206 protein-coding genes and 3 tRNA genes (1 of these 209 cut by a window edge) are annotated in these 230,686 nt (G+C 62.3%); 95 read left to right on the forward strand and 114 right to left on the reverse strand.

What is annotated here, in order from left to right:
• From BT173_RS19610 to BT173_RS06985, 5 genes are all read left to right on the forward strand, one after another.
• Nucleotides 1-767: hypothetical protein (locus tag BT173_RS19610; protein ID WP_175545569.1), on the forward strand; the 767-nt coding region annotated here is incomplete at its 5' end.
• Nucleotide 768: 1 nt separating this feature from the next.
• Nucleotides 769-1,077, forward strand: coding sequence for a DUF2523 family protein (locus tag BT173_RS06970; protein WP_072427926.1), 309 nt, complete (start codon nucleotides 769-771; stop codon nucleotides 1,075-1,077).
• Nucleotides 1,074-2,165 carry a zonular occludens toxin domain-containing protein gene (locus BT173_RS06975; RefSeq protein ID WP_072427927.1) on the forward strand — a complete coding sequence of 364 codons (1,092 nt, stop codon included), beginning with the start codon at nucleotides 1,074-1,076 and terminating at the stop codon, nucleotides 2,163-2,165. The genes BT173_RS06970 and BT173_RS06975 overlap by 4 nt, the downstream gene beginning before the upstream one ends.
• A 57-nt stretch (nucleotides 2,166-2,222) precedes the next feature.
• A complete protein-coding gene (locus BT173_RS06980) occupies nucleotides 2,223-2,522 on the forward strand; it encodes a hypothetical protein (RefSeq protein WP_072427928.1) in 300 nt (99 codons plus the stop codon).
• Between the two features lie 624 nt (nucleotides 2,523-3,146).
• A complete protein-coding gene (locus BT173_RS06985; protein ID WP_139256078.1) occupies nucleotides 3,147-3,494 on the forward strand; it encodes a hypothetical protein in 348 nt (115 codons plus the stop codon).
• Between the two features lie 2 nt (nucleotides 3,495-3,496).
• On the opposite strand, the gene BT173_RS06990 is transcribed toward BT173_RS06985, so the two are convergent.
• From BT173_RS06990 to BT173_RS07050, 18 genes are all read right to left on the reverse strand, one after another.
• Nucleotides 3,497-3,970, reverse strand: a complete 474-nt coding sequence (locus BT173_RS06990; RefSeq protein WP_072427930.1) for a hypothetical protein — start codon at nucleotides 3,968-3,970, stop codon at nucleotides 3,497-3,499.
• A gap of 214 nt (nucleotides 3,971-4,184) precedes the next feature.
• Nucleotides 4,185-5,255, reverse strand: coding sequence for a DUF6708 domain-containing protein (locus tag BT173_RS06995; protein ID WP_072427931.1), 1,071 nt, complete (start codon nucleotides 5,253-5,255; stop codon nucleotides 4,185-4,187).
• A gap of 12 nt (nucleotides 5,256-5,267) precedes the next feature.
• Nucleotides 5,268-6,398 carry a DUF6708 domain-containing protein gene (locus BT173_RS07000; RefSeq protein WP_139256079.1) on the reverse strand — a complete coding sequence of 377 codons (1,131 nt, stop codon included), beginning with the start codon at nucleotides 6,396-6,398 and terminating at the stop codon, nucleotides 5,268-5,270.
• Nucleotides 6,362-6,895 carry a putative type VI secretion system effector gene (locus tag BT173_RS19250; protein ID WP_139256080.1) on the reverse strand — a complete coding sequence of 178 codons (534 nt, stop codon included), beginning with the start codon at nucleotides 6,893-6,895 and terminating at the stop codon, nucleotides 6,362-6,364. Before BT173_RS19250 ends, BT173_RS07000 begins: the two co-directional genes overlap by 37 nt.
• Before the next feature lie 23 nt (nucleotides 6,896-6,918).
• Nucleotides 6,919-7,089, reverse strand: a complete 171-nt coding sequence (locus BT173_RS19615; RefSeq protein WP_175545570.1) for a hypothetical protein — start codon at nucleotides 7,087-7,089, stop codon at nucleotides 6,919-6,921.
• Nucleotides 7,090-7,185: 96 nt separating this feature from the next.
• The gene (locus BT173_RS19255) at nucleotides 7,186-7,920 is read right to left on the reverse strand and encodes a putative type VI secretion system effector (protein WP_139256081.1); all 735 of its coding nucleotides are present in this window, start codon (nucleotides 7,918-7,920) and stop codon (nucleotides 7,186-7,188) included.
• 37 nt (nucleotides 7,921-7,957) lie between these two features.
• Nucleotides 7,958-8,113: a hypothetical protein gene (locus BT173_RS19620; RefSeq protein WP_175545571.1), complete on the reverse strand. Its 156-nt coding sequence runs from the start codon at nucleotides 8,111-8,113 to the stop codon at nucleotides 7,958-7,960.
• A gap of 83 nt (nucleotides 8,114-8,196) precedes the next feature.
• The gene (locus tag BT173_RS19260) at nucleotides 8,197-9,270 is read right to left on the reverse strand and encodes a hypothetical protein (RefSeq protein WP_139256082.1); all 1,074 of its coding nucleotides are present in this window, start codon (nucleotides 9,268-9,270) and stop codon (nucleotides 8,197-8,199) included.
• 65 nt (nucleotides 9,271-9,335) lie between these two features.
• Nucleotides 9,336-10,349, reverse strand: a complete 1,014-nt coding sequence (locus BT173_RS19840) for a DUF6708 domain-containing protein (protein WP_245794142.1) — start codon at nucleotides 10,347-10,349, stop codon at nucleotides 9,336-9,338.
• Entirely contained in the window at nucleotides 10,291-12,816 is a 2,526-nt protein-coding gene (locus tag BT173_RS07010) for a T6SS effector BTH_I2691 family protein (protein ID WP_139256083.1), read from the reverse strand. Before BT173_RS07010 ends, BT173_RS19840 begins: the two co-directional genes overlap by 59 nt.
• Nucleotides 12,813-13,664 (reverse strand): DUF4123 domain-containing protein, encoded by an 852-nt coding sequence (locus tag BT173_RS07015; protein ID WP_175545572.1) that lies wholly within the window; start codon nucleotides 13,662-13,664, stop codon nucleotides 12,813-12,815. Before BT173_RS07015 ends, BT173_RS07010 begins: the two co-directional genes overlap by 4 nt.
• A gap of 8 nt (nucleotides 13,665-13,672) precedes the next feature.
• Complete coding sequence (locus BT173_RS07020) at nucleotides 13,673-16,681, reverse strand: type VI secretion system Vgr family protein (RefSeq protein ID WP_072427936.1); 3,009 nt, start codon at nucleotides 16,679-16,681, stop codon at nucleotides 13,673-13,675.
• A gap of 73 nt (nucleotides 16,682-16,754) precedes the next feature.
• On the reverse strand, nucleotides 16,755-17,558 hold the full coding sequence (locus BT173_RS07025; protein WP_084658290.1) for an OmpA family protein: 804 nt from the start codon (nucleotides 17,556-17,558) through the stop codon (nucleotides 16,755-16,757).
• Nucleotides 17,559-18,554 (reverse strand): type VI secretion system-associated protein TagF, encoded by a 996-nt coding sequence (tagF, locus tag BT173_RS07030; RefSeq protein ID WP_072427937.1) that lies wholly within the window; start codon nucleotides 18,552-18,554, stop codon nucleotides 17,559-17,561.
• Complete coding sequence (gene tssM, locus BT173_RS07035) at nucleotides 18,551-22,291, reverse strand: type VI secretion system membrane subunit TssM (RefSeq protein ID WP_245794143.1); 3,741 nt, start codon at nucleotides 22,289-22,291, stop codon at nucleotides 18,551-18,553. Before tssM ends, tagF begins: the two co-directional genes overlap by 4 nt.
• Before the next feature lie 96 nt (nucleotides 22,292-22,387).
• A complete protein-coding gene (locus BT173_RS07040; protein ID WP_072427939.1) occupies nucleotides 22,388-23,857 on the reverse strand; it encodes a hypothetical protein in 1,470 nt (489 codons plus the stop codon).
• A 41-nt stretch (nucleotides 23,858-23,898) separates the two neighbouring features.
• On the reverse strand, nucleotides 23,899-24,168 hold the full coding sequence (locus BT173_RS07045) for a PAAR domain-containing protein (protein ID WP_072427940.1): 270 nt from the start codon (nucleotides 24,166-24,168) through the stop codon (nucleotides 23,899-23,901).
• A gap of 268 nt (nucleotides 24,169-24,436) precedes the next feature.
• Nucleotides 24,437-25,333, reverse strand: a complete 897-nt coding sequence (locus BT173_RS07050) for a M15 family metallopeptidase (protein WP_072427941.1) — start codon at nucleotides 25,331-25,333, stop codon at nucleotides 24,437-24,439.
• Between the two features lie 149 nt (nucleotides 25,334-25,482).
• On the opposite strand from BT173_RS07050, the gene BT173_RS07055 reads away from it, so the two are divergent.
• On the forward strand, nucleotides 25,483-26,208 hold the full coding sequence (locus BT173_RS07055; protein WP_072427942.1) for a hypothetical protein: 726 nt from the start codon (nucleotides 25,483-25,485) through the stop codon (nucleotides 26,206-26,208).
• 2 nt (nucleotides 26,209-26,210) lie between these two features.
• Here BT173_RS07055 and BT173_RS07060 read toward each other — a convergent pair whose 3' ends face one another.
• The 11 genes from BT173_RS07060 to BT173_RS07110 form a co-directional block, all read right to left on the reverse strand.
• The gene (locus tag BT173_RS07060) at nucleotides 26,211-27,317 is read right to left on the reverse strand and encodes a nucleotidyltransferase domain-containing protein (RefSeq protein WP_072427943.1); all 1,107 of its coding nucleotides are present in this window, start codon (nucleotides 27,315-27,317) and stop codon (nucleotides 26,211-26,213) included.
• Nucleotides 27,314-28,255 (reverse strand): HprK-related kinase A, encoded by a 942-nt coding sequence (locus tag BT173_RS07065; RefSeq protein WP_072427944.1) that lies wholly within the window; start codon nucleotides 28,253-28,255, stop codon nucleotides 27,314-27,316. The genes BT173_RS07060 and BT173_RS07065 overlap by 4 nt, the downstream gene beginning before the upstream one ends.
• A 73-nt stretch (nucleotides 28,256-28,328) precedes the next feature.
• A complete protein-coding gene (locus BT173_RS07070; protein ID WP_072427945.1) occupies nucleotides 28,329-28,613 on the reverse strand; it encodes an HPr-rel-A system PqqD family peptide chaperone in 285 nt (94 codons plus the stop codon).
• Between the two features lie 51 nt (nucleotides 28,614-28,664).
• A complete protein-coding gene (locus BT173_RS19265) occupies nucleotides 28,665-29,237 on the reverse strand; it encodes a hypothetical protein (protein ID WP_139256085.1) in 573 nt (190 codons plus the stop codon).
• Nucleotides 29,238-29,460: 223 nt separating this feature from the next.
• Nucleotides 29,461-30,261, reverse strand: a complete 801-nt coding sequence (locus BT173_RS07080; RefSeq protein WP_072427947.1) for a S1C family serine protease — start codon at nucleotides 30,259-30,261, stop codon at nucleotides 29,461-29,463.
• A gap of 42 nt (nucleotides 30,262-30,303) precedes the next feature.
• Nucleotides 30,304-31,344 carry an SDR family oxidoreductase gene (locus tag BT173_RS07085; RefSeq protein WP_072427948.1) on the reverse strand — a complete coding sequence of 347 codons (1,041 nt, stop codon included), beginning with the start codon at nucleotides 31,342-31,344 and terminating at the stop codon, nucleotides 30,304-30,306.
• Complete coding sequence (locus tag BT173_RS07090) at nucleotides 31,341-32,621, reverse strand: nucleotide sugar dehydrogenase (protein WP_072427949.1); 1,281 nt, start codon at nucleotides 32,619-32,621, stop codon at nucleotides 31,341-31,343. Before BT173_RS07090 ends, BT173_RS07085 begins: the two co-directional genes overlap by 4 nt.
• A gap of 58 nt (nucleotides 32,622-32,679) precedes the next feature.
• Nucleotides 32,680-35,448, reverse strand: coding sequence for an XrtA/PEP-CTERM system TPR-repeat protein PrsT (gene prsT, locus BT173_RS07095; protein WP_072427950.1), 2,769 nt, complete (start codon nucleotides 35,446-35,448; stop codon nucleotides 32,680-32,682).
• Nucleotides 35,449-35,483: 35 nt separating this feature from the next.
• Nucleotides 35,484-36,842, reverse strand: a complete 1,359-nt coding sequence (gene prsR / locus BT173_RS07100) for a PEP-CTERM-box response regulator transcription factor (protein WP_072427951.1) — start codon at nucleotides 36,840-36,842, stop codon at nucleotides 35,484-35,486.
• Complete coding sequence (prsK, locus tag BT173_RS07105; protein ID WP_245794144.1) at nucleotides 36,839-38,929, reverse strand: XrtA/PEP-CTERM system histidine kinase PrsK; 2,091 nt, start codon at nucleotides 38,927-38,929, stop codon at nucleotides 36,839-36,841. The genes prsR and prsK overlap by 4 nt, the downstream gene beginning before the upstream one ends.
• An 88-nt stretch (nucleotides 38,930-39,017) precedes the next feature.
• A complete protein-coding gene (locus tag BT173_RS07110) occupies nucleotides 39,018-40,337 on the reverse strand; it encodes a TIGR03013 family XrtA/PEP-CTERM system glycosyltransferase (RefSeq protein ID WP_281247350.1) in 1,320 nt (439 codons plus the stop codon).
• 485 nt (nucleotides 40,338-40,822) lie between these two features.
• Between BT173_RS07110 and BT173_RS07115 the strand changes: the two genes are divergently transcribed.
• From BT173_RS07115 to BT173_RS07170, 12 genes are read left to right on the forward strand one after another with little or no spacing between them, the layout of a single operon-like run.
• Complete coding sequence (locus BT173_RS07115) at nucleotides 40,823-41,071, forward strand: acyl carrier protein (protein ID WP_072427953.1); 249 nt, start codon at nucleotides 40,823-40,825, stop codon at nucleotides 41,069-41,071.
• Nucleotides 41,072-41,086: 15 nt separating this feature from the next.
• Entirely contained in the window at nucleotides 41,087-41,911 is an 825-nt protein-coding gene (locus tag BT173_RS07120; protein WP_072427954.1) for a hydrolase 2, exosortase A system-associated, read from the forward strand.
• Nucleotides 41,908-42,852 carry a hydrolase 1, exosortase A system-associated gene (locus BT173_RS07125; protein WP_072427955.1) on the forward strand — a complete coding sequence of 315 codons (945 nt, stop codon included), beginning with the start codon at nucleotides 41,908-41,910 and terminating at the stop codon, nucleotides 42,850-42,852. Before BT173_RS07120 ends, BT173_RS07125 begins: the two co-directional genes overlap by 4 nt.
• A 37-nt stretch (nucleotides 42,853-42,889) precedes the next feature.
• Complete coding sequence (locus tag BT173_RS07130; protein ID WP_175545573.1) at nucleotides 42,890-44,137, forward strand: DegT/DnrJ/EryC1/StrS family aminotransferase; 1,248 nt, start codon at nucleotides 42,890-42,892, stop codon at nucleotides 44,135-44,137.
• Nucleotides 44,138-44,166: 29 nt separating this feature from the next.
• On the forward strand, nucleotides 44,167-45,495 hold the full coding sequence (locus BT173_RS07135) for a glycosyltransferase (RefSeq protein ID WP_245794145.1): 1,329 nt from the start codon (nucleotides 44,167-44,169) through the stop codon (nucleotides 45,493-45,495).
• Nucleotides 45,470-46,513, forward strand: coding sequence for a GNAT family N-acetyltransferase (locus BT173_RS07140; RefSeq protein WP_072427957.1), 1,044 nt, complete (start codon nucleotides 45,470-45,472; stop codon nucleotides 46,511-46,513). Before BT173_RS07135 ends, BT173_RS07140 begins: the two co-directional genes overlap by 26 nt.
• Nucleotides 46,514-46,520: 7 nt before the next feature.
• Nucleotides 46,521-48,026, forward strand: a complete 1,506-nt coding sequence (locus tag BT173_RS07145) for an oligosaccharide flippase family protein (RefSeq protein WP_072427958.1) — start codon at nucleotides 46,521-46,523, stop codon at nucleotides 48,024-48,026.
• A gap of 22 nt (nucleotides 48,027-48,048) precedes the next feature.
• Nucleotides 48,049-49,644, forward strand: a complete 1,596-nt coding sequence (locus tag BT173_RS07150; RefSeq protein WP_072427959.1) for an acyl-CoA ligase (AMP-forming), exosortase A system-associated — start codon at nucleotides 48,049-48,051, stop codon at nucleotides 49,642-49,644.
• Nucleotides 49,641-50,894, forward strand: a complete 1,254-nt coding sequence (locus tag BT173_RS07155) for a pyridoxal-dependent decarboxylase, exosortase A system-associated (protein ID WP_308417559.1) — start codon at nucleotides 49,641-49,643, stop codon at nucleotides 50,892-50,894. Before BT173_RS07150 ends, BT173_RS07155 begins: the two co-directional genes overlap by 4 nt.
• 7 nt (nucleotides 50,895-50,901) lie before the next feature.
• A complete protein-coding gene (locus BT173_RS07160; RefSeq protein WP_072427960.1) occupies nucleotides 50,902-51,951 on the forward strand; it encodes an acyltransferase family protein in 1,050 nt (349 codons plus the stop codon).
• Nucleotides 51,948-52,820: a sialate O-acetylesterase gene (locus tag BT173_RS07165; protein WP_072427961.1), complete on the forward strand. Its 873-nt coding sequence runs from the start codon at nucleotides 51,948-51,950 to the stop codon at nucleotides 52,818-52,820. The genes BT173_RS07160 and BT173_RS07165 overlap by 4 nt, the downstream gene beginning before the upstream one ends.
• 28 nt (nucleotides 52,821-52,848) lie before the next feature.
• Nucleotides 52,849-54,573, forward strand: a complete 1,725-nt coding sequence (locus BT173_RS07170) for an asparagine synthetase B family protein (protein WP_072427962.1) — start codon at nucleotides 52,849-52,851, stop codon at nucleotides 54,571-54,573.
• A gap of 80 nt (nucleotides 54,574-54,653) precedes the next feature.
• Here BT173_RS07170 and BT173_RS07175 read toward each other — a convergent pair whose 3' ends face one another.
• Together BT173_RS07175 and BT173_RS07180 are read right to left on the reverse strand one after the other, a co-directional pair.
• The gene (locus tag BT173_RS07175; RefSeq protein WP_245794146.1) at nucleotides 54,654-55,250 is read right to left on the reverse strand and encodes a GTP cyclohydrolase II; all 597 of its coding nucleotides are present in this window, start codon (nucleotides 55,248-55,250) and stop codon (nucleotides 54,654-54,656) included.
• A 137-nt stretch (nucleotides 55,251-55,387) separates the two neighbouring features.
• Complete coding sequence (locus BT173_RS07180) at nucleotides 55,388-56,128, reverse strand: hypothetical protein (RefSeq protein ID WP_084658302.1); 741 nt, start codon at nucleotides 56,126-56,128, stop codon at nucleotides 55,388-55,390.
• A 272-nt stretch (nucleotides 56,129-56,400) separates the two neighbouring features.
• On the opposite strand from BT173_RS07180, the gene BT173_RS07185 reads away from it, so the two are divergent.
• A complete protein-coding gene (locus BT173_RS07185; RefSeq protein ID WP_072427964.1) occupies nucleotides 56,401-57,705 on the forward strand; it encodes a glycosyltransferase N-terminal domain-containing protein in 1,305 nt (434 codons plus the stop codon).
• A gap of 78 nt (nucleotides 57,706-57,783) precedes the next feature.
• On the opposite strand, the gene BT173_RS07190 is transcribed toward BT173_RS07185, so the two are convergent.
• The 5 genes from BT173_RS07190 to BT173_RS07210 form a co-directional block, all read right to left on the reverse strand.
• Complete coding sequence (locus BT173_RS07190) at nucleotides 57,784-59,199, reverse strand: PQQ-dependent sugar dehydrogenase (protein WP_084658304.1); 1,416 nt, start codon at nucleotides 59,197-59,199, stop codon at nucleotides 57,784-57,786.
• Nucleotides 59,200-59,254: 55 nt separating this feature from the next.
• Nucleotides 59,255-60,010, reverse strand: a complete 756-nt coding sequence (gene rlmB, locus BT173_RS07195) for a 23S rRNA (guanosine(2251)-2'-O)-methyltransferase RlmB (protein ID WP_072427966.1) — start codon at nucleotides 60,008-60,010, stop codon at nucleotides 59,255-59,257.
• Nucleotides 60,011-60,178: 168 nt separating this feature from the next.
• Nucleotides 60,179-61,864 (reverse strand): single-stranded-DNA-specific exonuclease RecJ, encoded by a 1,686-nt coding sequence (gene recJ / locus BT173_RS07200; protein WP_072427967.1) that lies wholly within the window; start codon nucleotides 61,862-61,864, stop codon nucleotides 60,179-60,181.
• 90 nt (nucleotides 61,865-61,954) lie between these two features.
• A complete protein-coding gene (locus BT173_RS07205) occupies nucleotides 61,955-62,959 on the reverse strand; it encodes a hypothetical protein (RefSeq protein ID WP_084658306.1) in 1,005 nt (334 codons plus the stop codon).
• Nucleotides 62,959-64,569 carry a hypothetical protein gene (locus BT173_RS07210; protein WP_072427969.1) on the reverse strand — a complete coding sequence of 537 codons (1,611 nt, stop codon included), beginning with the start codon at nucleotides 64,567-64,569 and terminating at the stop codon, nucleotides 62,959-62,961. Before BT173_RS07210 ends, BT173_RS07205 begins: the two co-directional genes overlap by 1 nt.
• Nucleotides 64,570-64,769: 200 nt before the next feature.
• On the opposite strand from BT173_RS07210, the gene BT173_RS07215 reads away from it, so the two are divergent.
• The 4 genes from BT173_RS07215 to BT173_RS07230 all read left to right on the forward strand — a co-directional run bounded on the left by BT173_RS07215 (nucleotide 64,770) and on the right by BT173_RS07230 (nucleotide 67,993).
• On the forward strand, nucleotides 64,770-66,014 hold the full coding sequence (locus tag BT173_RS07215; protein ID WP_072427970.1) for a lipoprotein-releasing ABC transporter permease subunit: 1,245 nt from the start codon (nucleotides 64,770-64,772) through the stop codon (nucleotides 66,012-66,014).
• Complete coding sequence (gene lolD / locus BT173_RS07220) at nucleotides 66,007-66,678, forward strand: lipoprotein-releasing ABC transporter ATP-binding protein LolD (protein ID WP_072427971.1); 672 nt, start codon at nucleotides 66,007-66,009, stop codon at nucleotides 66,676-66,678. The genes BT173_RS07215 and lolD overlap by 8 nt, the downstream gene beginning before the upstream one ends.
• Nucleotides 66,679-66,702: 24 nt before the next feature.
• Nucleotides 66,703-67,557 (forward strand): phosphoserine phosphatase SerB, encoded by an 855-nt coding sequence (gene serB / locus BT173_RS07225; protein ID WP_072427972.1) that lies wholly within the window; start codon nucleotides 66,703-66,705, stop codon nucleotides 67,555-67,557.
• 244 nt (nucleotides 67,558-67,801) lie between these two features.
• Nucleotides 67,802-67,993, forward strand: a complete 192-nt coding sequence (locus tag BT173_RS07230) for a hypothetical protein (protein ID WP_072427973.1) — start codon at nucleotides 67,802-67,804, stop codon at nucleotides 67,991-67,993.
• A 42-nt stretch (nucleotides 67,994-68,035) separates the two neighbouring features.
• On the opposite strand, the gene BT173_RS07235 is transcribed toward BT173_RS07230, so the two are convergent.
• From BT173_RS07235 to phaR, 7 genes are all read right to left on the reverse strand, one after another.
• Nucleotides 68,036-68,938 (reverse strand): alpha/beta fold hydrolase, encoded by a 903-nt coding sequence (locus BT173_RS07235; RefSeq protein WP_072427974.1) that lies wholly within the window; start codon nucleotides 68,936-68,938, stop codon nucleotides 68,036-68,038.
• Between the two features lie 73 nt (nucleotides 68,939-69,011).
• Complete coding sequence (locus BT173_RS07240; protein WP_175545574.1) at nucleotides 69,012-71,495, reverse strand: DUF1631 domain-containing protein; 2,484 nt, start codon at nucleotides 71,493-71,495, stop codon at nucleotides 69,012-69,014.
• A gap of 313 nt (nucleotides 71,496-71,808) precedes the next feature.
• Nucleotides 71,809-72,732 carry an alpha/beta fold hydrolase gene (locus BT173_RS07245; RefSeq protein ID WP_072427976.1) on the reverse strand — a complete coding sequence of 308 codons (924 nt, stop codon included), beginning with the start codon at nucleotides 72,730-72,732 and terminating at the stop codon, nucleotides 71,809-71,811.
• 54 nt (nucleotides 72,733-72,786) lie between these two features.
• Nucleotides 72,787-73,914 carry a GNAT family N-acetyltransferase gene (locus tag BT173_RS07250; protein ID WP_072427977.1) on the reverse strand — a complete coding sequence of 376 codons (1,128 nt, stop codon included), beginning with the start codon at nucleotides 73,912-73,914 and terminating at the stop codon, nucleotides 72,787-72,789.
• Between the two features lie 6 nt (nucleotides 73,915-73,920).
• Entirely contained in the window at nucleotides 73,921-75,066 is a 1,146-nt protein-coding gene (locus tag BT173_RS07255) for an NAD(P)/FAD-dependent oxidoreductase (protein WP_072428160.1), read from the reverse strand.
• A gap of 68 nt (nucleotides 75,067-75,134) precedes the next feature.
• Nucleotides 75,135-76,070, reverse strand: a complete 936-nt coding sequence (locus tag BT173_RS07260; protein WP_072427978.1) for a hydrogen peroxide-inducible genes activator — start codon at nucleotides 76,068-76,070, stop codon at nucleotides 75,135-75,137.
• A 116-nt stretch (nucleotides 76,071-76,186) separates the two neighbouring features.
• The gene (phaR, locus tag BT173_RS07265; RefSeq protein ID WP_072427979.1) at nucleotides 76,187-76,738 is read right to left on the reverse strand and encodes a polyhydroxyalkanoate synthesis repressor PhaR; all 552 of its coding nucleotides are present in this window, start codon (nucleotides 76,736-76,738) and stop codon (nucleotides 76,187-76,189) included.
• A 195-nt stretch (nucleotides 76,739-76,933) separates the two neighbouring features.
• Between phaR and BT173_RS07270 the strand changes: the two genes are divergently transcribed.
• Nucleotides 76,934-77,470, forward strand: a complete 537-nt coding sequence (locus tag BT173_RS07270; protein ID WP_072427980.1) for a phasin family protein — start codon at nucleotides 76,934-76,936, stop codon at nucleotides 77,468-77,470.
• An 83-nt stretch (nucleotides 77,471-77,553) separates the two neighbouring features.
• On the opposite strand, the gene BT173_RS07275 is transcribed toward BT173_RS07270, so the two are convergent.
• The 16 genes from BT173_RS07275 to coaBC form a co-directional block, all read right to left on the reverse strand.
• Nucleotides 77,554-79,236, reverse strand: a complete 1,683-nt coding sequence (locus BT173_RS07275) for an ABC transporter ATP-binding protein (protein WP_072427981.1) — start codon at nucleotides 79,234-79,236, stop codon at nucleotides 77,554-77,556.
• 10 nt (nucleotides 79,237-79,246) lie between these two features.
• Nucleotides 79,247-80,275 carry an ABC transporter permease gene (locus BT173_RS07280; protein WP_072427982.1) on the reverse strand — a complete coding sequence of 343 codons (1,029 nt, stop codon included), beginning with the start codon at nucleotides 80,273-80,275 and terminating at the stop codon, nucleotides 79,247-79,249.
• A 10-nt stretch (nucleotides 80,276-80,285) separates the two neighbouring features.
• Complete coding sequence (locus tag BT173_RS07285) at nucleotides 80,286-81,224, reverse strand: ABC transporter permease (RefSeq protein ID WP_072427983.1); 939 nt, start codon at nucleotides 81,222-81,224, stop codon at nucleotides 80,286-80,288.
• Entirely contained in the window at nucleotides 81,221-83,209 is a 1,989-nt protein-coding gene (locus tag BT173_RS07290; protein ID WP_072427984.1) for a M3 family metallopeptidase, read from the reverse strand. The genes BT173_RS07285 and BT173_RS07290 overlap by 4 nt, the downstream gene beginning before the upstream one ends.
• A gap of 47 nt (nucleotides 83,210-83,256) precedes the next feature.
• On the reverse strand, nucleotides 83,257-85,059 hold the full coding sequence (locus BT173_RS07295; protein ID WP_072427985.1) for an ABC transporter substrate-binding protein: 1,803 nt from the start codon (nucleotides 85,057-85,059) through the stop codon (nucleotides 83,257-83,259).
• Between the two features lie 185 nt (nucleotides 85,060-85,244).
• Complete coding sequence (locus BT173_RS07300; RefSeq protein WP_308417560.1) at nucleotides 85,245-85,652, reverse strand: ExbD/TolR family protein; 408 nt, start codon at nucleotides 85,650-85,652, stop codon at nucleotides 85,245-85,247.
• A 38-nt stretch (nucleotides 85,653-85,690) separates the two neighbouring features.
• Complete coding sequence (locus BT173_RS07305) at nucleotides 85,691-86,119, reverse strand: ExbD/TolR family protein (RefSeq protein ID WP_072427987.1); 429 nt, start codon at nucleotides 86,117-86,119, stop codon at nucleotides 85,691-85,693.
• 3 nt (nucleotides 86,120-86,122) lie between these two features.
• Nucleotides 86,123-86,992 (reverse strand): MotA/TolQ/ExbB proton channel family protein, encoded by an 870-nt coding sequence (locus BT173_RS07310; protein ID WP_308417561.1) that lies wholly within the window; start codon nucleotides 86,990-86,992, stop codon nucleotides 86,123-86,125.
• 112 nt (nucleotides 86,993-87,104) lie between these two features.
• Entirely contained in the window at nucleotides 87,105-87,779 is a 675-nt protein-coding gene (locus BT173_RS19270; protein WP_072427989.1) for a hypothetical protein, read from the reverse strand.
• A gap of 483 nt (nucleotides 87,780-88,262) precedes the next feature.
• A tRNA-Arg gene (locus tag BT173_RS07320) sits at nucleotides 88,263-88,339 on the reverse strand.
• 23 nt (nucleotides 88,340-88,362) lie between these two features.
• A tRNA-Arg gene (locus BT173_RS07325) sits at nucleotides 88,363-88,439 on the reverse strand.
• A gap of 27 nt (nucleotides 88,440-88,466) precedes the next feature.
• A tRNA-Ser gene (locus tag BT173_RS07330) sits at nucleotides 88,467-88,560 on the reverse strand.
• A gap of 56 nt (nucleotides 88,561-88,616) precedes the next feature.
• Nucleotides 88,617-89,843 (reverse strand): aspartate kinase, encoded by a 1,227-nt coding sequence (locus BT173_RS07335; RefSeq protein WP_072428161.1) that lies wholly within the window; start codon nucleotides 89,841-89,843, stop codon nucleotides 88,617-88,619.
• Between the two features lie 128 nt (nucleotides 89,844-89,971).
• Entirely contained in the window at nucleotides 89,972-90,598 is a 627-nt protein-coding gene (locus BT173_RS07340) for a DedA family protein (RefSeq protein ID WP_072427990.1), read from the reverse strand.
• A 182-nt stretch (nucleotides 90,599-90,780) separates the two neighbouring features.
• The gene (gene dut, locus BT173_RS07345) at nucleotides 90,781-91,230 is read right to left on the reverse strand and encodes a dUTP diphosphatase (RefSeq protein ID WP_072427991.1); all 450 of its coding nucleotides are present in this window, start codon (nucleotides 91,228-91,230) and stop codon (nucleotides 90,781-90,783) included.
• Complete coding sequence (gene coaBC, locus BT173_RS07350) at nucleotides 91,227-92,423, reverse strand: bifunctional phosphopantothenoylcysteine decarboxylase/phosphopantothenate--cysteine ligase CoaBC (RefSeq protein WP_072427992.1); 1,197 nt, start codon at nucleotides 92,421-92,423, stop codon at nucleotides 91,227-91,229. The genes dut and coaBC overlap by 4 nt, the downstream gene beginning before the upstream one ends.
• 86 nt (nucleotides 92,424-92,509) lie before the next feature.
• Between coaBC and radC the strand changes: the two genes are divergently transcribed.
• The 8 genes from radC to BT173_RS07390 all read left to right on the forward strand — a co-directional run bounded on the left by radC (nucleotide 92,510) and on the right by BT173_RS07390 (nucleotide 100,338).
• Nucleotides 92,510-93,199 (forward strand): RadC family protein, encoded by a 690-nt coding sequence (gene radC, locus BT173_RS07355; RefSeq protein WP_072427993.1) that lies wholly within the window; start codon nucleotides 92,510-92,512, stop codon nucleotides 93,197-93,199.
• A 76-nt stretch (nucleotides 93,200-93,275) separates the two neighbouring features.
• Nucleotides 93,276-94,286 carry an SPM autocatalytic domain-containing protein gene (locus BT173_RS07360; RefSeq protein WP_072427994.1) on the forward strand — a complete coding sequence of 337 codons (1,011 nt, stop codon included), beginning with the start codon at nucleotides 93,276-93,278 and terminating at the stop codon, nucleotides 94,284-94,286.
• 186 nt (nucleotides 94,287-94,472) lie between these two features.
• The gene (locus tag BT173_RS07365) at nucleotides 94,473-95,711 is read left to right on the forward strand and encodes a branched-chain amino acid ABC transporter substrate-binding protein (RefSeq protein WP_072427995.1); all 1,239 of its coding nucleotides are present in this window, start codon (nucleotides 94,473-94,475) and stop codon (nucleotides 95,709-95,711) included.
• Nucleotides 95,712-95,903: 192 nt separating this feature from the next.
• Complete coding sequence (locus BT173_RS07370) at nucleotides 95,904-96,833, forward strand: branched-chain amino acid ABC transporter permease (protein WP_072427996.1); 930 nt, start codon at nucleotides 95,904-95,906, stop codon at nucleotides 96,831-96,833.
• A gap of 17 nt (nucleotides 96,834-96,850) precedes the next feature.
• Nucleotides 96,851-97,999: an ABC transporter permease subunit gene (locus tag BT173_RS07375; RefSeq protein ID WP_072427997.1), complete on the forward strand. Its 1,149-nt coding sequence runs from the start codon at nucleotides 96,851-96,853 to the stop codon at nucleotides 97,997-97,999.
• Nucleotides 97,992-98,777, forward strand: a complete 786-nt coding sequence (locus BT173_RS07380; RefSeq protein WP_072427998.1) for an ABC transporter ATP-binding protein — start codon at nucleotides 97,992-97,994, stop codon at nucleotides 98,775-98,777. Before BT173_RS07375 ends, BT173_RS07380 begins: the two co-directional genes overlap by 8 nt.
• 8 nt (nucleotides 98,778-98,785) lie before the next feature.
• Nucleotides 98,786-99,508 carry an ABC transporter ATP-binding protein gene (locus BT173_RS07385; protein WP_139256087.1) on the forward strand — a complete coding sequence of 241 codons (723 nt, stop codon included), beginning with the start codon at nucleotides 98,786-98,788 and terminating at the stop codon, nucleotides 99,506-99,508.
• A gap of 71 nt (nucleotides 99,509-99,579) precedes the next feature.
• The gene (locus BT173_RS07390; protein ID WP_072428000.1) at nucleotides 99,580-100,338 is read left to right on the forward strand and encodes a competence/damage-inducible protein A; all 759 of its coding nucleotides are present in this window, start codon (nucleotides 99,580-99,582) and stop codon (nucleotides 100,336-100,338) included.
• Here BT173_RS07390 and nudC read toward each other — a convergent pair.
• Complete coding sequence (gene nudC, locus BT173_RS07395; RefSeq protein WP_072428001.1) at nucleotides 100,335-101,153, reverse strand: NAD(+) diphosphatase; 819 nt, start codon at nucleotides 101,151-101,153, stop codon at nucleotides 100,335-100,337. The genes BT173_RS07390 and nudC overlap by 4 nt on opposite strands.
• 121 nt (nucleotides 101,154-101,274) lie before the next feature.
• On the opposite strand from nudC, the gene BT173_RS07400 reads away from it, so the two are divergent.
• Nucleotides 101,275-102,915: a methyl-accepting chemotaxis protein gene (locus tag BT173_RS07400; RefSeq protein ID WP_072428002.1), complete on the forward strand. Its 1,641-nt coding sequence runs from the start codon at nucleotides 101,275-101,277 to the stop codon at nucleotides 102,913-102,915.
• A 75-nt stretch (nucleotides 102,916-102,990) separates the two neighbouring features.
• Here the strand turns inward: BT173_RS07400 and BT173_RS07405 are convergent, their stop codons facing one another.
• On the reverse strand, nucleotides 102,991-103,293 hold the full coding sequence (locus tag BT173_RS07405) for a PilZ domain-containing protein (RefSeq protein WP_217651421.1): 303 nt from the start codon (nucleotides 103,291-103,293) through the stop codon (nucleotides 102,991-102,993).
• Between the two features lie 112 nt (nucleotides 103,294-103,405).
• On the opposite strand from BT173_RS07405, the gene hpnC reads away from it, so the two are divergent.
• Nucleotides 103,406-104,245: a squalene synthase HpnC gene (hpnC, locus tag BT173_RS07410; protein WP_072428004.1), complete on the forward strand. Its 840-nt coding sequence runs from the start codon at nucleotides 103,406-103,408 to the stop codon at nucleotides 104,243-104,245.
• Nucleotides 104,242-104,817, forward strand: coding sequence for a thermonuclease family protein (locus tag BT173_RS07415; protein ID WP_084658310.1), 576 nt, complete (start codon nucleotides 104,242-104,244; stop codon nucleotides 104,815-104,817). Before hpnC ends, BT173_RS07415 begins: the two co-directional genes overlap by 4 nt.
• A gap of 6 nt (nucleotides 104,818-104,823) precedes the next feature.
• Here BT173_RS07415 and BT173_RS07420 read toward each other — a convergent pair whose 3' ends face one another.
• The 13 genes from BT173_RS07420 to gluQRS all read right to left on the reverse strand — a co-directional run bounded on the left by BT173_RS07420 (nucleotide 104,824) and on the right by gluQRS (nucleotide 119,712).
• Nucleotides 104,824-105,696: a DMT family transporter gene (locus BT173_RS07420; protein ID WP_308417562.1), complete on the reverse strand. Its 873-nt coding sequence runs from the start codon at nucleotides 105,694-105,696 to the stop codon at nucleotides 104,824-104,826.
• Between the two features lie 46 nt (nucleotides 105,697-105,742).
• A complete protein-coding gene (locus BT173_RS07425) occupies nucleotides 105,743-106,906 on the reverse strand; it encodes a hypothetical protein (RefSeq protein WP_139256088.1) in 1,164 nt (387 codons plus the stop codon).
• 303 nt (nucleotides 106,907-107,209) lie between these two features.
• Complete coding sequence (gene purF, locus BT173_RS07430) at nucleotides 107,210-108,742, reverse strand: amidophosphoribosyltransferase (protein ID WP_072428007.1); 1,533 nt, start codon at nucleotides 108,740-108,742, stop codon at nucleotides 107,210-107,212.
• 50 nt (nucleotides 108,743-108,792) lie between these two features.
• Nucleotides 108,793-109,284: a CvpA family protein gene (locus BT173_RS07435; protein ID WP_072428008.1), complete on the reverse strand. Its 492-nt coding sequence runs from the start codon at nucleotides 109,282-109,284 to the stop codon at nucleotides 108,793-108,795.
• Nucleotides 109,281-109,991, reverse strand: a complete 711-nt coding sequence (locus BT173_RS07440; protein ID WP_072428009.1) for an SPOR domain-containing protein — start codon at nucleotides 109,989-109,991, stop codon at nucleotides 109,281-109,283. Before BT173_RS07440 ends, BT173_RS07435 begins: the two co-directional genes overlap by 4 nt.
• Nucleotides 109,992-109,999: 8 nt before the next feature.
• Nucleotides 110,000-111,268 carry a bifunctional tetrahydrofolate synthase/dihydrofolate synthase gene (gene folC, locus BT173_RS07445; RefSeq protein WP_072428010.1) on the reverse strand — a complete coding sequence of 423 codons (1,269 nt, stop codon included), beginning with the start codon at nucleotides 111,266-111,268 and terminating at the stop codon, nucleotides 110,000-110,002.
• A 92-nt stretch (nucleotides 111,269-111,360) separates the two neighbouring features.
• Nucleotides 111,361-112,227, reverse strand: coding sequence for an acetyl-CoA carboxylase, carboxyltransferase subunit beta (gene accD, locus BT173_RS07450; RefSeq protein WP_072428011.1), 867 nt, complete (start codon nucleotides 112,225-112,227; stop codon nucleotides 111,361-111,363).
• Between the two features lie 78 nt (nucleotides 112,228-112,305).
• Nucleotides 112,306-113,109, reverse strand: a complete 804-nt coding sequence (trpA, locus tag BT173_RS07455) for a tryptophan synthase subunit alpha (protein ID WP_072428012.1) — start codon at nucleotides 113,107-113,109, stop codon at nucleotides 112,306-112,308.
• 48 nt (nucleotides 113,110-113,157) lie between these two features.
• Entirely contained in the window at nucleotides 113,158-114,381 is a 1,224-nt protein-coding gene (gene trpB, locus BT173_RS07460) for a tryptophan synthase subunit beta (RefSeq protein ID WP_072428013.1), read from the reverse strand.
• 22 nt (nucleotides 114,382-114,403) lie between these two features.
• On the reverse strand, nucleotides 114,404-115,048 hold the full coding sequence (locus BT173_RS07465; RefSeq protein ID WP_072428014.1) for a phosphoribosylanthranilate isomerase: 645 nt from the start codon (nucleotides 115,046-115,048) through the stop codon (nucleotides 114,404-114,406).
• A gap of 22 nt (nucleotides 115,049-115,070) precedes the next feature.
• The gene (gene truA, locus BT173_RS07470) at nucleotides 115,071-115,853 is read right to left on the reverse strand and encodes a tRNA pseudouridine(38-40) synthase TruA (RefSeq protein ID WP_072428015.1); all 783 of its coding nucleotides are present in this window, start codon (nucleotides 115,851-115,853) and stop codon (nucleotides 115,071-115,073) included.
• 93 nt (nucleotides 115,854-115,946) lie between these two features.
• Nucleotides 115,947-118,568 (reverse strand): motility hub landmark protein FimV, encoded by a 2,622-nt coding sequence (locus BT173_RS07475; RefSeq protein ID WP_072428016.1) that lies wholly within the window; start codon nucleotides 118,566-118,568, stop codon nucleotides 115,947-115,949.
• Nucleotides 118,569-118,770: 202 nt separating this feature from the next.
• Nucleotides 118,771-119,712, reverse strand: a complete 942-nt coding sequence (gluQRS, locus tag BT173_RS07480) for a tRNA glutamyl-Q(34) synthetase GluQRS (RefSeq protein ID WP_072428017.1) — start codon at nucleotides 119,710-119,712, stop codon at nucleotides 118,771-118,773.
• Between the two features lie 76 nt (nucleotides 119,713-119,788).
• Here gluQRS and fdxA point away from each other — a divergent pair, with 76 nt between their 5' ends.
• Nucleotides 119,789-120,127, forward strand: a complete 339-nt coding sequence (fdxA, locus tag BT173_RS07485; protein ID WP_072428018.1) for a ferredoxin FdxA — start codon at nucleotides 119,789-119,791, stop codon at nucleotides 120,125-120,127.
• 84 nt (nucleotides 120,128-120,211) lie between these two features.
• Here the strand turns inward: fdxA and prpR are convergent, their stop codons facing one another.
• The gene (gene prpR / locus BT173_RS07490) at nucleotides 120,212-122,107 is read right to left on the reverse strand and encodes a propionate catabolism operon regulatory protein PrpR (protein WP_072428019.1); all 1,896 of its coding nucleotides are present in this window, start codon (nucleotides 122,105-122,107) and stop codon (nucleotides 120,212-120,214) included.
• A gap of 281 nt (nucleotides 122,108-122,388) precedes the next feature.
• Between prpR and prpB the strand changes: the two genes are divergently transcribed.
• The 6 genes from prpB (at nucleotide 122,389) to BT173_RS07520 (ending at nucleotide 129,831) form a co-directional block, all read left to right on the forward strand.
• A complete protein-coding gene (gene prpB / locus BT173_RS07495) occupies nucleotides 122,389-123,276 on the forward strand; it encodes a methylisocitrate lyase (RefSeq protein ID WP_072428020.1) in 888 nt (295 codons plus the stop codon).
• Nucleotides 123,277-123,278: 2 nt separating this feature from the next.
• On the forward strand, nucleotides 123,279-123,842 hold the full coding sequence (locus BT173_RS07500; RefSeq protein WP_072428021.1) for a GNAT family N-acetyltransferase: 564 nt from the start codon (nucleotides 123,279-123,281) through the stop codon (nucleotides 123,840-123,842).
• 25 nt (nucleotides 123,843-123,867) lie between these two features.
• Nucleotides 123,868-125,013, forward strand: a complete 1,146-nt coding sequence (gene prpC / locus BT173_RS07505; RefSeq protein WP_072428022.1) for a bifunctional 2-methylcitrate synthase/citrate synthase — start codon at nucleotides 123,868-123,870, stop codon at nucleotides 125,011-125,013.
• 92 nt (nucleotides 125,014-125,105) lie between these two features.
• Nucleotides 125,106-127,718, forward strand: coding sequence for a Fe/S-dependent 2-methylisocitrate dehydratase AcnD (acnD, locus tag BT173_RS07510; RefSeq protein WP_072428023.1), 2,613 nt, complete (start codon nucleotides 125,106-125,108; stop codon nucleotides 127,716-127,718).
• A gap of 84 nt (nucleotides 127,719-127,802) precedes the next feature.
• Entirely contained in the window at nucleotides 127,803-128,990 is a 1,188-nt protein-coding gene (gene prpF / locus BT173_RS07515; RefSeq protein ID WP_072428163.1) for a 2-methylaconitate cis-trans isomerase PrpF, read from the forward strand.
• Between the two features lie 205 nt (nucleotides 128,991-129,195).
• On the forward strand, nucleotides 129,196-129,831 hold the full coding sequence (locus BT173_RS07520) for a hypothetical protein (protein WP_072428024.1): 636 nt from the start codon (nucleotides 129,196-129,198) through the stop codon (nucleotides 129,829-129,831).
• A gap of 125 nt (nucleotides 129,832-129,956) precedes the next feature.
• Here the strand turns inward: BT173_RS07520 and BT173_RS07525 are convergent, their stop codons facing one another.
• Nucleotides 129,957-130,832, reverse strand: a complete 876-nt coding sequence (locus BT173_RS07525) for an alpha/beta hydrolase (protein WP_245794147.1) — start codon at nucleotides 130,830-130,832, stop codon at nucleotides 129,957-129,959.
• A 98-nt stretch (nucleotides 130,833-130,930) separates the two neighbouring features.
• Nucleotides 130,931-131,272 carry an FKBP-type peptidyl-prolyl cis-trans isomerase gene (locus tag BT173_RS07530; RefSeq protein WP_072428025.1) on the reverse strand — a complete coding sequence of 114 codons (342 nt, stop codon included), beginning with the start codon at nucleotides 131,270-131,272 and terminating at the stop codon, nucleotides 130,931-130,933.
• Nucleotides 131,273-131,486: 214 nt separating this feature from the next.
• Between BT173_RS07530 and BT173_RS07535 the strand changes: the two genes are divergently transcribed.
• The 5 genes from BT173_RS07535 (at nucleotide 131,487) to BT173_RS07555 (ending at nucleotide 134,474) form a co-directional block, all read left to right on the forward strand.
• On the forward strand, nucleotides 131,487-132,050 hold the full coding sequence (locus tag BT173_RS07535) for a cysteine hydrolase family protein (RefSeq protein WP_072428026.1): 564 nt from the start codon (nucleotides 131,487-131,489) through the stop codon (nucleotides 132,048-132,050).
• Between the two features lie 69 nt (nucleotides 132,051-132,119).
• A complete protein-coding gene (locus BT173_RS07540; protein WP_072428027.1) occupies nucleotides 132,120-132,380 on the forward strand; it encodes a DUF1272 domain-containing protein in 261 nt (86 codons plus the stop codon).
• Nucleotides 132,377-133,318, forward strand: coding sequence for a GlxA family transcriptional regulator (locus BT173_RS07545; RefSeq protein ID WP_072428028.1), 942 nt, complete (start codon nucleotides 132,377-132,379; stop codon nucleotides 133,316-133,318). The genes BT173_RS07540 and BT173_RS07545 overlap by 4 nt, the downstream gene beginning before the upstream one ends.
• A gap of 118 nt (nucleotides 133,319-133,436) precedes the next feature.
• Nucleotides 133,437-133,940: a hypothetical protein gene (locus BT173_RS07550; RefSeq protein WP_072428029.1), complete on the forward strand. Its 504-nt coding sequence runs from the start codon at nucleotides 133,437-133,439 to the stop codon at nucleotides 133,938-133,940.
• A 3-nt stretch (nucleotides 133,941-133,943) separates the two neighbouring features.
• Nucleotides 133,944-134,474, forward strand: coding sequence for a gluconokinase (locus tag BT173_RS07555; RefSeq protein ID WP_072428030.1), 531 nt, complete (start codon nucleotides 133,944-133,946; stop codon nucleotides 134,472-134,474).
• Here the strand turns inward: BT173_RS07555 and BT173_RS07560 are convergent.
• Nucleotides 134,471-135,652, reverse strand: coding sequence for a glycosyltransferase (locus BT173_RS07560; RefSeq protein ID WP_072428031.1), 1,182 nt, complete (start codon nucleotides 135,650-135,652; stop codon nucleotides 134,471-134,473). The genes BT173_RS07555 and BT173_RS07560 overlap by 4 nt on opposite strands.
• Before the next feature lie 73 nt (nucleotides 135,653-135,725).
• Complete coding sequence (locus BT173_RS07565; RefSeq protein WP_072428032.1) at nucleotides 135,726-139,727, reverse strand: PAS domain S-box protein; 4,002 nt, start codon at nucleotides 139,725-139,727, stop codon at nucleotides 135,726-135,728.
• Nucleotides 139,728-139,909: 182 nt separating this feature from the next.
• Here BT173_RS07565 and BT173_RS07570 point away from each other — a divergent pair, with 182 nt between their 5' ends.
• The 9 genes from BT173_RS07570 to BT173_RS07610 all read left to right on the forward strand — a co-directional run bounded on the left by BT173_RS07570 (nucleotide 139,910) and on the right by BT173_RS07610 (nucleotide 152,204).
• On the forward strand, nucleotides 139,910-140,746 hold the full coding sequence (locus BT173_RS07570; protein ID WP_139256089.1) for a TetR/AcrR family transcriptional regulator: 837 nt from the start codon (nucleotides 139,910-139,912) through the stop codon (nucleotides 140,744-140,746).
• On the forward strand, nucleotides 140,743-141,891 hold the full coding sequence (locus BT173_RS07575) for an efflux RND transporter periplasmic adaptor subunit (protein ID WP_072428034.1): 1,149 nt from the start codon (nucleotides 140,743-140,745) through the stop codon (nucleotides 141,889-141,891). Before BT173_RS07570 ends, BT173_RS07575 begins: the two co-directional genes overlap by 4 nt.
• An 81-nt stretch (nucleotides 141,892-141,972) precedes the next feature.
• Nucleotides 141,973-145,272 carry an efflux RND transporter permease subunit gene (locus BT173_RS19275; RefSeq protein ID WP_072428035.1) on the forward strand — a complete coding sequence of 1,100 codons (3,300 nt, stop codon included), beginning with the start codon at nucleotides 141,973-141,975 and terminating at the stop codon, nucleotides 145,270-145,272.
• A 153-nt stretch (nucleotides 145,273-145,425) separates the two neighbouring features.
• Nucleotides 145,426-146,100, forward strand: a complete 675-nt coding sequence (locus tag BT173_RS07585) for a YIP1 family protein (RefSeq protein ID WP_072428036.1) — start codon at nucleotides 145,426-145,428, stop codon at nucleotides 146,098-146,100.
• Between the two features lie 143 nt (nucleotides 146,101-146,243).
• On the forward strand, nucleotides 146,244-147,443 hold the full coding sequence (locus BT173_RS07590) for an efflux RND transporter periplasmic adaptor subunit (protein WP_175545575.1): 1,200 nt from the start codon (nucleotides 146,244-146,246) through the stop codon (nucleotides 147,441-147,443).
• Entirely contained in the window at nucleotides 147,440-148,141 is a 702-nt protein-coding gene (locus tag BT173_RS07595) for an ABC transporter ATP-binding protein (RefSeq protein WP_072428038.1), read from the forward strand. The genes BT173_RS07590 and BT173_RS07595 overlap by 4 nt, the downstream gene beginning before the upstream one ends.
• Nucleotides 148,129-149,352, forward strand: coding sequence for an ABC transporter permease (locus BT173_RS07600; protein WP_072428039.1), 1,224 nt, complete (start codon nucleotides 148,129-148,131; stop codon nucleotides 149,350-149,352). The genes BT173_RS07595 and BT173_RS07600 overlap by 13 nt, the downstream gene beginning before the upstream one ends.
• 41 nt (nucleotides 149,353-149,393) lie before the next feature.
• The gene (locus BT173_RS07605) at nucleotides 149,394-151,328 is read left to right on the forward strand and encodes a prolyl oligopeptidase family serine peptidase (RefSeq protein ID WP_072428040.1); all 1,935 of its coding nucleotides are present in this window, start codon (nucleotides 149,394-149,396) and stop codon (nucleotides 151,326-151,328) included.
• A gap of 57 nt (nucleotides 151,329-151,385) precedes the next feature.
• Nucleotides 151,386-152,204 carry an SPFH domain-containing protein gene (locus tag BT173_RS07610; RefSeq protein ID WP_072428041.1) on the forward strand — a complete coding sequence of 273 codons (819 nt, stop codon included), beginning with the start codon at nucleotides 151,386-151,388 and terminating at the stop codon, nucleotides 152,202-152,204.
• Nucleotides 152,205-152,274: 70 nt separating this feature from the next.
• Here BT173_RS07610 and BT173_RS07615 read toward each other — a convergent pair whose 3' ends face one another.
• On the reverse strand, nucleotides 152,275-153,429 hold the full coding sequence (locus tag BT173_RS07615; protein ID WP_072428165.1) for an MFS transporter: 1,155 nt from the start codon (nucleotides 153,427-153,429) through the stop codon (nucleotides 152,275-152,277).
• Nucleotides 153,430-153,632: 203 nt separating this feature from the next.
• Nucleotides 153,633-155,525: an ATP-binding cassette domain-containing protein gene (locus BT173_RS07620; protein ID WP_072428042.1), complete on the reverse strand. Its 1,893-nt coding sequence runs from the start codon at nucleotides 155,523-155,525 to the stop codon at nucleotides 153,633-153,635.
• Between the two features lie 82 nt (nucleotides 155,526-155,607).
• Between BT173_RS07620 and BT173_RS07625 the strand changes: the two genes are divergently transcribed.
• A complete protein-coding gene (locus BT173_RS07625; protein ID WP_072428043.1) occupies nucleotides 155,608-156,279 on the forward strand; it encodes a hypothetical protein in 672 nt (223 codons plus the stop codon).
• Nucleotides 156,280-156,303: 24 nt separating this feature from the next.
• Nucleotides 156,304-156,990 (forward strand): hypothetical protein, encoded by a 687-nt coding sequence (locus BT173_RS07630; protein ID WP_072428044.1) that lies wholly within the window; start codon nucleotides 156,304-156,306, stop codon nucleotides 156,988-156,990.
• Here BT173_RS07630 and BT173_RS07635 read toward each other — a convergent pair whose 3' ends face one another.
• The 5 genes from BT173_RS07635 to BT173_RS07655 form a co-directional block, all read right to left on the reverse strand.
• Entirely contained in the window at nucleotides 156,991-157,836 is an 846-nt protein-coding gene (locus BT173_RS07635) for a hypothetical protein (RefSeq protein ID WP_072428045.1), read from the reverse strand.
• Between the two features lie 69 nt (nucleotides 157,837-157,905).
• Nucleotides 157,906-158,403, reverse strand: a complete 498-nt coding sequence (locus tag BT173_RS07640; protein ID WP_072428046.1) for a disulfide bond formation protein B — start codon at nucleotides 158,401-158,403, stop codon at nucleotides 157,906-157,908.
• Between the two features lie 19 nt (nucleotides 158,404-158,422).
• The gene (locus BT173_RS07645) at nucleotides 158,423-158,947 is read right to left on the reverse strand and encodes a FlgO family outer membrane protein (RefSeq protein WP_072428047.1); all 525 of its coding nucleotides are present in this window, start codon (nucleotides 158,945-158,947) and stop codon (nucleotides 158,423-158,425) included.
• Nucleotides 158,944-159,498: a hypothetical protein gene (locus tag BT173_RS07650; RefSeq protein WP_072428048.1), complete on the reverse strand. Its 555-nt coding sequence runs from the start codon at nucleotides 159,496-159,498 to the stop codon at nucleotides 158,944-158,946. Before BT173_RS07650 ends, BT173_RS07645 begins: the two co-directional genes overlap by 4 nt.
• A 4-nt stretch (nucleotides 159,499-159,502) precedes the next feature.
• A complete protein-coding gene (locus BT173_RS07655; protein ID WP_072428166.1) occupies nucleotides 159,503-160,675 on the reverse strand; it encodes a patatin-like phospholipase family protein in 1,173 nt (390 codons plus the stop codon).
• A gap of 150 nt (nucleotides 160,676-160,825) precedes the next feature.
• On the opposite strand from BT173_RS07655, the gene guaB reads away from it, so the two are divergent.
• Entirely contained in the window at nucleotides 160,826-162,286 is a 1,461-nt protein-coding gene (gene guaB / locus BT173_RS07660) for an IMP dehydrogenase (RefSeq protein WP_072428049.1), read from the forward strand.
• Nucleotides 162,287-162,368: 82 nt separating this feature from the next.
• Nucleotides 162,369-164,351 (forward strand): O-linked N-acetylglucosamine transferase, SPINDLY family protein, encoded by a 1,983-nt coding sequence (locus tag BT173_RS07665; RefSeq protein ID WP_072428050.1) that lies wholly within the window; start codon nucleotides 162,369-162,371, stop codon nucleotides 164,349-164,351.
• Here the strand turns inward: BT173_RS07665 and BT173_RS07670 are convergent.
• From BT173_RS07670 to BT173_RS07735, 14 genes are all read right to left on the reverse strand, one after another.
• On the reverse strand, nucleotides 164,348-164,818 hold the full coding sequence (locus tag BT173_RS07670) for a thioredoxin family protein (protein ID WP_217651422.1): 471 nt from the start codon (nucleotides 164,816-164,818) through the stop codon (nucleotides 164,348-164,350). The genes BT173_RS07665 and BT173_RS07670 overlap by 4 nt on opposite strands.
• 66 nt (nucleotides 164,819-164,884) lie before the next feature.
• Complete coding sequence (locus tag BT173_RS07675; protein ID WP_072428051.1) at nucleotides 164,885-166,780, reverse strand: hypothetical protein; 1,896 nt, start codon at nucleotides 166,778-166,780, stop codon at nucleotides 164,885-164,887.
• A gap of 160 nt (nucleotides 166,781-166,940) precedes the next feature.
• Complete coding sequence (sucD, locus tag BT173_RS07680) at nucleotides 166,941-167,828, reverse strand: succinate--CoA ligase subunit alpha (protein WP_072428052.1); 888 nt, start codon at nucleotides 167,826-167,828, stop codon at nucleotides 166,941-166,943.
• 27 nt (nucleotides 167,829-167,855) lie between these two features.
• Nucleotides 167,856-169,028 (reverse strand): ADP-forming succinate--CoA ligase subunit beta, encoded by a 1,173-nt coding sequence (gene sucC, locus BT173_RS07685; protein WP_072428053.1) that lies wholly within the window; start codon nucleotides 169,026-169,028, stop codon nucleotides 167,856-167,858.
• Between the two features lie 103 nt (nucleotides 169,029-169,131).
• Nucleotides 169,132-170,568, reverse strand: a complete 1,437-nt coding sequence (gene lpdA, locus BT173_RS07690) for a dihydrolipoyl dehydrogenase (RefSeq protein WP_072428054.1) — start codon at nucleotides 170,566-170,568, stop codon at nucleotides 169,132-169,134.
• A gap of 120 nt (nucleotides 170,569-170,688) precedes the next feature.
• The gene (gene odhB / locus BT173_RS07695) at nucleotides 170,689-171,930 is read right to left on the reverse strand and encodes a 2-oxoglutarate dehydrogenase complex dihydrolipoyllysine-residue succinyltransferase (protein ID WP_072428055.1); all 1,242 of its coding nucleotides are present in this window, start codon (nucleotides 171,928-171,930) and stop codon (nucleotides 170,689-170,691) included.
• An 87-nt stretch (nucleotides 171,931-172,017) separates the two neighbouring features.
• The gene (locus BT173_RS07700) at nucleotides 172,018-174,837 is read right to left on the reverse strand and encodes a 2-oxoglutarate dehydrogenase E1 component (protein ID WP_072428056.1); all 2,820 of its coding nucleotides are present in this window, start codon (nucleotides 174,835-174,837) and stop codon (nucleotides 172,018-172,020) included.
• A 114-nt stretch (nucleotides 174,838-174,951) separates the two neighbouring features.
• On the reverse strand, nucleotides 174,952-176,244 hold the full coding sequence (gene gltA, locus BT173_RS07705; RefSeq protein ID WP_072428057.1) for a citrate synthase: 1,293 nt from the start codon (nucleotides 176,242-176,244) through the stop codon (nucleotides 174,952-174,954).
• Between the two features lie 82 nt (nucleotides 176,245-176,326).
• Nucleotides 176,327-176,590 (reverse strand): FAD assembly factor SdhE, encoded by a 264-nt coding sequence (locus BT173_RS07710; RefSeq protein WP_072428058.1) that lies wholly within the window; start codon nucleotides 176,588-176,590, stop codon nucleotides 176,327-176,329.
• A 10-nt stretch (nucleotides 176,591-176,600) separates the two neighbouring features.
• Complete coding sequence (locus BT173_RS07715; protein WP_308417565.1) at nucleotides 176,601-177,296, reverse strand: succinate dehydrogenase iron-sulfur subunit; 696 nt, start codon at nucleotides 177,294-177,296, stop codon at nucleotides 176,601-176,603.
• 29 nt (nucleotides 177,297-177,325) lie between these two features.
• Nucleotides 177,326-179,095, reverse strand: coding sequence for a succinate dehydrogenase flavoprotein subunit (gene sdhA / locus BT173_RS07720; RefSeq protein ID WP_072428060.1), 1,770 nt, complete (start codon nucleotides 179,093-179,095; stop codon nucleotides 177,326-177,328).
• Nucleotides 179,095-179,442: a succinate dehydrogenase, hydrophobic membrane anchor protein gene (gene sdhD / locus BT173_RS07725; RefSeq protein WP_072428061.1), complete on the reverse strand. Its 348-nt coding sequence runs from the start codon at nucleotides 179,440-179,442 to the stop codon at nucleotides 179,095-179,097. The genes sdhA and sdhD overlap by 1 nt, the downstream gene beginning before the upstream one ends.
• The gene (gene sdhC, locus BT173_RS07730; RefSeq protein ID WP_072428062.1) at nucleotides 179,436-179,810 is read right to left on the reverse strand and encodes a succinate dehydrogenase, cytochrome b556 subunit; all 375 of its coding nucleotides are present in this window, start codon (nucleotides 179,808-179,810) and stop codon (nucleotides 179,436-179,438) included. The genes sdhD and sdhC overlap by 7 nt, the downstream gene beginning before the upstream one ends.
• A gap of 168 nt (nucleotides 179,811-179,978) precedes the next feature.
• Nucleotides 179,979-180,770, reverse strand: coding sequence for a GntR family transcriptional regulator (locus tag BT173_RS07735; RefSeq protein WP_139256091.1), 792 nt, complete (start codon nucleotides 180,768-180,770; stop codon nucleotides 179,979-179,981).
• Between the two features lie 186 nt (nucleotides 180,771-180,956).
• Here BT173_RS07735 and BT173_RS07740 point away from each other — a divergent pair, with 186 nt between their 5' ends.
• Nucleotides 180,957-181,943: a malate dehydrogenase gene (locus BT173_RS07740; protein WP_072428064.1), complete on the forward strand. Its 987-nt coding sequence runs from the start codon at nucleotides 180,957-180,959 to the stop codon at nucleotides 181,941-181,943.
• Nucleotides 181,944-182,013: 70 nt separating this feature from the next.
• On the opposite strand, the gene BT173_RS07745 is transcribed toward BT173_RS07740, so the two are convergent.
• Entirely contained in the window at nucleotides 182,014-182,796 is a 783-nt protein-coding gene (locus BT173_RS07745; protein WP_072428065.1) for a DeoR/GlpR family DNA-binding transcription regulator, read from the reverse strand.
• Between the two features lie 323 nt (nucleotides 182,797-183,119).
• Between BT173_RS07745 and glpD the strand changes: the two genes are divergently transcribed.
• From glpD to BT173_RS19280, 13 genes are all read left to right on the forward strand, one after another.
• Nucleotides 183,120-184,655, forward strand: coding sequence for a glycerol-3-phosphate dehydrogenase (gene glpD / locus BT173_RS07755; RefSeq protein WP_072428067.1), 1,536 nt, complete (start codon nucleotides 183,120-183,122; stop codon nucleotides 184,653-184,655).
• A 99-nt stretch (nucleotides 184,656-184,754) separates the two neighbouring features.
• Nucleotides 184,755-185,873 carry an ABC transporter ATP-binding protein gene (locus BT173_RS07760; protein WP_072428068.1) on the forward strand — a complete coding sequence of 373 codons (1,119 nt, stop codon included), beginning with the start codon at nucleotides 184,755-184,757 and terminating at the stop codon, nucleotides 185,871-185,873.
• Complete coding sequence (locus tag BT173_RS07765) at nucleotides 185,861-186,934, forward strand: ABC transporter ATP-binding protein (protein WP_072428069.1); 1,074 nt, start codon at nucleotides 185,861-185,863, stop codon at nucleotides 186,932-186,934. Before BT173_RS07760 ends, BT173_RS07765 begins: the two co-directional genes overlap by 13 nt.
• Nucleotides 186,935-186,943: 9 nt before the next feature.
• Nucleotides 186,944-187,819, forward strand: coding sequence for a carbohydrate ABC transporter permease (locus BT173_RS07770; protein ID WP_072428070.1), 876 nt, complete (start codon nucleotides 186,944-186,946; stop codon nucleotides 187,817-187,819).
• Nucleotides 187,820-187,822: 3 nt separating this feature from the next.
• The gene (locus tag BT173_RS07775) at nucleotides 187,823-188,620 is read left to right on the forward strand and encodes a carbohydrate ABC transporter permease (protein ID WP_072428071.1); all 798 of its coding nucleotides are present in this window, start codon (nucleotides 187,823-187,825) and stop codon (nucleotides 188,618-188,620) included.
• Between the two features lie 9 nt (nucleotides 188,621-188,629).
• The gene (locus BT173_RS07780; protein ID WP_072428072.1) at nucleotides 188,630-188,911 is read left to right on the forward strand and encodes a DUF2160 domain-containing protein; all 282 of its coding nucleotides are present in this window, start codon (nucleotides 188,630-188,632) and stop codon (nucleotides 188,909-188,911) included.
• A 102-nt stretch (nucleotides 188,912-189,013) separates the two neighbouring features.
• Complete coding sequence (locus tag BT173_RS07785; RefSeq protein WP_072428073.1) at nucleotides 189,014-190,732, forward strand: ABC transporter substrate-binding protein; 1,719 nt, start codon at nucleotides 189,014-189,016, stop codon at nucleotides 190,730-190,732.
• Between the two features lie 132 nt (nucleotides 190,733-190,864).
• Nucleotides 190,865-192,352: a glycerol kinase GlpK gene (gene glpK, locus BT173_RS07790; RefSeq protein WP_072428074.1), complete on the forward strand. Its 1,488-nt coding sequence runs from the start codon at nucleotides 190,865-190,867 to the stop codon at nucleotides 192,350-192,352.
• A 159-nt stretch (nucleotides 192,353-192,511) separates the two neighbouring features.
• Nucleotides 192,512-193,291, forward strand: a complete 780-nt coding sequence (gene tpiA / locus BT173_RS07795; RefSeq protein ID WP_281247353.1) for a triose-phosphate isomerase — start codon at nucleotides 192,512-192,514, stop codon at nucleotides 193,289-193,291.
• A gap of 188 nt (nucleotides 193,292-193,479) precedes the next feature.
• The gene (locus tag BT173_RS07800) at nucleotides 193,480-195,174 is read left to right on the forward strand and encodes a cation:proton antiporter domain-containing protein (protein WP_072428075.1); all 1,695 of its coding nucleotides are present in this window, start codon (nucleotides 193,480-193,482) and stop codon (nucleotides 195,172-195,174) included.
• A 215-nt stretch (nucleotides 195,175-195,389) separates the two neighbouring features.
• A complete protein-coding gene (locus BT173_RS07805; protein WP_175545576.1) occupies nucleotides 195,390-197,843 on the forward strand; it encodes a penicillin-binding protein 1A in 2,454 nt (817 codons plus the stop codon).
• A gap of 266 nt (nucleotides 197,844-198,109) precedes the next feature.
• Nucleotides 198,110-199,297 carry a hypothetical protein gene (locus BT173_RS19625; RefSeq protein WP_175545577.1) on the forward strand — a complete coding sequence of 396 codons (1,188 nt, stop codon included), beginning with the start codon at nucleotides 198,110-198,112 and terminating at the stop codon, nucleotides 199,295-199,297.
• A 35-nt stretch (nucleotides 199,298-199,332) separates the two neighbouring features.
• Nucleotides 199,333-199,665 carry a hypothetical protein gene (locus BT173_RS19280; protein ID WP_139256092.1) on the forward strand — a complete coding sequence of 111 codons (333 nt, stop codon included), beginning with the start codon at nucleotides 199,333-199,335 and terminating at the stop codon, nucleotides 199,663-199,665.
• Nucleotides 199,666-199,858: 193 nt separating this feature from the next.
• Here the strand turns inward: BT173_RS19280 and BT173_RS07810 are convergent, their stop codons facing one another.
• Nucleotides 199,859-200,065: a S4 domain-containing protein gene (locus tag BT173_RS07810; protein ID WP_072428077.1), complete on the reverse strand. Its 207-nt coding sequence runs from the start codon at nucleotides 200,063-200,065 to the stop codon at nucleotides 199,859-199,861.
• Here BT173_RS07810 and BT173_RS19630 point away from each other — a divergent pair.
• From BT173_RS19630 to BT173_RS07815, 3 genes are all read left to right on the forward strand, one after another.
• A complete protein-coding gene (locus BT173_RS19630) occupies nucleotides 200,060-200,236 on the forward strand; it encodes a hypothetical protein (RefSeq protein ID WP_175545578.1) in 177 nt (58 codons plus the stop codon). The genes BT173_RS07810 and BT173_RS19630 overlap by 6 nt on opposite strands.
• Nucleotides 200,237-200,284: 48 nt before the next feature.
• Nucleotides 200,285-200,725 carry a hypothetical protein gene (locus BT173_RS19285; protein ID WP_139256093.1) on the forward strand — a complete coding sequence of 147 codons (441 nt, stop codon included), beginning with the start codon at nucleotides 200,285-200,287 and terminating at the stop codon, nucleotides 200,723-200,725.
• Between the two features lie 160 nt (nucleotides 200,726-200,885).
• Entirely contained in the window at nucleotides 200,886-201,416 is a 531-nt protein-coding gene (locus BT173_RS07815) for a hypothetical protein (RefSeq protein WP_139256094.1), read from the forward strand.
• A gap of 116 nt (nucleotides 201,417-201,532) precedes the next feature.
• Here the strand turns inward: BT173_RS07815 and BT173_RS19290 are convergent, their stop codons facing one another.
• Both BT173_RS19290 and tyrS read right to left on the reverse strand, forming a co-directional pair.
• Nucleotides 201,533-201,781 (reverse strand): Imm32 family immunity protein, encoded by a 249-nt coding sequence (locus tag BT173_RS19290; protein ID WP_139256095.1) that lies wholly within the window; start codon nucleotides 201,779-201,781, stop codon nucleotides 201,533-201,535.
• A gap of 119 nt (nucleotides 201,782-201,900) precedes the next feature.
• The gene (gene tyrS / locus BT173_RS07820) at nucleotides 201,901-203,175 is read right to left on the reverse strand and encodes a tyrosine--tRNA ligase (RefSeq protein ID WP_072428079.1); all 1,275 of its coding nucleotides are present in this window, start codon (nucleotides 203,173-203,175) and stop codon (nucleotides 201,901-201,903) included.
• Nucleotides 203,176-203,385: 210 nt separating this feature from the next.
• Between tyrS and BT173_RS07825 the strand changes: the two genes are divergently transcribed.
• On the forward strand, nucleotides 203,386-204,651 hold the full coding sequence (locus BT173_RS07825) for a DEAD/DEAH box helicase (RefSeq protein ID WP_072428080.1): 1,266 nt from the start codon (nucleotides 203,386-203,388) through the stop codon (nucleotides 204,649-204,651).
• 6 nt (nucleotides 204,652-204,657) lie between these two features.
• Here BT173_RS07825 and BT173_RS07830 read toward each other — a convergent pair whose 3' ends face one another.
• A complete protein-coding gene (locus BT173_RS07830; RefSeq protein WP_072428081.1) occupies nucleotides 204,658-205,290 on the reverse strand; it encodes a glutathione S-transferase family protein in 633 nt (210 codons plus the stop codon).
• 224 nt (nucleotides 205,291-205,514) lie between these two features.
• Between BT173_RS07830 and BT173_RS07835 the strand changes: the two genes are divergently transcribed.
• The 5 genes from BT173_RS07835 to BT173_RS07855 all read left to right on the forward strand — a co-directional run bounded on the left by BT173_RS07835 (nucleotide 205,515) and on the right by BT173_RS07855 (nucleotide 209,576).
• Nucleotides 205,515-205,913, forward strand: a complete 399-nt coding sequence (locus tag BT173_RS07835; protein WP_072428082.1) for a YkgJ family cysteine cluster protein — start codon at nucleotides 205,515-205,517, stop codon at nucleotides 205,911-205,913.
• Nucleotides 205,910-207,031 (forward strand): 50S ribosomal protein L11 methyltransferase, encoded by a 1,122-nt coding sequence (locus tag BT173_RS07840; protein WP_072428083.1) that lies wholly within the window; start codon nucleotides 205,910-205,912, stop codon nucleotides 207,029-207,031. The genes BT173_RS07835 and BT173_RS07840 overlap by 4 nt, the downstream gene beginning before the upstream one ends.
• A gap of 129 nt (nucleotides 207,032-207,160) precedes the next feature.
• Nucleotides 207,161-208,570 carry a S41 family peptidase gene (locus tag BT173_RS07845; protein WP_175545579.1) on the forward strand — a complete coding sequence of 470 codons (1,410 nt, stop codon included), beginning with the start codon at nucleotides 207,161-207,163 and terminating at the stop codon, nucleotides 208,568-208,570.
• Nucleotides 208,571-208,619: 49 nt separating this feature from the next.
• Nucleotides 208,620-209,024: a DUF4345 family protein gene (locus tag BT173_RS07850; protein ID WP_072428085.1), complete on the forward strand. Its 405-nt coding sequence runs from the start codon at nucleotides 208,620-208,622 to the stop codon at nucleotides 209,022-209,024.
• Nucleotides 209,025-209,045: 21 nt separating this feature from the next.
• Nucleotides 209,046-209,576, forward strand: a complete 531-nt coding sequence (locus BT173_RS07855) for a hypothetical protein (RefSeq protein ID WP_072428086.1) — start codon at nucleotides 209,046-209,048, stop codon at nucleotides 209,574-209,576.
• A gap of 23 nt (nucleotides 209,577-209,599) precedes the next feature.
• Here BT173_RS07855 and BT173_RS07860 read toward each other — a convergent pair whose 3' ends face one another.
• Nucleotides 209,600-210,112, reverse strand: coding sequence for a DUF3224 domain-containing protein (locus BT173_RS07860; RefSeq protein WP_084658346.1), 513 nt, complete (start codon nucleotides 210,110-210,112; stop codon nucleotides 209,600-209,602).
• Nucleotides 210,113-210,227: 115 nt separating this feature from the next.
• On the opposite strand from BT173_RS07860, the gene BT173_RS07865 reads away from it, so the two are divergent.
• Nucleotides 210,228-211,331 carry an anhydro-N-acetylmuramic acid kinase gene (locus tag BT173_RS07865; protein ID WP_072428087.1) on the forward strand — a complete coding sequence of 368 codons (1,104 nt, stop codon included), beginning with the start codon at nucleotides 210,228-210,230 and terminating at the stop codon, nucleotides 211,329-211,331.
• 40 nt (nucleotides 211,332-211,371) lie between these two features.
• On the opposite strand, the gene BT173_RS07870 is transcribed toward BT173_RS07865, so the two are convergent.
• Entirely contained in the window at nucleotides 211,372-211,593 is a 222-nt protein-coding gene (locus tag BT173_RS07870) for a DUF2061 domain-containing protein (protein ID WP_084658328.1), read from the reverse strand.
• A 320-nt stretch (nucleotides 211,594-211,913) separates the two neighbouring features.
• Here BT173_RS07870 and BT173_RS07875 point away from each other — a divergent pair, with 320 nt between their 5' ends.
• The 4 genes from BT173_RS07875 to BT173_RS07890 are packed head-to-tail and all read left to right on the forward strand — an operon-like array spanning nucleotide 211,914 to nucleotide 218,228.
• Complete coding sequence (locus tag BT173_RS07875) at nucleotides 211,914-213,284, forward strand: MBL fold metallo-hydrolase RNA specificity domain-containing protein (RefSeq protein WP_308417563.1); 1,371 nt, start codon at nucleotides 211,914-211,916, stop codon at nucleotides 213,282-213,284.
• A complete protein-coding gene (locus tag BT173_RS07880; protein ID WP_072428089.1) occupies nucleotides 213,281-214,786 on the forward strand; it encodes a thymidine phosphorylase family protein in 1,506 nt (501 codons plus the stop codon). Before BT173_RS07875 ends, BT173_RS07880 begins: the two co-directional genes overlap by 4 nt.
• Nucleotides 214,779-215,681 (forward strand): ribose-phosphate pyrophosphokinase, encoded by a 903-nt coding sequence (locus BT173_RS07885; RefSeq protein WP_072428090.1) that lies wholly within the window; start codon nucleotides 214,779-214,781, stop codon nucleotides 215,679-215,681. The genes BT173_RS07880 and BT173_RS07885 overlap by 8 nt, the downstream gene beginning before the upstream one ends.
• Before the next feature lie 18 nt (nucleotides 215,682-215,699).
• Complete coding sequence (locus tag BT173_RS07890; RefSeq protein WP_084658330.1) at nucleotides 215,700-218,228, forward strand: phosphoketolase family protein; 2,529 nt, start codon at nucleotides 215,700-215,702, stop codon at nucleotides 218,226-218,228.
• Nucleotides 218,229-218,299: 71 nt separating this feature from the next.
• On the opposite strand, the gene BT173_RS07895 is transcribed toward BT173_RS07890, so the two are convergent.
• Entirely contained in the window at nucleotides 218,300-219,487 is a 1,188-nt protein-coding gene (locus tag BT173_RS07895; protein WP_175545580.1) for a helix-turn-helix transcriptional regulator, read from the reverse strand.
• 166 nt (nucleotides 219,488-219,653) lie between these two features.
• Between BT173_RS07895 and BT173_RS07900 the strand changes: the two genes are divergently transcribed.
• The 6 genes from BT173_RS07900 to BT173_RS07925 all read left to right on the forward strand — a co-directional run bounded on the left by BT173_RS07900 (nucleotide 219,654) and on the right by BT173_RS07925 (nucleotide 224,014).
• A complete protein-coding gene (locus tag BT173_RS07900; protein WP_072428092.1) occupies nucleotides 219,654-220,334 on the forward strand; it encodes a hypothetical protein in 681 nt (226 codons plus the stop codon).
• Between the two features lie 222 nt (nucleotides 220,335-220,556).
• Nucleotides 220,557-221,093 (forward strand): GNAT family N-acetyltransferase, encoded by a 537-nt coding sequence (locus BT173_RS07905; RefSeq protein WP_072428093.1) that lies wholly within the window; start codon nucleotides 220,557-220,559, stop codon nucleotides 221,091-221,093.
• A gap of 149 nt (nucleotides 221,094-221,242) precedes the next feature.
• Complete coding sequence (locus BT173_RS07910) at nucleotides 221,243-222,229, forward strand: trypsin-like peptidase domain-containing protein (RefSeq protein WP_072428094.1); 987 nt, start codon at nucleotides 221,243-221,245, stop codon at nucleotides 222,227-222,229.
• A gap of 47 nt (nucleotides 222,230-222,276) precedes the next feature.
• Nucleotides 222,277-222,726, forward strand: a complete 450-nt coding sequence (locus tag BT173_RS07915) for a GNAT family N-acetyltransferase (RefSeq protein WP_072428095.1) — start codon at nucleotides 222,277-222,279, stop codon at nucleotides 222,724-222,726.
• A gap of 90 nt (nucleotides 222,727-222,816) precedes the next feature.
• Nucleotides 222,817-223,284 (forward strand): RDD family protein, encoded by a 468-nt coding sequence (locus tag BT173_RS07920; protein WP_072428096.1) that lies wholly within the window; start codon nucleotides 222,817-222,819, stop codon nucleotides 223,282-223,284.
• A gap of 91 nt (nucleotides 223,285-223,375) precedes the next feature.
• Nucleotides 223,376-224,014 (forward strand): NAD(P)H-dependent oxidoreductase, encoded by a 639-nt coding sequence (locus BT173_RS07925; protein ID WP_072428097.1) that lies wholly within the window; start codon nucleotides 223,376-223,378, stop codon nucleotides 224,012-224,014.
• Nucleotides 224,015-224,091: 77 nt separating this feature from the next.
• Here BT173_RS07925 and BT173_RS07930 read toward each other — a convergent pair whose 3' ends face one another.
• Together BT173_RS07930 and BT173_RS07935 are read right to left on the reverse strand one after the other, a co-directional pair.
• Nucleotides 224,092-225,525: a GGDEF domain-containing protein gene (locus BT173_RS07930; RefSeq protein WP_072428098.1), complete on the reverse strand. Its 1,434-nt coding sequence runs from the start codon at nucleotides 225,523-225,525 to the stop codon at nucleotides 224,092-224,094.
• 107 nt (nucleotides 225,526-225,632) lie between these two features.
• A complete protein-coding gene (locus BT173_RS07935) occupies nucleotides 225,633-226,082 on the reverse strand; it encodes an OsmC family protein (RefSeq protein ID WP_072428099.1) in 450 nt (149 codons plus the stop codon).
• Between the two features lie 138 nt (nucleotides 226,083-226,220).
• Between BT173_RS07935 and BT173_RS07940 the strand changes: the two genes are divergently transcribed.
• The gene (locus BT173_RS07940) at nucleotides 226,221-226,712 is read left to right on the forward strand and encodes a cupin domain-containing protein (protein ID WP_072428100.1); all 492 of its coding nucleotides are present in this window, start codon (nucleotides 226,221-226,223) and stop codon (nucleotides 226,710-226,712) included.
• Between the two features lie 36 nt (nucleotides 226,713-226,748).
• Here BT173_RS07940 and BT173_RS07945 read toward each other — a convergent pair whose 3' ends face one another.
• The 4 genes from BT173_RS07945 to BT173_RS07960 all read right to left on the reverse strand — a co-directional run.
• Nucleotides 226,749-226,943: a YgaP family membrane protein gene (locus BT173_RS07945; protein WP_072428101.1), complete on the reverse strand. Its 195-nt coding sequence runs from the start codon at nucleotides 226,941-226,943 to the stop codon at nucleotides 226,749-226,751.
• Between the two features lie 63 nt (nucleotides 226,944-227,006).
• Nucleotides 227,007-228,626: an acyl-CoA synthetase gene (locus tag BT173_RS07950; protein WP_072428102.1), complete on the reverse strand. Its 1,620-nt coding sequence runs from the start codon at nucleotides 228,624-228,626 to the stop codon at nucleotides 227,007-227,009.
• Between the two features lie 175 nt (nucleotides 228,627-228,801).
• Complete coding sequence (locus tag BT173_RS07955; RefSeq protein WP_072428103.1) at nucleotides 228,802-230,508, reverse strand: SulP family inorganic anion transporter; 1,707 nt, start codon at nucleotides 230,506-230,508, stop codon at nucleotides 228,802-228,804.
• Nucleotides 230,505-230,686, reverse strand: partial view of an ArsR/SmtB family transcription factor gene (locus BT173_RS07960; protein ID WP_072428104.1) — the 3' portion only. Its footprint extends 163 nt past the window's final position; 182 of the gene's 345 nt are visible here — the last part of the coding sequence; the start codon falls outside the window, past its right edge; its stop codon occupies nucleotides 230,505-230,507. The genes BT173_RS07955 and BT173_RS07960 overlap by 4 nt, the downstream gene beginning before the upstream one ends.

Below are 230,686 nucleotides of genomic sequence, written 5' to 3' on the forward strand. Positions count from 1 at the left end.
TTCCCGGCTCTGAACGCTTTTGCACTTTGAATCCAACTAGCGCCAGCTGCCGCCCTGGCAATGCCGATTTCTGCAAGGCGAATAGCGATCACGCCAGTTGCCAAAAGGGCAGCAAGGAATACTGCGCAACCCATCCAGGCGACCAGGAATGTGCAACCAAGCAAGCTGAGGAATGCGCCAATAATTCCGCCATCCAGAATACCGACGCTTGTAAGAAAGCCGAGCAGTGCGCCAAGCAGCCAAACGACCCGGCATGCAAGGCAAGCGACGGCAACACCAATCAGGCCCAATCTGACTACTGCAAGCAATTCCCTAATGACTCCAAGTGTGTAGCTGGTTCCTTTGCCGGTAATTGCCAATCTGGATTTGTCTGCAAGGGTGATGCCGTCCAGTGCGCCATTGCCAAAGAGCTTCACCGCCAAGGCTGCGCAGAAAACCCTACGGCGGATGACTACGAGATGCCGAGCAAGTGGGCCGACATCGTTAGCAAGGATGGGGTAGAGGGTTCCGCTATTGCTGGTCGTGAGCAATCAACCGACCTGGGCAGCGCCGTCAAGATTGCCGATGTAAGTGGCGTTGGCTCTACCTGCGCCGTGCGGGATGTGTCCATACCCATACCTTCCATCGGAGGCATCAACCTCGGCAGCGTCACATTCCCCACCAGCATCATCTGCACCCACGGTGGGGCTATTCGCGCCCTCATGCTTTTCATCAGCGCGATTTCCTGCATGTGGCTCATTTTCACCTTTGCCGTGAAGGGCGATTGACATGATTCAAGCACTCTTAGCCCCGCTCGCAGCACATGTCGCTACGGGCCTAACTGCCGCCGTCGCCACCATGGCCGGCCGCGCCTTAATCGCCCTGGGTGTCGGTGTGGTCTCGTATACCGGCATCGAGATCATGCTCAGCCAAACAGAAACCTACGTGTATGCCCAGCTGGCTGGCATCCCTGCCGAAACAATGGCCATCCTGTCTTACCTGGGCGTCACCGCAGCCATTCAGATGCATTTCTCTGCAGTGGCCGGCATCGCAGGCGTGCGCCTGGCTCGCAAGTCGTTCGGAGTCCTGAGCAAATGACCAGCGTGACATCGGTAGCAGTCGTACACCTGGTGAGCGGCAAGCAGCGCAACGGCAAGTCGCTTTACATGGTCCAGAAGATTCGTGACATGGCCGCCAAGCTCAAGCCGGATCAGGTGATCTACGTGCATGGCTTCCCCGATCTCAAGATCGAGGGAACGGCCTGCATGCTGAACTACAAGGAGTGGCACCTCCTGCCGTACGGCTCCATCATGGTCTTCGATGAAGCTTGGGAGCTGTTCCCGCGCTTATCCAGCGCAGCCGTGCTGCCAGACCATTACACGGCCTTTGCCACGCTTGGCCATCGTGGCCATATCGCCTACCTGGTCACCCAAGACCCCGGCCAGCTGCACAAGGACGTGCGCTATCTGATCGGCACGCATACCCACGTCGAACGGCTATCCGGTGCGGAAGCTGCCACGCTGTTTTACTGGCAGGGTAAGTGCGTTGTGGATCCGGACAGCAAGCGCAACCGGCAGTCTTCTCACGCCACATACTGGGCTTACCCGAAGGACTGTTACGCGCTCTACAAGTCCAGTGAAGAACATACGGTTAAGTTCGAACTTCCTTCCCTGGTGAAGCAGAAGCTTGGCGTGATCGTCTTCTCGGCGCTGATCATCGCTGGCGGTATCGGCTACGTCATTCACAGCGTGGGGCGCGTCAAATCCGATGGTCAGGCGAAAGAGCAGGCCGCCGAGGTGAAGCCGGCTGCCGACGCACCAAGCCGGCCTGCTGGTGCGCAAGTCGCCGCACCGGGTGCAACGCCAGGCGCAACACCGGGCGCAACTGAACTCAGCTACCTCGACGCCCGCATACCACGCATAACCGGCCTGCCGCACACCGCGCCAGCCTACGACGGCATAACCGCACCCACGCAAGCGCCCAAGCCCGCCGCCTGCATTCAGGGCGTCGGCAAGGCCGCTAGCTGCTCTTGCTACACCCAGCAGGGCACCAAGATGGTCGGCATGCCGCAAGACCTTTGCCGCAGCATCGTCGAGAACGGTTGGTTTGATGACTCGGCACCACTAAACGGCCCGATACAGGCGAACGGGCCGGTTCAAGCCCCGTTGCCAGCCTCTCGCGGATAGCGTGACTAGTCACGCAATTACGCTATACTGTGACTAGTCACATAAAAGGCGCGCACCATGGCAAAACAAGCCGAAGACCGCAAAACGCTCGAACTGCCCGACCTCCCCAAGCTACCGGGCAAGCGAGGCCCCAAGCCCCTGGGCGAAAAGCCGATGACGGCGGCCGAGCGCAAGCGCCGCAGTCGCCAGAACCAGCGCCAAGCCGGCTTTACCGGCGGCGCCACCGGCCGCGTACCGGCGCAGCTGAACGTCGAGGTCGAAGAGCTGCTGCTTCGCCGCCTGCGGCGGGCAGCTGAGGCCGAGGGCGTGCCGATGCGCCAGGTGCTGGAACGGCTACTAGAGCAGCTGCCGGCCTAGCGCCGCGAGCCCGTGCCGGAAGGCCGAGGGCAAGCGCCCCGCGCTTGCCTGAGAGGGCGGGACGCCCCAGCCGCACGCCGAACGGACGGCTCCCCAGAGCCGGCCGCGCACCGGCCCGCAGGGCGCCCGAAGGGCAGGGCAGCAGCAGGCCGAAGGCCTGCCACAGCTGACCGGCCCATGGCGGCCCGCCGGGGCCGTCCACGCGCAGGCCCGGCCCGCCGGAGGCGCGGTGGAGCGCTAGAGTCGCCGGGCTGCGAGCGCTGCCGCCAAGGGCCTAGCCGCCCGCTCTCGCGCCCACAGACCCGCCAGCGCCGCGAGCTCGTGCCGGCAGGCCGAGGGCAAATGCCCCGCATTTGTCCGAGAGAGCGGGCCGAATCGCTGCCGCTGGTTCGGCCAGCTCCCTGGAGCTGGCCGCGCACCCACTCGGTCGCAGCTGCAAACCCAAACTAGTGCTAAGCCGGTGGACAAGCCGGGGTGCCAGCCCCCAGTGGGGGCGGTGACCAGTGCCGGATAGCGAAGTCTTCCGGCGCTGGGCAGGCAGCAGCGGGGCAGGGCGTGTCTACGGAGTGCTGGCGCGAGTGCGATATAGTTCCGCCCTCACAAAACCAAATCCCAGGGGGAATGATGAATACAGAACAATGGCAATCCTCGTCCGGCATTCCGGGCTGGCTCCACTACTTGCTGGCATTGGCAGTGATCACTTCCGGCGTTTTTCTCGGCAACCTTCTCCACACGATGTACATAGCCAAGAAGGCTCAAGTTTTGATGGATGAGGCGGCAGTCGAGATGACAAAGGAGCTTCAGAAGATAAAGCTGCCTGACTACTCGATTCCGGCTGCACCACCCAAGCCCACCCCTAAGATTTCCGGCTGCGGCAAGAACAGCAAAACTGGCGAATGCCAGTGCTTTGATGAGCGCGGCTTTGTCGTGCCGGAAGTTCCTGCCCAGATTTGTTACCTGCACGCCGAATAGTCCTAGCTGCTTCGTCGCGTCGGGCCGTCGAACATGGAGCGCAGCAAGATCCCGTGCCGCGCCTCCAGTTCGCACTGCCGCTTGTAGAAGTCGCGCTCCCGCATTAGGCGCTCGATCAGCTCCGCCTGACGCTCGGCCAGCGATGATGCGCGCCAGTACTCGGGCAGCCGGTACACATCGTCGAACGTAATGCCGCCGCGATGCTCGATACCCGGCCCGGTGAACCGATGGCCATCCAGCACGCGCCAGCCGGCAAACTGCCCGGCCGTGCCAGGCAACATGCACACCACCTGCATCGCCAGCAGCTCGTAAAGCATCACCGGCATTTCATCGGCCCCGGTCAGCCAGTTGCGCATCAGCTCCGTGCGCACGTTGTAGCGCCGCGCAAGCACGTGTGGCTTTTGCTGTGCGGCCACGCGCCACACATCGCCAGGTGTAACGCCTGGGCTATTCGGCAGCGTCTTTGGTCTGCTCATGATTTTTCCTCCTGACAACAAAAAAGCCCGCCAAGGTTTGGCGGGCCGGAGAGAGTAGAAGCAAGCGCTTATGCAGTGCGCATAGTTGCAGCGAACGTGCGGATATAATTTATCAACTGCTGGTAACGTCTACGAATTGCGCGACGTACACGACTTGACATAATAAACATTATGCGAAAATATAAATGCCAATGAGAGTGGTGGTGGCAAGCACTCAGACAACCTTCGATTTACCTTGCTGGCGTGCCAACTTGGCAGCCTTGCGTTGCCGGGTCCAGTTGCTGCGTTTGCCGTACTGCAGCACCTTGATCTCTTCCACACTCAGCGGCGCGCCTACCGATTCCTGTATCTGGCGCGGCCAGCGTGGTTCCGCTTTGGCGAATTGACCGACATAACGCAACAGCCCTGCTATCACGCTGGCGGGCAGCAGCGTCATGGTGAGCAAGCCAAAGGGAATGGTCAGAAACCAGGCACCGTTAAAGCTCTCGCCAGTCCAGTTTTCCTTGGCACCCGGACCCAGCAAGGGTTGCATCCAGGTGATGGCCGCCCAGAGCGATTCGCGGCTGTTGTCCAGAAACAGCGAGTCGCCCGACGCAATCGGTGGGCCGTCCTGCTGCATATAGCGGCGAATATGTTCCCAGCGCGCAACGATCATCGCGCCGCCATCGTAAGCGCTGGTAGTGCCCACACCGAAACGCATCAGCGCCGTCTGGCTGCTCGGCGCATCGGTCACGGCCAGATTCAGGCCGTACTCCTGACGCGGCAAGCCACCTACCCCGCCGGCCACCCGGATGCCGATCACCTCACCACGGATGCAGTCCCAGTCATAACTGCTCACCCGGTAGGCCACCTTGCCCCAAAGCTTGAGCCAGTGCAGCCCTGGGCCACTTTTCTCACTGAAGACATGGACTTTGCGGTTGGCGCGGTCAAACAGGACTGGGCGATAACGGAAGCCGACAAGATCGACGCGAAGTAGAAACCAACACCAAATCAACAGTAGCGCAGCGGCAGCAACTCCCCAGTCGAGCTCTATAAGCAGCGCGGTGTGGAGCATAAATAGACTGCCTGCCAATAACATCGCCCCCAGGACCAGCGCGTAGCCATGCATGGCTGCTACATGATCAATGAATTCAATGCCATGTGGATAGACCTTGCAGATGGCACCACCTGCGTGCGGGCGATCCGCCGCCTGCTTATTGATCGGGGGGAGTAAATGATGCGGGAAGAAGTTGGGCGGGGTGAGCTGCGCCACCGGCTCCTGCGGCGCGGTCAGTCTTCCAGTCATGCGATGTGGCTTTTACTCAATGCGCGGTGTTTCCTTGGATAACCCCTTGGATTTACGTCGCTTACCCGCCTGCACCTGCTTGCGGGGGCCGGGTATCACATGGGTCAATTGCTCGATTTCTTCGCGACTGAGGGGTTCGCCGCCGATGCTGGCCAGAATGCTGTCTGGCCACTTGGGTTCCACCTTCAGCACATAGCTCAGCCAGCGCATCAGGCCCGCGAACATCGTGTATGGCAATAGCGGCAAGATCCAGACGCCTGCAAGGTAGATATACCACTTACCGCTCTTCCAGTACTCGCCCGAACCTGGACCGAGCAAGGGTTGCAAGGAGAATAGCGCCTCCCAGAACGTGACACCCCAGTCCGCGAAGAGCTTGTCACCCGGCTGCATCAGCGGGGCTTCGCGGCGCATAAAGCGGCGTATATGTTCCCAGCGCCCCAGCATGGCCCGGCCACCGTCATAGGCACTGGTCGTGCCCACCCCAAAGCGCGCTTTCACCAAATGGCTGCCCGGCGTTTCGGTAATGGCAAACACCAAGCCAGTTTCCGCCCGTATGCCATTGCCCGACTCCACCATGACCTGCGCGATCTCGGCACGCACGCAATCCCAGTCATAGGTGTGGATCACATATTTATGCCCACCCCATAGCTTCCAGAACGCGAGGACGTCGAAACCCACTTCCTCGAACACATGGACCTTACCTGCGCCACGGTTGAGTAAGACGGGCGTGTAGCGAAAGCCGTTGAAATCGATTCGCATCATCGTCCAACTGACCAGGCAAAGAAAACAACACGCAAATGCAAACAATACGGAAGGACTGGAGAAAATAGCGTCGTATGCTAGAGCTAGAAACAAAAGGAAGGTGAGAGCCCCAATCGTGGACAAATATCCACGCATGGCATCCAACTGCCCGCCAAATGCAATGGCATCCGGATAGACCTGCACAACCGAGTCCGCGGTACTCGGTACGGCGCCAACCGGCGTATCAGCAGGCGGTAGCAGGGTAGAAGAATGGTCAGGTTGCGGGTCGAGCCGGAACGGAACCTCGCCTGTTACCACCTGCCGAGCGTTTGCTAAGGGATTCACCACGCGCCGTGCTGCCGCATTCAATACTTGTAAACCCAGCGCGCATGCGGGTGACATTTAAAACGCTCTTCAACTGTAAATGCCTTACTGGCCTCGCGCAGTCTTTTAGGTAGATCAACATCTTCTGGGTTTTCGAATTCAAGACCACGAAAGATATCGTTTGAAAGATGGGAAAATTTGGCAAACCGGGACACAACAAACCCAAATACAAGGGAGAGTCCTAGACCAACCACCGGAACAATCAGCGCCCACTTAGTTAATGAGGCAGGTAAATCCATTAAGAAAAAATCCATAAAGAAAAAGAACAATGGCGCAATCACCCAGCTAACAAAGAAAACCCATGCTATTGAAAATCGCCAATACGCTCGGCTCCCTCGCCCACAGTGCGGATGCATCCAAATAGTCCGATCACTGGGACGAGTAATGGCCAAAACATCAAAGTGCCTGCCCGATCTAACCCCTAAAGCCTCTACAACATCACCATCAGCAAAATTCACCTCACCGAATTGGCCTCGTACAACTATATCCCCCACTTTGCAAACAAAAAAATCCACACGCTCCGCAGTATCGCCCGTACTCAGCACAGCACCCGTTGCAGCACCGGCAAGCCCCCCCCCAGGGCAAGACCTGCAGCGGCACCTCCGCCGGCCGCTTTATCCGCCGCAGTGAAAACAAAGTCCTTTTCTTCTTGCGCGACCTGAAGATCTTCAACCACGCCACGAATGATTTCGAATCTTGCTGATTTCATGATCAGATCACTTCCATTAATGCGGACTCAAAAGACTTTATTTGAAAATCAGGCGAACGCACATTCGTCACTCCAATCCAGAACTGAGGCATCTCTTCAATATTTGTAAACCCAACGTGCGTGCGGGTGATATTTAAGTCGCTCTTCGTTGGTAAATGTCTTACTGACTTCGCGCAACCTTTTAGGCAGATCGACTTCTTCTGGTTTTTCAAAGCAGAGCGCGCGAAGGATGTCGTTGGAAAGGTGGGCGAAACTGATAAATCGAGAAGCAACAAAACCCAATACCGAAGAGGCAATTAATCCTACACCGAAATACACAGTGAAAATAAACCAAGCAGGAGGAACCGTACTAGACGCCCCCCAAGCAAACCACATCAAAACAAATAATGCAGCAGGTGAAATCACCCATGCCAAAAAACCGATCCAAAAAAAACAGAATCGTAGGTAAGCGCGAGTCCCTCTACCGCAATGAGGGTGCATCCAAATAGTCCGATCGCTTGGGCGAGTAACAGCCAAAACATCAAAATGCTTACCAGACCTAACCCCTAAAGCCTCAATAACATCGCCGTCAGAAAAATTCACCTCGCCGAATTGACCTCTTACAAATGTGTCCCCCAACCTGCAGACAAAAAAATCCACACGCTCTGCAGTATCGCCAGTGCTCAGTACAGCGCCAGTTGCAGCGCCAGCAAGCCCCCCCAGGGCAAGGCCTACAGCAGCACCTCCGCCGGCCGCTTTATCCGCCGCAGTGAAAACAAAGTCCTTATCTTCTTGCGCGACCTGAAGATCTCCGACCACGCCACGAATGATTTCGAATTTTGCTGATTTCATGATCAGAGCACTTCCATTAATGCGGACTCAAAAGACTTCATTTGCACCCCACTTCGGTGGCATCGGCTCGATGAAAGCGGATCGGCGATTCGGGGTTGTCGATACAGGCGGCATCCAGGCCCAGGCGGTCGGTGATCGCCAGGGTGTGGCTGAGTACAGCGGGAATTATCTGATGCTCAGGTACGTCTATCACGAACTACCCATGCTGGCCCTGCCGGTATTGCCCTAGCGTTCAAACCAGCACACCAATGCTTTCGTTATTACCTTCTGAATGCCTCAGAATGCAATCAGCCTAACAAGCCAAATCCAAAAGAGCATGCCAAAACCTAAGCAGACAGCCATCCACAGTGCGATGTAGCGCGCAGCCTTAGTACGTATTGCCAAATCACCGGGCTGGGCTGGGCGAACATGGTAGGTGTTGGGCTCACTTGGCTCAGCAGGCAGCCACTCCCAGGGCAGTTGGACGCGACGGCGGGTAAGCATCCGGAATACATTAACTAAAAAGCCTGGAGCACCAAGCACCATGAATAGGCTTACCCAATAGTTAAATTTTGGTCTGCCATTACGATAACGCAGATCTGCCATTAGACCTTGTCGTACATGAAACTCCCAATAGGGCCCTTCATCAAGCATTTTTGCCTCGAAGCCACCGGATGGAGATAGCTCCACTTCAGGCAAACTCTCCGGTTTGTCTTCCATATAACAGCGAATAAACTCCCACATTGCATGGCAATTTGCCCAACCGTAATATCCCATACTCACGAGCAGGCCGTATCCTTTTTTCTGCTTACCTCCTTTTTCTATCTTATCATCTCGCTCTACCAAAGCCAGGCTATAGTGCCTTTGCGCTCCAGCAGAAAGGTTTAGACTGTGAAAAAGTACGGGTTTAATTTTCCTCCATTCTAATGCAATAGGTTTCCCTTTGTGCGAACCCATAACCAAGCCCAATCTTCGATTGAATATAACTGGACTAGGGCTTGGCAAAAAAATGGCTAGATAGATCATGTAAAGACTAAATGCAAGCCACCCAACCACACAAAGAGCAATGAAAAAGCTTATTGATAACAAAACCCAGTCCGTACCTACTTCATTGCCAGAAAAAATCTTCTCTAGCAAGGCAATCGTCATGTAAGGCAAAAAAATAATGGCAACAAACTGGAAGGCGAGCCCCATCCCTACTACAAATGAACCCTGAGGCTGCCCATCAAGAATCAATGCCTCGCCATCCATCCTTGTAATCACAGCTCCGCCTGCATGTGGAGCCTCCCGCACAGGCAACCCCACTTCCTCGCACAGACCAGTTAGTTTTAATGGCGACGGGCGTTTCCCCTTATTTACATCGATAATCACGCCTTACTCTCCAGCACAAATTCAGGCCACGCCTTCTTATCAGGCTGGTAAGTTACTTAAGGCATCTAGAGCGTTGCTTCCCGGACGTATGGATCGTCAGGATCAATCCTGCAGGCAGCTTCTACCTCGGCTGGCCATACCGGTATTTTGCTGGTGCGCATGGCAAACCAACGACCTATTGCAGTTATCAGGATAATTGGAGAGCCGATGAGCATCATTACATATGACCCACCTGACTCAGCTGATACCCGTTCCAAACCCTCAAAAAAGGTTTCCTTGCGTAAATGTACTGGCCGCTGATAGTCCACCAGATTTACCAAGTCCTTAGGGCCTTCCTCCATATAGCGGCGGATAAACTCCCAGTGACGCAGCAAATGATTTCTTTCAGATATATCACCATCTACATCTTCAGGTCCGTTGTACCCGTAGTTCTGCAGATCACTGAGTGCAAAGGTCTCTTTTACAGTCACACCATCTGAATCTAATACATGGCCACATATTTCCCAGAATTTATTCATTTGAGCAGGCCGAAGTGTAAAAAACACCTCGGACCATGGAATGGCCAGAACAGTAGCATTTTTTCTGAATACATAGACAATACCATTTTTTTTATTAAATCTTATTGGATAATGTGTGTACGAAAATGATTCTTTCCGTAACATCCAAATGCTCACACAAGCAATCGGCAGGAAAAGAAGTAAAACAAAAAGCATTAAAATAAAGCTTGAATTACAGTCCTTAACCTTACCCATACTGCAATCGGAAACCGTAATTCCTATACCACTAAAGATTACCCAGACAATTACCAAGAAAAATGCCAACATCACAAAGGAAATAAATCCTTTCCAGCCATAATACTTGTCAAGCGACTCAAGAAATGTCGAATTAATTCTATTTATAGCACGCTGATGAATTGGGCTGGCCTTCAATCGCACATTATGATGCAGTTGATATTTTCTCTCATCATCTGTCAGCGGGCGATCAACAGGATATTTATTTAATAATCCAACATACTCCATATTAAGCCACCACCTCTTCCAACTTAGCCATTTCAATATCCACGCTGGAGAATCGCTCATTCTCCAGCCTCCCGAAGTAACTTCTCTCCAGCCAATCCTGCAATGGATTATCTTTAAAGAACTCAATCAAAATGGAAAGCAAAATTGCACAGATCACCAAAACCAAACCAATAACTGTAGCTGCAGCGCCTGCCCAGAGCATAACCATTGCGCCACCAAAACCGAAGGCTGCAGCAAGAAAGTATGCGCCAGCCATACCGTGATTACCCTCTTTCCACTCTGAAATGCCAGTATTGACATCCCAAATTGCCATGATTCCTGCACCCACGACCCCGACAAATTTACCTAACCGAGGTAGCCACTCTGCCGCCCACTTTGCCAAGCCCTTGCCATATTTCAAACTAACCTCAGGCACCTTTTGTAGTGCATTGCCCAGCTGCTCCGCCACCGTACCACCAAATGCCAACCAGCCAGCTGCATAACGGAAGCCTGCTTCGAACTCACCTTTCTTGGACTTTTTAGCTTTATCAAGATCCTCGCTCAATTTACCAAGAGCTACCCATTGAGCAACAGCACCCAACGCACCAAATGCAAACGGGGATGCAGTTTTGGACCTTGTAATACCTTTTGCCAAACTGGTCCTCCAACGCCCCAACTCCAATTTCTCCATATCAGCAACTGGCACCAAAGCTTTCGCCAAAGCCTGCGCCATAGCCTTCTGATTCGCGTTCGCGGGCACACCCTTTAATGTGTCAAGATCAATCAGGACCATGAAGCGTTTATTGCTTGAGCCATTTAACTTAGCCCCGCGAATTTCCATCAACTGTAACTCACGGGCAATGGCTGCCTTCATGCCATGAGGGGGGATAGTCTCTCCTCTCGCAACCAACAGCTGCTTCAGAACCTCTGCTTGAAAGTCTCTTAACTTTCCGGTTACCGTGATTGGAACGATTGGCGACTTTGCAATGACACCGGCTGCTACAAGGGCTCTGGTTAATTTACCACTCTCGGCAGCAGAATTAAGTTTTTTCGCAAAGGGACCAAGAAGCTGGGTAATCAACTTACCCAAAATATCGGGCTTCCCTGCCAGAACATGATCCATAGCTTTACCTACATTGCCGATCATCCCATCCCATGGCAGACCACGCGGATCAACGCTTACCTGCGTTCCTTTGGTAACAATTTCTGCAGCGTTATCAAGATTCAATAGCAAAGCCCGTAGAATCAAGTTGGACTTGTCGTTTAAATCACCATCTAGCCATTCGGAATACAGGTCAAAACAAGCTTTCTTATCTTGCGTTGCACCCAAACATAGCGATAAACACTCCGTGTAAACCACGCCGGAATTTGCGTCTTTTGCATCAAAATTTCCTTGGAAGCTCGCCGCTAGACGCTTGCTCTTCATCCACTCTGCGTGTGCAACGGCTAAAGGAGCAATTTTCTGATCATCAAATGCGCGCAATTCCGCATCAAACTTCTTCTGGAAATTTGCGCGAGCATCTTCATCGTACTTTTCTTTATATTTATTCCAAGCGCTTATTCTCGCTCTATCTAGCTGCGCTGCAGAGACATCATCAGCCTGCTCATACAGTTTCTTGCCACTCTCGGTCCATAGGATAGTGCCGTAGCTATCGCCGAGTAGTTGAGCTTGAATCTGCTCTGCTGCCTTGAGCTCTTCCAACTCTCCCTGCTTCTCGATATTCTGGCGCAAGCTTGCAATCGCATTACTTACCGCTAGCGGCCGCTTGTGTTTTGGGTCATTCGAAAACTGATTCAGGCGATAACTCATTAGACCTGAGAGTTCCATAGCAATGCCAGCCGGATCATTAAGTGCCAATACCACACCTTTTCCTGGACTTAATGCATTGGCGGTATTGATCAACAATGGCGCTTTGGGCTTTCTACTAACAAAAGGAACAGGAGAATAGGCAAACGCTTGCGCTAAAGCCAAGCCATTATACTCACAGACTGTTTGCGCAACCTTGCCAATATTGGTTGCATGCTTGGCTTCTTTGGTATTTAGCCACGCAGCCACATCGAAAACACGCATATGCTTTTTACGATATTCGGGCTTTGCATGCATTTCAAGTACAGCTGGCGTCCACTCAACGTCGGAGAATCCCATCCACACTTTAGTAGCCTGCTTAGGGCTGCTGATTGTGATGCAACTAGCGACCTCTCTATGGCCTTGTGCATCACAGGGTTCACGCCCCTTCTCTACAGCAGGAATGGGTAGGCGTAAATCAAAAGGTAGGAAATAACCTCCCGCTGTCACAAAATAAGCATCCCATCGCTTGCGGGCCTCATCAAACACATAGAGATAACCGCTACGAAGTAGGCGAGTAGAGTAATGAGCCTGCCCGTGCAAAGGGATGTCTTTGCCGTCCGCATCCTTCACCTCAAGCAATCCACTTAGCTTCGGCGCTTTAGCCTCATCAGGTGCAATAGCATAGCGAACAGGCAGAATTGGCAAGCCTTCCTTGGCGCAAAAGTCGCAGGTCTTCTCACAGATCTTTTCATTACTCATTTCATCACCTTCCCGTTGCTTTGGCGCAAACCACTCTTTATCTCTTGCCACGCCTCATCGTCAAGCATTCCAGATGCATCCCGATACGTAGACTTATCCAACGAACTTATTATTTCCTTTATTTTTGGATGCCGATGGAAATCCGAATGAACCGTCATTCCATGCAACGCAAATTCAATTAAGCTCGCCTCGTCAGAAATTCCATATTGAGCAGCGCGCTCTAGCAGAAACTCAGCCTTCTCACTACTACGCAGAAAATCATCAAGCTGCCCTCCCCTGAACTGAGTAGAGGTTATAGCTAACACAGTGTTCACTTGACCAATTAGAGCAATTTTCTTTAGCTGCCCAGTACTAAAGCTCCAACTCGCCAAATCCTCACTAGAAGGCTTCTTCTCATTTAGCCAGTGTCCATTCATACAAACAGTCCAACTAGCAATTGAGCCAAAGATTGCTTTTTTTTGCCCGCTATCCAATAGGCGAAGCAATTGGATCCATACGCGAGGGTCGTAGAATCTCAGTAAGTACTTACCATATCCATCATGAAGCAATAGGCGAGTAGCAAGCTGATTTTCCATCGCTTTAGTCTCAACTTCTGCTTCAAAAAACGTACAAATAGGAGGGGTTTCATCTAAAAGACATCGCTCATCCAGCATATTCAGAAGCTGCAGCTTCTCATGCGGAGAAAGCGACTTAAGATCTACTAAACGCGGGAGCAGATGGGACTCTCGCTCTAGGCCAGACAGGGTGATGGGCTTACCGCGCAGGAAACTGGGGTAGCTTTCATCAATGCACAAGCTATCAACCAGAGCAAATGCGTGTTTTTCTATCAGACATGGATCCATTTGCATATTTGCAATCATCCATCAACAGGGACCAAAGCTGCCCCCTTACTGGCCGCCTTTAGCGACTGCATCTCACAAATTTTCAGCTGACTGGCAGGCATTGGATCCGCACTATGGCTCGCACTCCCCGCCCCATCCCACACCTTCTTGCTGGCCTTGAACTTCACCCCATTCGGGGCGAACAGCGTGATGTTGCCGCCCTTCAGTTCCAGGCCCGCGCCTTGGGCGCTGAGCTTCAGGGTGGTGGGGCTGGCGATCAGGGCGTCGGCGTTGCTGCTTACGTTCACCGCCTTCAGGGCATTCAGGTTGGCCTTGTCCTTCTGAGCCTGCAGGATGGCCTGGCCACTGGCGGCCAATAGACGCAGGCCGCGGGTTTGCTCGGGTTGCTTGGCGTCGGGCTTGGCGCCGCCGGCGAACACGCGCAGGCCGGCCGGGGCGCTCAGGCCCAGGGTGGCTTGGGCGCCCAGTTGCAGGTCGCGGCCGACCAGGGCCAGGTGTTCGCTGGCGCTGATGCTGATCTGGCTGGGGGTGAGCCAGCCCAGGCCTTGCGGGGCGCTTTGGATCAGCTCGGGGCGTAGCCAGGCGGGGGCGCCTTGCTGGTTGCCGGCCAGGCTGTCCTGCAGGGCTTGCAGATTCAGCTGCACCGGCTGCTTGCCGGCGGGTTTCTCTTCCGGCAGCTGGGCGCCGTGTTTGTCGGCGCGTTCCAGAATCGCCTGCACGCGTTCGCGTTGCTGCTCCAGCGTCTGTTCGGCTTCCTGGCTGTCGATCTGGTTGCCGCTGGCATTCGCACGCAGCTGGGCGCTCAGCAGCAGGCCTTGGCCAGCGCGGATGGCGGCGTGGCCGCGCGTATCCAAGCTAATGCCGTGGCTGCGTGCTTCGCGCCGTGCATTGTCCTGGTAGTGGCGCGTATGGCCGAGCTGCAGCCAGCTGTGCGCCTGGGTGGTGCCCAGCTCGGCGCGCGGGCTGCTCGGGTGGTCGTCGAATACCAGCTGGTTGTAGCCGCCGCCCTGCTTGTCGCTCTGGCCGGTCTGGCTGTGGCTAATGGCCTGGGTCTTGATGCCGCTCAGGGCGTCCGGGTGGGCGTGTTCGCCTGCTTCGCCGGCAAACCAGGCCGGCGCATTGCCGGTGATGCGGCCATCGTTACCCTGTTGCTGATTGTGCTGGGCGTCTGCATTGCCGCTGCCGTTATAGGCGGCGCCCAGTACCACAGGGCGGTCAATGTCGCCGTCCAGAAAGCCGACCAGCACTTCCTGGCCAATGCGCGGGATAAAGCTGCTGCCCCAGTTGGGGCCAGCCGCAGTGGCGCCCACCCGTACCCAGGCCCAGGCGCGCTCATTGGCGGGGGCGTTATCTTCGCCCGTGCTGTGCGCCTGGCGGTTGTGCGCACTGGCGCCGCGCTGCCAGTGGAACTGCACTTTCACGCGATGGTTGCGGTCGGTGTCGATAGGCTGGCCGCTTTGGCCTACCACGGTGGCGGTTTGCACGCCTTGCACGGTGGGTTTGGCGTGGTAGCTGGCCACCAAGGGGGCGAACGGGGTGTCGATGGCCTCACCCAAGCCCACGGCAGCGCGCGCATACAGGCAGATGGCGCGGTTGCGGTATTGCTCGGGGAAGTCGTCCGCGCTGTCATCAGCTTCGCTGTTGGCATCCGGGCCAAAGGCGCGGTTCAGGCTGGCGCGGAAGTCGGCGGCCAGATTATTACGGCCCTGGTGGTGCACCGACAGCACGCGGAAGCGCGCTTCGCCCGGGTGGCGGTGATGCTGATTAAGCGTGAACACCTGGCCTGGCGCCAGGCTGCGCACCGTGCCTTCGGCATCGATATGGCGGGCCTGGGCCTGGTAGGCGGCCAGCAGATTGTAAGCACGCCGTTCACCATCCTGCGTGCCGGCCCAGCCATAGTGGCTGATATGGTCGGCCAGGGTCAGTGCCGGCCCCTGCCCTGCGCCCTCGCCTTGCGCTTCCACTGCCTGGGTGCTCAGCGTGCGGTCGTCATAGCTGAGCAGGCGGATCTGGCTCGGCGTCTGGCCGCGCTGTTCCTGCCAGCGCTGGAAGCTGTCCCGGCTGCCACCCAGGCCGAGTGCGCCGGCCACGGCGCTGGCAATCTCACCCAGGCCGCCGCCCACTTCGGTGGCATCGGCACGGTGGAAGCGGATTGGCGATTCGGGGTTGTCGGTACAGGCGGCATCCAGACCCAGGCGGTCGGTGATCACCAGGGTGTGGCTGCCCAGGCTGGCGCTGCCGGTGTCGCCCTGGTGTTCAAACCAGCACACCAGGCCTTCGTTTTCGATCAGGCGGCGGACGAAATGCCAGTCGGTTTCGCGGTACTGGGCCAGCAGGCTGCGCTTCGGGTATTTATCGGCCAAGGCCAGCTTGAAGGCCGGCGCCAGGCTGCCCTGTCCTTGGTAGTCGGTGAAGATGGTTTCCAGGATCTCGGCCACCGTCATGTCCTGGAATACCCAGCTATCGCGGCGCTGGCGCAGGAAACTCAGCCAGGGTTCGATCACCAGCTTGTAGCGCGCCAGGCCGCCATTGCTGCCCAGTGCTTCCACGGCGCTGATATGGCCGTGAATCGGGCGCAGTGCGCTACGGCTGGCGCCGGTCTGGGTTTCCAGCAGCACGGCGCTGCCCAGCAGGCTGGAGAGCTGCAAGCCGCTTTGTGCGCCCAGCACCGTCACTTCGAAGCGATAGCCGCACAGCAGGCTGGCGTCACCGCCCTGCCCGTCTGCCTGCTTGCCCTGCAAAGCCGGCGACAGCGGCGTATGGCCAAGCTGCAGCTGCGGCAAAGCGGCTTGATCGGCCACCGGGGCCTGGCTAACAAACTGGGCACGTTTGGGCAGTGGCAAGTCCGTTTGCGGCAGCGGCGCGCCTATCATCTGCTCGACGCCATCCACGCGCTCGACCAGCAGTGCATCCGCCCCCAGGCTGGTGTGCAGACGGAACAGGCGGTCGGTGCTTTGCCATTGGGCAAGTTGGGCTTGAAACTGGCCAAGCAGTTCGCCAAGGGCGGAGGTCAGCATGGACATGGTGGCTCGCTTCGCAAAAGTATCGGTACGGGATATTCACGCCGGCCCGCAAGACTGCAGGCCAGGTACAGGTTTATTGGCTCAGATTGAATTCGATACGGCGATTGCGGCGGCGGCCGTCATCGCTGTCATTCGGGGCAACCGGGCGGTCCGGGCCCATGCCGATGGGAATCAGGCTGTCGGGCGGCATGCCCTTCTGCACCAGATAGGCTTTCACCGCATCGGCACGTGCCTTGGACAAGGCCACATTGCTATTGCGTGCGCCTTGGCTATCGGTATGGCCAATCACTTCCACGCGGCGCCCCTTGAACTGCTGCAGCGCGGTACTCATCTCGTCCAGAATGCTCTGCCCGGCCGCGGTGATCTTGGCGCTGCCGCTTTCGAATTCCACGATGCGGTTGGCCAGCGCCTGGTCGAGCACGGCCTGTTCGGCCATGGTCACGCGCAGCTGGCTCTTCACTACATAGGTCGGGTTCAGCGAGCTGGCCATCTGGCTGGTCAGCTGCTGGCGGGTAGCATCGCTGCCCACATCGCCCTTCAGGTTGACGGTATTGCCATTCACGCTCAGCTCGCCGCGGCTCACCGACTTCAGCTCCGGGGTAATCAGCGCTTGCACATGCTGGGCCCAGTTGGCCGGCATGATCACGCCGCCCACGGTGATCTGGTCCACCACGCGCTCGGCGCCATACACCTCGCGCAAGCGGTTAAGCAGGATGGTCTTGGTGGCCTGATCGGGTACGGCCCCGGTCACGGTGATCACCTGGTTCGTCCCGCTAGCTGCGGCGGGCGCGCCAGCTGCCACCGGTTCGGCTGCCAGTACGGCGCCGTGCAGCAGGGCCACGCCGGCCCATAGGGTCAGGGTTCGCTTCAACATCATTTACAGCCCCAGAAAGACTTCATTGAAGGTGGCGCGCAGTTGCGCCAACGACAGTTGTGGGTGTTCGGCATAGCTGGCCAGCTTGCGGCAACCTGCGTCGCCATCCAGGTAGTCCTCCACCCAGCTGGCTTCGGCCATATCGATCAGGTAGTCGGCGGCGCTGGCCGGGTTGACCAGTGCGGCCAGCGATTCCGCCGCCGCACCCGAGAAGCCGACCAGCAGCACCGGCTTGTCCTTGATGCGGCACAGCAGGGCCGACAGTTCGAAATCGTGGCGCGGCAGGAAGCCGCTGATCAGCGACAGCCAGAAGCTGGCCAGCAGCGCATTCGCATCGGCGCGCCCCGGCAAGGGCAGCAGCAAGCCCTTATTGAGATTGGCCGCGCCCTGGGTCAGCACCGGCTGCAGCAAAAGACCCAGCGCCAGTACGCTGCGGCGCAGCGAGAAATCGGGGCGCACCGCCTGCAACTCGCGGTCGATCTGCTCGATATTCAGCGTCTGCAACCAGTCGGCGAACAGGCGCTCGTCCTGGCCTGCATCGGCCTGCAAGCCATCGGGCTGCGGCTGGATGCCGGCCAGAAAGGCTTGGTCGGATACGGCCTGGCGTGCGCGCAGACCGAGCAACTCGGCCGACTGCCAGCAGCGCGACAGGCGCAAGGGCGTCAGGGCGAAGAAATCAAGCGCCTTGGCCACTTCGAACTGGGTAGCCAGCACAAAGGGGAAGCGCCGCTCCGAGCTATCCATGCTCGGCGTCAGCACCCCGGCCACCACGGTGCGGCTGCGCGTACCGATAAAGGCAAAGCGCACCGGTGCCGTGGCGTCGTACTCGATCTTCCAGCGCGGATCGGGCGCCAGCATGTCCAGCGCACGCGAGATCCACTGATCGAACACATTCATCAGCGTGCTGCCACCGGCGCTGCGCACGAAGTCGCCACGCGCCGGGAATTTGCCGAAGTAGTACAGCTCGGGCTGGGCGGTCAGGATATTGGCGTTGCTCATGCGCCCGCCCCTGCTGCGGCGGGCGCAGCGAATTCCGAACCCACGATGGTCTGCGGCAGGGTCAGGCCTTGCAGGCCCTGGCCTTGACGCGCGCTACCGCTACCATCCACCTGCGGGCTGCTAATGATGCGGAAGTTGACCGCAACGGCCACATTGCCGTTCGCCCAGCTCAGTTCAAACAGACCCTGATCCTTCTTCTTGCGCTGCGCGGCACCAATCATCTTCTCCAGACCGAAGTTTCCCGGCACGTTCAGCAGCTCCACCACGCGGCCATCGAAGGTGGTGGCGGTGATCTTCACGCCCGGCGCACCGGACGGATTCGGCCACACGAAGCTGCTCCAGCTCTGCATGCCATTGCGGTAACGCAGGACCTGACCGTCGATCTCGATCGTGTACTCGGACAAGCCGGGTGCCGACATCGGCATGATCTGGAACTGGGTCTGGTTGGCTGCCGGCGCTGCCGCACCGCCACCCGCGCCCGCAGCCCCGCCCTGCGCAGCCACATAGCGCGGGAAGTCGGCCACGAAGGCGGGCGAGAATTGCACGCCCATATCGGCCCAAGTACGGGCGCTGAGCATATCGCCACGGCGCACGGCCAAGGGGCCGATCGCCTTTTCGGTGAACTTGGCAATTGCGCCATCTGGGCCAAAGATCGCGCCGATTTCCTGCGCGCTGGCTTCCACCTTGGAGCCGGCGGCAAACGGATACTTGCCGGCCAGGGTGCGGCTATACGGCTCGTAGACCTGCGCAGTCCAGGTGCGGTTGATTTCCGCTTCGGACGGCTTGAGCAGGACAGCGAAGGACTGCATGAGCGGACGCACCAGCATCGGACGCATGGTGGCCTTGGCGCTGTCGGTCACGCCATTGAGCATCTGCTCATCCACATACTTGAGCGCCTCGGCCAGCTCGGAACCATTGCCATCCAGGGTCTGGCGCATCAGCGCGGTGCTGCCTGGGCCGATATCGCCGGCGTTCTTGATCTGGTTAAAGCGCGAACGCAGCTTGCCAAGCAGATCGAGGTAACCGCGCATCAGCGACTGATCCTTGGCTTCGCCACGTGCACGCATCAGATGGCCTACCACGGCGAACTCGCGACCAATCGGGCCCATGGGCAGCGCCTCGACCTGGCCATTATTGCTGGAGCTGGCCATGGCGCTGTTCGGCACAGTGCCGGACGGTGCGCGACGCAGAATCACTTCCTTGAACCACTGGATAAAGCCACGCTTGGCGTGCTTGAGGCCCGAATCGACCAGGGACGGGTTATCCCAGGAGGTTTCGTTGTACAGCGCTTCCATCAGCTTGTTCAGCGGCGACAGCGCCGGGTCACCCAGGCGGTTCATATTGCCCACGGCCTGGCTGAAGTCCTGGAACTCGGCCACGGTCACGCTTTGCACGAACTTCTGCCACTCGACCACGTAGTCGTTCTTGTACATGGCGGTCAGCGACTTCTGGATCTGCTCTGGGCTGCCTTCCAGGGTCAGGTCTTCACGCACCTCGGTCTTCAGCACCCAGTCGCTGGCCTGGGTTTCCTTATTGGCCGCTTCCTTGATCGCCTCCTGCACATAGCCTTCCCAGGCTGCGCGGGTGAAGGCGCCGGGCACCACATAGCTGCCTGCCACGATGGCCTTGTTTTCCTCGCCCACGATGGAGGCCACGGTCATGGCCGGGAAGCGGGCCGCGGCGCGCATCTTGATTTCGGCATACACGCGTTCACGCGCCGGCATGCCCTTGACCACGCGGCGCAAGGTTTCGCGCGACTGGTCGACCAGGGCCAGCTGGTTATCAATCAGCGGGAAGTCGGGCGCGGCGGTTTGCGACAGCGTGTAGGTGAGCAGTTTCTCGGCGCTGCGGATCAATGCTTCACGCGACATGCTGCCGCGACGGCTTTCCAGCCAGCCACGCCAGAAGCGGGTGATCTGATCATTCAGATGGCCAGGATCGAGACGATCACGATTGGCCAGCATGATGTAGGTCTTCAGCGCGTTGTAGCCATCGTCCACATTGCTGGGCGACGCATCCTTATAAGGCTGATTGGCAGCCGGTGCCTTGGCGGCCACCTGCATGGGCTTGGCACTCTGCTCCTGCAGACTGCCGGCCTGCGCATTCACATCGTTGAGGAAGGATTCCAGATTGCTGGCCACCGGCTTGAGCATCAGCTGCTGCACGCCATGGAAATATTCGCGGCGCAGCTTGGCTTCAAGCTCATCGCCCTTATAAAGGCCAAAACCGAGCGAGAGCGGCTTGTCTTCGCGGTACTTGCTCAGCTGAATGATGCGGTCCTGCAGAATCTCCATCGCCTCGAGGCGCACGGCCAGATCGGTATGTCCTTCCTGCAGACGCACCACTTTTTCCAAATCGGCGCGCACATTGGCGACCAGCTTCTGGTTACCGAGGTAGGAGGTGGTCCAACCGGCCAGCAACAAGCCAAGCACGGCAACGCCGGCAAAGAAGCTCGCGTAACGGATCTGTTGCTTGCGACGGCTGGCGTACTGACGCACCAAGCCCTTGTCGGCAAAGATCACCTTGGAGAACAGGTCTTTCAGGAAGAAGCCATGGCTGGCGTTAAAGCGCTGATCGCGCTCCTCGCCACTGACCTGCAGATCGAAACGCGAGGCCATGCGCTCGGTCAGCGGGCTGACGGCGCGGCCTTCCTGCAGGGCGCTGGTGAAGTAGAAGCCGCGGAACACCGGCTTGAACTGGAAAGGGTTGTCTTCGAACAGCGTGGCCACGAAGGTACGCAAGGCCGGACGGATGGCCATGAATTCCATCGGGAAGGTCAGCAGACCCGGCGACATCGCTTGCTTGTGCTGCATGGACATGCGCACCGCGCTCAGGTCCTTCAGGCCTTCGCTCAGCACTTCGAACTGGTTGTCGAACTGGGCCACTGCATCGACCGGTGCATCGGCCTGGTAAGGCAGCGTGGCGCCCCATACCTGATGACGCTCCTGCTCATCGCTGGCTTCGAAGAAATCGGTGAAGCCCGCCAGCAGGTCCATCTTGGTGAACACCACATAGACAGGCGGGAACACTTCCAGCTTCTCGGTCAGCTCCTGCACGCGCTGGCGCAGGTTCTTGGCCAGCTGGATCGCGTGCTCGGGGCGGTTCTGGCTCAGCTCGGAAATACTGACGGCGATCAGGATGCCGTTGATCGGTGCCTTCGGACGGTATTTACGCAGCAGGCTGAGAAAGCCGAACCATTCGTTGCGGTCTTCCTCGTGCACCGAATAACGGCCGGCGGTGTCGAGCAGAATGCCTTCGGTGGTGAAGAACCAGTCGCAGTTACGCGTACCGCCCACACCCTGCACGGCAGCCCCACCCTGCTCAGCAAACGGGAAGCGTAGGCCTGAACTCTTGATGGCCGAGCTTTTGCCAGCGGCCGGGTTGCCGATGATCATGTACCAGGGCAGCTCGTACAGCGCTGCGCGGCCCGAGGTTTCACCGAGCTTGGACGTGCAGATGGTCTTGATCGCGTCTTGCAGGCGACCGCGCAGGCGGTCCACCTCGTTCTTGCTGGCATCGGGCGCCGCATTGGCCGCCGCCGCACCCTGCGCCGCCAGCATCACATTCAGCTGCTCGCCAGCCTGGGCCGCACGGTGCCGGCGCATGAGCCAGTACACGGCCCAGCCGGCCAAGCCCAGGATCAAGACGATGCTAGGCAGGACCAGCGCCCAGTCAAACAGGGCGAACAACCCATATAGCAAGGCGCTGCTGAGCAGCACTGCCAGCAGCGATATCACGCGCAGATCCCGGAAAAAACTTGCAAGCCTGTTCATTCAAAAACCATCCGAGTAGGAATTAAGCCAAAAGACATCACAACACATTCAAGCACTGCATCAGGCACTGGCCGCGGCGGCATCCGCCTGGGCCGGCTCCGGCACCACATCCAGCAGGCACAGACCCCGTTCCTGCAAACCGTCGTTGAGCACCAGCAGCGCCGCCTTGCCCTGCTCGGCCACTGTCTGGCTAGCCAGGGCAAACGAAGCCAGCCGACCAGCCAGGCCGGCATCGCCCATTGCACCGCGCAGATGCAGCGCCTCGTCGACCTGGATCGAAGCCTGGGCCACCGTTAGCAGCGGCGCGAACTCCACCGCCTCCGGCCCGAGGCTCAGGCCACTGCACACCCAGGCCAGCTCGCCCGGCAGGCTCTGCCGCCCCGTCAAGCGTTCGAGCAGCGCAGGCAGTGCCTTCGCGGCATGCGGGCGGGTACGGGCAAGCGGATCGCTCTCGGCCAGATCGCTCAGGCCCAACTGCGCCAGCGCCTTGGCATCAGGCAAGGCAAATGCCGTATTGGCCAGCAGCAAGGCCGCAGCCGCCTCGCCGGGGAAGTGCATGCCCGCCTCATTTTGGCTGCGCTCAAGCAAGACACCCTGGTCAATCACGTCCTGGCAGACGGTGGACCCCGCCGCCAGCAGCAGCACGGCAAACGGCTGTTTGAGCGGGGCGATTTCATCCACCAGCGCATTCAAATGCTTGGCCAGCCCCTTGGCCGGCATGCTGCGCAGCTCGATCTGCAGCTGCTGCTCGTTCAAACCCTGCTGAGCGAGCAGGCGGGTCAACCAGCTGCTCAACGGCGCCTCAAGCGCCGGGTCCATACCAGGCTCAAGCAGCAGCTGCACCTGCAAGCGCGCAGGCACGGAATAACTGGTCTTGACCTGCTCAGGCGCCGCGCTGATCTCACCCAACCAGGCAGGGTTGAGCTCGGCGGATTTCTGCTTGGGCACGGCCGGCGCATTGGCCTGTTGGCAAGCAGCCAGCACGGCCAGCGGCTGATCCAGACGCGTGAGCAAGGCGGCCAGCAAGGCCAGCGCGCGCGCCTGGGCATTTGGCAGCGGCTGTTCGCCATCCACCGACCAGTCGGGTGGCAGCAGGCCCAGATCAAGATCGGCATAGCGCCGGGCGGAAAGGGGAAAGCCGTTCTGGTCGAGCAGCTCAGCATCCAGCGGCGGCACCGGCTCGGCCTTCAAGGCCTCGACAATCGCCGCCACCTCCTCGCCCAGCGGCGTCAGCGCCACGGCTGCCACGACCTGCAGTTTCTCGGCCGGCGCGGCAGCTGGGCTGCTGGGCTCCGCCGCGCCCAGCGTGGGCGCCAAAGCGGCGGCCGCGCGTTTTTCAGCACGACGTCGCCATAGCCAACGCAGGACCAGGAAAGTGATCCAGATCGTCAGCGGCAGCGCGACCAGATAAAGCAGCACGTCGTCCATGCTCGGCGCGAGATGGATTTCCTGCCAATAGATGATGACAACCGCCCAGGTGCAGGCGCACACCAGTGCAAGCAAAAGCAGAGCGCGCAGGAACTTGGCCATGTAGGAATCAGCGAGGGTAGAGAATATTCAGCACAAGGGACCTAGACGTGGTCGAGCACTTGCGATTGGCTGGCAATCAGGCTGGCGCCACAGGAAGTGGTATCGCCATGGCGCGCCAAAGGCTTGCCATCAATCAGACAGGTCGGATCACCGCTGACAATCGGACAGGTACCGTGCCCAGGAATAGGACAGGAAACCTTGTCACCAATACGGGCAACCGGTTTGCCATTAATGGTGGTGGTAGGCGAACCCTCCAGCACCTTGCCACCATGGCTGGTCGAATCACCCAGCAATATATAGGGCTTACCCATGATTTCCTCCTGCTCAAAGATATATGTCTTTATTAGACATTTTTAATTTACTTCCATCGGATCAATCCAGACATTCGCTATACAGCAAACGACTAATCTACCAAGGCGAGCATGCTATCCCAAATTCATAAACGATCAATCTGTATCGGAAAATCCTTATGTAATTGTCATCGCTCAGCACAGCAAAATCCGCGTCAATGCTCCACTTCAGCAGGGGTGACCCGTTGCCGTGAATATTCCCCAGCCCCCGGCCAGACCGCCCGCAGCGCTACTCGCTGGACGTGCCCGCCGCCGTCGCTGCGGACGGCTGACTCCCCAGCACGCCACGACGACGCAGCTCGATATGCCCGAAATCCATCATCTTCCAGCGCCCACCCCAGACCAGGCCCATGGACTCTGCCACTTCGCCATACAGCTGATAGCCGCGCATCGCCCAAGGGTCACGCTCGGAAATCACCACCTTGCCATTGCGCAGGAAGGCACAATCGGCAGCCAACCCATACTGGTGATAGCTCTGAAACGCGCGCGCATTGGAAACATGGCTGCCCATGCCGGCCAGGGTGTTCTGACGACTGGGGCTGCGATAGCCCTCCAGCAACGCCATCTTGTAGCCGTGGCGCTCTTCCATCAGACGGAACACGATCAGCAGGCGCTGGCGGAAATCCTCATCCAGTTGCATCCAGTCGCGACTGGCCGACATCAGCATCGGGCGGATCAGTTCCACCTCCTGGGTCAGGAAGGCCTCGGGTGGAAGCGGCGGCGGCGGCACCAATTGCTCGCCCTGCAGCAGCTGGGCGATCACCGCATTCTGTTCGGCCGGCAGATCATCGAAGCCGCCACCCGCATCAATCTCGCCACGCAGGGCGAACACCAGCAGTAGGGGTGTCATCAGCACACATAGGGTGGCCAGCAGAAGCCAACGATTGCGCCCCATGGCCTCGCGCTGCATTGCCCACCAGCCACGCCCGCCCTGCCCCACCGCGGTCTGCAGCAGGCCAATACGGCGCAGGAAGCCCGCGCCACCTTGCTGCATTCCGCGCAGCAACTGCTGTACGCCGGCGCCAAAACGACCCCGCAACTCGGGCGACAGCACCAGCAGGCCGGCGGCCAGAACGGAAAGCAGAATCAGGATTACCAAGCAGATGATGAGATAATTTTCATACATACTAATTTGACCATTACGGCATTAGCGCGTTACTTTTAATACGACATTCTTGCATGAAGCGGCTTATAAGCAGCACGGCAATAAGCAAGCAAGTAATTTATGCACAATTTGGCCAGGCGCAAATTGGCAATACCAACGGATGTAAATAAATGAATTCAAATGAAGATAAGCCCGTCAGCCCTTCCGCCCGCCCATCTTTATATAAGCCGGATAGCACCACTTCTTTCAGCATCCTGGATGCCGCCACGGTGCAGGGGAAACCCAAGCGCGCCAAGCCCGTTGCTGCCGAAGCGGCGGCGCCGACACCCGCTTCGCGCCGCCGCTGGCCCTGGGCAATGGCCGCGGGTTTGCTGCTAGCCGGCGTGGGCGCCATCGCCCTGTCAGCGCGTGAAGAATCCGAGGAGGCAGCCCCGGCTGCTGTCGCAGTGAAACCCACCAGCCCGGCCGCCAAGCCCGAAGCCGCGCCAGGCGCAGCCGTTGCCGAAGAAAAGATCGAGGCTGTTGCCAAGGCCGATGCACCACGCCCGGCCTTGGTTGAGCAGCTTGAGGCGCCGAGCGAGAAGGAATTCACCCCGACGGGGGCCGATCCACTCAGCATTCTGGAAGCTGACCACAGCAAGCTGGACGAAACTGCCAGCAAACCAGCGCCCGCCAAAAAAGCTGCCGCCGCACCAGCCAAGCCAGCGACCGAACCGGCCAAGAAGCCCGCACCAGCCGCCAAGGTTGCCAGCAGCAAGGCCGCGCCGCCCAGTAAGCCGGAAGCCGTCAAGCCGCATCGCGATGGCGATATCGACTTCATGGAAGCGGTATTGAGCCGGCTGCCTAAACCCGAACCGCGCAGCGAAACGACGACCGAGCCGACCAAGGCCGAGTAAGTTCAGCCCGGCCGATTCCCGGCCGGAGCCTTATCGGACAGATAGGGCTTGATCGCCTTGCGCAGCAGATGCGGAATCAGCAAGTGCATGGGCATGCGCAGCCAGTGGCCACGCACATACAGACAGAAGCGCGCCCAGCCATCCTGCCAATCCTGCACCAAGGGATGAATCGGCCGGATGGAACGCAGAAAGAGTGCATCCATCAAAGGCAGCAGCAGTCTGGGCGGCGCCGCTTCACGCAGGCTCTGCTCGATCAACGCCTGCGGCATGGGCGTCTGCCATAGCCATTGACAGTAGCGCAGTGCATAGAACAAGGGGCGCTGCAGCTGCTGCTCGCGCGCCCTGTCTAGCAAAACCGGGTAGAAGTCAGCCTGCGTAGCAAAATGGCGCAATAGTTGATCGAGATCGTACAAATCGCGCAGCCCCTTATCCCACTCGCTCTCGTGGAACAGATGGCAGGCGCTGTGCAGGACCATATCGTGCGGCGCCAGCATGCGCACATAGTCCTGCCCTGGCACCGGCACGGCTTGGCCATGCAGCTTGGCCGGGTCGGGGTGAAATCGGGCGGTAGGCGGCAGGATGGTGTGATGAATATCCAGCACGCTTTGCCGCTTCTGATGCATCAGCGCCGGTAGCTCATGCATCCATTCACGGTAGTAGCGCTCATCATAGGCATCATGGTGAGACCCTATCCAGCCATGCCAGTACAGACAAGCTTCAACCTCATCCAGCCTAGACCTGGGCACCAGGATATCGATATCGCCAAATAGCCGCCCACGCCCTGCCGGCAGGTCCGCCAAGGCATAGGCTGAACCCTTGAGCAACACAATCGGCACATCGAGCGGCTTGAGTGCGCGTTCCAAACGTGAGACTTCCCAAGCGACGGCACGCCGATTGGCCTGACATTGAATCTGTGCCGCCTGCAGCCTAGCTTGAACCGGCATGGGCACGTTACCCAGCAGCTTGGCTGCTTCCAAGCGCTCAGCCAGACTGGCAGTCAGTAAGCCGGTATCCGCCACCCGTAAAACCCTATCCCAGTCGGCAAGCTGAAAATCACGCACGCTGCTTGGGTCCAGCAGGGCTTGGCAAAGCTGTTCCAGTACCTTCATACCGGGGCGGCCTCGTGCTGAAGCTGCGTATGTGGCTGGCTGGCCAGTTGCTCGAAGTAGGCGATGGCCTGCGGCAGATCGCTGTACTCGAACTCGAAAGCCTGAGCACTTTGCGCCCAATTCAGCAAGGTGCTAAAGCCATCCTGGCCGTGCAGGCTGTAGTTGAACGCCTGCTCAGCTAGGCGCATCAGCAACTGCGGCACCGACACGGTCTGGGTATTTAGCGCAGCACCCGCCCGGTAGCGCGGAAAAGCCACCCAGGCCAGCCGCGCACACTCCTGCTGGCGCACGATGCTATCGCTGGGTGGCTTGGCATGCGCGACCGAACCCTTGCTGGTATCCATCACGGTTGGGGTGAAAATTGCGCCCGGAGCCAGCTGCTTGATCACCTCGATCGAGGCATTCTTCAAGCTGACCGGGCGCGGCAATGCCTGGATCAGGCCGTCTGCCGGACGAATCAGCGTCAGCTCGTCAGACAATAGACGCCAGCCGCCGCCATAGACCAAGCCTGCGCACAATGTGCTCTTCCCGGCACCGCTATGGCCTGGCAGAACGAGGGCGCGGCCGTTTTTTTCCAGTACCGCGGCATGCAGAATCAGGTATTGGTTCGCGTGCTGACTCACACACCAGTTCAGCCCCCACTCGAACATGGCATAAGCCTGCTGCTGTGGCAGCGGCAAGAAGGGCTGACGTACATCCGCGTGAAATTGAACCTGAGGTGAAATCCAGCGCCGTAGTCTTGGCGCAGCGAGGCGCAGATGAAAATCGGCGTAGTCGGCATCCGCCAAGGGATAGTCGGCATAGGCCAGCGCCAAGCCATCGGCCACCTTGGCCAGCACCGATTGGATGCGGCAGATAAACGGACCGCTATGTAGATAAAGCCCATCATCGCTCAGACGGCGACGCAATTCGCGGGAAGATAGATCGGCGACAATCATATTGGATGTCACCTGGATGAGAGGCAGCAGAACCAGCCGCCACAGCGTTGGGCACGGCGCTTGGCCGCCAAGCTCAGCAACATTCGATCAGTCCAAGGCCATACAGGTCGGATAAGAGACTGCTCACCTGCTCAAGCAGATTTGCATCGACAAGCAAATCCAGCTCATGCGCGAGCGCCACGGAGAGCTCGTGGCTACTGCGCGGCTCAACACTGAGCTGCGCCAGCAACAAACCGGCGAACGCATCCAAGACAAAGGTGTCCGCCGCCCCGGCATGAAACACCAAGCACTCTTCACCAAAATGACGGATTAGTAGCGGAAAAGCGGCCAGAGAGAACCAGCCGGGCTCGGCAGGCAACTGCGCGTGTATCAATACTGCCCCCCGTGCCCAGGCGCGGCGGCAGGCAGCCTAGTGATAAGTTTCTTCGAAGAACTTCTTGGCATCCGCTTCGTACATCTTCTTTCCGGTCGAGGTAAGAAAATAACCCTGATTGGAAATATCGTTCCAGATTTTGATGACGTCAGAGGCTTTGAGGGAATAGTCGGCAAAGCTGCTCACACCATTCAGCAAACAAGCAATTGCGTGGAAAGCAAAGCTACCGGGCTTATTGGTCAACACCCAGAGCATGGACTGTGTACCGTAATTGTACTTGGCCTTGCTGGTAAACACGTTGTGGAACTTGGTACTTGGCGTATAGGGAGATGGCCAGTTTGAGTGAGTCTTCCAGTACCCTGGGCTTAGGCCACCGCAGCCGGCGCTCACGCCAGGTTGCGGCGAGGCATTTCCGGACATGAAGCCAGACGGTGCGCATTGGCGGGCGGCACCCATGACAGGGCGACTGGCCAGCGACATCAATACCGGCGCAGCCGCCGCACCACGAATAAGCCGGCGCCGCGCGGCAGCATGTACATCCGGCCCCGTGTCCTGCACGGCGCTCTCGGTACTTTCTTGCTGCTTGCTGTCGTTTTGCGAATCACTCATAGATACCCCACACCCCGATAATATTGGCGGATCGTTACGCCTGAATGCCTTGTGTCTGCACGCCAAACAGTGCGTCACCGGATAAGGTACGCAGTCTGCTTTGCCTTCAAAGCAAGATACACACCAAAAGCATAAATCCCATTAATAATCATGACCCTATAAGCATCTCGCGCTCCAGCACTCACAAATTCAGTCAACGCTGTAAAAAAAACCGACATCTCATCTAGGGTTGGGTCTGCGCGTCGCGCAACAGCTGCTGAATATAGCGCGCCGGAATGGCAAAACTGATGCCCGAAGGCTGGCTCAATACCGCCTCCTTGCTGCCTTTCACAAACACCATATTCAGCACCCCAATCACCTGGCCCGTGTCCAAACTGAATAGGGGCCCACCACTATTGCCCGGGTAGGCAGTCGCATCGAGCTGGTAGACCTCGAAGGTGCCGCTGCGCAAGCGCAGAATCTGCCGCTCGTTGAGCTGGCGCGAGTTAGCCCCCGGCAGGGCGATCGGCGTAATCGCCGAAATAATGCCGCGATGCGTAACCGGCGTCAGTCCCAGTAGCGTACCGATGGGAAAACCGACGAAACCCACGCCCTCCCCCTCGCGCACTGGCTGCGCATCTGGCTGCAAAGGCAGGGTCGTGATCGCCTCCCCTTCCAGACGCAGCAAGGCCAGGTCATACGCGGGTTCACGTCTTTGCACCGATACCTTGCTCAAGCGCGGCGCGGCCGTACCGGCCCCCAGCTGCACGACCAAGTACTCGCCTTCACGGCTGTTGAGCAGCTCAGGCACCACATGTGAATTGGTGACGATCTGGCGCCCATCACCCACCGCGAAGCCCGTGCCACGCAGCAGAAAGGGCGGGCTGCGATTGGCCTGAAAGGTGCCAACAGCCACCACGGCTGGCTTGATCTGGCTGATACGCTCGGGAAGATCAAGTGCAGCCCGGCTAGGCAAGGCGCATACGGCCAGCGACACGGCCAGCATGAGCCCGCCTATCGGCCACTTCCAGCACGCTGCCCACATACTCACGCTCCTTCGCGCATGAACCGGTCGCCCCAACAGCGACTAGCGGGTGAATTGCTGCACATACCAGGGCATGGCCACCCGGATGCCCTCAGCCAGACGATGGCTGGGTTGGTAGCCGAGCAGCTGCTGCGCCTTGCCGATATCGGCTTGCGAGTGACGCACATCACCGGCTCGGAAATCGCCATAGGCGGCCTTGGCCGCGGCGATCTGCGGATGAGTGAGCGCCAGTTCCTCGCGCAGCTGCACAAACAACGTATTCAGCGTAGTGCGATCATTGACCGCCACGTTGTACACCTGATTGATGGCATCCGGGTTCTGCGTGGTCGCCGCCAGTAAATTCGCCTGCACAGCATTGTCGACAAAGCAGAAATCCCGACTGGTTTCGCCGTCGCCATTGATGGTGACGGTTTCGCCCAGCAGCAGCGCGCGTGTCCAGCGCGGTATCACCGCGGCGTAGGCACCTTCCGGATCCTGACGCGGACCGAAGACATTGAAGTAGCGCAGCCCGATCGAGGCAAAGCCATAGCAGCGGCCGAACACATCGGCATACAACTCATTCACCAGCTTGGTAACCGCATAGGGCGATAGCGGCTTACCTATGGTGTGCTCCTGCTTGGGTAGACCGGGGTGGTCGCCATAGGTGGAGCTGGACGCCGCGTACACGAAGCGACGCACGCCCGCATCGCGCGCGGCCACCAGCATATTCAGGAAGCCATCGATATTGGCAGCATTGGTGGCTTGCGGATTCGCTAGCGAACGCGGTACCGAACCGAGCGCCGCCTGGTGCAGCACGTAATCAACGCCCGCACAGGCGGTATGGCAAGCCGCCGGATCGCAGATATCGGCTTCCAGCAAGCGAAAGCGTGCCCATTGCTCGGCCGTTACGCTTGCCTGTACCTGCTGCAGGTTGCGCCGATGGCCGGTGGCGAAATTATCCAGCCCGACCACCTGCTGGTCGTAGCGCAGCAAGGTCTCCAATAGATGCGAGCCGATAAAGCCGGCGCAGCCCGTCACCAGCCAGCGTGAGGGTGCAGCCCGCAGGCGCGCTCCGATCAGGTCCAGGGTGGGATTGCCGCTCATAGACGCCACACCGTGACGCCACGCGCCTGCAAGGCTTGCGGGTCAAACTGGCTTTTCACATCAGTCAGCACGCCGCGCGCCTGCAGCTTGCCCAGGTAGTCATCCAAGGAACGCGCCTTGAATTCGCGGTGCGCAACGGCAGCCACCAGCGCTGCCGCAGCGGGCAGGTCGTCCCAGGCGGTCAGGGGCACACCGTACTCATGCACAGCCTCGTCCGAGTCCGCCACCGGGTCATGGACCAGTACCTGCGCACCGTAGGATTGCAGCTCGCGGATCACGTCGATCACGCGCGAGTTGCGCAGATCGGGGCAGTCTTCCTTGAAGGTCAGACCGAGCACGATGATGGGTGCATCCTTGATCTGCCACCCATTGCGCACCAGATGCTTGATAGTCTGCTCGGCAATGAACTTACCCATGCCGTCATTGATACGACGCCCGGCCGTGATCACCTCCGGGTGGTAGCCGAGCATCTCGGCCTTGTGGGTCAGGTAGTAAGGATCAACCCCGATGCAGTGACCACCGACCAAGCCGGGACGGAAGGGTAGGAAATTCCACTTGCTGCCCGCTGCCTGCAGTACTTCCAGGGTGTCGATACCCACCTTGTCGAAGATGATGGCCAGCTCGTTCATCAAGGCGATATTCAGATCGCGCTGGGTGTTCTCGATGACCTTGGCAGCCTCGGCCACCTTGATGCTGGACGCGCGATACACACCGGCCGTCACCACGGCCGCATAGGTTTGCGCCACACGTTCAAGCGTCTCCGGGCTATCGCCGGACACCACCTTGACGATCTTGGTCAGGGTTCTTTCCTTGTCGCCCGGATTGATGCGCTCAGGCGAATAGCCAACAAAGAAATCCTGCTTCCACTTCAGGCCCGAATGCTGCTCGATAATGGGAATGCAGACTTCCTCGGTAGCGCCCGGATAGACGGTGGACTCAAAAACAACCGTGGCGCCGCGGCGCAAATGCTTGCCGACGGCTTCGGACGCACCGATCAAAGGACGAAAATCGGGCTGGTGCGCCTCATCCACCGGCGTCGGTACAGCCACGATGATGAAATCGGCCTCGGCCAGCACGGCCGGATTCGCGCTGACTTGCAGCTGCGTGGCGGCCCGCAGATCCGCGCTGCTGACCTCGCCGGTCGGATCGATGAACTGCTGGTATTGCTCGATCTTCCGGGTCGACAGGTCAAAGCCTATCGTTGGCATCTTCTTGCCGAATTCAACCGCCAGCGGCAAACCCACATAGCCCAAACCCACCACAGCAACGGTAGTCATGAAACCCTCATCCTTTTGATCTGTTTGATATGTCATCGCGCTGCACCCTGGATGGTGCTTACAAACTCTTCAGCAGCTGGCTGACCTCGGCCTGATTGGGCAGCTTATTGCCCAGTTTGGCCAAGGTTTCTAGCTCCTTACGTGCTTCACCCTTCTGCCCAGTCTTGACCAGGGCCTTGGCAAGATTTAGGCGCACCTGCGCCGCATCCGGTGCCAGGCTGACCGCCTTGCGCAGCAGGCTTACCCCACGGCCACCCTCCCCTTTTTCCACCAGCAGCACGCCCAGCGTATCCATCATGGCCGGCTGATCAGGCGCCAGCTGGTAGGCTTTTTCGGCATAGGACAAGGCTTGTGGGTCATTGAACTGGGCCGAGGTCCAGGCCAGATTGTTCATCAGTACCGCGTCACCTGGATGCATGCCCAGTAGCTTGCGATAGTGGGCGGCCGCAGTACGGTAGTCCTGACGCTTGCCCGCTGCTTCCGCCAGATAGAGCGGGAAGGCGCTGTCCTTGGGATTGTTCTTCAGCCAAGCGTCGGAGAACGCTTCCGCCTCAGCCGGCTTGCTGCTGACCAGCAGGCCGTGCAGACGTATCGCCAGCAGCGGGGCGGCGCTTTGCTTGAGCCCATTGCGATAGGCCTGCTCGGCCTCGCTCCAGGCCTTGTTCGCGCTATGTACATTGCCCTCGAGCACATAACCGACCGGTTCCTTCGGCCGCTCCTTCTGCAAGGCACGCGCGCCGGCCAGCGCTTCGGCACTGCGCCCAGCAGCCAGATCGAGCATGACGATGCCGTGACGCGCCTCGAGCAGATCGGGACTGATGGCTGCCGCCTTTTTCAGGCTGGCGAGGGCCGCTTCAGCATTCTTGGCCGCCAGCTGCGCCTGCGCCATGCGCAGATAAGGCTGGGGAGATTTCGGCTGCAGCGCAGCCAGCTTGGTGTAGCTGGAGAGCGCCTGGTTCAGCTCACCCGCAGCACTCTGGGCGCGACCAGCGATATCGAGGATCTCGGGACGATCCGGCAGCACCGCCAAGGCATCTTGCGCAGCCGCCAGCGCGCGCTTGTTATCGCGTTGGCTCAGATAGTGTGAAATCAACGTCTGGCGCGGACGCGACTCCTTGGGCGCCAGCGCCACCGATTTGCTGATCATCTCGGCTACTTCGGCCGGCTTGCCGCCAGTCTTGGCATGCAGCTCGGCCAGGGCCAGTACCACGCGGTATTGATTCGGGTTCTTGGCCAGCATGGCCTCGAAGCGCTGCTTGGCGTCCGCTGCCTTGTTATCGCGCAGGTCCAGACCGGCCAGATTGCTGGCCGCGGCGAAGTTGCCCGGCTCGGCGGCCAGGGCCAGCTCAAAGCTCTTGCGCGCCCCGGCCCTATCACCCTTGCCTAGCAAAGCACCACCGCGCAGATTGTGCACCAGCGCGCTATTCGGCTGCTTTTGCTCGAGCTTGGCGATCGCCGGCAAGGCCTGGTCGAACTCGCGCCGACGCAGGTGGGCGGCGATCAGGGCCAGATTGGCATTCACGCCCTTGTCGACTTCAACGGCCTTTTCCAACTCTTTGAACGCCAGCTGGCTCTCGCCCTTGGCCATCTGGGTCAGCGCCAGGGCCGTGCGCTTGGTGCTGCTGGACGGATCGAGGGCCGCGGCCTTGGAAAAGTACTCGGTCGCCTTGTCCATCTCGCCATTGCGGATAAATACCTCACCCGCCATGGCCAGCATATTCGAGTCCTTGTCGATCTTGTCGAGCAAGGGCAGCAGCGTGGCCTCGGCCTTCTCACCCTGACCGCTGCGCAGATAGCTCATCACCAGCGCCTTGCGTGCCACGAAAGCATTCGGCTCACGCGACAGCACCTTGTTCAGATGCGCTTCGGCCTTGGTGTAGGACTTGAGCTCATATTCAATCGCGCCGGCCAGTTGCAGGGCAATCAGATTATCGGGGGCAACACCCAGCACCTGGTCGATCGCCTCCTTGGCTTCCGGGTATTGCTTACGCTGATAGGCCAGGCGCGCTTCCATCAGCTTGGTTTGCGGGCTCTTCGCCGCCGCCTTGCGCATCGTCTCGAGTGCGGCCGTCGCCTCATCGAGCTTGCCCTCATCGATCAGTCGCGAGATCAGCGCCACATGGGCAGGCAGGAAGTCCGCCTTCGCCTTGATCGCGCCACGATAGGCGGCAATCGCCTGCTCATCCTGTTTCTGCGCCTGCAGGATATCGCCCTTGACCAGCCAAGCTTCGGGCAGATTGGGCGACTTGGCCAAGGCGCCATCCAGCAGCGCCAGCGCCGCAGGCAGATCATCCTTGGCCGCCAACAGCTGGGCTCGGCCGATCAGGGCATTCAGCAGATCGGGTTGCGCCTTGAGTGCCGCCGTAAAGCGCGCATCGGCCTGCTCCACATCACCCTGCTGCAGATAAGCACGTCCGAGGCTGGCTTGCAGCTTGGCGGCGGCATCGGCACTCGCCAACTCCACCTTGGCCATTTCCTCGATCAAGCGCTTGCCCTCACCCATACCCAGCATCGCCTCGGCCAGCAAGGGCAGTACCTGCTCGTCGGAATAGTTCAGCGACTTGGCCTTGCGCAGCTCCAATTCGGCGGATTTTGGATCGGCACTTTCTAGCAGGGCGCGGCCAAGCAGGTAGCGCGCCTCGGCATGCTGCGGATCAGCCTGCAGCGCATTCTTCAGCTGAATGATCGCTGCTTTGCTGTCTTGCTTGTCCATATAGGTCTTGGCCGAAGCCAGCATTACCGCCGGGTCTTCCTTGCCACAGCCCAGCAGCAGTAGGCTAGCCAACAGGGCCGAAGCGAGCGGTTTGTGAAGCGCATGCCGTTTCATCACGATGGTCTCGTTTTATCTATCAGTCGGGTGGCCTATTTCAGGCCGAAGCGATGCATGAGGTCATACAGGGTCGGGCGGCTGACGCCCAAGAGTTCCGCGGCCTTGACGACATTGCCATCCACGCGGCCGAGCGCCGTGATCACCACACGCTTTTCAGCCTCATCACGGGTCTGGCGTAGGTCGAGTGCCACAACATCGTCACTGGGCGCCTCGTCCAGACCGATATCCTCGCGGGTGATCTGATTGCCGTCGGCCATGATCACCGCACGTTTGATGCAGTTCTCCAATTCGCGCACATTGCCGGGCCAGGCATAGGCTTCCACCGCGCGTACCGCGTCTTCGCGCAACACCATAGAGCCGCGTTTCTGCTCGGCTGCGAAGCGGCGCACGAAAGCATGGGCCAGCAGCGCCGCATCGCCTTGCCGGGCGCGCAAGGGCGGGATGTTCACAACGATTTCCGCTAGCCGGTAATACAAGTCCTCGCGGAAGCGCCCTTCCTTGATCAGCGCGCGCAGATCCTGATGGGTGGCACAGACGATGCGCACATCGATGGGAATTTCCTGCCGACCACCAATGCGCTCGATCACCCGCTCCTGCAGAAAGCGCAGCAGTTTGGCCTGCAGGTTGTGCGGCAGGTCGCCAATCTCGTCCAGCATCAGCGTGCCGTGATTGGCAGTTTCTATCTTGCCGGGCGTGGTCTTGGCCGCCCCGGTGAAAGCACCCTTTTCGTAACCGAACAGCTCGCTCTCCAACAAGTTGTCGGGAATCGCCGCGCAATTGATGGCCACGAAACGCTCTCGCCGCCGACTCGAGGACTCGTGCACGGCACGGGCCAGCAGTTCCTTGCCGGTACCGCTTTCACCCAGCAGCAAAACAGTGGCATCAGTCACCGCCACTTTCTCGATCGTGCGGCAGACCCGCAACAACTCGGGGTCGCGAGTTACCAGGCCGGACAGTACATCGGGATGCTGCATCTGTTGCAGGCGCATATTCTCCTGCTGGAGATCGTACAGATGGTAGGCACGGTCTATGGTCAGGCCGAGCATCTCCACTTCGAAGGGCTTGGAAAAGAAGTCATATGCCCCGAGGCCTATGGCGCGCAAGGCATTCGCACGGTCGTTTTGCCCGGTCAGCACAATGACCTTGGTATCAGGCGCATGCGCGAGGATCTGCTCCAGCAATAGAAAGCCCTCCGACACCGAGTCGGCGTCCGGCGGCAGCCCGAGGTCCATGGTCACCACCGCGGGCATGTGGCGACGAATCTGCACCAATGCGCTCTCACGGTCGCTGGCGGTCAGGGTTTCGTAACCATCAAAGGCCCAGCGCAGCTGCTTCTGCAAGGCTGGGTCATCCTCTACGATCAGTAAGGGGCGTAATTTTTCTGTACTCATTTGGCCTCCGACTGCAATACAAGCTCAGGCAGCTTGCTTGGTTCAAACAGGGGCAGGCGCAAAGTAACCGTGGTCCCTTCGCCCAGCGCGCTGACAACATCCACCTTGCCGCCTACTTCCTGCACATACTGAAAACTTTCGTAAGCACCGATGCCCATGCCGGCGGCCTTGGTGGTTTGAAACGGCTTGAACAGCCGCTCGCGAATGAATTCGGCACTCATGCCCTGGCCGCGATCGACCACCTCCAGGCGCGCCCACTGCCCCTCGCGCAACAGGTTGATGCTGACAGGACTGGCCTCGCTGCTGGCATCCAGCGCGTTCTGGACCAGGTGACCGATCACGCGCTCGATGCGATCCTCATGCACCCTGACCTGCAGGCGCTCGCTCAAGCTGACATTGAGCTGATGGCCCTGGGTCAGCTTGGCGGCCTGGATACGCCGGATCACCTCATTCAACTCCACGCCACGTGGTGCATCGACCGGCGTAGCCCCCTCGCGCAGCTGCATCATCAGCTGGCGCATGCGCTCCACCGCGTGTTCGACCGTCATCAACATATCCTGCTGAAACTCTGGGTTGTCGCGATGACGCTCAGCGTTCTTCACCATCAAGGCCAGCTGGGTAACGATATTCTTCAGGTCGTGCACCACGAAGGCCGACATGCGATTGAAGGCATCAAACTTACGCGCCTCCAACAAGGCCTCGGTCGCCTGCATCTGGCCAAGAAATGCACCTGCCTGCCTGCCTGCCGTCTTGAGCAGATCGTTGACCTCCCAGTTCACATCCAGCCGGGTACGCGCCGTGGCCAGCACGACAAAACCAATCAACTCAGTTTGGGTGCCCACCGGCACCACCAGCCAGGCATTAGGAGAAGCCAGCAGCCAGTCAGGCAGGGACAGTTTGTCGTAACGTCCGGGCAGGGAGCGGAATTCCTCCAGATTGATCACCCAGCCGCTGCTCTGTAGAAAGCGGCAGAACTCACTATCTGCCGGCTCGGTGCCGCTCTGCACGGGCATATTCCAGCAGGCCGCTTGTACATATTGCTGACCGCTGCCAGCACGCAGCCATAAAGAGCCAGCTGGGCTCTCGACCAGATCCGCCAAGCCATGCACAACCTGACGGCGCAACTCGGATGCGTCGCCCTGCATGGACAGGGTCTGGGTGAAACGCAACCACTCCTCGCGATAATCGTATCGATAGCTGAAGAAGTGCTTACCAATCAGCACGCGCAGCTTGGCCCGCAACGATTCGGACAGCGCCAGCACGCAGAGCACGAGCAGGGCCAGGAATAAGAGCCCAATCTGCAGTGCCCGCCCCCACTCGCCCCCGAAGTAGCGAACGTAGTACCCGGCCCCTGCCACGAACAGCAGGTAGAAGCCAACTCCGACCAAGGTGGCCGACTGCAGCGCCGCACGCTGCGACAAGACCAGATGCGTCTTCCAATCCTTGCTGCGTATGGTGGACATGGCCACCAAGGGCGCCGCCAGCGCATGTACAAAGCCACGAATACTGAAAGCATCTACATCGAAGCGCTTGAACAGCAAGGCGTCGGAATAGAGGTAGAGATCAAACAGACAGGCGCCCGCCAAGCCTACGCACAAGGGTTTGATGCTCCAGCGCGCATCGGGCGCCACATTGCGGAACAGCTGCTCTATCAGCAACAAGGTGAGCACAGTCAGGCCCAGGGAGTTCAGCGTGACCAGGCCTTGCGGCTCGATAGCCAGCTTGGCCCCGACCAGGATCAACCCTTGCAGGATGAGTCCAAGCACCGTGAAGCCCGCCAACAAAAAAGCGAGCGGTTTCAGTAAGCGTGGCAAGGTGGCGCGCCCAAGCTGCTCGGTTTTCAACAAGGTAAGCAGGAAGTAGGACCAAGCGGCTACGCGCAACACATCTAGCGGCTGGGCCAACCAAAGAAAGAAGGGATGACTGCTGAGCGCGAATCCGACATAAGCCCACGCCCAAAGCGCGCAGAAACCGACCGCCATGAAGATGATCGCCGAGCGACGGCCATCGCGCGCACCATTGATCAGATACAGCCAGAAGATCGAGTAGACGAAAGCGGCCAGCCCGTAGCTTCCGGTAAGCATCATTGCGCTATGGGCATCCATCAGACGTGCGTCGTCCCTTGCTGACCAAAGTTAACGCAAGCTGGCAAGCGCTGTGGCAAAGCAGAACCGCTCAATGCGCACCTTTTCCTGTCAGTACCACGCCCACCGTCTCGAACAGCACTACCAAGTCGAGGAATAGCGAGTGGTTCTTTACATAGTAGAGGTCGTACTGCAGCTTTTGCAGCGAATCATCGACCGAGGCGCCGTAGTGGTAATTAACCTGCGCCCAGCCGGTTACGCCGGGCTTCACGCTATGGCGCACTGCATAGAACGGAATGTCGCGGGTCAGCTGATCAACAAAGTAAGGACGCTCGGGACGAGGCCCCACCAAGCTCATTTCACCAACCAGCACGCTGAACAACTGCGGCAGCTCGTCGATGCGCAGTTTGCGTATCACCCGACCGACCCGAGTGATGCGGTCATCGTTCTGCGTCGCCCAACGCGGCTTGCCATCATGCTCCGCGTCATTACGCATGCTGCGAAACTTGATGACCTTGAACAGACGACCATTGAGCCCCACCCGCTCCTGGCGATACAGCACCGGTGCGCCGTCTTCTAGCACGATCAGAATCGCCGTCACCAGCATGATGGGCAAGGAAAGCACCAGCAGAATCAAGGAAGCGACGATATCGAATACCCGCTTGACCAATGTACGCAGCGGCCCCTGACGGAAGCCCTCACCGAAGATCAGCCAGCCAACCCGGAGCGAGTCCAGCCGGATCTGCCCCAGTGCACGTTCGAAATAGCTGGCCAAGTCGAGTACACGCACGCCAGAAAGCTTGCAATCGAGCAACTCGCGCAGCGGTAACACCCCGCCGCGCCGTTCGCGCACCGCCACAATGATCTCGTTGACCTTCAGGTCCTGTGCCACATCCGACAGCAGGCGCTCACGCGATACCAGAGCACCAGGCGGTACAGTGGTCTCGGCATCGGTCGGACTTGGGTAGAAGCCCATGATCTGGATGTCCGGATCGGATTTACGCAACACTGCGCCAACCGACTCCGCTTCGGCACCGGCGCCGAAGATCAGCACACGGTGCGAAAGCACCGAAGCGCTACTGTTGTTGTGACTCAGATACAGGCGATAGGCCATGGTGCCGAACAGGGCGGTCAGGCCGGAGAGCAGGATCAGCTCTTCATTCATATCCTGCGTTGCCAGGCCTCGGAACAATAGATAGGCCAGCGGCACAGCAAGACAGAGCGAAACTAGGGCACGGGCTTGGGACTGGGCTACCGTTCGACTGTGCACGCGTCGGTAGAAACCCAGCAGGCCATTGAGCAGGATCATGGCTAGCGCAAAAATCATCGCGAAGATGACCGCCTTATCCAGGCTGGCGCTGCCGTCCTTGCCTATCGCGAGTACGGCAACCGCCACACAGGCCACAGGCAAAAGGAGATCCAGCGAGATTTGCAGAACTGTTTTCCAGTGAAACCAATGATTAAAAACCTTGATCACGATAAACCCCTTGTACATCATCCTGCATCAGCGATTGCTGCTATTTTAATTCATGACTTGGACAGAGATATTCAACGAAATTAAACGATATCGCCCATCTCCCCAGTTCGGAGAAAAGGCTAGCACAAGCATCTACACGAAACTGTGACCAAATACACAAAGACCCGCACAGCAACTGCCATACAAAAGCAGCGCCTGACTGAAGATAATGAACCGGCGCGACCTCATGGCAATGGAATATTATTATTATCAAATAAAGAGCATGGTAATTAATGCACAGAGCGCAGTTTAAGCGCAATCCAAACAAGCAACAAAATCGTGGATTACTAATACTCTCACTATTCACGCCGGCCCCAGTCGCCGCCCCTGGCAATTTTTGGTAGGCTGCCGCCACACAGCTCGTCTATTCAAGGCATCAAATGAATATTAGAAATAGCGTATTAGAAATACTGGATGAAGTATTGAGCCTGAACGGCAAGGCTTTGACGTTTACTGATGAGACCGCTTTGCTGGGCGCCATTCCCGAGCTCGACTCGATGGCGGTGGTAGCTTTGCTGACCATGCTGGAAGATTCGCTCGGCTTGTCGATTGCTGATGACGAGATCGATGGTGAGGTATTTGCAACAGTCGCCAGCCTGCTTGCCTTTGTTCAGGCCAAACTCGCCTAGTGCACTGCACGCACCATGTCTCTTGAGGCTTTCTTTCTGCCCACCTCGGCAGGTCAGCGTTTCTGCACCCTGCACAGGCCCGCCGCCGGCCAGCCCTGCCTGGGTGCCGTGCTATTGGCCCAACCCTTTGCCGAGGAAATGAATAAATCGCGCCGCGCCTTGGCGGCGCTAGGGCGAGGCTTGGCCGCGCAAGGCTATGCAAGCTTGCTGATCGATCTGCACGGCTGTGGCGATAGCGAGGGCGATTTCGGTGCGGCCAGTTGGGATGGCTGGGTTGATGATCTGCTGGCTGCCCATGCCTGGCTACGCGACCACGTCAGCCCGACCATCTGGCTCTTCGGCCTGCGTACCGGCTGCCTTCTGGCCAGGGCGGCGGCCGCGCAGTTGGCACAACCGACTCAGCTCCTGTTCTGGCAGCCGGTGTTGTCCGGCAAGCAATTCCTGCAGCAGTTCTTCCGTCTGCAAAGTGCCGCCGCCTTGCTCGGCAAGCATGATAAGGTCGGTGCTTCCGAGCTTCGCACCGCCCTGGCTGCGGGGCAGACGGTCGAAATTGCCGGCTATCGGCTCAGCCCGGCTTTGCACGCTGGCCTTGAGGCAGCCGAGCTGGCGCCTCCCCCGCAGGGCGGCAGATTGCTTTGGGTACAGATACAGAATCGTGCCGATGCCGCCTTGCCCCCTGCCGCACAAACCTGCCTGGACAGCTGGCGCAGTGCGGGCTTCATGGTTAAAGCGACCTCACTGCCCGGCCCTGCCTTCTGGCAAACCGTCGAGATCAGCGACTGCCCCGAACTGGTGGAGAGCAGCCTTGCATTGCTACAGGGCCGTGAGGTAACAGCATGAGCTGGTCGGAACGCCCGTTGCAGTTCTGCTGCACAGATCAATGCTTGCTCGGCATATTGAATAGCGCAGCTGGCTCGGATAGCGATCTGGGCGTGCTGATTCTGGTGGGTGGGCCGCAGTACCGCATCGGTAGCCACCGCCAGTTCACCCTGCTTGCCCGGCATCTGGCCAATCAAGGCTTGCCTAGCCTGCGCTTTGATTTCCACGGCATGGGCGATAGCAGCGGTGAGATTCCCCATTTCGAAGCGGTGGAGCAGGACATTGCCGCAGCACTGGATGCGTTTCAGCAAGCACAACCGCAAATCAAGCGCTTTGTACTGTGGGGCTTGTGCGATGCGGCCTCGGCTGCACTGCTGTACTGGCATGCACGCCGCGATACGCGCATTCATGGCCTGTGCCTGCTCAACCCCTGGCTGCGTTCGCCCCAGCTTCAAGCCCGTGTGCAGGTCAAACATTACTATCTGCAAAGGCTGCTCGAGCCGGCGTTCTGGCGCAAGCTATTCAGCGGCGAGGTGCAAGTGCGTGCCAGCCTGCTTGAATTCCTCAGCAAGCTGAGCAGCCTGCGCAAAACGCGCCAGGCCACGCCCAGCCTGTCTTACCAGCAGAAGATGGCTGCGGCCTGGCGCGACTTCCCCGGCCCGCTGCTGCTGCTGCTGAGCGGACAGGACTTCACCGCCAAGGAATTTCTCGAGCACACGGCTACGGATGCCGACTGGCAAGGCTGGATGAACAAGCCCCATTTACGCCGCCAGCAGCTCGATGAAGCTGACCATACGTTCTCCTGCGCCGCCTGGCGTGGCTGGGTGGAAGAGCAGACCAGCCAATGGCTGCAGCAAAACCTAGCCGCCCCAGAAACTGCAAGCATGGCCGGTGGCGAAACCAGCAAATCGGCTACCCCGCGCCTGAGCGGCGATCCGCTTGCCCATCCCGTGCAAGGCTAACCATGGCCAACTCTCCATGCCGGCCACACCAAGGCCAATGCCACCCACAACGCCCTGCCGGCTTGGCCGCCAGCGCAGCCTCCTGCTTGCCGCCATGCCGCTGACTGCTCAACAGGCCAAGCTACCCGCCCCGATACCGCGCCTGCCCGTGCTGGGCTGGAGCACCTTGCGTGGCCGGCGCCGCTCGCCCATGCCCTGCCTGCTCGAACACCCTGGCGTGCAGTTCACTACTAGCGGGCGCGCGTCCATTCTGCTGGCCTTGGAGATGCTCGACATCCGCGCCGGTGACCGTGTGCTGGTGCCCACCTACCACTGCCCGACCATGGTGGCCCCGGTGGTAGCGCTTGGCGCACAGCCTTTGTTTTACCCGATCAGCGCCAGCGGTGCACCGGCGCTGGAATGGATTGCCGCACAGGACCTGCGCGGGGTACGCGCGCTGTTGGCCGCCCACTTCTTCGGGCTGCCCCAGCCCATGCAGCGCCTGCGCGCATGGTGCGATCAACACGGCATTGCCCTGATCGAAGACTGCGCACATGCCCTGTTCGGCAGCAGCGAAGGCCGTCCCATAGGCAGCTGGGGGGATCTGGCCATCGCCAGTCTGACCAAATTCCTGCCGGTGCCGGAAGGCGGCTGCCTGACCGTCAATGGTCGCACGCTGGCCCTGCCGCAACAGAGCGCCGCCGGTGCGGTCAGCCAGATCAAGGCCGCCGTAGACATGGTGCAGGTCGGCACCATGTTCCGCCGCTTCCGTGGCCTGAATACCGCGCTGGGTGGCTTGTTCACGCTATTGAACGCGCCGCGCAAGACGCTGCGGCGTAGCCGGCAGAACGAGGCCGAACCGGCATCGGGCAGCGACAGTCTGGAAGGCTTCTCCATCGATATGGCGCTGTCGCACCGTGCGCTGACCTCGGCTGCCACCTGGGTAGCCAGGCAATCGCCGCGTGAGCGCATCGTTGAAGGCCGGCGCGACAATTTCCGCCGCCTACTGGCCGCCTTCGCCGAGCATCCGCATCTGCGTCCGCTGTTCCGCAGCCTGCCAGATGATTGCGCGCCCTATGTCTTCCCACTCTGGGTCGACCAGCCCGATCCCGGCTATCAGGCCCTGCGCGAGGCCGGTGTACCGTTGTCGCGCTGGGATCGCCCTTGGCACGATGTGCCCAGTCTGGCCGGCGACCAAGGCCTGGCCTGGTCGCACCATGTCTTACAGCTACCCTGCCATCAGGACCTGCAGGCCGAAGAAATCGCCGTGCTGGTAAAGGAGATCAGCCGTGTCTATGCGGGCTGATCCGCGCCACAGCGGCAGCAGGCGGGCACATGGTTGAGCGGCGCGTGCTGATGATTGCCTACCATTTCCCGCCACTGAAAGGCAGCAGCGGCATTCTGCGCACCCTGCATTTCGTGCGCGATCTGCCGCGCTTTGGCTGGCAGCCCATGGTGCTCAGTGCCCATCCGCGCGCCTACGAAGCCTGTAGTGAGGAGCTGCTGGCCGAAGTGCCAGCCCAGGTCCTGGTCAACCGCGCGTTTGCGCTCGATGCACGCCGCCATCTCTCGCTCTGGCGGCGTTATCCGGGTTGGCTGGCGCGGCCCGATCGCTGGACCAGCTGGTTGCTCGGTGCGATTCCGCGCGGCTGGCTGCTGATCCGCCGCCAGCGGCCAGCCGTGCTGTGGAGCACCTACCCAATTCCCAGCGCCCATCTGATCGGCTACTGGCTGGCCCGCCTGAGCGGCCTGCCCTGGGTGGCCGACTTTCGCGACCCGATGGCGCACGACGGTTACCCCGAAGATGCACAAACCTGGCAGAGCTTCCTGCGTACCGAGCAGCGCGTCTTCGCACGCGCCGATCTGGCCGTATTTGCCACCCCGGGCGCGGCAGCCCTGTACCGCACGCGCTACCCAACCGCGGCGGCGCGCATTCATGTAGTGGAAAACGGTTACGACGAAGCCAGCTTCGCCGACCTAGGTCAGCCCGAGCTCGCGCCGCTACTGGCCAGCAAACGCGTGCTGCTGCATAGCGGCATCGTCTACCCGGCCTGGCGCAATCCGGAAGCGCTGTTTGCGGCACTGCGCAGTCTGCTCAACAGCCAGCCCGAGCTCGCCCAGCGCTGCGTGCTGCGCTTTCGCGCCCCGGTCCACGATGCATTCATCGCCACACTGCGCGAGCGCTACGACCTGCAGGAGCAGGTTGAAATACTGCCCGCCCTACCCTACCGGGCCGCGCTGGCCGAGATGCTGCGCGCCGATGGTCTGCTGCTTATGCAGTCGGCTGACTGCAATGCGCAGATTCCGGCCAAGTTCTATGAATACCTGCGTGCCAGCCGCCCGATCTGTGCGCTGACCGACCCGGCGGGTGACACAGCCACCGCCATGCGCGCGGCCGGCCTGCCGCATATCGCCGCGCTCGATGATGCGGCGCAGATTGCCATCACCTTGCAAGACTTTCTGCGCAGCATGGATGCGGGCACAGCGCCCGTGGCCAAACCAGAGGTGGTCAGCGCAGCGGCACGTAGCGAGCGCGCGCGTGAACTCGCGCATTTGCTAGATGGCCTGCACCAGCGCGCAGTCAAGCCCAATCGCAAAACCAGCATTGCCGCCACGCGCGGCAAGGAAGAGGAAAGCCATGAACTGGCAGATTTATCCGATTGAGCAGCTACGTGAGCTAGCTGGCGAGTGGGATGCGCTGCAGGCACGCAGCATGGGCCTGCCTTTTCTGGAGAGCTCCTTCCTGCTGCCACTGCTGGCCGAATTCGGCAGCGGCAACGAACGCCTGGCGATGGCCCGCGAGCAAGGCCAGGCGGTGGCCGCAGCCCTGCTGCGCCCGGGCAAGCTCGGCCTGTGGGAGCTGTTCCAGCCCTCCCAGCTGCCGCTGGGCGCCTGGCTTGCCCTGCCCACCCTGCCGCTGGCCGAGCTGGCCCAAGGTCTGATCGTGGCCCTGCCCGGCATGGCGCTCGGCCTAGGCCTCCCCCAGCTCGACTCGCGCCTGAGCCCACGGCCACAGGATGGCGACAGTGTGAGCACCCAGGACTATATCGAGACCGCCTGGCTGGACATCGCGGGCGACTTCGACAGCTATTGGGAAAGCCGCGGCAAGAATCTCAAGCAGAACACCCGCAAGCAGCGCAACAAATTGCAGAGCGAGGCGACCACGACCACGCTCGAATGCCTGGTCGACCCGGCCCAGGTGGCGGCCGCCATGGCCGATTACGGTCAGCTGGAAAGCGCAGGCTGGAAGGCCGCCAATGGTACGGCCGTGCATCCGGACAATGCCCAGGGGCGTTTTTACCGCCAGATGCTGGAAAACTTCTGCGCCATGGGGCGCGCGCGCATTTACCGCTACCGCTTTGGCGACAAGGTAGTGTCGATGGACCTGTGCATAGACAGCGGCGACAGCATCGTGATCCTGAAGACCGCGTACGACGAGTCCTACAAGACCATCTCGCCGTCCACCCTGATGCGCCAGGATGAGTTCCAGGCCCTGTTCGAGGAAGGCCGTTTCAAGCGCATCGAGTTTTACGGCAAGGTGATGGAATGGCACACGCGCTGGACCGAGACCAAGCGGCCCATTTATCACGCCACCGTCTATCGCTGGGGCATGCTGAAGGCCGTACACACCGGGCTGCAGAAGCTGCGCCAGCGCAAGCCGGCCGAAGCAGTGGCCGAGTGAGCGCGCCTTGAGCCAGTCCATTCCCCAGCACGCCCCCAACACCGCCAAGCCGGCACTATCGGTACGCGGCGCCCTGCTCTGGTCGTTTGCCGAGCGATACGCCAGCCTGCTGATCACCCTGGCCAGCACGATGCTGCTGGCGCGCCTGCTCACCCCGGCCCAGGTCGGCGTGTTTTCGCTGTGCGCGGCCTTTACCGTGCTGGCCAGCATCCTGCGCGACTTCGGCATCAGCGAATATCTGATCCAGGAAAAACAGCTGACGGCGGAAAAACTGCGCGCGGCCTTTGGCGTGGCGCTGCTCACCGCCTGGAGCATCGCCGCGCTCATCCTGCTGCTGCGCGGTGTACTGGCCGACTTCTATGCAGAGCCCGGCGTGGCCGAGGTACTGGCCGTGCTCAGCCTGAATTTCCTGATCCTGCCCTTTGCCTCGCCTGCCTATGCGCTGCTTAATCGCGAGATGGCTTTCAAGAAGATCTTCGTGATCCAGACCGTCTGCAGCGTCGTGCATGCAGGCACGGCGGTGTCGCTTGCCTGGCGGGGTTATGGCTATATGAGCCTCGCCTGGGCGCCGATTGCCAGCATCGTGGTGCAGACCCTGATGCTGGCCTGGCTGCGGCCGAAAGAATCGCTGCTGTTGCCCAATCTGAAAGCCGCCAGCGCCGTGTTCCAGTACGGGCTGATGTTCGTCAGCTCGCGCATCGTCGAATCCACCAGCCGCAATGCGCATGAATTCATCATCGCCAAGCAATTCGGCTTCGACGCGGTCGGCCTGTTCAGCCGCGCCTTTGGCCTGATCGAACTGTTCTTCACCAATATCACCTCGGCCATCCTGCGCGTAGCCAGCCCGAGCTTTGCCACCGACCACCGCGCCGGCATTCCGCTGGCTGGCACCTTTGCGCGCGGCACGGCCATCTTCACCAGCATCGGCTTCACCTTCCTCGGCTTTGTGGCGCTAATGGCGGCCGACATCATCCTGGTGCTATTCGGTCATCAGTGGGATGCGGCGGCACCGATTACCAGCCTGCTTGCGCTGTCGCTGCTGCCCGCCTATCTGATTGCGCTGGCCCCCAACCTGATGGCCGCCACCGGCAATGTGAAGCGCCGCCTACAGATCTCGCTGTGCTGCGCGCCCGTGCATCTGCTCGGGGTACTCGGTGCGGCCTTCATCAGTCTGCATGCGGTGGCCCTGGTCTGGGCATTCAGCAATACCTTGATGCTGGTGCTGTATGCGCGCCAGCTGGCCATCGTGTTGCAGCAGCCGGCACGGCGCCTGTTTGCGCCCAGTTTGGCCAGCGTCGCCGTCGCGCTCGGCTCGCTGACCGGCCAGTTCGGCACGCTCTGGCTATGCCAGCAGGCCGGCCTGCCCGCCTTGCTGCGCCTGATCCTGGTGGTCATGGCCGGCGCGCTTGGCTGGCTGCTGGCGGTGCGGCTATGCCGCCACCCGGTCTACGATGAGATCGACCGCCTCTGGCAGCGTGTGCGCCCACGCCGCGCCAAGCTCTCCCCTACCTGATGCCCTGCTTTGACTTGCGACCATGACCGATACCACGCTCCTGCATGAATTGATCTTCGCCTCGGCCCAGCGCACCCCCGCTGCCCTTGCCCTGCGTTATCAGGGCGAATCGCTCAGCTATGCGCAGCTGGCCGCGGCGGTGCGCGGCTTTGCCCACGGCCTGCTGCAACTCGGTTTGCAGCGTGGCGAGCGTGTGGCCATCTATCTGGAAAAGCGCTTCGAAACCGTGATCGCCAGCTTTGGCGCCACGGCGGCCGGCTGCGTGTTTGTGCCGCTCAATCCGCTGCTCAAGCCAGAGCAAGTCGGCTATATCCTGCGCGACTGCAATGTGCGCGTGCTGGTCAGCTCGCCCGAGCGCCTGGCCCTGCTAGAGGACACGCTGCCCGCCTGCCACGATCTGCGCCATATCGTGGCGCTTGGCACGGCCGAGCTCGCGCTGGGCGGTGCGCTGGAGCTCAGTCGCTGGGATGCGCTGCTGGCAGCGCCGGCCCAGGCCGGCCACCGGCTCATCGATGTGGATATGGCAGCCATCCTGTACACCTCGGGCAGCACCGGCAAACCCAAGGGCGTGGTGCTGTCGCACCGCAATATGGTGGCCGGCGCCAAGAGCGTGGCCAGCTATCTGCGCAATGGACCGGATGACATACTGCTCGCCGCGCTGCCGCTGTCCTTCGATGCCGGCTTCAGCCAGCTGACCACGGCCTTCCATAGCGGTGCGGCCGTGGTGCTGCTCAACTACCTTTTGCCGCGCGATGTGCTGAAGGCGCTCGAACGCGAGCGGGTGACCGGCCTGACCGCCGTACCGCCGCTGTATATCCAGCTCGCCCAGCTGAGCTGGCCCACGGGCATTACCGAACATCTGCGTTACTTCGCCAATACCGGCGGGCGCATGCCGCGCGAAACGCTGCAGACCCTGCGCGGCCAGCTGCCACAAACCCAGCCCTTCCTGATGTACGGGCTGACCGAGGCCTTCCGCTCCACCTATCTGCCACCTGAAGAGGTGGACAGGCGCCCCGATTCGATCGGCAAGGCGATCCCGAATGCCGAGATCCTCGTGCTGCGCGAGGACGGCAGCCCCTGTGCGCCGCATGAACCGGGCGAACTCGTGCATCGTGGTGCGCTGGTCGGTATGGGTTACTGGAATGATCCGGAAAAGACCGCCGAGCGCTACAAGCCGCTGCCCAGCCATGCGCCGGGCCGTCAGGGCGGACTGGTGCTGCCCGAGCTGGCCGTGTTCTCGGGCGACACCGTACGCCAGGACGAGGAAGGCTTTCTCTATTTCATTGGCCGGCGCGACGAGATGATCAAGACCTCGGGCTACCGGGTCAGCCCGACCGAGGTGGAGGAAATCCTCTACGCCACCCGTCTGGTCGGTGAATGCGTGGCCTTCGGCGTCGAGCACGCGAGCCTGGGCCAGGCCATTCAGGTGATTGCCACCGCACCGGACGGTGCCGAGCTCGATATCGCCGCCCTACAGGCCGAGTGCCGCAGCCGCATGCCCGCCTATATGGTGCCGGCCGGCATCGTCGGCCGCACCGGCCCGCTGCCGCGCAACCCGAATGGCAAGATAGACCGCAAGACGCTCGCCAGCGAATGGCTGAGCCAGGAGTCCGCATGAGTAACGAAGCGCAGCCGGCGCGCAGCCTGCCCACCCACGCGCCCATGGACCAGTTTGCCCGCCAGGGCGATGAGCTGCTGATCGGCGGTATGCCGCTCAGCCGCCTGGCCGCCCGCGTGGGCCGCACGCCCTTCTATGCCTACGACCGCAGCCTGCTCAGCCAGCGCGTGGCCGAGCTGCGCGCGGCGCTGCCATCTGGGCTCAAGCTGCATTACGCGATGAAGGCCAATCCGATGCCGGCCGTGGTCTGCCATATGGCCGGCCTTGTCGATGGTATCGACGTGGCGTCGGCCGGCGAGCTGCGCGTGGCGCTCGATAGCGGCGCTGACCCGGCGGAGATCAGCTTTGCCGGGCCGGGCAAGCGGCACGAGGAGCTGGCCCAGGCGGTGGCGGCCGGCATCCTGATCAATATCGAGTCGTTTCGCGAGGTGAGCCTGCTGGCCGAGATAACTCGCGATAGCGGCTACCGCGCGCGCGTGGCGGTCAGGGTAAATCCCGACTTCGAGCTCAAGCACTCGGGCATGAAGATGGGCGGCGGCCCCAAGCAATTCGGCGTGGATGCCGAGCAGGTGCCCGAGCTGCTGGCCGCCATCGGCCGCGCCGAGCTTGATTTCGAGGGCTTTCATCTGTTTTCGGGCTCGCAAAGCCTGAAACCGGAAGCCATCGTGGACGCGCAATGCCAAAGCTATGCGCTGGCCTTGCGCCTGGCCGAACACGCGCCCAGCCCGGTGCGTTTCCTCAATCTGGGCGGCGGCTTTGGCATTCCCTATTTCCCAGGCGAGCAGCGTCTTGATCTCGCCAGCATCGGCGCCAATCTGGCCCAGATTCAGCGCGAGGCGCGCGAAGCCCTGCCACAGGCCGAGCTGGTGATCGAGCTCGGCCGTTACCTGGTCGGCGAGGCCGGCATCTATGTGGCGCGCGTGCTCGACCGCAAGGTGTCGCGCGGCCAGGTCTATCTGGTCACCGATGGCGGTTTACACCACCATCTGTCCGCCTCGGGCAATTTCGGCCAGGTGATCCGCAAGAACTACCCGGTCGCCATCGGCAACCGCCTAGAGGCGCCCGTGGAAAGCGGTGTATCGGTGGTTGGCCCGCTGTGTACACCGCTCGATCTGCTCGGCGACAAGATGAACCTGAACGAGGCGCAGCCCGGTGATCTGGTAGTCATCTATCAGTCGGGCGCCTATGGCCATACGGCCAGCCCGCAGGCCTTCCTTGGCCACGAAGCCGCGCTGGAAGTGCTGGTGTGAGTCGAGCATGAGCGGCGCGCCCACCTCCTCCCGGTTGAGTGAACTCGACGCGCTACGTGGCATCGCGGCGCTGCTGGTGGTGTTATTTCATTACACCACCCGCTACCAGGATTTGTATGGCCATAGCCAGGCGCCGATGTTCGCGCTGCCCTGGGGCCATTACGGGGTGAACCTGTTCTTCATGATCAGCGGCTTCGTGATCTTCATGACCCTGGAACGCACACGCCGGCCGCTCGATTTCGTCGTCTCTCGTTTCAGCCGCCTGTATCCGGCCTTCTGGGCGGCGGTGATCCTGACCTTCCTGATCACCAGCTGGCTGGGCCTGCCCGGCAAGACAGTCAGCCTGCCGACCGCGCTGGCCAATCTGAGCATGTTCCACAGCCTGTTCGGCATTGCGCATGTGGATGGCGTGTACTGGACCCTGGAAGTGGAGCTGATCTTCTATGCCTGGGCCTTGCTGATCTTCCGCCTGGGCTGGCTCACGCATATCCACCTGCTGTTGGGCCTACTGTTCGCGCTACGCCTGATCTACTTCGGCTTCGAAACCGGCCTGCAGATCGACCTGCCCTGGACCGTGTTCCGCCTGCTGATCCTGAAGTTCATCCCCTGGTTCGGCGCCGGCATCATGATCTACCGGCTGAGCCAGACCGCAGGCCCGCATGGTCGCGACTGGGGCGTGCTGCTGGCGGCGATCCTGCTGTTGGCCATCGTCGATGGCCCGGCGATGGCCGTGCTGGCCGCCGGCCTCGCCGCGCTGCTGTATGGGGCGACCAGCGGCCGCCTGCCCTTACTGCGCCAACCCGTGCTGGTCTGGCTGGGCGCCATTTCCTACACCCTGTACCTGCTGCATGAAAACATCGGCTGGGCCGTCATGCGCCAGCTGCAGGCCGCCGGCCTCAATAGCAATTTGAGCATCCTTGTGGTGCTGGCCCTGTCGCTGGGCTTAGCCACGCTGCTGACCCGGCTGGTCGAGCAACCGGCCATGCACTGGATACGCACGCGCTACAAGCGCCGCCAGCAAGCCCAGGCACCGGCTGCTGCCGTGGAGGTGCGATGAGATTCCGCCGTGCTGCCGGCAGCGCCGGCCTGCTGCTACTGGCCTTGAGCGGTATGGCCGCCCTGCTGCTGCGCCCGCCAGCGGCCGAGACCAGCCTCGCCCAGCGCATGGCCACGCTGCACACGCCGACCGCGGCCGCCCGTATCGACTGCGCCATGCTGCGTGCGCAACAGCCGCTGGTGCTGCTGGTGCTCGGGCAGTCGAATGCGGCCAACCATGCCGAGCCAGGCCCGCAGCCCGCGCCGCCGCTCTCGCTCTGGCATGGCGGCGATTGCTACCGCGCCCAGGCACCGCTGCCCGGCGCCACCGGCCAGGGCGATAGCTTGTGGCCATGGCTGAACCAGGCCCTGGGCGGCGAGCTGGCGGGCAGACCCCTGCTGTTTGTCCTGCTGGCAGTGGAAAGCACGCGCCTGGCCGACTGGACCGAGGCCGGCCCACTGCACAGCCAATGGCAACAGCTGCTGCTACAACTGCGAGCCAGCCAGCTCAAGGTCGACCTCGTGCTCTGGCAGCAGGGCGAGGCCGATAGCCGCGCGGCGACCACGCCGGACGCGTATCGGCAAGGCCTACACAAGCTACAGGCCCAGTTGCATGCCGGTGGTGTGTCGGCGCCCATCATGCTCGCACGCTCCAGCTATTGCCCGCCGGCCCAACATCAGGCCATCCATGCCGTGCAGACCGAGCTCGCCTTGCAGGCAGCCGGCTTTCTGGCCGGGCCGGATACCGATGCGCTGCAAGGCCCGGCACGCTCGGGCGGCTGTCATTTTTCCCGCACCGGTCTGCAAGCTGCCGCCGCCAGCTGGGTCGCCCCCTTGCGCGACTGGGCCAGCAAGCAGCAGAGCGTGGTCCAAGTACAGGCAAGCCATTGAATAAACGTTATATCTGGATGATTTCACTATGATACTCAGCGCCTCGACCCCGACTGCCAGCAGCCAGGCCAATGCCAGCGTGCTCTGTCACGGCAATCCACGCTTTGCCGATGCGAATCTGGCCCGCATCGCCCGCACCGAAGGACTGGAAGCTGCCTGGCTGACCGCCTTCAAGCGCGATGGTGTGCGCTGTGCCGCCAGTGTGAGCGGCGATTTCGCGGTCGCACTCAACGACGGTCAGGGGCGCATCTATCTGGCGGTCGACCGTTTTGCCATCCGCACCCTGTGCTACCGGCAGGACGGCCACCAGCTGCGCTTCGCCCAGCGCGCCGACGAGCTGATCAGCCAGGATACTGAGCGCGAGGCGCAGATCGACCCGCAGGCGATCTTCGACTATCTGTATTTCCATATGATCCCCTCGCCGCGCACCATCTTCCGCGATGTGCTGCGCCTGCCACCCGCCCATTACGCACTGTTCGAGGGCGGTGAGCTCGAGGTATCGCCCTACTGGACCGCGAGCTTTCACGAGGATCATCACAGCTCCTTCGAATCCTTCCGCGCCACTTTCCGCCAGCTGCTCAAGGATTCGGTCGCCACCCAGCTCGGCCAGCTCGATCCGAGCAAGATTGGCTGCTTCCTCAGCGGTGGCACCGATAGTTCCACCGTGGCCGGCATGCTGGGCGCGGTCAGCGAGCAGGCCGCCAATAGCTACTCGATCGGCTTCGATGCCGCCGGCTATGATGAGATGGCCTATGCACGCATCGCCGCCAAGCACTTCAAGACCCGCCACCACGAGTACTACGTGACGCCGGAAGACCTGGTGCGCAGCATTGCCGAGGTGGCCGCCCACTACGACCAGCCCTTCGGCAATTCATCCGCCCTGCCCGCCTTCTACTGCGCCAAGGTGGCGCGTGCCGATGGGCGCGAGAAAATGCTGGCCGGCGATGGCGGCGACGAGCTGTTTGGCGGCAATAGCCGCTATGCCAAGCAACGTGTATTCGGCTGGTATCAACACCTGCCCGAGCCGCTGCGCAATGGCCTGATGGAGCCGATGCTGGAGCGGCGCGCGCTGAGCAAGGTGCCGCTCTTGCGCAAGGCCGCCAGCTATGTCGAACAGGCCAAGGTGCCGATGCCGGATCGACTGCAGATGTACAACCTGCTGCTGCGCCTGGGCACCGAGCAGGTGCTGACGGCCGACTTCCTGGCCCAGGTGGATAGCACGGCACCGGCCGAGCAGCAACGCGCAGTGTGGAGCCAGGCCAAGGAGGGCAAGGCCATCGACCAGGTTCTGGCCTTCGACTGGCGCTACACGCTGGCAGAGAACGATCTGCCCAAGGTGGTCGGCACCACCCAGCTGGCCGGCGTGGCAGTGGGCTTTCCGATGCTGGACGAGCGCTTGCTGGAGTTTTCCCTGCGCCTGCCGGCCGATTACAAGCTCAAGGGCCTCAAGCTGCGCTGGTTCTTCAAGGAGGCGCTGCGCGGCTTCCTGCCGGACGAGATCATCAGCAAGAAGAAGCAGGGCTTCGGCCTGCCGTTCGGTGTGTGGGCCACCCAGCACAGCGGCCTGCGCAGCCTGGCCGAGGACTCGCTGAATAGCCTGGCTCGGCGCGGCATCGTACGTGCCGACTTCATCCGCAGCCTGCTGGAGGAAAAGCTGACCGAGCACCCCGGCTATTACGGCGAGATGGTGTGGATCCTGATGATGCTCGAGCAGTGGTTGCAGGCCAAGGCGCCCAAGTACGGACTGGCCTGAGACCGTGCAGCGCAGCTACGGGAAAAAATAAAAAACCGGGCCTGACCCGGTTTTTTATTGGCTAACAGTCAGGGCGGCGCTTACAGCCCATCAAGCTTGATCTTGTGCTGACGCTTGCGCACCTTGGCCGCCAGATAGTTACGATTGCTCTTGGTCGGGAACACGCCGGTGGAGATCACTTCCTGCACCTCGATGCCGTAATCCTTGAGCTGCTGCGCCTTGTCCGGGTTATTGCTGAGCAGGCGCACCTTGCTCACGCCCATGGCCTTGAGCATCTGCGCGGCCGGCTCGAAGCTGCGGCCGTCCTCGGGCAGGTTCAGGCAGCGATTGGCCTCGAAGGTATCCATGCCCTGCTGCTGCAGGCGATAGGCAGCCAGCTTCGCGTACAGGCCGATGCCGCGCCCTTCCTGGCGCAGGTAGAGCAGGATGCCGCCTTCACGGCTGAACATCTTCAGGGCCTCGTGCAGCTGCGGACCACAATCACACAGCTCGGAGCCGAATACCTCCCCGGTCAGGCATTCCGAGTGCACGCGCACCAGCGGCACCGCCTGCTCCTTCCAGGGCGCAAAGGCGACGGCAATGTGCTCGTCCTCGCCAAAGCCATCGAAGGTAAAGAATTCCGAGCCTGCCGGCAGGTCCTTGAGCGGGATGCCGACGCTGTCTTTGAGAGCAACCATGAGATTCAATCTGCAGGGCGATGGCCACGGGCGCATCGCGGGGATTTAAACAGTCGGGCAGCGACGAGGGACATTCGCCGTGCCTGCTTGTCGAGCAGATGGGGGCGATAGGCGCGCTTACAAGTGCCGGTGCCGATTCAAGGCGCGGCAGGCGCGCTGCCCGGCTCAGCCACTTCTGTCTTGGCGGCCGGTGTCGCCTGCTCGACGGTAGCTTCCGGCACCGCGGCCGGCTTGGCCTCGGCATCTTCAGGCAAGGGGGCCGGCTCTTGCCAGCGACCAAGCTTGCTCAGCTTCTGCTTGAGGCCAGGCAGTTGGAAGCCGGCACGGTAAGCGCGCTGCGCAGCAGCCAGCGATTCCTCGTAACGTTGCAGGTCGAAGTATGCCAGACCGACGCTGTAGTCGAAATTCATGTCCGATTCGGGCGCCTGCTTGAGGCCGGCTTCCAGCTTGCTCAGCGCCTCGGTCTTATTGCCCTGCTTGATCAACCAGTTTGCCCACAGCACCTTGACCATGCCATCGTCGGGCGCAAAACGTTCGGCCCGGTCGAGCCAGCAATCCACCGTATAGCGCGAGCCGCGCGGCTTATTGTTCTGCTCGCGCAGGGCCAGATTCATCATGGATAACAGCGCGCGGTGATGATTGGGAAAGGCGCGCAAGGTGTAATCAATATCGCCACCGACATGTAAGGCAGTGCGCCCTCTGATCAGTGATTCGATATAGGGGGTGAAATGCGCGCTTTCCACCAAGCGCTTGGGTTCACCGAATTGATGGCGGTAATCAAATGGGCCAAAGGCATTACCCACGCTACCACAGGTCATTTCATCCGCCTGGGCGGCCAGGCCACCCAGCATGCACAGCAGGAACAAGTACTTACGCACACCACACCTCAGAAAGAAGCCAAGCAGGCGATTAGTCTAACTCGGCACCTGCTATGCCGACATAGTAGTCTTGGCCCAGTGGCTTTTTTCATCGAATTGATTTCGTCTTTTCTATTATTTAAATAGCGCGCATGAATATTAGAAAATTAGACATATTGACTCATAAAGAATCACGCCAATACATCGCGTAAACTCGGCCGCTCACGCTATTACCACCCACCGCCTTGTGCTTGCATACATCGCAGTGGGCCCGATCAGGATTCCGAACCCGCATGCATGGTGAATTCGCACAGCGCCTGAACTGGCATCTGTTCAGCGCCCTGGATGGGCTGACCCGCCTGGGTAAGCCTGTCGCCCAGCCTCTGGCGCCAGGCCGGCCACAGCCTGCCATTTGGTTATTTATTTCCACCATTGGCGAAATGAATGCGATTGGCGGCTTTCTCGAGCGGCTCGCCACGCTGATACCCGCCGAACACTGGGTCATACTCAGCGACCGCAAGATCTACCGCAGCGCCTATCTACAGCGTTTTCCCAGCGCCCAGGTGGTAGAGATTTCCGACGACCCGCGGGAAGCTGCCGCGCTGGCTGCGCAACGCCCGCCAGCGCTGCTGCTAGTGGCGGAAATTCCACTGCAACCGTCCGATGCGCCATGCCGGCTGCCCTATGCCTGGGCACATAGCGCGCGCCGGCATGGCGCGGCCCTGCTGCTACTCAATGGTTGGCCCTATCGCTATCAACCAAGCTGTCGCGCTGATCTGCTCGAACGCAAGCTGCTGGGCCGCGCTTGGCTACGGGCTTTCGATCTGGTCTGCATCCAGGATCAGGCCGGCGCCGACTTCGTGCTCGCGCACGGGGCAAGGCCGGCCAGCGTGCATATCACCGGCAATATGAAGTTCGATGCACTGGCCCAGTCCAGCACCCCGCCAGCCGAAGCCGAGAATAGTCTGGCCAGCTGGCTGCAGGCGAGCGGGCGCCCGAGCATCGTGGCCGGCTCGGTCACCGATGCGGCCGAGCAGGAACTGGTGCTGGCCGCCTTTGCCCTTTTGCGCCAACAGGAAGCGAACGCGCGCCTGCTGCTGGCCCCGCGCCACCCGGAAAACCCGGCCGTGATGGCCAATATCGCCCAGCAATGCCAGCAGTTCGGCCTTAGCCAGCAGCTGCGCAGCGCCATGCTGGCGGGCGAGGCCGACCGCGCTGCCGCCTGCTTGGTGCTCGATACCATGGGCGAGCTGCGCACAGCGTTTCGCTTTGGCGCCGCCAGCCATATCGGCCGCGACCATAATCTGCTCGAACCGCTCTGCGCGGGCCTGCCGGTCAGTGCGCTGCCCGACTGGAACAGCAGCTATCCCAGCTACCCAGTGTTCAAGCTGCTGGCCGAGGGCGGTGATGTGGCGCTACATGACGACGCGCGCGGCCTGGCCGACTGCTGGCAGGCCGCCCTGCGCGCGCATACAGCCGCCCAGCAGGCCGCGCGCGCGCAGAGTCTGCACCAGCGCTTTGGCGGCGCGACCGAGCGTAGCTGGCAGCTCGCCAGCCCCTATCTGAACCAGGCCAGGGCGCGCCTAGGCCTGACCTGAGGCCGTCGCACCGCCGGGCCAGTAGCCCGCACGATGAAAAAAGCCGCCCTAAGGCGGCTTTTTGTTGGCTGGCGACGCTTAGTTGGCGCTGATGCGCGTGATGGCGCTGCGCGTCAGCACATAGAGCGCACCATCCTGCCCGACCAGCATATCGACTGGGTTGCCGGCAACACGTGCGAACGCATAGGCGGCATTACCATTGGCCAGGTCCAGGCGGGCGATAAAGCGGCTCACATAGTCGGCAAAGTAGTAATTGCCGCGGTAGCTGGCCGGAAAGGCGCCATTGGCCGGGTAGAAAGTGCCGCCGGCAATCGAGAAGCCGGTGAAGAAGCCGCCAGGCCCAGAGCCGGCCGGATTGGCCGCGCTGTGCTTATAGCTGAACAGCGGTGCGGCGTGGTTGGCCTGCAGGCCATCCGGGCCTTCCGAGTTGGGCCAGCCATAGTTGGCAGCGGCCACGCCCTGGTTGATCTCTTCCCAGGTGTTCTGACCCACATCATTGATATGGATGCGCCCGGTGACCGGCTGCACAGCAAAGGTGAACGGGTTGCGCAGGCCATAAGCCCAGACCGCGCGGGCAAGGCCGGCTTGGCTGGCGTAGAAGGGGTTATCGCTCGGAATGGTGCCATCGGCATTCACGCGCAGCAGCTTGCCAAACACGCTGGACAGATTGGCTGCCTGCGCGCCGTTGGCATTGTCGCCCACACCGATATACAGCTTGCCATCCACGCCAAAGTGCAGTGCACCGCCATTGTGATTGGTGGCGCCGGAGAGATTTGGCAGCTCAATCGGCAGGCCGAGATCGGTGTCCTCAAGGCCATTCGATACATCATTGCTGAGCAGGATGCGGCTAATGCGGTTGTGCGCCCCGCCCTGCGGGCTCGTGTAGTGCACATACAGGCGTCCACTGCTGGCAAAGTCGGGGGCCACGGTCAGGCCGATCAGGCCACGCTCACCAGTGGCATCCACGCTGAGCTGGTGCGCAGCACCGGCCAGCAGCGCGCCATTCTTCACCACACGCACTGCACCACCCTGCTCGGCCACAAAGAAGCGCCCATCTGGGGCCTGGGTAAAGGCGGTGGCGCTGTTCAGGCCACTGACCCAGCTCTCGTTCTTGCTGAAGCCCTGCGGCAGTGTGGCGCTACCGCCAAAGCTGACCGTCGCACTGGCCCAGGCACTACGCTGCCCGGCCGCATTGCGCGTGCGGGCGCGGATGATGTGCTGACCCGCCGGATACAGGCTGGTATCCACGTCCACCGCATAGGGCGCCACGGTGTCCTCGCTACCTAGGGTCGCGCCATCGAGCTGGAATTCCACCCCGACCGTGCCGCTGACCGCCGTCGCACTGATGGTCTGCACACCGGTCAGATTGTTCGCGTAATTGGCCGGCGCGGTCAGGCTCAGGCTGGGCGTGCCGCCGCCATCGTCCGGCTCATCCTCCGCGCCACCGCAAGCGGCGAGCAATAGTGTCAAACCTAATAGACTGAGATTGCGCATATTTCCTCCTTGTGGGTCTTGTTAATTTGTTTGCTGGACCGCAGTACCCGCGCGCCTAACGCTTGGCTTCGGCCTGCAGCACGCGCTGGCGACGGCTTTCCGACAGACAGATGCCGCTGGCGACCGAGACATTCAGGCTTTCCACCGTGCCGAACATCGGGATGCTGACCAGCACATCGCAGTGCTCGCGCGTCAGCCGGCGCATGCCCTCGCCCTCGGCCCCCATCACCCAGGCCAGCGGGCCAGTCTGGTCAAAATGGTAGAGATCGGTTTTGGTATCCATATCGGTGCCCGCCACCCAGATGCCGGCATCCTTGATATCGCGCAGGGTACGCGCCAGATTGGTCACCACGATATAGGGCATTACCTCGGCTGCGCCGCAGGCCACCTTGGACACGGTGGCATTGATGCCGACCGATTTGTCCTTGGGCGCGATCACGGCATGCACGCCCATCGCATCGGCCACGCGCAGGCAGGCACCCAGATTATGCGGATCGGTAATCCCATCCAGAATCAGCAGGAGCGGCGGGCCGCTGATGTCTTCCAACACGTCCTCGAGCGCCATGAAGGTCTTGTTAGCATCGATGACCGCTGCCACGCCCTGGTGGCTGCGCTGGCCGGTCAGCCCATCCAGGCGGCTCGCATCGGCCGGAATCAGCTTGATCTTGTGTTGGGCCGCCAGCTTGAGCAGCTCGTTCATGCGCGGGTCGTGGCGTTCGCGGCTTACATAAAGCTCGAGCACACTGTCGGGCAGGCGGGAAAGTCGGGCGGTGACGGCATGAAAACCGTGCAGGACGCGGGTATTGGACATGGTGAGTTCCTTGATGGTGTTCTGTTACGGGCACTGCCAGCAAACCCATTTTCGTCGCGATGCGACGTTGCTCGCGAAAAATGTCTCCTCACCTATCGATATAGGTAGCGTCGACTTTTTTCACTCGCGCCTTGCCTCGCTGAGAAACTGGGCTTGCTGGCAGCGCCCTTATAGCGCCTGCTCAACCAGCAGTTGCAAGCTGCGCCGGCCTTGCCATTCATTCACGGACAGCTGATAGACCGCCTCGATCTCGTCGGGCAGCGGATCGGCGTGCTGAAAGCGCATCGCCTCGAACAGTTGGCCGCCCTGGCCCTCCAGCTGCAGCTTCAGGTGTTTTTCGCCCACGACGCGCTGGCTGCGCACCCGGAAGCGCCCGATAAAGCGCGGCGCCGGAAAGCCCTGGCCCCATACGCGCCGATCGAGGCGCTCGGCCAGTTCCAGGCACAGCGCATCACGGCTCAGCTCGCCATCGGTTTCCACGGTGCGAGTTAGCTCGGCCTCACTCAGCAGCTCGCGGCACACGGTTTCGAATACGGCGCGGAAGCGCTCGATGCCGGCCGGATCGGCCAGGGTCAGGCCGGCCGCCATGGCATGACCGCCGAACTTGGCGATCAGTGCCGGTTCGCGCTTGGCCACCAGGTCAAGCGCATCGCGCAGATGCAGGCCAGGGATAGAGCGCCCCGAGCCCTTGATCTCGCCCGCCAAGCCCTCGGCCAGCACGATGGTCGGGCGGTGATGCTTGTCCTTGAGCCGGCTGGCTACTAGGCCGACCACGCCCTGGTGGAAGTCCGGGTCGAAGACGGTCAGGCTGTAACGGTCGTCCACACTGATCTGGTCGAGCTTGCTCTGCGCAATCGACTGCATATCGGCCTCGATATTGCGCCGCTCGCGGTTCAGCTGATCGAGCTCGCGCGCCATGGCCAGTGCCGCCTCATGGCTGTCGGCCACCAGGCAGGCAATCCCTAGGCCCATATCGTCGAGCCGGCCCGCTGCGTTCAGGCGAGGGCCGACCATGAAGCCGAGATCGAAGGCACTGGCACGACGCACCTCGCGTCCGGCAGCCTGGAAGATGGCCAGCACGCCCGGACAGGCGCGCCCGGCCCGCATGCGCTTCAGGCCCTGCTCGACCAGGATGCGGTTATTCGCGTCGAGTTTGACCACATCGGCCACCGTGCCCAGCGCCACCAGGTCGAGCAGATCGGCCAGGTTGGGCTCGGGCCGCTCGGCAAAGGCATTGCGGCGGCGCAGTTCGGCGCGTAGGGCCAGCAGCACATAGAACATCACCCCCACCCCAGCCAAATGCTTGCTGGCGAAGCGGCAGCCAGGCTGATTCGGGTTGACGATTAGCGCCTCGGGCAGCTGCTCGCCAGGCAGATGGTGGTCGGTGACCAGCACCTCGATGCCCAGTTCGCGCGCACGCGCCACACCGGCCACGCTGGCGATGCCATTGTCCACTGTCACGATCAGCTGAGGCTGCTTACCGGCGGCCAGGTCGACGATTTCCGGGGTCAGACCATAGCCGTATTCGAAACGGTTCGGTACCAGGAACTCGACCCGTGCACCAAACAGGCTCAGGCCGCGCAGGCCAACGGCGCAGGCGGTTGCACCATCGGCATCGTAATCGGCCACGATCAGGATGCGCTGCTGCGCGGCAATCGCGTCCGCCAGGCGCACGGCGGCTTCCGCCGCGCCCTTCAGGCCCTCGACCGGCAGCAGATGCTTGAATTCGGCCTCCAGCTCCTGCGGGTCGGCAATGCCGCGTGCGGCATAGATGCGCGCTTCCACCGGGTGCAGGCCGGCAGCCAGCAGGGTTTGCTCGGCCTGGGCGGGAACGGGGCGGGTCAGGATATGCATGGGCTTAAATGGCGGCGGCCAGCACAGAGCTGGCCGCGAAATCGGAAACAAGGTCGCTATTGTGCCGCGTTTTCACCGCCAAGCGCAGGCTTAAAGTTGCTTGAGCGGGCGCGGCTTGCGCCAGAACTTCCAGCGCTGCCCGGCATGTAGCGTGATCTGCACGGTGCGATCTTCGCCCGGCAGGACCAGACAAACATCATCGACCTTCCCCTGCCGCCAGGCCTGCCAGAGCGGCAGCAGAAAGCCTTGCTCAAGCACCTGCAGCGCGGCACGCCAGGCATGGATATCACCGCGATTGAGCGGCGCGACCAGACTGTCAAGCAACAGCAGGCTGTCGGGCGGCGGTAGATGCTGGAGCCCATCCGGCAGATCGCCATGCGCGATGCCGGCCGCCTGGGCCAGACCGCGCGCCAGCGCATCCTCGGCATACAGCTGCGCGGCGGGTTTGGCCAAGGCACGCAATGGCTGGCCTTCACCCCATAGCCACACCGAGTTGGCGGAAAGCTGGCCGGCCTGCTCGCGCACATCGTTGACCGGCTGGGTGTATAGCAGCATCTGGATCTCGTTCAGCAGCCGGTGCCAGGCCATGGCGTTCTCGCCGCGCGGCATGCAGGGGCGGATATCGCGCCCGAGCGCCTCGGCCAGCGGCGTCGTCTGGCCATCCATGGCCATGGGCAGGCGTAGATACCAGCGGCTGGGCGTGGCGGCCACGAAGCTGTAGCCATCGGCACGGTATAAGCCGTTCAGCGCGTCAACCAAGGCCTGTGCCTCGTCCATGCGCAGATTGAGTACGCTGGCGTCAAACAGCAGCGCGCGGTCGCGGTCGGCGCGCAAATGCACAGGGTCGGCGCGCAGCCAGTGGCCGGCCTCGGCATCAGGCAAGTCCAGAGCCAGGGTCAGCGCGGCGGCGCTGACATCCTGTGCGTTAAAGGCCTGGCGCAGCCATTGCTCAGTACTGGCCGGCGCCGACACGCACTGCTCGCCACGTCCGAGCAGGGCCGTCAGGCCGGGCAGGTCCAGATCGGCACTCGGGTCAAAGGCCATCTGGCCGGGCTGCGCAGCAAAGCGCAGCGAGGGAATCACAAGGGTCAGCATCAGATCGACAAGGAGTTATTGCTGGTGTCGCCAGGCGCGGCGGGCTCTTCCGTCTCCACCAGGCGTTCGGCGCGGTAGAACACGCAATCGGCACCAATTTCGTGCTGGTTGACGATGCGGAAGGACAGTGAGCCTTCACGCGTGCCGGGGGCGCTGTAGATCTTGCCTAGCTCGAGTTCGGGCTTGGCCAGTATCAACAGATGGTGGTTGCCATTAAGCGGATCGGGACGCAGATACAGCGCGAGCAGATTATCCCAGGACTGATGATCGGTGACCTTCTCCCACTGCGACACCTTGGCGCGCCGGGTCAGCCGTACCGATTCTGGATCGCGCCCGAGCAGCTGCACGCCGGCCAGCATCTCGCCCTGGGCACGTGCGATCGCGCGCCGCACGATGCCGATGCGCCAGTTCACATCCTTGTCGGTGCGCACACCGAGAATTTGCCCGACCTTGAGCCAGCCCGTGTGCTTGACCAGCTTGAGCCCAACGCCGGTAGCGCTGACATCCTCGACCTGGGCGCGCTCCACGGTCGGCTCCAGCGTCTTGGTATTGCTCTGCTGCTGGGCGGCGGCCACCAGGCGGCGCACGGCGGTGAAGTCGTAGACGATATTGAGCGAGCCGCTGATCGCCTTGCGCTCGGCCATGCGTTTGATCTCGCGACCACTCCAGCGATTCTTCAGATGCTTGATCACGGTCAGCGTCTCGGCCAGCTCCAGCTTGCCGCTCGGATCGATCTTCTGTGGCACGCTGCGCTGATTGGCGATCAGCTGCTCGAGCGCGATCAGCTCGCGCAAGCTCTTCTCCAAGCCATAGAACAGACCCTTGCCTTCCTGTTTGAGCTGGGTAGGCACGCGGGTCAGCACGGTGGGCGGGTTGTCGTTATTGTCGACCTGGCCAAACGGCGTGGCGCTCGAGTGCTGGTCGCTCACACTAATGAAGCCGGCCAGCGCATCAGCCAGTCGATCGGCAATCAAAAGCTGGCGGCCCTGCAGATCAGGCGTCAGCGTGCGCGAGAGCAGCACGAGATGGGCCAGCTGCTTTTGCAGGCGACCCGCATCGCCTTCGTTCTTCTGGGTGATGCGCACACTGAGCGTGCCACCGAGGCCGAGCGCGAACTCGGCCGCCGGGCGGATCTCATGCCAGGGCAGGCGATCGGTCTTCGGCTCGCGCACAAAGCGCACCACATGATCGCGCCCTATCCAGTACAGCCAGTTGGCCACCGAGGCCTGCACGAGCGGGGTATTGGTCGGCTTGCGCGCCAGCTCCACCATTTCACGCCGCAATGCCTCGGTATAAAGGCTGAGGATGATGTCGCAGAACGGCACCATATTCTGGGTGAGCAGATTCATGCGCGCATGATTGGATTGCGCATCCAGCATGGCGGCCAGCGCCGCCTCCAGAATGGTGCGCAGGCTGGCATCCACCCCGCGCAAGATGACCAAACCGTCCTGGCGCTCCTTGCCGCGGCGAAGTTCCTGGTTCAGCCATTCCTGCAGCGATTGCATCGCCTGCATGGGCGCCAGCTCGGCTGCGCTCTGGACGGTGGCAATCGCCTTCTCCAACCGCGACTCGCGGCCAAAGACAAACAGTCGTTTCAAGGTATCGATCATGTGTTTTTATCGCTTGGGTCGTGGCGGCATTTTAACGCCGCAAATCTCATGCCACTTTATATTCGTGGGTGCTGTCGCAGCTTTGGTTCCCATGCCCGCTGTGGCAAACTGCGCGCTTCGCTTTTTTAAAGGCTGGTAGCAACCTGTTGCGCAATTGTGTCTCGAAGCCAACATCCGTTTCCTACCCCAAGCAGCCCCTTATGAATTCCTTCGAATGGTTGATTGGCCTGCGCTATACGCGGGCCAAACGCCGCAACGGCTTTATTTCCTTTATCTCCGCTGCCTCCATGATAGGCATTGCCTTGGGCGTCGCGGCGCTGATCGTCGTGCTGTCGGTCATGAATGGCTTTCAGCGCGAAATCCGCGGGCGGATTCTGGAAGTGGCCTCGCATATCCAGGTCAGCGGCCAGGGTAATCGGCTGGCCGACTGGCAGACCGTGGCGAATGAGCTGAAAGGCGCACCCAAGGTGCTGGCCACCGCCCCCTACGTGCAGGCGCAGGGGCTGATCTCGTTTGACGGCAATGTACAGGGTGCCATGCTGCGCGGCGTCCTACCCGCGCAGGAAGACCAGGTGGCAGGCCTGGGCCGACATATGGTGGCCGGTCGCCTTGATGCCTTGAAACCAGGCGAGTTCGGCATCGTGCTCGGCCAGGACCTCGCGCGTGCGCTGGGCGTGGGCCTGGGTGAAAAGATCACCATGATCACCCCGCAGGGCAATATCACCCCAGCCGGCATGGTGCCGCGCATGAAGTCCTTTACCGTGGTCGGCCTGTTCCGCATCGATATGTATCAGTACGACGCAGGTCTGGCGCTGATTGCCCTGCAGGATGCGCAAAAGCTGTTCCGCATGGGCGAGGAAGTGAGCGGCGTGCGCCTGAAGATCAGCGATCCGCTCGAGGCACCCTATGTGTCGCAGCAGCTGGCCCAGGCCAGCCAGCGCCCGCTCTGGTTTAGCGACTGGACCATGGAGAACTCGCAGTACTTCCGCGCCGTGCAGATCGAGAAACGCATGATGTTCCTGATCCTGACGCTGATCGTGGCGGTTGCCACCTTCAATCTGGTCTCGGGCCTGGTGATGGCGGTCACCGACAAGCAGGCCGATATCGCCATCCTGCGCACGCTGGGCGCCTCGCCGGGCAGCATCATGCAGATCTTCATGATCCAGGGTGCCACGGTCGGCATCGTCGGCACGCTCAGCGGCGTCTTGGGCGGCGTACTGCTGGCCTTGAATGTGGGTAGCGTGGTCAGCTTCTTCGAAGGTCTGCTGGGCATGCAGGTGCTATCACCACAGGTCTATCTGATCTCCTCGCTGCCCAGCGAGGTCTTGCTCAGTGATGTGAGCGCCATCGGCCTGATTTCCCTGGTGCTGGCCTTCCTGGCCACCCTTTACCCAAGCTGGCGTGCCGCCAAGACCAACCCGGCGGAGGCGCTGCGTTATGAGTGAGCTGATTCTCGAGGCCAAAGGCCTCAGCAAGACCTATCCCGATCTGGAAGTACCGGTATTGGACGGGGTGAACCTCAGCGTGACCAAGGCCGAGAAGCTGGCCATCATCGGCAGCTCCGGTTCGGGTAAGAGCACGCTGCTGCATCTGCTCGGCGCGCTCGACACGCCTTCGCAGGGCGAGGTACTGATCCAGGGCCAGAACCCGTTTACGCAGAGCGAGGCCGCGCGGGGCAAGCTGCGCAATCAGCTGCTGGGCTTCGTCTACCAGTTCCACCATCTGTTGCCCGAATTCAGCGCACTGGAGAACGTCGCCATGCCGCTGCTGATCCGTCGCCTGCCGCGCAGCGAGGCGCATGCGCGCGCGGCCAGCATGCTGGAGAAGGTCGGCCTTGCCCATCGCCTGCAGCACAAGCCGGGTGAGATGTCCGGCGGCGAGCGCCAGCGTGCCGCGATTGCCCGTGCTCTGGTCAGCGAGCCGGCCTGCCTGCTGGCCGATGAGCCGACCGGCAATCTGGACAGGCATACGGCCCATGCGGTGTTCGACCTGATGCTGAGCCTGAACGATAGCCTGGGCACCGCCCTGGTCATCGTCACCCACGACCCGGAACTGGCCGCACGCACCGGCCGCGTCTTAACCCTGAACGACGGCCGCTTGGCCGTCTAAGCCCTGCGCCGCAGCGAAACCGCCATGTACAAGCTCATTATTCAAGCGCCCGAGATTGCCACCCAGAACCTGAAACGCCTGGCCCAGCTGTGCGGTGCCAGCGAGATCAGCGCCGTGCGCGCAGGTCAGCTCGCCCACCAGGCTTTCAAGCTGCAGGCGGCGGAGCCCGATAGCCAGGCGGCCGTGGCAACCTTCTGTGCCGAAGCCGGCTATGACTACGCTTTTGTTGCGCACGATGCGCGGCTGGCTGATATCGGCCTCGTGGTCATGGATATGGACTCCACGCTGATCACCATCGAGTGCATCGATGAGATCGCCGACATGCAGGGCATCAAGGAACAGGTCGCCGCCATCACCGCGCGCTCGATGCGCGGCGAGCTCGACTTTCGCCAGAGCCTGACTGAGCGGGTGGCCTTATTGGCCGGCCTTGAGGAAAGCGCGCTGGAGCGTGTGTATAACGAGCGCCTGCAGCTGATGCCGGGCGCACCGACCCTGCTGAAGGCCGTGCATGGCGTAGGCGCACGCACGCTGCTGATTTCCGGTGGTTTCACCTTCTTCACAGAGCGCCTGCAGGCCAAACTGGGCCTGAGCCGGGCCATTGCCAATGTGCTGGAAGTAGTGGATGGCCGACTGACCGGGCGCATCGTGGGTGATATCGTCGATGCGCAGCGCAAGGCTGATGAGCTGGCGCGCTACCAAGCCGAACTGGGCCTACGCCGCGAGCAGGTGATTGCGCTTGGCGATGGGGCGAACGATCTGCTCATGCTCGCCGCAGCCGGATTCGGTATCGCCTGTCACGCTAAGCCCAAGGTCAAGGCCGAGGCCGCATTTGCGCTTGATCAGACCGGGCTCGACGGCGTACTCGCCTATTTCGACTGAGCGCAAGTCAGGAGCAATTACTCCAATCCGCAATCGGCGGGCGTGAATTTTTGCATTGCAGCAATTTACCCGCAGAACGAAATGCAGCACCAGCAAGCATTTGGCATAAATTGAGGCAAATACTCGTGTTTAGAGCAAATACTTGCAGCTAAGTATTTGATTTTTTGTTGTTGCGCTGCACAAAACTACATCCCAAAATGCACTGGCATCCACAAGATGCCAACTGCAAAAAAGGAGCGTAGCCATGATGATTATTCCCGCACTGGTGATCCCGCTGTTGCGTGAACTGGAAACCCTGTTTTCCAAGCCGCGTCACACGACGGACGATCTGCCCGCCGAATTCCGCCGCGAAGCACACGACGATGGTATCTGCCTGCCCAGCAACCATACCGCCGTGCAAGGCTCACCGGTCTATATGCCGGCCAAGTACCACTAAGCTGCCAGCTCAAGCCCGGGCAGTGCCCCCACTGCCCCCGGCCTAGGACTGCGCCAGAAAGCGCATCAGCCTCTCGGCCACGCGCGCTGGCGCATCGTGGTGCAGATTGTGCCCACAGTCGTCAAGTACCTCGTACTGCAAGCCGGTAATACAGGCTTTGCGCGCCGCGAACTGCGCGGCATCCTCACCCAGCCAGCTCAGCAGCTTGGCTTCGTTGCCAGCCAGCCAGAGCGTAGCTGCCGTAATCTGCCGCCAGCAGGCTTGCGCCTCTTCAAGCCGATACAGCACCGGGTTCACCCATTTGTGGCGCGGATCAGCCCGATACACGATCTGTCCATCGGCCTGCCGTCCCAGTTGCTCGGCCAGCCAGAGGGCCCTGTCTGCAGCAAGACGTGGGTTGTGCTTGCCCAAGCGCGCGGCCAAGGCAGCGAAGTCGGCGAGCGGCTTCAATTCGGGCTCAGTTTGCAGCTCATCCAGCCAACGCCGGTAGCGTCCGGGCGCCAGCTCGGGCCGGGTAGCCGGCAGACCAAAGCCCTCCAGCGAGATCAGCTGGCTGACCCGCTCCGGGCGTATGCCCGCATACAGACTAGCCACCATGCCTCCCATGCTATGTCCAAGCAGGGCGACCGGCTCGCCGCCAGGCGCAAGCTGCCCCAGCAAGGCATCCAGATCAGCCAGGTAGTCGGGGAAGTAATAGCTTTCCGCCGCCCAGCCGCTCTGGCCAAAGCCGCGCCAGTCGAGCGCCACCAGCTGGTAATCGAGCAGTGCAGCCGGCGCTGCGTCGATCAGGAACTGGAAGGTCGCCGCGCAATCCATCCAGCCATGCAGTAACACCAGCAGGCGCCCATCGGGGCGGCCCCAGCGCCAAAGCTGGGTATCGATGCCGCGCAAGCGCAGCTGATGGCACTGGGCAGGACGTAGCGGCAGATAGGGCTCGGTCGACATAGGGTTGATTCCGTTTGAAAAGACAACGCCCGCCAAAAGGCGGGCGTGCTTGACGGGGCTGAGCGGAAACGGCTTAGGCTGCCTGCGTCTGCAACATATCGATCATATCGCTGACTGCACGTTCGACCGAAGGGCCGCTCTCGATCAAGCTGGCTTCGCCGCGCTTGAACAGGTCGATCAGTTCCAGCAGGGTGAATTCCAGACCGTTCTGACCTTGGCGGTTGGTGAACAGATAGCGACTCTTCATCGGGCTAACCCAGGCGAGCTTGGCGCGGCTGAGCGAACCATCAGCCTGATGGAACTCCACCCAGGCGCCGCGGCGCAGCTGATTGGCCACCACATCGTCGTAATCGCGATACTTATCGAGGCCAGCATCCCAGGATGCATCGGCAACCTCGAAACCGGCCACACCGGCACCAATGTCCAGTGCAGGTAGATCATCCAGTGCACGCTCACTCAGCACGGGTGGTGGAGGCAGCGGCACCGGGGCTTCGAGCACCGGAGCAGCCGGGGCCACAATGGCCGGCGACACCGGCTCGGCCTGCTTGAGGCCGCTCTTGATCGCATTCGCATGCGAATTGACCAGCTCGGCAAAGAAGGCCTCGCGCTGGGCACGCTCTACGCCCGCTTCCTCGGTACCCCGCTCAAGACGGCGCAAGAGCTTGGGCAGCAGGTTCACCAGGCGCAGACGCTCCTCTACACCCACCTTGGGTGCCACGCTCCAGATCAGATCTTCCATCGCCTGTGCCGCATCGGCCCAAGCATCCGGCTTCTCTTCCATCTGCAGCGCCGCATGCTGGAGCACCTGGCGCCATTGCTGATGCAGGAAGTCGCGAATCAGCACAGGCATATCGGTCGCCGCAATCAGGCGCGCACTCAGCACCTGCTCGACATGGCGTGCCGCCACTTCCTTGCGCTCGGCCTCGGCCAGCTCATTGGCGACGGCTTCGGCGCTGGAATTGGCCTCCTGCTCCTCATTGGCCAGGAAGGTTTCCAGCTCTTCCAGGGCAATGCCGAAGATGGAGATGTTCTCGTCGAAGTCATTGACGATGCGCTCAACCAACTCAGCCAGCTTGCGATACAGCTTGTCATCGAAACCATCGGCCTCGTCCCAGCCGAGGGCGGCATGGGCGAGCGCATCGAGCAGGCGACGGGTCGGGTGCTGCTTGCGAGCGAAGAACTTGCTGTCCAGCATCGCCACCTTGAGCACCGGAATCTGCAGGCGCCCGATCAGCGCCTTCATCGGCGATGGAATATTGCGATCGTCGAACAGATTGTCGAACAGCATGGCCACGATATCGACGGTCATCGCATCGACATGGCCAAGCGAAGCGGCCAAGCTGGTGGTCTTGATCTGGTGCAGCACATTGGCCGTGCCATGACTGAGCGCATGGGCATCCAGCTCACCCTGGTCGGTCAACGCACCTTCAATCGTGCCTGCCTGCAGCAGGTTCAGCGCATCCAGGAAACTCTGCCCCACGCTGGTCATGAACGCTGGCGCGCCGGCCTGCGGCATGCCCAGCGGCGCATTCACCGGCATTTGCCCTGGCAGGCCGCCCCCCATATTGGGTGCAGGCATGCCCTGCATAGCCTGATTGAAGGCCAGCAGCTGCTGCAGGGAATTGATCAGCTCATTCTCATTGCCAACCGCGTAGGCAGGCAGATCCGCATTGCCAGTATTGCCGCCGGCCTGGGCGAAGCCGCCGGTACCGTAGCCCATCTGCGCGCCATAGCCTGCGCCGCCCTGATTGTCCCAACCAGCCTCAGCGCCAGCAGCTTGCTCACCCTGCTGCGGATTGACCGGCGCGTTACGGCGCGGCTGGGCCGGAGCACGACGGAAGCCCGACTTGGGCAGTACCGGCAGGATATTGCGGTCGATCAGGAAGCGATTGAGGTTCTGGTACACATTCGGCACATTCTCGGACGCCAGCTGCTCAAACTGCTTGAGCACGAGCAGGCGCACATTCATATCGCTTTCGATCTTCTGGCAGGCGCTGCGGAAGGCCTCGACGATGGCTTGCGGGCTCATCGGATTGTCTTCGCGGCTGGCCTCAGGCAGATGCATCAGATGGCCGATGCGGAAATTCAGCGCCGTCAGGTCAGCACCCAGCTTGTTCTTCAGCTTGCTGGTGATATTGGTGACCGCGAGGTCTTCCTCGTAGTCATGATGGCCGACCAGGGACATGGAATCGGCGTCGAAGCTGAACGAGTCGGCGGCACGCTGCGCCCTATCTGGGCGCATGGTCACATCGAAGCCTTCCACGAAACGACGACGGAACTCCTGCTCGATTTCCGTGCGTTTGGCCTGTGCCTCCCCGCGCGCCTGCATGTAAAGGTTGTAGCTATCGCGATCGAGCGATTTGTCAGCCAGCTCGAACAGCGACTCCTCGATGCGATCGAGGATGGTGGACAGCGACTTGGATAGCAGATCCGCCGCCAGATCACGGCAGGACGACAGCATCGCGAGGGATTCGTTCTTGGTATTCATCGCACCAGGGCGCGCTGCGCCAGCTGTTCGCCCGGAGGTCTGGGCCTGATTATTGGGGGCAAATTTCATATCTGCGGCATTCATTGCCTGTACTCCCGGCCGGTTGACGTCGTCCGAATTCGCCGCGGATTGGCACGCGTCACCGCCACGACGACAGCCATGCACACCCGCTTGACCATCGCCAGCCCTTAACCCGACATGGGTTTACGACCATTCTATCGCAATGGAATATAAGACCATGTTAATTTTAACTGTAAGTCCGCGTCAACCATTGCGGAAACAATATTAGACAAACCTTGTATTACCTTGATTATTCTACGATAAACTCATCCAGCCCAACAATGCGGAAAGCATATTTCTGCCACAACAAGCTGTGGATAACTTATTCGACACGATGTCGCTGCAACCATTCCAGAACCAAAGGATAGACCTCCTGCTCGGCCTGTGGGTGGGTCAGCATATCTAGGTGGCCATAATCGCGACGCAAACCGCCGCAGCGCCCCAGTAGCTGCAGCGCCTGCTCATGCGGTCCAGACTCGGCCATGAAGCGCCGCACATCGTCGATATGTCCGCGCACCGGGTCCTGCCCGCCGGCCAGATAGAGCGTGGGTGGCAAGGGTCGCGCCGCAAGCGCTGCACTGTAGTCAAAACCATCCTGTGCATCGACCCAGCGCCGTGCACGCACCCACTGGCGGCTGTCGCGCAGACTCTGGCGCGTTTCGCTATCGGCGCCCATGCCGAGGCGCGCCGCGGGCAGATAACCATAGCGCCATACAAACAAGGTACTGAGTCGCTGCCAGAAAAATTCGATTTCATAGAGGCGCGGCCAGTTCCACACCTGGATGCTGCGCTTGCTGCCCAGATAGACACTGGCACTCATCCTGGCCGCCCATTGCGGATGGCGTGCCAGCATCGCACTGAGTAGCACGCCGCCCCAGGAGTGGGCCACCAGCTGAATGGTCTGTGTGTCACCGTGCAGGCGACTGATCTCGGCCAGCGCCGCCGGGATATCCACCTGAATGCTCTCGGCCTGGCCGTGCTGGCTGTGCGCGCCGATTGGCGGCGTGGAGAGTCCGCGACCACGCAGATCAAGCACATACACATCGAAGCCGCGCGCCGCCAGCCAGGGGCCGAGACCGCGTCCGCGCTCGCTGTAGAAGGTGCGCGCATTGGCAATCGCGCCATGCAGCATCAGCAACGGCTGGCCGGCATCCGCCTGGTGGATGCGGCGCAGATGCAGGCGCTCACCTGGCGCAACAGTCAGGAAATGGGCGCTTTGTTGTGGTGGATGACGATCAGATGACATGGCATTGAAACAAGCGTTTAATCGCCTGGATGCTACGTGGCGGGCGCACGCGACTCAAGCCGACTCGTCCTGACGGAACGGCGCGCGCTCATCCAGCTCGCTCAGATAGTGGGCCAGGCCCCGCCCTTCCTGCTGCAGGAAATGTGCAACGGCATCGCGCAAGCCCGCCTGGGCCAGCCAATGCCAGGACGAGGTTTCCACCGCCTCGAAGCCGCGCGCCAGCTTGTGCTCGCCCTGCGCACCACCTTCGAATACCAAGAGCCCGCGCTCAATGGCGAACTCGATACCCTGGTGATAGCAAAGTTCGAAATGCAGATTGGGCACATGCTGCAAAGCGCCCCAGTAGCGGCCGTACAGGCGCTCGCTATCGAACAGGTTCAGGGCGGCGGCTAGGGGCTCCCCGTCCTGGTAGGCAATGACCAGCAAGCATTGCTCGGCGAACAGCGCCCCCAGGCGCTGGAAGAAGCGCTCATTCAGATAGGGCGTGGCGCGATGCTGGCGGTAGGTGTTGGCATAGCAGCGGTAGAAGAAGTGCCAATCGGCCGGGCTGAGGTCACCCCCGCTCTTGCGCACGATCTGCACACCGCTGGCCGCCACGCGCTTGCGCTCCTGCTTGAGCTTCTTGCGCTTGTCGTGATTGAGGCTGGCCAGAAAGGCCGGGTAGTCGGCATAGCCGCGGTTGAACCAGTGAAACTGCACGCCAGTGCGGCGCAGCAGGCCTTGCGACTGCAGGCATTTGGCACTTAAGGCATCGGGAAACAGACAGTGCAGCCCCGATAATTGCTGCGCCTCGGCCCACTCGAGTACACCGGCAAAGAGTGCTTGGCGCGCCGCCTCATCGACAGCCAGCAAACGCAGGCCTGGCACCGGGGTAAACGGAATGGCGGCCAGCAGCTTGGGGTAGTAGGGCCAGCCGGCGCGCTCGCTCGCATTGGCCCAGGCCCAGTCGAATACATACTCTCCCCAGGAATGCGCTTTCAGATATAGCGGCATGGCTGCCAGCAAGCGCGTTCCCTGCCAGAGCGTCGCGTGCAGCGGCTGCCAGCCACTACCCTCCCCCAGGCAATCGCTCTGCTCGAGCGCCAGCAGAAAGGCATGCCGTACGAAGGGCTGATTGCCAGCCAGCGCATCCCAAGCGGCCGCCTCGATGCTAGCCAGACCAGGCGTAAAGCGCAGCTCCATACGCGGCTAGCCCAACCAGGCCGGCAGCTGGGCACTGAGTGCGGCCCGCTCCGTGGTCGCACTGCCAAGCAGGGCAAAGCCGAGCAAGCGGCCAGCGCCATCGCGGTAAAGCGCGCGCAGCCCGCCTTCCAGCGCCTGGCATTCCCATTCCCCGCCAGCCGTTAACGGCGGGCAGACAATGGTGGGACACGCTGGCGTCTTGACCAGCACCGGCATAGCGGGGTAACTGAGCAGCGGCGCCTGCCCAGCCAGATTGGCCGCCAGCACGCGTGCAGACTGCATGATGGGCTGCACATAGGGCAGGACCAGGCCAGCCACCTCGGCGCAGTCGCCCAGTGCGTAGATCTGTGCATCGCTGCTGCGCAGCTGGCGATCCACCACGATACCGCGTGCCACGGCCAGCCCGGCCTCGGCGGCCAGCTGCGTGCGCGGGCGCAGACCAATCGCGGATAACACCAGATCGGCCTGCAGCGCACTACCATCGGCCAACTGGACCGCATAGCGGCCAGCAGCCTGCTCGACAGCCTGTGCACTCTGACCAAAACAGAAACGCACGCCAAGCGCCTCCAGTCGGCCTTGCAGATAGCGCCCGGCTGCCTCAGGCAAGAGGCGGGACAAGGGCCAGCCAGCCGGATCAACCACGGTGACCTGGATACCGTTGCTGGCTAGGTCCTGGGCGAACTCGCAACCAATCAGCCCCGCACCCAGCAACAGCACTTGCTCCCGCCCTGCCAGCGCGGCCCGAAAACGTGCGTAGTCGGCCAGATCATTGACTTGCAGGACTTGCCCGGCAGCGTCGCCAGCCAGCGGCGGGGCGAATGCATCCGCCCCGAGTGCCAGTACCAGCTGCGAGTAAGCGAGCTCACCGCGCGCGGTGTGCACGCGACGCTGGGCGGGATCAAGCCGCAGCACCGGCGTCTCGGTCCATATCTCGGCGCGCAACTCCTCGGCCATTTTCTCGACCGGCTTCATCACCAGCTGGGCCGCACTCTTCTGGCTGGCCAAGGCGGTGGACAACATGGGCTTGGAGTAGAAGTCGCCGCCATCGGCGCTGATCAGCTGCAGGGGCGCTTCGGGCGCCAGCTTGCGGTATTCGCGCGCCAGGTTATAGCCGGCCAAGCCGGTGCCAATAATGATGAGCGGGGCAGTCATATGCAGCATCTATCCTTGTTCGGTAAAAAAATGGCGGCCACACGGCCGCCATTCTGGGTAAGGGATGTTTATTCGATCGGGGCATCGGCCAGCATGCTGACCGCCGGCAGTTCGCTGCCGATGATGGCCTGGCGGATCGCCTCGATCGCTTCGCGGCGCGGGAAGTTGCGCCGCCAGGCCAGCACGATGCGCCGCGTGGGCGCCGGCTCGACGAACGGACGTATGGTCAGCAACTGTTGATCGGCCGGGGTGATCGAGGTGGCCGGCAGCACGGTGACGCCGATACCACCGGCCACCATATGGCGGATGGTGGTCAGTGAGGAGCCCTGCAAGGTGCGCTGCAAGCTGCCCACTGGCAGCGACTCACGGTTGAGCTCCGGGCAGGTCTGCAGTACCTGGTCGCGGAAGCAATTGCCGGGCGAGAGCAAGAGCACATTCTCATCTTCCAGCTGCGCCGCATCAATGGCCTTCAGCTGCTCCCACGGATGGCCCTTGGGGGTAGCGACCACGAAGGGCTCGTCGTACACCGCCTGGGTGGCGATGCCGCTTTCGCGGAATGGTTCGGACAGCAGGGCGACATCGATATCCCCCTGCTTGAGCATTTCGGCCAGGCGCGCCGTGTAGTTCTCTTCCAGCAGCAGCTGCATCTGCGGCGCTGCCACGCGCAGGCGCGGAATCAGGAAGGGCAGCACATAGGGGCTGATTGTGTAGATGGAACCCAGGCGCAGCGCACCAGACAGCGGATCCTTGCCCTGCTCGGCCAAGGCCTTGATGGTCTGTACCTGTTCGAGCACGCGCTGCGATTCGGAGACGATGCGCTCACCGATCGGCGTCACGCTCACATCGCCGGATGAGCGCTCGAATAGGGTCACGCCCAGCTCATCCTCCAGCTTCTTCACCGCCACCGACAAAGTAGGCTGGCTGACGAAACAAGCCGCTGCGGCCCGGCCAAAATGGCGTTCGCGCGCAACAGCAACGATGTATTTGAGTTCGGTCAGAGTCACAAGCGCCTCGATGCGAGGAAAAGGCCCTAGCCTGGCAGCAGGCTAGCAAGCAAAACGGGCGTGTCTCGCGACACGCCCGCCACGCGGCTGGATTCTAGTTCAGCCCCGCCTATGCGTCACTTCTTGTCGGTACCGGCTGGCGGGAAGCCAAAGCCGGTCCACAGATTCTTGGCGCGGTCCTGCAGCTGTTGCTGCATTTCCACATACATATTGGTGCTCTGCTCGAGGTAGCTGGTCATCATGTTCTGCATGGCCGGCGCCTGGAACTTCATGAACTCGCCCCACATATTGGCATTCGCACCCAGCGGGTTCTCGCCCACCGCCTTGGCCTGATCCTGCAGACGCTCCTGCATCTGCTGGAACAGCTGCATATTCTTTTCCAAATAATTGCCCATCAGGCCCTGCATGGCATGGCCATAGAAGCGGATGATCTGGGTCAGCACATCGTAGGTGAACATCGGGGCGCCGCCGTTCTCCTCTTCGAGGATGATCTGCAGCAACACGCTACGGGTCAGATCCTCGTGGGTCTTGGCGTCTTCGATGACGATTTCGACGTTTTCGAGCACAAGCTGCTTCACATCTTCCAAGGTGATGTAACAGCTGGTCGCCGTGTCATACAGACGGCGGTTCGGGTATTTCTTGATGACGCGCTTTTCGGTATCGGCCAAGTTTGTCTCCGTATTTTTCTCTGAATCAATGACTTAGCTAGAGGATACAGCGTCCGTATCCGCTTTATTGCAGCGCAGCATTCGAGCTTGACGCTGGCAGACCCGCTTCCTAGAATCAATTCGTTGTGCGAAGCAGCATAACTATACCCCAAGGCTTCGTACCTGAGCACTTGCCCCGCAAAACTGGAGAACAGCATGCCCCAAGCCCCCCACACCGAACTGACCCAGCAGCAGCTGGAAAACACCCTGCGCCTCGCGCGCATCAGCCTGGACAGCGCAGAACGTGCGATGCGCCTGCAACTGGATGCGGCCAAACAGGCGCTGGAGGAATCCGCCCAGAGCGCCGCCAAGCTCGCTTCCGTCAAGGACGTGCAGGATGCGCTGAGCCTGCGCGCCGAACTGACCGAGCAAGCCACCGGCTCACTGCTCGGCCTGTCACGCAATATCTATGAACTGGCCTCGCAAACCCAGCAGGAGCTGGCCCGCCTGGCCGAAGAGCAGGTGAATGGCTACCAGCAGTCGCTGATGCAGGGCCTCGATCAGCTGGGCAAGATGACTCCGGCCGGCTCGGACGTGTTCAGCTCCGCTTTCAAATCCAGCATCGCTGCCAGCCAAGCTGCGTTCGACAGCCTGAACAAAGCCAGCCGCCAGGTGGCCGAGTTTGCCGACGCCAGCCTGAAGGCAGCCGGCACTGCCACCAGCGATGCACTGAAGAGCAGCAGCCGCAAATAAGCGCCCTGCCCGCTTCCTCCCCGGCTTTAGGCCGGCAAGAAAAAGCCGCTCCGAGGAGCGGCTTTTTCCTTACTCAGCTCGTCTCAGCCGCGGCCGGGAATGGCCGCCAGCAGCTTCTGGGTATAAGCGTGCTTAGGCTGACGATACAACTCGTCGGCGTTCGCATACTCGACCATTTCGCCGTGGTTCATCACCAGCACTTCGTCGGAGATGTACTTGACCACATTCAGGTCGTGCGAAATGAACAGATAGCTCATGCCGTACTCATCCTGCAGCTCCTGCAAGAGATTGAGCACCTGGGCCTGTACCGATACGTCGAGCGCCGATACCGACTCATCGCAGACCAGGATTTCGGGCTTCATGGTCAGGCAGCGTGCGATGCTGACGCGCTGGCGCTGACCACCCGAGAACTCATGTGGGTACTTGTTGAAAGCCTTCTCATCTAGACCCACGCGCTTGAGCAGCTGCATCGCGTGTTCGGCGCGATCCTTATCGCTGTCGTGGATGCCATGCACGCGCATCGGCTCGAGCAGGATATCGCCCACGGTGAAGCGTGGGTTCAGGCTGGCATAGGGGTTCTGGAACACGATCTGCATCTGGCGCTTATAGGGCATGAACTCCTTGTCGCTCAGCGACATCAGGTTCTTGCCTTCGTAGATCACCTCACCACCTTCGCAGCTGTTCAGGCGCAGAATCGTCTTGCCCAACGTCGTCTTGCCCGAGCCCGATTCCCCGACGATGCCGAGCGTCTTGCCCCGCGCCAGCTTGAAGCTGACATCCTTCACCGCCGCCACTTCCTTGTGACTGAACAAGCCCTGCTTGACCCGGAAGGTCTTCTTCAGATTGCGCACTTCCAGCACGATGGGGTCGCTGGCCAGCACGCCGCGGCTGCGCTCGCCCTGGGGCAGTTCATGCTCGCGGCCGGCCAGGAAGTCTTCCACCACGGGCAGGCGGATGGGACGCTTGTCGATGGTCGGACGACAGGCGAGCAAGGCACGTGTGTACGGATCTTTGGGGGCGGTGAACACCTGCTCGGATGCGCCCTGCTCCTTGATCACGCCGCGGTGCATGACCACGACGTGGTCGGCGATCTCGCGCACCAGCTCCAGATCGTGGGTGATGAACAGCACGCTCATGCCATGGGTGGCCTTGAGCTTGATCAGCAGCTCGATGATCTGCTTCTGGATGGTCACATCCAGCGCGGTGGTCGGCTCATCGGCGATCAACAGCTTGGGCTCGCAGGCAATCGCCATCGCGATCATCACGCGCTGCTGCTGGCCGCCCGACATTTCGTGCGGGTAGCTATTGATGCGGGTTTCCGGGTCGGGGATGCCCACTTCGCGCAGCAGCTCGACCGCACGCTGCTTGGCAGCGGCCTTGCTGAGCGGCTTGTGCAGACGCAGCACTTCGACGATCTGGTCACCGACCTTGTAGACCGGATTCAAGGACGTCATCGGGTCCTGGAAGATCATCGAGATCTGCTTGCCACACAGCGCACGGCGCTGTTTCTCGCTTTGCTTGAGCAGGTCGACGCCTTCGAACACCAGGCCGCTTTCCGGCGCGATCACGGTGTTGGCGCGCGGCAGCAGATCCATGATGGCCATGGCCGATACCGACTTGCCCGAACCCGATTCGCCGACCAGCGCCACGACGCTGTTCTTCGGAATCACATAGTTGACGCCTTTCAGCGCCTCGAAGGTCTCGCTTTTGCCCAGTCGGAAGCTGACGTGCAGATTCTTGATTTCAAGCAGGTTTTCAGTAGTCATCGTGCATTCCTCAGCGGCGGCTGGCCTTGGGGTCGAGCGCATCGCGCAACAAGTCGGTAAACAGGCCAAAGGCGACCACAAAGGTCGACATGACCGTCGCTACCGCAGCCAGCTGCCACCATTTGCCGAGCACGAGCTCCGGCATCACCTCATTGATCATGATGCCCCAGGACACGGCATCGGTCGGCACACCCAGACCCAGGAAGGACAGGATGACCTCGGCCTTGATGAAGTCCACCACCAGCTGCGAGAGCTGCACCAGGATCAGGTGCGAGACATTGGGCAGGATGTGCACGAACATCTTGCGCGCATGCGATGCGCCGATGGCATTGGCGGCCATCACGTAATCGCGACCACGCTGCTTGATGTACTCCGAGCGGATCAGGCGATAGGTGCCGGTCCAGCCGGTGAAGCCAAGCACCAGAATCACCGTGCTGATGCCCTTGCCGAATACGGCAGCGAAGGCCAGAACCAGCAGGATGTAAGGCACCGAGGTGAAGATGTTGTAGAACCACTCGAGCAGATCGCCGAGCTTGCCGCCGAAGTAACCGCCGATGGCGCCCAAGAGCGTACCGACCAGCACCGCCAGCGCAGCGGCAGCCACACCCACGGTAATCGACACTTCACCGGCCTGTATCACCTTGGCGAGGATGTCGCGGCCCCATTTATCACCACCCAGCGGCAGGGTCCAGCTCGGCTTGAGCTCTTCCTGCTCGTAGGCAGCAGCGCGCTGCTCGATCTCAGCGTAGTAAGGCGCCAGCGGGTCGACGGCCTTCTGCTTATCGTCGATGACCAGCACTTCCTGGCTGATCATGCTGTTCTTGCCCTGCGGGTTCGGATAATCCTCACCCAGGAAGGACGGGTTGGCATAGGAGACGCCGACCTCCTCGTTCCAGTCTGCGGCAATCCAGCCGAGGCCCGAAGCCACCGCCATGGCGAAATAAATAGCCAGAATGGCCATGCAGACGCGTGCCAGCTTGTCCGCCCAGAGGCGTTTGCCGGCGGCGCGCCAGAATCCGTAAGAAGCTTGTTGTGTCATTGTCGCCGCCTTATTTCAGTTCAACACGCGGGTCGAGCCACTTGTACAAGAGGTCAACCAGCAGGTTTACCACCATGGTCAGAATGGCCAGGTAGACGGTAATCGCCTTGATCACCGGGAAGTCGCTACGCAGCACGGCGGTCACGATTTCCTTACCCAGGCCCGGGATGGAGAACACCATCTCGACCACGAAGGAGCCGACGAACAGACCCGGCAAAGCCATGGCCAGATTGGTCACGATAGGTACGGCAGCGTTGCGCAGCACATGCACGAACATCACGCGATGCTCGCTGGCGCCCTTGGCGCGTGCGGTGCGCGCATAGTCGTGACTGGTTTCCTCCACCACGAAGGAGCGGTACAGACGCAGGCTGGGTGCCACCGACACGAACAGCAGCAAGAGAATGGGCAGAGGCGCATAGGTGGACACATTGGTCCACAGATCATCGCTCCAGCCCAGCACCGGAAAGATTTCCAACTTGTAGCCCAGCAGCCACTGGCCGACCACCACATACAGCAGCAGCGAGATCGACATGGCGGCGGTACAGATGCCCATCACGGCGCGGTCGGTGAGCGAGCCGCGCTTGTAAGCCACCGCCACGGCCAGCGTCACGGCGATGATGGCGTCGAGCAGCCAGACCTGCAGCATCACGGTCAGCGAGACTGGGGCCTTCTGCAGGATGATGGCGGACACCGCTTCGTTGGTACTCCAGCTATTGCCGAAGTCGAAGGTGAACACCTGCTTGACGAAGATCCACAGCTGAACCCAGATCGGCGCATTCAGGCCAAGCTGGTCGCGGATCGCCTCGATCTTTTCCTTGCTGGCAATCTTGCCGGCCAGGATGGCGGCTGGATCGCCGCCGAACACATTGAACAGGAAGAACACCAGCAGGATCACCCCTGCCAGCGTCGGGATCATTTGCCAGATACGGCGCAGCAGATAAGCGCTCATTGCTTGCCCCCAGCGCCATTCTGACCGGTGATTTCACGGAAGAAGGCATCCGAGTTCGGTTCACGGCCGAGGAACTGGCGCACCAGGTCCATTTCCGGAATCTGCGAACCGTTTTCCAGCACCGTCTTGCGGAAGCGCATGCCAACCGACGGGTCCATCACATTGCCCTTGAAGGCCGAGCGCATATCCAGCGCCAGCACTTCCGACCACATATAGCCGTAATAGCCAGCCGCATAGCCACCAACGATATGGCCGAAGGCGCCCGGGAACTCCGTGCCCTTCACATAACCGAGCGGGGTGGCCGCTTCCATCTTCTGCCACAGTGTAAGCGGCTTCTGCGGAATAGGACCGGCCAGCGCCATATCGTAGGCCGCGTACAGCCACTGGCGGGCGTACTTGGTGCCCTGACCGAACTGACGCGCGGCATTCATCTTTTCCACCAGCTTCATATCAATCGGCTGGCAGCTTGGGCAGACCTCGTTCCACAGTGCCAGCGAGGCCGGGTTGCGTGCCCACTCCTCGAACATCTGCGACGGCGCTTCCACGAAGTCGCGCTTGGTATTGGTACCGGCGTTCAGCGCATAACGGGTGCGACTGAGCACGCCGTGCATGATGTGGCCAAACTCGTGGTACAGGGTTTCCAGCTCATCCTGGTCGAAACCCTTGCGGTTGAAGTTGGTCACCAAGGCGGACACCGGCGTGGTGCCAGCCAGGGTGCTGGCCTGGCGCACGGTGAAGGCTGCCGCGTGCTTGTACTTGCCGTCACGCGGATACAGGTCCATGTAGAAGCTGGACAGATACTGACCGCTGGCCTTGTCGAAGACGTCGTAGCCTTTCACGTCCTCATGCCAGACCGGCAGCCTGGCATTGGCGCGAAATTCCACGTCATACAGGCGGCTGGTCACCGCCATCATCCATTCCACGGTCGGCGCCGAGGGAAACTGGGCGCGCACGGCATCCTGGTCGACCTGGAACTTGGCCTTTTGCAGGCGACGTTCGTAGAACATCTGGTCCCAGCGCTCGAGCTTGGACTTCGCGTCACCGGTGAAGGCGATCTTGTCCGCCAGCAACTCGGCCAGCTCGCGCTTTTCCACCTCGGTGACCTGGTCCTTGACCTTGGCCAGGAAGTCGAGCACGACCTCGGGCTTGCCCACCATATTGTTGCGCGTAGCCCAGGCGGCGTAGGACGGGTAGCCCATCAGCGTGGCCAGCTGCTTACGGATCTGCACCACCTCGTGCAGGATGGCCAGGTTCTTGGCCCCACCACGGCGCTGGTAGGCATATTGCATCTGGCGACGGGTCTCGCCGCTCTCAGCGGTTTCCATCACCGGGATGTATTCCGGATAGTCAAAGCCAACCAGATAGTTGCCCTTGTCGTCGCGCTTGAAGCCGGCCAGCACCTCGGCCGACACGCCCTTCAGCTGCGCGGCGCTGAAGGCAAGCTTCTGCTTGTTCTCGCGCACATTGCGGGCGAAATCCTGCTGCAGCTTATCCAGGCGCTTGAACAGACCAGCAGCCTGTTTACGCTTGGCGGGCGGCAGATTCACGCCCTTGTCTTCAAACTCGGCCAGCACGGCCTTCAGCGTTTCGGCATCGATTGCATCGGCTGGCTTGACGGCCTTGAAGCGCGCATACAGGGCGCTGCTTTGCAGGATCCGATTGGTTTCGCTGGAAATCTTCAGATCGCAGCTTTCCTCGGCCTGACGCAGCTTCTCATCCGGGTGGACATTGGCGATCAGGCCGCCTCCCCACCAGAATTCCACCAGATCGCCGGAGCTCTTGCTCCACGGGGCGAGGACATTGGCCACATTGGCCTGGGAAAGCGGCAGCTTTTCGATGGCTGCCACTTCGGCATTAAGCTTGGCAATGGCCTGGTCGCATAGCGCGGGCACATCGGCAGCCGCAGAAATGCGCACTTCACCGCGTTCGGCGGCAAAGGCACTGGACAGGCAGAACGCGAGGGCGAGCGGGGTCAGCTTGCGCATACGGGTGTCTCCGGGTTCGGTCTACGTCTTGTGGACGGTTTCAGGATTTATTTGCTGGTGCCGGCGCGCTGCTTGGCGGCATCGATATCGAGGAAGTACCAGTGCGGCATATTGTCCGGGTGCGGCTTGTAGCCACTGACCCAAGGATGGGCAATATGGGTGCGGATACGGTTGATGTTGTAGATCCACGGCACATAGGCAGCCACGATGCGGCTCATCTGGCGCAGACGCTCATTGCGCGCTTCCGAGGGCGGCTCGGCGGCGATCTGGTCGTAGAGCTTGTCGAAATCCTTGTTACGGAAGCGCGACTCGTTCACCGGGCCGGCGTTCGGGCCGTACAGCAGCTGCATGAAGTTCTCGGCGTCCGGGTAATCCTGGCCCCAGGCACCGCCGGCGAACTGATAGGTACCGCCCTGACGATTCTTCAACAGGTCGGAGAAGTTCATCTTCTCGATATCAAGCTTGATGCCGATCGCGTTGAAACCCTTCAGCAGCAGCTCTTCCTGATCGCGACCATCGGCGCCGGTGCTGGTCATATAGGTGATCTTGAGCGGCTTGCAGCCGGGCAGCTCACGCCAGCCGTCCTTGTCGCAATCCTTGTAGCCGAACATATCCAGCAGCGCATTGCCACGCGAGGGGCTGTAACGGCCGAGCACATTGCGGAAGTTGGGATCGTAACCATTGATCTGCGGTGCCAGCGGCGACTGGGCAGCCAGACCCTGGTTATTGCGGATGATGGACAGTTCCTTGGCCTGGTTGTAGGAGAAGGCAATCGCGCGACGCAGCGCGACTTTCTCCAGCGCATAACCACCCACGACCTTGTCGTCCATATTGAACATGTAATACGTAATGTCAGCTTCCGCTTCACGGAAGTAGCGCCAGCCCAAGCTCAAGTACTTCCCGGTCAAGGCATTTTCCGGTGCGATCAGGCGAGCATAGTTGTAACCAAGGCGCGGATGGGTATCGAGTTGACCGTTGAGAAAGGACAGCCAGGAGGCTTGCGGGGTCTCGATCACGCGGATATCGATGGTGCCGATGCGCGGGAAGGTCTTGCCTTCCAGCTGCTTGGCGACCGTCTGATCGATCTGGATGCCATTGCCAGTCGCAGGCTTGTATTGATGCCCACGGTAGTTGGGATTGGCCACCAGCACGATGCGGTTGCGGCGCTGCCAGGACTTCAGCATATAGGGGCCGGTACCGACCGGGTGGGCCTCCGACTCCTCGCCATAGGCCTCGATCACTTCGCGCGCCACGATGCCAGTGGCCGGCGCGGCCATGATGTAGGGCATATTGTAATCAGGGCGTAGCAGCTTGATCTGGAAGGTATAGCGGTCAAGCGCCTTCAGGCCTTCGATCGGCTTATCGAAATCGAAGGGCTTGTTCTTGGCAGCCTCGATCTTGGCATCGAGGCCAATCACCTTGCCCTTGAACATGAAGTCCCAGGGGGCACCACGACTATTCGGGTCAACGATGCGCTGGATCGTGTAGACCACGTCTTGCGCAGTCACTTCGCGCTTCTTGCCTTTGAAGGCCGCATCGTCGGCAAAGTAGATGCCGGGCTTGATCTTGAAGATGAAGGTCTTACCGTCATCCAGAATCTGTGGCAACTCGGCCAGACGCGGCACCAGCGTTTGCGGGCGGGCCAGATAGTCATAGGCGAGCAGCGATTCGAAGATGCTGCTGTTGACTTCGCCCGAGTAGTGGTCGGAATACTTGGCAGGATCGAAGCCCGATTCGGGCGCCTCGAAATAGGTATGTAGGGTCTTGCCCATATCGGCAACCTGCGCATGGACAGGCGCCACCAAGCTCCAAGCCAAGCAGCTCAGGCCCGCAAACGTGACAAATTTCATGATCTTGATTTGCACCGGAAACAACGTTGATTAAATCGTAGCCATCCCACACCACGCAGCGCTTGGGGTGGATAACCCCATGGCGCGACGGCAGGTTGGCGGCGACAAGGACTCGATCAAGAGAACGGACATAAAAAAGGCGACGACATGCTGATGCGTGCCGCCGCCTTTTTTCACAGCAGTACTTACTCGACCAAGCCGAACTTGGTCACGCCAGCACGCTGTGCCGCCGCCATTACCATGGCGACTTGCCGGTAGGGCGTACCCTTGCGCGGCTTGACATGCACTTCAGGTTGGTCGGCAGCGGTTGCAAACTGGCGGAAGATATCTTCCAACGCCTGCTTGCCATTCACCACTGCGCCATCCACATACACCACGCCGGCTTCGTCGATATCGATCTTATGCACGATCGGTTCGGTCAGCGGCGGTGGTGGGTTACCCACCGGGTTATCGGTTTCAATCGAATGCAACTGCACCGGGATGGTGATGATCAGCATGATCAACAACACCAACATCACGTCGATCAACGGCGTGGTGTTCATCTCGGCCATTACTTCCGGATCACCCGAATCATTACCAGAGCCAACACTCATGCCCATGGCACACCTCTCAATTTGTCAGACCGATCAAATCAACCACGCGCAGGCGGTTCGACGATGAAACCCACCTTCTGGATGGCGGCACGCTTGCAAGCACGCACAACCCATTGAATCGACTCATAGTTCGCATCCATATCACCGCGAATCTGAATCTTGGGCTGTGGCACCTGCTTGGATACATCCGCAATCAGGCGCTTGGTCAGGGTGTCTTCGTCAGCAATCGCCGACTGGTTCCAGTACACAACACCGTTCTTGTCGATCGACAGATTGACGTTGATCGGCGTGGTCTCGTTCGGCTTATTGGTTTCTTCAGGCAGCTTGACCGGCACGATGTGGGCAGCCACCGGGATGGTGATCAGAAAGATGATCAGCAACACCAGCATCACGTCCACAAGCGGGGTGGTATTAATTGCCGATACCACCTCGTCGTCGCCGGACTCCGAACCGACGTTCATGCCCATGGCTTAGCCCCGCTTGTTCTTGTCGCCAGCCAGCACAACGCTGTGCAGGTCGGCGCCGAAGGCACGCACTTGTTCCATGCCGCCCTTGTTGCGACGCACCAGCCAGTTGTAACCCAGCACGGCCGGCACAGCGACAGCCAGACCGATGGCGGTCATGATCAGCGACTCACCCACCGGGCCGGCCACCTTGTCGATGGAAGCCTGGCCGGACATGCCGATAGCCACCAGCGCGTGGTAAATACCCCAAACGGTACCGAACAGACCAATGAACGGTGCGGTGGAGCCCACGGTTGCCAGGAAGGCTAGGCCGTCTTGCAGACGGTTCTGTACGCTTTCCATCGAACGCTGGATGGACATGGTCACCCAGGTATTGCGGTCGATCTGCTCCAGCAGTGCACCTTCGTGGTGTTCGCTGGCCTTGATCGCGCTTTCGGCGATGAAGCGGAAAGCACTGCCTTCTTGCAGGGTTTCGACGCCCGACTTGATCGAACCCGCGCTCCAGAACGATTCACGTGCAGCACGAGCCTGACGCAGCAGCTTGGTTTGTTCCCACAGCTTGGTCACCAGGATGTACCAGGTACCCATGGACATGATGATCATGATCACCAGCGTGCCCTTGGCGATGAAGTCACCCTGGGCCCACAGGGCTTCCAGACCGTAGGGGTTTTCCACTTCCACCTTGTCGCCAGCCGGGGCAGCAACGGTAGCGGCATCGGCAACAGCCGGTGCAGCGGGTGCAGCAGCGTCAGCAGGAGCAGCCGTTTCAGCAGGCGCAGCGGCCTGCACAGCCTCATCGGCATGCGTCACGTTGGAGATAAACAGGGTTGCGGCAGGTGCGGCAACGAGGGCAATCGCCGCAACGAGGGCGGACAAACGGTTTGCTACAGACATAATCCTTCCAGCTCCTTAGCTAGGTTGGCTCGATAAAGCCGACGATGGGTGAGGCCGGAGAGGGGCATCACGTAAATGCCCGCTCCGAAAAACATTAATCTTGCAGTTTGAATGCGAACGGTACCAGCACCTGCACCTCACGGCCGGGCGGGGTCGAACACTTGAAGCGACGCACTGCCGTCCGGGCCAGCGCTGCCACAGCCGAATTGGTGGAGGACTTCACCGACACTGCACCAATCTCACATGCTGCACCAACCGTCATCAGCAGCGTCACTTCCGCAGTCTGAATCTGCTCCTTGTCCGCCACGACCGAGAACTTGTCAGACAAGCCTTCCGTCACTTCGGCGTAGTTGGAGAACACGGCACGGGCACTGACTGGACCTGGCGGAGCCGGAGGAGCAGGCGGTGCGGGCGGCGCCGGTGGTGCTGGCGGGCCTTCCGGTGGTGTATCCGTACTCACCGCTGTCGGCGCATTGGTAGGCGCTTGGGGCGGTGGCTGCACAACAACCTCAGGCGGCGGAACATACGCCGGCGGGGGCGGAGGCAGGGGAACATCAGGAGGCGGCGGGGGAAGCGGCTTCTCCTCGGGGGGAGGAGGTGGAGGCGGCTCGTCGATCAGTTTGGTCTCCAAGGGCTTCTGGATAACCTCAACCACCTTACGCGCCAGGCCATTGACCAAGCCATAAACTACTAATAGATGCAGAAGAACAACAAAGCCGATGCCAAGCAAATGCTTCATCGGCTTCCTCTGCTGCTGCGCAAAATCCATGTTTTACCCTCTACACCTGCCGATGGTAAGGCAGGACTAAGCAATATTCACAAGCATGAACGGATCTCGTCACACCTGCCATTCAAAATCAAACTGAAGGCAAGGCAGCGGCGTGGATAACACCCTGCCAGACACAACGTCGACTTCTACTTTGCAGAGACATCACCAAGCCCAGCCAAACTACAAGACAAGCAAGGAAACGCCAAGAGGATCGACTTCTGCGCGCCACTTAAGGGAACAACAAGCAACGCACACAGGCCAACCGCAGACCAATCCGAATACCGCCCCAGTTACAAGACGACACTCAGCGGGATTAATACCCTGTGAAATACAGCCAAAGAGAATACCAAGAAAAGTGCAATGTGCAGTCGCAACAATCAGACAAAAATCGCTTATTCGCTAATTTGCAACACATGCATTTTGCAGGACACAAACGCCAGACGTGACAAAGGCCACTTGCGTGGCCTTTGTCATTTTTGAAACTGGTGCGCCCGAAGAGATTCGAACTCCTGACCCCTTGGTTCGTAGCCAAGTACTCTATCCAGCTGAGCTACGAGCGCATTTTCGTTTAAATTGTTTCAAGTGGTGCGCCCGAAGAGATTCGAACTCCTGACCCCTTGGTTCGTAGCCAAGTACTCTATCCAGCTGAGCTACGAGCGCACTGATGAAACAACTTAAAACGGCTCTTGGCGGAGAAGGAGGGATTCGAACCCTCGATACAGGTTTATGCCCGTATGCTCCCTTAGCAGGGGAGTGCCTTCGACCACTCGGCCACTTCTCCGTCTCAAGAGGACGCGAACTATAAAGAAGCCCGCGCCCTTCGTCAAGCATCAATTCTCAATTTTCTTGATCTAGGCCGAAAGCCTTGTGAAGTACACGAACAGCCAGTTCCAGATACTTCTCATCCAGCACGACCGAAATCTTGATCTCAGACGTTGAAATCATCTGAATGTTGATACCTTCCTCGGCCAGCGTGCGGAACATGGTCGAGGCGATGCCGACGTGCGAGCGCATGCCCACGCCCACCACCGACACTTTGCAGATCTTGTCGTCGCCAGAGATGTGCTTGGCGCCAATATGGCCCTGTACGCCTTCCAGGATGTTCAGCGCCGCCTGGTAGTCGTTACGTGGCACGGTGAAAGAGAAATCGGTGTGCCCCTCGATACCGACGTTCTGGATGATCATATCGACGTCGATATTGGCATCCGCCACGGGGCCCAGAATCTGATAGGCGATGCCCGGCTTATCAGGCACGCCGGTCACATTGATGCGCGCCTCGTCGCGATTGAAGGCGATGCCCGAGATGATGGCCTTTTCCATATTGTCTTCTTCCTCAAACGTAATCAGCGTGCCATCCCCCTCCTCCTGGAAGCTCGACAGCACGCGCAACTTGACCTTGTACTTGCCGGCAAACTCCACCGAGCGGATTTGCAGCACCTTGGAGCCCAGGCTGGCCATTTCCAGCATTTCCTCGAAGGTCACCGTCTTCAGACGGCGCGCCTCAGGCACCACGCGCGGGTCAGTCGTGTAAACGCCGTCCACATCGGTATAGATCTGGCACTCATCTGCCTTCAGGGCCGCCGCCAGGGCCACGCCCGTGGTGTCGGAACCGCCGCGCCCCAGCGTGGTGATATTCCCTTCCGGATCGACGCCCTGGAAGCCCGCCACCACCACCACGCGCCCGGCAGCCAGATCGGCACGCATGGCAGCATCATCGATATGCTGAATACGTGCCTTGGTATGAGCACTATCGGTCAGGATCTTGACCTGGGTGCCGGTATAACTCTTGGCTTCCAGCCCGACATCTTTCAATGCCATAGCCAGCAGGCCGATTGTCACCTGCTCGCCCGTAGAGATAATCACATCCAGCTCACGCGGATCGGGCTTGGCCTGGATTTCCTTGGCCAGGGCAATCAGGCGATTGGTTTCACCGCTCATGGCCGACACGACCACGACGACATCGTGACCCTGGGCCTTGTAACGGGCGACGCGGCGCGCAACATTCTTGATTCGCTCAGGCGAACCCATCGATGTCCCGCCGTACTTCTGGACGATCAGTGCCATGCACATCCCTCTGGCAGATAAGGTAAAAGAGACAGAATCTAAAGAAAGCGCCTTGTGAAAACAAGGCGCGGGCGGCCGGATGGCCTAGAACTTTTCACCGGTGCCGTAAGCACCGCCAGCTATATTTGCTAGCAATCGCGCTTGGCGCAGCGCTCAGCGCGACGGCGCTTGAAATAGCTGAATAGCAAGACCAGGCCGATCAAGCCAATGATGGCCAGAATGCCCACCTGGCCTCGGCCAATCCAGGTCATCAGCCAATCGCGGTTGTAGGCACCGAAATAGCCGAGATACACCCATGCCGGCACGCTAATCAAGGCTGCCAATCCATCCAGCAGCAGGAAGCGCCAGAATGGCACGCGTCGGGTCATGCCGGCGGTAAGGAAGATGGCCGAGCGCAGTCCGGGCAGGAAGCGAGCAATAAACATCAGCCGATTGCCGTAGCGGGCAAATTTATCCTGTACCGCACAGTAGCGCTCCGGGGTCAGTAGCTTGGCCACGAAACGCCAGGACAGCACGCGCTCGCCAAACAGCCGGCCGATCATGAACATGGTGGCATCGCCAATCAGCACACCTGCCATGCCCACGCCAAACATCACGTGCACATCGGCATAACCAAGGCCGGCAATCACGCCACCCGCCACCAGACTGACATCTTCCGGGATGGGCACACCGAAGCCACAGATGAGCAAAACAGAGAAAACGGCGAGATAGCCGTACTCGGTGAAAAGGCTCTGGAGGATATTTAAGAAATCCATCGGCCGTCGGCGATCTAAATGGGGTCGCCATAGTAGCACAGGGTGCTTTGCCTCCGGTCCACACTGCGCTTGTCCCAGGACAAGGTTATGGGCGCTTTTGCCCGCCCAGACCAAGCAGGATGGACGACAGGCAAACAAAAGCCGCCCGAGGGCGGCTTCTGGAATTGAGCGGCCGGGCAGCTTCAGTGCTTACCCGTGCTGCCAAAGCCGCCCTCGCCGCGCTCACTTTGCGCAAAGCTCTCCACCACATTGAAACCTAGCTGTAGGACTGGCACGACCACCAGCTGGGCGATGCGCTCCAAGGGCTGAATCAGGAAGGCCTCATTGCCACGATTCCAGACCGACACAAAGATCTGCCCCTGGTAATCCGAATCGATCAGCCCGACCAGATTGCCGAGCACAATGCCGTGCTTATGCCCCAGCCCCGAGCGCGGCAAGATCATGGCGGCCATGCCGGGGTCAGCGAGGTGCATGGCGATGCCGGTCGGGATCAGCGCGGTGGCACCGGGCACGAGGGAAAGCGGCGCCTCTAGACAGGCGCGCAGATCCAGGCCAGCCGAGCCGCTGGTCGCATAGGCCGGCGGCTGATCCTTCAGGCGCTCATCAAGAATACGGATGTCGATGGTTTTCATGGTTTGGGGTGGTACTCGCGGTAAAGTTTGGCCGTGTGTTGAATGATGGCACGGGCGATATCGAGCTTGGCGGCGCGCGGCAGCTTGTGCTGACCGTGGTCGTCCAGCAGATAGACCTCGTTATCGTCGGCACCCATGGCGGTTTGCACCTGATTGGCCACCAGCAAGGGCAGCTTCTTACGGCGGCGCTTTTGCTCGCCATATTCGAGCAGATTTTCACTCTCTGCAGCGAAGCCCACACAGAACGGCGGCTCGGCCAGGCCAGCCACATTGGCCAGGATGTCCGGATTGGGCGCCAGCTCCAGCGTCAGGATATGCGCATCTTTCTTGATCTTCTGCTCGGACGGGTTCAGTACGTAGTAATCCGCCACAGCCGCCACGCTGATAAAGATATCGGTTTTCGGCACCTCGGCATTCACTGCCGCCAGCATGTCCTTGCTGCTGACGACATCAATGCGCCGCACGCCTGCCGGCGTGACTAAAGGCGTCGGTCCCGCCACCAGGGTGACCTCCGCACCCGCTTCAGCCGCCGCACGGGCAATCGAGAAGCCCATCTTGCCCGAGCTGCTATTGGTAATGCCGCGTACCGCATCGATGCGCTCGAAGGTCGGACCGGCCGTCAGCAGCACCTTGGTGCCCTTCATGAACTTCGGCTGGAACGCGGCCACCACATGGTCAAACAGCGCTTCCGGCTCCAGCATGCGGCCAAAGCCGGTCTCGCCGCAGGCCTGCTCGCCCGCATCCGGCCCCAGGATGCTGATCCCATCCTGGCGCAGCAAGGCCACATTGCGTTGATTCGGTGGGTTCTCCCACATCTGTCTATTCATGGCCGGCGCCACCAGCAAGGGGCAGTCGCGCGCGGTGCACAGCGTGGAGAGCAGATCATCCGCTACCCCATGTGCCAGCTTGAACAGGAAGTCGGCCGACGCTGGCGCCACCAGGATCAGATCGGCCTCGCGACCGAGATCGATATGCGCCATATGGTTGTCGATACGACCATCCCATAGCTCGGTAAACACTGGCCGGCCCGACAGGGCCTGGAAGGTGGCAGGCGCCACAAAACGGGTGGCCGCCTCGGTCATCACCACCTGCACATCGTAGCCAGCCTTCACGAACAAGCGGGTCAGCTCGGCTGATTTATAAGCCGCTACGCCACCGGTCACGCCCAGCAGCACACGTTTCGGGCGGCTCATTGCTTCGCCTTTGACATGAAAATTCCTTTGCAAATAAAGATGCAGCGCCGAAAGTGTAAAGCATTGCCCAAGCCCGCCCAAACGCCATGCCCATTACCGACTGGCCTGCCGATGAACGACCGAGGGAAAAGCTGCTGCGGCGTGGTGCCGCCAGCCTGTCGGATGCCGAGTTGCTGGCCATCTTTCTGCGCGTTGGCCTGCCCGGCAAAAGCGCGGTCGACCTGGCGCGCGAGCTGCTGCAACGCTTTGGTTCACTAACCCAGCTATTCAGTGCCAGCCAGGACACACTGACCGAGGTGGTTGGCATGGGCGAAGCCAAATTCGCCCAGCTGCAGGCCGTGCTGGAAATGAGCCGTCGCGCCCTGCAAGAGGAATTAAGCCAGCCGCGCACGCTGAATCGACCCGCCGCCGTGCGCGACTATCTGCGCCTGTGGCTGGGCGGCGAAACACGCGAAACCTTCGGCGTACTGTTCTTGAATAAGCAGCACCGGCTGCTCGCCGCCGAGGTCCTGTTCCGCGGCACACTCGACCAGGCCGCCGTACACCCGCGCGAACTGGCCAAGCGCGCACTGGCCTTGAACGCTGCCGCGCTGATCGTGGCCCACAACCACCCCTCCGGACTGGCCGAACCGAGCGCCGCCGACATCAGCCTGACTGAGCAACTGGGGCGCGCGCTGCAGCTGATCGAGGTGCAACTGCTCGACCATTTTGTCGTCACCCCGGCCGAAGCGATCTCGCTGGCCGAACGCGGCCTGATCGGCGCACATAATAATTAGATAGATCATCAAGTTGGCAGGCTGGCTGCCGATATTTCTCCTCATAAGGCCGAGACAGGCGGCCAGGAGAAAAATCATGAAGATCCAGCAAGCCCAGCTAGCGCTGACGGGCCAGCGCACGGCCATGCGCCAGCACTTTGTGCAGACGCGGTTGCAGCAGGAAACGCCGCCCCCTCCTCCACCGCCTCCCCCAGCCAGCAGCACGGTCACGCTATCCAATGAAGGGCTGAACAAGCCACCCGGCGAGGCCGGTCTGGATCTGCGCGCACAGCTGGCCAGCCATCCACTCTGGTCACTGATCCAGCAGCTGATCAAGAAGCTGACCGGCCGCGAGTTAAACCTCGACGATATCGTGCCCAGCGGCGAAGCAATTCGCAGCACCCCCGCTACGCCCCAGCCCTCACCCAGCGCCACAGCATGGCGAGTCGAATATCAGCGCGTGGAAGTGCTGCATGAGACGGAACACACCCAGTTCAGCGCCCAGGGAGAGGTTCAGGCTGAAGACGGGCGGCAGATTCACTTCAGCGCTGTGCTCGATCTATATCGCGAGTTCCATCAGATCAGCGAGACCCGCTTGCAGATCGGCAGCCCAGCACAGAAGAAAGACCCGCTGGTGCTGAATTTTGCTGCCGCCTCCGCCAGCCTGCAGCAAAGCAAGCTGAGCTTCGACCTGGACGCCGATGGCAGGGAGGAGCAGATCGCCATGCTTGGCCAGGGCAGCGCCTATCTGGCGCTCGACCATAACCAGGATGGCCAGATCAATGATGGCCGCGAGCTGTTTGGCGCCCAAAGCGGCAATGGCTTTGCCGACTTGAACGAATACGACGAAGACGGCAATGGCTGGATTGATGAAAACGACACAGTCTGGGGCAAGCTGCAGCTGTGGTTTGAAGATGAGCAAGGCCAGCTGCAGCTGCAGAATCTGACCCAGATGGGCATCGGCGCACTCTATCTGGGTAATGCCCGCAGCGACTTTTCGCTTACTGACCCATCAAATCAAGAACATGGACAGATACGTCGCTCGGGCGTGTTTTTGCATGAAGATGGTCAACTGGGCACCTTGCAGCAGGTCGACCTGGTCGTCTGAATGGGCACTCGCCGCAAAGCCTTGTTGCAAGCGGCATTCAGGCGCGCAACACCCCATGGTCACTTCGTTGACAAGCGCGAAAACTCGGGCGCAATATTCCGAGCGCATTTTGGCTTGAAAGAGCGTCCGCCAACCGGCGCGGCGCTTATCCATCGGAATACCGGTTTTGTCAAAAGGGGAACTTAGATGACCTTGGCTCGTTACAGCCTGATTGCCTCCGCCGTACTGGCGCTTGCCGCCTGCGGCAATAAAGAAGAAGCACCCGCTCCGGAAGCCGCCGCTCCGGCTGCTGCCGCACCCAGCGAAGTAATCGTCAAGATCGGCCACGCCGCGCCGCTGACCGGCAATATCGCCCACCTGGGCAAGGACAACGAGAACGGCGTCCGCCTGGCAATCGACGAGCTGAACACCGAAGGTGTTGAAATCGGCGGCCAGAAGGTCAAGTTTGAAATGCTGTCGGAAGACGACCAGGCCGACCCGAAGACAGCCACCACCGTGGCTCAGCGCTTCGTGGACGCCAAGGTTGCCGGCGTGATCGGCCACTTGAACTCGGGCACCACCATCCCGGCTTCGAAGATCTACTCCGACGCAGGCATCCCGCAAATCTCCCCGTCCGCCACCAACCCGGCTTACACGCAGCAAGGCTTCAAGACCGCCTTCCGCGTGATCGCCAACGACGTGGCCCAGGGCGGCGCGCTGGGCGAATTCGCCGCCACCACGCTGAAGGCCAAGAAGGTCGCCATCATCGACGACCGTACCGCCTACGGCCAAGGTCTGGCAGATGAGTTCGAAAAGGCCGCCAAGGCCAAGGGCGTGACTGTGGTGGGTCGTGAATTCACCACCAACCAGGCCACCGACTTCATGGCCATCCTGACCACCATCAAGGGCAAGAAGCCGGACGTGATCTTCTACGGCGGTATGGATGCCCAAGCCGGCCCGCTGACCCAACAGCTGAAGAAGCTGGGCATTGCTGCCAAGGTCATCGGTGGCGACGGCTTCCAGACCGGCGAGTACATCAAGCTGGCTGGCGACAATGCGGAAGGCCAGTACGCTTCGCAACCGGGCATGCCGAAGGACAAGATGCCCGGCTTCGCTGCCTTCAACGACAAGTACAAGGCCAAGTTCAATACCGAAATCCAGATCTACGCACCGTTCACCTATGACGCTACCCGCGTGATGGTGGAAGCCATGAAGCGTGCTGGTTCGGCTGACCCGGCCAAGTACCTGCCAGAAATGGCCAAGACCGATTACACCGGCGTGACCGGCCCGATCAAGTTTGACGACAAGGGCGATATCGTTGGCGGTCAAGTGACCGTTTACCAGGTGAAGAATGGCGCCTGGGAAGCCGTGGCTACCGTGGGCGGCCCCGCCCCGGCAGCAGCTGACGCAGCGGCCGCAGCCCCTGCAGAAGCCCCTAAGCAGTAAGTTCTAAAGAAAAAGGCGGCATCGAAAGATGCCGCCTTTTTCACTTCCGGTTTTCCCCAACTACAACTGTATTCATACCCCGGTCACAATCCGGCCGCGCCTAAATATAAAATCCATAGGGCGCGAGGGGTTTCGCCTGTCATTCGCAGCGCGAATCGCTTTCCCACACGCAACAAGACGAGGAGTCAACGCGTGGACATTTTCATCCAGCAACTCATCAATGGTTTGGTGGTCGGCAGCATTTATGCGCTGATCGCCCTTGGCTACACCATGGTTTACGGCATCCTGCAGCTGATCAATTTCGCCCACGGCGAAATCGTGATGATGGGTGCCATGATTACCATCTCGGCCATCAGCGTTCTCTCCGCCACGGGTGTCGGCCTGCCCGGCCCGGTACTGGTCATCGGCGGTCTCCTGATTGCCATTCCGATCACGATGCTGATCGGTTTCGTGATCGAACGTGTCGCCTACCGCCCGCTGCGCAAGGCACCGCGCCTGGCACCGCTGATTACCGCGATCGGTATTTCCATCGTACTGCAACAGATTGCGGTGCTGATCTGGAAAAACAACCCCCGCTCCTTCCCCGATTTGCTGCCGCATGATCCGCACAACTTCTTTGGTGCCGTGATCACCGATCTGCAGATCGTCATTGTCGTCCTGGCCATCCTGATCATGGCCGGCCTGCTCCTGATGGTGGAAAAGACCAAGCTCGGCCGTGCAATGCGCGCAGTATCCATGAACCAGGCGGTAGCCGGTTTGATGGGCGTCAATATCAACTATGTGATCTCGATGACCTTCGTGATCGGCTCGGGCCTGGGTGCCATCGCCGGCGTGATGGTCGGTGCCAATTATGGCCTCGCCTACCCGACCATGGGCTTCATGATCGGCCTGAAAGCCTTTACCGCCGCCGTGCTGGGTGGGATTGGCAATCTGGGCGGCGCAGTGGCTGGCGGCATCCTGCTCGGCATCATCGAAAGCGTGGGCGCCGGCTATCTTGGTCCGCTCACCGGCGGCGTACTCGGTAGCCACTATCAGGACATCTTCGCCTTCATGGTGCTGATCCTGGTGTTGGTGTTCCGCCCCAGCGGTCTGTTGGGCGAACGCGTTGCTGAACGCGCCTGATCGGGAGAGACAGATAAATGTTTGCCATCAATAAACAAAGCAAGGCCACCGCCTTCATCGGCATGGCGATCTTCGCCGTGGTGCTGGCGGTGCTGCCCTTCGTCATGGGCGCCACCCTGGGCAATACCTGGATCCGTAACCTCGATCTGGCCATGCTCTACATCATGCTGGCGCTGGGTCTGAACATCGTGGTCGGCTATGCCGGTCTGCTCGACCTGGGTTACATCGCCTTCTACGCGGTGGGCGCCTATGTCTACGCGCTGCTGAACTCGCCGCATCTGGCCGGCATGCTGGCCGGTACTGGCTTCGAGTGGCTGCTGCATATGCCACTGCTGGTGGTGCTGCCGCTGGCCGCGCTGATGGCCGGTATCTTTGGCGTGCTGCTCGGCTCGCCCACCCTGAAGCTGCGTGGTGACTACCTGGCCATCGTGACGCTGGGCTTCGGTGAGATCGTGCGCCTGTTCATGAACAACCTCGATCGCCCGATCAATATCACCAATGGCCCGCAAGGCGTGAACCTGATCGAACCGGTCTCCCTGTTCGGCCACAAGTTCTCGCAGGCGATCACGGTGTTCGGCATCGAGTTCCGCAATGTGCACCTCTACTACTACCTGTTCCTGGCCCTCGCCATCCTGATCATCATCGTGTCCATCCGCCTGCAAAGCTCGCGTATCGGCCGCGCCTGGGTCGCGATTCGCGAGGACGAGATCGCCGCACAGGCGATGGGTATCAATACCCGCAATGTGAAGCTGCTTGCCTTCGCCATGGGCGCCTCCTTTGGTGGCGTGTCGGGCGCGATGTTCGCCAGCTTCCAGGGCTTCGTCTCGCCGGAAAGCTTCATCCTGATGGAATCCATCGTGGTGCTGGCCATGGTGGTGCTGGGCGGCATGGGCCATATCCCGGGCGTGATCCTGGGTGCCATCCTGCTGTTCCTGACCCCGGAAGTGCTGCGCGATGTGGTGAACCCGCTGCAGGATAAGCTCTTGGGCGAGCGTGTGGTCAACCCGGAAAACCTGCGCATGCTGCTGTTCGGCTTGGCGCTGATCTTCGTGATGCTGGTCCGTCCGGAAGGCCTGTGGCCGTCCAAACGCCGCAAGGCAGAACTGCACGAGCAAGATGAAGAAGCGGCCGCTGCAGCCGCCGCCAAGGAGGCCGCTCATGGCTAATCAAGCAAAGACCGAGTTGCTGCTGGAAATCACCGGTATTCACAAGCGCTTTGGCGGCCTGCATGCACTGAATGATGTGGCGCTGTCGATCAACAAGGGCGAGATCTACGGCCTGATCGGCCCGAACGGCGCCGGCAAGACCACGCTGTTCAATGTGCTGACGGGCCTGTATCAGCCCGATGAAGGCAAGTTCACCTTCAAGGGCATCGATCTGTTCCGCCAGAAGCCGAATGTGGTGGTGGAAAGCGGCATTGCACGCACCTTCCAGAACATCCGCCTGTTTCACAATATGACGGCGCTGGAGAACGTGATGGTCGGCCGCCATGTGCGTACCAAGGCGGGCGTGATCGGTGCGGTGTTCCGCAATCCGGGCACGAAGGCCGAGGAAGCCGCGATTCGTGCCCGCTCGCTGGCACTGCTCGACTATGTCGGCATCCGCAAGCATGCCGAGGAGCACGCCAAGAACCTGTCCTACGGTGATCAACGCCGTCTGGAAATCGCCCGCGCTTTGGCAACTGACCCACAACTGCTGGCCCTGGACGAACCGGCCGCCGGCATGAACGGCAAGGAAACCGACGACCTGAAGCGTCTGATGGAAAAGATCCGTGCCGATGGCGTGACCATCCTGCTGATCGAACACGATGTGAAACTGATGATGGGCTTGTGCGATCGCATCGCCGTGCTCGACTACGGCAAGAAGATTGCCGAAGGGGTGCCGGAAGTCGTCAAGAACGACCCGCGCGTGATCGAGGCCTATCTCGGCGCCACGCCGGATTGAGGATGAGCATGAGCAACGAAAAGAAATTGCTGGAAGTAAAGGGTCTGCAGGTCGCTTACGGCGGCATTCAGGCAGTGAAGGGCATCGACCTCGAAATCAAGCAGGGTGAGCTGGTAGCCTTGATCGGTGCCAACGGTGCCGGCAAGACCACCACGCTGAAAACCCTGGTCGGCATGGTCAAGCCGGCTGCCGGCACCATCCTGTACGACGGTCAGGACACCTCGCGCATCCCGGTCTACCACTATGTGTCGCGTGGTCTGTCCATGGTGCCGGAAGGCCGCGGCATCTTCCCGCGTCTGACCGTGGAAGAGAACCTCTTGATGGGCGCCTACTACCGCAATGACAAGGCCGAGATCCAGAACGATCTGGCCCGCGTCTACACGCTGTTCCCGCGTCTGAAAGAGCGCTACAAGCAGCTGGCCGGCACCCTGTCGGGTGGCGAGCAGCAGATGGTGGCCATGGGCCGCGCCATCCTGGCCCGCCCCAAGCTCCTGCTGCTGGATGAGCCATCGATGGGTCTGGCGCCGATCATCGTGCAGAAAATCTTCGAGATCATCCGTCAGATCGCCAGTGAAGGCGTGACCATGCTGCTGGTCGAGCAGAACGCCAAGCTGGCGCTGAAGACCGCCAACCGCGGTTATGTGATGGAAAGCGGCAAGATCACCTATGCCGACAGCGCCGAGAATCTGCTGGCCAATGAAAAGGTCCAGCACGCCTATCTGGGTGAATAAACCCAGCCATGGCACACTGAACGGCCCGCTACTGCGGGCCGTTTTTCATTCCAGCCTCGGGAAATCAGCCCATGTCCAAGCTATTCGGCGCCGTCATCGTCGGCGATGAAATCCTCTCCGGCCGACGGGCCGACAAACACTTGGCCTTTATCGCCCAGACCTTGAACGAGCGCGGTCTGACCCTAGCCTGGGCACGCTATATCGGCGACGACCTGGCCGCGCAGCGCGCGCTCTACCGCGATACCCTGGCCAGCGGCGCCTGCGTGTTCAGTTTCGGCGGCATCGGTGCCACGCCCGATGATCACACCCGCCTCGCCGCAGCCCAGGCGGCAGGGCTGGAACTGCTGCAGCACCCGGAGGCTACCGCGCTGATCGAGGCACGCTTCGGCACGAGCGCCTATCCGCATCGAATCAAGATGGCGCAATTGCCGGCCGGCAGCACACTGATTCCGAATCCGGTTAATCAGGTGGCCGGCTTCTCGCTCGACCAACATCATTTCCTGCCCGGCTTTCCGGAAATGGCCTGGCCAATGGCGCGCTGGGTGCTCGATCAGCATTACGCCGGTCTGGGCGAGGTAAGGCAAACGGTCAGCTTCATCGTGCCCGATGCCAAGGAGGGCGATCTGATCAGCCTGATGGAAAGCTTTGTCGCCGCCCACCCTACCCTCGCCTTCTCCTGCCTGCCCAGCTATGGCAATGCACGCCATGCTGGACCTCATATCGAGTTCTCGCTTAGCGGCCCGCCCGCCGCAGCAGAAGCAGCCAACGCGACTTGGGCCGCCACGCTGGCCGCAGCCGGCTACACGATCTTGCGCCCGGCCGGCAGTTAAGCCAGCTCGCCGCTCTTTAGGCGCGCCACCGTATCGCGGATCAGATGGCCGGCGATGCTAAAGCGCGGCGGGATGGCGGGCAGCGCATCGATATCGAACCATTGCGCATCCTCGATCTCACCTGCCTGCGGCACGATCTCGCCCGCCTGCCACTGCGCGGTATAGGCGACCATCAAACTATGCGGGAAGGGCCAGCTCTGGCTGCCGTAGTACTGCAGACGCCCGACCTGCACCCCGACCTCCTCAGCCACCTCGCGCAGCACACATTGCTCGAGCGATTCGCCCGCCTCGACGAAGCCGGCCAGCGCGCTGTAAATGCCGGGCGCAAAGCCGGGCGAGCGAGCCAAGAGCAGCTCACGCCCACGCCAGACCAGCGCCATCATGGCCGGGCTTAGACGCGGATAGGCTAGGTGCTGACAGGCCGGACAGATGCGGCAGCGCTCGTCGCCCTTGCGCAGGGTGGGCGTGCCACACACGCCGCAAAAGCGATGCGCGCGATCCCACTCGATCAGCTGTGCCGCACGTGCAGCTACCGCCAGCAGCGCCTCCGGCATGGCCAGCATGGCCGCACGCAGCGATACGGCCTGCCAGCCGGGCGGCAGCTCGCTCACGCTCAAGGCCCAGCAGTCCACCCCCTCTAGGCGTCCCAGATAGTGGGCATCTGCGCTGAGCAGGGGCGCAGCCGCCGCTGCCAGCGGCTGAAGTTGCAGCGTTTCTCCCTCGGGCAAGAGCAGCTTGCCGGCCAGGAAAGTGAATTGCCAGCGCAGCGGGCTGGCGGGGGCGCTGGCAACAAGCGCCGCTTCGAAACGGGCCATCGTCTTGGGTTTGCACGTAAAAAACGGCAGTATACGCCGCAGGTTGGCGTCCACCGCCGGATGGATCACCTATAGTCAGAGCTCCCATCAGGGGGCAAAACACCACAGGCCGGGAGGCAAGATGTTCAAGCTGCACGATTGGTCACTGAAGGCAAAACTGCTCGCCATGTTCTTCGTGGCCAACCTGATTACCGGCCTGCTGTATACCGGCTATGCCTATCACTTGAAGTCGCAGGCCATCCTGGCCGGCATCGACGGGCGCCTGATTGCCGCCGCCAACGCCGCCCCCGATCTGATCACCGAGAACTATCTGCAAAGAGCCAAATCGGCCGGCAGCATCTCGGATAGTGAATACACGCGTACCGGCGCACGGCTCAAGGATCTGTCTGGCAAGGTCGGCCTCGCCTATCTGTACGCGATGGGCATGCACGAGGGCAAGGTCGTCTACCTGGCCGATGCCTTCAGCGAGGAAGAGAAGAAGGCCGACAAATACGGCAAACACTTCTCGGTGTATGAGCCCAGCGCCGGCCTGAAGCGCGCCTTCGCCACCCGCAGCGAGACCTATGACGAGTACACCGACCAGTACGGCTATTTCCGCTCTGTCTTCCTACCACTGAAGACTGAGCAAGGGTATGAATACATGATTGGTGCCGATGTACGCATCGACCATGTCAAGGCGGAGCTGCGCGCCACCCTGCTGCAGTCGATGGGCATCGGCGCACTGGGCTTTGGGCTGGGCATGGTGGTGTGCTTCCTGCTGGCCAATCTGATTGTGCGGCGCGTGCAGGATATCGGCCGCACCATCGAAGCGATCGCACGGGACAAGAATCTGAGCCTGCAGGTGGATGCCAGTCAGAAGGATGAGCTGGGTAGGATCGCCCGCAATCTGAATGAATTGATGAGCAGCTTCCGCGTCGCGCTAACCGAGGCTAAACATGGCGCGAATGACAATGCGCGCCTGTCACAGGAGTTCGCCCGCCAGACTGGCACCATCGCCGAAGACACCGTGCACGCGGCCGAGGAGCTGGATGAAGTGACCCGTCGCGCCGATGAGATTGCCCATGCCACCGCCAACTCGGCCGAGCGCGCGGCAGGCTTACGGCGCGATATCGGCGCCGTCGAGGCTAAGCTCAGCGAGGCGCGCCAGCAGATCGATGCGATGGCCGGCCAGATTGAGGCCGGCGCACAGGCCAATCGCGAGTTCACCGGCGCCTTCAAGACCCTGTCGGAGAATGTGCGCGAAATCACCAGCATCCTGCGCACCATCGCTGAGATTTCCGAGCAGACCAATCTGCTCGCTCTGAATGCCGCCATTGAAGCAGCCCGCGCGGGCGAACAGGGGCGCGGCTTTGCCGTGGTGGCGGACGAGGTGCGCAAGCTGGCCGGCCAGACCCAGGAGACGCTGGGCAAAACCAATGCCATGGTCACGCGCATTCTGGCCACCATTGAGGCCACCAGCGCCCAGGTCAATGAACAGGCGCGCCAGATCGACGGTCTGGTGCAGGCATCCAATACCGTGGACGAGGCGATTGCCAGCACCGCCGAGCTGATGGCGCAGACCAGTGGCGTGGTGGGCGATACCGCCAGCGATGCTGAAGCCGCCCGCCAGGCCGTGGAGGCCATCCGCGCGACCCTGAGCGGCCTGAACCAGACCATGCAGACCAACCGCGATCAGGCTGAGGGCATGGGGGCGGCGGCACGTGAGCTCGGGGTCACCTCGGCACGGCTGGATGGCACCCTGGCCAGCTTCCGCACCGAGTAAATACCGCTGCAAGCTACGAGCAGACCAAGCAAAACGGCGCCACCGGGGCGCCGTTTTCATGCCAGGCCAGCAAAGCTAGCTGAGCACTTCCATGATCTCCATACCGATCTCATACACCTCGCTTTGCTCGAGCGCATGGCAGCGGCGCACCCGCACTCTGGCCACCATGGGTGCCGCGGCCAGCTGGCCGGCGCGCGGCGCCATGACCGTCACTTCCAGCTCCTCATCCGGGCGCGGCACAAAGCTCGATTGCACGGTCAATCCGGCTACCGATAAATCGGTACAGGTGCCGTAATAACTAGGCCCCTGCCCTAGCGTACGGATGCGCGCCGGGCAGGTAACCGGCACGCGGCGAGAGCGGCGTGATTCACGGCTCAAGACATATCTCCCCATCGTTGTCGCTTAGCCGCGACTCATTGCATAAGCATAAGCTGAATAAGATTGTGATGCCAATACGCACGGGCCAGGCGGCACCTTATAATCCGCCGCTATGTCTGAAGCCTATGCCATCGATCATTACGAGAACTTCCCCGTCGCCTCGCTCTTGCTGCCCGCCGCCATGCGCAAGCCGATTGCGGTGGTCTACCGCTTTGCCCGCAGCGCCGACGACTTCGCCGATGAGGGCGAGCGCAGCCCGGCCGAGAGGCTGGCGCTGCTGGACGGCTTTCGTGCCGAGCTCAATCGCATTGCGGCCGAGCAGCCACCGCAGAGCGCGCTGTTCCGCGATCTGCGCGATCAGGTGCTGATCCCACACCAGGTGCCGCTGCAGCTGTTCCACGACCTGCTCGATGCGTTTGCCCAGGATGTGGTGAAGACGCGCTTTGCCGACTTCGGTGAAGTGATGCAGTACGCACGTCGCTCGGCCAACCCGGTCGGGCGCATCGTGCTGCATATCGCTGGGCGTGCCAGCACCCGCCATCTAGCCTGGTCGGACGGCATCTGCGCCGCGCTGCAGTTGATCAATTTCTGGCAGGACGTCGCCATCGACTGGCGGAAGGGGCGGATTTACCTGCCACAGGACGAGTTGGCGCGCTTTGGAGTGAGTGAAGCGCAGATTGCGGCCGGGACGGTGGACGACAACTGGCGCGCACTGATGGCTTTTCAGGTTGACCGTACGCGCCGCATGTTGCGCGCCGGCTCGCCGCTCGGCCTGGCCCTACCCGGCCGGCTCGGACTGGAAATCCGCCTGACCATCCTGGGTGGCGATGCCATCCTGAAGAAAACCCAGGCCTGCGGCTACGATGTATTCCACCAACGCCCACGCCTGCGTGCGCATGACTGGCCCTTGCTGCTGCTGCGCGCCCTGTTCCCGAAGCGGATACGCTCATGAGGCTGTTCGAACTCTTGTTGCGCCTGTTTACCGCGCGCGGCTGGGCGGGCCGACTCAGCGCACTGGCGGCACTGGCCGTGGCCGGCTACGCGCTATGGCAGGGCGAGCTGAGCGCCCGTCCGCTGGATGCTGCCCTCAGCGCCAGCCTGCAGGGCCGCGTGGTCGGCGTACAGGATGGCGATACTCTGGAACTGCTCGATGCCAGCAGCCAGACCCATCGCGTGCGGCTGGCTTTCATTGATGCGCCGGAACATGCCCAGCCCTATGGCACGCGCGCACGTCAGCATCTGGCCCAGCTGGTGTTCGGCAAGCCGATCACCGTCAAGGTTAACGGCGAGGACAAGTACGGGCGCGTGCTGGGCGAGGTCAGCCAAGCTGGTCGCGACATCAGCGCTGAGCAGCTGGCAGCAGGCCTTGCCTGGCACTATGTGCATTACGCCCAGCGTGACCAGGCGCCCGCCCATTTCCAGCGCTACCAGCAGCTGCAAACCGAGGCACGCCAGCAAGGCGTCGGTCTCTGGCAGCAGGCAAGACCGCAAGCACCGTGGGATTACCGCCAGCAGCGCAGATAGCGGTGCTTAGCGCCCGCTACGCAGCGTGAGCACACCGCTGGCGATGATCAATAACATCGCCAGCCAGCTGTCCAGACCCAGCACATCACCGAACAGCAGCATGCCAAACAGGCTGGCGCACAGCACGGTTACATAGGCAAGGCTGGCCACCACCAGCGTGCGCCCCATCCGGTAGGCGCGGGTCATGGCCAGCTGCGCCGCCGTGGCGCAGGCGCCCATGCCCAGCAGAATGCCGATATTGTCCCAGCGCAGCGGACTGAAGCGGTCGAACAACATGCCTATACCGGCCGCCACGGTGGCAATCAGCGAGAAGTAGAACACCGTGCGCCATTCAGGCTCACCGGCCTCGCCCAGCATGCGCACATTCAGATAGGCCACCCCGGCGCCAAAGCCAGAAGCCAGCCCGAGCAAACCCGCCAACCACTGCTCACGACTGAAGGTGGGCTGCAACAGCAGGACCACGCCGACAAAACCCAGCCCCAACGCGGCCAGCAGCTTGCGCGACGGTCGCTCGTGCAGCCAGAAAGTGGTCAACAGGGCGAAGAATAAGGGCGAGGTGTAGTTGAGCGTCACCGCCGTCGCCAGCGGCAGATGGGCAATTGCGTAGAAGTAAAGCGCCAGCGCCAGCGTGCCAGCCACGCCGCGGCTCAGATGCTTGCCCAGCAAGGGCGTGCGCAGACTGCCGCCACGCGCCAGAACCACGGCACCAATGACCAGAAAACCGACTAGACAGCGATAGAAGACCAGCTCGGCGGTACTGAACTGGCTGGCACCCAGCTTGACGAATACGCCCATGCAGGCGAACAACAGGGAGGCGGCCAACATCCAGAACGGACCGGAGTGGCGCAATCGAAGCAGGGCAACAGGCATGGGCGGCATTGTAGCTGGCCCATGCCGGTCGCCGGCGCAGCCGGCGGGAATATAGTCAGGCCTTGAGCAGCAAGGCGCCAGACAGCAGCTTGACCAGCTCGGCCTGCCTATGGGTACCCGTCTTCCAGAACATCGACTTGAGCTGGGTACGCACGGTGGACACCTGCACCGTCAGGCGCGCGGCAGCTTCAGTCGGGGTGCAGCCCTCGAGGATCAGCGCGGCCAGGCGACATTCAGCCGGCGAAAGACCATACAAGGCGGCCAGCACATCCAGCGGCTGCTCCTCATTCCCCGCCGGGTTGTGCGCCATCAGCAAGGCCAGCGGGCGTCGACCGTCGGCAACCAGTGGTGAATCGGCTGGCAGCGGTGCCACCAGCACCGTCAATCGGTCACCGCCGGCATTCTCGAACGCCAGTGCACCGCTCTGCGCGGCCTGCTGCGTCGCCTGCTGCAATAAGGTGGACAGTTTGGCGGCCATGCCGCTGCCCTCGGCGGTCACCCGACCATTGCGCACCACGATGCAGGGCATACCACCCTGCTCGGCCGCATGGTTGGCGAAGATGACCTGACCATCCCCATCCGCCACCCACATCGGCGCAGCTAAGCGGTCGAGTGCCTGGCGGGCGACCGCGGCCTGCATGCTCAGGCGTGCGAACTCGGTCGACAGACGGCAGGCCAGCTCCATATGGGGCGACAAGCGCTCCAGGAAAGCCGCCTCGGCCGCCGCAAACACATCGGCATCGGGGCCGCGCTGGAAAGTCAGCACCGCCTCACTGCGGCCGTCATCGAATACCCGCGCGCCGATCAAATGGCGCATGCCATTCGGCAACATATAGCGCTGGAAGAACTCGCTGCGGGCGACATAGCTGTCATCGAAATACTGATGCTCCGCCACCCACACACCCACCTGGCTGCGATTGATGATGGATAGCCAAGGATCAGTCGCCAGATAAGTATCCTGATAGGCGCGTATGGCCTGCTCGCTCAAACCATACAGATTCCAGCGCATCGGCTCGCCCGTCTGCTTATTGCGCAGGCAGAAGCCAGCCGCACTTGCACCCACCGTATCGGCGATGCGATGCAGCAAACCATCCCACTTGGATGGTTCCAAGACCGCCGCATGGATGGCGGTCACCAATTGATCATATTGACGAGATTTGTTGTCGCCCATATTGGCCCGCTCCCTCGCGGCCACGGCTTGTTGTTCTGCGTCGGGCATTTTGGTCAGGCTGGCAGTTATATTCAAGCGATTCTACCCGGAAGTTTAGACCCATCCACCATTTGGGGGATGACTCACCCCCACCCAAAGCAATACATTCTCCCTACCGCCCGAGGAGGAGGAAGTCTCGGGAGGAGGGGGAATCTCCTCTTGGCCGGCGCAAAGCCGACGGCCGCCACAAAGCCAGCAGCAGGACCCGGCGCCATATTAAAAACCAGCCGGGCGACGTTAGCCAGCAAAAAAGAAACGGGCGATCCACTGGATCGCCCGTTTCTCATTCTGGGCCGTGCGAAGCTGGCTCGTTTACATCAGATTCTGTTCGGCCACACCGACATTCAGATCCGCATTTGCCGCATCACTTTCCTTGGAGAGCGGGCTCGCGCGTCGATTTTCCATCTCATCCAGATAGTGCGCATCCACGTCACCGGTAATGTACTCACCGGAGAAACAGGATGTCTCGAAGCGGGTGATTCGCCCACCGCTCGCATCGCTGACGGCCTGAACCAAGGCGTCGATATCCTGATAGAACACGGCGTCCGCGCAGATTTCCTCGGCAACCTTGGCCGCATCGCGGCCGGTGGCGATCAGCTCCGCGCGGGTTGGCATATCGATGCCGTAAACATGCGGGAAGCGCACAGGTGGCGCAGCCGAGGCAAAGTAAACCTTCACCGCGCCAGCTTCACGCGCCATCTGCACGATTTCCTTGGAAGTGGTGCCGCGTACGATGGAATCATCCACCAACAGCACATTGCGGCCCTTGAACTCCACCGAGATGGCATTGAGTTTCTGGCGCACCGATTTCTTGCGGGTAGCCTGGCCAGGCATGATGAAGGTACGGCCGATATAGCGATTCTTCTGGAAGCCCTCTCGATACGGCAGGCCAAGGTGATTGGCCAACTGCAGCGCACTGGCACGGCTGGTGTCGGGAATCGGGATCACCACATCGATATCCAGCTCGGGCAGGCTGCGGCGGATCTTTTCCGCCAGGTTGTCGCCCATATTCAGGCGGGCCTGATAGACAGAGATACCATCCATGACCGAGTCGGGACGCGCGAAATACACATGCTCGAAAATGCATGGCACGAGGTCGGGCGCGCTTGCGCATTGGCGACTACGCAGTTCACCCTCCGGGGTGATGTGTACAGCCTCGCCCGGCTCGATATCGCGCATCAGCTTGAAGCCCATGGTATCGAGCGCCACCGATTCGCTGGCAACCAGATACTCGGTGCCTTCCTGCGTAGCATGCTCACCAATCACCAGCGGACGGATGCCATGCGGATCGCGGAAAGCCACCAGGCCGTAGCCGGCAATCAGTGCCACGACAGCATAAGCACCGCGCACGCGCTGATGCACGGCGGCAATCGCGTCAAAGATGGTTTCCGAATCGAGCTGAAAGCCATGCGCACGCTTCTGCAATTCATAGGCGAATACATTCAGCAAGGCTTCCGAATCGGAATTGGTGTTGATATGCCGCAGATCGCTGCGGTACATCGCGTCCTTCAATTCCTTGTGATTGGTCAGATTGCCGTTGTGCGCAAGCACGATGCCAAAAGGGCTGTTCACATAGAACGGCTGCGACTCGGCCAGGCTAGATGCCGAACCGGCCGTGGGATAGCGCACATGGCCGATGCCGATGCTGCCCTTGAGCGAACGCATATTGCGGGTGCGGAAGACATCCGCCACCAGACCCTGTCCCTTGTGCATATGCATGACGCCACCGGCTTCCGCCGTGACGATGCCGGCCGCGTCTTGGCCACGGTGCTGCAAGACCAGCAGACCGTCATACAGCAGTTGGTTGACAGGTGTTTTCGCCACTACACCGAGAATGCCGCACATGATGCTTCCTTGCTTTACGAATCCAGAAGGCCGACTGACTGCGTCGGGCTTTACTCAAACTTGATATGGCTGGCCAGCTCGCTGGGCAACCAGGGTTTCAATGCTGCCGCAGCGGCCTCGAAAGGTGGGCTGAACATGGCGTTGCGCCAGATCGGCGCTTGCGGCAAGGAGGTCAGGCCCGCCACGATCACCAGGGCCAGCACGATCAATGCCCCACGCGCCACGCCAAACACTGCACCAATCAATCTATCCAGCGGCGCCAAGCCACTGGCCTTCACAAACTGGGCCAAGGTAATGCGAACAATAGCCGATACAAACCACACCCCGAGCAAGATGCCGACGAAGCCGGCAATCAGGCGCAGCTCGGTTGTCGGCACATCGGGTGGCAGGCGCGCACCAAGATCGGCCGCATAGCGCTGTGCCAGCCAAAAGCCGACGATCCAGGCCAGCAGAGAGAGAATTTCCGACAGGCCGCCGCGCAGCACCGCCAGTAGCACGGACAGGCCGATGATGATCAGGACTGCGTAGTCGAAACCGGTCATTTGCCAACAATATTGCTGGAGACACCGGCGGCCGCCAGCTTGCCATGCGCTTGTTCGGCCAGGTCACGACTGGCATAGGGGCCGGCGCGCAGACGCGTCAGCTCGCCCTTCTCGGTCTTGACTGCCTCGGTATGCACATTTACACCAGCCGCCTTCGCCTTGCTCTGCAAGGCGGAAGCCTTCGTTGCATCGGCAAAGGCACCAATTTGCAGGAAGAATTTGCCCGTAGGCTTGTCGACATGCTTGGCGGCTTGTTTCGCCAGATCATCCTCCAAGCCATCGAGCAGCTTGGCAGGATCCTTCACCGTCGGCGCAGGCTTGAGCGGCGGCTTCTCAACTGGTTTTTCAGCCGGCTTTTCCACCGGCTTAGGTTCGGGCTTATTGACCGGTTTCGCTTCCGCCGGTTTCACCGCAGCTGGCGCGGGTGTGTCTTGCAGAGGTTCCGCGGACGGAGCTGGCGGTTCAATCTGATCAGCGGGTAGCTCGGCAGGCGGCATGACCGGGTCGGGCTGCACCGTCCCCGCCAATGCAGGCTTGGAGCTGACGATGGCGACCGACTCCTGCACCAGGCTTTGCGGTGGCTGATCGTCCATCACTGTCCACAAGACGATCAGGGCGATCAATACCAACGCGACCGCGCCCACCAGGCGGCGGCGGGCACGTTTTTTCAGGGCGGTCAGTTCTTCGCTAATAGGGGCGTCGGCCATGGGCGGGTCTAGCGCGGCTTCAATGCAAGCATGTCAGCTACGACTTTGAAACATCCGAAGGCCGCGATTCTATCATTTTCCCCTGCAACAGAACGTGCGGCCTTAAATGCATCGGCAACCGTGGGATAAATATGGATGCGCGCGCTGCTACCGGATGCCGCGATCAGCTCCGCAATCTGCTGTGCAGACGCTGCGCGCGGCACATCGAGGTCAACCACATGCCAGACATCAATGCGCTCCTTCAATAGGCCAATCACCCCTGCGATGTCCTTATCGGCCAAGGCAGCAAACACCGCATGCGTGGTTGGGAAGAAGCCCTGGTTAAGCAGGTTCTGCGCGAGTGCGGCGGCAGCATGCGGGTTGTGGGCGACATCCAGCACGATGGATGGCCGACCGGGCAATACCTGGTACCGGCCAGCCAGTTCAACCTCGACCAGGCCGCGCTTGATGTCGCCCACACCAACCGGCACACGATCATGCAGCGCATCGAGGATCGCGATCACCAAGCTGGCATTGGCCAGCTGGTAAGCGCCGCGCAGTGCGGGGAAAGGCAGGCCAGGCTTCTGACCCTGGCGGCCACGCCAGCGCCATTGGGTGGTTTCATTCGTGTAGCCAAAATCGCGGCCGATCAGCTGCAAATCAGCCTTGATCTGCGCAGCATGGTCGAGCAGCGCCTGCGGCGGCTGGCTATCGGCGCAGAAGGCGGGCTTGCCCGGCCGGAAGATGCCCGCCTTTTCCCGCCCGATCGCTTCGCGGTTATCGCCCAGAAAAGCCTGGTGGTCGATATCCACGCTGACCACCGCCGCCACATCGGGCTCGAAAACATTGACCGCATCGAGCCGACCGCCCAAGCCCACTTCCAGCACGGCCACATCCACACCGGCCTGAATAAACTGGTGCATGGCCGCCAAGGTGCCGAATTCGAAGTAAGTAAGCGACTCCCCTGCCCTGGCCTGCTCCACCGCGCGCAGGCTGGCGACGATGGCAGCATCGCTGGCTGGCACTAGATTGATGGCAACCCGCTCGTTGTAATGCAGTAGATGCGGGCTGGTATAGGTGCCCACCTTATAGCCCGCCGCGCGGTAAGCGGCCGACAGCATGGCGCAGGTCGAACCCTTTCCATTGGTGCCGCCTACGATGATGACGGGAAAAGCTGGCTGCAGCTGCATGCGATCACGCACCCGCGCGACGCGCTCCAGCCCCATATCGATGGCAGAGGGGTGCAGTTGCTCCAGATGCGCCAGCCAGGCGTCCAGGGTATCGGCGTCGAAAGACATGGTGTGCTTGACCTTGTGCGGGAAAAGAAAAGACACGGAAGTGGCCTGACCACTTACGTGTCTCTCATTAAATGCGGCCTGACGGCCGGGCTTCAAGCGACGGCGGGCTGCTTTTGCAATAGCGTGAGCAAGGCCGCCAGACGCTGACGCAGCTCACGCCTATCCACGATCATATCGATGGCACCCTTCTCAAGCAGGAACTCGGCACGCTGGAAACCCTCCGGCAAGGTTTCGCGCACGGTCTGCTCGATCACCCGCGGGCCGGCGAAACCGATCAGCGCACCGGGTTCGGCAATCACCACATCGCCCAGGAAGGCAAACGAGGCGGACACGCCACCCATGGTCGGGTCGGTCAGCAGGGAGATAAATGGCAGGCCGCGCTCGGACAGCTTGGTGAGGATCGCACTGGTCTTGGCCATCTGCATCAGGGACATCAAGCCTTCCTGCATGCGCGCACCGCCCGAGGCAGACACGCAGATGAAGGGGCAGCCGTTCTCGATCGCAGCGTTCACACCACGTACGAAACGCTCGCCGACTACCGAGCCCATCGAACCGCCAATGAAACGGAATTCAAACGCGGCCACCACCACCGGCACGGACAGAATCGCCCCCTGCATCACCACCAGTGCATCTTCCTCGCCCGAAACCTCTTGGGCACCGGCTAGGCGCTCCACATAGCGACGCGAGTCCTTGAACTTGAGAAAGTCGGTCGGCCTGACTTCGGCGCCGATCTCGAAGCGACCTTCCGCATCCAGCATCATGTCCAGCCGCTGACGGGCCGAAACGCCGTTGTGATGCGAACACTTGGGGCAGACCTCAAGATTATTTTCGAGATCGGTGCGATACAGCACGGCTTCACAGGCCGTGCACTTGCTCCACAAGCCTTCCGGCACCGACTTGGATGGACCGGCCGGCTTGGCCTTGATTTTCGGGGGTAGCAGTTTTTGCAACCAGCTCATAGCGGGACTCCTACGCCGGCCAGCTAAGCTGACCAAGCGCTTGAAAATGATGAGGGCCGCACTTGCGGCCCCAGGGGGTTACTGACGGGCGCCATCCATGGCGCTGCGCACTTCGCGCATAAAGGCAATCAGCCGCGGCGTGGCATCCGCACCGTGCTCCTCGACCTCTTGTACTAGACGGCTGCCAATAATGACCGAATCGGCAATCCTGGCCACCGCTTGGGCGGTAGCCGCATCGCGGATACCGAAGCCGACTCCGATCGGTACACTCAGCTGTTCGCGCAGGGTGGACAGCTTGCTGGCCACATCGTCGAGATCCAGATTGGCCGCACCAGTCACGCCTTTCAGCGACACATAGTAGACATAGCCGGAGGCGAGCTTGGCCACTTCCGCTACGCGCCAGGCCGGCGTGGTTGGGGCGAGCAGGAAGATGGGATCCAGTTCATGCGCTTTCAGCACTTCGGCAAGCGGGCCCGCCTCTTCCGGCGGCATATCCACGGTCAGCACGCCATCCACGCCAACAGCCTTGGCCTGCTCGGCGAAAGCCTGATAGCCCATGGCTTCGATAGGGTTGGCATAGCCCATCAACACGACTGGCGTGTCGGCATCCTTGCGCCGGAATTCGCGCACCATGCCCAGCACATCGCTCAGGCTGGTGCCGTGTGCCAGCGCACGCTCGGACGCCTTCTGGATGACCGGGCCATCGGCCATCGGGTCAGAAAACGGCACGCCCAGCTCCAGGATATCGGCGCCACCCGACACCAGCGCATGCATCAGGCCCACCGTAGCGGCCGGATGTGGATCGCCCGCGGTGATGAAGGGAATGAGCGCCTGCTTCTTATGCGTTTGCAGGCGTGCAAAAGTGGTCTGAATACGTGACATAAGCTCTGCTTGTTCTACGGGCAGCCAGGCGCCCGCATAGCGTGTTTCTTAAAGTTCCAGGCCTGCGATGCGCGCGACGGTAGGAATATCCTTGTCGCCACGACCGGACAGATTCACCAGAATGATCTGATCCTTGCGCATCGTTGGGGCGAGTCGCGCCGCATAGGCGAGAGCGTGACTCGATTCCAGGGCCGGGATAATACCCTCAGTCCGGCACAATGCGTGAAAAGCCGCCAGCGATTCATCGTCATTCGCAGCGGTATATTCAACCCGGCCAATATCCTTCAGATAGCTGTGCTCTGGGCCAACGCCGGGATAATCGAGGCCAGCCGACACCGAATGGGTCTCGATGATCTGGCCGTGCTCATCCTGCATCAGATAGGTGCGATTGCCGTGCAGCACACCAGGGCGTCCCGCCGTCAGCGGTGCAGCATGACGACCGGTTTCCACGCCATCACCACCAGCCTCGACCCCGATCATGCGCACGCCAGGTACGGTGATATAGGGGTAGAACATGCCAATCGCGTTCGAGCCACCGCCTACACAGGCGACCACCGCATCGGGCTGGCGACCGGCCATCTCGGCCATCTGCACTTTCGACTCCTCGCCGATCACGGCCTGGAAATCACGTACCAACATCGGGTAAGGATGCGGGCCGGCTGCCGTACCCAAAATGTAGAAAGTGCTGTCCACATTGGTCACCCAGTCACGCATCGCCTCATTCAGCGCATCCTTCAAGGTGCGCGAACCCGAGGTGACCGGCACAACGGTCGCGCCGAGCAATTTCATGCGGAATACATTGGCCGCCTGGCGCTGGATATCCTCGGCGCCCATATAAACCACGCACTCCATGCCATAGCGCGCGGCCACGGTCGCGGAGGCTACGCCATGCTGACCAGCACCGGTTTCGGCAATCACACGCTTCTTGCCCATGCGACGCGCCAGCAGCGCCTGACCGATGGTGTTGTTGATCTTGTGTGCGCCGGTGTGGTTGAGGTCTTCACGCTTCAGGTAGATCTGCGCGCCACCCAATTGCTCGGACCAACGCTGGGCGTGGTAAATCGGGCTGGGACGGCCTACATAGTGCTTGAGCTCATGCCGGTACTCGGCCATGAAGGCAGGATCCTGCTTGGCCAGCTCGTACTCGCGGCGCAGCTCATCCAGCGCAGCCATCAGCGTTTCAGATACATAGATGCCGCCGTAGTCGCCAAAGCGACCGCGCAGATCGGGCAAATCATAGGCTTGGGGAACAAGCAGATCGTTGATGTGCATCGGTACTTCCGTTGAGCAAGTATTACAGGCCAGCCGAAGCCGGATCAAAACGGGCAGCGCGCACGGCCGCCACAAATTGCTTTACCAGCAGGGCATCTTTCACACCCTTGCTGGACTCCACGCCACTGGACACATCGACGGCCCAGGGCTGAACACGTTCCACCGCCTCGGTGACATTCACTGGGCTCAAACCACCGGAGAGTATCAGCGGCAGAGGCAAGCCCACCGGCAAGAGCGACCAATCAAAGCGCTCACCCGTGCCACCCGGCGCTGCGGCCGAGTAGGCATCACACAGCAGGCCCCGCGCATCGGCGTAGCGATCGGCGAATTCTAGCAAATCGAGGCCAGGTTTTACCCGTACTGCCTTGATATAGGGTCGACCGAAGGAACGACAGTATTCGGGGGATTCGTCGCCATGAAACTGCAGCAGATCAAGCGGCACGGTCCTTAGCACACCTTCCACCAGCGATGGATCGGCATCCACGAACAGGCCTACCGTGCTGACAAAAGGCGGCATGGCCGCCGCGATCTCATGGGCAAGATTGATCGACACATTGCGCAGGCTAGGCTCGTAGAACACCAGGCCAATGGCATCAGCCCCGAGCGCCGCAAGGCGCTGGGCAGTCGCGACATCGCGCAAGCCGCAAATCTTGATTCTTGGGGTCATAGCAGGATTACAGCAAGACAGTTCAGACCAGATAGTGGCGGAAGGTGGGCTCGCTGGCAATGCCAAAGGCGGCCGGGTAGCTGACTCCAGCAAAGTAGAGGCCATCGGGCATGAAGGTAGGCGGGGCAATGGTTCTGTCCCGCGCCGCCAGCAAGTGCGCCATCCAGTCGGGGCTCTCCGCCCCCTTGCCGATATGGATCAGCGCACCCATCAGATTGCGCACCATATGATGAAGAAAGCCGCTCGCCGAGGCATCCACGTAAAAGAGGTCACCCTCGCGCTGGATATCGAGCCGCGTCAGCATCTTCACCGGGCTCGCCGCCTGACACTCGGCCGCGCGGAAGCTGGAAAAATCATGCTCGCCAAGCAGATGACGGGATGCTGCCTGCATGCTAGCCAGATCAAGGGGGGCGTGATGCCAACCTACCCGCCCCGCCAAGAGGGCCGAACGCACCGGATGATTGAGCAGCAAGTAGCGGTAATGCCGCGCAGTAGCCGAGAAACGCGCATGGAAGGCCTCATCCACCGCCTGAGCCCACAACACCGCCACGCTAGGCGGCAGGAAGCTATTCACACCACGCACCCAAGCCGTCAGCGGGCGCTTGGCCTCGGTATCAAAATGCACGATCTGTCGGGCCGCATGGACACCCGCATCGGTACGACCCGCCGCATGCACGCGCACTGGCGTACCAGCCATCTGTGCAATCGCAGCTTCCAAGGCATCCTGGACCGCCAAGCCATTTGGCTGAGACTGCCAACCGCAGAAAGCGCGCCCATCGTATTCAATGCCCAAGGCAATCCGCATCTCAACAACCCATTCCGCGCACCGCGCAGCCACAAAAAACAAGGGCGTGGGTCGCTATGCGCAACCCACGCCTTGGCAAAACCACTGAGCCGCTTAGAGCTGTGCGAGCAGCGATTCAGCAGTCGACTTTTGCTCGGTATTACCCTCGCTCATGGCCTCCTGCAGAATTTCACGCGCACCTTCCTTATCGCCCATATCGATGTAAGCACGGGCCAGATCGATCTTGGTGGTCACCGGATCATCAAGCTCAGCACTGAAGTCAGCAATATCGGCACCGCTGCCCGCTTCCGGCGCAATGTCCAGATCGAGGCTCATGCCATCCACGTCCAGCGGTGCTTCGGCAGCCGGAGCCGCCGCTTCATTCAGATCAAAGTCGAAATCCAGATCACTGGCCAGATCGGACGATGCAAGCTCAGCCGGCATTGCATTCAATTCCGGCATGCTCAGTGCAGCCTCATTCAGTTGCAGGCCGAAATCATCGGCTGCCGGCGCAGCCGCAGGCGACTCGTTACCCAGCTCCAGCGGGATATCCAGCGAGAGAATGTCATCATCCGCTGCAGCAGGTGTGCTGCTAGGTGCTGGGGTATCTAGCTGGAAATCCAGACCCGAAGCGGCGGACTCTTCCACCGCCACGGCTGGCATGTCTAGGTCGAAATCCATGGCCGGGGCGGCCTCAGGTTCGGCCTTCACCGGACTGTCGAGCTGAAAGTCCAGATCCGCCTTGTCATCCAGCTCAGCCGCGACCTGATTCGATACCGGGGTATCGAACTTGCCGGTATCCATCATTTCGCCCAGTGTGCCGGCCGACATGATCATGGTCTTGTCCAATGAGCCGGTATCAACCGGAGCCTGCTGCTGATACAGGCTGTTGCTGGGGTCGAGCACGCGGCCCATTTCGGCCGCTTGCGCCCAGACCGCACCCTGACCTTGGCTGGCCGAATACAGCTCCTGCGCGGCAGTCTCAAAAGCAGCCGGGTTCTTGCGCGCTGCGTAGATCTCCAGCAGCTTCAGACGCACTTCCTGGCGGCTACCATCGCGCACCAGCGCATCCTTGAGAATTTCCTCGGCCTGAGCGTCACGGCCATAGGCCATATACACCTCAGCCTCGGCAATCGGATCGACTTCATCGGTATCGATGGTACCGAGGCCCGCGCGGCTGAAATCGGTCAGAAAGGAGTTTTCCGTCACGCCGGTGCTGATCACGGCGCCGCCCGTATTACCGACCATGGTGTTCGACTTCAGGTCCGAGCCGGTAATCACGCTATCGGAAAAGTTGCCGCTTTTGCGGCGACGCAGCGCCCAGAAAGCACCACCGCCGAGCAGCACAGCCAGCAGGCCACCACCGCCCAGAACCAGCGGATTTTCCAGCAAGGATGGTTCGGGTTCCGGCTCCTCGATAATAACGGGCGGACGCTTCTTCTTCGGCTTTTCAGCCGGCGGCGGTGCTACAACCGGCGCAGCAGGTGCGGCCTCAGGCGCAGTGGCATTCGGCGGGGCCACCTCGGCCGAAACAGCGGCTTCGGCGGGCTTGGTTTCCGTTGCTGGTTCAAGCGGCTTTTGCGGCTCGGCCGGAGCTACCGCCGGGGCAGCTGCGGCTTGCTTTTGCAGCTCTGCACCTTGCTTGCTCTTCAAGGCCAATAAGTCTTCTAGCTTCTTATTGGTCTTTTCCAGCTCAGCAACCCGTTGATTCGCCTCTTGCAAAGCCTTCTGACGGGCAACCGACTCTTCTTCCAACGTCTGCACACGCTCGCGCAGCTTGCCTTCTTCGCCCTTCGAGAGCTTCAGGCTGTCCTTACCTGCCAGCTCGCGTGCGGCGACAGGCTCGTCGACCTTGGCCACGATCTTGCCACTACCACCGGCCTCATCACCCTGCGAAGCCGGTGCTGCGGCGGCAAGCTTGGCACGGTAACTACGCCAGTCATCCGCCTGTACCTTGACCTCTTGCGCGGCCACGCGTGGATCGATGGCGCTCAGGGCCTCCTTGCTGGGAATGGACAGAATACGACCGCGCTTGAGGCGGTTCATATTATTGCCATCGAAAGCACCTTGGTTAGCGCGATACAGACCAACCAGCATCTGGTCCAGACTCACCCCTTCCACCTGAGTCTGACGTGCAATCCCGGCCAGGGTTTCGCCTGGCTTGACGGTGTGGGTCGAGTCAGACTCTGCAACAGCCTTGGGCTCAGACTTGGCTTCAGGCTTTGCCTCGACAGGCCTGACCTCCGGCTTGGGCTGAGCAGGCTTGCTTTCCACCGCAGGCTTTGGTGCCAGCACGGGCTTGGGCAAAGGCTGATTATTCGCTGGCTGAGCCGGCGCAACCGTGCGCACAGGCGTGCTGGCGTTGTAGCCCACCGGGTCAAGCAAGGCGGTGTACTCGCGCAGCACGCGACCACCATCCCATTTCAATTCCAGCAGAAAATCCAGGAAAGGTTCGTTAACCGATTGTGCTGAATTGACTGCAATGAAATATTGGCCATTACTGCGCTTTTCCAAATTAAAGCGCAGACCCAATGCGGTCGACGGATAGTCGATTTGTGCCTCGCGATACGCTTCCGGCGCCGCCAGTGCGGCGCGCAGCGATTCGACTTCTGCCGGTTGCACAGCAACCAGATCGATCTCGGCACGTAAGGGCTGTCCCAATCCGGACAGTACATTCAAACGCCCCAAGCCAGCCGCATGCAGCGCAACAGGTATTGTCGCCAAGGCTACAGCCATCACGGTGGCTTTGAGTTTTGATTCGATTCGCACGGCTCCCACCCTTTTTTGCGGAGTCAAATTTCCGACAAGTAAATTAACATCATGGGGTTATGCACGCAAGCTCAGGTGCCATCTGAGTTTAGGTTGCAATTTACGCAAATAAAAAGACGAAATTTGCCACTTAGATTTCAATGAGATACATGACATTGGCGTGAAGATGTCACATTGCGCCGAAAACCGGCTCGGACAACTTTGCCAGTCTCGGCACGCGTCCGAGCTGCCAGTTTTCCCTCGCCCAGGCCCAGATCTCGGTCGGCAACGCCCCGCGCAAGCGCGAATCGGGCGACTGGCCAAGCCGCTGAAGCGCCTGCCAAAGCAATTCACTCACCCTCCCCTTATCCAGCGCTGGCGCCAGGGTTTGTTTACTGAGTTTCTCGCCAGCGGCATTGGTCAATATAGGCAAATGCGCGTAATTGGGGCGCCGATATCCAAGGCATTGCTGCAAATACAATTGCCTTGGCGTTGAATCAAGCAAGTCCGCGCCACGCACAATATGGTTTATTCCCTGATCAGCATCATCCACCACCACGGCGAGCTGATAGGCGAAATAGCCATCGGCACGCAGCAGTACAAAGTCACCTACCTGACTGATCAAATCCTGCGCCTGTACACCTTGAATCGCATCGTCAAAACTAATCAGAGCCGGCGCTTCCACACGCAGGCGCCAGGCACGCGGCGCGCGTCCGGCGCGCGGCCCGTTGCGGCAGAAACCGGGATACAGCGCACCATCGATGCCCATCTTGCCGGCCTCGGCAATTTCCTTGCGCGTACAGGCGCATCCATAGGCCCGCCCCTCGCGCAGCAGATCATCCAGCACCGCACGGTAATACTCGAGCCGGCGACTTTGATAGCGCAGCTCGCCATCCCAGGCAAAACCAAAGGCTTCCAGCGTACGCAGGATGTCGTCGGCCGCGCCAGGCATCTCACGCGGCGGGTCGAGATCCTCCATGCGCAGCAGCCATTCCCCCCCTTGGACTCTTGCCTCCAGGAAGCTCGCCACGGCTGTCAGCAGTGACCCTTCATGCAGCGGGCCAGTGGGGCTAGGCGCAAAGCGGCCACGGTAAGGCTGACTTATGCTGGCTGTGTCTTTGGAAATAACCATGCTATGCGGGGTGGGCGCGGGGCTTCTGATACAATCGCCGTGTTTGTTGCGCCGCAAATATCGAGGATTAAAAGAAATGACTTACGTGGTGACCGATGCCTGCGTGAAGTGCAAATATACCGACTGCGTTGACGTATGTCCGGTGGACTGCTTCCGCGAAGGCCCCAATTTCCTGGTAATCGATCCGGACGAGTGTATCGATTGCACGCTCTGCGTGGCCGAGTGCCCGGTTGAGGCAATCTACGCCGAGGACGATGTACCGGCTGATCAGCAGATCTATATCCAGCTCAACGCCGAGCTGTCCAAGCATAGCGCCTGGACACCCATCGTCGAGAAAAAGGACCCACTGCCCGACCACGACCAGTGGGCAAACGTTAAAGGCAAGCTCGCCCATCTGGACAAGAACGGCGCCTAAGCCCTCGCGCAGCACACCGTAGTTCGCAACGCCCGCCATCCCGATACTGGCGGGCGTTTGCATTTTGGACTTCCGCTCAAGCACTCAGCGCAGCAAGCGCCACAAGGTGGTGCGACTGATTCCGAGCCGATGCGCCGCCATGGTCTTGTCCCCACCGCATTCGGCCAGCATGGCCAGCGCATGCTCGCGGCGCAGTTGCTCGGCGGTTTCCGCCAGGGGCATATCACTGCGTGGCATGCCGGACAGCAGCTCGGGGGCCAGCCTACGCACATCCCCTTCCTGCAGCCGCCCACTGGCGGCCAGAAATACCGCCATGCGCTCGACCACATTCTGCAGCTCGCGCACATTGCCCGGCCAGGCATGCCCCTGCGCCACCGCCAGCAGGGGCTCAGTCAGCGCCGCCACCGGCAGCGCCGAGCCCTGGCGCAGCAAGGCATCCTGCGCCAACCGTTCAGCCAAGAGGCGCACATCATCACCGCGAGCCGCCAGACTGGGCAACGGCAGCGAGAGGATATTCAGACGATAGAACAGGTCGGCACGAAAACGCCCAGCCGCCACGGCCGACTGCAGCTTGGCATGGGTGGCAGCAATCACGCGCACATCGACCGGAATCGGCTCCGCCGCACCAAGGCGCAGTACCTCGCGCTCCTGCAACACACGCAGCAAGCGAGTCTGCAGCGGTAGCGGCATATCGCCGATCTCATCCAGAAACAGGGTGCCATGATCGCCCAGCTCAATCAGACCCGGCTTGCCACCACGACGCGATCCCGTAAACGCCCCTTCCTCGTAGCCAAACAATTCCGATTCCAGCAGGCTTTCCGGAAAAGCTGCGCAGTTCAGTGCCACAAACGGCGCAGCGGCACGGCGCGATAGCTGGTGTATGCCTTGGGCAAACAACTCCTTGCCGGTGCCCGATTCGCCCTCGATCAGCACCGCCGCATCGGCCTGCGCATACAGCGCCGCCAGCTCGCGCGCAGCGCGAATGCCTGCCGATTCGCCCAGCACATCGCTCAAGGCATAGCGGGCACGGAATGGACTCTTGCGTGCCTCGGCGCGCAATTTGCGGTCGGCACGCTCAATCGCGCTCGACTCCTGCAGGGTAAGCACCGCACCAACCTGCTGACCCGCCTCCACCAGCGGCAGCTGCTGGGTCACCAGGCGCCGACCGGCAAGCGTGATCACTTCATCGCGCCGCGGCTCGCCTGAGCGCAACACCTCACCCAGCTGCAGTTCAGGCGCCAGCTCGCTCAACTGGCGCCCCAGCGCCTGTTGGGCACTCAGGCCCAGCAAGCTGGCCAGAGCCGGATTGATGCTTTGCACGCGCCCCTCCCCATCCACGGCCACCACCCCCTCGGACAGACTTTCCAGAATCCGGTCCAGACGCTCGCGCTTGCCCTCTTCCAGCCGCGCCACCCGACTCAACTCCAGCGCGGCATCAAAGGCCGCCAGAATCGATTCGCCCGAGTAGATCAGCACACCCGGCAAACCGTACTCAGCCGCAAGATGCACGACCTTGCTTGAGCCCACCACCACCGGCTGGGCCGCACGGGCCAGGGTATCCAGATGGCGGCGTGCATCGGCGTCGTTGTCGTAGATCAGCGGGGTCAGGTCCAGATTCAACAGGGGCTTGAGCGCCAGGATGTCCTCACCCAGGCGACGCCGAGTCAGCAGCACCGCGCGCGGACTCAGGCGGCGCGCCTCGGCCAGTGCACGCAGAATGTCGTAGCCCGACACCTTGATCTGCACTACCGGCACCGGCAGTGCCGCACGCAGCTGCTCCGCCCCCTGCCCGGCCGCAATCACCGCATCGAGCTGCCCGGCTTGCAGCAAGCCCTGCAACTCGGGTACGGCCGCCTCGGCCGATGACTCTATCAAGCGCCAGTCCACACCAAGGCCGCGCCCAGCCAATTGCGCGCGCACCAGATTCGCCAGCGCACGCGTTGCCACCACCGCAAACACCGCCTGTGTCGAGCGTGCCATACCCACCCCTTTTTTCGTTTCAAGCCTGCCAGCAACGCCAAGCCCACAGACTTGCAGCAGGGGCAGGATTGGCCGGACAAAGCCGATAATATCCCTAGTTTGAAACATCACGTTTCAATAGTGAAACAAAAACCTAGACAAGCAGGCGCGCCGGCAGCCTCTGGCTACTCGGCTATGCTGATGATTTAGCGCGGAATTCCGCCCCAAAAACCGCCTGCAGCCAAGGCTGGCCCAGCTTTTGCACATAGGCGGGCCTTGCCGCTTTACCGGAGAAACACCCCATGTCCCTCAGCTCCCCCGGCGCGCGCTTTCGCGCTGCTGTCGAACGCGAAAAGCCGCTGCAAATCGTCGGCGCCATCAATGCCTATGCCGCCCTCTTGGCCGAGCACAGCGGCCACCAAGCCCTGTATGTCTCAGGTGGCGGTGTGGCCGCCAGCTCCTGCGGCATTCCCGACCTGGGCATTACCACGCTGGAAGATGTGCTGATCGATGTGCGGCGGATTACCGACCGCACCGCGCTGCCGGTGCTGGTCGATATCGATACCGGTTGGGGTGGCGCCTTCAATATCGCGCGCACTGTGCGCGAGATGATCCGCGCCGGCGCTGCCGCCGTGCACATCGAAGACCAGGTACTGGCCAAGCGCTGCGGCCACCGGCCCGGCAAGGCAATTGTGTCGGCCGCCGAGATGGTCGACCGGGTCAAGGCCGCGGTCGACGCGAAGACCGACCCCGAGTTCGTAATCATGGCGCGTACCGATGCATTGGCCGTGGAAGGCCTGCAGGCCGCCATCGACCGTGCCTGCGCCTGCGTGGAAGCCGGTGCCGACATGATCTTCCCCGAGGCGATGGAGAGCCTCGAGATGTATCAGGCTTTTGTGGATGCGGTGAAGGTGCCGGTGCTGGCCAATATCACCGAGTTCGGCAAGACCCCGCTATTCACGCGCGAACAGCTTGGCAGCGTGGGCGTGAGCATGATGCTCTACCCGCTGTCCGCCTTCCGCGCCGGCGCCAAGGCGCAGCTCAATGTGTATGAACACATCGCGCGTGATGGCAGCCAGCAGGCGGTGGTCGGCAGCATGCAGACCCGCATGGAGCTGTATGAGCACCTCGGCTACCACGTCTACGAGCAGAAGCTCGATGCGCTGTTCGCCGCCGAAGGTAAGGCCTGAGCATGCCCTTTACCCTGCGTGGCGAACGCGTGCTGCTGCGTGACTGGCGTGACGACGATCTGCCTGCCTGGGTGGCCATGAATGCCGACCCGGCGGTACGCCGCTATTTCCCCAGCGTGCTCGATGAGGCCGCCGCGCTGGGCGAGGCCAGTCGCATCCGCGCCCATGCAGAGCGCGAGGGCTTCACCTTCTGGGCCCTGGATATCCCGGGCGTTGCCGACTTCGCCGGCTTCGTCGGCCTGATCCGCACCGGCTTCGACGCGCATTTCACGCCTTGCGTGGAAATCGGCTGGCGCCTGGCCCAGGCCTATTGGGGCCAAGGCTATGCAAGCGAAGCCGCGCGTCTGGCCCTGCAACAGGGCTTCGACACGCTGCAGCTCGATGAAATCGTCGCCCTGACCGTACCCGCCAATCTGCCCTCGCAGGCCGTCATGCAGCGCATCGGCATGCGGCGCGATCCCTCGGACGACTTCGACCATCCGCGCCTTAGCGATGGTCATCCGCTGCAGCGTCATCTTCTGTATCGAATCAAGCGCCAGGATTGGCGTGCGCAACTGAGCGCCTAAACCCCCACCGTGTCTGGAGATTTACATGAGCGAGCAAGTCCTGCCCAAAGCCAAGAAATCGGTCGCCCTGTCGGGCGTCGCCGCCGGCAACACCGCCCTGTGCACCGTGGGCCGCACCGGTAACGATCTGCATTACCGCGGCTACGACATTCTCGATGTGGCCGATGCCTGCGAGTTTGAGGAAATTGCCCATCTGCTGGTACACGGCAAGCTGCCCACCGTGGCGGAACTGGCCAGCTACAAGCAAAAGCTCAAAGCCCTGCGCGGCATTCCGGCCAATGTGAAGGCGGTACTAGAGGCACTGCCGGCCAGCGCTCACCCGATGGATGTGATGCGCTCGGCGGTATCGGCGCTCGGCTGCACCTCGCCCGAGAAGGACGACCACAACCTCGCCGGCGCACGCGATATCGCCGACAAGCTGATGGCCTCGCTCGGCTCCATGCTGCTGTACTGGTATCACTACAGCCATAACGGCCGCCGCATCGAGGTAGAAACCGACGATGACAGCATCGGCGGCCACTTCCTGCACCTTCTGCATGGCGAGAAGCCACGCGCCAGCTGGGTCAAGGCCATGCACACCTCGCTGGTGCTGTATGCCGAGCATGAATTCAATGCCTCGACCTTCACCGCCCGTGTGGTGGCCGGCACCGGCTCGGACATGTATAGCGCGATTACCGGCGCGATTGGCGCGCTGCGCGGCCCCAAGCACGGCGGCGCGAATGAGGTGGCGTTTGAAATCCAGAAGCGCTACGACAACCCGGACGAGGCCGAGGCCGATATCCGTGCACGGGTCGAGCGCAAGGAAGTGGTGATCGGCTTTGGCCACCCGGTTTACACAGTCAGCGACCCGCGCAATGTGGTGATCAAGCGCGTGGCCAAGTCGCTGTCGGACGAGGCGCGCAATACCAAGATGTATGACATCGCCGAGCGCCTGGAAGCGACCATGTGGGAAATCAAGAAGATGTTCCCCAATCTCGACTGGTTCAGCGCGGTCAGCTACCACATGATGGGTGTACCGACCGCCATGTTCACCCCGCTGTTCGTCATCTCGCGCACCAGCGGCTGGGCTGCCCATGTGATCGAGCAACGCCAGGACGGCAAGATCATCCGCCCTAGCGCCAACTACACCGGGCCGGAAGACCTGGCCTTTGTGCCGATCGCGCAGCGCTAAAGCCTGCCGGCCCGCGCCCACACGTAGGCGCGGGCGCCATACCAAGCCTGCGTGCGCGAGACGCGCCGGGCAAACTGACTGGGTACCACACCATGAACACCGCTTATCGCAAGCCTTTGCCGGGCACGGCACTGGACTACTTTGATGCCCGCGCCGCCGTCGAAGCGATCCAGCCGGGCGCCTGGGATGCCCTGCCCTATACCTCGCGCGTGCATGCCGAGAATCTGGTGCGCAAGGCCGATCCAGCCATTCTGGAACAATCGCTGCGCCAGCTGATTGAGCGTCGCCGCGAGCACGACTTTCCCTGGTTTCCGGCCCGCGTGGCCTGCCACGACATCCTCGGCCAGACTGCGCTGGTCGACCTCGCTGGCCTGCGCGATGCCATCGCCCAGCAGGGCGGCGACCCGGCCAAGGTCAACCCGGTGGTGCCGGTGCAGCTGATCGTCGACCACTCGCTGGCGGTGGAATGCGGCGGCTTCGACCCCGACGCCTTCCGCAAGAACCGCGAGATCGAGGAGCGCCGCAACGAAGACCGCTTCCATTTCATCGAATGGACCAAGCGCGCGTTTGCCAATGTGGATGTGATCCCGGCCGGCAACGGCATCATGCATCAGATCAATCTGGAGAAGATGTCGCCGGTCATCCACGCCGACAGGGGCGTCGCCTACCCCGATACCTGCGTGGGCACCGACTCGCATACGCCGCATGTGGACGCGCTGGGTGTGATCGCGATTGGCGTGGGTGGCCTGGAGGCCGAGAACGTGATGCTGGGCCGCGCCTCCTGGATGCGTCTGCCCGAGATCGTCGGCGTCAAGCTCACCGGCCAGCGTCAGCCCGGCATCACCGCCACCGATGTGGTGCTGGCACTGACCGAGTTCCTGCGCAAGTCCAAGGTGGTCGGCGCCTACCTCGAGTTTTACGGTGAAGGCGCGGCCAAGCTGACCATTGGCGACCGCGCCACCATCTCGAATATGGCGCCTGAATACGGCGCCACGGCGGCCATGTTCAGCATCGACCAGCAGACGCTCGACTACCTGAGCCTGACCGGTCGCGAGGCCGAACAGGTCAAGCTGGTGGAGATTTATGCGAAGACGGCTGGCCTGTGGTCGGACTCGCTAAAGCATGCGGTGTACGAGCGCAATCTCGAGTTCGATCTGTCCAGCGTGGTGCGCAATATGGCCGGCCCCTCGAATCCGCATGCGCGCGTGGCCACCAGCGATCTGGCCGCCAAGGGCATCGCCGGCCAGTGGCAGATGCCCGCTGCCAGCGAGGGCACCATGCCCGACGGCGCCGTGATCATCGCGGCCATCACCTCCTGCACCAATACCTCCAATCCGCGCAATGTGATTGCCGCCGCGCTGTTGGCGCGCAATGCCAATCGGCTGGGCCTCAAGCGCAAGCCCTGGGTCAAGTCCTCGCTGGCGCCGGGCTCCAAAGCGGTAGAGCTCTACCTGCAGGAAGCCGACCTGCTTGGCGACCTGGAGCAGCTCGGCTTCGGCATCGTGGCTTTTGCCTGCACCACCTGCAATGGCATGTCGGGCGCGCTCGACCCGGCCATCCAGCAAGAGATTGTGGACCGCGATCTGTACGCGACCGCCGTGCTGTCGGGCAACCGCAATTTCGACGGGCGCATCCATCCCTATGCCAAGCAGGCCTTCCTCGCTTCGCCACCGCTGGTGGTGGCGTACGCAATTGCCGGCACCATCCGTTTCGATATCGAAAACGATGTGCTCGGCGTGGTCGAGGGGCGCGAGATACGCCTGAAGGACATCTGGCCCAGCGATGAGGAAATCGACGCGATTGTCGCGGCCTCGGTCAAACCTGCGCAGTTCCGTCAGGTTTACGAACCGATGTTCGCCGTGCAGGCCAGCGATGGCGAGGTAGTCAGCCCGCTGTATGACTGGCGCCCGCAGTCGACCTATATCCGCCGCCCGCCCTACTGGGATACCGAGGGCGTCGGTGCGCTGGCCGCCAATCCGCGCACGCTGAAGGGCATGCGCGCGCTGGCCGTGCTGCCCGACAACATCACCACCGACCATCTGTCGCCCTCGAACGCGATCCTGATGAATTCGGCGGCGGGCGAATACCTGCACAAGATGGGCCTGCCCGAAGAGGACTTCAATTCCTACGCGACCCACCGCGGCGACCACCTGACCGCCATGCGCGCCACCTTCGCCAACCCGACCCTGAAGAACGAGATGGTGCGCAAGGCCGATGGCAGCATCCAGGTCGGCTCCTGGGCGCGCATCGAGCCCGAGGGCAAGGTGGTGCGCATGTGGGAGGCAATGGAAGCCTATCAGCAGCGCAAACAGCCGCTGATCATCGTGGCCGGCGCCGACTACGGCCAGGGTAGCTCGCGCGACTGGGCGGCCAAGGGCGTGCGTCTGGCGGGCGTGGAAGCGATTGCCGCCGAGGGCTTTGAGCGCATCCACCGCACCAATCTGATCGGCATGGGCGTATTGCCGCTCGAGTTCCAGCCCGGCACCACCCGGCTGACCCTGGGCCTAGATGGCAGCGAGCTGTATGCGGTGGAAGGTGAACTGAAGCCGCGCGCCGTGCTGAGCCTGCTCATCACCCGGCGCGATGGCGAGGTCTTGCGCGTGCCGATGACCTGCCGCCTCGATACGGCCGAGGAGGTCTCGGTCTATGAGGCGGGCGGCGTGTTGCAGCGCTTCGCCCAAGACTTCCTGGCCGGCAAGGTCTAAACCCGCGGCGCCATGACTGCGGCCAGCCACCAGCGGGCCGCAGTCAGCCACCTGCTTATATCCGCAACGATTCAGGACAACACCATGGCCCACCCCGCCCAGATCCGTATCCCCGCCACCTATATGCGCGGCGGCACCAGCAAGGGCGTGTTTTTTCGCCTACAGGACCTGCCGGCCAGCTGCCAGCAGCCCGGCGCCGCGCGCGACCGGCTCTTCCTGCGCGTGATCGGCAGCCCCGACCCGTATGCGGCCCATATCGACGGCATGGGCGGCGCCACCTCGTCCACCTCCAAATGCGTGATTTTGTCCAAGTCCAGCGTGCCCGATCACGATGTCGACTATCTGTACGGCCAGGTAGCGATCGACAAGCCCTTTGTCGACTGGAGCGGCAACTGCGGCAATCTGTCCACGGCGGCGGGCGCCTTCGCCCTGCATGCCGGCCTGGTCGACCCGGCGCGCATCCCCGACAACGGTGTGTGTGTGGTGCGCATCTGGCAGGCCAATATCCGCAAAACCATCATTGCCCATGTGCCGGTCAGCCAGGGCCAGGTGCAGGAGAGCGGTGATTTCGAGCTGGACGGGGTGACCTTCCCGGCCGCCGAAATCGTGCTCGACTTCCTTGACCCCTCCGATGATGAAGGTGAGGGCGCGGCGATGTTCCCCACCGGCAATCTGGTCGATGAGCTCGAGGTGCCGGGCGTGGGCAAGCTGCAGGCCACCCTGATCACGGCCGGCATTCCCACCGTGTTCGTCAACGCGGCTGATATTGGCTACACCGGCACCGAACTGCGCGAGCAGATCAATACCGACCCGGCGGCGCTGCAGCGCTTCGAGGCGATCCGCGTGGCCGGCGCGCTACGCATGGGGCTGATCAAGACACCCGAGGAAGCGGCCACGCGCCAGCACACGCCCAAGATCGCCTTCGTTGCCCCGCCGGCCAGCTATAGCGCGTCGAGCGGCAAGACGATTGCCGCTGCCGATATCGACCTCTTGGTACGTGCGCTGTCGATGGGCAAGCTGCACCACGCCATGATGGGCACCTGCGCGGTGGCCATCGGCACGGCAGCGGCCATTCCCGGCACCCTGGTCAATCTGGCCGCTGGTGGCGGCGCGCGCGATGCGGTGCGCTTCGGCCACCCCTCCGGCACGCTACGCGTAGGCGCGGCGGCCTGTCTGCTCGATGGCAGCTGGACGGTCAGCAAGGCCAGCATGAGCCGCAGCGCACGCATCCTGATGGAGGGTTGGGTGCGCGTACCGGGCGATACATGCTGAGGACAGGGGCGCAAGCCAGTGACACGGCTTTGCCAATAATGCCAAGCCGCGCGACGCAAAAAAGCCACGCGCGCGGCAAATTCGTGGCTTTGCCGCAGCGAATGGCAGCGATATGTCCACATCAACCACATGGTGATTCGGCTTGTGCTAATTTGTCGCGCCGCCCAAAAAGCGCTGCGACATAACACAAGGGGAAGCCATAAAAATGAACGCAATACTGCGCAAATCCGCAGCAGGTCTGGAAGCCCTGCAATCCCGCGAAACCGGTACCCGGCTCTCGGCCCGTTTGCGCACCCTGCTCTTGCAGGTGGACGGCCAAAAGCGCGCAGAGCAATTGACCGAGCTGGCGGTATCGCTGGGCAATCCACCCGATACCATCGCCAAACTGCTGGAACTTGGCCTGATCGAAATTGTGCCGGGCAGCGAGATCGTGGAAGAGGTCGCCGAGCCCGAGCCGGCCCAGGTACAGCGCAGCCTTGCCGGCGCCGCGCTGGCCGAGGTGGCGAGCCCGCCCATGGCCAGCCCGGAACCCGCCCCCCCAGCCACGCCGACCGGCGCAGACTGCCATGAAGACCTGCCGGTCTCCGCCAAGCTGCCCGAGGCTTTACGCCCGGTGGCCGCGCTGATGCGCAAGTTAGCCGACAAACATCTCGGGCTGAGCGCGCTCTTGCTCAAGCGCCGCATCAGCAAGAGCGAGAGCGAGGCCGAGCTGCGCCTGGCCCTGGTCGCGCTGCGCGACGCGCTGGTCAAGGCCAGCAATAGCGAGCAGGCCGATGCCCTACTGCACGAGGTTTACGAGCATCTGCCGATGATAGGCCTGAACCGCGCCCAGACCTTCTGAGCAGCGCGAAGTCCGCCGCGCCTGACAGGCGCTGGCTGCCATACAAAACGGGAGGCTTGGCCTCCCGTTTTGTATGGTGCTGGCGGCGACTGCCGGCGCACTGTCATGCGGCAATGCACTGAACCTCAACGCGTCTCGGGCAGAGCCCACATCAGCCCGCGAGTGATCAGCAAGGGAAAGACCGTCGCATGATCCTCACCGGGCAGCACGCTGCTGGCCCAATCCAGCCCAAGGTAGTTGCGCTGGCGGATCTGGGCACTGAAGCGCGCTAGATCACCGACCATATCGCGCCCCCTACCCTGCTTGACGGTTTCCTCCGCACCGATGAACACGCGCACGCGGGCCGCGAGCGTCTTGTGCTGCGCCGCGTAGCGACGCTCGGTGGCAAAGGTCTGATGCTGATCGAACCAGAGCGAGGGGCTGCCCAGGATGTAATGGCTAAACAGGCTGGGCTGGGTGAACAGCACATGCAGGCCCAGCAAGGCGCCATAGGAATGCCCGACGAAGATGCGCCTGCTGGGGTCGATACGGTAGCGACGCTCCAGCACAGGCAGCGCCTCCTCGCGCAGGAACTGCAGATAGGCGGCAGCCTGGCCGTATTCACCGCTCGCCTGCTCGGGCGACGGCCTGACGCCCGCGCCGCCCGGCGTGTAGTCACGGTTGCGGCTTACGGCCCCGTTCTCCCCTTTGGCATAGGAAAGCCCGATCAGGATGAAGTCCTGCAGGCCCACGCCATGCCGGTCCACCCGGTTGGCAATGGCCCGGATCAGCGGAAATGCATAGTCGGCATCGGTCACATACAGCACCGGGTAGCGGCGCGTACTCTGCGCATAGTCAGCCGGCAGGCTGACAATGGCTTCGTAGTCACGCCCCAGACGCAGCGAGGGCGTGGACACCACCTCGGTGCCTTTGAGTACATAGGCTGGTGCGCCGCTGCTCGCCAGGTCTTGCGCCTCGGCCCTGCTGATCAGCAGCAAGGTAGGCAGCATCAGGAAAACCATGATTTTCAGCATGAGTACCCGCAGAGGATGCAGCCTAGCTGGCTGGCTGGCTTGATTGATGTAGCGCCGGGCAGTGCGGACCAGACACGCTGCGCGACTCAGTCATCGCGCGTCAGCACTTCCAGCAACTCGATCTCGAAGATCAGATTGCTATGCGGCGGAATATGGGCACCGACCTGGCGCTCGCCATAGGCTAGATGAGCGGGCACCCAGAGCTTGCGCTTGCCGCCCACACGCATGCCGATCAGACCGAGGTCCCAGCCCTTGATCACCCGGCCAGTGCCGATCACGCACTGAAACGGCTTGCCGCGCCGGAAGGAGGAATCGAACTCGCTGCCGTCCTCGAGAAAACCACGGTATTCGGTGGTGATCAGCGCGCCCTTCACCACCGCCTTGCCATCGCCCAGCGTGATATCGCTGATCTGCAGCTCATTTTCCATCTCGATCTCTTTCTGATTACCCCTACAGCCGGTCTGCGTTTTCCCAGGCTTTGGTGTTTTTGGCAACCGGCGCGCCCGCAAACAGCCGTATCTGCACCACACGCAGCGTGACTCTAATTGTCCGAATCCGTCCCAATCTGGTCGGTTTCTTGCCAGTCAAGCAGCCATAGCAAGCCTACAGTAGCGCCACCACAACCCACCAAGGAGTCGTAATATGTCTGCCGCGCTGCTGGTCATTGATGTACAGGAATCGTTCCGCCATGCCAGTTACTGGTCTGAGGAAGGGCTAGAGGCCTATCTCGCCAAGCAAAATGCCTTGATCGCAGCCTTTGTGGCAGCGGGCTTACCGGTGGTACGGGTATTTCATTGCGACGAGGGCCAGCCTAGGTTCAGCCATTTCTCGCGCGCTTCTGGCCTGGTGGTGCCGCTGGCAGGCAGCCGGCCCGAGGCCACGCACACCGTGTACAAGCAGGTGCACAGCGCGCTGGTCGATACCGATCTGCCGGCCTGGCTACGTGCACACGGCGTGCAGAAGCTGGTCGTGTCGGGCATCCGTACCGAGCAGTGCTGCGAAACCACCACGCGGCACGGGTCCGACCTCGGTTTCCAGGTCGACTATGTGACCGAGGCCACGCTGACCTTTGCCATGCAACATGCGAATGGCCGCCGCTATACGCCGGACGAGATCAAGGAGCGCACCGAGCTGGTCCTGTCCGGCCGCTTTGCACGCATCTGTAGCGTGGCCGATGTACTGGCCGAGCTGCCGGTAACAGCTTGAGCAACAGTACCAAGATGCAGCGCGCCCACCTGCTGGCGCGCGATGGCAACGCCATGAAGGAGAACACCAATGCTGGCCATGCGCCCTGGCTGTGAATGTTGCGATAGCGATCTGCCCGCCGATACCGGCGCGGCCTTTATCTGCAGCTTTGAATGCACCTTCTGCGCCACCTGCGCGGCACGGCTACACTTTGCCTGCCCGAACTGCGGCGGCGAATTGCTGGCCCGACCGAGGCGGCCCAGCGCCAAGCTGATAGCCAACCCGGCCAGCCAGGAACGCATCTACAAGCCACAGGGCTGCGCCCAGGCGCTGTCCCGCCAGTCGCAATGAGCATTCCGGTCCACTTTGTCTTACTGCCCGGCTTTCTGCTGCTGGATTTTGCCGGGCCAGCCGAGGCGCTGCGTATCGCGCAGCGCCTCGGCGCGTCCTTCCAGCTTCACTATCTGAGCCCTGCGCCGACGCCGACCTGCGCGCTGGGCCTGAGCCTGAATGACCTGCAGGCCCTGCCCGACAGCCTGCCGCCCAACAGCTGGCTGATCATCCCGGGCCTGGCTGGCGCCCTGGCCGACGAGAGCAGTCCGGCCTCGCGCCAGACCATTGCCTGGTTGCGCCAGGTCTGGCGCCCTGATCTGCGCCTGATCACCATCTGTTCGGCCGCCCTACTGGCTGGGGCAGCTGGCCTGCTGGACGGGCGCCGCTGCACCACCCATCACAGCCTGCTCGCGCGCCTGCGCCAGCTCGCCCCCAAGGCGCGCGTGGAAGACGAGCGCATCTTCGTGCTCGACGGCCAGATCGCGAGCTCGGCCGGCATCACCACCGGCATCGACCTAAGCCTCGAGCTGATCGCGCGCCAGTGCGGTCCGCAACTGGCGCTGGCGGTAGCGCGCGAGATGGTGGTCTGGCTACGCCGCGATGCCGACACACCGCAGCTCTCGCCCTTTCTTGCCTACCGCAGCCATCTGCATCCGGCCGTGCACCGCGTGCAGGATGCCTTGGCGGCCGATCCGGCCGCAGCCTGGCCGCTGGAAGCCATGGCCGCCATCGCCTGCGTGAGCCCGCGCCACTTGGCCCGGCTGTTCCAGCAGCATGCGGGCATTGCCCCGCTCGACTACCGCCAACGCATCCAGCTTGCCCATATCGAGCCCCTGCTGCTGCGCCGCGAACAGCCGCTGGAGCGAATAGCCGAAGCGGGCGGCTTTGGTTCGGCGCGCGATCTACGCCGCGTCTGGCATAAGCAGCGCGGCACCGCCCTGCCTGGCCCAGCCTGAAACAGGGCAGCCATTTGCGGCGCGCTACCCACGCACAGCCCCTGGCGGGCTGTGTTACCTTTGGGCCCCAAGCAGTCTGCAAGACATACGCATAAATAGACCCAAGAGGAGGCATGCGATGTTGGAAGCCCTGTTTCACAAGACCGAGGCCGGTGCGCTGGCCCTGAAGGAGCGCGAGCGCTTTCCCCAGCTGACCCCGCGCATGCGCAGCCTCTTGCTGCAGGTGGACGGGCGCAAGACAGGCAGCGAGCTGGTTGAGCTATCCCACTCCCTGGGCGCGCCGGCCGACTGTCTGGACACCCTGCAAAGCCTGGGCTTGATCGCTGTGGACACGAGCGCCACGCCCGCTGCCGCGCCATCCGCGCCCGCCCACGGCAGCAGCCAAGCCATGCCCAGCGACCCGTTCGAGCGTCTGCAGGAGGCAACCCGGCTGATGAATAAGGCGGCTTCCGACTACCTGGGCCTGAAGGCGCTGTTCTTTACCCTGAAGGTGGAAAAGTGCGCAAACCGCAGCGAACTCAAGCAGCTGTTGGGCGAGCTGCAGACCGCGGTCGCCAAGTCGCGCGATAAGCAGCGCGGCGAGCTGCTGATCGCCGATATCTACAGCCTGCTCAGCGAGTAAGCGATGACGCAGCAGCTAAAGAATTCGCGCGCCATCGTGGTAATGGGTGTGTGCGGTAGCGGCAAGAGCCATATCGGCCGCCTGCTGGCCTCGCAACTGGGCGCGCGCTTTATCGAGGGCGATGATTTTCACCCGGCCGAGAATGTGCGCAAGATGGCCGCCGGCCAGGCGCTGGACGATGCCGACCGCGCCGGCTGGTTGGCCGCGCTGGCCGACGCCTTGCTCAGCGCCGCGCAAGCCGGCGAGGCGGTGGTGCTCAGCTGCTCGGCGCTCAAGCGCAGTTACCGTCAGGTGCTTGCCACCGGCGCACCGTTTCAGCTGGTCGTCCTGCACGGCAGCCGCGCGCTGCTGTTCGAGCGGGTCAGCGCGCGTGCCAGCCACTTCATGCCGGCCAGCCTGCTCGATAGCCAACTGGCGACGCTGGAATTACCCGGCAGCGAGGAAACGGCCATTCAGATGGATATTGCCGCGCCGGCCGAGCAGATCGTGGCCGGCTTATGCGCCCAGCTAGGCCACGCGGCCGCCACGATCTAGGCCGTTTTCAGCACGCCCAGCGCCTCGGCCGCTCGCTGCAGCACCTGGTGATAGAAGCCGGCCATGCGCTCGGCCGTGGCCGGCGCGCTCCAGCTTTGCGCATAGGCAAGCGCCTCCTCGGCCTTGCGCGCCCGTAGCGTCGGGTCGACCAGCAAGGCACGCACCTGGGCCGCGAAGCCCGCCACCGATTCATCCGCACACAGGCAGCCACGCTGCGGCGCGAGGATGTCGCGCGCGCCCATGGCCGGGATGGCCACCACCGGCAGGCCCATGGCCATCGCCTCGAGCAACACCAGACCCTGGGTCTCGGTGGTGGACGCGAAGACGAATAGATCGGCCGCCCGATAGCAGTCGATCAAGCCGGTCTGCCGTTCCAGATAACCGATAAAGCGCACACAGTCCTGCAGGCCCAGGCGCGCGGCCTCGGCCTGCAGGCTGGCCTGGGCCGGCCCCTCACCGGCAATCAGCCACATCAGCTCGGGCTGTTCCTGGCGCAGGTGGGCCGCCACCTGCAGGAGCAGGCCGATATTCTTTTCATGCGCCACACGGCCGACAAACAGCGCGAGCTGCTTATGCTCGGGAATGCCGTGGCTGGCACGAAAGCGCGCGCGATCGCCCCCCTGGAAGGTCTGCAGCGGAATGCCGGTCGGGATCACCGCGATCTCGGCGGTCACGCCGTAATCGCGCAGCGCATCGCGCATGGCCGTCGAGGGGGCGATCACCCCGGCCGTGGCATTGCACTGGCCGCGCGAGAAACGCCGCGCCAGCGCACGCGTCCAGCTGGCCGGCAGCACCTTGGCATAGTGATGCAGGTATTCCTCGAAGAAGGTGTGGTAGGTGGTGACCGCCGGCACGCCCAGCGCGCGCGCGATCTCGAGGCCCGCGTAATGGGCAATGAAAGGCGTCTGGATATGCACGAGCTGGTAATCGGCCGCGCGCAGGGCCGGCAGCTGCGCGCGCATAAGGTCGCGCCGCATCATGCGGTCCTCGGGGTCGAAAGCCAGGTAGCGCGAGGGCACGCGCAGCACGCCCGCTTCCTCGGTCTCGTTCGGGTAGGCAGGCGCAATCAGGTCTACCTGCACGCCCAAGCTAGCCAGCTCGCGCCGGAAGGTCTGGATCGAGGTGGATACGCCGTTCACGCGCGGGAAGTAGACATCCGACACCATCAGTACACGCATGCGGCCAGCTCCTGGGGAAGATGGCCCGAGGCTAGCGTGGCGAGGTGAAGGATTGATGACGCAGGCCAACCCGCTAAGCGCCCGCGCCCGCCAGCACGGCGCGGTCGCGCCCATCCTCCTTGGCGCGGTATAGCGCCTGGTCGGCGGCCGAGACCAGGTAGTCGGCCGCCACCCCATGCAGGGGCACCAGCACCGCCATGCCCACGCTGACGGTCACCCGCGGTGCGGTGGGCGAGAAGGCATGCGCGATATTGGCCTCGGCCAGCAGCGCACGCAGCCTTGCCGCCACCTGGCGTGCGCCATCAGCATCGGTCTCAGGCAGGATCAGCGCAAACTCCTCGCCGCCGTAGCGCGCCACCACATCCGCCGGCCGACTCAGCGCGGCACGCAGCACGCTGGCCACCTGCTTCAGGCAGGCATCGCCAAGCTGGTGGCCATAGCCATCGTTGTATTTCTTGAAGTGGTCGACATCGATCATCAGTAGCGCGAGCGGCTGCACGCTGCGCGCGGCGCGCTGCCATTCCTGCTCGAGCGCCTGATCAAACGCGCGCCGGTTGGCCACCCCAGTCAGCCCATCCTGCTGGGCCATGCGCGCCAGCTCCATATTCGCGCCCAATAGCTGCTGGTTGGCGGCATTCAGCGCCGCCTGGGTTTCCTGCATTTCCTCGATATTCTGCAGCAGGCGTGCTTCGAAGGCCTTGCGCTCGGAGATATCGCGCAAGACGCAGGTAAACAGGCGCCGATTCCCCAGGCGCACCTCGGTAGTGGTCACTTCGGCCGGAAAGACCGTGCCATCAACACGCCGCCCGGGCATTTCCACCCGCGCGCCAATCACCGCCTCACGCTGCTCGCCGCGCTGGATATAGTGCTGGAAGTTCTCGGCCTGACGCGCCCCGGCCTCGGGCGGCATCAGGACACTGAAATGCCGGCCCATCACCTGGTGCAGGCCCAGGCCGTAGACCTCGCTGACCGCTGGATTGAGCACCTGCACCACCCCCGCCTCGTCGACCACGATGATCGCGTCACGCACGCTTTCCAGGATGGAATTGAGCATGGCCTCATCCTCGATCATCTTGCGCTCCATGGCGCGCAGATCACTCAGATCGTGGACGATGGTGGCGGTGAAGCTTGGCTCGCGCCCGGCCATGCAAGGTGCCACCACCAGCTGCAGCGTGTCGATCACCGTGCCATCTGCCCTTTGCCACTGGGTCTCACCCTGCCAGGGCTGGCCGGCCAAGGCCTGCGGAATCGCCTGGCTACGGATCAGCTTGTACGACCATTCGGTGTAGCCAAAGCGCAGGCTCAGCCCATCCAGCGGCGCATCGGGCGCCACACCCAGCAGCTTGCGCCCGGCCGCGTTCAGATAGATGACCTGCTCGTCCAGATTGGACAGACGCACCATATCGGGCAGTGCCTCCACCACCGCGTGCAAGCGGTCGCGCTCGGCCTCCAGCGCCTTCTCAGCGCTGATGTCATAGGCAATGCCCATGGTGCCAATGTTCTCGCCAGCTGCATCGCGGCGGATGGACAGGGTCAGGCGCACTGGGATGCGCCGGCCATCCTTGCACAGATAGGTCCAGTCGCGCATCAGCGCGCCATGCTGCAGGCCGAGCGAAAACAGTGTGGTATCGGGCTCCAGCGGGCGACCGAGCTCGGCACCCAGCTCCTCGGCATAGCGCACCAGCTCGCCGCTATCGTGCAGGATAACTGGGCTTTGCCGGCCAATCAGCTCGTCGGCGCGGTAACCGAGCAGCTGTTCCGCTGCGCGGTTGAACAGCGTGATCAGCCCGTCCTGGCCCTGGGCAATGATCGCGTAGGGTGCCGAATCGAGGATATTGCGCTGCAGTGCCTCGGTGCTGGCCAGCGCGAGTTCAACCTGCTTGCGTACACTGATATCGCGGCAGCTGACCGCCACGCCCCAGCCCATCGATACCGCGCGCACCTCGTACCAGCCGGGCGCCATCTGGTCGTGGTCCAGGAACAGCTCCTCCTGCATGGGCAGGCCACTTTCCACCACTTGGCGATAGCGTTCGAGCGGGCTGTACTGGCCGTGGCAGAGCGGCGGGCGCTCGCTCAACATCTGGCCGACCAGCTCCTCGCGGCGCAGCGCCGACTGACCGAGCGGTTGACCACCCGCCTCGATGTATTTGAAGTCGACGATGGTGTGGCCGGTATCGCGCACAGCCTCCAACACGAACACCGCATCCAGGCTGCTGGCGAATACACCGCGAAACAGTTCCTCATTGCGTGCCACGCTGGCCTGCAGCGCCGCCATGGCCGTCACATCGCGTGCAAACAGGATGGCACCCGCACACGCGCCCTGGCCGTCGCGTAGCGGCGAGAAGGAGGCCGAGAACACCCGGCGTGCCGGCCCAAGCTGCAGGCGACACTGGGCCGCGGTGCCCAGCACCGCGCGGCTGAAATGCGCCTGCAGCTCGGCGTAATCGCTCGCATGCCCGCTCAACCAATCAGCCAGCGCCTCGCCCGGCTCGGGCGCCCGCCCGTACAGGAGGCCAAAAGCCTGGCCGCAGGCTGGGTTGCGCAGCGTGACGCGAAACTGCGGGTCCAGGACCAGAATAGGATCGCCACAACCATCGAGCACGCCCTGCACCAGTTCCAGCGCGCTGGCCAGGCGGCGCTCCTGTTCCTTCTGCGCATCGATATCCACAAGGCTGAGTACCGCGTGGTAACGCTCGGACTGCCACTCCGGGCCGCGCGACAGCTGGCAACCGACCCAGCACTGACGTCCATCCGGTCGTTGCAGACGACAGATCAGACGTGGGGTCTCGCCCTGGGCCAGTGCCTGCAGGGCAGCCAGCATCGCCTCGCGGTCGGCCTCGCCCAATAGGCACAACCAGCTTTCACCGAGCGCCTGCTCAGGCTGCTGGCCACTGAGCCGATACCAGGCCGGGTTCGCATAGCTGACATGGTGTTGCACATCTAGCAGCAGAATCGCGCTGGGTGCCTGCTCGAACAAATCCAGATACAGCGCCTCGCGCTCGCGCCGCGCTGCGCCATGCATGCCCAGGGTGGCGAATCCGCTGGCCAATATCAGGGCCGCCAGCCCACCACCAAGGCCGAACAGCAGGGCCAGGCGCAACGGGGCATTGCCGGGCAGCGCCGGCGTCTTGCTACTGAGCAATAGCCACCAGCCGCTAGCCCGATCGGCCTGAAAAGGCAGGCGCAGCCTGAGCCGCTCGGCCTGGGCGCCAGGGTCGGCCGGGTTCACGGCCAGAAAGGCGCGCAAACCGTCCGGCCCGCGCAGCACGCCCTGCGGGCTGGTCTGCATGGCCTGCCACAGCGCCGGATCGCGCTGCGCAAGCGTCTGGCCGCGCTTGAGCAGGCGCGCAAAACGGTCTTCGGGCAAACCACCCAGCAGCCACTGGCCCTGAGCGTCGAGCAGTGCCAGCTGCTGGTCCGCGGCGATCAGGCGCTGAAATTCGGCCTCCAGCTGGTGGATGAGCAGATTGAACACCAGTAGGCCACGTCGCTCGCCCTGCGGGTCGTATAGCGGTGTCACCAGGCGCAACGTGGGCTTGAGGCCCTGGGGGCCGAACGCCTCCTCCGGCTTCAGGTCGAGCGCGGATAGATAGATTTGCCCACGGGTGAGCTGGCGGCTGTGTTGGAAATCGGCACTGTTCTGCTGCGACTGCAGCTGCGCGGGCTCCAGCACGACAGGGTCGCCCCGGTTGAGCAGCACACGCACGCGTTCCTGACCTTCGAGGTCGAGCACGCGCATCTGGTCGTAAATCGGCTTGAAGCTGAGGAAGCTCACAAAGTGCTCGCCATATTCGCCCCATTGCGTGGGCGGCTTAAGCAGCAGGCGCTGCAGATCGGGATCATTGGCCAACAAGGTCAGATCGGTAGCCGCATCGCTGAGCGTGCCGTGACTGGCGCGCGCCAGAAGCTGCAGGCGCGCCTGCAGCAACTCACCCTGGTGCAGCCAGGCCTGCTCGCGCTCGGTGCGCCACAGCAGGAAGCTGGCCAGTGCAATCAAGGCCAGAAAGGGCAGGAAGACCTGCAGAAAGCGTCGTTGCCATGCTTGGCGCTGGCTCTGGCTGAGTGTGCTTGGCATCCCGCTCGCTCGGTGATGAGGGGTGCAGCCCAGGCCGGACTGCCCTGTCCAGCAATATAGTCTTTAGGCAAAGCCGCGCCACGCAAGGCGGCCGTCAGTCTGAATAAAGCCGCAATCTGCTTTACAGACCGCGCGCCAGGGAAATAAAATACCGAACAGTATGCTTATAGGAGTTCGCGGACTTGAATCACGCTGCCCAACCCACTCCGGAAATGGACACCCACGCTGCGCGCCATGCTGCGCTGGCGGCCTTGCGCGCCCTGGCCACCAGCAAGCCGGCTGGCGAGGTCAGCTATGCCGAGATCGCCCAGGCGGCCGGCCTGCCCTGGCAAACCGTCAAACGCCTGTTGGGCGCGCGTGAGCTGTTCGCCGCCCTGCTCGATGGTGATGTGCCCGAGCCGCCCGATACGCGCGAGCGCATCCTGGAGTCGGCAGCACGCGTGTTTGCGCAAAAAAGCTATCTGGGTGCCTCGCTCGATGAAGTGGCGGCCGATGCCGGCCTGACCAAGGGCGCCGTGTACTGGCACTTCAAAAGCAAGAACGACCTGTTTTTCGCCCTGCTCGACAGCCGCTTCCAGGTGGAATTTGACCAGCATCTACCCGAGGCGATGGCGCGCGAGGCCCGCCAGCAATCGCCGCGTGAAGGCACCAAGGCTCTGCTGGCCGGCGTGCTGGAGCGGGTCAAGCAGGACCCGGACTGGCCGCGTCTGTTCCTGGAGTTCATGGGCCAGGCGCGAGACCCGGACGTACGTGCCCGCCTGGCGCGCGCCTATCAGGACAGCTACCGCCTCTCGGCCGGTCTGATCGTCCAACAGCACCAGCAGCGCGCCTTGCCGGCTCCGGTCGACCCACAGCTGCAAGCGATCTTCTGGAGCGCACTGATGGACGGCCTGATCATGGCCTGGCTGCTCAACCCGGAACAAATCGATCTCGATGCCCTGATGCCGCGCATGGTGGACATGCTCTGGCAGGGGCTGGACCCCAATAATCAAGCTCCCCGCGGAGGAAGTTCCACATGACAGCGTTTCAATCTTCCCGTTTCAAACGCCGCGCCATCGTCGTGGCCGCCCTGCTGGCGCTGGCCGGTGGTGGCGCCGTGCTGACCCACAAGGGCGATGCCGCCGCCAAGGACAAGGCCGCCGAGACGCCCACGGTGCTGGAGCTAGCCAGCTCTGACCTGGCCCGCGTCAGCGATAGCACGCTGATCCAGCCGCTGGCCCTGTCGGGCACCCTGAATCCGGTGCGCCAGACGCTGATCAATGCCGAGGTGGATGGGGTGCTGCGCGAGGTGCTGGTGCGGCCGGGCGAAACCGTGCAGGCCGGCCAGATCCTGGCGCGCTTCGAGGCCAGCGACCTGAACAACCAGCTGGCAGCCCGCGCCGCCACGCGTGAGCGGGCCCGCGCCGAGCTGGAGCTGGCCAAGAAAAACCGCGAGCGCAATGCCAATCTGCTCAAACAGGGCTTTATCTCGCCCAATGCCTACGACGAGAGCGAGAACGCGGTCGCCGTGGCCGCCGCCCAGCTGAAGGCGGAAGAGGCGCAGGCCGCCTTGGCCAGCAAGGCGGTGTCGGATGGCGTGGTGCGCGCACCGTTTGGCGGCATCGTGGCCAGCCGCAAGGTCGAACCGGGCACCCGGGTTGGCGTCAACCAGACCCTGTTCAGCCTGGTCGACCTCGACGAGCTGGAATTCGAAGCCAGCGTTGCGGTATCACGCCTGCCGGCCGTTAAGCAGGGCCAGCCGGTTCGCCTCAATATCGAGGGCTTTGGCGACAAGCCCTTCAACGGCAGCATTGAGCGCATTGCCCCGGTGGCCGATGCCGGCTCGCGCATGGTGCCCGTCTATGTGCGGGTGAAGAACCCCGGTCACAGCCTGCGCGGCGGCATGTTTGCGCAGGGCGAGGCCACGCTGGCCCAGGTCGAGCACGCCGCCACCTTGCCCTTCAGCGCAATCCGCGAGATGGATGGCAAGGCGCCCTTCGTGCTGGCGGTCGAGAACGGCAAGATCGTCACGCGCCCCATCAAACTTGGTCTGTTGAATGATCTGACCAAGCAGGCCGAGATCAGCGCCGGGCTGAAGCCGGGCGCCGTGGTGGTCATTGCCAAGATCGAGAACCTCAAGCCTGGCCAGGCGGTGAAGCTGCCACCCGCCAAGCCGGCTGCCTGATCATCACCCTCGTACGCGAGCCCCAGACGGGGCTCGCCTATCCGTTCTGCTGGCGGCCAGTCCGCCTGAAGAGGTTATCCCATGTGGTTCACCCGCATCAGTATTCAGAACCCCGTCTTTGCCACCATGATGATGGTGGCGCTGGTGGTGCTTGGCCTGTTCGCCTACAAGCGCTTGCCCATCGAGGAAATGCCCGATATCGAATTCCCCTTCGCCATCGTGGTCACCACCTATCCGGGTGCCTCGCCCGAGATCATCGAAACCGAGATTTCCCGTCCGCTGGAAGAGAAGCTGTCGACCATCTCCGGCCTGAAGAACCTGACCTCGGACAGCTATAACGGCCAGTCGGTGGTAGTGGCCGAGTTCGAGCTGAGCACGGACGTGGACGAGGCGATGAAGGACGTGCGCGAGAAGGTGGACGAGGCCAAGGCCGACTTCCGCCGCGAGGTGAACGAGCCGTACATCACCCGTGCGCGTGAGGGCGATGGCCCGACCCTGTCGGTGGCGATCACCAGCGACAAGCTCAGCCAGCGCCAGATGACCATCCGCGCCGACCAGTACATCCAGCGCCAGTTCCAGAGCGTGAAGGGGGTGGGCAATGTGAAGCTGGTCGGCGGTATCGAGCGCCAGCTGCGCGTCGAAATCCTGCCCCAGCGCATGCGTGCACTGGGCATCGGCGCCGATCAGATCATTGCCGCCATCCGCAGCGAGAACCAGGAAGTGCCGGTCGGTAATATCGAGTTCGACAAGACCGAGCGCGTGGTGCAGCTCAAGGGCCGACTCAGCGAGGCGGCCGACTTCGGCAAGATCGTGGTGGCGCGCCGCAATGGCCAGCCCATCCTGCTCAGCCAGGTCGCGAATGTGATCGATGGCGAGGAGACGCAGGAATCGCTGGCCCTCGTGAATGGCAAGCGCGCGCTGTCCATCGATATCACCAAGGTCAGCGGTGCGAATACCGTGCAGGTGGCGGACGATGTGCGCGCCATGGTGGATGAGCTGAACAAGGAGCTGAGCGCCGAGGGCATGAGCTTGCAGGTGATCGGCGACGGTTCGCGCGGCATCCGCCGCTCGCTGGCCGATGTGAAGTCCACGCTATTTGAAGGTGCGGCGCTGACCGTGCTGATCGTCTGGCTCTTCCTCGGTTCCTGGCGCTCCACGGTGATCACTGGCCTGACCCTGCCGGTGGCGCTGATCGGCACCTTCTTCTTCCTGCAGGCCTTTGGTTTCACCATCAATGTGATGACCCTGATGGCCATGTCGCTGTGCGTGGGCCTCCTGGTCGACGATGCGATCGTGGTGCGCGAAAACATCGTGCGTCATGCGGAAATGGGCAAGGGCCACTACCAGGCGGCCATGGATGGCACGGCCGAAATCGGCCTCGCGGTGCTGGCCACCACGCTGACCATCGTGGCGGTATTCCTGCCGGTGGGCTTCATGGGCGGCATCATCGGCAAATTCTTCTTCCAGTTCGGCATCGCGGTGTGCGCGGCGGTGCTGATCTCGATGTTCGTGTCCTTTACGCTCGACCCGATGCTCAGTTCGGTCTGGCATGACCCGCATGCCCACGGCATGCGCCACGGCGGCCTGTTCGGCCGGCTGCTGGACGGCTTCGAGCGCTGGATGGACAAGGTGTCGGCCTTCTACGCACGCAGCATCGAATGGGTGCTCAATCCCACCCGCCTGAACATCCCCAAATGGCTGGTGCTGATCCTGGCCGTGCTCTTCCTGCCGGTCACCCTGTTCGTGCTGGCGACCCGGCCACGTGCGCGCACCTGGTTCCGCGGCGGCATGCGCGGCAAACCCAGCTGGTCGCACCGCTCGCTGGTGTTGATCGCCTCGGTCGTGCTGTTCTTCGGCTCCTTCCTGCTGGTGCCGATGATAGGCGCGGAGTTCATCCCCAAGGCGGATGTGGGCCGCGTCTATATCGACTTCCGCACCCCGATCGGCAGCACGCTCGACTACACGACCAGCAAGGCCGAGCAGGTCGAGGCCGCGCTGCGCGACTTCACCGAGATCGAGGAGATGTACACCTCGATCAATACCGGCGATTCGGGCGGCAAGCATATCGCGCTGACCCGTCTGAACCTGATCGAGAAGAAGAAACGCCGCAGCCAGGACGAGGTGATCAAGGCCATCCGTACCCGCCTCGACAAGATCGCCGGCATCGAGCTGCGCAGCGTGCGCGGCCCGGATGGCGGCGGTGGCGGCCGGCCTATCTTCATCACCATCCAGGGCAAGGATCTGGGCGAGCTGCAGCGCATTGCCGAGAACACCGCCGAGCGCCTCGGTCGCATCAAGGGCGTGACCAATGTGCAGACCTCTTTGCGCGCCGCCAAGCCGGCCCTCGATATCAAGGTCAATCGAGAGATGGCCAGTGCGGTCGGCCTGTCGGTCGGCCAGATCGGCAGCACGCTGCGTCCGCTGGTGGCCGGTGACGATATCGGCACCTGGCAGGCACCCGATGGCGAAAGCTACGACATTGTCGTGCGCCTGCCCGAGTCGAGCCGTCGCATCGACCAGGACCTGAAGGACCTGCCGATTGCCAGTAACGATAGCGATCCGATCAGCGGCCAGCAGATCATGGTGCCGCTGTCCCAGGTGGCCGAGATCAGCGATAGCGGCACGCCGACCCTGATCAAGCGCCGCAATCTGTTCCGCAATGTGGAGGTGTATGCGGACGTGGAAGGCGTGCCGGTCGGTTCGGTGCAACCCGAGGTGGACAAGGTGCTGAAGAGCATCCAGATGCCACCGGGCTACCGCTTTGCCCAGGAAGGCGCCAACCGCGATATGGAGGAGAGCTTCGGCTATGCCGTACAGGCGCTGATCATCGGCGTGGTGTTCATCTACCTGGTGCTGGCCTCGCAGTTCGCCAGCTTCAGCCAGCCGCTGGCCATCATGACCTCGCTACCGCTGTCCCTGGTCGGCATCTTCCTGGCCCTATTGGCTTGGCGCTCGACCCTGAACCTGTTCTCCATCATCGGCGTGATCATGCTGATGGGCCTGGTCACCAAGAACGCGATCCTGTTGATCGACTTCGTGAACCGGCTGCGTGAACAGGGCATGGAACGCTTTGCCGCCATCGTGGAAGCCGGCCATGTACGTCTGCGCCCCATCCTGATGACCACCTTCGCCATGATAGGCGGCATGCTGCCGCTGGCCCTGGCGCTGGGCGAGGGGTCGGAGCAGCGTGCGCCAATGGCCCACGCCATCATCGGCGGAGTGATTACCTCGACGCTGCTCACCCTGGTGGTGGTGCCGGTGGTGTTCACCTATCTGGACGATCTGGGTCTGTGGCTGCGTCAGAAGTTCGCTGGCAAGCACGCCCCAACGGTTGGACCAGAGACACTTGAAAGCGCACCCCAGCCCGGCACGGGTCGCTAAACCTCGTCGTTCAGACTGCCAATCCGGCGTTTGATCGCAGCAGTACCCACGAACGGCATGGTTTCGCTACCATGCCGTTCGTCGCTCTCAGCCTGGCTTTGCGCACAGGCCCAGATGGCGAAGGCCTTCAAAAAACATTCGCAGGGGGAAATCATGTCATTGTTGACCGTCTTCACCGAGCCGCAGCAGTTCTTCACCGCGCTGAAGGACAAACCGCACTTTGCCCTACCCTTCTGGCTGCTCGCCTTGGGGACCGCGCTGATCTTGTATCTGTACTACCAGCGCGTGGATTTCGACTGGATGGTGGACATGCTGCTGTCGACCGAGAAGCTCGGCCCGGAAGAAATGGAGGCAGCACGCAAGGGCATGAACCGCGAGATCATGAGCTGGAGCAGCATCGTGCTGGCGCCGCTGGGCATGCTGATCGCCTTTCTGCTCGCCGCCGTCTACTACCTGCTGGCCGGCAAGATCGCCGGTGTGCAGCAGGGCTTCAAAGCCTGGTTCGCCTTCAGTGTGTGGAGCAGCGCACCGCTGCTGCTGTCCACCGTGGTGGCCCTCTTGCATGTGCTGACCATGCCGACCCAGACCCTGCCTGATGCGCTCTACCTGACCCACCTCGACCCCATGCTGATCAGCCTGCCGCTCGGCCATGCCTGGCGCGGTCTGAGCACCAGCGTGGACCTGCTCTCGCTCTGGGGCATCGCCCTGGGCGCCATAGGCTGGCGTAGCTGGACGCAGAGCGGCTGGGCTCAGGCCATCGTGGTGGCCAGCCTGCCCAGCCTCATCATCTACGGCGCCTGGGTCGTCTTTATCCTCGCCACCCGCTAGGCCCAGCCCAAGCAGCCCTGCCCGCCTGGTGCCGCGAACTTTTCCCCATCGCACAGGCTCGCAGGCTAGGCCGCGCCAGCGCCCGCCCATGCTGGCAGCGCTGGCCCGCCCTTCTTCTCCAGATGAACTTTCGAAAGCCGTCCATGCGTATGCCGTTCCCGAAAAAATGGCTAATCATCGCCCTGATTTTGCTGGTGATCGCCCTGCCCTTGCTGCTGCGTGCCAAGTCGGCCAATGCCGGCAAGCCCGTGCAGGCCCAGACGGTGGCCCTGCAGGCGATACGCCCGACCATCCTGGCCTCGGGCACGCTCGCCTATCGTACCGAGGTGGCGCTGACTGCCGAGGTGACCGCCAAGGTGACCGAGATCCTGGTCGCCGAGGGCGATGATGTGGCGGCTGGCCAGCTCCTGCTGCGCCTCGACCCGGAAAGCTACCGCAATGCCATCGAACGCGAGGCCGCCGGTCAGGAGCAGAACCGTATCGGCATCGAACGGCAGAATGTGGCTTTGGAACTACGCCGCAAGCAGTTCGAGCGCACCGAGAAGCTGTTCAAGGCCGGCATGGTGGACAAGTCGCGCTTCGATGAGGACCGCAACCAGCTGCAACTGGCCGATGTGGAGCTGAAAGCCAGCCGCGAGGCGCTTAAGCGTGCCGAGGCGGTGCTGGCCGATGCGCGCGAGCAGCTGAGCAAGACCGAGGTACGCGCGCCGATCAAGGGCCGCGTAGTCGCGCTGCCGATCAAGGTCGGCGAGACGGCCATCCCGTCCACCATGAGCCTGGCCGGAGCCCAGCTGATGACGATTGCCGATACCTCGGCCATCCAGGCCGAGCTGAAGGTGGACGAAGGCGATATCGCCAAGATCGTGGTCGGCCAGCGCGTGGACATCTTCGCCGCCGCCTACCCGGAACAGGCGCTGCAAGGCCGGGTGGAGAAGATCGCCCTGGCGCCCACGGTGGAGAACCAGGCGCGTGCCTACAAGGTCACCGTGCAGCTGCAGGCGCCGGCCGAGCTCAAGCTGCGCTCGGGCATGAGCTGCCGGGCCGAGATCTTCCTCAGCGATGGCAGCAAGCAGCTGGCCGTGCCGGTGGAGGCCATCATCAGCGAGGACAAGGACGGCAAGCGCACCGAGCGCTCGGTGGTGCTGCTACAGGCCGGTCAGGCACGCAAGGTGGCGGTGCAGATCGGCATCTCGGACGACCGCTGGCAGGAAGTGCGCAGCGGGGTCAAGGCCGGCGACATGGTGGTCACCGGCCCAAGCCAGACCCTGCGCGAGCTCAAGGATGGCGACAAGTTGAGCCAGGCCGAGGCGGAGGACAAGGACGGCAAGGATGTCGCGCCATGATCGTCCTGAGCAGCATCAGCAAGCGCTACCGCATGGGCGAGGAAAGCTTCAATGCGCTGGCCGGCGTCGACCTGCATATTGCGCGCAATGAGTATGTGGCGCTGACCGGCCCGTCCGGCTCGGGCAAATCCACGCTGATGAATCTGCTCGGCTGCCTGGATAGCCCGAGCAGCGGCAGCTATGTACTGAATGGGCGCGATATCGCCAGCCTGAACGACAACGAGCTCGCGCAGATCCGTAACCGCGAGATCGGCTTCGTGTTCCAGAGCTTTCATCTGCTGCCGCGCCTGAGCGTGCTCAGCAATGTGGCCCAGCCGCTCGTGTATCGCGGCCTGCCACCCAAGGAGCGCGAGCGCCTGGCCAGCGAGGCGCTCGGTCGCGTCGGCCTCGCGAGTAAGCTCAAGCATCTGCCCAATCAGCTCTCGGGCGGTCAGCGCCAGCGCGTGGCCGTGGCGCGCGCCCTGGTCGGCCAGCCGTCCATCCTGCTCGCGGACGAGCCGACCGGGAATCTCGATTCGCGCACCTCGGAGGAAATCATGGCCCTGTTCGACGCGCTGCATGCCGAAGGCCAGACCGTAATCCTGGTCACCCACGAGGCTGACATCGCCGCGCATGCACACCGGGTGATCCGCCTCGTGGATGGGCGGATCGAATCCGATCTGCGTCAAAGCCCGCGGGAGGCCGCATGTATCAGCTGATCGAATCGCTGCGCGCGGCCTGGATCAATCTGCTCGCCCACCGCCTGCGCAGCTTCCTGACCACCCTGGGCATCCTGATCGGCACCGCCTCGGTTGTGGCCGTGGTGGCACTCATGCAGGGCTTCTCCGACTCGATCAAGGCGCAGTTTGCCGACCTGGGCGGCACCGCGCTGACCCTGTCGGCGCGCAATGAGTTCAGCAACTGGAATACCGGCAATATCAATCAGCTCGCGCTCAGCGATATTGATCTCTTGCGCTACCGGGTCGAGGGGGTGCGCCATGTGGCGCCGGTGATGGGCGTCAGCTATGGCGGCAGGGTGCGCTACAAGGGTCGCTCTGCCAGCCCGCAGGTGATGGGCACCACGGCCGACTATGTGTGGGTGGAGCGGCGCTTCCCGGAAATGGGCCGCTTCCTGGTGGAGGGCGACGACCAGGGCCGCCGCAGGGTGGCCGTCATCGGCCCCAAGCTGCGCGATGACCTGAACCTGCCGCGCAACCCGGTCGGCCAGTATGTGCAGATCGGCAGCGAGTGGTTCAAGATCGTCGGCGTGATGGCCAAGCGCGGCGAGGTCTTCGGCATGAGCCAGGACAACTACCTGATCGTGCCCTTCGATGTGGGCCGCGCGCTGCAGGGCCAGAACCGCCGGCTGATGTTCGAGGCGCATTTCACCGTGGCCGATATCGACGAGATCGAACAGGTGAAGGAAAGGGTGAGCCGCACGCTGCGCCATGCGCACAAGATCGCGCCAGGCAAGCCGGACGACTTCGAGGTTGAATCGGCCGACCAGCTGGCCAAGCAGTTTGGCCAGATCACCGCCATGGCCACCTTGGTGCTGGGCGGCATTGTCGGCATCTCGCTGCTGGTCGGTGGCATCGGCATCATGACTGTGATGCTGGTATCGGTGACCGAGCGCACGCGTGAGATCGGCATCCTGAAGGCCTTGGGCGCCACCCGGCGCGATATCCTGCTGCAGTTCCTGATCGAGGCCGGCCTGCTCTCGCTGCTGGGCGGGCTGATCGGCATCGTGATCGGCATCGTGCTCGGCCATGGCATCGCCGCGCTGATCCCCAACTTCCCGCCCGCCTCGGTGCCGATCTCGGTGGCCGTCGGCGCCGCGCTATTCTGCGCGCTGGTTGGTGTGGCGTTTGGCATCATGCCGGCCTCCAAGGCCGCCAATCTCGATCCAATCGAGGCATTACGTTACGAATGAGTCAGCCCCTGTTGCAACCCATCCACAAGGAAACAAGCTTGATGAAGCCCACCCTGCTCGCCCTGCTGCTCGGCACCACCCTTGCCGCGCAGGCCGCCGAGGCCCCGACCTACCAAGGTCTGGGGGCCGATAGCGTGAGTGCTGCCACCCTGGAAAAATTTCGCGCCAAAGCGCTACCCGCCGAGCTGAGCCGCAAGGTGCAAAGCGTGCTCGATCTGCGCGCACCGGGCGCCGGCATCCTGTCGCCCGATGGGCAGTCGCTGTACTTCGGCTGGCGGGTGACCGGCAGCGCCCAGGTATGGCGCATTGATGGGCCGCAGCGCTTCCCGGTCCAGATGACCGGCGGCGAGGATGCCACCAATGTGCTCGACATAACGCCGGATGGGCAATGGCTGCTGCTAAGCCGCGACCGCAAGGGCGAAGAGAACCCTGGCCTCTATCTGCAACCGGCCAAGGGCGGCGCACTGACCGCCATCCAGCATCTACCCGGTGTGCAGACCTTCTTCGAGTTCGTCTCGGATGATGGCCGCTATGTGTATTACCGCAGCAATGACGAGGTGCGCGACAGCTACACCTTCTACCGCTACGACATCCCCGCGGCCAAGAAAGAAAAGCTGTTCGAGCGCAAGGGCTACTGGAGCATCATCGACCACCGTGCCGATGGCAGCCTGCTGCTGCAGAAGGCCGCTTCGAATGTGGCGGCCGAGATCTGGGCCTGGTCGCCGAGCACGCGCGAATTCAGCGCGGTGATCGGCCAGGGTGAAGCCGAGGAACACGATGTGCGCTTTGGCAGCCAGCCAGGCGAATTCTTCGTGCAGACCAATAAGCTCGGCGATGTGCGCCGTCTGTACCGCATGGTGGGTGGCAAGCTCAGTGCGATCACACCGGAAGGCAAGTGGGATGTGGCCGGCTTCGCGCTCGATAAGCCCAAGCAGAAGCTCTACTACAGCGTGAACGAGGCCGGCTACACCAAGAGCTATGCGCTCGACGCACGCACGCTCAAGCCGCTGAAGCTGCCCGCCTTCCCCGGTGCCGACCATGTGAGCATTGCCGGCGGCACGCGCGATGGCCAGCGCATCATCATCGGCGTGGAAACCGCCACGGCGCCGCGCAGCAACTATGTACTCGACTGGAAAAGCGGCAAGCTGACCCAGTGGGTGCTACCGTCCACGCCGGAAATCGATACGCGCCAGTTCGCCGTGGCCAGCCTGGAAAGCTACCCAACCCGCGATGGCGCGCAGATTCCCATGTTCGTACGCCGCCCGGCCCAATGCAATCCGGCCCCCTGCCCCATCGTGGTCCACTTCCACGGCGGGCCGGAAGCGCAGTCCGATGCGGGCTTCTCGCCTTATGCGCAGCTGTTCGTCGATGCCGGCTTTATCTATGTCGAGCCGAATGTGCGTGGCTCAGACGGCTATGGCAAGGCCTGGCTGAATTCGGACAATGGCGCCAAGCGCCTCGATGTAGTCAGCGATATCGAAGACGCGGCCATCTATATGAAGCGCGCCTGGGCCAAGGATGGCGTGGTGCCCAAGATCGGCGTGATGGGCGGCAGCTATGGCGGCTACTCGACCCTGTTCGCGATGACCCGCTATGCGGGTGCTTACGACGCGGGCGTGGCCACCGTGGGCATGTCCAGCCTGCTCACCTTCCTGGAAAACACCGCGCCCTACCGCCGTGCGCTGCGGGTGGCCGAGTATGGCGATCCGGTCAAGGACCGCGAAGCGCTGATCAAGCTGTCCCCAATCAGCTATATCGAGCAGCTGAAGGACCCGCTGCTGATCATCCAGGGCGCCAGCGACCCGCGCGTGCCGGTGGGCGAAGCCGTGCAGATGTATGAGGCAGCGCAAAAGCGCGGCGTGGCTGCCGAGCTGATCCTGTTCGCCGACGAAGGCCATGGCGCGGCCAAGCGTGAAAACCAGGTGGCCAGCATCGGCCACACCCTGCGCTTCTTCCAGACCTATCTGCAGCGTTAAGCGCAAGGGGGCGCCGCAGCGCCCCCTTTTTTAATCCACCACGCCACCAAGGCTGCCATGCACCGCACCCAACGCCATCTGAAGCTTGCCCTCGTTCTGCTGCTTGCCGGTCTGAGCGGCTGCTCACGTATCTCTACCGACCCCGGCACTCAGACCGTGCTGATCGACAAGCCCTGGTTCTTTGGTCATGGCGGCGTGCAGGACAGCGCACAGGAGCCAGGATCAGGCTGGTACTGGTGGTCCACCAGCGGCATCGTGGTGCCGGTGGTGCCGATCAAGATCGACGAGCGTTTCGATGACCTGATCACCGCCGGCGACAATATCCCGGTCGACTTCAATTCCTATCTGCAGCTGCAGATCAAGGACCCGGTGGCCATCATCAAGAAATACGGCGAGCGCTGGTACGACAACAATCTGAAGGAACAGTACCGCACCATCGTGCGCAATGAGGCCAAGCAGTACACGCTGAACCAGCTCCTGTCGGACAGCCAGTCGGTGCAGAAGCTCGAGAGCAGCATCCTGGCTGCCACCAGCAAGCTGGTGAAGGACAACGGCCTGCCGGTCGCGGTGCTGGATATCAATCTGGGCAAGGTGCTGCCCGATGGCAAAATCCTCGACGAGATCAATGAAACCGGCCGCCAGAAACAGCGCAGCAAGTCGATGGAGGCCGCGCGCCAGGCTGAAGAGCAACGCAAGGAGGCCGAACGGGCACGTGCCGCGGCCGACAATGCCTACCGCAATGAAATGAGCCTGTCGCCCGAGCAGTTCATCAAGCTCGAGGAGATCAAGGCCAAGAAGATGCTGTACGAGCAATGCCACAAGGGCTGCACGGTCATTGTCAGCGATGGCGCAACGCCGCTGGTGGTCGGGCGTTAAAGCACCGCCACGCAGCAAAAAGGGCAGCCTAGGCTGCCCTTTTTACTTGCCTGCGCCCCGGGCGCGACGGCTAGACCAGGCGCGAAGCGCGCGAGGCCGCCAGTGCCACCCCGGCACAGGCCACGGCCAGGAAGACCATGCCGGCCTGCAGACCGGCGCCATGCACGACATAGCCCATGATGGGCGGCCCCATCAGCGAGCCGGAATAGCCCAGCGTGGCCACGGCGGCCAGCGAAGCCGCCCCATCGCGCCCGGCCGCGCTGAAGATGCACGGGAAGACGGCGGCCACGCCAAGACCGGCCAGTGCAAAGCCAAGGATGGCCACCGGCACATTCGGCGCCAGCACCGCGACCAGCACGCCGCAGGCCGACAGCGCGCTGGACACCGCCACCAGCTTGCGCGCGCCGAAGCGCTCCTTGAGTCGGTCGCCCACCAGGCGTGCGGCCAGCATGCAGCCGGCAAAGGCCGCATAACCCAGCGGCGCCACCGCCTCGCTCGCATGCAGATGGTCATGCAGATAGAGCGCAATCCAGTCGGTTAGCGAGCCTTCCGACACCGCACCCAAAAACGCGATCAGACCTAGCCAGATCAGTGCGCCGTGCGGCAGTGCAAAGTGCTTTCTGCCCGCTTCCGGGTCGGGCTGATCGCAAGGCAGCACCTGGCAGGACAGATAGAGTGGCAGGCTCAGGGCCAGCACGATCAGGCTGAAATGCAGCAGGGGCGGCAACCCCAGGGCTGCCGCGCCGCTGCTGAGCAGCGCGCCGCCAAAGGTGCCTACGCAGAACCAGGCATGCAACATGGACATGATGGAGCGCCCCGCCGCCCGCTCCTCCTCGGCCCCGAGCGCATTGATCGCCACATCGAAACAGCTGGTGGTGGCGCCGAAACCCACCATGCCCAGCATCAGCCAGGGCCAGCTCGGCATCAGCGCCATGGTCGGCAGCACGAGCAGAATGGCCACGCCCGAGATCAGCGCCGCCTTGCGCGCGCCATAGTGGCCAACCAGCCAGGCGGCGAGCGGAAACGACGATACCGCGCCGATGCCGCCGCCGAGCAGCACGGTGCCCAGCGTGGCCGGGTCAAGCGCCAGCGCATCGCGGATGGCCGGCAGACGGGCCGCCCAGCTCGCATACACAACGCCCAGGGCCAGAAACAAGATGGGAATGGCCGCACGGCGCAGCCAGGACGACGCTGCCGAGGCGGGCAGCGGAAGATCGGTAGTCATGGTCATGAACTTGGGTAGGGCAAGCGTCGTTCAAACGGCAGCCCAGGCTGCCGTGCACGCCGGTTATGCAGACGACTTTAATACCAGCCTGCGTAATGTAAGCCCAGACGAGCCGAAAGGACATGGGGCGGGCAAATATAATTTGCAAGAAAAAGCGCGCCTTGCGGCGCGCCCTCTCTGATCGATCCATCCGGCCAGCCCAATCAAGCGGCTAGCGTATCGAGCTGCTCCTGCACAGATAACCAATCGACCTCAAGCGCTTCGATGCGCTTGTCGAGTTCGGACTGCTTCCACACCGTATCGCGCAGCTGATCCTTGGCCGACTCGGCATAGATGGCCTCGCCCGCCAGCAAGGCCGCCAGCTCAGCGCGCTGGCTGCCCAGCTTGCTCAGCTCCGCGTCGATCTTGGCCAGCTCCTTTTCCAGCGGCTTGCGCAGCGCGGCCACGCGCTGGCGCTCCTCGGCCTCCTGGCGTTTCTGCGCCTTGCGCTCGCTGGCGGTGGGCATCTCGATGCCGCCACCGACCGCGATACGGCCACCCTGCTCGCGATAGCGCTTGTAGTCGTCCAGATCGCCATCGAAAGGTACCACGCGGCCATCGTCGACCAGCCAGAAGCTGTCGGTGGTGGCGCGCAGCAGGTGGCGATCGTGCGATACCACCACCATGGCGCCCACATAGTCCTGCAGGGCCAGGGTCAGTGCATGGCGCATTTCCAGATCGAGGTGGTTGGTCGGTTCATCAAGCAGCAGGAGATTGGGCCGCTGCCAGACGATCATGGCCAGCGCCAGGCGCGCCTTTTCGCCGCCCGAGAACGGCGCCACCGGGCCGGTGGCCATCTCGCCATGGAAGTTGAAACCGCCCAGGAAGTTGCGCAGCTCCTGCTCGCGCGTCTTGGGGTCGATCTGCTGCATATGCCAGAGCGGGCTCTCGTCCACGCGCAGGTGTTCAAGCTGGTGCTGGGCAAAGTAGCCAATCTGCAGGCCATGCCCTTCCAGGCGCGTGCCGGCCACCAGGGCCAGGTCGCCGGCCAGCAGCTTGATCAGCGTGGATTTGCCGGCGCCATTGCGGCCCAGCAGGCCGATGCGCGCACCACCCTCGATATTGAGCGACACATCGTCAAGCAGACGATTACCGCCATAACCGGCCGCGCCGTGCTCGATCTTGAGCAGCGGGTTCGGGCTGGACACGGGCGGACGAAAGCCGAAGCTGAAGGGCGAATCGATATGCGCGGCGGAGATCATCTCCATGCGTTCGAGCGCCTTGATGCGGCTTTGCGCCTGGCGTGCCTTGGTGGCCTGGGCGCGGAAGCGGTCGATGTATTTCTGCAGATGGGCAGCTTCGCGCTGCTGCTTTTCGAAGGCTTGCTGATGCTGGGCCAGCTTCTCGGCCTTCTGGGCTTCGAATTCGGCGTAATTGCCGGTGTACAGGTCGATGCGTGCATTGGCCAGATGGGCGATCGCATTCACGGTCGCATCGAGGAAATCGCGGTCATGCGAGATCAGCAACAGGGTACCCGGATAGCTGGACAGCCAGTTTTCCAGCCACAGCACGGCATCCAAATCAAGGTGGTTGGTCGGCTCATCGAGCAGCAGCAGGTCGGAACGACACATCAGCGCCTGGGCCAGATTCAGGCGCATGCGCCAGCCACCCGAGAAGCTCGCCACCGGGCGGCTTAGATCGGCGGCCGAAAACCCGAGGCCGTGCAAGAGCTTGCTGGCACGCGCTTCGGCCGCATAGCCATCGACCGCTTCATAGCGGCCCAGCCAGTTGCCATGGGTCACGCCATCGTGGGCTGGATTGTCCATTTCGCGCTGGATCAGGCGCAGCTCAGCATCGCCATCCAGTACGTAGTCGAGCGCGCTAGACTGCAGAGCCGGCGTTTCCTGGCGCACCGACGCGATGACCATGCCGGCCGGGTAATCGAAATCGCCGCCATCCGGCAGCAGCTCGCCGCGCAAGAGACCAAAGAAGCTGGACTTGCCAGCGCCATTGGGACCAACGATGCCCACGCGTTGGCCGCGGTGCAGAATCAGGTCGACTTTATCAAGCAGCACCTTGGTGCCGCGCCTTAGGGTAAGAGAGGAGAGACGGATCATGGGCGAATTTTACCAGCTGCCGGCGCAGCACCGGACTTTGTGAAATCAACTAGAATCCAGCGGTGCCCATCTGCAGCCTGCCATGACTCTTTTCGACCCACACCATGCTGAAACCGCCCAAGCCGCCTATCTGCGTCTATTGAAGACCAAGGGCGCGGCAACCAGCATCCTGACCCGGCGCAAGCACTTCCTGCGTCATCTGGTCAGCGCGCTGGAAAGCCAGACCGATCAGCACATCACCGATGATGATGCTGGCTATCGGCATGCGGTCGATCATACGATTGCACGCTTTCCCGACGACCAGCAGATCGAGATCATCACCACCTCGCGCGAGTTCTACCCGTTCTGGACCGGCGATCTGAAGACCATCGCCCGCCTGAATGCCGCCGATGCGCTGTCGCTCGACCATGCGCCCATCGATCTACAGGGCAGCCTAGTGGAAATGTTCGCGCGCATGGATCTGGACCCCTGGGTAAACAACAGCCACGCCGGGCTCGATGACTATCTGGATCTGCTCAAGCAGCAGGGCGCCGACGACGCGGTGCTGGATATCCGCGAGCGGCTCCTGACCCTGCTGCTCTACATCATCCGCCATGCCGATGCGACACCGATGGCTTACCGCGCCGGCGTGGATGCCATGCTGACCCTGTTCTCCCGCGAGGACAGCCGCCGTCAATTCATTGAGATGGCGCGCGAGTTCTTCTACTGCTGGCACGGTGCCAACGAAGCCGATTCCCTGGCCCGCGCCGCCTGACAACCTAGCCCACCGAGCTTGCCCATGACCCGACCTTCCCCCGATGTCGCGCTGGAGCAGTACCTGGAAACCCTCAAGCTCAGCGGCGTGTCGACCAAGCAGCTGACGCTGGCGCGCCACTTTCTGCGCCACCTGATGAGCACGCTGCGCGATCTGCCTCAGGATGGCCATGGCTATCGCAAGGCATCCGAACTGACCTTGCGCAATTTCCCGGCTGACGAGCAGTTCCGCAGCTTCGTGCGCGAGTTCTTCCCCTACTGGAATGGCGAGGCAGCCCCTCCAGCCAAGACCAGCCAGCCCAGTCTGGCCCCGACCGAGGCGTCGCTCTTGGCGGCCATGCAGAAGATGGAAGCCGACCCCTGGGCGCAAACCAGCGTGCTCAAGCTCGAGCAGCAGCTGCACCAGCTCAAATGCCTGCAGCGCTATGCCGAGGAGCTGAAGAAGGCCGGCCTTGAGGACGCGAATGTGCAGCTGCGCGCGCGGCTGATCAAATTACTGCTGTTTCATCTGCGCGAAGCCACGCCCAATACCGAGAGCTACCGAGCCGGGGTGGACAAGCTGCTGGCCATGCTGCCCAGCCAGGAACGCTGGCATGTGTTCGTCAGCCTGGCGCGCGAGTTCTTCTATTTCCTGGCCAGCGACCCGGAGGCTGGCAGCAAGCTGCAGCGCCAGCTCAGCACCGCCGATCTGCAAGGCCTGCTCGCCGCCTGATCAGGGCAGCAGGCAGAGCACGGCGCCCATCGCGAGGCCCAGGCCCAGCCAGTGCACGGCGCGCAACGGTTCGCGAAAAACCAGCGCGCCCACCAAGGTGCCAACCGCAATCACACCGATATTCATGCTGGCGAACACCAGCGCGGGGGACTGGGAAAAGTGCTGGTGGGCGCGGATATAGAACAGGATATTGCCGAAGTTGAGTAGACCGAGCGGCAGGCCGAGCAGCAAGGCCCGCCCCTGCCAGTTGGCGCGACGCCAGAGCAGATAGGCAAGCAGCAGCGCCCCCGCCAGCAGGAAGGCCAGTAGCAAGGCGCTGGCAAAGCCGGCCCCGGCCAGCGCCAAGCGCTTGAACAGCAGGTCGATCAAGCCATAACCTAGCCAGACCGCCAGCAGATAGCGCCAGCCCTGCGTGGATGCCACCTGCTTGGTGCTGGTCGGCTTGTAGAGCAGACAGCCCAGCGCCGCCAGGCCCAGCACGATGCCCCATAGCTTGGGCAGCAGCAATGCCTCACCGAACAGGGTAAACGCTGCAATCAGCGGAATGATCAGCGACAGGCGCTGCGCGGCATCGCTGCGCACGATGCCGGCCTCGCGCACCGAGCTGGCCATGGCGATAAATACCGCGGGTAAGAGCACACCCAGCGCCACCAACAAGGGCCAGGGCAAGCCTGGCTGATGCAAGAGCGCGCCTAGATCAGGGCGCAGCAGACCCAGGCAGAGCGCTGAAGCAAGCGCGTAATTGAGCAGAATGGTCTGGCGCAGGTCGATACCGGCCTGGCGCGCCAGCTTGAACAGCACCGAGACCGCCACGCTGCAGGCGATGCTGAGCAGAAGAAAATGCATGGATGGGGAACCGATCAGATGCGAAAAGCCCGGCAACACATAGCAGTGTTGCCGGGCCAGCAGTCAGGCTTAACGCTTTGCCTTGAAGCCCAGCCAGTAGCAGGCCAGCGCGAGGCCCGCACAGGCAATCGCCACCCAGGCCGGCAAGGAGATGCCGAGCAGCGACCAATCGACCAGCGCGCATTCGCCCGAGCCGAACAGCACCTTCTGCAGTACCTGGGTGAAGGGCATGCTGTCGAGCATGAAATTCAAACCAGGCCCGCAGGTGGGCACTTCGCTGGGTGGCAGGGTCTGGATATAGGCATGGCGCGCTGCAATCGCGAGGCCAGCCAGGGCGGCCAGCGTGCTCAACGCGCCGTAGACGCGGATGCCCAGCGTGGACTTGGGATTGTGCAAGGCGGCCAGCAGGGCCACACCACCGACCGTGATCACGCACACGCGCTGGAAGATGCAGAGCGGGCAGGGATTCAGATAACGGTAGTGCTGGAGAAACAGGGCAAAGGCCATCATGCCGGCACAGGCCAGGAAGATGGCGAAGTAGCCGGTACGGCGATTCAGCAGAGACATGGGATTTCGCAAAGAGGATTCAGGACGGTTCGGACATCAGCAGGGCGCGGGTAGTTGCATCGATATCGATGGCCAGATCATGGGCGGCCAGCACCCGGTTATCCAGCGGACGCACCACCTTCATATTCAGGAACAGCTTTTCGCCCGCCACCACATAGGTGCCCACCACCACGGCCTGCACATTGTGCGCGGCGCTGATGTCCTTGACTTCGCGCGACAGCAAGAGCTCGCCCTTGCCCTCACGTACGAACACACTGCCGCGCAGCTTGAGCTCCACGATCGGGTATTGCTGGACCAAGAGGCGGCTGGCCACCTGTTCGGCCATCAGGCGGCCGAAGTTGGTAGTCTCGGTCAGCTGGTCCAGCTGCACAAAGGTGGCTACGATCACCGGCTGATCGACCTTGACGGTCGGATAGGCCATGGCGGCCAAACGATCGGCGGCCTCGTAGCTGGCCCGTATCATGCTGTTCTTATTGCCCTGCTGATAGCTGGCGCAAGCGCTCAGCATCAAGGCAATCCATACCACGCAGAGCGCACGCATCATTGCACCCCCGTCACATTCATGCGCTTGGTCTGGGTAGGCGGGGCCGGCGGCGCGGGCGGCGGCGGCAGCAGCGATTCATCGTAAAGGCGCACATCGGCCTGGTTGACCAGGTAGGCATCGGTGCTGCGGAACAGGAAGCGGCTGCCATTGCCGATCGCCGTGGTCACCACCACCTGCAGGCCTGCGTCCATCTTGATCGACTGCACCTCGGCATCCAGGATCAGCGTGCCATCGGCGCGCTTCTGCGCCACGGTCAAGCCCTGCTCGGTCAGGCGGCTTTGCAGATATTGGCGCAGCGCACGCGCGAAAGGGGTGGGCAGGCTTGGTTCACTCACATAGATGGGGCGGCTAGTCAGGTCCTTGACCTGGGCCGCCCGCGTCACGATGCGTGCAGCGGCCTCCTTGGCCAGCTGGCCCCAATCCACCGGTGCACGCAGCAAGGGGGTTTGCAGCTCGGGCGCAAGCGGCTGCGGCGGCTGTTGCGCCTGGCGCAACTGAGCGCAGCCACACAGGCAGAGCAGAACGGCGGAAACCAGCAGCAGATGGCGCACAGCCTTAGTCCTCGGTCGAGTTTGGCGCGGCAGGATCATAGCCGAGAAAGCGCATGATGTCCTCGCGCCGGCGCATCGCGTCGCTATAGCCGAGCTCGATCAGATCGCGCGAATAGCGACGATGAAACAGCAGATAGGAGGCCAGCACCGAACCTTGGCGGCGTAGCGCACCCAGGCCACGCAGTGCAAAGCGCATGGTCCAGGGGAAGTGGCCGGTGTGCCGGGAAGCCAGCTGCTCAAGCGGGCGCGAAGGTGAAATGACCAGGATTTCCACTTCGCGCAGCATCAGTCCCTGCTGGGCCTTGGTCTCCTCGGGCACGAAGGACAGGGTGCGATTCACGCGCGCGATACGTTCGAGATCCACCTCCATGCCATCGATGAACACGCTATTCATCAGATGACCGGCCACCTGGGCCAGCGAGGGATAGTCGGTCGCATAGAGGCGCTCGAGCGGCTCTTCACGCGCTGGCGACACACCGATCACCAGCACCTTCTGTGCGCCTAGATGCAAGGCCGGACTGATGGGCGCGACCTGGCGCACCGAGCCATCGCCAAACCATTCTCGGTGGATCTGTACGGCCGGGAAAACGAAAGGAATCGCCGAAGTGGCCATCAGGTGATGGATATCGATCTTGGTGCTGCTGCCCACGCGTTGAGCGCGGTTCCAGCCAGGCAGATTATTGGCCTGATAGAAGGACACCGACTGGCCCGAGTTATAGCCGGAGGCGGTGATGCTGAGCGCGCGCAAGGCACCGCTATCGATATTCTGCTGGATGCCCTTGAAGTCGATCATGTGCTCGAGCAACTTGGCCAGCGGGCTGTTGTCGAGAAAGGAGCGCGGATTCTTGCGCACCAGTCCGCCGGTGAGCAGCGGGCTCAACCAGTGGAAGAAGTAACGGAGCATGGTGCGGAAATCGGTGTGATAGACCTGATCCACGGTCAGGTTCTTCCACACATATTCGAGCTTGCAGACACTTTTGCGGAAGTGGCCGCTACCCGCCGCGAGCGAGGCGGCATTGATGCCGCCAGCCGAGGTGCCACAGATGATGGGAAAGGGATTCGGTGCATTGGCCGGCAGCATCTTGGCAATCGCACGCAGTACGCCCACCTGGTAGGCCGCACGCGCACCGCCACCGGACATGATCAGTCCAACCAGCGCAGAGCGGGATTCGGGCATGTTCTCCTCGTTCTTATTCGATGCCGGCCACGCCTGACGGCCGCGCGCTTTCAGCATAGCGTATCGCGCTACTGGCAGCGTAGTGCTGCAGCATTCGGAGCAAAAAGCGAATTACGGTATAATCGATTTTTGCCGCCAAGGGATTTAGCCATGCGTGTTATTCAGAAAGCGCTGACCTTCGACGACGTCCTGCTCGTCCCCGCTCACTCCAATGTCCTGCCACGCGATGTCAATCTATCGACACAGCTGACGCGTGAAATCCGCCTGAACCTGCCGCTCGTCTCCGCCGCCATGGATACCGTGACCGAGGCCCGCCTCGCCATCGCCATGGCCCAGGAAGGCGGCATCGGTATCGTGCACAAGAATATGCCCCCGCAAGCGCAGGCCGCTGAAGTCAGCAAGGTCAAGCGTTACGAAAGCGGTGTGGTCAAGGATCCAGTCACCATCAAGCCCGAAATGCTGGTGCGTGACGTGGTGGCACTGACCCGTCAGTACAAGATTTCCGGCCTGCCGGTGGTGGAAGCCGATGGCAAGGTGGTTGGCATTGTCACCAACCGCGACCTGCGCTTTGAAAGCCGCCTGGACGCCAGCGTCTCGAGCATCATGACCCCGCGTGAGCGTCTGGTGACCGTGCGTGAAGGCACCAGCATCGAGGAAGCGCGTGAGCTTATGCATGCGCACCGCATCGAACGCGTGCTGGTGGTCAACGACGCCTTCCAGCTGCGCGGCCTGATTACCGTCAAGGACATCATCAAGAAGACCGAACACCCGAACGCCGCCAAGGACAGCCTGGGCCGTCTGCGTGTGGGTGCTGCGGTCGGCGTGGGTGGCGATACCGATGAGCGCGTACGCCTCCTAGTGGAAGCCGGCGTGGACGTGATCGTGGTCGATACCGCCCACGGCCATAGCCAGGGCGTGCTGGACCGGGTCAGCTGGGTGAAGAAGCACTATCCGCAAGTGCAGGTAATTGGCGGCAATATCGCCACCGCTGCTGCCGCCCTGGCCCTGGTCAAGGCCGGCGCCGACGGCGTGAAGGTCGGTATCGGCCCAGGTTCGATCTGCACCACCCGTATCGTGGCAGGCGTGGGCGTCCCGCAGATCAGCGCCGTGGCCAATGTGGCCGAAGCGCTGGCCGGCACCGGTGTGCCGCTGATTGCTGATGGCGGCATCCGCTTCTCGGGCGATATCTCCAAGGCTATTGCTGCTGGCGCCAACCTGGTCATGCTAGGCGGTCTGTTCGCCGGCACCGAGGAAGCCCCGGGTGAAGTCGAGCTGTTCCAGGGCCGCTCCTACAAGAGCTACCGCGGCATGGGTTCGCTGGGCGCCATGCAGCAAGGCTCGAGCGACCGCTACTTCCAGGAAAGCAGCAATGCCGACAAGCTGGTGCCGGAAGGCATCGAAGGCCGCGTGCCCTACAAGGGCCCGCTGACTGCGGTGATCCACCAGCTGATGGGCGGCCTGCGCTCCTCGATGGGTTATCTGGGCTGCGCCAATATCGCCGATGTGCACAGCAAGGCGGAGTTCGTCGAGATCACCTCGGCTGGCATCCGCGAATCGCATGTGCACGATGTGCAGATCACCAAGGAAGCCCCGAACTACCACGTCGACTAAAGCGACGCCTGTTCGTGATCAGCCCCCGCCTGGCGGGGGCTTTTTTCTGCGCGCACGGCGCGCTCGCCACGAGAATCCGGCCATGACGCCTGATGCACTGCTCGAACTTGCCCGCCAACGCCAGGCCCAGTCCGATCTACACGCGGCCGACAACTTCGCTTGCATGGTGCTTGAGCGTGACGCCGACCATGGCCCTGCCCTACTCCTGCGTGCCCAGCTAGCCTGGCAACGGGGGCAAGTCGACCTCGCTGTGCCTCTCCTGGTGCAGGCCATGCAAGCCAAGCCGCCACAAGCACTGGCTTTCTGGCTGGAGGCGGCCCAGCTCGCCCAGCGCTTGGAGCAGCCCGCGCTCAGCTACACAGCCTACCGGCATGCCTGTGCGCTGGCGCCCGAGAATGTCCTGCTGTGGAATCAGCTCGGCGTGCAGGCGCAGGCCATGGGCGATTGGGAACAGGCTGCCCACGCCTATCAGCACGCGCTGGTCTTGGATGAGCAGCAGGCATTCGCGCATAACAATTACGCGGCGCTGCTGCAGGCGCAAGGCGACTATCCCCAGGCGCTCAAGCACTTCCAGCGCTGCGTGCAGCTCAAGCCCGACTACCCGATAGGCTGGCGGAATTATGGGGGTCTGCTGCAGGAAGTCGGTCAGTTTGAAGCCGCCCTGCACGCATACCGGCAAGCCTGCGCGCTGCAAGCCGACTATGTCGAGGCACTGGCCGGCTGCATGTATATGCAGCTACAGCTGGCCGACTGGCGCGAACTCGATCAGCAAGAGCGGGCGCTACGACAGGCTATGGCAAAGGCGCCCCAGGCGCGCGTGTCGCCTTTTGTCTTGCTCAGCCTCGATGCGAATCCGGCAAGGCAGCTGGCGGTAGCACGCCAATGGTCCAGCCAATTCCCCACACAAGCCCTACCCACGCGCCAACCAACCCAGCGCGCGCGCATCCGGCTTGGCTATCTGGGTGGGGATTTCTTCAGCCACGCCACCAGCTGGCTCACCGCTGGCTTGTTCGCCGCGCATCGTCGCGACGCCTTCGAGGTCTGGGGTTACGACTATGGGCCCGATGATGGCTCCGCCCTGCGTAGCCGCGTCAGCGCCGGCTTCGACCGGCTCGTGAGCGTCAGTACGCTCAGCCAGCATGCGCTCGCAGAGCGCATACGCGCCGACGAGATCGATATCTTGATCGACCTGAAGGGCTGGACGCGTGCGACGCGCTGCGACGTACTGGCCTGGCGTCCAGCGCCGGTGCAGGTGCATTACCTCGCCTATCCGGGCAGCTTGGGCGCGAGCTGGTGCGACTATCTGCTCGCCGATCACACGCTCATCCCGAGCGGCGAGGAGCAGCACTATCAGGAGGCCATCGTGCGTCTGCCTACCTGCTACCAGATCAATGACCGCGCACGCGCGATGGCTTCGCCGCCCTCACGCCAGGCCGCAGGCCTACCCGAGCAGGGTTTCGTGTTCTGCTGCTTCAACCAGCATTACAAAATCCTGCCCGGCCTGTTCGATATCTGGATGCAGCTGCTGCATGCCACACCGGGCAGCGTGCTGTGGCTGATGGACATGGGCGCAGGCAATCGCACACGGCTATGTCACGAGGCGCAGCGCCGCGGGATTGGACAGGAAAGGCTGATCTTTGCCCCCGCCCTCCCCCAGGCCGAACACTTGGCCCGCCTGAGCCTAGCCGATCTGGTACTGGACACCCTGCCCTATAACGCCCATACCACGGCCAGCGATGCGCTCTGGGCCGGCGTGCCGCTGCTCAGCTGCCAAGGCGAGGGCTTCGCCAGCCGGGTGGCAGCCAGTTGCCTGCACGCGGTTGGACTGCCCGAGCTGATCACCCACAGCCTGCCCGAGTACCGCGCCATGGCCTTGCAGCTCGCTCAGCATCCGACCAAGCTGCAGGCCTTGCGCGAGAAGCTGGCACATCAGCGCCTGAGTTGCGCCCTGTTCGACACCGCAGCCAGCGTCGCTGCGCTCGAACAGGCCTATGCCATCATGTGGCAACGTGCACTGGCCGGACAGGCAGCAGCAGGTTTCGATCTACCGGAGGCGCTTAGCTAGCCAGCCTGGCTAGCCGCTTTCTGCACGATGTCATGGAAGAAGGCATACACGCCGTCCTCGCTCATCTCGCGTGCATTGGCCAGCTCGCCAGCGCGGGTGGCGTACAGCACGCGCTGGTCGGGCGCCAGGACCACCACGGCCGGGATGCCCTTCTTGATCGGGTTGCCATACACGGTATCGATGTCCAGATGCTTGTTGAAGCGCCCCACATCGATCTTGACCACCTTGAACTCCTTGCCGATCAGCGCGGTGTTCTTGGCGCTCTTCAGTGCGCTGTCGAGCGCGCGGCAGTCCTTGCACCAGTTTGCGCCGAACACCAGCAAGACTGACTTTTGCGTCTTGCGCGCTTCGATCAGCGCTTGCTTCACGTCTTCGCGCGCATTCGCGGCTTCATCGTAGGCAGGGATCTCGGCCTGTGCCAGTAAGCTGGTCAGCAAGATCAGTAAGGTGAGCGATTTCTTCAGCACGGCAGCTTCCCAAAAATGAGTCAGCGCGCATTGCAGCGCAATCCGGGCCGACCTTCAAGCCCATGCTCAGCGTGGCAGGGTGAAATGGTCGCGAATCTGCCAATTGGGCGCCTGTTCGCCCTCGGCTTCGACCCAGAGTGGGCGCGTGACACCGGCCTGCGGCTGTTCGACCCAGCGCTGCGGTACATGGTCGGTGCCGAGCATATAGCCATGCAGATTGCCGTCCGGATCGATGCGAAAGCGCAGAAAGCCCTTGTAGCCTTGGTGTGCAAGCGGTGAGAAAGCGTTATTGGCCAGCAGGCCGCAGCGCGCCATCAGGGAAAAATAAGCCCCGAACAGCAGACCGCCGACTACGCTGCCGGCCACCACCAGCAGGATGCCGATCAGGTAGCGATCACTCAGCCACTGGCAAAGCAGCCAATACAGGCTGGCGGCGGCCAGCATATGCAGGATGGCCAGTAGTGCGCAGCTGAGGGCGGTATGCAGGCCATCCTCACGCGCGATGGCCGCGCACAGCCCAAGCAGAACCAGGTGCACGCCCAGAGCCAGCGGGCTGAACAGCAGCGCGCGCAACCACATACCCAGGAAGTCTCCCCAAGGCAAGCCGGCAATCTGACTGGCCGGCACGAAGTGGTCGGGAATGAACGACTCGGTGAATACAAAGCTCGCGCAATACACGGCCAGCCAATACAGAAAACCTAGCAGCACCGAGAACTGCACATTGCCCTGGGCAAAGCGCTGGAAATGTTCGGCCCAGCCCACCTTGAACCAATTGCGCCAAGCGACACTTGCCGCCGGCTGGAACATGGCCAAGAGATTTCCCCAGGACAGGCCGCGGCTGGTATCAGTATCCGGGTAGCTGGCTGCCTTGCTGTAACAACGCAGGCCTTCGGTCTGGCAGGCCGAGGCCAGCGTACCCAGGCGCACGCGCTCGGCCAGATCGGGTGTCATCGCGCCACTATCGTGCGCGCAGTCCATGGCCTTGGGCAGACTGCTGGCCCGCCCATGGGTAGGGTGCAGGAAAGCGCCGGCGGAGCCGCAGGTGATCAGCGCATCGCTGTAATCGAGTCCGCCCACCCCTTCCTGCCCCTGCTCGCGTACATAGTGGTGCAGATCGCCAGCCAGGCGCAGGCGGATCTTGATACCGCGCGCGAGTAGCAAGGCTTCCAGACGCTGATAGCGCTTCGGATAGCCGGGCCTGGCCGCATCGCCGAGCGGGCGGGTCCAATAAGGCTCGGGGTAGAGCAGGATCACATTGTCACCTGGCTGCAGTTGCTGGTTGACGATATGGCAGAAGGCCTCGTACTGCTCGCGGTCGAGATCGGCCACCAGCGCGAAATCCAGACCGAACAGCCACCAGCCATACGGTAGCTGGGCAGCGAAATAGCTGCGCGCCTGCGGTGCATGCGCGCCAAGGAAGCGGTCATCCAGATCGGCCACGAAGTGGCGGTGAAAAGTGGAGATATTGTCGAACCAGTCATGGTTCTGCGGAATGGCCAGCACGGTCTTCTTCGGCTCGAACAGATCGGGCCGGGCGGCCTCCCATAGTTCGATGAAACGGTACTGATACTCCTCGCCGCTGGCGCCTGGATAGGCCAGATCACCGCCCAATACCAGTAGATGACCGCGCGGCAGTATCTTGGGCAGGGCGGGGTCCTGCGCGGCCTGCTCGCCGGGTCTCAGGCTGGGTGACTGTGCGGCGCGCGCCACCGTGTACGTCGCATTGCCGCCATCGCCGGTATCGGACACGAAATCCCACCAGAAATCGCTGTGCGCATCGCGCGCCGACACGATGACCGGGGCCATGGCCCCGGAGAACAGTTCGCGCCGGTCGAAGTTGCGGATCTGGTCGGCCGTAGAGAGCAGATCGCGCGCCGAGCGCAGCAGCACGGCCGGGTTATACCAGGCCACCGGCCAGCGCCGCTGTGGCGGCACCTTGCAGCCGAAGTTGTAATGACTCATCTGCCTCACTCCCCATGATTGATCCGCCTGCCGCTGCAGCCCCTGCCCTTGTGGTAAGCCATTCTGGCCGGCAGCGCAATCCCACACGCCGGCACGACGCAAAAACGCCAACGCCACCCGAAGGTGGCGTTGGCGTTGTACTGCAGATCGCGGCAAGCGATTACTTGATCATGCCCTTGGACTTGAGCAGTTCAAACATGGTCTTGCCGATCTCGGCCGGGCTGCGCGTGTACGCGATGCCAGCCTTTTCGAAGGCAGCGAACTTCTCTTCCGCCGTGCCCTTGCCGCCCGAAATGATGGCGCCAGCATGGCCCATGCGCTTGCCCTTGGGGGCAGTCACACCGGCGATGTAGCCGACCACCGGCTTGGTCACATAGGACTTGGCGAATTCGGCCGCTTCTTCTTCGGCCGAGCCACCGATTTCACCGATCATGATGATGGCGTCGGTATCCGGATCGTCCTGGAACAGCTTGAGCGAGTCGATATGACTGGTGCCCGGAATCGGGTCGCCGCCGATACCGATACAGGTGGACTGACCGAGGCCCAGGGCGGTAGTTTGCGCCACAGCTTCATAGGTCAGGGTGCCTGAACGCGACACGATGCCGATGCGGCCAGGGTTGTGGATATGCCAGGGCATGATGCCGATCTTGCACTCGCCAGGTGTGATGATGCCTGGGCAGTTCGGGCCAATCAGGCGGATGCCGGCTTCATCGACGGCGCGCTTCACATACAGCATGTCGATGGTGGGCACGCCTTCGGTGATACAGACCACCAGCTTCACGCCGGCGTCGATGGCTTCCAGGATGGAATCCTTGGCAAACGGGGCCGGTACGTAGATGACCGAGGCATCAGCCTGGGTTTCACGCACGGCGTCGCGCATGGTGTTGAACACCGGCAGGCCCAGATGCTGGCTGCCGCCCTTGCCGGGGGTCACGCCGCCGACGACCTTGGTGCCGACCTTCAGCGCCTGTTCGGCGTGGAAAGTACCGTTCTTACCGGTGAAACCTTGCACCAGCACCTTGGTGTTCTTGTTGACTAGAACGCTCATTTGTAACTCCTGATTCTGTGCGGGTGATTAGGCGAGCGCGGCGACAGCGGCCACGATCTTCTCGGCGGCGTCGTTCAGGCCTTGGGCCGAAGTCAGCTTGAGGCCGGATTCATCCAGAATCTTGGCGCCCAGTTCCGCGTTATTGCCTTCCAGACGAACCACGACCGGCACGGTCACGTTCACTTCCTTCACAGCGGCGATGATGGCTTCGGCGATCATGTCGCAGCGGACGATGCCGCCGAAGATATTGATCAGCACGCCCTTAACCGACTCATCGGCCAGGATCAGCTTGAAGGCTTCGATCACGCGTTCCTTGGTGGCGCCACCGCCCACGTCCAGGAAGTTGGCCGGTTGGCCGCCCTTGAGCTTGATGATGTCCATGGTGGCCATGGCCAGACCGGCGCCGTTCACCATGCAACCGATATTGCCTTCCAGGGCCACGTAGTTCAGGTCGAACTCGGACGCCTTCAGCTCACGCTCGTTTTCCTGCGACTTGTCGCGCAGGGCCACGATGTTCGGCAGGCGGAAAGCAGCGTTGCTATCGATGCCGATCTTGGCATCCACGCAGCACAGTTCACCATTGCCACGGATGGCCAGCGGGTTGATTTCGAACAGGGCGAAGTCGTTTTCCACGAAAGCCTTGTAAGCACCCATCATCAGGCCGGTGAATTGCTTAATCTGCTTTTCGTCCAGACCCAGGGCGAAGCCGGCTTCCCGCGCTTGGTATGGCTGCAGGCCAACCAGCGGATCGACCACGGTCTTGATGATCTTTTCCGGGGTGTTGTGGGCGACTTCTTCAATCTCCACGCCGCCTTCGGTCGAGGTCATGAACACGATGGAGCGGGTCGAGCGGTCGACCACGGCGCCCAGATACAGCTCGCGCTGCACCGGGTACATGTCTTCGCACACCAGCAGCGAGCCAACCGGCTGGCCCTTGGCGTCAGTTTGGTAAGTGACCAGACGCTTGCCCAGCAGGCTCTTGGCAACGTCGGCAGCCTCTTCCGCGCTCTTCACCACCTTCACGCCACCGGCCTTACCACGGCCACCGGCATGCACTTGCGCCTTCACCACGGCAAACTTGCCGCCCATGGAGCGGAAAGCGTTGGCGGTTTCTTCCGGCGTCGTGGCCAGGATGCCCTTTTGTACCGGCAGGCCGTACTTGGCCAGCAGGTCTTTCGCTTGGTATTCGTGCAGATTCATTGCTTGTTCCCTTTTTGAGAGATTGGCTTAACAGGGAAGGACGAAGGGTGAAGGATTGGGCTCTCGCCCTACCCCGCTCCCTCCCCCCTTCTCTCAAGTTCGATTAACTGTGCAGCGTACGACCATCGCAGCCGAGCGCGGCTTCATGCAGCGCTTCGGACAGGGATGGATGCGCGTGAACGATACGGGCGATATCTTCGCTGGACGCGCTGAATTCCATGGCCACCACGGCTTCCGAAATCAGTTCAGACGCGTACGGGCCAACGATGTGCACGCCCAGAATGCGGTCAGTCTTCTTGTCGGCCAGCATCTTGACGAAGCCCTTGGCCTCGCCCAGCGCCAGTGCCCGGCCGTTAGCCGAGAACAGGAACTGGCCCTTCTTGTACTCAACGCCTTCGGCCTTGAGTTGCTGCTCGGTCTTGCCCACCCAGGCGATTTCCGGGCTGGTGTAGATGACCCAGGGCACATTGTTGAAGTCGACATGCGGGTGCTGGCCGGCAATGCGCTCAGCCACGGCCACGCCTTCTTCGCTGGCCTTGTGGGCGAGCATCGGGCCGCGCACCACATCGCCAATCGCCCAGACATTGGCCAGATTGGTCTGGCAGTCGTCGTTGACGTCGATCTGGCCACGTTCGGTCAGCTTCAGGCCCACTGCTTCGGCATTCAGGCCGGCGGTGTTAGGCACGCGGCCAATCGAGACGATCAGCTTGTCGAACACGGCCTTTTGCTCGGCGCCAGCGGCGTCGACATAATTCACCGTCACATCCTTCTTGCCGGCCTTGATCTCGCCGATCTTCACCCCGGTGTTGATCACAAGGCCGGTGTCCTTGGTCAGGAACTTCAGCGCTTCCTTGGCCACCTGTTCGTCGGCGGCGCCGAGGAAGGTGGGCATGGCTTCCAGTACGGTCACTTCCGAACCGAGGCGCTTCCAGACCGAACCCATTTCCAGGCCGATCACGCCGGCGCCGATCACGCCGAGGCGCTTCGGTACGGCCGGAATCGCCAATGCGCCTTCGTTGTCGAGCACCAGCTTGTTGTCGATGGTCACGCCGGGCAGCTGACGCACGCTGGAACCGGTGGCGATGATCACATGGGTCGCTTCGATGGCCTCGACCTTGCCATCAGCCAGCTTGGCTTCCAGCACGTACTTATCGCCATTCTTGGCCTTGAAGCTGCCGGTGCCGTGGAAGGAGGTGACCTTGTTCTTGCGGAACAGGAAGGCAATGCCGCCGGTGTTCTTGGCGATGATCTCTTCCTTGCGCTTGAGCATCTGGCCCACGTCCATCTTCACGGCACCGGTGCTGATGCCATGGTCGGCAAAGCTGTGCACGGCGTGGTGGTAGTTCTCGGACGACTGCAGCAGCGCCTTGGACGGAATGCAGCCCACGTTCAGGCAGGTGCCGCCGAGGCTGGGCTTGCCTTCGGCATTGGAGGTAGCATCGATACAGGCGGTCTTGAAACCGAGCTGAGCGGCGCGGATGGCAGCCACATAGCCGCCGGGGCCACCACCGATGACGACGACGTCAAATTGTTGGGACATGATTGGGAACCTTGTGAAGGTTGAGGCGTTGGGGATGAGGCGGACTCACTCACACCGTTCGGTCATGACGGGGAAAGGGCTGGGGGAAGCGAGAGCGCCTCCCCTTGCGCCCCTCACGCATCAGATGTCCAGCAGCAGGCGAGCCGGATCTTCGATCGCTTCCTTGATCGCCACCAGGCTCAGCACGGCTTCGCGGCCGTCGATGATGCGGTGATCGTAGGACTGGGCCAGATACATCATTGGCAACACCACCACCTGGCCGTTTTCGACCATGGCGCGTTCCTTGGTGGCATGCATGCCCAGAATCGCGCTTTGCGGCGGGTTGATGATGGGGGTGGACATCATCGAACCGAAGGTGCCGCCATTCGAGATGGTGTAGGTGCCGCCGCTCAGCTCTTCAATGGTCAGCTTGCCTTCCTGGGCGCGCTTGCCGAAGTCGGCAATCTGCTTCTCGATCTGCGCGAGGCTCAGTTGGTCGGCATTGCGGATCACTGGCACCACCAGGCCACGCGGGCTGCCCACGGCCACACCGATATCGTAGTAACCGTGGTAGACGATATCGTTACCGTCGACCGAGGCGTTCACAATCGGGTACTTCTTCAGCGCGTGCACGGCGGCCTTCACAAAGAAGCCCATGAAGCCGAGCTTGATGCCGTGTTCCTTCTCGAACTTGTCCTTGTACTTATTACGCAGCTCCATCACCGGCTTCATATTCACTTCATTGAAGGTGGTGAGGATGGCGGCGGTCGATTGCGATTCGACCAGACGCTCAGCGACGCGCTGACGCAGACGCGACATCGGCACGCGCTGTTCGGCGCGATCGCCCAGCGGTACCACCACGGCCGGAGCCGGAGCGGCCTTGGCCGCCGGCGCAACGGCCGGCTTGGCGGCAGCAGCGGCCACATCTTCCTTGAGCACGCGGCCATCGCGGCCAGTGCCTTGGATCTTGCTGGTATCGATACCGGCATCGGCCGCGGCCTTCTTGGCAGCCGGCATGACGGCGGTGCCAAAGCCAATCGCGTTTTCCGGCACGCCAGCTGCAGCGGCAGCGGCAGCCACGCGGGCGGGTTCCTGGGCAATCGGGGCGGCAGCCGGGGCGCTGGCAGCGCTGGCGCCGGCCTTGGCTTCGGTATCGATGGTAGCGATCAGCTGGTGGCTGACCACGGTGGCGCCGTCGCCCTGCACCAGGCTGACGATCACACCCGCCTGCGGTGCCGGCAGCTCAAGCACCACCTTGTCGGTTTCCAGATCAATCAGGTTTTCGTCGCGTTCGACATACTCGCCGACTTTTTTCTTCCAGCTCACCAGCGTGGCTTCGGAAACGGACTCGGGCAGTTGGGGGACTTTGACTTCGATCAGCATGTTATTGGCTCCATGGGGTCGGCCAGACTTGGGATTTCGACATTACCAAGCGGCCGCTCATGGCGGCCGCTTTGATCTTGACAACGCTTACTTCAGATTGATGGCTTCATCGACGAAGGCCTTGAGCTGGGCAGTGTGCTTGCTCATATAGCCCACCGCCGGCGAGGCGGACGAAGGACGGCCAGCGTACAGCAGAGTCTGCTTGGCGGACATACAGGCTTCCAGCCGATGGCGGATCTGATGCCAAGCACCCTGGTTCTTCGGCTCTTCCTGCACCCACATGATTTCCTTGGCCGCGCTGTACTTGCCCAGCTCGGCCTTCAGCTCGTCGGTCGGGAACGGGTACAGCTGCTCGACACGCACGATAGCCACATCCTTCTGGCCACGCTCGACGCGCGCATTGTGCAGGTCGTAGTAGACCTGACCGGCGCAAACGATCACGCGCTTAACCTTCTTGGCATCGCTTACCGTGCTGTCGCCAATCACCGGGCGGAAGCCGCCCTGGGTGAAGTGCTCGAGCGGGCTCATCGAATCCTTGTAGCGCAGCAGGCGCTTGGACATGAAGATGATCAGCGGCTTGCGGTAAGGGCGCAGCTGCTGGCGACGCAGCACATGGAACATCTGGCTGGCTTCGGACGGCATGACGATCTGCACATTGTGCTCGGCACACATTTGCAGATAGCGCTCGAGGCGGGCCGAGCTGTGCTCAGGGCCTTGGCCGTCGTAGCCATGCGGCAGCATCATGGTCAGGCCGCAGTAACGGCCCCACTTGGTTTCACCGGAGGTGATGAACTGGTCAATCACCACCTGGGCGCCGTTGGCGAAGTCGCCGAACTGCGCTTCCCAGATCACCAGCTCGTCGGGGGCCGAAGAGCTATAGCCGTATTCGAAGGCCAGCACGGCTTCTTCGTTCAGGATGGAGTCGATGACCAGGAAATGGCCCTGGCTGTCGCTCAGATTGCGCAGCGGCACATGCGCGCCGGCATCCCACTTCTCGCGATTCTGATCATGCAGCACGGCATGGCGATGGCTGAAGGTGCCACGACCCGAGTCCTCACCCGAGATACGCACGCCATAGCCCTTCTCCAGCAGCGAGCCGTAGGCCAGCGTTTCGGCCATGCCCCAGTCGATATTCTGCTTGCCGGCGGCCATCTCGATGCGCGCGGCCAGCACCTTCTCCACCGTCGGGTGGAGCTTGAAGCCTTCCGGTGCCTTAACGGCCTTCTCAGCCAGGCGGCCGATTTCGGCAGCGCTCAGCGTGGTGTCGGTCGGGTGGGCCCAATGGGTGCCCTTGAAGGCGCTGAAGTCAATGGCAAAGCTGCGCTTAAAGTCGGTCAGCGTGGTCTGCTCAACATGCTCGCCCTTGTCCAGCGCGGCGCGGTAGGCCTTGATCAGGCCATCGGCTTCATCGGCGCTGAGCAGGCCTTCAGTAACCAAGCGGTCGGCGTACATCTTGCGCGCACCGGGGTGCTTGGCAATCTTCTTGTACATCATAGGCTGGGTCAGCATCGGGTCATCACCCTCGTTGTGACCGAGCTTACGGAAGCAGACGAGATCGATCACCACGTCCTTCTTGAACTCGCGGCGGAAGTCGAGCGCCGCTTGCACCACGAAGCAGACCGCTTCCGGATCATCACCGTTCACATGGAAGATCGGCGCCTCGATCATCTTGGCGATATCGGTGCAGTACAGCGAGGAACGCGTGTCGCGCGTGTCACTGGTGGTGAAACCGATCTGGTTATTGATAACGATATGTACCGTACCGCCCACGCCGTAACCACGGGTCTGCGACAAGTTGAAGGTGCCCTGGTTGGTACCCAGGCCGATAAAGGCCGAGTCACCGTGCAGCAGCACCGGCAGCACCTGCTCGCCGGTACGGTCGCCACGACGTTGCTGACGCGCGCGGGCCGAGCCGACCACTACCGGGTTGACGATTTCCAGGTGGGACGGGTTGAAGGCCAAGGAAACGTGCACGGCGCCGCCCGGAGTCGGGATGTCCGAGCTGAAGCCCATGTGGTACTTCACGTCGCCCGAGGGCAGATCGTAGCTGTACTTGCCTTCGAATTCGGAGAACAGATCGGCCGGGCGCTTGCCCAGCGTGTTGACCAGCACGTTCAGACGGCCACGGTGGGCCATGCCGATCACCATTTCCTGCACACCATGCTCGCCCGAGGTCTGCACCAGATGATCGAGCGCAGCGATCATGCTTTCGCCGCCTTCCAGCGAGAAGCGCTTCTGGCCCACGTACTTGGTGTGCAGATAACGTTCGAGCGTTTCGGCTGCGGTGATCTGCTTGAGGATGCGCAGCTTCTTGTCGCGGTTGAAGCTGGGAGTGGAACGCTCGCCCTCGAAACGCTTCTGCACCCACTGGCGCTGGGCCGAGGTGGTGATGTGCATGTATTCGAGGCCGATGGTGCCGCAGTAGGTCTGCTTAAGGCGCGCCAGGATATTGGCCAGCGAATCGCGCTCTGGGCCAACCAGATTGCCGCAGTTGAAGATCAGGCCCATATCGGCATCGCTCAGGCCATAGGTGGCCGGGTCGAGCTCGGGCAGCAGGGTCTGGTCGGTGCGCTTGAGCGGGTCGAGCGAGGCATAGCGCGCGCCGATGATGCGATAGGCCGAGATCAGGCGCAGTACAGCCACCTGCTTCTTGTTCGCCTCGGTCTGCGCCGCGGCACTCACGCCACCCACGCGCGGCTGCTTGGCCATCTGCACGAAGGATTCTTCGATGGAAGCGCGCGGGATATCTCGGTCGGTGGTGCCGGGCAGTTGCTGCAGTTTGTCGAAATAGTCCCGCCATTCCGCGGAGACGCTCTGCGGATCGACCAGGTATTGTTCATAGAGCTCTTCGATGAACGGGGCATTACCACCGAACAAATAGGACTGGCTCTGGAAGGTTTGCATCATGTTGATGGCCTTTTACTTTTCAGTGCTGCGCTTGGGGCGAGACGATTTCGACAAACTGTTGTTACGGATTGCGCACAGATACGCCCGGCCGAAACCGGGCGTACTGGGCATTGCTTAAGCGCGCTTATCGATCGCGACATAGTCGCGACGAGGGGCGCCGGTGTAGAGCTGACGCGGACGACCGATCTTCATGGTCGGATCCGAGATCATTTCGCTCCAGTGCGAGATCCAGCCCACGGTACGGGCCAGCGCGAAGATAGGCGTGAACATGGAGACCGGGATGCCGATAGCCGACAGCACGATGCCCGAGTAGAAGTCCACGTTCGGGTACAGCTTGCGCTCGATGAAGTAAGGATCGCTGAGGGCGATCTTTTCCAGCTCCATGGCCAGCTTGAACTTGGGGTCGTTGTGCAGACCCAGCTCGTTCAGCACCTGGTCGCAGGTTTCCTTCATGATGGCGGCGCGCGGGTCCATATTCTTGTACACGCGGTGACCGAAGCCCATCAGCTTGTAGCGCTTGTCCTTCACGCCCTGCATGAAGTCAGCCACCTTGGACACGTCGCCGATCTCGTCGAGCATCTTCAGCACGGCTTCGTTGGCGCCGCCGTGCGACGGGCCCCACAGACAGGCGATACCGGCAGCGATACAGGCGAACGGGTTGGCGCCCGAGGAGCCGGACAGACGCACGGTCGAGGTCGAGGCATTCTGCTCGTGGTCGGCGTGCAGGGTGAAGATGCGGTCCAGGGCCTTGGCCAGCACCGGGTTCACCTTGTATTCCTGTACCGGGGTCGAGAACATCATGTACAGGAAGTTCTCGGCGTAGCTCAGGCCAGCCTTCGGGTAGTTGAGCGGCAGACCCTTGTTGTAGCGATAGGCTTGGGCAGCAATGGTCGGCAGCTTGGCGATCAGGCGGAAGGCCGCCACTTCGCGGTGGTGCGGATCATTGATATCCAGCGAGTCGTGGTAGAAGGCAGACAGCGCGCCGACCACGCCAACCATCACGGCCATCGGGTGGGCATCGCGACGGAAACCACGGAAGAAGTTGTGAATCTGATCATGCAGCATATTGTGGCGCATGACGGTGTAGTCGAAGTGCTCCTTCTGCTCCTTGGTCGGCAGTTCGCCGTTCAGCAGCAGGTAGCAGACTTCGAGGTAGTCGGCGTGTTCAGCCAGCTGCTCGATCGGGTAGCCACGGTAGTAGAGCTGGCCCAGGTCACCGTCGATGAAGGTGATCTTGGATTCGCAGCTGGAGGTCGACAGAAAGCCCGGGTCATGGGTGAACATGCCGGTCTTGCCGAAAGCGCGGATATCGACGACGTCCGGACCCAGGGTGCCCTTGAGCACCGGCAGGTCGACACTGTTCTGACCGTCGTTGTAAGAGAGCGTAACTTTGGAGGCTTCAGCCATGAAAAATGCTCCTGATTAAATGTCGGATGAAGCGAGGGCGGATCTTGCACACCACCCAAGCCCTCGAACTAAGCGCGCATTGTTATTGTTGCTTAACCACTTGCCAGTGCCGTAGCCGCGCCAGGATAGGGGCGAGACGTGCATCCGTGGTGTCGGTTTTGCCATCCACCAGTTCTAGCAGATCAATGTCCGGCAGCATCAGCAAGTCTTGGTAGACGTCCAGCTCGGCGTCGGTCAGGCCCTCGAAATCGTGTTCGAGAAACATCTCGAACACGATGTCCAGTTCCAGCAGACCGCGCCGTGAACGCCAGCGGAGTCGGTTCTTGTCCGCTTGGGTATAAGTCACTGTATGAGCCTCAGGCAATCCGCTTGACCATCAGCTCTTTGATCTTGCCAATCGCCTTGGTCGGGTTCAGATGCTTGGGACACACGTCCACGCAGTTCATGATGCTGTGGCAACGGAACAGGCGGTATGGGTCTTCCAGATTGTCCAGACGCTCATTGGTCGCGGTATCGCGGGTATCGGCGATAAAGCGGTAAGCCGCCAGCAGGCCGGCCGGACCAACGAACTTGTCCGGGTTCCACCAGAAGGATGGGCAGGAGGTCGAGCAGCACGCGCACAGGATGCACTCGTACAGGCCGTCGAGCTCTTCACGATCTTCCGGGCTCTGCAGACGCTCATGCGAGGGCGGCGGCGTGTCGTTGATCACATAGGGCTTGATCGAGTTGTACTGCTTGAAGAACTGGGTCATGTCCACGATCAGGTCGCGGATCACCGGCAGGCCGGGCAGCGGACGGATTTCCACCGGCTGCTTGAGACCGGCGATATCGGTCACGCAGGCGAGGCCGTTCTTGCCATTGATATTCATCGCGTCTGAGCCGCACACGCCTTCACGGCAGGAACGACGGAAGGACAGGCTGTCATCCACAGTCTTCAGGCGCACCAGCGCATCGAGCAGCTTCTTGTCGCTCGGTTCGAGTTCGACTTCGATGTCCTGCATATACGGCTTGGCATCGACATCCGGGTTGTAGCGGTAGAGCTTGAATTGCATCTTCATGATCGGGTCTCCGGCACGTTCGCTTAGAACGTACGCTCCTTCGGCGGGATGTAATCGACGGTCAGCGGCTTGGTGTGCACCGGCTTGTAGTCGAGGCGGCGCTCCTGGTTGAAGAACAGCGAGTGCTTCATCCAGTTCTCGTCGTCACGCTTCTCGAAGTCGTCGTGCGAGTGGGCGCCACGCGATTCCTTGCGGGCATCGGCCGCGATCATGGTGGCCACGGCCACTTCGATCAGATTGTCCAGCTCGAGGGCTTCGATACGGGCGGTGTTCCAGACCTTGGACTTGTCCTTGATCTGGGTGCGCTTGGCGCGCTCGGCCACTTCGGCGATTTCCTTCACGCCCAGAGCCATGTTCTCGCTATTGCGGAACACACCGGCACGCAGCTGGATGGTCTTCTGCATCGCTTCACGCACCACATTGACTTCTTCGCCACCGGTCTGGTTTTCCAGGCGGGCAATACGGGCCAGGCTGAAGTCGGCTGCGTTTTCCGGCAGCGGCTTGTGGGTCGGGCGTTCGTTCTTGATGAACTCGATCATGCTGTCGCCAGCTGACTTGCCGAACACCACGAGATCAAGCAGCGAGTTGGTGCCGAGGCGGTTCGCACCATGCACCGAGGCACATGCGCATTCGCCAGCAGCGTAGAAGCCGTTCACACGCACTTCCGGGTTGCCGTCCTTGGGTACCATCACCTCGCCCAGATAGTTGGTGGGGATACCACCCATCTGGTAGTGCGTGGTCGGGATGACCGGGATCGGTTCCTTGATCGGGTCCACGCCAGCGAACTTGATGGCGATTTCGCGGATCGACGGCAGGCGGTGATTGATTACCTCGGGGCCGAGGTGGTCGAGCTTGAGCAGCACGTGGTCCTTGTTCTTACCGGCACCACGGCCTTCCAGCACTTCCAGCGCCATGCAGCGCGAGACGAAGTCACGCGGGGCCAGGTCCTTCAAGGTAGGCGCATAGCGCTCCATGAAGCGCTCGCCATTGGCATTAAGCAGAATGCCGCCCTCGCCACGCACGCCTTCGGTGATCAGCACGCCGGCACCGGCCACGCCGGTCGGGTGGAATTGCCAGAATTCCATGTCCTCGAGCGGAATACCGGCGCGCGCGCACATGCCCAGGCCGTCACCGGTATTGATGAAGGCATTGGTGGATGCGGCATAGATACGGCCGGCACCGCCAGTGGCGAACAACACCGCCTTGGCGTGCAGCACATAGACTTCGCCCGTTTCCATTTCCAGCGCGGTCACACCGACCACATCGCCATCGGCGTCGCGGATCAGGTCGAGCGCCATCCATTCAACGAAGAACTGGGTATTGGCGCGCACATTGCGCTGGTAGAGCGTATGCAGCAGCGCGTGGCCGGTACGGTCGGCCGCAGCGCAAGCGCGTTGCACCGGCTTCTCGCCGAAATTGGCGGTATGGCCGCCGAAGGGACGCTGATAAATACGACCCGATTCCACGCGGTCAAATGGCATGCCGAAGTGTTCGAGCTCAATCACAGCCTCAGGGGCGGTCTTGCACATGAACTCGATCGCGTCTTGGTCGCCGAGCCAGTCAGAACCCTTGACGGTGTCGTACATATGCCATTCCCACTTGTCTTCCTGGACGTTGCCCAGCGAAGCGGAAATGCCGCCTTGCGCTGCCACGGTGTGCGAGCGAGTCGGGAAAACCTTGGACAGCACGGCGGTCTTCAGGCCGGCTTCGGAAAGCTGCAGTGCGGCGCGCATACCGGCACCACCGGCACCGACGATCACCGCATCGAATTGACGTTTAGCGACGTTCGCCATTACACACCCCACACGACTTTGATTGCATAAATGAAGCTACCCAGCAGCCACAGAATGGTGGCAATGTGCAGGGTGAGGCGCAGGCCCAGAGGCTGTACATAGTCCATCCAGATATCGCGCACACCAACCCAAGCATGCAGCAGCAGGGCGATGACGGTAACCGTGGACAGCACGCGCACCCAGGTGCAATCGAACAGGGCTTTCCAGCCCTCGTAGCTGGTTTGTGCGGCAAGAACGAGGAAGGCAAGCAGGCCGATCGTGTAGACCAGCATGACCACGGCGGTGACGCGCTGCAGCAGCCAGTCGCGCAGGCCGTAATGAGCGCCGATGACGTGACGATTTACCACAGCACACCTCCGATGATGGCAGTCAGAGCCAGGCTGACGACGATGACAGCTTTGGCCGTAGCGCGGGCGGTGGAGAGTTCCAGGCCCTTATGGATGTCCAGCAAAAGGAAACGGATGCCGGCGCAGGCGTGATGCAGATAAGCCCACAGCAGAACCAGCAGACCGAGCTTGATGATCGGGTGGGATACGAAGCCGCGGTAGGCCTCGAATTGGGCTTCACTGCTGAGGGAACCCGCCAGCAACCAGAACACGACCGGAATGGCCAGGAACATAAGCGCACCGCTCACGCGATGCAGAATCGAGACAATGCCCGGTATCGGAAGCCTGATCTTGGGGAGATCCAAGTGTTTCGGCCGTGTTTTCGCCATGACGCGTTTCCTTTTTGTATTAATACGACGACGCGGGCCATACCGCGCCGCCTTCCCGGAGCACCACCGTCCGGGTGAAGCAAAGCCTTTCGATTGTAGCAAACGGTGCCGCGCTTACCGCCCTGGCCCACGTTTATAAAAAGACCCTGCTATCAATACCGTGGCGATTCAGACACGATAAACGTAGTGATCGGTGCGGCAACGCAACACAGACCACTCAACGGGTTCGCCATCCAAGCCACCAGCGGTTCTCGCCACTTCCAGGAGCGGGCGATCCGCCTCTACTCCCAGCAGCCGGGCTTCCTCACGCCCAGCCATGCCCGCCCGGAACTGCGGCGGGGCCGAAATCACTCGCAAGCCAAACTCGCGCCACCATACGGTGCGCAGATTGCAATTGGCCTGCTTGATACGCCGCGCATCCAAACCTTCAAAACGCTCGGCCGCGACAAAATTCTCAATCACCGCGAATGGCTCACCCGCCACGCGCACCAGGCGCTTGACCGCCAGCAGAATGGCGCCGCGCCGCAGTCGTAAGGCTTCGGCCGCCTCTTCACCGGCATTGCTGCGCGCGCAGGCGAGCAGTTCCAGCGAAGTATCCAGGGGCCGTGTGGCGCCGGGCAATTCGGCTTTGCCCCAATCGTCCGCCACCTCGGCAATGAAGGTACCCATGCCCTGACGGCGTATCAGCACTCCTTCTGCCGCCAGGCTATCGAGGCCCTTGCGCACCGTTCCCTGACTGACACCAAAGCGATCCGCCAGTTCGAATTCACTCGGCAGCGCCTCGCCGGCATCCCATTCGCCCTGCTCGATCGCCAGCACGATGCGGTCTCGCACCTGACTGTATAGCGGCTGACGACCCGGCAACTCGGTCGCACCACGCAATGGCGCACTGGACATAGGCTGACGATAAGCTTTCGGTGAATTTTGCGCTTTATACGCCACCCACAAGCCGCTGTCCAACGCAGTCTTCTATAAGACAAAAGATTGCAATGCAACACGCGTCTGGCAAAACCGCAATCCGGGTGATTTCAGTAGCTTGTGATGCTAGACTCGGTTCGATTGCTGTGCTGCGACATAGGCTTTTCACTCTAATTCCAATGCCGGCCAGACTCTCCCTCCCCCTTATCAAGCTCCAGGAGCACCACGATGAAGAAACCCGTTCGCGTTGCCGTTACCGGCGCAGCCGGCCAGATCGGTTACAGCCTCTTGTTCCGCATCGCCTCTGGCGAAATGCTGGGCAAAGATCAGCCCGTCATCCTGCAAATGCTGGAACTGCCGATGGAGAAGGCCCAGGCCGCGCTGAAGGGCGTGATGATGGAGCTGGAAGACTGCGCCTTCCCGCTGCTGGCTGGCATGGTCGGCACCGATGATCCGGAAGTGGCCTTCAAGGATGTGGACGTGGCCCTGCTGGTGGGCGCCCGTCCGCGCGGCCCCGGCATGGAGCGCAAGGATCTGCTGCTGGAAAACGCCAAGATCTTCACCGCCCAGGGCGCCGCCCTGAACAAGGTTGCCAGCCGTGACGTGAAGGTGCTGGTGGTTGGCAACCCGGCCAACACCAATGCCTATATCGCCATGAAGTCGGCGCCGGATCTGCCGGCCAAGAACTTCACCGCCATGCTGCGTCTGGACCACAACCGCGCGCTGAGCCAGCTGGCTGCCAAGGCCGATGTGGCCGTGGCCGATATCGAAAACCTGGTCGTGTGGGGCAACCACAGCCCGACCATGTACCCGGACTACCGCTTCGCCACCGTGAATGGCGCGTCGCTGAAGACCAAGATCAACGACGAAGCCTGGAACAAGGACACCTTCATTCCCAAGGTGGGCAAGCGCGGCGCCGCCATCATCGAAGCACGTGGCCTGTCCTCGGCTGCATCGGCTGCCAACGCCGCCATCGACCACATCCGTGACTGGGTGCTGGGCACCAATGGCAAGTGGGTGACCATGGGCATTCCGTCCGATGGCTCCTACGGCATTCCAAAGGATGTGATGTACGGCGTGCCTGTTACGTGCGAAAACGGCGAGTACAAGCGCGTGGAAGGTCTGGAAGTGGACGCCTTCTCGCGTGAGCGCATGGACTTCACCCTGGCTGAGCTCGAGGAAGAGCGCGCCGGCGTGGCCCACCTGCTCGGTTAATTCCGCACAGGTCGGCAAAAAAGGGCGAACCTCGGTTCGCCCTTTTTCATGTCCGGCGCCAGCGCCGAGCTCAGCTGTCCTGCGCAGCCAATACCGGCACGTCGGCTACAAAGACCTGGGTGCCGGCTTCGCGCAACGCCGCGGACAAATGCTCAGGCACCGGCCTATCGGTGAACAGGCAGTCAACCTGCGATAAATGTCCGAGCCGCACCAGTGCCTCGCGGCTGAACTTGGTGTGATCGGCCACCAGCCAGACCTGGCGCGACTGTTCGATGATGGTCTGCGCCACCTTGACCTCCTGATAGTCGAAATCACGCAGCGTGCCATCCGGCTCGATGCTGGATACGCCAATGATGCCGATATCGACCTTGAACTGACGGATGAAGTCCACCGTCGCCTCGCCCACCACGCCGCGGTCACGCGTGCGCACCACCCCGCCCGCCACAATCACCTCGCAATCGGGGTTGGCCGACAAGGTCATCGCCACATTCAGATTATTGGTGACCACGTGCAAGCCACGATGGCGCGCAAGGGCATTCGCCACCGCCTCGGTGGTGGTGCCGATATTGATGATCAGTGACTTGTCATTCGGCAGCTGACTGGCCAGCAATTCGGCAATACGTTGCTTGGCCTCGCTATTGAGCACCTGGCGCTGCGGATAGGCGATGTTCTGCACGCTGGACGGCAGCCCTACCCCGCCGTGATAACGGCGCACCAGCTCTTCATCCTCCAGCTGGCTGATATCACGCCGTATGGTCTGCATGGTCACCCCGAAGTGGGTGGCCAGCAGCTCGACCGATACGAAACCGCGACTGCGCACCAGCGCCAGCAATTCCATCTGCCTTGGATTCACAGCCTCTTCCTTGTCCGATTAGCAAACGCTCAAAAAACCTTAGCACATTTTCTAAATTGCGCGATATGCGACAGCAGCATGCCGCGCCAAGCCAAGTAAAAGACAGCCAACATCTCTCATAAAAATATGCAACACATTGAATTTAATTATGAAAATCAAATTCTGCAGTATTGCTTCAGCATGCAAAGCACCCACCAGGGTACTCATCACCCATATCAGGGAAAATAAATAAACGAACTTAAACGAAAATATTCTTGGCAGAGATTCGATCATTTGCGTACATTTTCCTCACACACATCGGCCCAAGGGCTGAGGAGAGAGGCGTGCAAAGAAGTGAATTCGATGTCGTCGTGGTGGGGGGAGGCATCAACGGTGCCGGGATTGCCCGCGATGCGGCCGGACGCGGCCTGTCGGTACTGCTGTGCGAAAAGGATGACCTCGCACGCCACACCTCCTCGGCCAGTACCAAGCTGATCCATGGCGGCCTGCGCTATCTCGAGTACTACGAATTCGGCTTGGTGCGCAAAGCGCTGCAGGAACGCGAGGTGCTGCTCAAGGCCGCGCCGCACATCATGTGGCCGCTGCGCTTCGTCATGCCACACGACAGCCACCTGCGTCCGGTCTGGATGATACGGGCTGGTCTCTTCCTGTATGACCATCTGGCCAGGCGCGAGATATTGCCGGCATCCAGCGCCATCCGCCTGCCCGAGCATCCGGCTGGCCAGCCCTTGCGCGGCCAGTTCCAGCGCGGCTTCGTCTATTCGGATGGCTGGGTGCAGGACGCCCGCCTGGTCACGCTGTGCGCGCTCGATGCGCACGAACGCGGCGCCGTGGTGCAGACACGCACACGTTGCAGCCGTGCCGAGCGCGGCAGCCAACACTGGCAGATCAGTCTGGAGGACAGCAGTGGCGCCACGCGCACCGTGCAGGCACGCGCCCTGGTCAATGCTGCCGGCCCCTGGGTCGGCGACTTCCTGCGCGACGTGGCCCAGGTGCAGTCCAAGCGCCGCGTGCGCCTGATCAAGGGCAGCCATATCGTGGTCAAGAAGCTGTATGAACACCCCTATGCCTACATCTTCCAGAACCCGGACAAGCGCATCATCTTCGCGATTCCCTATGAGGAAGACTTCACCCTGATCGGCACCACCGATATCGAATACCGCGGCAAGGCCGAGGAGGTGGCCATCGATCAGGACGAGATCGACTATCTGTGCCAGATGGCCAGCCGCTACTTCACCCAGCCGATCACCCCGGCCGATGTGGTCTGGCATTACTCGGGCGTGCGCCCGCTGCTCGACGATGAATCGGACGACGCGGCCGGGGTGACGCGCGACTACGATCTGTCGCTCGACACCCAGGGGGCGGCGCTGTTGTCAGTGTTCGGCGGCAAGATCACCACCTTCCGCAAGCTGGCAGAGGAAGCAGGTGACCGCCTGCAGCAACTGCTGGCCAAGGGCAGCGGTGCCTGGACCGAGCGCGCCACCCTGCCCGGCGGCGATATGCCGGCCGCCGACTTTGCCGCCTTCCTTGCCAATATGCGCGCCATGCATCCCTGGCTGCCCGAGCGCTTGTCGCTGCGCTGGGCGCACAGCTATGGCACGCGTTGCGCACAACTATTACGCGGTGCGAACAGCCTGGCCGACTTTGGCACCGAGGTGCTGCCGGGCCTCTATGCACGCGAAATCCGCTATCTGATCGAGCAGGAATGGGCCTTGAGCGCCGAGGACATTCTGTGGCGGCGATCCAAGCTTGGCCTGCATCTGCCGGCCGATAGCGCCAGCCGCCTGGATGCCTGGCTGACCGACCATGTTGCCAATACAACAGAAGCGAAAGGAAGCACACGCAGTGCGTTCAACTAGCCTATAAATCGCCTACTTGCCAGGCGACCTGCGCGCCCGGCAAGCAACGCCAAGCCCGAGACAGGGTTGCGTTCGAATGGATAACGGAGACAGATCTACATGCAGCTTCAACTGGACGGCATCAGCAAGCAGGTCGGTGCGGATACGCATATCTACCCGCTCAGCCTGAGCCTCGTGCCCGGCAAGATCAATGTGCTGCTCGGCCAGACCCGCGCCGGCAAAACCACGCTGATGCGCCTGATGGCCGGGCTGGACAAGCCCAGCAGCGGGCGCCTACTGGCCGATGGTGTGGATGTGACCGGGGTCTCGGTGCGCAAGCGCCAGCTGGCCATGGTCTACCAGCAATTCGTCAACTACCCGTCCTTCACGGTGTTCGAGAACATCGCCTCGCCGCTGCGCCTGGCCGGCCAGCTTGGGGAAGCGGAAATCCGCAGCCGGGTCGAGGCGGTGGCCGACAAGCTGCATATCGCCCATCTGCTGCAACGCCTGCCGGGCGAGCTGTCGGGTGGCCAGCAGCAGCGCACCGCCATGGCGCGCGCCCTGGTCAAACAGGCGCCGCTGCTTTTGCTGGATGAGCCGCTGGTCAATCTCGACTACAAGCTGCGCGAGGAATTGCGTGCCGAGCTGAAGGAGCTGTTCCAGCACAGCCAGACCACGGTCGTGTATGCGACGACCGAGCCGCAGGAGGCGCTACTGCTCGGTGGCAATACCATCGTCCTCGACCAGGGGCGTCTGCTCCAACAAGGCCCGACACTGGAGGTCTTCCACCATCCGGCCAGCATGCGCGTGGCCGAAGTGTTCAGCGATCCACCTATGAATCTTTTCGCCGCCCAGGTAAGCGGCGCACAGCGCGCGGCCGAGCTCGGTGGCGATATCGCCCTACCGCTCGGCCCCCATCTGCAGGCGCTGGGCAGCGAGCGCTACACCCTGGGCGTACGCCCCAGCCATGTACGCCTGACGCCCGCCAGCGCGCACGACTACCGCCTGCACTGCGAGGTGGAACTGGCCGAGATCAGCGGCTCGGATACCTATCTGCACACCCGGCATGGCGAGATCAGCCTGGTGGCCCAGCTGCCCGGCGTGCATGAACTGGCGCCCGGCAGCGCCGTGGCGCTGTACCTGAACCCCAGCGAAGTCTTCGCCTTTGGCGCTGATGGCCGCCTGGCCGGCTCGCCCCAACGTCGCCAAGCCCAAGGGAGCGCGCCATGGCCAGCATAGAACTGAACGGCCTCGGTCACCGTTACCCGGGTAGCAGCGATTACGCGCTGCAGCCGCAGACCATGCGCTGGGAAGATGGTGGCGCCTATGCCCTGCTCGGCCCCTCGGGCTGCGGCAAGACCACCCTGCTCAATATCATTTCCGGCCTCTTGATACCGAGCGAGGGCCGTGTGCTGTTCGACGGCCGCGATGTGACCACGCTGCCCACCGAGCAGCGCAATATCGCCCAGGTTTTCCAATTCCCGGTCATCTACGACACCATGACCGTGTTCGACAACCTGGCCTTTCCGCTGCGCAATCGCAAGCTGCCGGAAAGCGAGGTGCGCAGCCGGGTAGCCGAAATCGCCGAAATCCTCGACCTGAGCAGCGAACTAAAGCGACGCGCCAGCGGCCTGTCGGCCGAGGACAAGCAGCGCATCTCGCTCGGGCGCGGTCTGGTGCGCAAGGATGTGGCCGCTGTACTGTTCGACGAGCCGCTGACCGTAATCGACCCGCATGTGAAATGGCTGCTGCGCCGCCAGCTCAAGCGCATCCACCACCAGCTCAAGCTCTCGCTCATCTATGTGACCCACGACCAGATCGAGGCACTGACCTTTGCCGACCAGGTGGTGGTTATGTACCAGGGCCAGGTCGTGCAGATGGGCACGCCACAGGACCTGTTCGAAGCGCCCGCGCATACCTTTGTCGGCCACTTCATTGGCAGTCCGGGCATGAATCTGCTGCCTTGCGAACTGAATGGCGACTCGATCCGGGTGGGCGAGCAGTCGCTGGCAATTCCGCCCGCACTGGCCCAGCAGCTGGCCCAGGTAAGCGGACCGCTGACCCTGGGCGTGCGGCCGGAATTCGTGCGCTGCGCGGCCGAGGGCGAACTGGCCAGCCTGCATGCACGCGTGCTGCGTCTCGAAGACCTGGGCACCAGCAAGCTGTTGACCGTGCAGCTCGGCGCACACCAGCTCAAGGTCAAACTGGGCGAACACGCCGAATTGCCGGGCGAGCAGGTGCAGCTGGCGCTGCAGCCCGAGCGCACCATGTTCTACGCCGCCGAACGGCGCGTGGCTTAGGAAGACGCGATGAAGACCTATAACAACAAGGCCTGGCTGCTGGTGCTGCCCGTGGTGCTGTGCGTGGCCTTTTCGGCCATCGTGCCGCTGATGACGGTGGTCAACTACTCGGTGCAGGACATCCTCGGCCCCGATCAGAAGGTGTTTGTCGGCACCGAGTGGTTCAAGCTGGTGATGCGCGACCCCGAGCTGCACGAGGCACTGGGCCGGCAGATCCTGTTCTCGGCCGCCGTGCTGGCCATCGAGATCCCGCTCGGCATTCTGCTCGCGCTGGCCCTACCCGCCCAGGGTTGGCGTTCCTCGCTGGCCCTGGTGCTGCTGGCCATGCCGTTGCTGATTCCACAGAACGTGGTCGGCACCATCTGGCAGATCTATGGCCGCGGCGATATTGGCCTGGCGGGCGCGGCGCTCAATGGTCTGGGCCTCGATTACAACTACACCGGCGATTCGATGGATGCCTGGCTGACCGTGCTGGTCATGGATATCTGGCACTGGACACCGCTGATTGCACTGCTGGCCTTCGCCGGCCTGCGCGCCATTCCCGAGGCCTATTACCAGGCCGCGCGCATCGACGGCGCCTCGCGCCTGGCGGTGTTCCGCTTCATCCAGCTGCCCAAGCTGCGCGGCGTGCTGTTGATTGGTCTACTGCTGCGCTTCATGGACAGCTTCATGATCTACACCGAGCCCTTTGTGCTGACCGGCGGCGGCCCCGGCAATGCCACCACCTTCCTCAGCCAGTACCTGACGCAAAAGGCAGTCGGCCAGTTCGACCTTGGCCCAGCCGCCGCATTTTCGCTCATCTACTTCCTGATCATCCTGCTCGCCTGCTTCGTGTTCTACAGCCTGCTGCAGAACGCGGGGCCGACAGAGAAAGCGGAGCACTGAGCCATGAAGAAACGCTCGTTTGGCCTGATCCTCTACCTGATCTTCGCCATCCTGCCCATCTACTGGATGGTCAATATGTCCCTGAAGACCAATGAGGAGATCACCGGTGCGCTGAGCCTGTGGCCCCAGCATCTGACCTTCGACAACTTCCGCACCATCCTGACCGACCCGGCTTGGTATGGCGGCTATATCAACTCACTGATCTATGTGCTGATCAATACCGTGCTATCGGTGGCGGTGGCCTTACCGGCCGCCTATGCCTTCTCGCGCTATGAATTCCTCGGCGACAAGCATCTGTTCTTCTGGCTGCTGACCAATCGCATGAGCCCGCCGGCCGTCTTCCTGCTGCCCTTCTTCCAGCTTTACTCGAGCATCAATCTGTTCGACACCCATATCGCGGTGGCGCTCGCGCACATGCTGTTCAATGTGCCGCTGGCGGTGTGGATACTGGAAGGTTTCATGTCCGGCGTACCGCGCGAGATCGACGAGACCGCCTATATCGACGGCTACAGCTTTCCGCGCTTCTTCATACGTATCTTCATCCCACTGATCAGTGCCGGTATCGGGGTCACCGCCTTCTTCTGCTTCATGTTCAGCTGGGTGGAACTCTTGCTGGCACGCACGCTGACCTCGGTGGAAGCCAAGCCCATCGTCGCCATCATGACGCGCACCGTCTCGGCCGCCGGCATGGACTGGGGCGTGCTCGCCGCGGCCGGTGTGCTGACCATCGTGCCGGGCGCCCTGGTCATCTATTTCGTACGCAACTACATCGCGAAGGGTTTCGCGATGGGGCGTGTGTAGGAGTTCAACATGGAATTGTTCGCCTGGATGGCTTGGACCACACCGGTTGCAGTGTTCTTTATCAGCGTGGCGGTGCTGCTGCTTGGCATGACCGTATGGCAAATCAAATCGCCCACAGTGGCGCGGCGCGGATTTCTGCCCCTGCGCACCACGCGCGGTGATCGACTCTTTCTCGGCCTGCTCAGCGCCGCCTATATCAACCTGGCCTGGACCGGCCTCACCGATTTGAGCCAGTGGTTCGGCGCCGGCATCGCCCTGCTCTGGCTGCTGGTGGTGATGCGCTGGGGCTAGCTGGCCAGCACAGCATAGGTATCAAAACAGCCGCAGGCGCAGCCTTCCACCTGGAGCTGGGATTTACCCTCGAAGGTATGGTCACACAATAAGGAGACAGCCGTGGTCAAGAAACTGGTAGTGGCAATCAGCCTCGCCTTCAGCGCACCGCTCGTAGTGGCAGGCCCTGCCGAGGCGCAGAAGTGGATAGACAGCGAATTCCAGCCCAGCACGCTGAGCAAGCAGCAGCAGATGGATGAGATGAAGTGGTTCATCGCCGCGGCCGACAAGCTCAAGAAAGCCGGCATCAACGAGATCAATGTGGTGTCGGAAACCATCGACACCCATGTGTATGAATCGAAGACCCTGGCCAAAGCCTTTACCGAGATCACCGGCATCAAGGTCAACCATGACCTGATCCAGGAAGGTGATGTGGTCGAGAAGCTGCAGACCCAGATGCAATCGGGCAAGAATATCTACGACGGCTGGATTTCCGACTCCGACCTGATCGGCACCCATTTCCGCTACGGCCAGATCGTGCCACTGACCGACTTCATGGCTGGCGAAGGCAAGGAGTACACGAGCCCGACGCTCGACCTGAAGGACTTCATCGGTCTGAAGTTCACCACCGCGCCCGATGGCAAGCTCTACCAGCTGCCCGACCAGCAGTTCGCCAATCTGTACTGGTTCCGTGCCGACTGGTTCGAGCGCAAGGACCTGAAGGACAAGTTCAAGGCCAAGTACGGCTATGAATTGGGTGTACCGGTCAACTGGTCGGCCTATGAGGACATCGCCAACTTCTTTACCAATGATGTGAAGACCATTGATGGCGTGAAGGTGTATGGCCACCTCGACTACGGCAAGAAGGACCCTTCGCTGGGTTGGCGCTTTACCGATGCTTGGCTGTCCATGGCTGGTACCGCCGACAAGGGCATTCCGAACGGCATGCCGGTGGACGAATGGGGTATCCGTGTAGCGGCCGACAAGTGCACCCCGGTCGGCGCCTCGGTCAGCCGTGGCGGCGCTACCAATAGTGCGGCCGCCGTGTATGCACTGAGCAAGTACATCGACTGGATGAAGGCCTATGCGCCACCCCAGGCGCTGGGCATGACCTTCTCGGAAGCCGGCCCGGTGCCGGCCCAGGGCAATATCGCCCAGCAGATCTTCTGGTACACCGCCTTTACCGCCTCGATGAACAAGCCGGGTCTGGCCGTGGTGAACAAGGACGGCACGCCGAAGTGGCGCATGGCCCCTGGCCCGCATGGCCCTTACTGGAAGGACGGCATGCAGAACGGCTACCAGGACGTGGGCAGCTGGACCTTCTTCAAGTCCACCCCGCTGCCGCGCCGCCAGGCTGCCTGGCTGTATGCGCAGTTCGTCACCGCCAAGACCACCTCGCTGAAGAAGACCATCGTCGGCCTGACCCCGATCCGCGAATCGGACATCCAGAGCAAGGCGATGAGCGATATGGCGCCCAAGCTCGGCGGTCTGGTGGAGTTCTACCGCAGCCCGGCACGCGTGGCCTGGACGCCGACCGGCACCAATGTGCCTGACTATCCGAAGCTGGCGCAGCTGTGGTGGAAGAATGTGGCCACCGCGGTAGCCGGCGAAAAGACCCCGCAAGCCGCCATGGATAACCTGGCCAAGGAAATGGATGCGGTGATGGCCCGCCTGCAGCGCGCCGGCATGAGCAAGTGCGCGCCCAAGCTCAACCCGGAGAGCAATGACTGGGTGGGCAAGGGTGGCGCACCCTGGGCCAAGCTGGCCAACGAGAAGCCCAAGGGCGAAACCGTGCCTTACAACCAGCTGCTGCAAGCCTGGAAGGAAGGCCGGGTTAAGTAGTTGATGCGTATGGGCAGGCTGGCCATGCGGCACACGCGGCATGGCCAGCCCGCTTGAATTCGCCGGGTCGGGCGGGTATACCGCCCAGCTAAGCCGCCCCTGGCACCACCCGGCAGCACAAAGGTTGATTGCATGTCCTATATCCTCGCCCTCGACCAGGGCACCACCAGTTCGCGCGCCATCGTCTTCGATCACCAGGGCCAGGCTGTGGCCAGCGCGCAGCAGGAATTCCGCCAGATCTTCCCCGCTTCGGGCTGGGTCGAGCACGATCCGCTTGACCTGTGGCACAGCCAGCTGGCCACCGCGCGTGAAGCGCTGCAGAAGGCCGGCATCGGCGCGCGCGACCTCGCTGGCCTTGGCATCACCAATCAACGCGAAACTACCGTGCTGTGGGATCGCAAGACCGGCCAGCCACTGGCCAATGCCATCGTCTGGCAGGACCGCCGCACCGCCGCGATGTGCGAGAAACTGGCCGCCGCCGGCCACGCCGAGCTGATCCGTGCACGCACCGGCCTTGTGCTTGACTCCTATTTTTCCGCCACCAAGCTGGCCTGGCTGCTCGACACCCTGCCCGACGCACGCCAGCGCGCCGAGGCTGGCGAGCTGGCCTTTGGCACCGTCGATAGCTGGCTGATCTGGCAGCTGAGTGGCGGGCGCTTGCATATCACCGATGTCAGCAATGCTTCGCGCACCATGCTGTTCGACATCCACCGCCGCGTCTGGGATGCCGACATCCTGGCGCTGCTGAACATCCCCGCCTCGCTCCTGCCCGAGGTGCACCACTCAAGCGGCCAGTTCGGCCTGACCGATGCCGAATGGCTGGGCGCGCCGGTGATGATTGCCGGCATTGCCGGCGACCAGCAAGCCGCCCTGTTCGGCCAGGCCTGCCATCAACCCGGCATGGCCAAGAATACCTATGGCACCGGCTGCTTCATGCTGCTGCAAACCGGCAGCGTGGCCCGCCGCTCCGAGCACGGCCTGCTCACCACCGTCGCCGCCCAGGGCAGCAGTGAACCGCGCTTTGCCCTGGAAGGCAGCGTGTTTGTCGGCGGCGCCGTCGTGCAATGGTTGCGCGATGGCCTGGGCATGGTGTCGTCCTCGCAAGCGGTGGAACCCCTGGCCGCCTCGGTGCCCGATAGCGGCGGGGTGATCTTCGTCCCGGCCTTCAACGGCCTGGGCGCACCGCACTGGGACCCACATGCGCGTGGCGGTCTGCTTGGTCTGTCGCGCGGCACCACCCAGGCGCATATCGCCCGCGCCGCGCTAGAAGGCATCGCCTTCCAGTCGGCCGATCTGCTGGAAGCCATGCAGGCCGATGCCGAGGCGCCGCTGACCGAGCTGCGCGTGGATGGCGGTGCGGCGGCGAATAATCTGCTCCTGCAGGTACAGGCCGATCTGCTCGGCGTACCGGTAGTGCGCCCCAAGGTGCTGGAAACCACCGCCCTGGGCGCCGCCCAGCTGGCCGGCCTCGCCACTGGCGTATACAGCGATATCGCCGAACTGGAGCGCTGCTGGCAGGTGGACCGCATCTTCACCCCGGCCATCAGCCGCGACGAAGCCGAAAGCCGCCGCGAGCGCTGGCGTAGTGCGGTGACCCGCGTCCAGCACTGGCAGGGCTGAGCTTTTGCTCAGCTTTGGCCGGGGCAAAATGTAGTAAAAATTCATACGCTACATATTTCGGGCCAAGTGGCGCCGTTTCGATTAGGATGCCGCCGATTCAAATTTTGGCCCGTGCCGGCCGGCGCACAACGCCGCTGCGGCACCGCTCTGGAGTAAAGCGTGACCCAAGCCCCTCTGAACGCCCTGGTGGTGGGCAACTGGAAAATGAACGGCAGCCTGGCCACCAATGCCACCCTGCTGGAAGGCCTGCGCGCCGAAGCCGCCAGCTTCGCGAATATCACCGTCAGCGTCTGCCCACCCTTCCCTTACCTCGCGCACAGCGCCAGCCTACTGGCTGGCAGCGCGATCAGCTGCACCGCCCAGAACCTGTGCCATGAAGCCGCCGGCGCCTACACCGGCGAAGTGGCCGCCAGCATGCTGGCCGAGCTTGGCTGCCGCTATGTGCTGGCCGGTCATTCGGAACGGCGTGCCATGTTTGGCGACAGCAGCGAGCGGGTGGCGGCCAAGACGCGCATGGCCTTCAATGCCGGCCTGATCCCGATCGTCTGCGTGGGCGAAACCCTGGCCCAGCGCGAAGCCGGCCAAACCGAAGCCACGCTCTCGGCCCAGCTGTTGCCCTCGTTGGCCAGCCTGTCGCCGGCCGAGCTGGACAAGCTGGTGCTTGCCTACGAGCCGGTATGGGCCATCGGCACCGGTCACGTGGCCTCGGCCGAGCAGATCAGCAGCGTGCTTCACTATCTGCGCGCGCTGGTGGCCAGCAGCACCGGCCAGGCCGATATCGCCCAGCGTATGCCGGTGCTGTACGGTGGCAGCGTGAACCCGGCCAGCGCACAATGGCTGGCCAAGATGCCTGAGGTATCGGGCGTGCTGGTCGGCGGCGCCTCGCTCAATGCGCGCGACTTCAGCGAGATCTGCCGCAGCTTCGCCCAGGGCCGCTGAGCTTTTTTGCCCCGGCAGGGAATTCAGCCGGCGCCAGCCAGTCGTAAAGCGCTTGTCTTTACGCACTGTGCTCGCGCCGGCTGTGTTATTTATTCGCCTGCGCAACCGCGCTGCTACCCCTTCACCGCGTTCATCGCCGTCCCAACAAGGCTGATTACAGCCGATAACCCAGCAAAGGGAGACGATCCATGCCCCACAGCGTCGAGCTGATCACCACCATCGCGGCCGCCCTTGGCCTGTCCCTGATTCTTGGCTTCCTGGCCGCTCGGCTGAAGCTGCCGCCCCTGGTCGGCTACCTGGTCGCCGGCATCTGTATCGGCCCGGCCACGCCCGGCTTTGTGGCCGATGTGGGCCTCGCAGGCCAGCTGGCCGAAATTGGTGTGATGCTGCTGATGTTCGGCGTCGGCCTGCACTTCTCGCTCGGCGATCTGCTCTCGGTCAAGCGCATCGCCCTGCCCGGCGCGGTGGTGCAGATGCTGGTGGCCACGCTGCTGGGTATGGCGGTGGCGCACTACTGGGGCTGGAGCCTAGGCGGTGCACTGGTGTTCGGCCTGTCGCTCTCGGTGGCCAGCACAGTGGTGCTGCTGCGCGCGCTGGAGGACCGCGGCGTGCTCGATTCGGTGAATGGCAAGATCGCAGTGGGCTGGTTGGTGGTGGAGGACCTGGCCATGGTGCTGGTGCTGGTACTGCTGCCCCCGCTGGCCGGTTGGCTGGGCGGCACCGTGCAGCCCGGTAGCGGATCACTGTGGAGCACGCTGGCCACTACCCTGGGTCAGGTCGCCGCCTTTGTGGTGTTGATGCTGGTGGTAGGCAAGCGAGTCTTTCCCTGGCTCCTGCTGCAGGTATCGCGCACCGGCTCGCGCGAACTGTTCACGCTGTGCGTGATCGCCGCGGCGGTCGGCATCGCCTATGGCTCGGCCCATCTATTCGGCGTGTCGTTCGCACTGGGTGCCTTCTTTGCCGGCATGGTGATGCGCGAATCGCCGCTCAGCCACCGCGCTGCCGAAGAATCGCTGCCACTGCGCGATGCCTTCTCGGTGCTGTTCTTCGTCTCGGTCGGCATGCTGTTCGACCCACGCGTGCTGCTAGAGCAGCCACTGCAGGTGCTGGCCGTGGTGGCCATCATCATCATCGGCAAGTCGCTGGCTGCCTTTCTGCTGGTCATCGCCTTCCGCTATCCGCTCAATACCGCGCTCACCGTATCGGCCAGCCTGGCCCAGATCGGCGAGTTCTCCTTCATCCTGCTGGGCCTTGGCATCGCGCTTGGCCTGATGCCGGCCGAGGGCCAGAGCATGGTGCTGGCTGGCGCGCTGATCTCCATCGCGCTCAACCCGCTGCTCTTCCATGCCATCGAACCGATCCAGCGCTGGATACGCGCACGCAACAATCTGGCCCGCCTGCTCGAGCGCCCGGACGACCCGCTGGCCGAACTGCCGATGAGCACCGATCAGCAGCATCTGAGCGGCCAAGTGGTCTTGGTCGGCTATGGCCGCGTGGGCCGGCATATTGCCCGCGCGCTGCGCGAGCAAAACCGCCCTTATGTGGTGGCCGAGCAGAACCGCGAGATCGTCGAGCGCCTGCGTGCCAAGGGTGTGCCAGCGGTATCGGGCGATGCGGCCGAACCGGCCGTGCTGATCCAGGCCCATGTGGCGCGTGCCGGCACCCTGGTCATCGCGATTCCCGACGCCCTGAAGGCGCGCCAGATGATAGAGACCGCCCAGACGCTGAACCCGGGCGTGGTCATCGTAGTGCGCAGCCATTCCAGCGAAGAGGCCGAGCTGCTGGCCAAGCTGCCCGGTGTGACCGTGCTGCTGGGCGAACAGGAGCTGGCGCGCAGCATGAGCGCGCTGGTGCTGGCCGAGGCCAAGCCGACCGCACACTAAAGCCCACAGCGGGCCGGCTGGCCGGTGCCAAAAAGTAAAAGCACAGCAAGTGGCCATAGCCGGGTCAATAATCAGGGCTGGGCTAGCGTGCAATGCCGCACCAGGCCTGCCACACAGGCTGTTTTCACCCATTTGGGGGATGGGATTCCCCCGAGTGGGCGGGGCTCGGCTAAGATGCCGCACTTTTGTCGTTTGACCCTTCTGCGCCCACTACCGTGACGACACCCGACGACCCCTTGCTGCCCCGCCCTCCCCGCTTTGCGCGCCTGCGTGCCTTCTGGCAGCGCCGCCGTGGCTGGATTCTGGGCTTTGCCCTGCTGTTCGGCGCGCTCCTGCTGGGCGCCAGCTGGTGGCTGCTGCGCGAACTGCCTTCCTTGAACGAGCTGGACAATCTGCAGCCCAAGGTGCCGCTGCGCGTGTTCTCGGAAGACGGTGTGCTGATCGGCGAATTCGGCAAGGAGCGCCGCAGCCTGGTCAAGCTGGCCGATATGCCGGCCGACCTCAAACAAGCAGTGCTAGCGATTGAAGACGCGCGCTTTTACGAACATGGCGCGGTGGATGTGCTGGGCGTGCTGCGCGCCGGCGCGGCCAATCTGGGTAGCGGCGGACGCGGCCAGGGCGCCAGTACCATCACCATGCAGCTGGCGCGCGACCTGTTCCTGACCAAGGACAAGACCATCACGCGCAAGCTGCGCGAGATCATCGTCGCCTACAAGATCGAGGCGGTGCGCAGCAAGGACGAGATCCTTGAGCTGTATATGAACCAGATCTACCTCGGTCAGCGCGCCTATGGTTTCGCCAGCGCCGCCCGCGTGTATTTCGGCAAGGAACTGCGCGACATCAGCCTGGCCGAGGCCGCCATGCTGGCCGGCCTGCCCAAGGCACCAGCCGCCTATAACCCGGTGGTCAACCCCAAGCGTGCGCGTATTCGCCAGGCCTATATCCTCAAGCGCATGCGCGAGCTCGGCTATATCAATGCCGCGCGCGAAGCCGAGGCCCTGGCCGAGCCGCTGAAGCTGGCCCTGGGCACCAGTGCCACGCCCACCGCCAGCCCGCGCGCCGAATATGTGGCCGAGATGGTGCGCCAGCAGATGTTTGCCCAGTACGGCGACGCGACCTATGCCAAGGGCCTGGTGGTGACCACCACGCTGAATTACGCGACCCAGCTTTTGGCCTGGCAGGCCGTGCGCGACAGCCTGTTCGATTACGACCGCCGCCGCGACTACCGTGGCCCGGAGGGCTATGTGGCGCTGCCGGCTGGCCGCAGCGAGCGCGAAGATGCGATCGAGGAGGCGCTCGAACGCCATCCGGATGCTGATGAGCTGCCCGCCGCCGTGGTGCTGAAAGCCAGCAGCCGCGAGGTGCAGGCAATGAGCCGCGATGGCGAAATCCACACCATCAGCGGCAATGGTCTGCGCTTTGCCGCACGTAGCCTGCGCAGCGATGCCAGCACGGCGCTACGCCTGCGCCCCGGCTCCATCATCCGCCTCGCCTTCCCAAACGAGAAAAAGCCCGAGATCAGCCAGCTACCCGATGTCCAGGGCGCCATCATCGCCCTGTCGCCGCAGGACGGCGCGATCAAGGCGCTGGTGGGCGGCTTCGACTTCAAGGTGAACAACTTCAACCGCGTGACCCAGGCGGTGCGCCAGCCCGGCTCCACCTTCAAGCCCTTCGTCTATTCGGCCGCGCTGGAAAAAGGTGTCGGCCCTGCCACCCTGGTCAATGACGCACCGTTCTCGATCAAGCTCGACCCCGAGCGCGACGAGGTGTGGGAGCCGAAGAATGATGATCTGGTGTCGTCCGGCCCGGTCACCCTGCGCGTGGGCCTGAAGAAGTCGAAGAACCAGGTGGCAGTGCGCGTGCTCCAGCATATCGGCGTGCCCTTCGCGCGCGACTACATCACCCGCTTCGGCTTCGAAAAGAAGCAGATGCCGCCCTATCTGCCGCTGGCCCTGGGCGCCGGCAACACCACACCGCTGCAGCTGGCCGAGGGCTATGCGGTGTTCGCCAACGGCGGCTACAAGGTGGCGCCCTATCTGATACGCGAAGTGCGCGACGGCAACGGCAAGCTGCTGATGCAGGCCAAGGCCCCGCAGGCCGAGCAGGACGCCCCGCAGGTGCTGACCCCGCGCAATGCCTATGTGATGCACAGCCTGCTGAAGAGCGTGGCGCAGAACGGCACCGCCTACCAAAGCAATGAGTTGGGCCGCACCGATATCGGCGGCAAGACCGGCACCACCAACCAGGCGCGCGATGCCTGGTTCGCCGGCTACCAGCGCAGCCTAGTGGCGATCAGCTGGATGGGTTTCGACCAACCGCGCTCGCTCGGCAATAGCGGCGCCGGCGCCCAGCTGGCCCTGCCACAATGGATGCGCTTCATGCGCCCGGCCCTGAAGGATGTGCCTGCCTACGAGATGCCCGAACCGGCCGGCGTGGTACGCATAGGCGGCGAGCTCTACTTCGACACCGCCCAACCCGGCCAGGGCTTCGTCAGCGGCATCGATATGCAGAACGCCGTCTGGCCCAAGCCGGAAGCCGAGGAAACGCCGACCGAGGACGAGATGGGCGAGAGCGGCGCAGCCGAGGCGGAAAGCAGCGAAACACCACCTGGCGAGGCCGAACCCAGCGGCAGCAATGATGATCTCTTCCCGCAGAAACGCGACCGCTGAGTGGCATAGCTCGATACAAAAGGGGTAGCCTGTATGGGCTACCCCTTTTTCATTGGCTTCATGCTGGCAAGCGAATCCATGCTCCTGACGGACCATTCGATGCTCAAGCATGCCTCAAGTGAGATGCAGCACAGCGGTGGAATCGGTGCTCAATCCAGGACAAAAATCAGCATTTTGCTGATATCGTCGCGCGAATTCAGTGCTTAGACTAGCCCTGGAGAGAACTCGCCGCCCTTATCCGTGACGATGCTGAAGAGGCTGAACCGATGAAACTGCGCCAGACTTTGCAAGACCATCAAGATTCAGAGCCAATGTCGGCATCAGACTCAGGCACCGTATTGTCTTCCCGGACTTACCCAGATGTACAAGCTACCGTCGACAATTCACCTAGAGTCATTGCGCAATCCAAAACGTTACATAGCGTAATAGGAAACGAACAATCTGCAGCGCCTGTACCAGAGTCGATTGCAGAGGAAACATCCCGCATTGCCAATGTGCGGAGCGCGCCGATTCAATTAACACGCACAGGCAAATCATTTGCAATCCCCATCCTCGGGGCAATAAGTAGCTTTACGAAATTCGTTACAAACTATGGTAAACAGAAAGGCTTTAATAAAAAACCAAAGAAACCCTTAGAATCCAATGAATTATTTAAGACGAAATATAACACCCTCAAGCGGAATACACTAAAACGCAATTTTTGGCCAAGCGTCAAGCAGACACAACAACGCTACTTCACATCTTCATCGAAAAAGTATCTCTCCAATAAATTCCAAGACAATCCATCAGAAACCGATCCCTCATCAATACCCAAAGAGAAGAATAAAGAAGATGTCAATAAAAACTACAAAGCAAAACTCAAACCACTCACTAACAGACTAGAGAAAAAAGACAAAAAATTCCCCGAAGAAGGCCACCCAAATGAAACCGAAGGATTGAATGACAGAATTAAAGCAGCGCTAGAACAGTTCTCTGCTATCAGTTTGCACGATCAAAGCGGCGACAAGGAAGTGTGCCTAGCGAGTACGCCCCAAAATAGTACCGAGTCAGAATCTCAGGATCACAGGAAGCGGGAGCCAGTTCCAAATACAAAGATTCCAGCACCTGGCGACGCCGATTTTATCGGGCCGCTTCCTCCTTGCCATTCGTGCTATGCAGATGGGACTCCGGTATTCGAAGGCCTGCAGCCAAGCAAGGTAAGCGGTCCTTTAAGTGAGGCTCCCCATTCTGTAATCAAGTGGGACTATAAAAATAAACGCGTTTATAAAGCACGGGAGTATGGACTGAATGGAGTGCCTATTCGTGATATAGACTTTACAAACCCAACGTTCAGGAACGGAACATTGCGACCGGATCATTACACCCCCGAACAGCATAGATATATTCCAAATAACCCTAATAATCCCAAGGCCGGCTATAAGCGCGGCCCAGGTGAACCATTGAGGATGCCATGATGTTATCGATATGTGCATGGAGAGGTGACCATTATGTGAGCCTCCATGAATTGCTTGATCTAATCGGTCATTTTTTTGCTGAGTGCCGTTGGTCTGTGCAGGTTAACGAAGTTGCGCCTGAACCAGGGGCTGAGCTGCTTGAGGACTGTGATTCTTCGCGGCTTATGCTCCTTCATGAGCTCATTCGCATTTCTGCGCCAAACATTCAAGTCATCGATGGAGAAATAACGGCAATAGATAACGATGGAAATGCCAGTTTGTTGCTGCGTGCGGTAGATAGCACATCGTGGGACATTGAAACCGCCAACACAGAAGCACTCGCAAGAGTCAGGGAGTCATTTGGGGATGCAGTAGAGATTCCTGATTAGTTCCAAACACAGCGACCGACATGGGGGCTGTCGCACGAGCTGCTGCAGCCCACCGTCAATTCGACTCAATTGGGTGTGGAGCGTACAAATGCGGCGGGACGTCGTGTCATCTTTTGGACGCGAGCAAACAAGCCATCAGCTCCCAAGAAAAAACGGGGCCGAGGCCCCGTTTTGATGTGCTGCACACCTGCGTTTACTGCCAGCTGATCAGCCCGTAATTCTTCTTGTCGCGGCGCAATACTGTGAAGCGGCCGAACAGGCGCTCGGGGTCGGTGAAACCGTATTCCAGCGAGTCGACCTTGGTGCCGTTGTTGCTCACCGCGCCGCTCTGGATGAGGGTCCGCGCTTCGGATTTGGACTTGGCGAGGTTGGCGGCGACCAGGGCGCGATAGAGATGCACATCGCCATCATCAACCGGAATACGCCCCCTCCCCTGCTTGAAGGATGCCTGCTGGCGACAGACATGTTAGAAAGCGGCCTGCCACATTTTCCAGCTATGCCGTTCAGTTTGTACGCCGGCTTTGGCATCACCAAGATACTCAACGCCGCGCCATGCAAACTCTGTCACTAAAGTGGTGATTTAGGCATAAAGGCCGTAGGCCGCAATAAGGTTCAACTCATGCAACGCAGTATCGCCATCGCCCTTAAAACACTGATCGCCATGGCGGGCGGCCTTTTTCTTGCCGCACTTAATCTGCTCACCATCTGCGTTTTCACTCGTTCTATGCCTGGATCAGGCGGGATAGTGCTTTCTCTACTGGTTTGCATCCTGTCCCTGCCTATCCTGCTAAAAGCACCCTCACCCAGAAAATGCTTGCAACGTTTGCTGATCGGTGCAATCGGATTTTGTTTCATGCTGGCAGCCTCCGCACTAATTGCCGTTGGCCGCAGTATGGTCGGTGCCTTGCTGGGTGAATATGCCGGGGAAAAAGATATTGGCGACCTCGCGCTGACGCTGGTGTTTAGTGCAGCTGCAGGCGGTGCTGGTGTTGTTGGTGGAATCATTTTGATAGTCATGCTCTTTTTATCTCACCGCATAGCGCGAGCACCACGTCGTTAGCGGCCACTGAATAAAATTCAGCTACTGTAAAACATAGTGACTTAAAGAAAATTACCCAGCAGACCAAGGCAACGCTTGTGTTCATTACATACCACAAGCAGTAAATAATTGGTACAAGCCAATTCAGCCAACCAAAAAATCAGAAACGGTAATGTAATCAATGCCTAGCCTTACCATTCATTCAAATAAGATTTTTATTTCCTTGACTGCCCTACTTAGCACGAGCCATTTCGGCTATGCATGTAATTTTGCCTCCACTGACCAGAATGCTCAGTACTTACAGCACAGATCGGTAATGGAGAGATTAAAAATCACCATGCCCGAGGATTTTGCTTACACATTCCTCATTGGCGGCGCAAATAAACCCTCACGTGTGCTATGGGTAGATTTAAGCCGTGCCAGGGCAAAGCTATACCTCCAGAAGCCTGGATTTGCTGAGCGAGCAGACCTGAGCCTGCACTCGGCTAAAATTGAGGTGGTCATCGATGCAGAGAAAGTGCAGAAATTAATTGCACTAAGCCGCGATATTTATGAATCTCCAACAAGATATGCCAATATGCCACCCAAATTCGGCTCACTGGATGTTCGCTTACTGATTGCCTGCGAAGCGCTGGTGCGTGATGAGCCGTCTTATGGCCCACCACAAAGAGAGGTGGCGGAGTTACTCAAGCAGTCGCTGGAGTTCTTTTAAACGGAGCACGAGCCATCAGGCGAGCTAATTTTCTACCGCCCTCCTACACCCGTGCAGCCAACCGAGGGAATACGTATTGATAAACAGCAATTTACAAGAAAGCCCTTGTCAAAAGGCTAGATGTTTTCTTCATATTTTTTACAAACAATTATATCAGGCCAGTTTTCTTTCCAGCTGGAGCGGCTGTCTTGCAAATGCAGATGATCGTAGTTATCGCCTAGCATTTCCATTTTATCTGCCGCCTCAATTAAGAATTGCGCAACGGCCCTAATGGTTTCAGCACTGGCAACAAAAGATACTTGATTAAGCTCAACAAGACCGTCTTCATTAACGGGCTCGCCTGCTGGGTACGCAAATGCTTTCATCAAACTCCCTCCGAAATAACGACTAACACCATTTCACCACTGCAACCCTAGCAAGCCAGCCATGACACCCAAGAAAAAACGGGGCCAAGGCCCCGTATTGATGTGCTGCATACCCGCGCTTACTGCCAGCTGATCAGTCCGTAATTCTTCTTGCCGCGGCGCAATACGGTGAAGCGGCCGAACAGGCGCTCGGCGTCGGTGAAGCTGTGTTCCAGCGCGTCGACCTTGGCGCCATTGATGCTGACCGCGCCGCTCTGGATAAAGGTGCGCGCTTCGGATTTGGACTTGGCGAGATTGGCGGCGACCAGGGCGTCGATCAGGCTGCTGGTCGACTTTTCCAGTGCCACGCCTGGCATGCCGTCCTGGGCCAGTTGTTCCAGGTCGTTTTCGGTCAGCGCATCCAGGCTGTCGGCGAACAGGCTCTGGCTGATGCGCTGGGCGGCCACCACGGCGTCCTGGCCGTGCACCAGGGCGGTGGCCTGTTCGGCCAGAATGCGCTGGGCTTCAGGCTTCTTGCCGCTGGTCTTGTCGGCCGCTTCAATCGCATTGATCTCGGCCACGCTCAGGAAGGTGAAGTAGCGCAGGAATTTGTATACGTCGGCGTCGGCCGTATTCAGCCAGAACTGGTAGAAGGCGTAAGGCGAAGTCTTCTTGGCGTCGAGCCAGATGGCACCCGATTCGGTCTTGCCGAACTTGGTGCCGTCCGACTTGGTGACCAGGGGCAGGGTCAGGCCGAACACCTGTTGCTGGTGCAGGCGGCGGGTCAGGTCGGTGCCGGCGGTGATATTGCCCCACTGGTCCGAGCCACCGATCTGCAGGCGGCAACCATAGCGCTTGTTCAACTCGGCAAAATCGTAGCCCTGCAGAAGGCTGTAGGCGAATTCGGTAAACGAGATGCCCTGGTCGTCGCGGTTGATGCGCTGCTGCACCGATTCCTTCTTGATCATGGCGTTGACCGAGAAGTGCTTGCCGATATCGCGCAGGAATTCCAGCGAGCTCATCGCGCCGAACCAGTCGTAGTTGTTCGCCATGATGGCGGCGTTGCCGCCTTCGAAGCTGAGGAAGGGCTTGACCTGTTCGCGGATCTTGCCCACCCAGCTGGCGATCACATCCGGGGTGTTCAGCTTGCGCTCGGCGGCCTTGAAGCTGGGGTCGCCGATCATGCCGGTGGCGCCACCCACCAGGGCAATCGGCTTGTGGCCGGCTTGCTGGAAGCGCTTGAGCACCAGCACCGGCACCAGGTGGCCAAGGTGCAGGCTGTCGGCGGTCGGGTCGAAGCCGCAATACAGCGTCACCGATTCCTTGCTCAGCAGTTCATCGAGCGCTTGCGCGTCGGTGGTCTGGGCGATCAGGCCGCGGTCTTGCAGATCCTGGATCAGGGGGGAATGGGACATTGAGGGGCTCTCCACAGGGCCGGCACGCCGATTGCGCACCGCGACAATTCGAAACGCGCGATTTTAGCCTAATCCGCGCCGCGCGCCGTGGCCGATCTGCGGCTGCGGCGCCGTTTGCCGGAAAGCACAGGCAGGCTGGCCGCATGGCCGTAGAATGCGCGGCCTTGCGCGGCCGGCTGGCGGCGCCCTTCCCTTTTGTATGGCCTGCCCATGTCCTTTGCCTCGCTCGGTCTACCCGCCCCGCTTTTGAACGCCCTCAGCAGCCAGGGGCTGCTACAGCCCACGCCCGTACAAGCGGCGGCGATTCCGGCTGCCTTGCAAGGGCGTGATGTGCTGGCCCAGGCGCCGACCGGATCGGGCAAGACGCTGGCCTTTGGCCTGCCGCTGCTCGCGCAGTACCAGGCCAAGTCCACGCGCCAGCCCGCCGCGCTGGTGCTGCTGCCTACGCGCGAACTGGCTGCCCAGGTGGGCGAGCAGCTGCACGCGCTGGCGCTGGCACAGGGCAGCAAGCTCAAGCTGGTAGTCGCCTATGGCGGGGTGGCTATCAATCCGCAGCTGATGGCGCTGCGCGGCGGGGCCGATATCGTGGTCGCCACGCCCGGCCGCCTGCTCGATCTGGTCGAGCACAATGGGCTCGCGCTGGGGCGGCTGCAGACCCTGGTGCTGGACGAGGCCGACCGCCTCTTGGACATGGGCTTTGCCGCCGAGCTGCAACGCATCCTGGCCCTGCTGCCCGCGCAGCGCCAAACGCTGCTGTTCTCGGCCACCTTCCCCGACGATGTGAACACACTGGCCGCGCAATGGCTGCGCGACCCGCTGCGCATCCAGGTGGCTGGCGCCGACCAGGTGGCGCCGGCCATTACCCAGCGCACCATGCTGGTGGACGAGGAGCGGCGTACCGCGCTGCTGATACAGCTCTTGAAGCAGGAAGACTGGGCGCAGCTGCTGGTGTTTATCGGCACTCACCGGCTGGCTGACAAGCTGGCGGTGCGCCTGCAGCAGGCCGGCATCAGCGCCGCCGCCCTGCATGGCGAGCTGAGCCAGGGGCGGCGCAGCCAGACCCTGGCCGGTTTCAAGGCCGGCCATCTGCGCGTGCTGCTGGCTACCGATGTGGCGGCGCGCGGCATCGATATCGCCGAGCTGCCTGCGGTGCTCAATTACGACCTGCCGCGCTCGGCCACCGATTACCAGCATCGCATCGGCCGCACCGGCCGCGCGGGCGCCAGCGGCCTGGCCATCAGCTTTGTTACCCCGGCCAGTGAGGCGCATTTCCGCCTGATCGAGAAACGCCAGGGGCAACGCGTGGCGCGCGAAACGCTGGAAGGCTTTGCCCCGCAGGCGCCCGCGCCACTAAATGCCGCCGGCCAGCACGATGGCAAGGGCGGCATCAAGGGCAAGCGCATGAGCAAGAAGGATAAATTGCGCGCCGCGGCGGCCCAGGCAGCCGGCACGGCTGGGCAGGACGACGGCGAGTAAGCGCAGCTAGCTCGGCCAGTGGCGTGCAAATAGCGGCGCCAATTCGCCCTCAGCCTCGATGCGCGCCAGCAGGGCCGCGAAGTCCGGCCGCTCGCGCGCCAGATAGGCGCGCGCCCCTGACCAGCGCGACACCACCGCCGCCAACATATCCAAGCCCCCCAGCCGCGCACCGCTGAGCCAAGGCGTGGCGGGGAACTGGTCGGCAAAGATGCGCCAGTGTTCATGCAGGCGCTGCCGCGCACCGGCCCGGATGCGTGCGCGCAGGTCGGCATCGGCGTTGTCGCACCAGCGCTCGGGAAAGTCGCCAATGCTGATCGCCGCATAGCAATTAGCCGCGATATACACGAGGCCACGAATCGCCTGCGCGCGTGCCGCTGCCTCGGTCGGCAACAGCCCATGCTCGGGGTAGCGCAGCCCCAACTCGATCAGGATCGCCGCGCTCTCGGTCAGCACCGCACCATCGGGCAGGCGCAGGGTGGGAATCTGGCCGAGTGGGTTGACCGTCAGCAACTCGGCATAAGCCGAGGTGGCAGGCTCCCAGGACGCTGCCTCGACCAAGCGATAAGGCTGCCCGACCCGCGCCAAAGCCATCTCCACCGCGGCCGAACCCGAACCGTGAAAACCGTACAGCGTGTACATGCCGTTTCCTCATCCCTTGGGTCGCCCAAGCAGGGCGCGATACGGCCAATCATAGGTGGGATTCGGCACCGGGCGGCCGTGCGCTGACGTGCTGCGCAGCACCAAGCTATAGCAGACAAGCCGCGGATGGCGCCCACGACCGGCTGACCACCGCTCACCCATTCACCCGCAGGGCGCGCGGCCGGGCCGCTATAATGCGCGACCTTTTTTGGCCGTCCACACGCATGAGCAAGCCGTTTATTCATCTGTCCGACCTCGACCGTACCGGGACCTGGATCAAATACCGCAATGGTCTGTGCGATAGCTGCGTGGCCAGCTGCTGCACCATGCCAGTGGAGGTGAAGCTCGGTGATCTGGTGCGCATGGGTGTGGTGGAGGCTTTCGAAGCCGAGCATGTGCCGGCCAAGGAGATTGCCAAGCGGCTAAGCAAGGCGCGCATCATCGGGCAGTTCAATTTCAAGCAGAGCATCTTCACCCTGGCGCGGCGCGCGAATGGCGACTGCCTTTACCTGGATGCGCAAACCCGCCGCTGCACGATTTACGAGCAGCGTCCGAACACCTGCCGCAATCACCCGCGCATCGGCCCCCGCCCGGGCTTTTGCGCCTACCGGACCCGAACATGAGCGAACCTAGCGTGCAGTGGCAGGAAGCCGGCGAGCAACACAGCGCGCGCTGGTATTCGCACAGCGGCATGGCCGCCCCCGCGCGCATCCGCGTGGTGGATGACAGCCTGAAGGCCGATGCCGCCTACCGGCTGGCTTGCGAGGGCACCGCCCTGCTGTGGCGCGGCGATTATCACAATGCGCGCCAGCTGCTGCAGGCCATGGCAAGGCGCATAGGCCGCAAGCCGCCCAAGCCGACCAGCACGCCGGCCGAGGCTTTTCATCTGCACCGCCAGGCCCAGGCGCAGCGCGCGCGCACCTTGGCCATGCTGCTGGTACCACTGGAGGCCGATTACCGCATCCCGCTGCGCCGTGCGCCTGAGGTCGGCGCGGCCTGTGCGGCGCTGTACGGCCCGCAGGGCGTGGCCGGACTGATTTCGCTGCGCGAGCTACAAGGCCTGATCGGTGCTTATGAATGGCAGAAACAGGGCGTGGAGGTGCCAGCGCTGGCCGCGCGCATCCACCCGCAGCACGGTGTGTTCTCGCCACTGCGTGGCGAGTATGTCGACCTGGTCGCGCAAGCGCCGCTGCCTTCGCTGGAGCTGGCTTTCGATATCGGCACCGGCAGCGGCGTGCTGGCTGCCATGCTGGCCAAGCGCGGTGTGCGCCGTATCGTGGGCACCGACCAGGACCCGCGCGCGCTGGCCTGTGCGGCCGATAATCTGGCCCGGCTAGGCTATGCCGATCAGGTCAGCCTGGAAATGGCCGATCTATTCCCCAACGGCCGGGCGCCGCTGATCGTCTGCAACCCGCCCTGGGTGCCGGCCCGCCCCAGCTCGCCGCTCGAATACGCGGTCTACGACCCCGATAGCCGCATGCTGCTCGGCTTTCTGAACGGCCTGGCCGCACACTTGAGCGAGGGCGGCGAAGGCTGGCTGATCATCTCCGATCTGGCCGAGCACCTGGGCCTGCGCTCACGCGACTTCCTGCTGCAGGCGATCGCGACAGCTGGGCTTCAGGTCATCGACCGCCACGACATCCGCCCGCGCCACCCCAAGGCGGGCGACCCCAGCGACCCGCTGTTCGCCGCGCGCGCGGCCGAAATCACCTCGCTGTGGCGGCTGGGCCGGCGTGGGTAGCAAGAAGGAGACAAGTCCTTCATTTGCAGGATGCCGGCCCGCCGGGCGCGTGTTACAAGTCTCGCCCTCGTGCGAGCAGGCCACCGCGTGGCCCGCTCGCTCCATTGTCGCCCGCCACCGAGACCCGCCATGCCCGTGCTACGTGCCGCCCTGTGTTTACTGTGCAGTGTGCTTTTGCCCTTCTCGGGCGCCCGGGCCGAGGCCGTCGTGCTTACGCCCGAGCAGCTCCAGCAGGATCTGCGCTTTATCCAGGCTGAACTGGCGCGCATCCACCCGGACCCCGGCCATTCCGTGAGCAAGGCCGAGCTGGATGCCGCACTGGCCGCCATGCCGGCCAAGCTGCAGCAGCCGCTCGATGCCGGGCAAGCCTGGGCGGCGCTGGCCACCTTGAACCCCCTGTTTGCCGATGCCCACCTCGCGTTGATTCCGGCCGACTGGCGTGCGCAGACGCGCCGTCATCTGGACGCGGGCGGCAGTCTGTTTCCCTTCGAAGTGGTGCTGAATGCGGCGGGCGAACTGCGCATCCGCGCCGAGCTGGGCGGCCAGCCCAGCGCGCTGGCGGGTGCGCGCATCGAGACGATCAATGGCCTGCCCAGCCAACAGATAGTCCAGGCCATGCTGGCGCGTGCGCACGGCGATAGCGCCGAATTCCGTGCCCATCTGCTAGGCAAGCGCTTCTGGCTGTTCTACCGCCTGCTGTATGGCACGCCACCCAGCTACCAGCTGGCGCTGGAAAAGCACGGCACTACGCTGCGCCTGCAGCGCGCGGGCAGCAGCCAGCTGCCCGCCTGGCTACAGGACGAGGACAGCTTTGCACGCCAGTACCAGTTCCAGCTGCTGCCCGGGCGCGCCGCGCTGCTGACTGCGCATACTTTTTTCTGGGAAGACAAGGCGCGCTTTTATGCGTTTACCGAGGCGGCCTTCCGCCAGATGCAGGCAGCCGGCACGCAGACCTTGCTGATCGATGTGCGCGAAAACGGTGGCGGCGATGACGATATGTGGCGCGAGGGCCTGCTCAAGTATTTCGCCCACCAGCCCTGGCGCTGGGCATCCGGCTATCGCAAGAAGGTGATCGAGGGCCGCCAGAGCCCGACCGAGCCCTTGGGTGCGGTCATCGATGCCGAACTGGGCAGCTGGGTGCAGCCGCAGCCCGATCACCCACTGCGCTTTCACGGCCAGGTGTATGCGCTGGTCGGGCGCGGCACCTATTCCTCGGCCGTGCTGTTCAGCAATGTCTTGCAGGACTTCGGCTTCGCCAAACTGGTAGGCAGCGGCAGCTATGCACGCGCCCGGCAAAGCGGCGGCCTGCAAAGCCGCACCCTGCCGCATAGCCGGCTTGGGCTGGGTGTGCCGCGCTTCATCCTGCAGCGCCCGGCCGGCGCGCAAGGGGCTGCGCTGGTGCAGCCGGATATCCTGCTGGCCGACGACCCGCTCGAGCCCAAGCAGCTGATCGATGCGCTGTTGGCCAAGCTGGCCGCCGAAGCGCCCCTGCCTGCCGATACGGCGCAGTCCGACAGCAAAAACGCCAAAAGCCACTAAGCTAAGCTGCGACCCCGCCAACCGCGGGGCAGGCGAATAAGGAGACGCGATGCTGTACGACGATAGCTGGCGCCAGCTGCTCTTGGCGCTATGCGGACTGAGCTTCCTGGCTTTCGCGGCCTGGGCGGCCGTGCACCCGCATTCCCTGGCCGGTCTGCTCGGCTACACGCTGAAGACCGCCAATAGCCACAGCGAATTCCATGCGATTTATGTGGGCGTGTTCCTCGCCCAGACCAGCTTGTGCGTGCTGGCCGCCCTGCGCGTGCAGGACGCGGCGCTCGGGAATCTGGTCGGCCTGTTCCTGCTTGCCCAGCCGCTCGGCCGCCTGCTGGCCTGGCCGCGCTTTGGCGCACCGCAAGGCGCTATGCGCATGCTGTTCGCCGCCGAAGCACTGGGCGGCCTGCTGGTCTTGCTGGTACAACCCACGTCGTCCGCCGCGCTTGGCAGCCCTTAACCCTGGAGTCCCCCAACCACCATGCTCGCCCACCCAGCCCTTTCCACCACCGCCCCACGCGCGCTGCTGATCAGCCTGGCCTTGCTGCTGGGCGCCTGCGCCACCGACCATAAGCAACGTGTCAGCGATGCCGCGGTCACGCCGCTCAACGACCTGAACCTGGTCAAGACACCGATTCCCGAAGTACTCAAGCGCGCCAAGGATGGTCCTTACGCACTGGCCGACACGCGCGAATGCAAGGGGCTGAACGAGGAAATCGCCCTGCTGGATGCGGCGCTGGGCCCGGATATCGATGCGCCGGACGAGGACAAGCCTGACTGGCTGGAGCGCGGTGGCGATGCGGCGGCCGACGCAGCCGTGGGCGCTTTGCAGCGCACGGCCGAGGGCGTGGTGCCCTTCCGTAGCTGGGTGCGCAAACTATCGGGCGCAGAACGCCAATCACGCCGAGTGCGCGAAGCGGTGATCGCCGGCGGCCTGCGCCGCGCCTTCCTGAAGGGCGTACGCGTACAGCTGGCCTGCCCGGCCGAGCCGGTAGTCAGCGCCGCCAAGTAAGCGCCAGCCCTGCCAGACTGCGCTCAGCGGACTGGCAGGGTGTAATCGAAATCGTACAAATGCTGGCCGTCGCGCACGGTAATGCGCATGCTGCCACGTAGACCGACCAAGTCGCCGCTGGCCGAATCCGGCACTACCTCGATCGTCAAGCTTTGCGCCCCAGCCTGCATGCTGCAGCTATGCTGCAGCACAAAGCTGCCCTGGCGGCCTTGCAGGCTGCCACTGACCCGCTCCATGGCCACATAGCCGGCCGACCCCTTGTTGCTGGTCAGCGCAGTCAGCATCTCGCCCTCGCCGCGCGCTTCCAGCGCGCCATGGAAATGCTTGTCCAGACTCATGCGCCCGAGCGTGACACCCTGGCTGCTCACCGCGTCACCAAGCGGCTTGAGCTCCACCTCGAAATGGCCATGTACCTGCTCGCGCACCACGGGCGCTGGGGCAGCGCTGCTTGCTGGCTCGGCCGCGAGGCTAGGCAGGGCGATCAACAGACTGACTGCGGCAACGAAGCTGCCGCGCGGGATGGCAAAGGCGTGCATGGCATCACTCGTCGTCAAGGACCGGGCCGCCAGCATAACGCAGCACGCGCCGCACTTGCCTAGCCAGTGGCGCACACCCTAGGCTAGCGGCCTTTGTCCTTGCCCACGTGCCGCCATGACTCCCGCTTCCTCGCTCTACCTTGGCCTGATGTCAGGCACCAGCCTTGATGGCATCGACTGTGTGCTGGTCGATTTTGCCCAGGGCCGGCCACAGCTGCTGGCGACCGAGCTGCAGGCTTTTTCCCCCGAGCTGAAGGCAGAACTCCTGGCCCTGCAGGCGGTGGGCGAAAACGAGCTGCAGCGCGTGATGCTGGCCGGCAATGCGCTGGCCGATGCCTATGCGGCCGCCGTGCATACGGTCTTGCAGCGCGCCGGTGTGGCGGCCGAGCAGGTGGCGGCCATCGGCATGCATGGGCAGACGCTCCGCCACCGGCCCGAGCTCGGCTTTACCGTGCAGATCGGCAATGCCGCCCGCCTGGCCGAGCACTGCGGCATGACCGTGGTCAGCGATTTCCGCAGCCGCGATGTGGCAGCCGGTGGCCAGGGTGCGCCGCTGGTGCCGGCTTTTCATCTTGGCCTGTTCGGCGCCGCGCAACACCGCGCGGTGGTCAATATCGGCGGCATTGCCAATATCACCGATCTGCCGCCCAGCGGCACGGTGCGCGGCTGGGATACCGGACCGGGCAATGTGCTGCTGGATGGCTGGATACAGCGCCACCAGGGCCAGCCCTACGATGCCGACGGCAGCTGGGCTGCGCAGGGCCAGGTCGATGCCGGCCTGCTGGCGCGGCTGCTCGCCACGCCCTATGGCCAGCTGCCGCCGCCGAAAAGCACCGGGCGCGATCTGTTTCACCTGGCCTGGCTGGATGCCCTGCTGGCGCAAGGCCCGGCCCTGGCGCCGGTTGATGTGCAAGCCACGCTGCTTACCTACACTGCGGCCAGTATCGCAGCGGAAATTACCCGGCATGCGGCGGCCGCCAGCGAGGTGTATATCTGCGGCGGCGGCGCGCGCAATGGCGCGCTGATGCGGGCGCTGGCCGCACAGCTGGCACCGCGCCACCTGGCCAGCACCGAGCAAGTCGGCCTGCACCCGGACTGGGTGGAAGCCGTAGCCTTTTCCTGGCTGGCACGTCAGTGCCTGCTCGGCCTGCCCGGCAACCTGCCGGCGGTGACCGGCGCACGTGGCGCGCGGGTGCTGGGCGCCATCTACCCGGCCTGAACCGGGCCCGCAGCAGCTCACGCGCTGGGCACCGCCTCACTCACAGATGGCCATGTGCATGCAAGCCGTGCAATTCGCCCTGGACGGCCGGCTTGCCGCCAAAACGCAACCAGGCTTTCTCGTGGAAGAAGTAGGCCACCGTGTTCACGGCCGGCTCCACCAGCGCCAGCGTGCTGCTGATGCCGATATTGCCGGTGAGCAGATAGGCCACGCTGAAGGCAACCGTGAAGTGAGTAATGGCGAAGGTGATGGTCTTGATCATGATGCGCTCCTGGGCTGGGGCTGAATGCGACAAGTGGATGATAGTCATTCTCAGTAAAATATGAATTTGATTGTTATTCTTGAATTCATAGCTAAAACCTATTTCATCACTTCCTAAGCGCACGCGATAAGTCAGGGCGCTTGATCCACGTCAACGCGGCGCAGCCGTGCTTGCCGGAAGCTAATAGCCAGACTGCCCGAGCCAAGCCAGCCCAAGCGCCGAGACGGGGCGATTTCCCGCCCTATGCCACCTAAGCTGAAGGCCAGGCGCTTGCCGCGCGGCGGCAACTCCGATCTGCGCCTGTTTTGGAGGTGGGCAATATGGCGATGTTTCTCAGCTTTCTTGGCGGTACCGGCACGGTCACCGGCTCCAAATACCTGCTCGAGGTAGCCGGCCTGCGCATCCTGGTCGACTGCGGCCTGTTCCAGGGCTATAAGCAGCTGCGCCTGCGCAACTGGTCGCCCCTGCCGCTCGATCCGACCAGCCTCGATGCCGTGGTGCTCACCCATGCCCATCTCGACCACAGCGGCTATCTGCCGCTGCTGGTGCGCGATGGCTACCGCGGCCCAGTCTATTGCACCGCCGCCACGCGCGATCTGTGCGGTATTCTCCTGCCCGATAGCGGCCATCTGCAGGAAGAGGAAGCCGGCTGGGCCAATCTGCGCCAAAGCTCCAAGCACGACCCGGCCCTGCCGCTGTATAGCGAGCAGGATGCCGAGCACTGCCTGCAGCAGCTGAAGGCGCGCCCCTATGAGCAGGAAATTGCACTCGGGCCTGGCGTGAGCCTGCGTTTCCGCCCGGCCGGGCATATCCTCGGCGCGGCCAGCGTGGAGATCAGCGCCGAAGGCCGGCGCATTGTGTTCTCTGGCGATCTGGGCCGCCCGAACGATCTGGTCATGAAGGCGCCGGCACCGATCCGCGAAGCCGACTGGCTGCTGGTGGAATCGACCTATGGCAATCGCCAGCACGATGCGACCGACCCGCGCGTGAAGCTGGGCGAGATCATCCGTAACACGGTCGCCCACAAGGGCGTGGTACTGATCCCCACCTTTGCCGTGGGCCGCGCGCAAAGCCTGCTCTACCTGCTGCACCTATTGCAGGAATCGGGCGAGATCCCGCAGGTGCCGATCTTCCTGAACAGCCCGATGGCGGTGGATGCCACCGAAATCTTCCTGCGCCACCAGGGCGAGCACCGGCTCAGCCATGCACAGTGCGCTGCCATGTGCCGGGCCGCCACCATCGTGAAATCGGTGGAGGAATCACGCGCTCTGAACGCGCGCAAGGGACCAATGATCATCCTGTCGGCCAGCGGCATGGTCACCGGCGGGCGAGTGCTCCATCACATCAAGGCCTTTGGCGGCGATGCACGCAATGCCATCGTGTTCTCCGGCTACCAGGCCGGCGGCACGCGCGGCGCGGCCATGCTGGGCGGTGCGCGCAGCATCCGCATCTTTGGCGAGGAAGTGCCGCTGCGCGCCCGCGTAGACAGCGTGCCGAACTTCTCTGCCCATGCCGATGGCGACGAGACGCTGGAATGGCTGCGCAACTTCAGCACGCCGCCGCGCCAGACCTTTATCGTGCATGGCGAGCCGGATGCGGCCGATACCCTGCGCCAGCGCATCGCCCATGAGCTGCACTGGCCGGTATCGGTGCCCGAATACCTGCAGCGCATTGAACTCAGCGCACCATGAGCCACGAAGCCAGCCTGCGTTACCGCCATCTGGGCATCGATACCGCGCATGAATACGTGGTGTATATGAATGCCGGCTGCCATATCTGCCGTGCCGAGGGCTTTGCCGCCCAGACTCGTCTTGAGGTGCATGGCAATGAGCGCAGCCTGATCGCCACCCTGAACACCGTGCACAGCAGCCTGCTCGGCATCGACGAGGCCTCACTCAGCGTCTCGGCCCAGCAGGCGCTGGGCGTGCAGGCGGGCGATGCGCTGCGCTTCTCGCATGTGCCGGTGCTGGTCTCGGAAAGCGATCTGCGCGCCAAGATCTACGGTCAGCGCCTCGATGCCACCCAGCTGGCCGGCATCGTGGCGGACACGGTAAATGGCCGGCTGTCCGATCTGCATCTAGCCGCCTTCGTGACCGCCTGCGCAGGCGACCGGCTCGATATCGCCGAGACGGTGGCGCTGACGCGCGCCATGGTGGGCGCCGGCGCGCGGCTCAGCTGGCAGCGCGAGCCGGTGGTGGACAAGCATTGCGTGGGCGGCCTGCCCGGCAACCGTACCACACCCATCGTGGTGGCCATCGTCACCGCGGCCGGGCTGACCATGCCCAAGACCTCCTCGCGCGCGATCACCTCGCCAGCCGGCACGGCCGACACCATGGAGGTACTGGCGCCGGTCGACCTCGATCTGGCCGCCATCCGCCGCGTGGTCGAGCAGACCGGGGGCTGCGTGGTGTGGGGTGGCGGTATGCAGCTAAGCCCGGCCGATGACATCCTGATCCGTATCGAGCGGCCGCTGAACCTTGATAGCGATGGCCAGCTGGTCGCTTCCATCCTGTCCAAGAAGATTTCCGCCGGCTCGCAACGCGTGCTGATCGACCTGCCAGTGGGGCCGACCGCCAAGGTGCGCTCCAGCGAGGTGGCCGAGCGCCTTGCGCAGCGTCTGCAACAGGTGGGCGCCACGCTGGGACTGGCGGTGGACAGCATCATTACCGATGGCACCCAGCCGATAGGTTGCGGTATCGGCCCGGCGCTGGAAGCGCGCGACCTGCTGCGCGTGCTGCAGAACCAGGCCGATGCGCCGGCCGATCTGCGCGAGCGCGCGCTCTTGCTGGCCGGCCGGGTGCTGGAAATGGGCGGTGCCTGCGCGCCGGGCGAAGGCCGCCTGCGCGCACGCGCCCTGCTCGATAGTGGCCTCGCTTGGCAGCAGTTTCAAGCAATCTGCGCCGCACAGGGCGGCCTGCGCGATGTGCCACATGCGCCACTGACCGAGCTGATTGTGGCGCCGCACGCCGGCAGCGTGCGCCAGATCGACAACCGCGTACTGGCGCGCATTGCCAAGCTGGCTGGTGCACCGGCCTCGGCCGCGGCCGGGGTAGACCTGCATGTGAAGCTGGGCCAGCCCGTCGAGGCCGGCCAGCCGCTGTATACCCTGCATGCCGAGGCACCGGGCGAGCTGCGCTACGCGGCGCGCTATGCGAGTGAGCACGGCGGCGTGATCGAGATTGCCCATGACTGAGCCCAAACCTACCGTCCTGCTCGCCTACCCGGGCCAGCGCGCACTGGCCGAATCGCTGGCACGCCATAGCGGCTATGCGCTGGCCGAGATCAAGGTGCACCACTTCCCCGATGGCGAAGCCAAGCTCATGGTACCGGCCGAGCTGGCCGACTGCTGCGTGGTGCTGGTCTGCAGCCTCGACCAGCCCGATGCCAAGACCCTGCACCTCTTGTTCGCCGCCGATGCGGCGCGCGATATGGGCGCGCGGCGCGTGGGCTTGGTGGCGCCCTATCTGGCCTATATGCGCCAGGATGTGCGCTTCGCGCCGGGTGAGGCGATCAGCTCGCGTAGCTATGCGCGCCTCTTGTCGAGCGGGCTGGACTTCCTGCTCACCGTGGACCCGCATCTGCACCGCTACCACAGCCTGAGCGAGATCTACACCTGCCAGGCCGTGCATCTGAGCGCCATGCCAGCGCTGGCGGACTGGATACGACGCGAGGTCGCCCAGCCCTTGCTGATCGGCCCGGACGCCGAAAGCGCACAGTGGATAGAGGCAGTGGCCGCGCGCATCGGCGCGCCCTTCCGCGTGCTGGAAAAAGTCCGCCATGGCGATAAGGACGTGCGCATCTCGCTGCCCGATGTGGCCGCGCTGCGCGCCCACACGCCGGTGCTGATCGACGACATCCTGTCCACCGCGCGCACCATGGCCACCGCCGTGCAGCAGGTACGCGCCGTCGGCCTGGCCGCGCCAGTCTGCCTGGGCGTGCACCCGATTTTTGCCGGCGATGCGCTGGCCGTCCTCGCGGCCAGCGGCCCGGCGCGCATTGCCAGCTGCAACAGCATTCCCCACCCAAGCAACCAGATCGACCTTGGCCCCTTGCTGGCCGAGGCACTGCCCGCCCTTTGCCAGACCTAAACCAAGAGGCTGATCATCATGAGCAAGCTAGATCAACTGCTGCACCCAGCCGAGCATGACCCGCTCTCGCACCAGCGCGATGGCCAGCGTGGCTTTCCCTACCGCAAGCTCAGCTTCGGCAGCGCTACCGCCTTCCAGCCCCATGCCAGCCAGGAGCGGCCGCTGGCCAGCCCGAGCGGCTTTGACGACTGGGCCAAGGGCCTCGGCATGGTCGAACACAGCCCGCCCACGCTGGCACGCATCCACAGCCTGCTGAACCGGCTCAACCCCAGCAGCAAGCCCGAGCGTACGGCCCAGATCCTCAAGCTATTGCATGCGGCCGACCGGCTGTGCAATGCCGCCATGTGGCTGGTCGTGCATATGACCTATGCCCAGCGCGTGCGCCTGGATGGCGAGGCGCTGCAGGCGGCCGACTTCAAGCCCACGCCCGAGGGCCACACCGGCGGTGCGCTGAATATGGTGCCCGCCTATGTCGGTTATCTGCTCGCCAATGCCCTGAGCGGCCAGACACGCGGCTGGCTGATGGGCCAGGGCCATTGCGTGGCGGCCATCGATGCGGTGAATGTGCTGGTCGGCAATCTGCACCCCGAGCAGGCCGAGCGCTATGAGCTCAGTGATGCGGGCCTGAGCCAGCTCTGCCAGGACTTCTACAGCTATGCGCTCGACGGCGACGGCCTGCCCGCGGCGCCGCTCGGCAGCCATGTGAACGCCCACACCGCCGGTGGCTTGATCGAGGGCGGCTATCTGGGCTTTGCCGAGCTGCAGTATGTGCATATGCCGCTGCCGGGCGAGAGCCTGGTGGCCTTCCTCAGCGATGGCGCCTTCGAAGAGCAGCGCGGCAGCGACTGGGCACCGCGCTGGTGGCGTGCCGAGGACTGCGGCGCGGCCCTGCCGGTGATGATTCTGAACGGCCGGCGCATCGAGCAGCGCAGCGGCCTCGAGCAGGATGGTGGCGTGGCCTGGTTTATCGACCATCTGCTACTCAATGGCTTTGACCCGGTGGAAATCGACGGCACCGACCCGGCCGCCTTTGCCTGGGCGATTCTGCATATGGAAGACGCGCTGGCTGCCCAGGCCGAGGCGATCCAGAACGGCGACGCCAGCTACCCGGCCCGCCTGCCCTATGCGATTGCCCACGCGCCCAAGGGCTTCGGCTTCCCGGGCGCCGGCAGCAATCTGGCCCACAATCTGCCGCTGGGCGCCAACCCCAGCCAGGATGAAACCGCACGCCAGCGCTTCAATAGCGCGGCCGCCAAGCTGTGGGTGAACAAGGCCCAGCTCAATGAAGCAATTCTGCAGCTGCACACCCACACCGCCCAGCAGCGCCCGCTGGAGCGCGACAACCCGCTCACCCAGCGCCGCCCCATCCTTCACCCCGCCCCCCTGCCCTGGCATGCCGGCAGCGAACAGATTGCCCATTGCTCGCCCATGGCCGGCTTCGATGCAGCCTTCTGCGCGATTGCCCAGGCCAACCCGCAGCTGCGCATCCGCATCGGCAACCCGGACGAGCTGCGCAGCAATGGCATGGGCAAGACGCTCGACCACTTCTACCACCGCGCCACCCACCCGGAAGCCCAGGCGCCCGAGCACAGCACCGGCGCGGTGATTACCGCGCTGAACGAGGAAGCGGTGATCAGCGCTGCGCTAGCCAATAAGGGCGGCCTGAACCTGGCGGTCAGCTATGAGGCGTTTGCCGTAAAGATGCTGGGCGCCTTGCGCCAGGAAGTGCTGTTTGCCCGCCACCAGGCCGAAGCCGGCCGCGCGCCGGGCTGGCTGTCGGTGCCAGTGCTGCTGTCTTCGCATGCCTGGGAGAACGGCAAGAACGAGCTATCGCACCAGGACACCACGCTGCCGGAAGCCTGGCTGGCCGAAATGAGCGACCGCGCCCGCGTGGTTTTCCCGCCCGACTGGAATAGCGCGCTGGCCACGCTGGACGCCTGCTATCAGACGCGTGGCCAGATCTGGTGCGTGGTCGCCCCCAAGCGCGCCGTACCCACGCGGCTGAACCAAGAACAGGCGCAGCAGATGGTGCGCGACGGCCTGATCCGCCTGGTGGGCAGCGGCGCGGCCGATGAGGAGCTGATCCTGGTCGCCGTGGGCGCCTACCAGCTGACCGAGATGCAGCGCGCCTCCAACCGCCTGGCCGAGCTCGATATCGCCCACTCGCTGATCTATGTGTACGAACCGGGCCGCCTGCGCGAACCGCGCGATGTGGCCGAGGCCAGCATCACGGTCAGCCAGGCCACCATAGGCCAATACTTTCCGCACCATCTGCGCAAGCGCGTCCTGCTCGGCCACACCCGCCCCGAGGCACTGATCGGCGCCATGCGCCGCATCGACACCGGCCCCGAACACACTGCCATCCTGGGTTTCCGCAACCGCGGCGGCACGCTGGATACCCCCGGCATGCTGTTCGCCAACGCCTGCAGCTGGGCCCATGTGCTGGATGCCGTCGGCAAACTGCTACGTCTCGACCCGGGCGTGCTGCTGACCGAGGACGCGCGCAATGCGGTACTCGGCGTCGGTGACCCGGCCGAGCTGCGCTAGCCCACCCAAAAACGGCCCTGCGGGGCCGTTTTTTCTTGCCATTGCCAAGGCAGATCAGCGCTTTCCTCTGCTTAGCCCATCACCGACTTGCCTTGCGCCGCCCGATACATGACCGGTGTCATCCCCGTACTGGCCTTGAAGGCCTTGTAGAACGAGGAGCGGGCGTTAAAGCCGACCGCCATCGCTATGCTCAGTATGCTGTCCTCGGTTTGTACCAATTGCTGTTTGGCGGCCTTGATGCGGGCCGCGTTGATATAGTCGTAAAACGAGAGCCCGAGCGTCTGGTTCAGGGTTTGCGATAAATACTGGGCGGGTACGCCGATATGGTCGGCGAGTTGATACAGGGTCAGCGCGGGGTTCAGATAGAGCGCCTGCTCGTAGACTGCCTGGCGGGCCTTCTCGGCAATGCGTTGCGCCTGCTCTTCGCTGAGCGCCGAACGCTGGTATTTGGCCGCCTCCGTGCTAAGCGGCGTTTCCGCTTCCGCTGCCGGGTCAGGCAAAGGCTGAACCGTGGCGCTGCCAAACAGCTCGGCAAAGCCGGGCTGCTGGCGCAAGGCGCACACGCACAGCAGGCTGACCAGCAGGAGCGCGAGCAGGATCACGCCGGCCGCGCTGAGCCAGCGGCTATGCACGCGCTCCTCCAGCACGAAGAACAGCAGCGCATAGGCCCAGCTCAGTAGCAGCGCGGCCAGCAGGCCGTCCAGCCAATACAGGCGCTTGCCTGCATCGGCAGCAAACACCCGCCTGAGCTGGCGGCGGTATTGCCTGAGCTGCAGGCTGATGCGCAGCACATACCAGCCGCTCGCTACCAGCCAGAGCAAGGTGGCCAGCAGGAAGGTGGCCGCAGTAATCAGCATTTGCCCGTGCAGCGGACCAGGGTCGCCGAAAAACAGCGCCTGCCGGTCGGTGGCAGGCAAGCTCAGAATCTGCAACGCCAGCGCTAGCGCAAACACCTGCGTCCAATAATGCTTGCCTTGCACACTGCGCCACTGCCAGGCATGGGGTGCTGTTAATGCCTGCACATATAAATACAGGCTGGGCAATAAGGCAAAAAACGCCAGCGGCAAGGCCGCGATATAACCATCAATCAGCGCCGGGAAAACCTGAAAAACCAGCGGCCCACTCAACATCAGCCCGAGTGCGCATAGCGCAATCATCAAGGGTTGCAGATAAGCTTGCCTGGGCTGCTGCAGGATCAATACCTGCAGGGTCAAGGCCAGCATGCCTAAGGCGGCCACGCTCAGAATCAATTCAGCCATGCGATTCATCAATCATGCGATTCGGTGCACGCAGTGTAGGGCGTTTGCGCTGGCATCCCTAGCCGATATCTGTCCGTGCTTATCGGCGCGGACGACATGACCTGCTTGCAGCGCCATGCTGACCGGGCTGTTTCCCGCCCTGATGGATTCGACTTGGAGATACCGGATGCAAGCCCATTCTGCAGTGAAACGCTATACCCTCCAGGCCGGTGGCTTCGCCGCCATTGGCATGGCGCTGTGTTATATCAGCATGGCGCTTATTTTCTTTGGGCTGGTATCGATACCTACCGATATCGACGTGATTAGCCGCATCCGCCATATACAGCAGCAATACGGCTTGGTGGCATGGGGATATGGTTGCGGTTATCTGCTGTTTGGCGTGCTGCTGGCGGTTTTACTGCAGGCCTTGAAGCAGGTATTACCCGACAATCAATATGTATTGGCCGAACTGGCCGACCGATTTGGCGCCATTTGGCTGATGTTGATGATGGCGGCCGGCATGACGGTCTTGATCGGGCTGGAGCAGGTATTCGAATTATTGGCGCGCGACCCATTGCAGGCACAGGCGCTCTATCACGCCAATAATATGCTCAGCCATGCACTGGGTGGCGGAATCGAGCTGGTGGGTGGATTATGGTGTTTATTATTCAGCCTGGCTGGTCTCAACCAGCAGGTATTGTCCAAAGCATTACATCGGCTCGGCGTCCTGGTCGGCTGTCTGGGCATCTTGACGGTGCTGCACACGCTGCCCTATCTGAAAGACGCTTTTGGCCTCTTGCAAATGATCTGGTTTGTCTGGTTAGGTGTGGTGCTATTACGTATGCAAAACTCATACGCCAGCCGCTGATTGGCTGGATGTGGGGTGGTACTTCCACACTGCTGCGGTTTTGCCGCAACGTGCCGTCTGCGGTAACAAAAGTGCTGTGCATGCCATCCGCCTTCTGCTAGCTTGCCGTCCGAGAAAAGTGCAGCACAAGAATAATCAAATTAGGAAATAAGATGTATTGAACACTCAATACATCAAGAAACCTCGTCTGATATTTTACTCACCCGTTAATATATTTATTCCATGCAATTTACCACCCTACCCAGCATTGAACATAATACTGCCTATTTGCGCCCATTACTGACCACCGATATCGACGCGTGGGCCGCTTATTTGCATTTACCCGCGGTTTATCAGCACACAAGCTGGAATTATCCCAGCAGCGAGGAATTAAGCGCTTATCTGGGTAATGAAACGTGTGGCGAGCCCGATACGCGCTTGCGTCTGGCGATTGCCAATCGGGCCGACGATAGCTTGGTGGGCACCATCGGCTTTCACAGCGTGTCCTCGCTCAATCGCGTGGCGGAACTCGCTTATGACCTGGCGCCTGGCTATTGGGGCCAGGGCATCATCGCGGTGGCTGGCCAAGCGCTCGTCGCCTGGGCGCATCAGGAAGTCGGCCTGCTGCGGGTGCAGGCGACGATACTCGACACCAATCTCAGATCACTGCGCAGCATCGAACGGCTGGGTTTTCAGCGCGAGGGCTTGCTGCGCAGTTATCGACAGGTACGTGGCACGCCACGCGATTTTTATATCTATGCCCATTTGGCGGCCGACTAAGCAGCGTGCGTGCTGTTGGCGCCGCCGAGATCGGTATGCCACTCGCTATTGGCCAGGGCAGATTGCCTGTGCCCGCACAGGCTGCAATCCAGCGCTGCTGGCCTATCCACTGATTTCATTCACTTCCATTCACAGAGCATACATTCATCATGGCCGAAGGCTTTTTTCACCCCACGCAGTTACCCATTCCCCAGCTCGACACCCTGCGCCTGATCGGGGCGATGGTGCGCATACTGCCCAAGACCCTGCTGGTGCTCGATATCGCCGCATCGCCCGAGGCGGCCCAGGCGCAGGCACGCAATGAATCGCTGCCGGATGGTACTGAGTGCTGGTATCGCTTCTTTACTCAGGAAGACGTGGCGCGCGTGGACGAGCCGGAATTTGCGATGGGCATGGTGCGGCACGAGTTCTGCCAGCTGGTCAAAGCAGGCACCCGCTTCCCGGCCCAAACCTGGCTGGATGGCGGCGGCAGCGGCTTCTGCTTCGATGCGCAGGGCCATGTGCTGACCAATTACCACCTGGTCAGCGGCGAAGTCGCCACCCATTCGCGCGAGGCCGGCGTGATCGGCGCGGAAGTGCCGTGCAAGGGGCTGCGCGCCGAGATCGCCCAGCAGGACGAGTCGGGCAACTGGCGCTGGGTGCCGGCCAGCCAGGTCTATCTGGTGTCCAACCCCTCGCTGCAACGCGCGCTCTGGGATGACGGCCAGGGCCGCCATCATCTGCGCGAGGATACGGCCGTGCTGCGCATCGAGCCCGCGCCGCCGCACAGCTTGCCGCTTTCAGCCAGAACCGCGCAGCAGGGCGAGCCGGTGTGGATGGCCGGCTTTCCATTGCGCAGCGCGCGCTCTGCCAGTGCGAAGGCTGCGTTGGGCTATAGCGATGCCGACGGCAGCCTGCGGGTTTCCCATGGCGCGGTCAGCAGCGTGGATGGCAGCGCCTATTTCGAAACTGATCTGGATGGCTCGATGGGCAATAGCGGCTCGCCAGTGTTCGATGCACAGGGCCAGGTGATCGGTCTATTCTCGCGCGCCAGCGGCAATGGGCCGAAGAATGCGTTCGAGTACGGCCATATGGCGCGCGTGCATGTGTCGACCGAACTGGCGACCCGCGGCCTGCAGATTGCACTGCCGGCCTGATCACCACCCGGGCAGCCGCGGCTGCCCCAGCCCAAGGGAGTATCGTCATGCCGCCGCTTGTCCGCCGCGCCGAAGCCAGGGATCTGGCCGGTGTGCTCGCTTTGTACCGGGAATTGCGCCCGCAGGACCCGGAACTCGCGCCAGAGGCGGCCGAGGCGGCGTTTCAGCAGCTGCTGGCGCGCGAGGATGTGCATCTGCTGGTCTGCGTGCTAGACGGGCAGCTGGTCGCCACCTGCATGCTGGCGTTGATTCCCAATCTGGCCAGCGGCGCGCGACCCTTGGCGCTGATAGAGCATGTGGTGACCCTGTCCGCCCAGCGGGGGCGCGGTTATGCGCGCCTGGTGCTGCAAGCTGCGCTCGAGCTGGCCTGGTCCCAGCACTGCTGCAAGGTCATGCTGCTGTCGGGCGTGCAGCGCACCGAGGCGCACCGCCTGTATGCCGCACTCGGCTTCGTCGGCGATACCGAGCGCGGCTTTGTGGCCAAGCCGCCCGGCTAGCAGGCATAGTGCGCAGCGCAGACCTTGTGCCTGTTGGCCTGCGCTACATGGCCAGCCTCTCTCTTCTCTCGCTCTGTACTGGATACGACCATGTCTTTGGATGAACTCGAATATGTCGGCTTCTGGCCCCGCGTGGGCGCCGCGCTGATCGACACCGTGCTGACCTGCCTGATCATCTGGCCGATTCTGAGCCTGATCTACCCCGACTACTGGGTCAGCGAGCGCATGGTGCAGGGGCCGGCCGATGTGCTGTTGAGCTGGGTGCTCCCCGCGGTGGCCGTGCTGCTGTTCTGGATCAAGCGCCAGGCCACCCCGGGCAAGATGGCGATCGGCGCGCGCATCGTGGATGCACGCACTGGCGCGGCCGCCAGCCCGCTGCAATTGCTGATCCGCTATCTCGGCTATTTTCCCGCCGCCCTGCTCTTGCTGATCGGCCTGATCTGGGTAGCTTTCGACCCGCGCAAACAGGGCTGGCACGACAAGCTGGCCGGTACGGTGGTGGTACGCCGTAAGGGCGGCAACACCGAGCCCGTGCACTTCGACGCGGGCCCAAACTAGTCCCGCCTTGCACCCAGCCTCTTGAAAATTCCGCAATCAGCGCTACCTGTCAGGCTCCCCACTCTACTTCGCAATTTACAGAAAGCCTGATATGTCCGATCTGCTGCAAAAGCTGGAATGGCGCTATGCCACCAAGAAAATGGAACCGAGCAAGGTGGTGCCGCAAGAAAAGGTCGAGCGCATCCTGGAAGCGATTCGCCTGACCGCAAGCTCCAGCGGCCTGCAACCGTATGAGGTGCTGGTGGTGACCAACCCAGCCCTGCGCGAACAGATCCGCCCGCACGCCTGGGATCAGAGCCAGATCACCGATTGCTCGCATCTCTTGGTGTTCGCCGCCTGGGATAACTACACGGCCGAGCGCATCAATATGATGTTCGACCTCGTCAACGAGCAGCGTGGCTTCAAGAACGAGGGCTGGGAGAACTATCGCCAGACCCTGCTGAACAGCTACCCGCAGCGCGATGCAGAAACCAACTACCAGCATGCGGCCCGTCAGGCTTATATCGGCCTGGGTTCGGCGCTGATCGCCGCCGCCTATGAGGAAGTGGACAGCACGCCGATGGAAGGCTTCGACCCGGCCAAGGTGGATGAAATCCTGCAGCTGCGTGAGCGCGGCCTGCGCTCGGTGGTGATCCTGCCGCTTGGCTATCGCGCCGAGGAAGGCGACTGGCTGGTAAAGCTGAAGAAGGTCCGCCGTCCGCGCGAGCAGTTCATCCGCGAAGCGAACTAAGCCGCGCATCAGCCGGTAAATGGCCCAGCCCAGCCTCGTGCTGCGCTGGGCCGTTTTTTTTGCTCAGCTGTGTCAGGTTATGTGACCGCAGGCGGCTCGTACAGCTTGACCCGATTACGCCCGCCGGCCTTGGCCTGATAGAGCGCGGCATCGGCCTGGTTGAGCAGGCGATCGAGGCCCAGGCTGCCATCCGGGCTGACCGCCACTCCGATCGAGATACTGTAGTGCACGCGCCGCCCGTCTTCGAAGCTGACCGGGCTATTCGCCACGCTGGTGCGCAAGCGCTCACTGGCGCGCAAGGCCTCGTCGGCGGCGGTTTCCGGTAGCAGCAGCGCGAATTCCTCGCCGCCGATGCGCCCGCACAGGTCGACCTCGCGCAGCGTGTGCTGGATCACCGCGGCCAGATGCTGCAGGACCAGATCGCCGGCCGCATGGCCGAACTGGTCATTGATGGCCTTGAAATGATCGACATCCAGCATGCACACCGCCAGCGCCAGGCCATTGCGGCGGCTGCGCGCCAGCGCCGCGCTGGCCAGGTCGATGAAATGACGCCGGTTGGACAGCTGGGTCAGGAAGTCGGTACAGGCCAGGGTTTCCAGCTCCTGCTGCAGCTGGCGCCGGGCCGCCACATCGCGCTCTATCGCCTCGGCCATCTGGTTGAAGGTGCGCCCAAGCAGGGCCAGCTCATTGTGGCTGGCCACCTCGGTGCGGCTGCTGTAGTCGCCGCGCGATAGCGCCTGCGCATGCTGCATCAGCTGGCGCAGCGGCAGCAGCACCTTGCGGCGCACATAGAAGGTGAACAGCAGCACGCCCAGGAAGAGCCCCAGCGCCAGCACGATCTGCACCTGCAGGAAGAGGCGCTGGGTGCGCTGCAGTTCGCTCAGTTCGGCCGAGGTCCGCTTATCTACCGCCTGCAGGAACTCGGCAATCGGCGCCATGATGCGCGCTTTCTCGGCGTGGTAATTGAGGTCATGCAGCTGGTTGATGGCGTTCTCGCGCGCGGCGCGGGCCGCCGGGCTTACATCGCCCAAGTACGCTTCCACCTGGGCAAAGGCGCGCTGCTCAAGCTCGGCCAGCTCGCTCGAACGCTGCCAGGCCGTCTGCAGCAGGCTCAGCTCGCGCTCGGCAAAGCCGGCACGGCGCATCTGCTGGCGCCAGTCGCTGCTGCTCGGGCGTAATTGATCGGCGCGTGGTGGCGGGCGGGTCAGGTCCCAGCTCGCGTAGTCGTCGATATTCAGGCCCAGATCGCCACGTCGGCGCAGATCCATGATGGCCAGATATCGCTGGATGAACTGATTGTCGCCGGTGATCACATAGCTGCGCGCCATGCGCGTCAGCTCGTCCGAGCTGCGGCGCAGCGCCTCGGCAATCTGAAAGGAACGGAAGCGGCGCTCCTCGGCGGCGATGATCTGCGCCTGGCTAGCCAATATCTGCCCGGTCAGCAGGCCCAGTGCGCTGATGAGCAGCAGGGAGGAAAACACCCGGCTGGTGCTGATGGTCGCGATATTCATCCAGACTCATCCCAGAGCGCCCCAAGCGGGGCCGGCAGATCCTTGCTCAGCGCCCGATCTGTGCTGGCGCGACAGGCCGCCTGCGCAAGGCGGCCTGTGCGGGCTAGCTAGCCCTTGAGCACGCGCCCGTCGGCGTCGCGCACCGCCACCGTCACCGCGATGCCCTGCCGCACGCTTTCGGTGACCACGCAGAAGTCCTCAAACTGGGCCAGCACGCGTTCAAGTTGCGCGAGCTCGGCGGCGGGCACCCCAAGGTTCAGCGTCACATCGATGCCGGCAACGCGCATACGCCCCTGCGCATTGCGCTCCAGACTCACCGTGGCGTGCGCCTGTAGTGGCTCGGGGCTGTTCTTGAACTTGCGCAGCGCAAAAAGCAGGCTGGCCGCCAGGCAGTTGCCCACCGCCGCCGCCAACAGGCGCGTGGGACTGGGACCGGTGTCATGGCCAAGCGGTGCACCTTCGTCAGTAATCAGGGCGGGAATTTTTTCCTGATCGAAATTGACCACGAACTGGTAGTCGCTGGTCTGTTCGAGCGTGATGCTGAAGGTTTCGGCCATGGTCGCTTTATCGCTTCTATTCAGTTTGCGTTGAAAGTGTTTTAACCATTAGAGCCATTATCAGAAACAAACCGGCACGGCACAATCGACCGCAGTGCTTAGCCAAGCCCCATCCCCGTTACCCCCGAGAGTCAGCCCATGCATCCAAGCCATCCGATTTCCGCCGATACCGTGCGTGTCGAATCAGGCTCCTCCTACCCCGAACCCTTCAACAGCCGCATGGGCAGCGCGGACTGGCGCGCGCTGGGCGAGCATTTCGGCCTCAGCCAATTTGGCTTCAACCTGGAAACCCTGCAGCCGGGCGATCAATCCTCGGCGCGCCACTGGCATAGCCTGGCCGATGAACTCATCTACATGCTGGAGGGCGAGCTGACCCTGAACACCAATGACGGCGCCTTCAGCATGCGGCCAGGCATGTGCATCGGTTTTCGCGCCGGCGAGCGCAATGCCCACCACCTGGTCAACCAGAGTCAGGCTCCGGCGCGTTTCCTGGTGGTCGGTAGCCGCGTGCCCGGTGATACCGCCTTCTATCCCGATGATGACCTGGCCTGGTTGCAGACCGAGGCTGGCTGGCACGCCGTGCACAAGGATGGCCGCGCCTATCCCAAGTCCACCAGCGCCGGACGCTGAGCGGCGCGGACTAAACTACGCGGCGCGCGGTCGGGCTTAGCGCTTATCGATTGGGCAGCTGCTGAAGCCGAACAAGGTATAGGCGGGACAGAAGCGGAACAGCCCGGTGGCCAGCGGAACCACGCCAATATAGCCCCAGACGCCGATGGCACCCGTCAGGGCGAGGCCGATCAGGGCCAGGCCGCCGCCGATACGCAGGGCGCGATCAATATTGCCGACATTGGTTTTCATGGCAGTACTCCTTGCTTTGCACTGAAGTAGCGGCGCGCCAAATGGCGCGCCGCAGACATGGCCTTAGACGGCCTGGTCCACGCGCTTGCGCAGTTCGAACTTCTGGATCTTGCCGGTCGAAGTCTTGGGCAGCTCGCCGAACACCACGTGGCGCGGCACCTTGAAGCCAGCCAGCTGGGTCTTGCAGTGGGCGATGATCTCCTCGGCCGTCACCGTGGCGCCGCTGCGCAGCTCGATAAACGCGCAGGGCGTCTCTCCCCATTTCTCATCGGGCTTGGCCACCACGGCGGCCACCAGCACGGCCGGGTGGCGGTAGAGCACATCTTCCACCTCGATGCTGGAGATGTTCTCGCCGCCCGAGATGATGATGTCCTTGCTGCGGTCTTTGATCTTCACATAGCCATCCGGGTCGAGCACCGCCAGGTCGCCGGTGTGGAACCAGCCACCGGCAAAGGCCTCGCTGGTGGCCTTGGGGTTTTTCAGATAGCCCTTCATGGCGATATTGCCGCGGAACATGATCTCGCCCATGGTCTGCCCATCGGCCGGCACCGGCTGCAGGGTGGCCGGGTCGAGCACGGTCAGGCCCGACTCCAGGTGGTAGCGCACCCCCTGGCGCGCATTCAGGCGTGCCTGCTCGCCCAGCGGCAGTGCTTCCCAATCGGCCTGTTTGGCGCAGACCGAGGCTGGGCCATACACCTCGGTCAGCCCATACACATGGGTGATCTCAAAGCCCAGCTCGCCCATGCCCTCTATCATCGCTGCAGGCGGCGCCGCGCCGGCCACCATGGCCTTCACGCTATGGCTGATGCCGGCACGCCATTCTTTGGGCGCATTGATCAGCAGGTTATGCACGATGGGCGCGCCGCAGTAGTGGCTGACCTTTTCGCTGCGGATCAAGGCAAAGATCTGCGCCGCATCGACCTTGCGCAGGCAGACATTGACGCCGGCGCGTGCCGCAATGGTCCAGGGGAAGGTCCAGCCATTGCAGTGGAACAGCGGCAAGGTCCACAGATAGACGGGGAATTTGGGCATATCCCATTCGAGGATATTGCTGACTGCCGCCAGCTGCGCGCCGCGATGCGAATAGACGACGCCCTTCGGGTTACCGGTGGTGCCCGAGGTGTAGTTGAGGCAGATCGCATCCCACTCGTCCTTGGGCGGCTGCCAGGCATAGTGCGCATCGCCGCTGGCCAGCAGCCCCTCGTAGTCAAGACTGCCCAGTGCCTCGCCCGGGCCGTTGTACTCAGGGTCGTCCACATCGATGATGAGCGGCTTGGCTTCGCAGCGCAGCAGGGCCAGGCGGATCACCGCGGCAAACTCCCGGTCGACCAGGATCGCGCGCGCCTCGCCATGGTCGAGCATAAAGGCCAGCGCCTCGGCATCCAGACGGGTGTTCAGGGTATTGAGCACCGCGCCGCACATGGGCACACCGAAGTGCGCCTCCACCATGGCCGGGATATTCGGCAGCATGGCGGCCACCGTGTCGCCGGGGCGTATGCCGGCTTTTTCCAGCGCCGAGGCAAGCTGACGACAGCGCGCATAGGTTTGCGCCCAGTTACGGCGGATCGCGCCATGCACGATCGCCAGGCGCTCGGGGTAAACCTCGGCCGCGCGGGCGATGAAATCGAGTGGGGTGAGTGCGGCGAAATTGGCCGCGTTCTTGTCCAGACCTGTTGCGTACACCTTAGTCTCCTTGTTTAGGGTGTGGGCGGTCTGTACGGCGGCGGGGGCGAAACGCGAAACGGCCAGACCTGGCCCTGCTGCGATCCTGCGGTCCTGCGACTACCTGACTACTGTGCACCGATCGTTCTGTGCCGACCTTGTGATGCATCAAGCCCCAGTGATTCAGGGCCTTGTTTCAAATGATGAAATCGCTGTTTTCTCCAGCTTTCAGTGCCTGCATTGCGGCATGGGTGGACAGGTGCACAGCACCCGACAGCTCATCCAGAAAACCGCTTTGCTTGAGTTGGTCCATGACCGGGCCTTTCACCACGGCCAGGTGCAGCTGCACACCCTGTTCACGCAGGCCACGATTGAGTTCGCGCAGGCCCTGCAAGGCCGAGACATCGATGGCATTCACGGCAGAGAGTACCAGCAGCAGCTGGCGGGTGGCCGGGCGCTCGCGTAGCAGCGCCACCAGGGCCGCGCGCACGAAGCGGATATTGGCGAAGTACAGGCTCTCATCCACGCGCACCGCCAGGATATCCGGCTCGGTCACCGCCTCGTAGCGCAGGATATTGCGGTAATGCTCGGTGCCCGGCACGCGGCCGAGCACGGCCAGATGCGGCTGGCTGGTGCGCCAGATGAACAGCGCCAGCGACAGGCCCACGCCGAGCAAGATCGCGTCAACCACGCCCAGCAGCAGCACGCAGGCAGCCGTGGTCAGATAGACCAGTGCATCGCGGCGGTCGTAACGCCAGGCCAGCTTGAGCACGCTCAGATCGATCATCTGGCTGACCGCGGTGACAATGGTGGCGGCCAGCACCGCCAGCGGCAGGCTGGCAAACAGCTCGGTAAAGCCCAATAGCAACAGCGCCATCCAGCCGGCCGCCAGCACGCCAGCCAGCTGGGTGCGCGCGCCAGCCAGCTCATTGGCAGCCGAGCGCCCAAAGCTGGCCGAGACCGGGAAGCCGCCGGTCAGCCCGGCGGCGGTATTGGCCGCCCCGAGCGCGAATAGCTCGCGGTCGGGTTCCACCGTTTCGCGCCGTTTCAGCGCCAGCGATTGGGCCAGCGAGTAGCTGTCGACAAAGCCGACCAGGGCAATCGCCAGCACGGCCGGCCAGATCGCCTGCAGGCCGGCCAGGTCGATCAGCGGCCAGCTGAGCGGCGGCAGGCCGTTAGGCAGTGCACCCACCACACGCACCGGTAGCTGCCCAAGCTGCACGACCAGCCCGCCCAGTACGACCACCACAATGGGAAAAGCCTTGGCCGCCAGATCAGCCCGCGCGGCCGGCAGGCCAAGCCGCTGCAGCAACGGTCTGAGCCAGCGTTTGCCGACCAGCAGCAGAACCAAGGCGGCCGCCGACAGGGCCAGCGCACTCGGGTTGTAGCCGGGCAGCGCGTGCACGAGCGACACGGCGATCTGCCAGGCCGTGGCACCATGCGCGGTCAGGCCGAACAGCTGCGGCGACTGGCTGAGCACGATAAGCACGGCCGAGCCGGCCACGAAGCCGCCGACCACCGACTGGGACAGGAAGTTGGCCACGAAGCCAAAGCGCAGCCAGGCGAGCACAACGCGTAACAGCCCAGACAGCAGCGCCACCGCGCCGGCCAAGGCAATCCAGGCTGCGCTACCCGGCACGGCCAGTCCGGCCAGCGCCGTGGCGGTCATCAAGGACGGCAAGGCGGCCGGGCCGACCGAGAGCGTGGCGCTGGAGCCGAACAAGGCATACACGAGAACCGGCGCAATGCTCGCATACAGGCCAGCCTGGGGCGGCAGACCGGCCAGCAGCGCATAGGCGAGGCCCTGCGGCACCAGCAACACCAGCAAGGTGGCGCTGGCGACCAGGTCATGGCTGAAATCAGCGCGCCGGTAATCGCGCAGCCAGACAGGCAGATAGCTCATGCGCCACCCGGCTCGGCGCAGGCAGTGCTGGCCGGCTTGCAGTACAACTCGTACAGGGTGTTGATCACCGCCAGCGCTTCCGGGCTGGCGATGCGGTAATGGACCTGCTTGCCGCTGCGGCGGGTTGCCACCATGCCGGCGCGGCGCAGCACGCCAAGCTGCTGCGACAAGGTAGGCT

It is taken from the genome of Chitinimonas taiwanensis DSM 18899 (assembly GCF_900119825.1).
GTDB lineage: Bacteria > Pseudomonadota > Gammaproteobacteria > Burkholderiales > Chitinimonadaceae > Chitinimonas > Chitinimonas taiwanensis.

Bases quoted from the DNA above. Each gene is read 5' to 3' on its own strand.
- BT173_RS06970 (WP_072427926.1), top strand. From the start codon at position 769: ATGATTCAAGCACTCTTAGCCCCGCTCGCAGCACATGTCGCTACGGGC.
- BT173_RS06975 (WP_072427927.1), top strand. From the start codon at position 1,074: ATGACCAGCGTGACATCGGTAGCAGTCGTACACCTGGTGAGCGGCAAG.
- BT173_RS06980 (WP_072427928.1), top strand. From the start codon at position 2,223: ATGGCAAAACAAGCCGAAGACCGCAAAACGCTCGAACTGCCCGACCTC.
- BT173_RS06985 (WP_139256078.1), top strand. From the start codon at position 3,147: ATGAATACAGAACAATGGCAATCCTCGTCCGGCATTCCGGGCTGGCTC.
- BT173_RS06990 (WP_072427930.1), bottom strand. From the start codon at position 3,970: ATGAGCAGACCAAAGACGCTGCCGAATAGCCCAGGCGTTACACCTGGC.
- BT173_RS06995 (WP_072427931.1), bottom strand. From the start codon at position 5,255: ATGACTGGAAGACTGACCGCGCCGCAGGAGCCGGTGGCGCAGCTCACC.
- BT173_RS07000 (WP_139256079.1), bottom strand. From the start codon at position 6,398: ATGTCACCCGCATGCGCGCTGGGTTTACAAGTATTGAATGCGGCAGCA.
- BT173_RS19615 (WP_175545570.1), bottom strand. From the start codon at position 7,089: ATGAAATCAGCAAGATTCGAAATCATTCGTGGCGTGGTTGAAGATCTT.
- BT173_RS19255 (WP_139256081.1), bottom strand. From the start codon at position 7,920: ATGAAATCAGCAAAATTCGAAATCATTCGTGGCGTGGTCGGAGATCTT.
- BT173_RS19840 (WP_245794142.1), bottom strand. From the start codon at position 10,349: ATGAGCGATTCTCCAGCGTGGATATTGAAATGGCTAAGTTGGAAGAGG.
- BT173_RS07010 (WP_139256083.1), bottom strand. From the start codon at position 12,816: ATGAGTAATGAAAAGATCTGTGAGAAGACCTGCGACTTTTGCGCCAAG.
- BT173_RS07015 (WP_175545572.1), bottom strand. From the start codon at position 13,664: ATGCAAATGGATCCATGTCTGATAGAAAAACACGCATTTGCTCTGGTT.
- BT173_RS07020 (WP_072427936.1), bottom strand. From the start codon at position 16,681: ATGTCCATGCTGACCTCCGCCCTTGGCGAACTGCTTGGCCAGTTTCAA.
- BT173_RS07025 (WP_084658290.1), bottom strand. From the start codon at position 17,558: ATGATGTTGAAGCGAACCCTGACCCTATGGGCCGGCGTGGCCCTGCTG.
- tagF (WP_072427937.1), bottom strand. From the start codon at position 18,554: ATGAGCAACGCCAATATCCTGACCGCCCAGCCCGAGCTGTACTACTTC.
- BT173_RS07040 (WP_072427939.1), bottom strand. From the start codon at position 23,857: ATGGCCAAGTTCCTGCGCGCTCTGCTTTTGCTTGCACTGGTGTGCGCC.
- BT173_RS07045 (WP_072427940.1), bottom strand. From the start codon at position 24,168: ATGGGTAAGCCCTATATATTGCTGGGTGATTCGACCAGCCATGGTGGC.
- BT173_RS07050 (WP_072427941.1), bottom strand. From the start codon at position 25,333: ATGTATGAAAATTATCTCATCATCTGCTTGGTAATCCTGATTCTGCTT.
- BT173_RS07055 (WP_072427942.1), top strand. From the start codon at position 25,483: ATGAATTCAAATGAAGATAAGCCCGTCAGCCCTTCCGCCCGCCCATCT.
- BT173_RS07060 (WP_072427943.1), bottom strand. From the start codon at position 27,317: ATGAAGGTACTGGAACAGCTTTGCCAAGCCCTGCTGGACCCAAGCAGC.
- BT173_RS07065 (WP_072427944.1), bottom strand. From the start codon at position 28,255: ATGATTGTCGCCGATCTATCTTCCCGCGAATTGCGTCGCCGTCTGAGC.
- BT173_RS19265 (WP_139256085.1), bottom strand. From the start codon at position 29,237: ATGAGTGATTCGCAAAACGACAGCAAGCAGCAAGAAAGTACCGAGAGC.
- BT173_RS07080 (WP_072427947.1), bottom strand. From the start codon at position 30,261: ATGTGGGCAGCGTGCTGGAAGTGGCCGATAGGCGGGCTCATGCTGGCC.
- BT173_RS07085 (WP_072427948.1), bottom strand. From the start codon at position 31,344: ATGAGCGGCAATCCCACCCTGGACCTGATCGGAGCGCGCCTGCGGGCT.
- BT173_RS07090 (WP_072427949.1), bottom strand. From the start codon at position 32,621: ATGACTACCGTTGCTGTGGTGGGTTTGGGCTATGTGGGTTTGCCGCTG.
- prsT (WP_072427950.1), bottom strand. From the start codon at position 35,448: ATGAAACGGCATGCGCTTCACAAACCGCTCGCTTCGGCCCTGTTGGCT.
- prsR (WP_072427951.1), bottom strand. From the start codon at position 36,842: ATGAGTACAGAAAAATTACGCCCCTTACTGATCGTAGAGGATGACCCA.
- prsK (WP_245794144.1), bottom strand. From the start codon at position 38,929: ATGATGCTTACCGGAAGCTACGGGCTGGCCGCTTTCGTCTACTCGATC.
- BT173_RS07115 (WP_072427953.1), top strand. From the start codon at position 40,823: ATGAATATTAGAAATAGCGTATTAGAAATACTGGATGAAGTATTGAGC.
- BT173_RS07120 (WP_072427954.1), top strand. From the start codon at position 41,087: ATGTCTCTTGAGGCTTTCTTTCTGCCCACCTCGGCAGGTCAGCGTTTC.
- BT173_RS07125 (WP_072427955.1), top strand. From the start codon at position 41,908: ATGAGCTGGTCGGAACGCCCGTTGCAGTTCTGCTGCACAGATCAATGC.
- BT173_RS07130 (WP_175545573.1), top strand. From the start codon at position 42,890: ATGCCACCCACAACGCCCTGCCGGCTTGGCCGCCAGCGCAGCCTCCTG.
- BT173_RS07135 (WP_245794145.1), top strand. From the start codon at position 44,167: ATGGTTGAGCGGCGCGTGCTGATGATTGCCTACCATTTCCCGCCACTG.
- BT173_RS07140 (WP_072427957.1), top strand. From the start codon at position 45,470: ATGAACTGGCAGATTTATCCGATTGAGCAGCTACGTGAGCTAGCTGGC.
- BT173_RS07150 (WP_072427959.1), top strand. From the start codon at position 48,049: ATGACCGATACCACGCTCCTGCATGAATTGATCTTCGCCTCGGCCCAG.
- BT173_RS07155 (WP_308417559.1), top strand. From the start codon at position 49,641: ATGAGTAACGAAGCGCAGCCGGCGCGCAGCCTGCCCACCCACGCGCCC.
- BT173_RS07160 (WP_072427960.1), top strand. From the start codon at position 50,902: ATGAGCGGCGCGCCCACCTCCTCCCGGTTGAGTGAACTCGACGCGCTA.
- BT173_RS07165 (WP_072427961.1), top strand. From the start codon at position 51,948: ATGAGATTCCGCCGTGCTGCCGGCAGCGCCGGCCTGCTGCTACTGGCC.
- BT173_RS07170 (WP_072427962.1), top strand. From the start codon at position 52,849: ATGATACTCAGCGCCTCGACCCCGACTGCCAGCAGCCAGGCCAATGCC.
- BT173_RS07175 (WP_245794146.1), bottom strand. From the start codon at position 55,250: ATGGTTGCTCTCAAAGACAGCGTCGGCATCCCGCTCAAGGACCTGCCG.
- BT173_RS07185 (WP_072427964.1), top strand. From the start codon at position 56,401: ATGCATGGTGAATTCGCACAGCGCCTGAACTGGCATCTGTTCAGCGCC.
- BT173_RS07190 (WP_084658304.1), bottom strand. From the start codon at position 59,199: ATGCGCAATCTCAGTCTATTAGGTTTGACACTATTGCTCGCCGCTTGC.
- rlmB (WP_072427966.1), bottom strand. From the start codon at position 60,010: ATGTCCAATACCCGCGTCCTGCACGGTTTTCATGCCGTCACCGCCCGA.
- recJ (WP_072427967.1), bottom strand. From the start codon at position 61,864: ATGCATATCCTGACCCGCCCCGTTCCCGCCCAGGCCGAGCAAACCCTG.
- BT173_RS07205 (WP_084658306.1), bottom strand. From the start codon at position 62,959: ATGCTGACCCTTGTGATTCCCTCGCTGCGCTTTGCTGCGCAGCCCGGC.
- BT173_RS07210 (WP_072427969.1), bottom strand. From the start codon at position 64,569: ATGATCGATACCTTGAAACGACTGTTTGTCTTTGGCCGCGAGTCGCGG.
- BT173_RS07215 (WP_072427970.1), top strand. From the start codon at position 64,770: ATGAATTCCTTCGAATGGTTGATTGGCCTGCGCTATACGCGGGCCAAA.
- lolD (WP_072427971.1), top strand. From the start codon at position 66,007: ATGAGTGAGCTGATTCTCGAGGCCAAAGGCCTCAGCAAGACCTATCCC.
- serB (WP_072427972.1), top strand. From the start codon at position 66,703: ATGTACAAGCTCATTATTCAAGCGCCCGAGATTGCCACCCAGAACCTG.
- BT173_RS07230 (WP_072427973.1), top strand. From the start codon at position 67,802: ATGATGATTATTCCCGCACTGGTGATCCCGCTGTTGCGTGAACTGGAA.
- BT173_RS07235 (WP_072427974.1), bottom strand. From the start codon at position 68,938: ATGTCGACCGAGCCCTATCTGCCGCTACGTCCTGCCCAGTGCCATCAG.
- BT173_RS07240 (WP_175545574.1), bottom strand. From the start codon at position 71,495: ATGAAATTTGCCCCCAATAATCAGGCCCAGACCTCCGGGCGAACAGCT.
- BT173_RS07245 (WP_072427976.1), bottom strand. From the start codon at position 72,732: ATGTCATCTGATCGTCATCCACCACAACAAAGCGCCCATTTCCTGACT.
- BT173_RS07250 (WP_072427977.1), bottom strand. From the start codon at position 73,914: ATGGAGCTGCGCTTTACGCCTGGTCTGGCTAGCATCGAGGCGGCCGCT.
- BT173_RS07255 (WP_072428160.1), bottom strand. From the start codon at position 75,066: ATGACTGCCCCGCTCATCATTATTGGCACCGGCTTGGCCGGCTATAAC.
- BT173_RS07270 (WP_072427980.1), top strand. From the start codon at position 76,934: ATGCCCCAAGCCCCCCACACCGAACTGACCCAGCAGCAGCTGGAAAAC.
- BT173_RS07275 (WP_072427981.1), bottom strand. From the start codon at position 79,236: ATGACTACTGAAAACCTGCTTGAAATCAAGAATCTGCACGTCAGCTTC.
- BT173_RS07280 (WP_072427982.1), bottom strand. From the start codon at position 80,275: ATGACACAACAAGCTTCTTACGGATTCTGGCGCGCCGCCGGCAAACGC.
- BT173_RS07285 (WP_072427983.1), bottom strand. From the start codon at position 81,224: ATGAGCGCTTATCTGCTGCGCCGTATCTGGCAAATGATCCCGACGCTG.
- BT173_RS07290 (WP_072427984.1), bottom strand. From the start codon at position 83,209: ATGCGCAAGCTGACCCCGCTCGCCCTCGCGTTCTGCCTGTCCAGTGCC.
- BT173_RS07295 (WP_072427985.1), bottom strand. From the start codon at position 85,059: ATGAAATTTGTCACGTTTGCGGGCCTGAGCTGCTTGGCTTGGAGCTTG.
- BT173_RS07300 (WP_308417560.1), bottom strand. From the start codon at position 85,652: ATGAGTGTTGGCTCTGGTAATGATTCGGGTGATCCGGAAGTAATGGCC.
- BT173_RS07305 (WP_072427987.1), bottom strand. From the start codon at position 86,119: ATGGGCATGAACGTCGGTTCGGAGTCCGGCGACGACGAGGTGGTATCG.
- BT173_RS19270 (WP_072427989.1), bottom strand. From the start codon at position 87,779: ATGGATTTTGCGCAGCAGCAGAGGAAGCCGATGAAGCATTTGCTTGGC.
- BT173_RS07335 (WP_072428161.1), bottom strand. From the start codon at position 89,843: ATGGCACTGATCGTCCAGAAGTACGGCGGGACATCGATGGGTTCGCCT.
- BT173_RS07340 (WP_072427990.1), bottom strand. From the start codon at position 90,598: ATGGATTTCTTAAATATCCTCCAGAGCCTTTTCACCGAGTACGGCTAT.
- dut (WP_072427991.1), bottom strand. From the start codon at position 91,230: ATGAAAACCATCGACATCCGTATTCTTGATGAGCGCCTGAAGGATCAG.
- coaBC (WP_072427992.1), bottom strand. From the start codon at position 92,423: ATGAGCCGCCCGAAACGTGTGCTGCTGGGCGTGACCGGTGGCGTAGCG.
- radC (WP_072427993.1), top strand. From the start codon at position 92,510: ATGCCCATTACCGACTGGCCTGCCGATGAACGACCGAGGGAAAAGCTG.
- BT173_RS07360 (WP_072427994.1), top strand. From the start codon at position 93,276: ATGAAGATCCAGCAAGCCCAGCTAGCGCTGACGGGCCAGCGCACGGCC.
- BT173_RS07365 (WP_072427995.1), top strand. From the start codon at position 94,473: ATGACCTTGGCTCGTTACAGCCTGATTGCCTCCGCCGTACTGGCGCTT.
- BT173_RS07375 (WP_072427997.1), top strand. From the start codon at position 96,851: ATGTTTGCCATCAATAAACAAAGCAAGGCCACCGCCTTCATCGGCATG.
- BT173_RS07380 (WP_072427998.1), top strand. From the start codon at position 97,992: ATGGCTAATCAAGCAAAGACCGAGTTGCTGCTGGAAATCACCGGTATT.
- BT173_RS07385 (WP_139256087.1), top strand. From the start codon at position 98,786: ATGAGCAACGAAAAGAAATTGCTGGAAGTAAAGGGTCTGCAGGTCGCT.
- BT173_RS07390 (WP_072428000.1), top strand. From the start codon at position 99,580: ATGTCCAAGCTATTCGGCGCCGTCATCGTCGGCGATGAAATCCTCTCC.
- nudC (WP_072428001.1), bottom strand. From the start codon at position 101,153: ATGGCCCGTTTCGAAGCGGCGCTTGTTGCCAGCGCCCCCGCCAGCCCG.
- BT173_RS07400 (WP_072428002.1), top strand. From the start codon at position 101,275: ATGTTCAAGCTGCACGATTGGTCACTGAAGGCAAAACTGCTCGCCATG.
- hpnC (WP_072428004.1), top strand. From the start codon at position 103,406: ATGTCTGAAGCCTATGCCATCGATCATTACGAGAACTTCCCCGTCGCC.
- BT173_RS07415 (WP_084658310.1), top strand. From the start codon at position 104,242: ATGAGGCTGTTCGAACTCTTGTTGCGCCTGTTTACCGCGCGCGGCTGG.
- BT173_RS07420 (WP_308417562.1), bottom strand. From the start codon at position 105,696: ATGCCGCCCATGCCTGTTGCCCTGCTTCGATTGCGCCACTCCGGTCCG.
- BT173_RS07425 (WP_139256088.1), bottom strand. From the start codon at position 106,906: ATGCCCGACGCAGAACAACAAGCCGTGGCCGCGAGGGAGCGGGCCAAT.
- purF (WP_072428007.1), bottom strand. From the start codon at position 108,742: ATGTGCGGCATTCTCGGTGTAGTGGCGAAAACACCTGTCAACCAACTG.
- BT173_RS07435 (WP_072428008.1), bottom strand. From the start codon at position 109,284: ATGACCGGTTTCGACTACGCAGTCCTGATCATCATCGGCCTGTCCGTG.
- BT173_RS07440 (WP_072428009.1), bottom strand. From the start codon at position 109,991: ATGGCCGACGCCCCTATTAGCGAAGAACTGACCGCCCTGAAAAAACGT.
- folC (WP_072428010.1), bottom strand. From the start codon at position 111,268: ATGTCTTTCGACGCCGATACCCTGGACGCCTGGCTGGCGCATCTGGAG.
- accD (WP_072428011.1), bottom strand. From the start codon at position 112,227: ATGAGCTGGTTGCAAAAACTGCTACCCCCGAAAATCAAGGCCAAGCCG.
- trpA (WP_072428012.1), bottom strand. From the start codon at position 113,109: ATGTCACGTATTCAGACCACTTTTGCACGCCTGCAAACGCATAAGAAG.
- trpB (WP_072428013.1), bottom strand. From the start codon at position 114,381: ATGCACATCAACGATCTGCTTGTTCCCCAAGCCTATGATTTGCCCGAT.
- BT173_RS07465 (WP_072428014.1), bottom strand. From the start codon at position 115,048: ATGACCCCAAGAATCAAGATTTGCGGCTTGCGCGATGTCGCGACTGCC.
- truA (WP_072428015.1), bottom strand. From the start codon at position 115,853: ATGCGGATTGCCTTGGGCATTGAATACGATGGGCGCGCTTTCTGCGGT.
- BT173_RS07475 (WP_072428016.1), bottom strand. From the start codon at position 118,568: ATGGCTGTAGCCTTGGCGACAATACCTGTTGCGCTGCATGCGGCTGGC.
- gluQRS (WP_072428017.1), bottom strand. From the start codon at position 119,712: ATGGTTATTTCCAAAGACACAGCCAGCATAAGTCAGCCTTACCGTGGC.
- fdxA (WP_072428018.1), top strand. From the start codon at position 119,789: ATGACTTACGTGGTGACCGATGCCTGCGTGAAGTGCAAATATACCGAC.
- prpR (WP_072428019.1), bottom strand. From the start codon at position 122,107: ATGGCACGCTCGACACAGGCGGTGTTTGCGGTGGTGGCAACGCGTGCG.
- prpB (WP_072428020.1), top strand. From the start codon at position 122,389: ATGTCCCTCAGCTCCCCCGGCGCGCGCTTTCGCGCTGCTGTCGAACGC.
- BT173_RS07500 (WP_072428021.1), top strand. From the start codon at position 123,279: ATGCCCTTTACCCTGCGTGGCGAACGCGTGCTGCTGCGTGACTGGCGT.
- prpC (WP_072428022.1), top strand. From the start codon at position 123,868: ATGAGCGAGCAAGTCCTGCCCAAAGCCAAGAAATCGGTCGCCCTGTCG.
- acnD (WP_072428023.1), top strand. From the start codon at position 125,106: ATGAACACCGCTTATCGCAAGCCTTTGCCGGGCACGGCACTGGACTAC.
- prpF (WP_072428163.1), top strand. From the start codon at position 127,803: ATGGCCCACCCCGCCCAGATCCGTATCCCCGCCACCTATATGCGCGGC.
- BT173_RS07520 (WP_072428024.1), top strand. From the start codon at position 129,196: ATGAACGCAATACTGCGCAAATCCGCAGCAGGTCTGGAAGCCCTGCAA.
- BT173_RS07525 (WP_245794147.1), bottom strand. From the start codon at position 130,832: ATGGTTTTCCTGATGCTGCCTACCTTGCTGCTGATCAGCAGGGCCGAG.
- BT173_RS07530 (WP_072428025.1), bottom strand. From the start codon at position 131,272: ATGGAAAATGAGCTGCAGATCAGCGATATCACGCTGGGCGATGGCAAG.
- BT173_RS07535 (WP_072428026.1), top strand. From the start codon at position 131,487: ATGTCTGCCGCGCTGCTGGTCATTGATGTACAGGAATCGTTCCGCCAT.
- BT173_RS07540 (WP_072428027.1), top strand. From the start codon at position 132,120: ATGCTGGCCATGCGCCCTGGCTGTGAATGTTGCGATAGCGATCTGCCC.
- BT173_RS07545 (WP_072428028.1), top strand. From the start codon at position 132,377: ATGAGCATTCCGGTCCACTTTGTCTTACTGCCCGGCTTTCTGCTGCTG.
- BT173_RS07550 (WP_072428029.1), top strand. From the start codon at position 133,437: ATGTTGGAAGCCCTGTTTCACAAGACCGAGGCCGGTGCGCTGGCCCTG.
- BT173_RS07555 (WP_072428030.1), top strand. From the start codon at position 133,944: ATGACGCAGCAGCTAAAGAATTCGCGCGCCATCGTGGTAATGGGTGTG.
- BT173_RS07560 (WP_072428031.1), bottom strand. From the start codon at position 135,652: ATGCGTGTACTGATGGTGTCGGATGTCTACTTCCCGCGCGTGAACGGC.
- BT173_RS07565 (WP_072428032.1), bottom strand. From the start codon at position 139,727: ATGCCAAGCACACTCAGCCAGAGCCAGCGCCAAGCATGGCAACGACGC.
- BT173_RS07575 (WP_072428034.1), top strand. From the start codon at position 140,743: ATGACAGCGTTTCAATCTTCCCGTTTCAAACGCCGCGCCATCGTCGTG.
- BT173_RS19275 (WP_072428035.1), top strand. From the start codon at position 141,973: ATGTGGTTCACCCGCATCAGTATTCAGAACCCCGTCTTTGCCACCATG.
- BT173_RS07585 (WP_072428036.1), top strand. From the start codon at position 145,426: ATGTCATTGTTGACCGTCTTCACCGAGCCGCAGCAGTTCTTCACCGCG.
- BT173_RS07590 (WP_175545575.1), top strand. From the start codon at position 146,244: ATGCGTATGCCGTTCCCGAAAAAATGGCTAATCATCGCCCTGATTTTG.
- BT173_RS07595 (WP_072428038.1), top strand. From the start codon at position 147,440: ATGATCGTCCTGAGCAGCATCAGCAAGCGCTACCGCATGGGCGAGGAA.
- BT173_RS07600 (WP_072428039.1), top strand. From the start codon at position 148,129: ATGTATCAGCTGATCGAATCGCTGCGCGCGGCCTGGATCAATCTGCTC.
- BT173_RS07605 (WP_072428040.1), top strand. From the start codon at position 149,394: ATGAAGCCCACCCTGCTCGCCCTGCTGCTCGGCACCACCCTTGCCGCG.
- BT173_RS07610 (WP_072428041.1), top strand. From the start codon at position 151,386: ATGCACCGCACCCAACGCCATCTGAAGCTTGCCCTCGTTCTGCTGCTT.
- BT173_RS07615 (WP_072428165.1), bottom strand. From the start codon at position 153,429: ATGACTACCGATCTTCCGCTGCCCGCCTCGGCAGCGTCGTCCTGGCTG.
- BT173_RS07620 (WP_072428042.1), bottom strand. From the start codon at position 155,525: ATGATCCGTCTCTCCTCTCTTACCCTAAGGCGCGGCACCAAGGTGCTG.
- BT173_RS07625 (WP_072428043.1), top strand. From the start codon at position 155,608: ATGACTCTTTTCGACCCACACCATGCTGAAACCGCCCAAGCCGCCTAT.
- BT173_RS07630 (WP_072428044.1), top strand. From the start codon at position 156,304: ATGACCCGACCTTCCCCCGATGTCGCGCTGGAGCAGTACCTGGAAACC.
- BT173_RS07635 (WP_072428045.1), bottom strand. From the start codon at position 157,836: ATGCATTTTCTTCTGCTCAGCATCGCCTGCAGCGTGGCGGTCTCGGTG.
- BT173_RS07640 (WP_072428046.1), bottom strand. From the start codon at position 158,403: ATGTCTCTGCTGAATCGCCGTACCGGCTACTTCGCCATCTTCCTGGCC.
- BT173_RS07645 (WP_072428047.1), bottom strand. From the start codon at position 158,947: ATGATGCGTGCGCTCTGCGTGGTATGGATTGCCTTGATGCTGAGCGCT.
- BT173_RS07655 (WP_072428166.1), bottom strand. From the start codon at position 160,675: ATGCCCGAATCCCGCTCTGCGCTGGTTGGACTGATCATGTCCGGTGGC.
- guaB (WP_072428049.1), top strand. From the start codon at position 160,826: ATGCGTGTTATTCAGAAAGCGCTGACCTTCGACGACGTCCTGCTCGTC.
- BT173_RS07665 (WP_072428050.1), top strand. From the start codon at position 162,369: ATGACGCCTGATGCACTGCTCGAACTTGCCCGCCAACGCCAGGCCCAG.
- BT173_RS07675 (WP_072428051.1), bottom strand. From the start codon at position 166,780: ATGAGTCATTACAACTTCGGCTGCAAGGTGCCGCCACAGCGGCGCTGG.
- sucD (WP_072428052.1), bottom strand. From the start codon at position 167,828: ATGAGCGTTCTAGTCAACAAGAACACCAAGGTGCTGGTGCAAGGTTTC.
- sucC (WP_072428053.1), bottom strand. From the start codon at position 169,028: ATGAATCTGCACGAATACCAAGCGAAAGACCTGCTGGCCAAGTACGGC.
- lpdA (WP_072428054.1), bottom strand. From the start codon at position 170,568: ATGTCCCAACAATTTGACGTCGTCGTCATCGGTGGTGGCCCCGGCGGC.
- odhB (WP_072428055.1), bottom strand. From the start codon at position 171,930: ATGCTGATCGAAGTCAAAGTCCCCCAACTGCCCGAGTCCGTTTCCGAA.
- BT173_RS07700 (WP_072428056.1), bottom strand. From the start codon at position 174,837: ATGATGCAAACCTTCCAGAGCCAGTCCTATTTGTTCGGTGGTAATGCC.
- gltA (WP_072428057.1), bottom strand. From the start codon at position 176,244: ATGGCTGAAGCCTCCAAAGTTACGCTCTCTTACAACGACGGTCAGAAC.
- BT173_RS07715 (WP_308417565.1), bottom strand. From the start codon at position 177,296: ATGCAATTCAAGCTCTACCGCTACAACCCGGATGTCGATGCCAAGCCG.
- sdhA (WP_072428060.1), bottom strand. From the start codon at position 179,095: ATGGCGAACGTCGCTAAACGTCAATTCGATGCGGTGATCGTCGGTGCC.
- sdhC (WP_072428062.1), bottom strand. From the start codon at position 179,810: ATGGCGAAAACACGGCCGAAACACTTGGATCTCCCCAAGATCAGGCTT.
- BT173_RS07740 (WP_072428064.1), top strand. From the start codon at position 180,957: ATGAAGAAACCCGTTCGCGTTGCCGTTACCGGCGCAGCCGGCCAGATC.
- BT173_RS07760 (WP_072428068.1), top strand. From the start codon at position 184,755: ATGCAGCTTCAACTGGACGGCATCAGCAAGCAGGTCGGTGCGGATACG.
- BT173_RS07765 (WP_072428069.1), top strand. From the start codon at position 185,861: ATGGCCAGCATAGAACTGAACGGCCTCGGTCACCGTTACCCGGGTAGC.
- BT173_RS07770 (WP_072428070.1), top strand. From the start codon at position 186,944: ATGAAGACCTATAACAACAAGGCCTGGCTGCTGGTGCTGCCCGTGGTG.
- BT173_RS07775 (WP_072428071.1), top strand. From the start codon at position 187,823: ATGAAGAAACGCTCGTTTGGCCTGATCCTCTACCTGATCTTCGCCATC.
- BT173_RS07780 (WP_072428072.1), top strand. From the start codon at position 188,630: ATGGAATTGTTCGCCTGGATGGCTTGGACCACACCGGTTGCAGTGTTC.
- glpK (WP_072428074.1), top strand. From the start codon at position 190,865: ATGTCCTATATCCTCGCCCTCGACCAGGGCACCACCAGTTCGCGCGCC.
- BT173_RS07800 (WP_072428075.1), top strand. From the start codon at position 193,480: ATGCCCCACAGCGTCGAGCTGATCACCACCATCGCGGCCGCCCTTGGC.
- BT173_RS19625 (WP_175545577.1), top strand. From the start codon at position 198,110: ATGAAACTGCGCCAGACTTTGCAAGACCATCAAGATTCAGAGCCAATG.
- BT173_RS19630 (WP_175545578.1), top strand. From the start codon at position 200,060: ATGCACATCGCCATCATCAACCGGAATACGCCCCCTCCCCTGCTTGAA.
- BT173_RS19285 (WP_139256093.1), top strand. From the start codon at position 200,285: ATGCAACGCAGTATCGCCATCGCCCTTAAAACACTGATCGCCATGGCG.
- BT173_RS07815 (WP_139256094.1), top strand. From the start codon at position 200,886: ATGCCTAGCCTTACCATTCATTCAAATAAGATTTTTATTTCCTTGACT.
- BT173_RS19290 (WP_139256095.1), bottom strand. From the start codon at position 201,781: ATGAAAGCATTTGCGTACCCAGCAGGCGAGCCCGTTAATGAAGACGGT.
- tyrS (WP_072428079.1), bottom strand. From the start codon at position 203,175: ATGTCCCATTCCCCCCTGATCCAGGATCTGCAAGACCGCGGCCTGATC.
- BT173_RS07825 (WP_072428080.1), top strand. From the start codon at position 203,386: ATGTCCTTTGCCTCGCTCGGTCTACCCGCCCCGCTTTTGAACGCCCTC.
- BT173_RS07830 (WP_072428081.1), bottom strand. From the start codon at position 205,290: ATGTACACGCTGTACGGTTTTCACGGTTCGGGTTCGGCCGCGGTGGAG.
- BT173_RS07835 (WP_072428082.1), top strand. From the start codon at position 205,515: ATGAGCAAGCCGTTTATTCATCTGTCCGACCTCGACCGTACCGGGACC.
- BT173_RS07840 (WP_072428083.1), top strand. From the start codon at position 205,910: ATGAGCGAACCTAGCGTGCAGTGGCAGGAAGCCGGCGAGCAACACAGC.
- BT173_RS07845 (WP_175545579.1), top strand. From the start codon at position 207,161: ATGCCCGTGCTACGTGCCGCCCTGTGTTTACTGTGCAGTGTGCTTTTG.
- BT173_RS07850 (WP_072428085.1), top strand. From the start codon at position 208,620: ATGCTGTACGACGATAGCTGGCGCCAGCTGCTCTTGGCGCTATGCGGA.
- BT173_RS07855 (WP_072428086.1), top strand. From the start codon at position 209,046: ATGCTCGCCCACCCAGCCCTTTCCACCACCGCCCCACGCGCGCTGCTG.
- BT173_RS07860 (WP_084658346.1), bottom strand. From the start codon at position 210,112: ATGCACGCCTTTGCCATCCCGCGCGGCAGCTTCGTTGCCGCAGTCAGT.
- BT173_RS07865 (WP_072428087.1), top strand. From the start codon at position 210,228: ATGACTCCCGCTTCCTCGCTCTACCTTGGCCTGATGTCAGGCACCAGC.
- BT173_RS07870 (WP_084658328.1), bottom strand. From the start codon at position 211,593: ATGATCAAGACCATCACCTTCGCCATTACTCACTTCACGGTTGCCTTC.
- BT173_RS07875 (WP_308417563.1), top strand. From the start codon at position 211,914: ATGGCGATGTTTCTCAGCTTTCTTGGCGGTACCGGCACGGTCACCGGC.
- BT173_RS07880 (WP_072428089.1), top strand. From the start codon at position 213,281: ATGAGCCACGAAGCCAGCCTGCGTTACCGCCATCTGGGCATCGATACC.
- BT173_RS07885 (WP_072428090.1), top strand. From the start codon at position 214,779: ATGACTGAGCCCAAACCTACCGTCCTGCTCGCCTACCCGGGCCAGCGC.
- BT173_RS07890 (WP_084658330.1), top strand. From the start codon at position 215,700: ATGAGCAAGCTAGATCAACTGCTGCACCCAGCCGAGCATGACCCGCTC.
- BT173_RS07895 (WP_175545580.1), bottom strand. From the start codon at position 219,487: ATGGCTGAATTGATTCTGAGCGTGGCCGCCTTAGGCATGCTGGCCTTG.
- BT173_RS07900 (WP_072428092.1), top strand. From the start codon at position 219,654: ATGCAAGCCCATTCTGCAGTGAAACGCTATACCCTCCAGGCCGGTGGC.
- BT173_RS07905 (WP_072428093.1), top strand. From the start codon at position 220,557: ATGCAATTTACCACCCTACCCAGCATTGAACATAATACTGCCTATTTG.
- BT173_RS07910 (WP_072428094.1), top strand. From the start codon at position 221,243: ATGGCCGAAGGCTTTTTTCACCCCACGCAGTTACCCATTCCCCAGCTC.
- BT173_RS07915 (WP_072428095.1), top strand. From the start codon at position 222,277: ATGCCGCCGCTTGTCCGCCGCGCCGAAGCCAGGGATCTGGCCGGTGTG.
- BT173_RS07920 (WP_072428096.1), top strand. From the start codon at position 222,817: ATGTCTTTGGATGAACTCGAATATGTCGGCTTCTGGCCCCGCGTGGGC.
- BT173_RS07925 (WP_072428097.1), top strand. From the start codon at position 223,376: ATGTCCGATCTGCTGCAAAAGCTGGAATGGCGCTATGCCACCAAGAAA.
- BT173_RS07930 (WP_072428098.1), bottom strand. From the start codon at position 225,525: ATGAATATCGCGACCATCAGCACCAGCCGGGTGTTTTCCTCCCTGCTG.
- BT173_RS07935 (WP_072428099.1), bottom strand. From the start codon at position 226,082: ATGGCCGAAACCTTCAGCATCACGCTCGAACAGACCAGCGACTACCAG.
- BT173_RS07940 (WP_072428100.1), top strand. From the start codon at position 226,221: ATGCATCCAAGCCATCCGATTTCCGCCGATACCGTGCGTGTCGAATCA.
- BT173_RS07945 (WP_072428101.1), bottom strand. From the start codon at position 226,943: ATGAAAACCAATGTCGGCAATATTGATCGCGCCCTGCGTATCGGCGGC.
- BT173_RS07955 (WP_072428103.1), bottom strand. From the start codon at position 230,508: ATGAGCTATCTGCCTGTCTGGCTGCGCGATTACCGGCGCGCTGATTTC.